Origin of the sequence: Halpernia frigidisoli (genome assembly GCF_900113805.1) — a bacterium.
Classification (GTDB): Bacteria; Bacteroidota; Bacteroidia; order Flavobacteriales; family Weeksellaceae; genus Halpernia; species Halpernia frigidisoli.
The window spans coordinates 115344-346029 of the sequence record NZ_FOQT01000005.1 but is presented as its reverse complement, the minus strand read 5'-3'; the positions used below and the strand labels follow the sequence as shown (position 1 = coordinate 346029).

The following is a 230686-nucleotide window of genomic DNA, read 5'->3' as shown; positions in this document are numbered from 1 at the left end:
AGGCGCATTATTTTTTATTAAATCCTTACTCTGCTCGATACACCACTCAATTCCGATCTCTTTGGCTTCTTTATTATCTTTGGATTTTGCGATGGCAATTACCAGATCGTTCGGCAGATCTACGCTAAAACGATGCGGAATCATGCTCAACTGGCTTTTTGTAACCAGCGGTTTTATCCCCGGAATAATTGGAACGGTGATTCCTGCAGCGCGGCAATTGTCCACAAATTCGTAATATTTTGAGTTGTCAAAAAACATTTGCGTAATAATATAATCTGCGCCGGCTTCTACTTTTTTCTTTAAATGATACAGATCCTGCTGAAAGCTCGCGGCTTCCATGTGCTTTTCAGGATAGCCGGAAACGCCGATGTTAAAATTGGTGCAGGAAGAATTTTGCAGCGTTTCGTCTAAATATTTTCCTTTATTCATCTGCGCGATCTGTTCTACAAGGTCTTTCGCGTAAATATGACCGTTTTTTTCAGGTTTAAAATAAGTCTCAGTTTTCACAGCGTCACCACGCAAAGCAACCACATTTTGAATGCCTAAAAAATCAACTTCTATCAAAAAATTCTCCGTGTCTTCCCTCGTAAAACCGCCACATAAAATATGAGGAACAGCATCTACATGGTATTTATTTTGAATGGCCGCGCAAATTCCGACCGTTCCCGGACGTTTTCTTACGACGCGTTTTTCTAAAAGTCCGTCTTCGCGCTCGATATAATCGTATTCTTCGCGGTGATAAGTGACGTCAATAAATTTCGGGTCGTATTCCATCAAAGGATCGATCGCATCAAAAATCGACTGTATATTCTGGCCTTTTAAAGGCGGCAATATCTCAAAAGAAAAGATGGTTTTTTCCGGTGAATTTTTTATGTGGTCTGTAATTTTCATAATTTATTCGTCTTTGCGAGGCACGAAGCAATCTCGTTTAATTTGTTCAATTTTATTTGGGCAGACATTTCCGCCTTCCGTTCCCAATCTTTTTTTCAAATGCAAAAAAAGGATTTCCACTCAAGTCGGGCTGCGATAATTTGTTTGTTTTTAAAGATTTCTCGTTTTTAATTGGGTGATCTCGTTTGTCATTTTTAAACAAAAACGAAATAATTTTCAACTTTTAATTTTTAAACTTAAATCCATATTTATTTTCAATGATCTCAAAAAAATGATAAACTGTTTTCATTTTTGAATCATTTTTATTCCTAGGATCTTTTGGTTCTTCAAAAGAATATTTTTTAAGTTCACCTAAAGTATTCCAATAAACATCAAAACCATCTGGATCCAAATACAAAGTTGCTGTTGAAGTGGTGTCAGTTTTAGGTTTATTTTCCTGCAATTTATTCCAAAATAATTCTGCATTCTTAATTTTAAAATTCTTCGAATAGATTTTATCTTTTCCTGATTCTGTATAAAGTTTCGCTTTCCATTTTCCCTTTTCTAGTTGTTTTAAAACAAAAACTTTAGCACTGGATAGAATAATTGAATTTGATACATAAATTCTCAATTCATTTTTCTCTAAAGTATTTTTTAATCCAAACACTCTATCGACATAATCTTGCTGAGCATTTGAAAAAATGCTAAAAAATATTAAAAAAAATAAAATATGTTTTTTCATTATATCTCAAAATTAATCCGCTAAATTGGGACTTAACCAACGTTTTGCATAATCATAATCAACTTTTTTACGTTTCACATAATCTTCCAGTTGGTCTTCTTTTATTTTCCCAACACCAAAATATTTCGCCTGCGGATTTGCAAAATAGTACCCGGAAACTGCCGCAGTTGGGAACATTGCCATACTTTCGGTTAATTCTACGCCAATATTTTCTTTTACTTTTAAAAGTTCCCAAATTGTGGGTTTTTCCAAATGATCCGGACATGCAGGATAACCTGGCGCAGGACGAATTCCAGAATATTTTTCGGAAATTAAATCTTCATTTGGTAGATTTTCATTTTCCGCATAACCCCAATATTCTGTCCGAACTTTATAATGTAAAAATTCTGCAAAGGCTTCTGCCAAACGATCTGCAATTGCTTTTACAATAATGGCGTTATAATCATCGCCATCAGCATAATATTTTTTTGCCAATTCTTCTGTTCCAAAACCTGTACTCACACAAAATGCACCGATATAATCCTGCTTTCCAGATTCTCGCGGTGCGATAAAATCACTTAATGCATTGTATTTTTTACCAGCCGATTTTTTTAATTGTTGTCTTAAAGTATGAAATTTTGCAAGTTCATTTCCATTATCGTCAAAAACTAAAATATCATCTTCATTATTAGAATTGGTAGGGAAAATCCCGAAAATTCCTTTTGCTGTAAATAATTTTTCGTCGATTATTTTCTTTAGTAAAACCTGTGCTTCTGCGAACAGAATGGTTGCTTGTTCGCCAACCACTTCATCAGTTAAAATCTGAGGATATTTTCCGTGTAATTCCCACGCCTGAAAAAATGGTGTCCAATCAATAAAAGGCAAAAGTTCTGCTAAATCCTGATTTTCAATAATTTTTATGCCTAAAAAATTGGGTTTTGGAATAGTTTCGTGACGCCAATCAATTTCAAATTTTTGTTCCCGCGCTTCTTCAATTTTTACATATTCTTTCTGAATTTGACGATTTAAAAACTTTTCACGAAAATCTTCATAATCTAACTTTAAATCAGAAATGTATTTTTCGTTATCACCACTCAAAAGTGCACTCACAACGCCAACTGCGCGGGAAGCATCATTCACATGAACGACAGTTTGGTCATATTTTGGAAAAATTTTAACGGAAGTATGCGCTTTTGAAGTTGTCGCACCTCCAATTAACAATGGGAATTTTAAATTTTGTCTTTGAAGTTCATCCGCAACGTGAACCATTTCATCTAAACTTGGTGTAATCAATCCGCTTAATCCAATGACATCAACCTGGTGTTCAATAGCGGCGGCAATAATTTTTTCCGCTGGAACCATAACTCCTAAATCGATGATTTCATAATTATTGCAACCCAAAACCACGCTCACAATATTTTTTCCAATATCGTGAACATCGCCTTTTACGGTTGCCATTAAAATTTTACCATTCGGTTTGGCTTTTTCGTCTTTAAGGGCTTCAATAAAAGGTTGCAAATAAGCAACGGCTTTTTTCATCACACGCGCCGATTTTACAACCTGTGGCAAAAACATTTTTCCGTCACCAAATAAATCACCCACAATTCCCATTCCTGTCATTAAATTGATTTCAATCACATCCAAAGGACGGGCAGATTGCAATCTTGCTTCTTCCACATCTTCGATAATAAAACGGTCGGTTCCTTTCACCAAAGCATGTGTAATTCTATCTTGCAAAGGATTATTTCGCCATTCTAATTCTTCTACAACATCTTTTTTTACCGATTTTACGCGTTCAGAATAATCTAAAAGTCGTTCTGTGGCGTCGTCGTTTCTGTCGAGCATCACATCTTCCACTAAATCCAGCAATTCTTTTGGAATATCATCGTAAACCGTGAGCAAACTTGGGTTTACAATTCCCATATTCATTCCCGCTTTTATCGCGTGATAAAGGAAAACGGAATGCATCGCTTCCCGAACATTATCATTCCCACGAAAAGAAAAAGACACGTTTGAAACGCCGCCGCTTACAGAAACGTAAGGTAAATTTTCACGAACCCATTTTGTAGCACGGATAAAATCTAAGGCGTTTTTTCGGTGTTCGTCCATGCCTGTTGCGACCGGAAAAATATTGAGGTCAAAAATGATGTCTTCAGGTGGAAAATGAACTTCATTAACCAAAATATCATAACTTCTTTTGGTGATTTCTAAACGTCTTTCGTAATTATCGGCTTGTCCGGTTTCGTCAAAAGCCATCACAATAACTGCGGCGCCGTATCTTTTTATTTTTTTGGCGTGGTCAATAAATTCTTCTTCGCCTCCTTTTAAACTAATCGAATTCACCACACATTTTCCTTGCACAACTTGCAATCCCGCTTCTAAAATTTCCCATTTTGAAGAATCGATCATAATCGGAATTCTGGAAATATCCGGCTCGGAAGCAATTAAGTTTAGAAATTTAACCATGCAGTATTTGCCTTCGAGCAGACCATCGTCAAAATTAACATCAAGAATTTGCGCGCCATTTTCAACCTGATCCAGAGCCACATTTAAGGCTTCCGAGAATTTTTCTTCTTTTATTAATCTTAAAAATTTCTTTGAACCTGCTACATTTGTTCTTTCTCCAACATTAATAAAGTTAGATTCTGGCGTAATAATTAAAGGTTCAAGACCTGAGAGTTTTAAGTATTTAGTTTTTAGTATTTGGTTTTTAGTGTTTTGTATATATCTATTTTCCATCTTCTAATTTTTTAAAGTAATTAATAAAACCGTTCAATAATTTTTTTGAAGCTTGAATTTCTTCCAAAGCTTCACTAAAAACAATTTCATCAATAAAATTTTGATCTAATGAAATATAAAGTTGAGTCTCCAATTCGAAAAGAGAACCACGAGAAATATAAAAAAATACCAGTTTTCCTTTCGTGGTATGTCTTCCGCAACCCTCAGCAATATTTGACGGAACCGAAACTGCGCACCTTCGCATTTGATTGGTTAATCCAAATTGTTCAGACGATGGAAATTTTTTCGTCAAAGTATAAATAGAATTTGTGACTTTTCTCGCAAAAATCCACACATCTAATTTTGTAAAATCCTGAAAACTCATAAAATATTTATATAATCTAAATACCAAAAACTAAACACTAAAAACTACTTTCCTTGGCTGATAATCTTTGACCAAATCCGCAATCGCTTTTATATGTTCGGGCGTTGTTCCGCAGCAACCGCCGATGATGTTTATTAAACCTTTGTCAACAAACTCACGGATCTGTTCTGCCATAAATTCCGGACTTTCATCATATTGCCCGAAAGCATTTGGCAAACCTGCATTTGGATAAGCGGAAATGAAAAATTCAGAATTATTGGACAAACTTTCCAAATAAGGCGTCAATTGTTTTGCACCTAAAGCACAGTTTAAACCAACACTCAATAAATTTAAATGGGAAATTGAAATTAAAAATGCTTCGGCAGTTTGTCCGCTTAAAGTTCTTCCAGAAGCGTCTGTAATTGTTCCGGAAACCATAATTGGAATCTCAATATGTCGCTCTTCCTGAATTTCATCGATTGCGAAAAGTGCGGCTTTTGCATTTAAAGTGTCAAAAATTGTTTCTACCAAAAGCAGATCAGAACCGCCGTCTAAAAGTGCTTCCGCTTGCTGTTTGTATGCGATTCTTAATTCTTCAAAAGTTATGGCGCGAAAACCGGGATCATTAACATCTGGCGAAAGACTTGCAGTTCTATTAGTTGGCCCAATTGATCCTGCTACAAATCGGGGTTTATCGGGGTTTTTTGTGGTAAATTCCTGACAAACTTTTTTAGCAATTTTAGCAGATTCAAAATTGAGTTCATAAACCAGATCTTCCATGTGGTAATCTGCCATCGCGATAGTTGTTCCGGAAAAAGTATTGGTTTCAATGATATCTGCGCCGGCGGCTAAATATTTTCGGTGTACTTCTGCAATCGCTTCAGCTTGCGTTAAAGACAATAAATCATTGTTTCCTTTTACGGAATATTTCCAGTCTTTAAAACGTTCACCGCGGTAATCTGCTTCGGTAAAATTATAACGCTGAAGCATAGTCCCCATCGCGCCGTCTAATATTAAGATGCGTTTTTCGAGTTGGTTGCGAAGTATATTTTGTGAATTCATTTTCAATTTTAATTATTAAATAAAATTTGAAAATGCTACCTAAAGTGGTAAAGAATTATATTTTGTTATCTGTACTGCGAAACTGCAGATAGAATGTAGCACCTTTTCCCGGAAGATAGGTTGCCAAGGTTTCATAGGGTCTAATCCCTCCGCCTTTCTGGATAACATTTTCAATATTTAAAAGAACAAATCTGTCACAAATATACTGTGTTTTTCCGGGATTAGAAAGTGGAATTTATTTTTCTTGATAAAATTAAATGAGAAATTCAAAGCATTATTAACTCAAAATGGTACATTAATAAGGGTCTGAGGCACTTTTTTAAATTTTTATTATTTTAAAAAGTATTAATTTTGCAGTTCATAAAAATGAATTAATCTAGAGGAAATATATATGGAAACTGAAAATGAAAGATTAAAAAATAATGCGTGGCGAGAATGGGGACCTTACGTAAGTAACCGGCAGTGGGGAAATGTGCGTGAAGATTACAGTCATGATGGAAATGCGTGGGAAAACACAAGCCACGACCAGGCAGAAAGTAAAGTTTTTCGCTGGGCTGAAGAGGGAATAGCAGGACTAAGTGATACAAAACAATTACTTTGCTTTGCATTTTCATTTTGGAATAAACAGGATAAAATAGTGAAAGAACGGTTTTTTGGCGTTTCAAATCACGAGGGAAATCACGGGGAAGACGTAAAGGAATTATTTTATTACCTTGATAATACGCCGTCTCACAGTTATATGAAGATGGTTTATAAATATCCAATGAACCGCTTTCCTTATGAAGAATTATTAACAGAAAATAAACGACGAAGCAAACTGGAACCGGAATTCGAATTAATCGATACTGGAATTTTTGATAATAGTGAATATTTTGACATTTTTATAGAATATTGTAAGGTTGATCCGGACGATATTTTTATTCGTGTCACAGCGCATAACAGAAGTGAAAAGTCCGCACCATTGGTCATTTTGCCAACAGTTTGGTTCAGAAATAACTGGATTTGGGGTTACAATAATTATAAGGCAGAATTAAAACATTCAAAAAACGGTGTCATAGATATTTCGCACGACAGTATTTCTATAAAAAAATTCTATGCGAGAGATTCTAAAACAAATGCACTTTTCTGTGAGAACGAAACAAATGTTTCTAAAATTTATAATAAACCACCAACCGACGGTTATTTTAAAGATGGCATCAATGATTTTATCACGGACGGAAAAGAAACCGTAAATCCTGAAAAATTTGGAACAAAAGCGTGTTTTCAGATAGATACAGAAATTGCTGCCGGAGAATCAAAAACATTTGATTTCAGACTTTCACCGCACGATATGCCAGATGCTTTTTATGATTTTGATAAAATATTTGAATTTAGAAAAAACGAAGCTGATCAGTTTTACGAAAATATTCAACAGAATATTCCGAATGAGGATGAACGAAATGTGCAAAGACAGGCTTTTGCAGGTTTACTCTGGAACAAACAATTTTACCATTATAACATCACGAAATGGCTGAAAGGCGATCCCAATTTAGAAGCGCCAAGGAATTTTAAAAATTTTGTCAGAAATACCGAATGGAAACATTTGCATAATAAGGACATCATCTCAATGCCTGATAAATGGGAATATCCATGGTATGCGACGTGGGATTTGGCTTTTCACTGTGTTTCGTTTAGTATGATAGATCCGGAATTCGCAAAAAATCAGCTCGCTCTTTTAACTAAAGAATGGTATATGCATCCAAACGGTCAAATGCCGGCTTACGAATGGAATTTGAGCGATGTTAATCCACCAGTTCACGCCTGGTCTGTTTTCCGCGTTTTTAAAATTGATGAAAATCTGAACGGAAAGGGCGATCTAAAATTTTTAGAAAGTGTTTTTCAGAAACTATTGTTAAATTTTACCTGGTGGGTCAACCGCAAAGACATAAAAGGAAATAATTTATTTGGCGGCGGCTTTTTAGGCTTGGATAATATTGGTGCGTTCGACAGAAATATGGAAATGAAAGATGGCGAACATCTTGATCAGGCCGACGGAACAAGCTGGATGGCGATGTATTCTTTAAATATGATGCGTATCGCGATGGAACTTGCCATGCACAACGATGTTTATGAGGATATGGCGATTAAATTTTTTGAACATTATCTTTATATTGCTGACGCGATGGAGCATTTTGGCGCCGGAAAAAAAGGACTTTGGAATGAAGAAGATGGTTTTTTCTACGATGTTTTACAACTTTCAAACGGCGACAGTATTTCCTTAAAACTTCGCAGCATTGTCGGTTTAATTCCAATGTTTGCAGTTGAAGTAATTGATCATGAAATGATTGAAAGTTTACCAAAATTTAAAGAAAGAATGGATTGGGTATTGCGCAATAAACCGGAACTCACCAAACTGGTATCGCATTGGGAAGTTGAAGGACAAGGTAAAAAGCACTTAATGAGCATTTTACGTAAAACCCGATTAACGAAAGTTTTAAACAGAATGCTTTCAGAAGATGAATTTTTGGGAGATTATGGTATTCGGGCGATGTCGAAAATTTACGAGAAAAATCCGTTCGTATTTTCTGCTCATGACAAACAGTACGTTGTCCATTATACGCCTGCAGAAAGCGATAGTTCGATGTTCGGCGGAAATAGTAACTGGCGTGGGCCGATTTGGTTTCCTATCAATTTCTTGATCGTAGAAAGTTTGCAACGTTTTCATTATTATTATGGAAATACGATCGAAGTAGAATTCCCGACAAATAGTGGCGATTACTTTAATTTAAATGAAATTTCCGAAAAATTAAGTAAGCGACTTTGTAATTTATTTTTAAAAGATGAAAGCGGAAATCGCCCTTTTAATGGCGGTGTAGAAAAATTTAATCAGGATCCTCATTTTAAAGATTATATTTTGTTTCACGAATATTTTAATGGCGATACCGGAAAAGGTTTAGGTGCGTCGCATCAGACTGGCTGGACTTCTACCGTTACCAAAATGTTACAACCTAGAAATCTGTTGAGTACTTTGAATAAGGAAGTAGTGGTGAGAAATTAGTTATTTTTTTGGGCAGCAATTTCCGCCTTCCACTCCCAATCTTTTTGCTTTGAAATTTTTTGTTAAATCGGAAAATTTTAAAGCAAAAAGGATTTCCGTTCAAGTCGGGCTGCATTAAATTTTGTTTTTGAATAAAAATTTATAGAATTTTTAAATAAATAGTTACAAAATCCCTCTAACTTTTATTTCCAGATATTTATTAATCACCTCAATATTCAGATTTTCTGGCGCAGTGTAAATGCTGTAAATGCCATATTTTCTCAATTCCTGAATAATTAATTTCTTTTCAAACTCAAATTTTTCGGCGATTATTTCATCATAAATTTCCTGCATATTTTCAGGATTGTTGTGCATTAATTGCTGCAATTCCGAATTTTTAAAAAAGATAACTACCAAAACATGGTTTTTTGATATGCCGCGCAAATATTTCATTTGGCGATTTACGGCGTCCAAAGTTTCAAAATTGGTGAAAAGCAATAGCAAACTTCTTTGTGTAATGCTAAATTTTAAATCTTGATATAATCTGCTAAAATCCGTTTCGTAGAAGTTAGTTTGAATGTTGTAAAGTGCTTCTGAAATTTTGCGCAATTGTCCGTTTTTGTTTTCTGCGGCAACTTTATTTTCCGTTTTTGTGGAGAAAGTCACCATTCCCGCGCGATCCGATTTTTTTAAAATAATATGACTCAAAGCCATTGCTGCATTAATGGAATAATCTAGCAAACTTAGGCCGTTGAAAGGCATTTGCATCGTTCTTCCTTTGTCAATTAACATAAAAATTCGTTGCGATTTTTCATCCTGAAATTGGTTGATCATCAGCTGATTTCGCTTTCCTGTTGCTTTCCAATTGATTGTTCTAATATCATCGCCCGGAACATATTCTTTAATTTGTTCAAATTCCATTGTGTGACCGAGTTTCCGTATTTTTTTCATTCCGCCCAAAAGAAATTCATTTTGCAATGCCATAATTTCATATTTCCGAAGATGGATAAATGAGGGATAACTTGGCAAAATTTCATCATTTTGAAATTTAAAACGTCGCGAAACAAAACCTAATTTCGTTTGCGCGTAAACATTTAAGTTTCCAAAATTATATTCGCCACGCTCTTTCGGCGTGAGAAAGTAGTTTAGCAAAACGTTTCCATTTGATGTAATTTCTTTACGGATAAGAAAATCCCTGATTTGAAACTGAAATGGGATTTCATCAATAATTTTTACCTTAATTTTAAAGGGATAATTATTTTTTACATCTAACTTAACCTCGTTTTCATCGCCATTTGATAATTTTTCCGGTAAAATTCTAACCGCAAAGATTGTTTTTTTGAAAGTAAATAAAAACAAATAATCAACAATAAAAGCAATGAAAATTATGAGTAAAAATAAATGTGCAAAACCTAATAAAAACGAAAAGAAAAAACTCAAAACATAGAGAAATCCGACGCCAAAAAGCGCGAAGAAAAAACGGTTGTTGATGTAAAGGTTTTTCATATTCAGTTTTTAAACCACAAAAGGAACAAAAGTTTTAAGTCTAATATATTTCTTTTAAAGTGAAAATAAGTTTTCGTTTTTATATCAATTTACTATAATATAAATTTACAAGAGTTTCTTGCCATTCATTATAAATGTTTTTGACATTAAAATTTATTAACATTCCTTTTGCAACTTTGAGTAAATTCATATAATTATATACCTGTGCGCGATGAATATCACTAATAGTAGAAACCGCCTTCAATTCCAAAACAATAGCATCTTCCACTAAAAAATCACAAATAAAATCACATTCTACACTTTTACCTTTGTAAATTACTGGAATTTTTAATTCAGATTTAAAATTAATATTTCGAATTAAAAATTCTTGTTCTAAGCATTTATGATAAACACTTTCTAAAAGTCCTGCACCTAAAATTTTATGAACTTCTATGCAAGCGCCATTAATTTTATAAGTTAAATCGGTTAAATAAGATTGAGTTATCATCATAATTATGTGGTTTAAATTTGGACTTATTTTACCTTTAAAGATTTAATTTAATCTTTTCACAATAAATTCTTTCGTTTGTTTTGTTTCTTTTGTGGTTAAAAAATTACCTCGGAATTTCTATACTTTCCAAGATTTGTCTAATAATTTCATCTGCAGTTAAACCTTCCATTTCACGTTCCGGTGAAACCATAACTCTGTGTCGAAGAACCGCAAAAGAGGAATCTTTAATGTCTTCCGGCGTTACAAAATCCCTTCCTCGAAGTGCAGCAAATGCTTTGGAAGCCTTTAATAAAGCCAAACTTGCTCGTGGCGAAGCACCTAAATATAAAAACTGATTTTCTCTGGTATTTACAATTATTTTTGCAATGTATTCCAAAAGTTGAGGTTCAACGACAATTTCTTTAACTAAATTTTGATAATCAGAAAGTTGTTGCGCAGAAATTACAGAATTTACAACCGAAGTTTTATCGTCTAATTTACTTTCATGCTGATTTTTTATGATCTGAATTTCCTGTCCCAAATCCGGATAACCAACCTCGATTTTAAATAAAAACCGATCGAGTTGTGCTTCCGGAAGTCGGTAAGTTCCTTCATGTTCAATTGGATTTTGCGTCGCGACAACTAAAAAAGGTTCGTCCATTTTATATTCCGTCCCATCCATCGTGATTTGGCGTTCTTCCATTACTTCAAAAAGTGCGGCCTGCGTTTTTGCCGGCGAACGGTTTATTTCATCTATTAAAACAAAATTTGAAAAGATCGAACCTTTTTTAAATTCAAATTCTGTGTTTTTTACATTAAAAATAGACGTTCCCAAAATATCAGATGGCATCAAATCTGGCGTAAACTGAATTCTGCTAAAATCTACCGCAATAGTTTTTGCCAAAAGTTTCGCTGTAATTGTTTTTGCAACGCCTGGAACGCCTTCAATTAAAACGTGTCCGTTCGATAGTAAAGCTGCCAAAAGATGTTCGACCATTTTTTCCTGGCCAACAATTACTTTTGCGATCTCATCTTTTACCAGTTGAAGATTTTCGCGTAATTGCGACATATCCAAACGCGATTCAAATTGTGGATTTACGTTTTCTTGTGTTAAATTCTCCTGTTCTGTATTTTCATTTTCCATATTTCGGAAGTTTTTTATTATTTATATTTTTACTGTGGTAAAATTTCGTCTAAAATTTTATTTAAGGAATACAAGTCTTCTTTCATGACAGAAGAATAAGGATCCTGACTTTTTTTAATTAAAACAATCGCCTCATTTATTTTATCTAAATTTTTTCCTGTTTTTAATTGTAATTTTTGAGCAAAATTTTCATCTAATTCTTTTGTATCGATCATTAATTCTATACGAACGCGATGCAAAAAATACTGACATTTCTTTGCCATCATATCATGAAAATCGCCTTCTTGTAAATATAGATTGCCAATACTTTTTATAAATTCAACAGATTTATTTTCTAAAGGTTCGATAAGTGGGACAATTCTCTGCTTGCGTTTCACATTAAAAATAACGAATAAAATCAACCCAATCCAAAGTAAATACCACGCATATCTTAATGGCGGATTTGCTAAAATAAAACTTAAAGGCGAACTTTTTGTGCTTTTATCTTCTGATTTTGTATCAACAAACCACACCGTTTTTCTGTCAGGCAAGTAAGAAAAAAGATCTTCCACATATTTTTTATTTTGTGGTTTTAATATATAATAATTGGTTAAAACTAATGGTTCTGTATGAAGATAAATGTGGCCTTTTCCGTACTTTATCTTAATAAAATTGGCATTTACCTCGTAAGTATCAAAATCTGATTTTCCTAATATTTCGTGTTGCTTACTCAGATAATAAAATCCGTTGACAGAGGGAAATTTATCAACATCCAAACTATCATTTTTAAATTTTAAATCGGTCAGTTTTAAAATATTGCGGTCGCCATCGTTTACATTTGTCGTTAAAAATTGTAATTCTTTTTCTAAATATTTAGGAAAACTTTCATTAAATAGTATTGCGTCAGAACCATTTCTAACTTGTTCTAAAAGTTTGTCTGCAGAAGTTTTTTCTAAATCTTGATTGACTAAAAGAATGTTTTCTGCACTATTTTTTGGCTTTTTTGCATAATAAGAATAAGGTGAGAAAGTAGATTTTATAACCTTATTTTTTAGAAGGGCATTCACTTCTTTATTGAAAACATACAGACCGAACGGACTTTTTGAATTGATGTCAAAATTTTTTCGCCAGTCGACGATCTCTTTTTTATTCATTTCTAAAATCCCCAGTAACAAAGCTATTACAAGAAATAAAATACCGTATATTTTAAAAGTTTTACTCATTAAAATTTAGAATTTTTAAATTTTTCTTTGTAAAAACTATAGTCACTTTCTGTGATAGAAAACTCGCCGTACCAGACATAATCAAAAATATAAGCGAGTTCTAAAAACTGTTTTTTAGAAGTCTCATCTTTTAATTCTGAAACATAATCCTGATTTGTTTTTTCCGGCATCCACAGAATTTTATTTTTGTCTGAAAGCATTTTTAAAACAGATAAAAACCGATATCTGATGGCTGAACGAAAATCTTTTTCTGCCTCAAATTTATTTATAAGTTCCGGGAAGTTGATCTCATGGATGTTTTCATGAATTTCACTTGATTTTGGCGCTAGTTTTTTATTTTTCCTTCCAAAAAAGAAGTGGCCATTTTTAGAATTTAAATATTTTAATAAAAAATAAATGAGAAAAGCCAAACCAATAATTCCTAACAAACGCAAGAAATTTAAAGTGTAGCGGTTGGCTGAAGAAGGATCTAAATTTCCAAAAATTTTGCGAAGAAGATTGCCAACGCTTCTTTTTATTTTGTCCCAAAGAGATTCATGTGGTTTTAAAATCTGATAATCAAACTCGTTAGAATTGTATTTTTTCTGAAAATTCTGCTCAAAATTTTTCTGCTCGACAGGATTTTCCGTTGCGTAATTTCCCTGTAAAAGAGAATCTGCGGGAAACATTTCTTCTTTTGCCTGTTGCAAAGTGTCTAATATCTTGCTTTGCGGCGGAGGTAATGTCCCTTCCTGCGCTGAGGTGCGGGAAATTATGATAAAAAAGATTAAAAATATAAGCTTAAATTTCATGAAGACCAATGCTTTCAATTTCTGTAAAATCTTCCTTTCTGTGAAGATCTAATCTGCTGTCATAATACATCAAACCGGCGTTTACATAATTTAGATTCATTAAAACGAAAGTACATAAAATAGAGATGGCATAAAAAATAAAAAATAAAATTCCCAGTCCGCTGCTAAAAAAATTGCCCATTGCTTCTGCACCATTTTTCTGTGGAACGGTCAAAACTGAAACGCCCATCAAAACCATTGGAATAATTAAAATGATGCTGGACGCGATCTGTACGATAAAAAACATGATCACATTTGAACCCCAGTATTTCCAGAATGGTGTTTTGAGCCGTTTGTTTGAATATTTAAACTGAGAGATAAAGCCATATTTTAAAGAGGCGAAAAATCCGCAGTTGGTGTTAAAATAATGAAAAAGTGTAAAATTCACCACATTAAATAAAGTAGGAAATAATAAAAGAAGAAGAAAAAATCCGATGATGATAAACATTAAAAAAAATGAGATCGTCATTAGAATTCCTGTGATCGGCAGCATTATAAAAAACATTCCCAGGACGAATTTAATAAACTTCCAGATGTGTTTTTTAAAATCTCCTAAAAGCTGATTTGTGGTGATGTTTTTGTCACCAGTTTCCGTTAATCTTTTAAGATACAGAACCGGAAATGTGTAAATTAAAAAAACGCAGGTTAAACCAAGTAGCAGAAATAAAAGTCCTAAAATGATCATAATTCCAGCATTTTCCTGAAAATACTGTTCAAAATAATACGACTGACCCTCGGTATTTCCAGAAAATATCTGTGCAAAAATGCTTTTGTAGACGACAACATATAAAACCACTAATAGCAAAAGTAATGTGCCGTTGAGCGCCAAATAATTTTTAAAATAATTTTTGCCGTGTTCTTTGAAAAACTGAAAAGTATCACTTATCAGTTGCCCGAAATCGCGCTTCTGGTAAAATTGGATCATTTATAAGTTGTTTGTATCTGATTCGGGAATATATAAAATAATAGAAAACGATGATGGAAAGTGTTCCAAAGATGATCATTAAATTTAAATAAAAAGGCATTTTTAAAGCATATCGCGTAACAAAACCTTCAATTAAACCTGCAACGATGGTAAATGGAACGGTGGAAAGAAAAATTTTAAAACTGTCTTTAAATCCAGTTTTAAAGGAATTAAATCGGCTTAAAGTTTTTGGGAATAATATTGACGCGCCCAAAATTAAGCCCGCCATTGTTTCTATCACCATACTGAAAATCTCAAAGACACCGTGCAGCCAAATTCCGCGTACGCTATCGAGCAAAGCGCCTTGCTGTTTGAAAAAATATTGAAAAGAACCAAGCATTATTGAGTTTTGAAGTAAGGCATATAAACTTCCAACGCCGCCAAAAACACCCCAAATGTAAAGTTTAGCGCCAACCATTAAATTATTAAAAATTATATAAAAAGCCGTTCCCCAGTTTGATCCACTGCCGTAAACCGCGACGGCATTACCTTTTTTAATATTTTCGATCGTCATATTCACGTAATCATCACCTAAAATTGAACGTGCAAAATTTTTGTCATAAAACGTGGAAATAAAACCAATAGCTGTAAAAAGCACAAAAAACAGAAAAGCATAAAGCATATATCTTCTGTATTTGTAAATTAAAAGCGGTATTTCAGTTTTAAAAAAATGAAAAAATCGGTTTTTTTCAATTCTTTTCGTTTTGTAAATCTGTTGGAAGATCTGCGAAGAAAGGTGATTGATGTAGATCGTAACTTTACTTTTCGGATAGTAGGTTTGGGCAAAAGAAAGATCATTTATCAAATTAATGTAGAGCGACGCAAGATCATCCGGATTTTTTTTAATTTTTCCGCTGATGATTTGCTCAATTCCCAACCATTTTTCTTTATTTTGTTTTATAAAAGCGACTTCCCTCATATCTGTTGCTAAAATATAAAATATGTCTCAAATTGCAATCAACACTTCACAAAATGTTAATATTAATTTCTTAACAGCAAGTGTAGGTGAGAGAATTGCTGCATTTTTTATTGATATGGCAATTAAAATTTTGTATATTTTAATTGTATTCTATGTTTTTTTTAAATTTTTAGATCTTTCTGCTTATTTTACCACAATGGACCGTTGGTCGCAAGGCACGATCTTGCTGATCATTTATTCGCCAGTCATATTTTACACTTTAGTTCTGGAAAGTTTGATGGAAGGACAGACTTTTGGTAAAAAATTAATGAATATAAAAGTAGTAAAGATCGACGGTTACCAAGCCACTTTCAGCGATTATCTGATGCGCTGGTTTTTTCGCCTTGTGGATATTTGGAGCAACAGTGGCGTAATTGGTTTGGTTAGCGCGGTAATCTCAAAAAATAATCAGCGTCTAGGCGATATGGTTTCGGGCTGCAGCGTGATTACTTTAAAAAATAAAGTCAATATTTCTCACACGATTTTAGAAAATTTAAAACAGGATTACATCCCAACATTCCCGACTGTGATCTCACTTTCAGATAACGACATGAGGATTATTAAAGAAAATTATCAAAAAGCTTTGAAAGTTGATGATCGCGAATTAATGACCAAACTCTCAAATAAAATAAAAGGTATTTTAAAAGTTCAAATTGACTCGGGAAATTTTGCAGAAAGGCAATTTATTCAGGTTGTCATTAAAGATTATAATTTTTATACTGGAAAAGATGTAATTTAAAAAATGCTTTTAAATGTTAAAAAATAAAAATCTACTTTAAAAGTTTTTGAATATCCTCAATTAAAATTTCTCTGTCAGGATGAAATTTCCCCGTAAGATCTTCAGTTTTTCCTGCAGAATCTGAGTAGTTTAACCCTGAATAATACAAAATTGGCATTCTGTTTTCGTTGTATCGGCAAACGATATTTCCCTCTTTATTTACCAGCGCGATCATGCCACTGTGGTTTAAACTTTCTGCATCATCTGATTTTTTCCCTACATAAATATTAAACTGATCTGCCAGTTTTCCTATATAAGTACGGTCGCCGGTAAGAAAATGCCAGTTAGCTGAATTTGCGCCGATCATTCTTGCGTGATTTTTTAAAACTTCCGGCGTATCGTGTGTTGGATCTATACTGATGGAAATAATTCCAAAATCCGGATTGTTTATTTTTTTGTCAATATATTTCATATTCGAATTCATCACAGGGCAAATAGTAGGGCAGGTGCTGTAAAAAAATTCTACCAGATACACTTTTCCCAGCATATCATTATTGGTAATTTTCTTATTATTTTGATCTGTTAATTCAAAATCAGGCACTTTCATTACAGTGAAAAAACTTTCCCTCAAAGCGCTCATTCCAAACCAGATTCCTGCGATGATCACGACAATAATTGCTACGGGAATGACGGTTTTAAATTTACTTTTTGGTTTACTATTTTCGTTTTTCATCTTAAATATTTTTCAGGGTTTTTCTCAAATTTTGTTTTGCACGCGAGACTGCAAAAACCATATTTTTTGCCTTTATAATCTGAGGTGAATTTTAAAAAATCTGCTGTTGGCATTTTGCACACCGGGTCTTCGACGTTGACAACTTTTATATTTTTTAAATTTTCAGTGGGAGTTTCAGTGGAAACATGTTTTACTTCTAGCTCTTTTTTTGCGCAGGATAATTGTGTTACAGCTAAAAAAGCCATTATAAAAAAGGTTTTCATGATGTGAGATTTTAATTTAAATAAGGTTCAAAAAAGAGATTTTAAAACAAATTATTTTTATAAAACTTTTTAATTTCTGATTTATGATCATCAAATTTACAGACTTCTTTGAAATGAGCTTTGCAAATAAACTTGATATTTTTCATATTTAAAGAAAAATAAGTTTTAGCTAAAATGAAAAACCCTTTCAAACTTTTAAAAAGTGAAAGGGCAATTTATTTAAAATAAGAAAATCATAAGATTATTTCTTTTTAAAAAGTTTACTCAAGTTAGGTTTGATACCAATCGAAATTGGAACGCTGTTAAATTTCTCATTTTGTACGTTACTGAAACCGTGCTGATAACTTATTTCCGAAAATATATTTATTGCGCCAAGATTGTATTCTATACCTGCGCCGCCTTCAGCGATTCCCATAGAATTGCTCTTGTTATTCATTGTAACTTCTAAAGTTGTTGGGTTTACAGCTGCTTGTGGTGTTAAAATAACGCCGCCTCCGCCGCCTGCAAAACCGTAGAACGCCCATTTATTAACTATTTTACGATAGCCCAATGCCACGTTTAATAAATAAGTTGTGGATCTTCCTTTTTGCACTTTATAGGTATAACCCTGATCTGCAAAAATTTGGTTAAACTGATAAGCATGCAAACTTAATTTTGGATACAAGAATAAACCTCCGTTGCCCAAACCGATGTTTAAACCTAGAGTTGTAGAAAATTTTGGGGAAAAATAATCTGATGTTTTACCGACAGGTATTGAAAGTCCGAATCCATTGGAGCTGTAAAGTTTGTCTGGTCGTGTGCTTTGTGCATTGATACTTATAGTTAATATGGTAACTAATAAAGCAAGAGGTTTTAATAATTTCATTGATTGTAAATATTGGTAAAAAAAATGATTTTTGGGGATTTTTCCAAAGCTCAAAAATAATACTTTTATCGCACGAATGTATCATTTAAAAAAAACAATTTAATGATCATTTTAAATGGTTTAAAATCAAAAATTTCATCAAAAATATTCTCAAATTATAACGAGAATACTGTTGATGAAACTATATTTAAAGTAAAAAATCTTGATTCTTACTCCAAAATCTGTCAATCTAAGAATTAGTTCTTTTTTGCAGAAGATTTAGAAAAAGAATTAAGAATTTTCTAAAATATAACTGAACATCAGCGGTGCACAAATTGTAGCATCGCTCTCTACGATATATTTCGGTGTGTGAATGTCCAGTTTTCCCCAAGTGATTTTTTCATTCGGAACTGCGCCAGAATAACTTCCGTAAGAAGTTGTAGAGTCAGAGATTTGACAGAAATAAGACCAGAAAGGAATACCTGTCATTTCCATATCCTGGTACAACATTGGAACAACGCAAATCGGGAAATCACCCGCAATTCCGCCACCAACCTGGAAGAAACCAACTCCTTTTCCACCGGAATTTTTCGGATACCAATCTGCCAGATACATCATATATTCAATCCCGGATTTTACAGTTGAAGCTTGTAATTTACCTTTAATACAATAACTGCTGAAAATATTTCCCATTGTAGAATCTTCCCAACCAGGAACCACAATTGGCAGATTTTTTTCCGCTGCCGCCAACATCCAGGAATTTTCTTTCGGGATTTCATAATATTGCTCTAAAACACCTGATAAAAGCATTTTATACATGTATTCATGTGGGAAATAACGCTCGCCTTTCGCTTCTGCATCTTTCCAGATTTCCACGATATGTTTCTGCAAACGTCGAAACGCTTCCTCTTCCGGGATACAAGTGTCTGTTACGCGATTCAAACCTCTTTCCAACAAAGCCCACTCGTCCTGCGCCGTCAAATCACGATAATGCGGCACTCTTTCATAGTGAGAATGCGCCACCAAATTCATTAGATCTTCCTCTAAATTGGCGCCTGTACAAGAAATAATATCCACTTTATCCTGACGGATCATTTCTGCTAAGATTTTTCCGATTTCTGCCGTTGACATCGCGCCCGCCAAAGTGATCATCATTTTTCCACCATCTTTTAAATGTGCGACATAACCTTTTGACGCGTCCACCAAAGCGGCAGAGTTGAAATGCAGATAATATTTTTCTATAAATTCCGTGATCGGTTTGCTCATTTTTTTAAATTTTAACAAAGATAATATTTTAAATTTTTGGGAGCAAGACGGTTTTGATTTCTCCGAAGATTGTGCGCGCTATCCGCTGTATCTTTTTCCTGCTGCCTTCGCTCAGGCCTCAGGAAAAAGGATGCCGCTTCTATCGCGGCTAGGAAAAAGTTTTTTTTCTCATTTGAAAAGATCAATTTTCCGAATCATTAAAACAAATAACCATCAATAAAATGATTTCAATAAATCACCAAAATTGGATCTACTTAAATATTTTATAAATTTGTCTATGAACGAACTTTTCAAAAAGCAAGTCTTTGAAATTATAAACATTATTCCAAAAGGGCGCGTGACTTCTTATGGTGCAATTGCAAAAGCTGTTGGTTTTCCCAATCATTCCCGTCATGTTGGAAATGCGCTGCGAAATTATAAGGAAGATTTCCCGGCGCACCGCGTTTGTAATTCTTCCGGTTTCATCACCGCAAGTTGTCTTGAAAAGTTCACTAAAAAATTAAATAAAGAAGGAATTCAGGTTGAAGGAAATAGGATCAAAAATTTCAAAAAAATATTCTGGAATCTTTTGGAAGAAATTTGAAAATCTCTAAAATAAAGTCTTTTTTTTAAATTAAAACTTTTGCACTATATTACTTCTTCAAATTTACATCTATGAAATACACACAAATTAAAAAAATAGCCTTAGGAATTGGCCTTATAACTGTTGGGTTTTTTTCTGCACAAGAAAAGCCAATCGTACTTTTAGATAATTTTTTTAACAACGAAAAACAAATCGACAAAGCAAGCGGTGAAATAACTTCCTGGCATTATACGTGGGAAGATACAAGTAATGGTGGATTTTCTCTGTTAGGCAGAATTTTCACCCGCGAAGGAGCACAAATAAAAACATTGAAAAGTGCGCCTGGTAAAAAAGATCTAGAATTGGCGAATGTCTATATTATTGTAGATCCAGACATTGATAAAGAAGCCTATTTGGGAAAAGCTAATCTCATTGATGCGACCAGTATAAAAAATATTGTAAAATGGGTGAAAAAAGGTGGTGTTTTGGTTTTGTTGAGCAATGATCACGGCAATTCTGAATTTGAGCATTTAAACAATCTTGCCGGTAATTTCGGAATTCATTTTAATGATGACAGTTATAACAGAGTTCAGGGAAAAGAATTTCAGCAAGGCGCGGTAAATGTTGCAACCGGAAATGAGCTTTTTTCACCTCAAAAATTATACATGAAAGAGGTAAGTACAGTTTCTGTCAGTAAATCTGTGAAACCACTTTTATCTACAGAAGGTAAAAATATAGCAGCCGTGGCAAAAATTGGTAAAGGAACGGTTTTCGCAATGGGAGATCCTTGGTGCTACAATGAATATATTGACGGAAAGAAACTTACAGCAGATTTTACCAATTATCAGGGAACAGAAGAATGGGTAAAATGGTTACTGAAGCAAACCAAATAATCCCCAAAAAAAAACAATCCGCAAAGATTTCTTTGCGGATTATTTATTTACTTTAATTTTAAATTTTCTTTTCGGCTTTTACAGCTTGTCTGGCAAGTAATTTCCAGTCGCCCTTTGTTTTTACCCAAACCAATAATATATCTAGCGACACTTCTCCCGGTTCTTTCCCAAGGTCTGCTGTTTTTGCAAAAAAATGATGACGCAAAATTGCCGTTTTTCCCACAATTTTAATGGTTTGGTTCGTAATATCTATTGTTAAAAAATTTGACTTTTTACTCACTAATTTTTCTACAAATTCTGTAGCATCATCAATATGACCGCCAGAATGCCCGTACGTAAGTTCAGGAAGAATTAAATCCTCTAAACTTTTTTTATCACCGCTGATCATCGCAGATCTCAATCTTTCTGCGGCATCACTTACCTTCGAGACATCATTTTTTTTCTGTCCGAAAACCATTGTGATCATTAAAAAACTTAATAAAAAAAGTATTTTCTTTTTTGTCATTGTATCAATTTATTTATCAAAGATAGCAAACATTCATAATCATTTGCTTAATTATCAATCTCCTTACATTTATTGTGATTTTAAATAAAGTAAGGAAAATCAAAAAAAATTAAAATCTAAAATTATTACAAAAAAAATCTCTGTAAACCGCGATTTACAGAGATTAAAGTGGAGCTGGAGGGATTCGAACCTATTGACTTTCAATATAGATTATTTTACATAAACATACTATATATCAATATTTTACATATATTTGTATAAGTGGATATATGTTATTTTTATGTCTAAATATGCAATAAGTAGCACCTAAATTAGCACCTATGAATTTTACCTACAAATTAAAGGAACCCAAATCAGACAAGGAATCATTGATTTATTTTCGTTCTTACTTTCTAAATGAAAATAAAAATTTTATCTATTCTACGGGAGAAAAAATTAATCCTTTAGAATGGGATTTTGATAACAGACAACCAAATGACCTTAATGGAAGGACTAAAAGATCGGAAAACCATAGAAGTATAAAAAAGCAATTAGATAGATACAGCAGTTTCTTTACAGAAATTGTGAATAGATATAAAAACATAAATGAAGATATTAATGTAGAAATTATTCGTCAAAGATTTAATGAAGAATTTAAAAAGATAAAATCTAAAGATGACTTTTTCAGAATTTATGATGAATTTATTGCAGAAAAAGAAGATGATTTTTCTGGTAATGCGATTTCGAATTCAACTCTTAAACGTTACAAATGCAATAAAACATTACTCGAAGATTTTCAAAGCAAAACAAAACATAAATTGTCCCTAGGTAAGTTTGATGAAAAAACTTATAACCTATTTCTAAAGTTTTGTGTTGAAGAAAGAGAGCATTCAGTAAATACAGTCCATAGAAATGTTGGACTTTTGAAAACATTCCTCCTATGGTCTTTAAATAAAAAGTACAGTTTTAATAACAGTTTTGTGAATTTCAAAAAGCCACCGAAGTTTAGAACTGATGAAATTGCGCTAAACATTGAACAAGTTGAAGAAATTTACGCGCACGATTTTTCTAAAAATAAGAAATATGAGAGGGTTAGAGATTTATTTGTATTTGGATGTGTCACAGGAATGAGATTCGGAAACTATAGTACAATTTCAAAAAACGATGTGCAGGGAGATTTTATTAGAGTAATTGATTTAAAAAGCAAATCAAAAAATCTTTCTATTCCGTTAAATAATATTTCAAAATCTATTCTGGAAAAATACGAATATCAACTACCCAGCATTTCCAATCAGAAAATGAATGAGTATATAAAAGAGGTTTTTGAAGAATTGAAGTTTACTGATGAAATTAAGAAGACAATGAAGTATGGCGATCAGTTAATTGAAAAGAATACCGAATTTTATAAAAGAATTTCATCGCACACTGCTCGGAGAAGTTTTATTACAATTATGAAAAATAAACGGGTGCCGGACAAAGTGATTATGAGTTACACTGGACACACCAGTTTAGAGGTTTTTAACGCTTACTATAGACCAAGTGAAGATGATAAGGTCAGTTATATGAATGAAGTTTTTAAATAATCGATATGAAAAAAAATAACATTTATCTTCCATTTAATCCTTTGTCGGAAGTTCTAGCCGTACCATTTCTTGTTAGCAGAATATTCAAAGGAAAAAAAATAAAAGATTTGATCGATGATAAAATCGAGTTGGCTAGAGAGAAATCGGCTGAAATTAATCTAACTGAAAAAGAGAGATTTGAAAGTCATTTAGAATTTAAAAATTTAGATAATTTTTTTGTGAACAATTTCCGGGCGTTGGATAATTCAGCGGCACATTCTTTTGAAGATAAAATTAATTATTGTTTAAATCAGTATTCAAAAGAGTCTAGAAAAATTTTGACTTCCACAAATTTGGTTGTGTTGGAGGAGAATTTTCTTAAAGGTGCTGAAAAAACACTTTTTCTTTATTTCCTATTGAATAAAGATTTTAAAGTTGAGTCAGAATTGAAAAATGATGCTATTCAAAACTTGATTAGCGATAATCAAAATTGTGATAAAGAAATCGAGAATGAAATTTTTTCTTTTATAAAATTAGAAAAAATTAGCAAGGATAAAGAACTTTTTAATCTTATAGATTTTTCAAAATTAAAAGATTTTGACGTTATTTATGATTCAAAAATAGACGGTTTTGAGTTTAAAAATCAAAAATATTCAGATATAATTTTTCTTTGTATAATTTTAGATAATAAAAAAATTATTGAACTTCCAAGCAACCAATATATAAATGAAATTCTTATGGAAATAAAGGGAAATACTGTTTCTGAAACAAATTTTTCTAACTGCAAAACTAAATATTTAAACCCTCAAATACTTGCACCGTCTGAAAATGATAAAAAAATAATAAAAGGAATTGAGAACTTTATAGATTATCATATAAACGAGATCAAAGCGAACATTTAGTCCACTAAAAATCCACTGGATTCACTAACTTTTATCGTTATTCAGTGGTAATCTTGCATAGAAATAATAAAATAAAATTCTATGCAAACAAATCCATTTCAAACAATTCTAGATGAATTAGGAGAAGTAAAACAACTCTTACATTCAATTCAAAAAGAACCAGAATTAGAACTTAAGAAAAAATTCTATTCATTTAAAGAGGCTTCAGAAATTCTTAAAGTAGATTATCAAACTGTACGTTCACACGTTCTAAAAGGCAACATCAAAGCAGAGCAGTTAGGTAGATTCTATAGAATTAATCATCTTGATTTGATGGCAGCGTTAAAAGATGTGAAATCACTAAAATATAAAAGATAAGCATCACAATTAAAACTTGTGATGCTTTTTGGTTTTTATTTCTAACCTAGAAATATGATGACAAAAAATAGTCATATTTCAGAATATCAACAATTTATGAATGATAGAGCAATTAAATTATCTGAAATTTCAGACAATGAATTTCAATTGGGATCTACCAATATTCTCAATGGATTAAAGGAAGATTTTAAACTTATTTCTGGTAAGAATATATTCCCTGAAAGTATTTTTCCACCAATTATGCAGAAACTAGTGAGAGAATTAGAAACAACATTAAACTTTTCTCCGGATTATACATCGGCTTCAATTTTATATGCAGTTTCAGTTTCGATAGGAAATAAAATTCAACTGAAAGTAAAAAACAGTTGGTTGGAAAAATCGAATTTATATATGGTTCTTGTTGGGAGAACAGGTGATGTAAAAAGCCATTCAGTTTCATTTTGTCTTAATCCTTTAATGAAATTGGATAAGCAGAATTTTGAGCAATATCTACTAAAGAAAAAAGAATATGAACAACTACCGATTGAAGAAAAATTTAAAACTACAAGTCCGGTTCTTCGTCAATTATTGCTGAATGATTTTACACCAGAAGCATTTGTAAAAGCACATTATTTTAATCCGAGAGGAATTGGTTTATATACCGATGAGATTGCAGGCTTTTTTAATTCCTTCAACCAATACAGAAAGGGAAGTGAGGAAGAATCCTATTTGTCTGCTTGGAGTGGAAAGCCAATTATAAAAAATAGAATTTCTGGTGACGAAATGAGAGTTGATAATACAAAAGTGGATATTATCGGAACCATGCAAGAAGGTATTTTGTCAAGTGTTTTTCAGTCGAATAAAATGAAAAATGGGTTTATCGATCGTCTTCTTTTTGTGTTGCCGCATAAATACGTGGACAATAAATGGAACGATCTCGATTTAGATGAGAAATATATTGAGTGGTATTCAGAATTTATCAACAAAATTTATAATCTGGCCGAGAATTTAGAAACTGTATTGGAGTTTCAGCCCGATGCAAAAGAATATTTGTATAGTTGGCAGAATAACCAAAAGCACGATTTTGATTTCGAATATCAAAGAGGCGTCTCTGTTAAATTGCAACAATATGTTTTGAGGTTTGCAATCCTGATTGAAGTGATGAACTCGATTTGTAATAATGACAAACTGCAATCAATTTCATTAAAGTCACTAAAGTCAGCAATAAAATTGAGAGATTATTTTTTTGAAAATGCAATCCGTGTATTTGAAATCATTGACAACAATTACTATGACTCGCTCACAGAAATACAAAAAAATGTATTCGATAAACTTCCCCAGCAATTTAAAACAGGAGAAGGAATTGAAATAATTTCTAAAGAAGATTTGATGAAAGAAAGAAGTTTTAAAAATTTTCTAAAAGATGAAAAACTCTTTAAAAAAATTGCCCACGGAATTTACGAAAAACAAGTTTTTTAGAATGTAATGTAAATATCCTACTGCACTATTTGCATTATTGCACTTTGAGTTATAATATATTGATTATGAATACTTTAATTGTTTAAAAAAGTGCAGCAAAGTGTAAAAAATGCAAAATGCAACTTTTTCAAAGTGCAACAAAGTGCAAAGAAAGTGCAAGTAAAATCACATCTCAAACTACTATGAATAAAGGAAAGTGCAAAAAATGTAGAAAGTGCAAGCATGAATAAATACAGATATATTTTAGACCCAAGTTCAAAGAAATACAAATGTCCCAATTGCAATAAGTTTTCATTGGTGGTTTTCATTGATACGGAAAGAAGTGAAATTATGGAAAATTACGGAAGATGCGACAGAGAATCAAAGTGTGGATTTTTTCATCATCCTTCTAAAGATGGATTTAAAAACCGCATAAACTCTGAAATTTCTAATGATGCTTTCGTTGAAATTTTTCCTTCATTTCATAAAAATCATTTGGTGGATTTATCAATAATTGGTGATAATAATTTCTTGAAATATTTAAGATTTTTATTTGGAACTACAATAGCAAATTCAGTTCAAAAAAAATACAAAATCGGTACACTTTGCGAGTTTAATTTTGGAACTGTTTTTTGGCAAATTGATGAGCGAAAAATAGTAAGAGCCGGAAAAGTAATCCAATATTTTGAAACTGGAAAGCGGACAAAAAATATAACATGGATGCATCAATTTTTGAAGATTAAAAAAGAAATTTCAGATTACAATTTATGTCAATGTTTGTTTGGGTTGCATTTAATTAAAGATGATAAAAAAAGTATAATTGCTTTAGTAGAATCTGAAAAAACTGCATGTATAATGAGTGTAATATTTCCAGATTTTTTGTGGTTGGCTTGTGGTGCAAAAGGGGAATTTAAATTGAAGAAATTAGAACCAATAAAGCACCGGAAAATCATCGCATATTCTGACAGTGAAACTCAAAAAAATGGCTCAACAACCTACGAAGAATGGAAACGAAAAGCGGAAGGATTTAATGCTGTTGGATTTCAAATTACGGTATCAGATTTACTTGAAAAAGAGACAACAGACGAACAAAAAGCCAAGGGAATTGATATTGCAGATTTCTTTATGAGAGAATTCTTAAAAAGTAAGTAAAAACGGTTTTTACATCGAGATGTGCCAATTGCGCTACAAATCGTTCCGATTTTGCATCTTATTGGCGACTCGCTTTTTCTCCCGATAGTCAAAAAAGGAAAAATTGTTTCACAATTTTAAATTAAAAAAACAAATTAAAAACAATATGAAAAATAAAGAATTTAGGTTCAGAGTTTCGCCACTCGAACATCAGATTATTAAAAACAAAATCTCAAAAACAGGTCTGTCAATTTCAGAATTTATGCGGAGGATTTCTTTGGATTTAGAACTCAAAAATAAACTCACAAAAGATGAAATTGAATGCTATAAAAACCTCTCAAAATTTGCAGATAATTTCCGAAGAATTTCCAATTTATTTAAACTTGGTGATGGTACTGGAATGAAAAATGAGGCGCTGGAAACGTCAAGAATAATAAGAAAACATTTAGAAAAATTGAGATAAAATGATAGGCAAAATAAAATCGTGCATAGGTGGTTTTTCACTTTTTAATTATGTAATTGATGATGAAAAAGGAATAGAATTATTGAGAAATAATCTTTGTGGGGAAACTCCAATAGAACTTATTAGAGAGATGCAAATTATTCAGAATTTGAATCAAAAAGCTACGAATAAATTGATTTCAATGGTGCTTTCTCCGCATGTTGATGATGGTGAAAAATTGAGTAAAAAACAATTGCAAAATCTGACCAAAGAGTTTCTGAAAGAATTAGAAATTGATGTGGAAAATTCTCAATTCATTGCCTTTTTACACACCGAAAAACGGCATCGGCATATTCATATACTTCTCAACAGAGTAGATGAAAATGGGAAATTATTGAAAGATAATCACATCGGAAAAAAAGCGCAATGGGCTGCACACCGAGTAGCAGAAAAAAACAGATTAATTTCTGCAAAACAAATAAGAATTGATAAAATTAAAGAAGCTGATAGTATTAAAATGGATTCTAAAATTTTAAGAAAAGAAATTTACCAAAAACATCTGAATGCAATGGCTGCAAAACCAAGAACAATGGAAAAGTATTTGTCAGAAATGATGAAACAAGGTGTGAAATTCATCCCGATAATTAATAAGCAAGGTAATCTGCAAGGTTTTAGAGTTCGAAATATGGAAACTCAAACGGAAATGAAAGCAAGTGAAGTCCACCGAAATATGGGACTGAAAAACCTGTTGGATTCCGGTCTGTTTTTTCAGGATAAAAATTTTGATTTAAGTAATGCAATGGAGGAATCAAATCAATTTAGCATTCAAAAGGTTCACGAAGAATCAATCATTGCAGAAAAAAGAAATAATAATTTTTCTGCAAATAATATTTTCGCATTTAGTCCAAACATCGTCGATCATACCGAAGATGAATTAAAAAGAAAACGTAAAAAAACATTTAAAAGAAGATAATATGGCACAAAAATTAAAATCACAAGATCTGATGGAACTCTTCAATGAGAAACTTGATATAGCAATTGAGAAATTCGATTTGAATGAAAAAATAATTACCACAGTTAATGCAAAGTTGAAAGAAATTAAAAATTCATCTCTTAAAGTGGAGTACGAACCGTTGGGTACAGTAATTCAAGAAAATGCAAGAATGTTTAAAGAGCATAGAAGTGAATTATTAAATATTTTTGAAAAACAGATTTCCACGATAAAAGATGTTGTTAAAGAGAAAGAGAAATATCAATTGCATTTTTATGGTGCTCTGACTGTTCTTTCATTTTTATGTACTGCTTTTCTTTATTATGGGATCGATCAACATTACCAGAAAGTAGATGCTGAAAGAAAATTAAAATTTTATTCATCAGAAGCGTATAGAATGAATAGTTATCTGAAAGAAAAAAAATTATCAGAGAAATATGAAAATTGGGTGGAGAGTAAAAAAAATTCCAAGTAAGGAATGGATTTACAATGAATTTATAAAGAATGGATAGTTTCATTATAAATCTTTCGGTAATTTTCCTAAATATTCAGGAGCAATTTTCTGAATTATAAGTTTGACTTATAGATTTGTCAATCCTTTTCGTATTTTTACGTCTTTTACATTATTTAAACATTAATAAACTTTTATGACCAAAGAACAGGAACGTTCCGCTTTGCACGAAACCATTTGGAAAATTGCCAACGAATTACGTGGAAGCGTCGACGGTTGGGATTTTAAATCTTATGTTTTAGGTATTTTATTCTACCGATTTATTTCAGAAAATCTCATTAATCATATTAATAGATCGGAATGGGAAACCGGGAGTAAAGATTTTGATTATGCCCAGATTACAGATGAAGAAGCAGAATTTGGTCGAGAAGATACCGTGCAGGAAAAAGGATTCTATATTTTGCCGTCAGAATTATTTCAAAATATTGTAAAACATTCCAAAAATAACGCTGATTTAAACGAAAGTCTGCGCGAAATCTTTAAAAATATTGAAGGTTCTGCCAAAGGCCATCCAAGTGAATATGATCTGAAAGGTTTGTTTGATGATGTAGATGTAAACAGCAATAAATTAGGCGCCAATGTCCAGAAAAGAAATGAAAGATTAGTTAAGATTTTAGAAGCCATCGCAGGTTTAAGATTAGGCAATTACCAGGATAATAATATTGATGCTTTCGGTGACGCCTATGAATATTTGATGGCGATGTATGCGGGAAATGCCGGAAAATCTGGTGGTGAATTTTTTACACCGCAAGAAGTTTCAGAACTTTTGGCGCGGATTACTTTGGTGGGAAAAACGGAAGTTAACCGAGTTTATGATCCAGCCTGTGGTTCTGGTTCTTTGCTTTTGCAGTTTGCCAAAGTTTTGGGCAAAGACAATGTGAGACAGGGATTTTACGGACAGGAAATTAATATTACCACTTACAATCTTTGCCGCATCAATATGTTTCTGCACGATATTAATTACGAAAAATTTGATATTACGCACGGCGATACTTTGATGGATCCAAAACATTGGGATGATGAACCTTTTGATGCCATTGTTTCTAATCCGCCATATTCTATAAATTGGGAAGGCGACGCCAATCCTTTATTAATTAATGATCCACGTTTTTCTGCGGCAGGCGTTTTAGCACCGAAAAGCAAAGCAGATCTGGCTTTTACACTTCACATGCTTTCTTGGCTTTCTACTTCCGGAACGGCAGCAATTGTAGAATTTCCCGGTGTTTTGTACCGTGGTGGCGCAGAGCAGAAAATACGTAAATATTTGGTAGATAATAATTTTGTAGATGCCGTCATACAATTGCCACCAGATCTGTTTTTTGGAACTTCTATTTCAACTTGTATTTTAGTTTTGAAAAAAAGTAAAACAGATAATTCTGTCTTATTTATTGATGCTTCTGCAGAATTTGTACGTGGTGGAAGTAAAAATAAAATGTCAGCAGAAAACCATAAAAAAGTTTTGGACGCTTACGCTGCAAGAGTTGATGTTGACCATTTTGCGACTTTAGTACCCAACATTGGTATTGAAGAAAATGACTATAATATTGCGGTCAGTAGTTTTGTGGAGCAGGAAAACACGAAGGAAATTATCGACATTAAAACTTTAAACCATCAGATTGAAGAAATTGTAAGCCGACAAATAGAATTGAGAACTTCGATTGATGCTATTGTTAATGATTTAGAAAATGCTTAATGAATACAGTAGAAAAATTAATCGAAGAATTTTGTCCTAATGGTGTTGATTTTAAAGAGTTTAGTTCTGTTTTAAATTATGAACAGCCTACAAAGTATATTGTGAAAACTACCAAATACGACAATGCTTTTAAAACTCCAGTTTTAACAGCAGGACAAAGTTTTATTTTAGGTTTTACTGATGAAAAAGAAGGAATTAAAAGCGCAAATAGGAATAATCCTGTAATTATTTTTGATGATTTTACCACTTCTTTTCATTGGGTTAATTTTGATTTTAAAGTAAAATCTTCTGCGATGAAATTACTTACTTTAAAGGATGATAGTGAGGTAAATTTTAAATTTGTTTATTATGCAATGAGGTGTAATAAATATAAACCCCAAGATCACGCACGACAATGGATTTCAGTTTATTCAAAATTTTTATTTCCCTTTCCACCACTTCCAATACAAGAAAAAATAGTGAAAATTTTGGATAAATTCACGGAGTTAGATACGGAATTGGAGGCGGAGTTGGAGAAGCGCACTAATCAATATGAATTTTATAGAAACCAATTGTTAAGTTTTGATGAAAATGTAGAATGGAAAACTTTAGGAAGTATTTGTAGTTTGATAACCAAAGGAACAACACCCAAATTTTATAAGGAATTTGGAATTTCATTTGTCAAAACTGAATCATTTGTTGGGTCAAGAATTGAGAAAAAAAAGTTGGCTTATATAGATGAAGAAACGCACGAAACTATTCTTAAAAGGTCTAAACTTGAAGTTAATGATATTCTTTTTACAATTGCAGGAGCAACAATTGGAAAATGTGTAATTGTTACGAAAGATATATTACCTGCAAATACTAATCAAGCATTAGCAATTATAAGATTAATGGAAAAGGTTAATCTAAACTATATTTTTTATTATTTAAAATCGGAATATATGAAAAAATATATTTTGTTTTCTGTAAAAGGTTCTGCTCAACCTAATTTGAATTTACAGCAATTAAATACTTTTAAAATCCCAGTTCCCACATTAAAAGAACAAGAAAGAATCGTTTCTATTTTAGATAAATTTGATGCTTTGGTTAATGATATTTCCAGCGGTATTCCGGCAGAAATAAGAGCCAGAAGACAGCAATATGAGTATTACCGCGAAAAACTATTGACTTTTAAAGAAATCCAGAACTATTAATTTTAAAATAAAATGGACAACCAGTTTCAAAACATCATCCAACTTATTCGGCAGGCAAGAAGTAATGCCCTAAAAACCGTCAATGCAGAACTCATTAATCTGTATTGGAATATTGGCACGCACATTAGCCAAAAAGTTGCAGCCAGCGAGTGGGGACAATCTGTGGTAAAAGAATTGGCCATCTACATTCAGCAAACCGACCCCCAATTAAAAGGATTTTCAGATAAAAATCTGTGGCGGATGAAGCAGTTTTATGAAACCTACAAAGACGAGCCAAAACTCTCGCCGCTGGTGAGAGAATTGAGTTGGTCTCATAATCTGGCGATATTTTCAAGATGTGATACTTTAGAGGAAAAAGAATTTTATCTCAAAATAAGTAAAGAAGAAAATTACAGCAAACGGGAATTAGACCGTCAGATTTCTGCCAGTTTATTTGAAAGAACAATGATCGGCAATGCAAAACTCTCAACAGCGTTGAGAGTTTTAGAAAATGATTTAACAAACACTTTTAAAGACAGTTATGTTTTTGATTTTTTAAATTTACCAGAGCCACATTCTGAAAGTGACCTGCAAAAAGGACTGATTCAGCAGATGAAAAATTTCATTTTGGAGTTGGGTAAAGATTTTCTTTTCGTCAGCGAAGAATATAAAGTACAGGTCGGTAATTCTGATTTCTTTATAGATCTTTTATTTTACCACAGAGGTTTGCAATGTTTGGTGGCTTTTGAACTGAAAGCAGATAAATTTAAACCGGAACATTTAGGGCAATTAAATTTCTATCTGGAAGCCCTGGATCGTGATGTGAAAAAACGCAATGAAAACCCAAGTATCGGTATTCTTCTTTGCAAAGACAAAGACAGCGAAGTAGTAGAATATGCCTTGAGCAGGACTTTATCGCCCACAATGGTCGCAGAATATAAAACACAATTGCCGAACAAAAAGGTGCTGCAACAAAAATTGCAGGAATTATTTATAGAAAACAATATCGAATGATGGAAGATTACAAAATAATTGCAGAAAACCCAGAAAGCACCGTAGTTGCAGAATATGTTTCGCCCTACAAACGGGAAGCAAAATACCAGTCTGAAGCAGAACTTGAGAAATCTTTCATCGAATTATTAGAGAAGCAAGCCTATACTTTTATTAAAATTAGTAGCGAAAAAGACCTTATTGATAATCTTAAACAACAATTAGAATTGCTAAATGATTATCAGTTTTCAGATAAAGAATGGAAGGAATTTTATAAAACTAAAATAGCCAATCAAAATAGTGGCATTGTAGAAAAAACAAAAATTATCCAGGAAGACCATATTCAATTGCTCAACCGCGATGATGGTTCGGTTAAAAATATTCGACTGCTGGACAAAGAAAATATTCATAATAACCGGTTGCAGGTCATCAATCAATATGAAACAGAAACTGGAAAACGAAGCACGCGTTATGATGTGACCATTCTTGTAAACGGTTTGCCATTGGTTCATGTAGAACTCAAAAAGCGCGGCGTGAGTTTGCAGGAAGCCTTTAACCAAATTAATCGTTATGCCCGGGAATCATTTTGGGCAGACAGCGGTTTATTTGAGTACGTGCAGTTATTTGTAATTTCAAATGGGACGTACACCAAATATTACAGCAATACCACAAGATTTAGTCACGTAAAAGAGCAGACAGAAAAAAGTGCTGGACGTGGCAAAAAATCCAGTAATAGTTATGAATTTACTTCTTGGTGGGCAGATGCGAATAACAGTCCGATTTTAGATCTAATGGATTTTGGCGGAACATTTTTTGCCAAACACAGTCTTTTGAATGTTATTGTAAAATATTGTGTTTTTACGTCCGATCAATTGCTTTTGGTGATGCGTCCTTATCAAATTGTGGCTACAGAAAGAATTTTAGGTAAAATAAATGTAGCGAACAATTATAAAAGTTATGGAACTGCAAATGCAGGCGGCTACATTTGGCACACAACGGGAAGTGGAAAAACATTAACTTCCTTTAAAACCGCGCAATTAGCGAGTAAGTTTGAGTTTATAGATAAAGTTCTTTTTGTGGTAGACAGAAAAGATCTGGATTACCAAACGATGAAGGAATATGATAAATTTGAAAAAGGCGCTGCCAATAGCAGTACCAGTACAAATGTTTTGAACAAGCAATTGGATGATCCCAATGCAAGAATTATCATCACAACCATTCAGAAACTGGCCATTTTAATTAAAAAACATAAAGCGCATCCGGCTTTTGCGAAACCTACGGTAATTATTTTTGATGAATGCCACCGTTCGCAGTTTGGCGATATGCACAAAGCAATCAAGAAAAGTTTCAAAAAATATTACTTATTTGGATTTACAGGAACACCAATTTTTGCAAAAAATGCTTCAAGTGGTAGAAATCCAGATTTAAGAACTACAGTTCAAGCCTTCGGATGCAAAACCCACGGCGATTATAAAAATTGTCCGCCAGAATCTCACACTTCCGCTTTGCATACTTACACTATTGTGAATGCGATTTCAGATAAAAATGTGTTGCCTTTCCGTATTGATTATTTCAGCACGATGAAAGAAAAGGATGGTATCGAAGATCGAAAAGTAAAGGACATTGATAGAGAAAAAGCCTTGATGGATCCAATCCGGATCGGGAATAATGTGAGGTATATTTCTACACATTTTACCCAAAAAACAATGCGTAATGCAAAACCTTTTATGGTTTCTACCATCACAAATGTGTATGATGTGGCAACTGCAAAAGACCGGACAAAAGTTGAGGAAGTGAAAGAGAGAATCCGAATGAGCGGTTTCAATTCCATTTTTGCGGTGGCATCAATAGATATGGCGAAAGCCTATTACAAAGAGTTTAAAGAACAGCAGGAAGAAATTCCCGAAATTTTGAGATTGAAGGTGGCGACCATTTTTAGTTATGGTGTGAATGATGAGGAAGAAGATGGAACAGGAGATGAAAATACAGAAAATACGGATGATTTAAGCGCTCCAAATCGTGATTTTCTGGATGGTGCGATCCGGGATTATAATGGAATGTTTGGGACGAGTTACGACACTTCCGCAGATAAGTTTCAAAATTATTACAAAGATATTTCTATGCGTGTGAAAAACCGCGAAATAGATTTGCTTATTGTGGTTAATATGTTCTTAACCGGATTTGATGCGACAACGCTTAATACTTTATGGGTTGATAAAAATTTGAGAATGCACGGTCTTTTGCAGGCATTTTCCAGAACAAATAGAATCCTAAATTCGGTAAAAACGTTCGGAAATATTGTTTGTTTTAGAAATTTAGAAGAAAAAACAAATGAAAGTTTGGCGCTTTTCGGCGACAAAGAAGCCGGTGGAATTGTCTTGCTTCGAACTTTTGATGATTATTATTACGGTTACAATGATGGTAAAAAAGATATTGTTGGCTTTGTAGATATTGTGGATGAACTAACTGAAAGATTTCCAGTTGGGCAGAATATCGTAGGCGAAGACAATAAAAAGCAGTTCATAAAATTATACAGTTCTGTACTTAAATTTCAAAACATTCTCAATTCATTTGATAGTTTCTTTGGCAAAGAAATACTCACAGATAGAGATGTTCAGGATTATCACAGTATGTACATTGAACTTTATAATGAATTTCGGACTGTAAACGATGGCGATAGTGAAAATGTAAATGATGACATCGTCTTTGAGATGGAATTAATAAAGCAAGTTGAGATCAATATCGATTATATTCTAGCATTAATTCGCGTTTATCATGAAACGCACTTGCAGGACAAAGAAATTACAATAAATATTTCAAAAGCCATAGATTCCAGTATTGAACTGCGGAATAAAAAAGATTTGATAGAATTATTTATCCAATCTTTAACACCACAATCTGCGGTGGATGAAGAATGGGAAACTTTTGTCAACAAAAAAATGAAGTCAGAATTGGACGTGATCATTTCTGAAGAAAATCTAAAGGAGGATGAAACTTATAAATTCATTCGAAATTGCTTTAAAAATGGCGAAATTCAAACTTCGGGAACATCGTTATCAAAAATACTTCCGCCAATTTCCAAATTCACACCAAATAATGAGCGTCAAAATAAAAAGGAAATGGTTTTAGAAAAACTGAATTTTTATTTTGAGAGGTATAAGGATATTAGTAGTGGGAGTTTGTAAATAATTTTTTTAAAATTTGAAAAATCAAGAATGAAAAATATAAATCGAATTATATCAACCTACGAAACAATTGAGAATGAAGAAATAACGACATTAAAGGTTGACAAAAATGATGGTACAATCATAATTAACATTTCAAAGTTATTTGAAGAGAGTGCGATTGAATGTTTTTGGTTAGATGATAATCGTCAATATTTAGGAGTTATGCACGGCAATTGGGAAGGAAGTGAATTGTTTGGGATAGTTAACACTAATGGAAAAATAATTAGAAAGTGTCTTCATAATATCGAAGAATATATTCCTCAAGGAAATCATTTTATAATCATGGTTTCAGATTTAAGTCTTCCTGATGATAATTGGGAATATCAACTTGTTCCCGGAGATCATAAAATGGCAGTAATAGATCGATATGGGGATTTTGTAATACCGCCAATATATAGTTCTATAAAATTTTTTGATGATGAAAATTGCTATTATGGGAATAATTATAATGGTGATTTACATCAATATTCCTTATATGGTAAAAGAATTTAAAATTATCAATATTTAAATTAAATATTTCTAACGATGAACAACGGAAGTGGTTTTAGAAGAATTATATTTCTATTTTGAGTGTTATACAGATATTGGTAGTGGGAAGTTGTGATTATTCCTTGAAATCCACTACAAAACTAAAAATTAAAAATAAACTAAAAATTATAATATGAAAATTTTACTAATTCAATTATCAGATATTCATCTAAAAATGAGTGACAATTCTATTTTAGATAAGGGAGATAAATTATTTGAAGCAATAAGAAATTCTTCTTTGGAATATGATAAAATTTTTCTTATCGTGACTGGTGACACCGCGTTTTCTGGAAAAAAAGAAGAATTTGAAATTGGTACAAATTTTATTAAAAATTTGCAAAGTAAACTTACAGACTACAGTAAAAAAGATGTACATATAATAGTAATTGCCGGAAACCATGACTGTGATTTTGCGCTTGACAACAAAGCACGGCAAAATCAGATAAATATGATTCAAAATCTTGGTGATTCTGCATTTGACAGTTCAGTTATTGAGCAATGCACAGGTGTGCAAGAAGAATATTTTAATTTTAAGAATCAAATTCAGACTGATAAGCCTATTTACGAAGATAGATTGGTAAGTATTTATAATTTTGAATTTGATGACAAGAAAGTGATTTTTCATTGTTACAATACAGCATACATTTCTGAAATTCATGAACAAAGTGGGAAAATGTTTTTTCCAACCTCAATTTTACCTGATGAAATATTGAATGAGAAAGGTGATATAGTATTTAGTTTGCTACATCATCCGTTTCATTGGTTAAATCCCATAAATCGTAGAGAATTTTCAACCCACATTCAAAAAACATCAGATTTTTATCTAACTGGACATGAGCATGAATCTTCTAGAGAAAAAATTGATAATTTAGAAAACAACATTGTCTATCATCTTGAAGGATCTGTTCTTCAAGAATCTGATAATATTTTTGAAAGTGAATTTAATTTGTTAGGTTTTGATTTGGATACCGAATCCTTTAAAACAGAAAAGTATTATTGGAATACGGAAAAATATAATTTAGCAGATAATAATTTAGATTGGATTAATTACAAGAGAAGTAAAAATAATTTCAAATACAAATATAGTTTAGAAGATGATTTTAAAGAGTTATTAAATGATGTTGGAGGAAAATTTAAACATCCAAACGTATCTGACATTAATTTAAGTGATATTTATGTTTATCCGATTTTAAGATATTTTAATACTAAAGATAGTACAGATAATGGTATTTCATTATTAGTTGAAAATTCAGATAGTGTAATACAGTCTATAAAGCAAAACTCGAAATACGTTTTTTTCGGAGGTGAAAATATCGGAAAATCTTCTTTATTAAGAATGATATTTTTTGAATTGCTTAAAAAAGGATTTATTCCAATTTTAGTAGATGGTAGATTAATAAAATCAGGAAATTTTAATGATTTTAAGGATATTGTAAAAAATGTTTTTGTTTCTCAATATGGAGAAGATTCGTTAGAGGATTTTATCCAAGAAGATATTTCAAATATATTTATAATGATTGATGACTTTGATAAAAATCCACTTAAGAATCAAAAATCTAAAGGAAAATTTATCAAAAATTTAAGTGATAATTATAAAAATTTAATTTTCATTGGAAATGAACTATATGCAATTGAAGAAATTTTCACAGATGAAGCAAATTCTGCTGATTTATTCTCTGAATTTATTCAGTATGAAATATTAGAATTTAATCATTCATTAAGATATAAATTAATTAATAAGTGGTATGCTTTAGGTAATGATGATTACAATTCAGATGAGGAAAATTGCAGAAAAATTGATGATGCAGTACGAGCGATTAATGTAGCAATGGGTCAACGAATAGTACCGAACTATCCTATATTTTTACTAATTCTATTGCAGGCTTTAGAAACTAGTAATCCTCATGATTTACAAATAAGTTCATATGGTAATTATTACCAACTATTAATTCTTAAAACTTTGACTGAAAACATCAAAGATCAAACTGAATTGAATATCTATAAAAGTTATTGCGGCGAGTTAGCAAATTTCTTTTTCAATAAAAAATCTACGATATTATCAACTGCGGAGTTTTCAGAATTTCACGATGATATTAAAAGTTATGAAAAATTGGATTTGCCAAGATCTATGGCATCCGCTCAAATTATAGAAACACTTTGTAAGGCAGGTATATTACATTCTTATGGTGACAATATTGAATTTAAATATCAATATACATACTATTTTTTTGAAGCCCAACATTTGTCAAAATATATAAATAGAAAAGATGTAAAAATTTTAATCTCAAAACTTTGTCAGAGACTTTATCGTACTGAATTTGCAAATATTTTACTTTTTCTCATTCATTTTAGCAGTGACGAATTTATTATTGACGAACTATTAAAAAACGCCAAGGACGTTTTCAATGAATTAAGCCCGTGCAAATTAGAGGAGGATATTACACTTATTAACAGTTTAGTTACTGAACTTCCGAAATTATATTTAAAATCAAAATCTCATGAAGAGATTAGAGAGGAAGAAAATAGTATTCAAGATTCTAAAACAAATAATCAAAGAGAACAAAAGCAGTAGTACAAGATTATGATATAGATGAAGATATAAGCGAAATTGATATTATATCTAAACTTAATTTAAGTTTTAAATTAATAGAAATTTTAGGTCAAATAATTAAAAATAATCCTAGTGGTTCTATGACTGGTCCGGTAAAACATCAAGTCTTAAAAGAAACATATGAATTGGGATTACGAACATTAAATGTATTCTTTACATCATTTATTCAGAATACAGACTTTATTGTAAATCAACTTACAGAAATTATTTCAAAAATTGAGGAAAAAAATAATGAAAGTAGAAGTGAGGAAAATAAGGTTGATATTCAGAACGATAAAATAAGTAAAGTTGCTAAACATTTATTATTTTCCCTTTGTACTCAAATTTCATACACTTTTATCAAAAAAATATCCGATTCTGTAGGAAGTCCTAAATTAATGGAAAAATATCTAAAAGTTCAAAATGAAATGGACTTTGCTTCTGTTAAATTGGTTAATCTCTTAATTAAATTGGATCAAGGTTCGGGTTTTCCAGATAGAGATTTACAATTAATAAAAGTTTATGTAGAAAAACATCCAATGGCTTACTTTCTTTTGAAAAGAATTGTTGTTAATCATTTGCATAGACACCCAGTAAATTATAAAGACAAGCAAAGAATCTGTGAGTTTTTAGGAATATCTGTTGAAAGTCAAATAAAATTGGAGATTGAGAGAAATAGTAAAAATAAGAAAGAATAACACGAAGGCATGATTTCAGATTGGTCGCAATAAAATATATAATTTAAAAAAAATCAACAGATATCGTTTCGAATTAATTATAAACAAGTAGCACCTAGACTAGCACCCAAAAATTAAAAACCCTGTAAATCAGACGATTACAGGGTTTTTTGTGGAGTTGGAGGGATTCGAACCCTCGTCCAAACGAGCAACACATAAGACTTCTACATGCTTATTCTGCAATTAATTTTCGATTAAAACCAGAGTACAGACACCCAAATCCTAACTTATCTTCTGAAGTTTTCATTCTTGAGCCAAAGACTCTCAAGACCTATTTCTGCATTGCTATGCCTCAAAATCAAACGCCGCAGAACGAAGCATTTGCGAGACATCTTGCTTCCGTACTATCTTCGGGAATGCGCAGAATCCTACTTTATTCAGATTATGCTGCAAGAGCGAACTCTTGGTTGCCAGTTAAAGTTTTGTAGCAAGGGATTAAAGAGATCGCGCTACGGTTCTCTGCATGCTTACTTACCCATCGATCTCGCTGTCGAAACCAGTCAACCCCAATGTTTAAGAAATGCAAAGTTACACATTTTTGTCATTGCGAGCAAAGCAAAATAATCTGTTGGAATTTTATTATTTATTTGGGCAGACATTTCCGCCATCCGTTCCCAATCTTTTTTTCAAATGAAAAAAAAGGATTTCCACTCAAGTCGGGCTGCAGATTTGTTTATAATTAGAAAATTATATTCAAAATTTTAGGGAACTTCGAATTCCATTTATAAAAAACTTTGTATCTAAAACTAAATCATATTTCACGCAAACATTGCAGCCCGACTTGAGTGGAAATCCTTTTTGCCTGAAATCAATTTCTTTTTAAAAATAAACGTCGAAGCAAAAAGATTGGGAACGGAAGGCGGAAAAGCTGCATAAATAATCATAAATATTTAATAAAAAACAACTTCAATTGCTTGTATTTGCGGATTTTAAATTAAAATTTCTTACTTTTGCAACCTAAAAATTTGAATTAAATGAACGTTACAGCAACAAACCATGACGATGTAAGTGCTTTACTTACAGTGACTTTAAATAAATCTGACTATAAAGAAAAAGTAGATAAACAATTGATGAACTACGCGAAAACAGCGCAGGTTCCAGGTTTTAGAAAAGGAAAAGTGCCTTTGAGCATGGTTAGAAAGCAATATGAAGCAGGCATCGCTTTTGAAGAAATCAACAAACAGGTTTCTGAAGGCTTAAACGGCTACGTTACCGAAAATAATTTAAAACTGATCGGCCAGCCAATTCCACAGCCTGTTGATGAGTTAGATCCAAACGCTGAACAATTAACAGTTGCTTTTGAAGTAGGTTATGAACCGGATTTCAAAATTGATCTTGCAAAATATGAGGCGCCTTATTATAATGTAGAAGCTGGTGAAAAAGAAGTAGGACAAAGCATTGAAAATATGCAGAAACGTTTTGCTGAAAAAGAAGATCAGGAAACTTTGGGCGAAGATTCTTACGTTGCGTTGGAAGTAAAGCAAGTAGTAGAAGGTGACGCAGAAGGTGAGCATAACCACGCCCCAAAAAATATTAACATCAACAAAGATCAAAAAGAAGTTTTTGCTTTAGTAAAATCTTTGAAAGTTGGTGAATCAATAAAAGTGTCGAAAGAAGATTTAATCGCCAAAGAAGAACTGGCAAAAGAATTAGGTTTTTCTAAAGAAGAAGCGGAACATCTTCACCACAAGGAAGTTGAAGTTACTGCAAAGGAATTTTACAACTTAAAGTTAGCACCACTTGATCAGGAAATGTTTGATAAAGTTTATGGTGAAGGAAATATTAAATCTGAGCAGGAATTAACAGATAAGGTGAAAGCTGAACTTGACGAATATTTCCAGCAAAATGCAGATGTTCACTTTGTAAATAAAATTTTAGAACAAATCACTGAAAAGGAGGAAGTTAAGCTTCCGGAAACTTTTCTGGTTAAATGGTTAATGTTTTCAAATGAGCAGATTCAATCTGAAGATCAGGCAAAACAGGCTTTGGAACAGGAAAGAAATCAGTTAAAATATCAGATAATTGAAGGAAAACTGATGAATGACAACGATGTAAAATTAGATTACAACGATGTTCTTTTGCAGGCTGAGCAATTGGTGAGAAATCAGTTGGCGATGTATGGTATGCACAGTTTGCCGGAAGAAGAAATTCAAAAATATGCGGTAGAAATGCTTAAAAATGAAGAGCAGGTTCGTCAGATCTCCGGTGAAGTTGCTATGGCAAAATTAAAAGACGTGATTTTAGAAAAATCTTCTAAAAAAGAAAGTAAAATTTCTCACGACGAATTTTTAGAAGAATTAAAGAAATAATACTCTTCAAAATATTAAGAAAAGTCGCTGAATTTCAGCGGCTTTTTTGTGTATTATAGTCAAAAAAAATCTGTGAAAATCCGTGAAATCTGTGAGAGAAAAATTAGCACACAGATTTCACAGATTTGCACAGATAAATTATTTCCTTAAAATATAAAGATTTTATTTTCTGAAAATAATAATTTTATTTATTTCCGTATTCTTTTTTCCATTCATCCGCAGCATCGCATAAAGTAGAGTAAAATTCTTCACCATATTTTCTTATCAAAGGCGTTTTCAAAAATTTATAAACCGGAACTTGTAATTCTTTTCCTAAAATACACGCGTCATTGCAGATTTCCCATTCATGATAATTGATGGCCACAAAAGTAGAATACTGGTTTGCGCGAATGGGATAAAGATGACAGGATATCGGCTTTTGCCAATCAACTGCGCCATCTTCGTAGGCTTTTTCAATACCGCATTTTGTAACACCTTTTTCGTCAAAAATGACGTACGCACATTCTTTTCCTTCAATCATTGGCGTCACAAAATCGTTATCATTTGGATCTAAAGTCCAGGTTCCCTGTTTTTCTAAAGCAGCAACGCCTTCCGGACGCAAATAGGGTTTTACTTTATCAAAAATTCTCTCTAAAATTACTGTTTCTTCTTTGTCTAAAGGAGCACCAACGTCGCCTTCAACGCAACAGGCGCCTTTGCATTTGCTGAGGTTACACACGAATTGTTCGGTGAAAACGTCTTCCGAAATAAGTTTATCATCTATCTGAATCATTGAAATGTAAGTTTAAAAAAATTTAAAATAAGTACCAACTTTGAAAATTATAATTGAAAAAATAATCACCCAAATACCGGTTTCACGCATCCAATATTTTGGTAGAAATTTAAGGTAACGCGCTAAAATTATGCTTAAAGGTAAAGCTAAGAGCAACAGATATTCATTACTTTTACCCATATATAAAATAACTGTAATTAACTGAGCTAAAGTAAAAATCAAGATAAAACCGTATTTAAAACGGCTGGATAGACTTTTTTTGTTAAAGTTATTAAAGTGATCCATCACGGATAGTACGATCATAAGAGCAATCGGAGATAGTAAATAAAGCGGGTAGAGATCTAAATTTATTTTAAATTTTCCAAAAGGGAAATAACTGTTGTCCCAGCTGGTATATCCTAAAAAATACATCAGACCCAAATAGCTGATTACAATTAAAAAACCGCCCATCAAGACTTTAAAAAAATCCAGCGCAATTCTTTTCGACGTTGCAATAACGTGCATAATTACAAAGAGAATCATTGGCCAGGTCGTTGGCAAAAATATAAAATTGAGCAGGATAAGTGCTCCGATCAAGACATAGGAATCTTTGCGGACGTCATCATCAGTACTTGTTAGAAATAAAAGAAGAAATGAATTTGTAAAGAGAGAAACCGCAATCCCAATGTCCAGATCTCCGGGGTAAAATGCGAAAATAAAAAAAGTATAAAGAAATAGGGGCAAATGCTCCTGATAATTTAATTTTATCTGATTAAAAACAAAATAGCCAAGAGCAATTCCTACAAAAGTGATAAGAAAAGAAATAATGTTTAAATTACTAATATTCAACGCATTAAACGCTGAAATTATCACTGTCAAAAATACGAGATAAACCGGAATTGAAAATATATTGCTTTCTTTAGAAAGTAATCTAAACATTTTTGTAAATTTGTGCAAAGTTAATTTAAAATAGAAAAAAAATGACATCTTTCTGGTTATTCTTAAGCAGCGTTTTTAAATGGAGTTTTGGGTTTTTTGATCTTTTCTCAAACGTTATCAATTGGGTTTTATTCCTAGTAGCATTTGGTTTCTTCTGCTATTGGTGTTATGTTTTAGTTTCACAATTAGGTGCAAATACTGACAAAGAGTATGTTAATTCTACAAATGGAAAACATCCTTACTACGATCCAAAAATTTACAATAAAGAAAAATAAATAATTGATTTATACAGAAAACCGTCCCGACAATTAAGTCAGGACGGTTTTTTATTTATTTTAGGGTTTTAATCGTGAATCGGTATAACTAAAACAGGAATTTGCGATTTACGCGTTAACTCTTTTGTAAGGCTTCCTACAAAAACATCGTACATATTGCTTCTTCCATGCGAGCCCATCACGATGTAATCAGCATTTTTTTCCGACGCATAATCCAGAATAATATCTCCGGAGACACCTTGTTTCATTAGATGTTCGCATTGAACGCCATGTTCTAAAACTTTCTTTTCTAAATTATTAAGTTCAGTAAGTTCGTGTTTCATCTCATTTTCTTCTACTTCGGGGAAATATTGAAATCCCATATCTCCGATAGCAAAACCAATGTCAGAAGCAGCCACATGAATTAAAAATATTTTTCCATTGGTCTCTTTTGCAAATTTCACTGCGCTTTCAAGCAGTTTTGTGGTGGCATCGCTAAAATCTACGGGCAAAACTATATTTATCATGGTCATTTATTTTTATTAAAGTTACGATTAAAAATTAAACTTAAAATTTATTGAATTCTCACATCAAACATTTTTTCATCTTCGATAAAACCTTCCAAAAAATCATCTTCAGCGACTTTTCCCACACCTTTTGGCGTTCCTGTGAAAATAAGATCTCCTTTTTTCAGCGTAAAATATTTTGATACAAACGCAATTATCTTTTCCGGACTAAAAATCATTAATGAAGTATTTCCGGTTTGTACTTTTTCCTTATTTTTTTCTAAAGAAAAATTTAAGTTTTTTAGATCAAAATTATCTTTTTGCTGAAATTCTGAAACAACGGCAGAACCATCAAAACCTTTTGACAATTCCCAAGGCAAACCTTTTTCTTTTAATTTACTTTGAAGATCTCTTGCTGTAAAATCAATTCCCAAACCAATTTCATCATAATATTGTGGGGCATTTTCTTCGGAAATATACTTTCCAACTTTGCAAATTTTTAAAACCACTTCCAGTTCATAATGGATATCCTGAGAAAATTCTGGAATATAAAAATCATTTCCTTTTAAAACCGCCGAGTCCGGTTTCATAAAAATTACAGGTTCGGTCGGAACTTCATTTCCGAGTTCTATTGCGTGTTCTGCGTAATTTCTGCCAATGCAAATTATTTTCATTTTCTAATAATATGTAATTGTTCTTTTAGTAATTGAATAAATTCTTCCTGCAAAATTATATGATTTCTTTTCAATCCAATTTCCAATTTTATCATATTTATATTCCAATTTTAAATCAGATTTTGAATTTTTGTTTATAAAAGTAATTTTAACCAAATTACATAACTGATCGTATTCTCGTAATTGCGTTGAGTTTATATTAAATTTATTTTCAGTTATATTTTCTTTTTCAAAATCTGTGCAGTTAGAATTTTGCTTATATTTTCTTTCAATAATTTCTTTGTCATCAAATCCGATAGTTTCTTTAAAAACGAATTTATTATTTCTATTATATTCTAAAGTTTTAGATTCAAGAACTTTTTCTGAGGGATATGATAATTCAGAAAATTCTTTGTTTCCGCTTATTGTAATTCTTTCAGTCAATCCCTTATAACTTTTACTAAAATTAGTTTTGGTTATTAAACTATCATTCAGATATTTATATTTGTAAATTATTGAGTCGCTGTCTGCAAATTCAGTTATTAAATATAGTTCTGTGAGGGGTTTGTTCTTCTCAAAGGTAAAATATTGTTTGGTGGAAATTTTTTCTTTACCATCAATTTTTTTAATGTCTTCTTTATAATTGACATAACCATTTTCATCAAAATTATAATTAAAACTTGCAGGCATTAAAATTCCATTGTCGAAGGTCAACTTTTTATTATTAACCTCAAATACTCTTTCCTCTATATTCTTAACTTTTCCTACTAAATTCATTAGCTCTAAATCATTGAAGGATAACCTTTCTTTCAATTGTGAAAAGAACGTGATTGGAGAAAAAATGAGAAAAAACAATACTAATTTCATTAAAAAATTTATTAGATATTATTTATTTAAATTTCCGCCTCAAATTGATTTCCGCAATAGTAGCAGTTAAAAGTTTCCGTATTCTTATTTTCGCCAAAACTTAGGATCGGCATTGCAAAACCAAATATTTTACCGGGATTATCATTTCGGTATAAATGATTCGAGCCGCATTTTGGACAAACCAGATCAAAATCCGGATCAGAAATAGTATGTTCAACTTCTAATTCAACATGTTCATTCTCTAAAAAATCTTTTAAAATTTCTTTTGATTTATCTAAATCTTTATCAAAAACCTGAAGTTGAATTCCACCCAAAGCATTTGACAACAACCAATCTGATTGAATAGTTTGCTCATTTGCAATGAAACTTATAATGCCGTTATCCGCTAAAATCTGTTTATCACGATTCGCTTCAATGCTGTTTTGGTAATATTTAAATTTAACTAAAGATGACATATTTTTTTATTTAAAGTATTACAAAACGGTACAAATTGAAAGCCAATTGTCAATTTTTAGTTTTTAAAATACAAATTTAAGTCTAGACTTTAAATTTAAAATTTACTTTTCAACTGAATCGCAGTCAACACTTTTTTAGTGTAAAGTGGAAAATCAGCATTTTGAATCCAGTTGTAATAACCCAGATCTTTCTTAAAAACTTCAATCACTTTTTGTCCTTTATATTTCCCGAAAGCAAAAATCTCAATATCATTTTCATCAAAGTGAAGCATTCCGGCCAGATCTGCAAATTTTTTGTGAAAAGACAATTCACTTAAACCATTTATATCATTGGGAATTTCATCGTAATGACCAACCTGCGCATCCAAAACTTCAAAAGTGGCGAGAACGTCGGCTTCCGCAGAATGTGCGTTTTCCAAAGGTTTTTTACAATAAAATTTATATGCTGCCGTTAAAGTTCGCGGTTCCATTTTGTGGAAAATGGTTTGCGCATCAACTAGTTTAAATTTACTTAAATCAAAATCAAGTTCTGCACGCAATAATTCTTCGGCTAAAAGTGGAACATCGAAACGGTTAGAATTAAATCCTCCCAAATCACTTCCGGAAATCATCGCCATAATTTTTGGCGCAATTTCTTTAAAAGTTGGTGCGTCTTTTACGTCTTCATTTGTAATCCCATGAATTTCTGATGTTTCTGCAGGAATAGGAATTTCCGGATTTACGAGCCAGGTTTTACTTTCTCTGGAAGAATCCGGATTGACTTTTAAAATACAGATCTCAACAATTCTGTCTTTTGAAATATTGACGCCCGTCGTTTCGAGATCGAAAATACAAAGCGGTTTATGTAGTTTTAAGTTCATTAATTTTTAGATTTTTAGATATGAGAAGTTAGATTTTAGAATTTTGCTTTTGTCATTCTGACGAAAGAAGAATCTCAATAATTTAAAATAAAGATTCTCATTTCGCTTTGCTCCATTCAGAATGACAAATTAATTTTTTATTTTAATTGATTTTGAAAAATTACTGAAACCAAAATATAATATAAGATTACAAGCGGAATACCGACAATTTTAAAAAAAATTAAAATTAAGATTGCGCCAATGACCAAAACTATTTTCGGGATATTATCCTGTAATTTCATTGATTTAAATTTCATCGCGATCATTTTAATTGGTGAGATCAGTAACCAAGACGAAACTGCGGTCACTAAAATTAAAACCAAAGGATTTGAAAAAACAAACAGAAAATTTCCGCCATTTAAAAATCCGTAGAAAAGTCCAAAAATTAAAATGGTATTTGAAGGTGTATTTAAACCTTTAAAATAATATTTCTGGTCTTCGTCGAGATTAAAAATCGCCAATCTTAAACAAGAAAAAAGTGTAATTAAAAGTCCGAAATATTTTATTTCAAAAGGTAAATTAATTCCAAATAACTGATTACCAAAAGCTTCTAAAGATTTATACATTACGATTCCCGGTAAAACGCCGAAAGTCACCATGTCTGCCAAGGAATCGAGTTGAGCTCCAAGATTTGAATTTGATTTCAAAGCACGCGCAATAAAACCATCAAAAAAATCTAAAATTAAGGAAATGATAATACAAATTGCGGTGATTTTATAATTTCCCTCGATTAGATTAATAACGCCAATTGTTCCGGAAAAAAGATTTCCGAGCGTAAACGCATTGGCTAAATTATTTTTAAAAAAATTCATTCTGATTTATTTTCTGCAAGGTTCAAATTTAACTTTCTTATTTGAAAATATACACCGATAAAGGAAAAAATTGCAGTTATTAAAGTAAATAAAAGCGATGCCGAAACCGAAATTGTCGCATTAAAATCAAAATATTTTGCGGCTTGAAAAAAGAGCATTTCCCGAACGCCAATTCCGGCAAATGAAATTAAACTCAATACAGAACTAGCAAGAAAAACCAGCGCGTAAATGAGATAATTTTCATTAACACCAAGACTTTTTAACAAAAATAAAAAGCATGAAACCTGTAATACTTGAATTAAAACTGAGATAAAAAAAGTTTTAAAAAAAATAGATTTATAAGCCGGAAAAATCTTTTTGCTTAATTGAAATGAACTCAGGATCACAATTAAAATTATAAGTAGAAATAGGATTAAATACTGATTATCAAATAAATAAGAAGCAAACCCGCAGATAAGAATTATTATGGCGAGAAGTCCACTCAATCTGTCATTAAATAACGCAGAAGTAAGTTTCTTTGCGCTCCAGTCGAAATTTTGATGAAGTAAATAAATTTTATAAGCATCGCCACCAACGCCGCCCGGAATAAAAAAATTGTAGAACATTCCTAAAAAATAAAGTTCAAAATTGCTTTTAAAACTTAAATTAAAATCCTGCGCTTTTAAGTAAAATTCCAGTCTTTTTGCCGATAAAACCTGGGAAGAAAAAAATAAAATTGAAGCAAAAAAAAGAGGAATAAAATGGACATGTTTTAGAACTTCGGCAACTTCCTGAAAATTTATTTTTCGGAAAACTAAAATCAATAAAACCAAACTTACTGCTATTTTTAGCAGCGTTATAAGTGTTTTTTTAAGACTTGCTTTCTCCAAAACTGGTGATTTTTCTGATATTGAAAGGTCTTTTATCCTGGCTTTCGTAATAAGTCTTCATTAGCATATCGACGATAATTCCGGTTGTAAAGAACTGGATGCCAATAAACATTAACAAAACGCCCAAAATTAAAAGTGGTCTGCCTCCAATTTCGTGTCCTAATAATTTGATTATCAATAAGTAAACGTTAATAAAACTTCCTAAAAGAAAAGCGATCAAACCAATATTTCCAAAAAGGTAAATTGGTTTTGCCATATATTTTTGATTAAATAAGACCAAAAGAAGATCGTTGATAACTTTAAATGTACGATTCATACCATATTTCGAAACGCCAAATTGTCGTGCATGGTGTTTTACGGGCATTTCTGCGATCCTTGCGCCGTTCAAATGTGCCATTAAACTTATAAAACGGTGATTTTCACCATAAAGATTAAGATCTTTTGCCGTTTCATTGGTGAAAACTTTCAAGGCGCAACCCTGATCGCTGATATTTAATTTTGTTGATTTTTTAATAATATAATTGGCAACTTTTGACGGAAAAGTGCGGATTAAGGAATCTTTTCTTTTTTTTCTTTTACCTACAACGAGATCAAAATCGCCGAATTCCAAGAGTTCAACCATCGCAGGAATATCGCTTGGATCGTTTTGTAGATCGCCATCTAACGTAATAATATAATCGCCGGTGGCGTAATCAAAACCCGCCATCATTGCGGAACTTTGACCATAATTTTTCTTTAATTGGATCAAAACAACGCGCGGATCATTTTTTTCTTTAATTTCTTTTACTGTTAAATCTGTGGAATGATCGTCGATCAAAATTAATTCATAATCCAGATTCACCAGATTTTCGCGCACTTTATCTATCAGAAGTCCGGCATTTCCCTGCTCATTATACATAGGGATAATTATAGAATAAAATTTTTCTGCGGTCATTCTTGTTTAGGATTTGTTAAATTTGTGCGAGAACTTTCGCAAAATTACTAAAATAAAATCTTGTTATGCCGTTTGACTTAAAACTCTCAAAATTGGAAATTGCTTTGCTTTGCGCAGGTTTTTTTCTCGTTTATTTTTTGGGAATGTTCGTGCCTTTAATGGAAAATGATTCTGCTCAACACGCTTCTATGGCAATGAAAATGGTTTTAAATAATGACTATTTACATATTTTTAAAGGTGAAAATCCTTATTTAGATAAACCTCAAATGCATTTTTGGCTTGCGGCTTTTTCAATGAAATTATTTGGAATTAATGCTTTTGCTTATCGAATTCCGGCAGTTTTGCTACTTTTTCTTGGTGCTTTTTCGACGAAAAAACTGGCAGAACTTCTTTATAATAACAAAGATTTAGCAATAATTTCCGCATTTGTTTTTCTTTCCGCGCAAACCATTATTTTATCCGCTCATGATGTTAGAACAGATGCAGTTTTAACGGGATTTATTGCTTTTGCTTTATGGCAATGGCTAAAATTTATTAAAACAAGAAAAACTTCTGCCGTGATCTTTGCAGGTTTTGCAACGGCGATGGCTTTTTCTTCAAAAGGTTTAATGGCAATTGTGATAATTGGTGCGTGTGTTTTTGCTTATTTAATTTATTCCCGAGATTGGAAAAAATTTTTCAATCCAAAATTATTTATTGGAATTTTCTTCTTTTTAGTATTTATTTCTCCGGTTTTATTTGCGTTTTATCATCAATTTGGCACGGAAGGCATTAAATTTATATTATTTAATCAAAGTGTTAACAGATTGACAGCAAGTGGTTTTGAGCAAAATAATTCCGATTACTTTTTCTTTTTTCATACACTTCTTTGGGCGTTTTTGCCTTTTTCACTTTTGCTTTATCTGGGCGTTTTTCAGCAAAGTAAATTTTTCATTTTAAATAAATTTAAAAACATAAAAAATGTAGAATTTCTCACTTTAGGCGGTTTTTGGCTTGTAATGTTCATCTTTAGTTTTTCTAAATTTAAATTGCCACATTATCTTAACGGCTTAATTCCGGTAATTTCGATTTTAACAAGTGCTACTTTATTTCAATTATTTAAAGACAAAAAATTTAAAACGATAAAAGTTCTTTGGATAATACAAATTGTAGTTTTTTTAGCGGTAATTCTGATTATGTCAATGTTGGCTTATTATTTCACGGGTATTTTTAATATTTATTTCTTCATCATTTCAACTTTTCTCTTTTGCTATTTGCTTTACTATTTATTTAAAAAAGAGAATTTATTCAAAAAATACGCGGTTGCGTCGTTCATCTTTGCGATCTCTGTAAATGTATTTTTAAACTCACAATTTTATCCGGTTTTAACGAAATATCAGGCAGGTTTAAAACTGGCGGAATTTGTAAATAAGAGTAACATTAATAAAGACAAAATAAAAATGCTGACGGGAAATGAAACCTGGAATGTTGACTTTTATACCCAAAGAAATACTGATCGAGTGGCCGAAAATGAACTAAAAAAAGGCGATATTTTATTGGTAAATAAGGAACAGTTTGATTCTTTAAAAATACTTTTTAGTGTAATAAGAATTGAAAAAGACTATAGAATCACAAGATTGTCTTTAAAGTTTCTAAATCCTGCGGAAAGAAATTCCCAACTCGAAAATATGTATTTAGTCAAGATTTTATAAAAATGGTAATATTCTTTACCAAAAATCGGCACGGCAATTGTAATTTGTGCAGTGAATAATAAATTTATTTGTAGGTTCAATAAATTTATCTATTTTTAACCCAATAAAATAAAAAAAATGAAGAGATTATTATTTGCAACAGTTGCCTTGTTTTTCAGTGTTATTTCTTACGCCCAAATCGAGGGTAAATGGAAAACAATTGATGATGAAACCGGCAAAGCAAAATCCATTGTTGAGATCTATAAAAAAGCAGATGGTAAATATTATGGAAAAGTTGTACAATTGCTAATTAAGCCAGAATATGCGACGTGCATCAGTTGCAAGGACGATCGTAAAAATAAACCAATTTTAGGTTTAGAAATCATTAGAGGTTTGTCTAAAGATGACAGTGAATTTGATGGAGGAACGATCACAGATCCAAAAAACGGTAAAACTTATAAATGTAGTATTACCAGAAGTGGCGACAAACTGAATGTGAGAGGTTACATCGGGTTTTCTTTAATAGGAAGAACGCAAACCTGGACAAAAGCAGATTAAAACTTATTTTAAAAAATATTAAAGCATTTCGAAAGAGATGCTTTTTTTATGTGCGACTATTTCTAAAATTTTAGTTATTTTTGTACCTATTAATTAAGATTTTTATGAAAGAATATACTTTTCGGGAAGTGATTTGCCAGGCGATGAGCGAGGAGATGCGCAAAGATGAATCCATTTATTTAATGGGTGAAGAAGTTGCGGATTACAATGGTGCATACAAAGCTTCCAAAGGAATGTTAACAGAATTTGGTGCAAAACGTGTGATTGATACACCAATTGCCGAACTTGGTTTTACAGGTATCGCGATTGGTTCAGCAATGAACGGTTGCCGCCCGATCGTTGAATACATGACTTTCAATTTCTGTCTAGTTGGTATCGATCAAATTATCAACAATGCCGCAAAAATCCGTCAAATGACAGGTGGTCAGTGGAATTGCCCTGTCGTTTTCCGTGGTCCTACAGCTTCTGCAGGTCAATTGGGTGCAACGCATTCACAGGCTTTGGAAAGTTGGTTTGCTAATATTCCTGGTTTAAAAGTAGTTGTTCCTTCGAACTGTTATGATGCAAAAGGTTTATTAAAATCTGCCATTCAGGATAATGATCCTGTGATTTTTATGGAATCTGAGCAGATGTATGGTGACAAAATGGAAATCCCTGAAGAAGAATATTATATCCCGATCGGTAAAGCAGATATTAAAAGAGGGGGAACAGATGTGACGTTGGTTTCTTTTGGTAAAATTATGAAGTTGGCTTTGCAGGCTGCAAGTGATTTGGAAAAAGAAGGGATTTCTGTGGAAGTGATTGATCTTCGAACAGTTCGTCCGCTTGATTATGATACCGTTTTAGAATCCGTGAAAAAAACAAACCGTCTGGTTATTTTGGAAGAAGCCTGGCCTTTTGGTTCTGTAGCTTCTGAAATTACTTACATGGTGCAGCAAAAAGCATTTGATTATTTAGATGCTCCAATTAAAAGGATCACGACACCTGATGCACCGGCACCATATTCTGCAGCTTTGTTTGAAGAATGGTTTCCGAAACTGGAAAAAGTAAAAGAAGAAATTAAAAATGCTTTATATCTGAAAGCGTAAATTTATAAACTCCCATTTGGGAGTTTTTTTTGACCTAAATCCTTATTTTTATTTTACATTTGCAGATATTTTTATAAGCATGTCGCAAGATTTAATTGGTCATTTAAATACCAAAAAACTTACCGCTGTTGGTATTTTAGTTTCTTTAGGAATCGTCTTCGGAGATATAGGAACATCACCACTTTATGTGATGAAAGCTATTGTAAATGCCAGAATAGATGGCGGAAATATGGCGTTTGATGAATATATTGAAGGTGCGCTTTCCTGCATAATCTGGACTTTGACGCTTCAGACTACGGTCAAATACGTGATGATCTCCCTTCGTGCAGACAATAAAGGGGAAGGTGGAATTTTAGCCTTATTTTCTTTAATTAAAAATATTAAAAAAGGTTGGCTCTACCTTATTGCCATCGTCGGAGCTTCTGCATTGATTGCGGATGGCGTGATAACACCTTCATTAACAGTTATTTCTGCGATTGAAGGTTTAAAAATTTATAATCCACACACTCCAGTTGTTTTAATAACCTGTATCATATTATTTGTCATTTTTACGGTGCAGCAATTTGGTACAAGTACAATTGGGAAATTATTTGGGCCTGTAATGGTAATTTGGTTTTTGGTTTTAGGTAGTTTGGGAATGTTTCACTTAATGGATGATTTCACTATTTTACGATCTTTTAATCCTTATTATGCCTATAAATTAATTGCCCATTCTCCCAGCGCTATAATAATTCTGGGTGCTGTTTTTCTTTGTACAACAGGAGCGGAAGCATTATATTCAGATTTGGGTCATTGTGGTGCAAAAAATATCCGCGTAAGCTGGATTTTTGTTAAAATAATGTTGATTTTAAATTATCTTGGTCAGGGTGCTTGGGTTTTAAAAAATTACGATGCAGTTCACAGTGGTGGCGTTAATCCTTTTTTCGGTGTTATGCCGGAGTGGATGTTAATTCCAGGTATCATTATCGCAACAGCGGCAGCAATTATCGCAAGTCAGGCATTGATCACAGGTTCTTTTACAATATTTTCTGAAGCTATGTCATTAAATTTATGGCCAAATCAGGAAATTGATTATCCGTCCGGTGTGAAGGGACAAATGTATATTCCAAAAGTAAACTGGGGACTTTTAGTGCTCTGTTTAATTGTTGTTCTGCATTTTCAGGAATCCGGCAAAATGGAAGCCGCTTACGGCCTTTCAATTACGGTTACGATGTTAATGACGACAATACTTTTAAGCTTTTGGTTATTAAAGAAAAGAGTCAGTAAACCATTAATTTTATTATTCGCTTCTGTTTATTTGTTTATTGAACTTGGTTTTTTTGGAGCCAATGTGATCAAATTTTTCGAAGGAGGGTGGATCACCGTAGTTTTAGCAGGTTTTATTGGTGTATGTATGTATGCTTGGTACAACGGCAGAATGATCAAAACAAAATTCATCAAATTCGTTAATTTAAAAAATTATGTTTCTACCATTCAGGATATGAAACTTGATGAATCAATACCAAAATTTGCGACAAATCTGGCGTTTTTTAGCCGTGCAAAAAGAGAGAATGAAGTAGAATCGAAAATTATTTATTCTATCATGCGCGCACAGCCAAAACGTGCCGATCATTACTTTATCTTAAATATTATTAATCAGGAAGAACCATATACTTTTAAATATAATGTAGATGAAATTCTTCCGGGAACTATTTATAAAGTTAATTTCCTGCTTGGTTTTAAAATTGACAGAAAGATAAACGATTATTTTCAGCAGGTTTTAAAAGATCTTATGGCAGATGAAACCTTGCCGTCACGCAGTCCGCATCCTTCTTTAAGAAATCACAGCATTCCGCCGGATCTAAAATATGTCATCATCGACAATGTTTACATCAATGAATATTTACTTACCATCAGAGAAAAAATTATTTTAAATATTTATAATTTTGTAAAATATATCGGAAGCACGGATTTTAAATCTTATGGAGTTTCCTCACACAATGTGGTGGTAGAATCTGCACCGCTTTTGGACCATAGCGACAACCGTAAAAAAATTCAGCAGGTTAATTTCAGACGTTTTGATTCTTAAATCTACCAAAACCCAATTGCAAATAATTCAGTAAATTTGGGTATTAATTATTATGATGAACGATACACAAAAAGAAAATAATCACAGGATTATAAAAGACGTATTGAAGCAATATTTGCAGGATAAGGGTTTTAGAAATACGCCGGAGCGCTATACAATTTTAGATGAAATTTACGCTTTAGAACATCATTTTAATGTTGATGATCTGTATCTTTTAATGATGCAGAAAAAATACCACGTTAGCAAAGCTACTATTTACAACACAATTGAGATATTTTTAGATGCAGGTTTGGTCCGGAAACACCAGTTTGGCGAAAAAACACTTACTTCATCTTCTTACGAAAAATCTTATTTTGATAAACAGCACGACCATCTTGTTGTTTATAAAACCGGTTCTGACAAAGAAATAGAAGAAATTATAGAATTTTGCGATCCCAGAATTCAGAGTATTAAAGATTCAATTGAAGATGTTTTTGGCGTTAAAATAGATTCCCATTCGCTCTACTTTTATGGTTACAAAAAACCTGTTTAATATATTTTTTAAAATTTCAAGGTAAAATTATATTGTTGATCGAATTTTCTACACAAACACAAAGAAGAATTTCCCGTTAATTGAAATTCATAATTTGGATAAATTTAAATTTCCAAAATTTTAAATGAAAAAATTTCTTTTCCTTTTCCTTTTCATTAATATAAATTTATTTGCTCAGGTCGATCTTATTAATCCTAAGACACCTGTTCAAAAAGATCCGTTTTTTAATAAAGCTGCCGATCCTAAAGCGCTACCGGCAGAGAAAGTTCACCATACGCATTCTGACAGATTTGGAAAAGATCCAGCGCGTTATGACGGAAATCCTTTTTTTGAAGGGAATGTGCAGTTTGATCACCAGGGTTCGGTGTTGACGGCTGATATTGTTATTCTTTATCAGGAGCAGAATTTTGTAAAAGCTATTGGTAATGTGAAGCTCACAAATCCAGACGGGTCAGTAATTACGTCAGGCGAAATGGAATATGATGGGGAAACACAGCGCGGTATTGCCCGAAAAAATGTAATTCTTACCGATCCCACACAGACTATAAAAACAGAAACCCTTTATTACGACCGCGTTTCAAACCTGGCTTATTTTAATACTGGCGGAACTATTTATGCAAACAATAGTGTTACTTATGTTAAAAATGCGACTTATAATACTTCTACAAAAATAATTAATCTTACCAATAATATTAAGATTGAAAATGACCAATATACTTTGATTGGAGATAATATTGTTCAGGATCAAAATACTAATATTGCAACGATCAACGGTCCGACGACGATCACTAATAAAAAGAATACGAGTAACATTATTTACACTGAAAAGGGAACTTACAATCAAAACTCAAAAGAAGTTTACCTCAATAAAAATTCTAAAATTTATTATAACGGAAAAGTGTTGACGGGAGATGCCATGTATTTTAATCAAATTACGGGTTTCGGAACTTCTAAAGGACACGTGACCTTAGATGATCCAAAAGAAAACCGCTACATAAAAGGGGGTTATGGTGAAATTTACCAGTTTAAAGATTCTGCGATGGTTACAGATAAACCTTATGCGGTGAAATTGCTGGATAAAGATTCAATTTATTTTTCAGCAGATCGGTTTTTAACTTATCAAAAACCAGATTCCACTTTAACTAAAAAAAGTTTCCTTCGGGCTTACAAAAAAGTGCGTGTTTTTAAATCGAATGCGCAGGCGAGGGCAGATTCTCTCAGCTTTAATGAAACCGACGGCATCATGCATCTCAACGGCGCGCCCATTGTGTGGAGCGGAACAAAACAAGTGACTGGTGATAAAATTGATATATTTTTCGATACTAAAAAAGAATATATTGATTCATTGAAAGTCATCGGTAATGCGTTTGCCATCAGTAAAGCAGATTCTTTAAATTTAAAGGATGAATTCAACCAGATCAAAGGGAAACTGATGACGGTTTACTACAAGCAAAATGAAGTTAAACTCGCAAAAGTTATCGGGAACGCGCAAGCGATTACTTACGCAGACGATGATAACCAAAAAACGGGAGTTGCCGAGCGTATTGGCGTGGCACTTTCCACTTGCGGCACCATCGAAGCAGATTTTACGGATCAAAAAATTCAGATTATTTCCTGTAATATTGGTGCCAATTCTGACATTTACCCGATGAGCAAAATTTCCAAAAAGCAACGATTTTTTCCAGATTTTAATTGGAACACGAAAGATCGACTTCTTAAATGGCAGGATATTTTTGTGGATTCGCCAGATAATCCGGAGACAGTTTACTCATCGGATGACTCTATTTTTCAGCAAGCCGAGGACGCTCGAAAAAAATTGGAGGAGAAGAATAAACCCAAGGAAATTAAGCGTGAACGGCGCTAACTATTTTATTTGGGCGCCTTTTTCCGCCTTCCGTTCCCGCTTCCGCCGCCGCGGAGAGCTCCACTCAAGTCGGGGCGCGATAAAATTCAATAAAAACTTTTTTAAATTCATAAAATGCAAAAAGATTTTTTCCAATATCAGGCAAAAACCACCCAATTCGCCGCTGGCTTTGAAGTAGAAAGCGCTTCGGGAAGTTATATTTACGGGAAAAACGGCAAAAAATATCTCGATTTTGTTGCAGGCGTTTCGGCCAATACTTTAGGACATTCTCATCCAAAAATTATTTCTGCCATAAAAAATCAGGCTGACAAATATTTGCACGTCATGGTTTACGGCGAATATGCTCAGGAAAATCCCGTGGCACTCTGCAAACTTTTGGCAGAAAATACTCCCGAACCTTTAGAAGTGACTTATCTTGTAAATTCCGGCGCAGAAGCCATTGACGGCGCTTTAAAATTGGCAAAAAGATTTACAGGTAGAGAAGAAATTATTTCTTTTCACAATGCTTACCACGGGAATACGCACGGAGCTCTTTCGGTTTCGGGAAATGAATATCACAAAAGAGAATTTCGTCCGCTACTGCCTTTGGTAGATTTTATCTCGTTTAATGAGGAAGAAGATTTAGAAAAAATCACTGAAAAAACGGCATGTGTTATTTTAGAAACCATCCAAGGTGCTGCGGGTTTTCTTTTACCAGCAGAAAATTATTTAATTAAATTAAAAAAGCGCTGCCAAGAGGTTGGTGCACTTTTAATTTTAGACGAAATTCAACCTGGATTTGGACGTACAGGAAAACTCTTCGCTTTTGAACATTACGGTATCGTTCCAGATATTTTAGTAATGGGAAAAGGAATGGGCGGTGGCGTTCCGGTTGGCGCGTTTTTGAGCAGCCGGGAAATTATGGAAAGTTTATCACACTCACCCAAACTCGGTCATATCACGACTTTCGGCGGAAATCCTTTAATTGCAGCCGCAAGTTTAGCCACATTAAAGGAAGTTTTAGAAAGTAATTTAATGGCAGAAATTGCCGAAAAAGAAGAACTTTTTAGAAGTCTTTTAGTTCATCCGAAAATTCAGAATATCAACGGAAAGGGTTTAATGTTGGCTGTGAATCTCGGTTCGCCAGAATTTACTTTAGAAGTTGCAAAACGCTGTATGGAAAATGGATTAGTGGTTTTCTGGCAATTGTACCGCAATGAATTTCTACGCATTTCGCCGCCTTTAAATATCAGTAAAGACGAAATAAAAGAAGGCTGTTCAATTATTTTAAAAGTCTTAGACGGAATGTAATTTCCTTTTAATTTCCGTAAATTTGTGTTTAATCTTAATGAGATGGTACGCGAAAAAATAATAGTCGTTGGCGGTGGATTTGCAGGTCTGCAATTTGCCAGAAAATTGAATAACAAAACCGGACAAAAAGTAATGATGATTGATAAAGTCAACCATCACATGTTTCAACCCCTTTTTTATCAGGTCGCTTGCGGACGCATTGAGCCGTCAAATATTTCCTTTCCTTTCAGAAAAATTTTCCAGAAATCACGAAATATTCAATTTCGGATGACGGAAGTTTTAAAAGTAATTCCTGAAGAAAATAAAATCATTTGCGAAGACGGTACTTTTACTTACGATAAATTAGTTATTGCCACAGGTTGTAAAACCAACTTTTTCGGAAACGAAAAAATGGCGGCTTTAACCTTCGGGATGAAAGATACGCAGCAGGCGATCAGCATTAGAAATCACGTTCTTTTGACTTTTGAAAAATTAATAATCGAAAGAAAAAGAACTGACGATGGCAACTGGAATATTGTGATTGTAGGAAGTGGGCCAACGGGTGTGGAACTGGCTGGCGCTTTTTCCGAAATGAAAAAAGAAATTTTGCCACGCGATTATCCGCACATGAATTTTAATGATTTAAAGATCATTTTAATAAGTTCTACAGAACAACCTTTGGATAATATGAGCGAAGAAGCTCAGGTAAAATCTGAGGAATATTTGAAAGAATTTGGTGTAGATTTTATGAAAGGAGAATTTGTGACCAATTACGACGGCGATAAAATTTATACAAAAAGTGGAAAAGAAATCCCTACGAATACGGTAATTTGGGCTGCCGGTGTCACTGGAAATGTATTAGAAGGTTTTAACGAAAATGAAGTTTTTCACAACCGGTATAGAGTTGATCGGTTTAATAAACTTCAACATTTTGAAAATATTTATGCCATCGGAGATATCGCTTATATGGAAACGCCAAAATATCCAAAAGGTCATCCGCAAGTCGCCAATGTCGCGATTCATCAGGCTAAAAATTTGGCAGATAATTTCCTAAAAAAGGACAGTGAAAAGTGGAAAGAATATGAATATAACGATTTAGGTTCAATGGCAACGGTTGGGAAACACCGCGCTGTCGTCGATTTACCAAAATTTAAATTTCAAGGTCTATTGGCTTGGTATTTTTGGATGTTTTTGCACCTGATGTTGATCTTAAGCGTTAGAAACAAATTGGCGATATTTTTCAACTGGATGTGGAGTTATATTAACAAAGATTCTTCTTTAAGACTCATCATTATTCCTAAAAAACATGATTATACAGAGCAATGAGAATTGATATAATTACGGTTTTACCGGAGTTAATGGAAAGTCCTTTTCAGGCTTCTATTTTAAAACGCGCGCAGGAAAAAGGTTTGGTTGAAGTTTATTTTCATCAATTAAGGGATTTTTCTACCAATAAATACAAACAGATTGATGACACACCTTACGGCGGTGGCGCTGGAATGGTGATGATGATCGAACCGATCGATAAGTGCATTTCAAAATTAAAATCTGAGAGAGAATATGATGAAATTATTTATCTCACGCCCGACGGTGAAACTTTAAACCAAAAAATTGCTAATAATCTCTCGATAAAAGAGAATTTAATTTTTCTCTGCGGCCATTATAAAGGTATTGATCAGCGGGTTCGGGAACTGCATATTACGAAAGAAATTTCTATTGGAGATTTTGTTTTAACGGGCGGAGAATTGGCTGCTTGTGTTTTGGCAGATTCAATTATCCGATTAATTCCAGGCGTTATTGGTGATGAGCAATCGGCGCTCACAGACAGTTTTCAGGATAATTTATTATCGCCACCAATTTTCACCAGACCGGAAGTTTATAAAGATTTAGAAGTTCCAAAAATTCTTTTAAGCGGTAATTTTGCTAAAATTGAAGAGTGGCGCCACGAACAGGCTGTTGAAATTACTACTAAAAAACGTCCGGATCTTTTAGAAAATTAAGTTTTAAAACATTAAATAAAAGAAATGAATAACGATGCAAGTGCAGAACTAATAATGTTTTATAACGTGGAAAATCTTTTTCCGCCAGATCCAAAACCTGTTCACAAATCAGATCCTTCAAATTCAGGTTTAAAAAATTGGGACGAAAACCGATATAAAAGCAAAATTACAAAAATTGCGCACGTTTTAGAATTGGTGACAGAAGATCATCAGATTTTACCAATTTTGATAGGACTTGCGGAGATTTCCACTGATTCAGTTTTAAAAGATATTATTGCTCAGCCTGTTTTTGAAAATAAGTATAAATATATTCAATTTGATTCTTTGGACGAGCGAGGCGTTGATGTCGCGCTTTTATATAATGCAGAAAAATGTGAAATATTACATTCCGAACCAATCAGTTTTATTTTTGAATTTGAAAATCCGGGTCCATCAAGTTTTGATACGACTCGCGACGTTTTATTTTGTAAAGTTAAAATTGATGAGCAAATCATTGATTTTTATGTTGTTCATTTACCTTCAAAAAGGGAAAATGATGTTAATAAACCAAAACGAGAACACATTTTAGATAAGATTAAGGAAAGAATTTTAGAGGAAAGAAAAGAAAATTCTGATCCTGTAATTGTCATGGGTGATTTTAATGACAACGCAAATGAGGTAATGATTGATAATTTTCTTAAAACGAATGATACAGAGATTTTAAAAAATCCATTTTCTCAACTTTTCTTAGATAAAAAATATTCTACTTTTCATCATTCTAACGGACTTTTATTTGAGCAGATCTTATTGAGTCTGGAATTTTTTAATAATATTTCTGGTTTAAAATTTGAAGAAGCTGCAGTTTTCAACAACGTAAAATTAGGAAGTTGGGATCGGAAATATCAGGGAAGACCTTTTAGAACTTACGTTGGAACACGATATTTAGGCGGTTACAGCGATCATTTTCCAGTTTTGGTTAAAATTAAAAACATATAAAAATAACAAGATGCAATTAGAAAAATATTTAGATTCCACTTATTTAAAAACGCCGGAACAGGCTGGAATTAGTAAGGAAGAAACGCTCTTAATACTAAAAAACTTAACTGATGAAGCCATCGAAAATCAAATTTTTGCGGTGATGATTCGTCCGGATTTTGTAAATGAAATTCGAACTTATTTAGATGAAAAAAATTCAAAAGTAAGATTAGGTACCGTCATTGGATTTCCGGAAGGCACTTTTACAGAAAAAGAAAAATTGGAAGAAGCAGAAAAAGCGATTTCTGACGGCGCAGATGAGCTGGATTTTGTAGTTAATTATGAAGCACTTAAAAAAGGAAATTTAGATTTAGTAGAAAGTGAATTTCTTAATTGTACTTCTTTAGCTTTAAAAAACAAAAAGATCGCAAAATGGATCATTGAAATCGCAACTTTAAACGAAAATCAGATTGCAGAAATTTGCCAAAAAATTTCAACCTGGGCAAAAGAAAATTTTAAAGAAGATCAATTGAAAAATATTTTCATTAAATCTTCTACAGGATTTTACAAAACAGAAAATGACAAACCAAACGGCGCCACTTTCGAAGGAATCAAAATAATGCTTGAGAATTCAAATGGGCTTCCAGTAAAAGCTGCGGGCGGTGTGAAGACTAATGAAGACGCTGTAAAAATGATAAATTTAGGTGTGACCAGAATTGGAACATCTTCTGCAAAAGCTTTGTTGCAAAATTCGAAAAGCGAAGGAATTTATTAAAAATTTAGAAAAAGATAGATAAAAAAAGGCTTCAAGTAAAAGCCTTTTTTTATTGTTTTATAATTTGAGTAACCTTTTGTGTTTCGTCACTCATCACATATTTCATTAAATATTTTCCCGGTCGTAATTTATCTAAATTAATTTGTCCTGAATTCATTTTGACATTATATTGTGCGACCTGAACACCTAAAATACTGTAAAAAGTCACGGTTTTAATTGTCAAACTTGCATCTTTAGATTTTAAAATAATAAAATCTCTTGCCGGATTAGGAAAAGCCTGAAGGACTCCATCATCGCTTTTTGACAATGAGGTAGAAACATCTCTCGCACTTTGCTGCGCTTTAGCATTGATGCTAAAAGTAAGAGTTCCGAAAAATATAAATAAAAGTAAAGTTTTTTTCATTAGCGATCTATAAATAGAATAGTATGACAAATATAGGATTTAAAAATTATTGAACAATAGTTTTTTAATTAAAGTATCATTAAATTTGTAAAACATTTTCAAAAAGTATTCCAAAAATGATAATTTATTCAAGAAACAGAAGATTACGCGTTTCCGCGACGCTCAGAAGCTTAGTTCAGGAAACAGTTTTAATGACAAATGATTTTGTAATGCCCATTTTCGTGATGGAAGGTTCCGGAAAAAAGGAAGCAATTTCTTCAATGCCCGGAATTTTCAGAAGAAGTTTAGATCTTACAATTTTAGAATGTAAAGAACTTTTTTCTTTAGGTGTAAAAGCGGTTAATCTTTATATGAAAGTGTCAGAAAACTTAAAAGATAACACTGGAAAAGAATCCTGGAACGCCAATGGACTGATGCAAAGTACCATTAAAGCGATAAAAGACGCAGTTCCTGAAATGATAATTATGCCCGACGTAGCGCTTGATCCATTTTCAATTTATGGACATGATGGAATTATAAAAGACGGAAAAATCGATAATGATTCTACAAATGATGCTTTGGTAAAAATGTCTCTTTCTTTGGCCGAAGCTGGTGCAGATATTTTGGCACCGAGTGATATGATGGACGGCCGGGTTTTAGCAATGCGTGAGGCTTTAGAAGAAAACAATTTCACAGATGTGGGGATTTTAAGTTATGCGGCAAAATATGCAAGTTCTTTTTATGGGCCTTTTAGAAGTGCTTTAGACAGCGCTCCGGTTGATAATGATGATATTCCAAAAGATAAAAAAACATATCAGATGGATTTTCATAATTCACGCGAAGCTTTAGATGAGGTTTATAAAGACGTTGCCGAAGGTGCAGATATTATTATGATCAAACCGGGAATGCCGTATCTGGATATTGTTGCTAAAGTTCGTTCTTCAATAGATTTGCCAATTGCAGTTTACAATGTGAGCGGCGAATATGCGATGCTAAAAGCGGCGGCACAAAACGGCTGGCTCGATAATGATAAAGCCATTATTGAAAGTTTAACCTGCATAAAAAGAGCTGGCGCAGACATGATTTTTACTTACGCTGCGAAAGAAGCAGCAATTCTTTTAAATAACCAATAATTATTTGAGACATTTTGGATTATTCATTTCAAAGAATTTTTCTGATCTGTTTTTGGAAGACTTTTATAAAATTTCATTTTTATTAAAAAACTGAGTTAACAGTAATTCAAAAAATTGACATTATATTTCTGATTTTAAAAATAAAAAAACCTGCTAATTATAGCAGGTTTAATCTTGCTGATTTAAAAATCAACTTCTTCTTCATCATTTGTGTTTTGCAAAGCTAAAAATTAGTTAGGTAATTTTCTTGTACATTTTTGTACAAATTGTGGTAAATTGCTTAATATTAATTGTTAATAAAATTATGCAGTCGGAAATCGATATTCTAATTTATTTGCGAAAATCTGTGATCAGAACTTTTGGAAAGAAAATTTCTACATCGACACATTGTGACCAACTCTCAGATCTGCTGTTCGAAAAATACCAGGCAAATATAAGTGGACAAACGCTTCGCCGTTTCTTTGGATTGATAAAAAGCACCTCAGGGAGCAGCAGATTTACATTAGATCTTTTATCTAAATTTTGTGGCTCCAAAGATTTTAGAGATTTTAGCCTATTGCATGGTAGTGAAGAATTAGAAAGTTTTTTTGGTAATGCTGAGGATTCTACAAAAGACTATTGGGGTAAAAGCAAGGAAATCTGCATACAGATTTCCAACTCAAAAGAATTGTTGGTAGATATTCACCATCGTTTACTGACAATGCCTTTAGCCAGAAAATATTTTATGGAAAATCATCCTTCCAGAGATCTTCTCGGAACGGTTTACACCCAATATTTTTTGTCTTATCTTAAATATAATAATTGTGATGAAGCTAAGATTTTCGCTTACGGTTTTCTCTTTAAGGCCGCTTTTTTGCAGGAAAACGAAGTTTTAATGGAATTGTATTATTCGCAGATTATTAATATTGATTTGGACGAGCATGTTCACGTTATTCCCGCAGGTTTAAAATTTGGTGTTCAGCTTTTGTTTGAAGATTATATTGGTGATCATCGCTTGTTTAAAGCAACTTTTAATAAAATGAAAAAGGTAAGATTACATTACACGCAGTATTCTCAAAAATCAGTTTGTAGTTTTGAATATACCGTTTTAGAATCTTTGATCTTTACGGACAGAATTTCAGAAATCAAATTTCTCCTCGATAATAATTGTGAGCAGACGGAACAGGATCAGGAGTTTATTCCGGAGGAAAGAAAAAAAACACATGATGAGGTTTGGATCATCCTTCGTGCTTTATCATACCAAAAAATGGGCGATTCAGAAAAATCACAATTTTATCTCGATCAGGTTGATCTTAAAAATTTGGGAATAGGCTGGGAAAAATTTTATTCGCTGGTATTTTATCTTACAGAATTAAAACAGAATAAAATCATAGAAGAAAGTGATCTCATTTCAAAAATCAAAAAATTAATTTTAGAAACTCATTTTAATTATTTTGATACTGAGCTGAGTGAGATTTTAAAAAAACGGAAAATTAACAGCAAATCATTAGGTAAGATCTTCGTAAATTAATAAAAAAGACGAAAATTAATTCGTCTTTTTTTATATGTGTAAATCTGTGAAATCTGTCCGCAAATAAAATTCTACCATTCACAAATTCACCAATTTCTATTTCTTAATCAATCCCAGTTCAACCAATCTCTCATACAAAAATTCTCCCGCAGTAATATCTTCATACAACTTCGGATGATCTTCGTCAATACATTCTGGCAGACAGTTCAGTGGCATGTCACTTACCGGATGCATAAAAAACGGTACCGAATATCTCGATTTTCCCCACATTTCTCTTGGCGGATTTACAACCTGGTGAATCGTAGATTTCAACTTATTATTAGTCAATCTTGAAAGCATATCGCCCACATTGATCATCAATTCGTCAGGTTGTGCGATCGCATCGATCCATTCGCCTTCATTATTTTTCACCTGCAAACCTTTTCCTTGTGCGCCCATCAAAAGCGTAATTAAATTAATATCACCGTGCGCCGCCGCTCTCACAGCATCTTTCGGTTCGTCCGTAATTGGCGGATAATGAATTGGTCTTAAAATAGAATTGCCGTCTTTCGCAAATTTATCAAAGAAAAATTCATCCAAACCAATATATAAAGCCAACGCTCTCAAAACATAAACACCTGTTTTTTCCAACATTTGATAGGCTTCTTTTCCGACCGAATTAAATTTTGGCAATTCTAAAACTTCCACATTATCAGGATATTCTGCAGCATATTTAGAATCTTTAGAAACGTATTGACCAAAATGCCAGAATTCTTTAAGATCGCCTGTTGATCTGCCTTTTGCGTGTTCTTTCCCAAAACTGATATAACCTCTTTGTCCACCAATTTCCGGAATTTCATATTTTTCTTTCTCTTCTTTCGGCATTTGAAAAAAATGTTTCACTTCTGTGTAAAGTTCTGAAACCAAATTTTCATCCAAAAAATGGCCTTTCAAAGCCACGAATCCAATATCTTCGTACGCTTTACCAATTTCATCTACAAATTTTTGCTTTTTTTCGGCGTCCTCAGACAAAAAGTCCTGAAGATTTACGCTCGGTATTTTATCCATAATTTTTTAATTTTAATAATTTTTTGGGCAGCTTTATCCGTCTTCCGTTCCCGCTTTTTTATGTTCCACTTCGTTACACATAAAAAGAGCTCCACTCAAGCCGGGCTGCAATTTTTCGCTGATTTCAAACTTATTTTCTAATAAGTCTAAACATATTTAATTTATCAAAAATTCACCCTTTAGGGTTGGGGAAATATTTTTGATTAAATTTAAAGTCAACCTTACAAATTTAACAATATTTTTCTTTAGCAACTCTTAATTTTAGTTAAATGAAAATTTACCCAAATCAAAACTTATAAAAAATATTATCTTTGTCTCTATGATTTTACGCGGCGAAAATTTAATAAAAGAATACGGTTCCAAAAAAGTAGTAAAAGGCGTTTCTGTCGAAGTGCGCCAAGGCGAAATTGTCGGACTTCTTGGTCCAAACGGTGCCGGAAAAACGACGTCCTTTTATATGATCGTAGGTTTGGTAAAACCAACTTCAGGAAATGTTTTCTTAGATAATAAAAATATTACCAAAGACGCGATGTACCGCCGCGCGCAAAACGGCATCGGTTATCTTGCCCAAGAAGCCTCGATTTTCCGGAAACTTTCCGTTGAGGATAATATCATGGGCGTTTTGGAATTAACTAAACTTTCCAAGAAAGAACAGCAAAGAAAAACCGACGAATTAATTGAAGAATTTTCGCTGGAACACGTTCGCAAAAACCGCGGCGATTTGCTTTCCGGTGGTGAAAGACGAAGAACTGAGATAGCAAGATGTTTGGCAACAAGTCCAAATTTTATTCTTTTAGATGAACCATTTGCCGGCGTTGATCCAATCGCTGTAGAAGATATTCAGAAAATTGTCCGCTCTTTGGTCGAAAAAAACATCGGAATTTTAATAACCGATCACAATGTTCAGCAAACTTTAGCGATCACGAACAAAACCTACATTATGTTTGAAGGTAAAATCCTGAAAGAAGGTTTACCGGAAGATCTGGCCAATGATCCGGATGTTCGCCAGGCTTATTTAGGTGAAAACTTCAGATTCGAAAAATATTAGTTTTTAAATTTATTCATTGTAAAAAGAAAATTCCTTTAAAATATTAAAGGAAAAATTTCATTATTTTTGTGAGAGAAGATAATTAATGCAAAAACCTTTTACAAAAACACTCACACTTTATAGTATTTTTCAGCAATTGCTGCCGTTCATCAAACCTTACAGGAAAATGATTTACGGCACTTTGTTTTTAACGTTCATCGGTGCTTTAGCGGCGCAGGTTAATCCCTTGGTTTTAAAATATACGGTAGATGAAGTGACAAAACTGACCAGACTGCCTAATCCTATGCAGGAAGGAATTCATGTTTTAGTCATTATTTCCGCTATTTTATTAGGTAAGGAAATCATCAACATTTTTATACAGTTTGGACAGAAATTTTACGGTGAAAAGATCAGAATTAATATCAGTTCGGTTTTAGCACAATCTGTTATCGATAAAATTTTGACTTACAAAATTTCCTATTTTAATGATGAAAATCACGAGAGTGGAAAACTTCAGATCCGTATTGATAGAGGAATCGAAAGTTTAACCAAATTAGTACAAAACTTTTTCATCGATATTTTGCCACTTTTTTCAAACGCATTTATCGCTTTGGTGATCATGTATTGGCAAAATGTTTATGTCGGTTTGGTTTCCACAGTTGTGGTTCCTATTTATTTTTATGTGAGTGCATTGCAGGCAAAAAAATTAAATGGCGTTCGCCGGGAATTAAGAAACCAACGCGAGAAAAAAACTTCCGGACTTTTAAATCTGATTAATTCCATTATGGTAATCAAAAGTTTTGTGCGGGAAAAATTTGAAGGTGAAAAACAGTACGATCTTCAGATGCAGTTGATGGACAGCCAACTTTTTACGCGTAGAACCAATTTTTTTTATGATGGTTTAAAAACATTTATCGAGCAGTTTGGGGTTGTTCTAATTATTTTATTGACCGTTTATTTAGTGCTCGATCAGCAAATGACGATCGGTGCAATTATGCTTCACATCATGCTTTTTAGTAATGTTTCTTCGCCAATTCGCCAGTTGCACAGAATTTATGATGATATGAATGACGCGTTCATTTACGCCGAAGGTTATTTTGATATTTTAAATGCAGATTCTGAAACCGAAGTTTCCGGTAAATTTACCGAGGAAGATATTAAAGGTGATTTTAGATTAGAGAATGTAGATTTCACTTATCCGAGTGGTGCAAATGCTTTGCGTAATGTTTCCATTCACATTGAAAACGGAAAAACCACGGCTTTGGTTGGTTTAAGCGGTGCCGGAAAATCGACGGTCATAAATCTTTTATGTAAATTTTATCTGCCAAACTCGGGTAAAATTTTATTGGATGGAAGAAATTTAGATGATTACGATAATGATCATTTACGAAAAGATATCGGTCTGGTTTTACAGAAAAATCACATTTTTCAGGGAAGTATTGAAGACAACATCCGCTATGGAAATATGGATGCTACTTTTTCTGAAATAGAAATTGCGGCAAAAAAAGCCTATCTTCATGAGCAAATTCTTGAACTTCCAAATAAATATAACCACGATGCAACGCAACTTTCCGGCGGACAACAACAGCGGATCGCGATTGCAAGATTATTTCTGAAAAATCCACCAATTATTTTATTAGACGAACCAACTGCAAGCTTAGATGCAATCGCAACGGAACAAATCAAAAACAGTTTAGACGCGATTAAAGAAAACAGAACTGTGGTGATCATTTCTCACTCTTTATCTCAAATTTTAGATTCCGATAAAATTTATGTGATGAAAAAAGGTGATGTCGTAGAAAGTGGTTCGCACGAGGATTTAATGAAAGTTCATGGCACTTACCGTGAAATATTTGATGCTTCTGCACGAAGTTTAAATCTTGAACGTCTCGTAAAAACTTACAGCGAAAATTAATTAATTCAAAGAAATAGAACTGCAAGCGTGATGATCAAAGCCGGTACCATCACAATAAAGCCAATTTTTAAAAATTGCCACGCGGTAATATCGTAACCTTCTTTTCTTAAAGCTACAAGCCAAAGAATTGTTGCCAAACTTCCTGTCACTGATAAATTTGGGCCAAGATCAATTCCAATTAAAGCCGCATTTTTTAACATTTCCGGAACTTGCGCAATTTGCAACGTGCTTCCCGTAATTAATCCTGCAGGTAGATTATTGGTTAAATTACTTCCAAAAGCAGTACTGAAACCACTTATCCAAACGGCTAAATCCGGCGATTTTGCTGAAAAATCAGTGAGAAAAGAAGCCAGTTGATTGATAATTCCGGTGGAATTTACTGCTTCTACAATAATGAATAATCCAGCAACTAAAGGCAAAACCGACCAGGAAACCCCTTTTATAACTTTTAATGGCGATTTTTTTGAAATAATTAAAACAATAATTGAGGTTAAAATTCCTGTAATTGCGGTTGGTAAACCTAAATCTAAATTGAAAGTAGAAGCCGTTAATAAAACGACCGCCGTAAAACCGATTCCCAAAGCCGCTGCTTTTCCGCCAATGCCTAATTTTGGCAATTCAATATTGGTTTCAATTTTTTGCTTTAAATTATTTCTTTGTGAAAGGTAAAGCATTAAATAAGTCATGAGAATGGCAGCGATAGAAGGCAAGGCAAAATGCTTTAACCAAACAAATAAAGGCGGCATTTCTTTTCCATAAATCACCAGATTTGCGGGATTTGAAATGGGCAAAACAAAAGACACCGCGTTGGCGATAAACGCACAAATAAATAAATAAGGCAAAGGATTTTTAACTTTCGAGGCTTTCATCGCCGCAATGACTGCTGGTGTTAAAACTACTGCTGTTGCGTCATTAGATAGAAAGACGGTAACAAAAATTCCTACTAAATAAATTAAAATAAATAATTTTAGAGAAGATCCTTTTGAAATACGTGTTGCAAATGCAGCGAGCCAATCGAAAAGTTTTTCCTCTTTTGCCGTTTCTGCCAAAAGCATCATTCCAACTAAAAAAAGATAAACATCCGTTCCGTTTTTAATTCCAAAAAATGCCTCATCAAATGAAATTAATCCGGTAATCATTAAAATAAACGCGCCAAAAACTGCCCAGATTGCTTCCGGTAATTTGAAAGGTCTCATAATGACAAGAGATGTAGTTATAATGGCGATCAACCATATAAATAAATTTTGATCCATTTATAAATAATTAAAAATTTAAATTTATCACAATTTTTCATCTTTGTAGAAAAAAAAACTATTTTAGTTGAATGAAAATTTATACTAAAACCGGCGACAACGGCGAAACTGCACTTTATGGTGGAACCCGTGTTTCAAAAGCCTCTGCGAGAGTTGATTCTTACGGAAATATCGATGAACTGAACAGTTTTATTGGTGTGGCAAAAGCGCAAATTTCTGATGAAAATATTTTAAATCAATTAAAAAAAATTCAGTTTAATCTTTTTACGGTGGGTTCTGAAGCCGCAACACCGACCGATAAATTAACTTTAGCCAACGGAAAATCTCGTTTGACCTTAATTATTTCTGATAAAGAAATTGAAGAACTTGAAGTTTGGATGGATGAAATGGAAGAAAAATTAGAACCACTTCAGTATTTTATTCTTCCCGGCGGCGGAAGTGGCGCAACAGCCTTTCACGTATCAAGAACAGTTTGCAGACGTGCGGAAAGAAGTTTGGTTTTTCTAAATGAATCTGAACCTATTCGCGCAGAATTAATAAAATATTTAAACAGATTATCCGATTATTTATTCGTTTTAGCAAGATTTGTTTCAAAGTTAAATAATGAAACTGAAGAATTCTGGAATCCTAACGAACGTTGAATTGTGAAGTCGTAAAGTTGTGAAGAAAAATAACCTCAAATATAGATTTGTGTAAAAAATTTTAATTTAATCTTTGTAATTTGGCAACTTTACAACCAACAACTTTACAACTCAATTGAAATCTCTTCTTTTCATCAACGGAATTCCGCCAAAACAATTACCTGAGATGTCCGGTTATCAAATTATTGCGTGTACTGACGGCGCTTTTCATTATTTAAAGGAAATGAATTTTCCGTTTGAGAAATTAGATTTTATCTCAGGTGATTTTGATTCTCATTCCGGAAAAGATGAAACAGTTTATGATCAAAAGTTTATTTACACACCTGATCAAAATAAAACCGATTTCCAGAAAGCCTTAGAGATTTTAGAAGAAAAGGGAATTCAGGAACTTCACGTTTTTGGCGGAAGTGGCGGCGAAATGGATCATTTTTTAGGAAATTTGAGTGTGGCGTATTTATTTAAAGAAAAACTCAAAATTACTTTTTACGATGAGTTTTCCACTTATTTTTTTTCACCCAAAAATTTAGCTTTAGATAATGTAAAAGATAAAATGATCTCGCTTTATCCTTTTCCAACGACAGAAAATTTAACAACAAAAGGTCTGGAATGGCAATTAAATAAGGAAAATTTAAACATTCAAACCAGAATTGGAACCAGAAATCAGGCAATAGAAAATCATGTTGAAATTACATTTGAAAAAGGCGAACTGATTATTTTTCTTCATCATTGATTTAAAACAGGAAGTTTAACAAACTTTTAAAATAAAAACCCAACTTTTTTCACGATTTTTGCAACGCAAATAATTATTAAAAAATCTGTCATTAAAGAATGAAAATTAAATATTCAGAACTCATCGATCAAACAATGTATTTTCCCACGGAAGAATTTAACGTGGAAGAAAATAATTTAAAATTTCACGATATTCCTTTGATGGAAGTGGTAGAAAAGTTTGGTACACCACTGAAGTTTAATTATTTACCGAAAATTTCAATCAACATTGAACGAGCAAAAGGTTGGTTCAAAGAAGCGATTGAAAAAAATAATTACAAAAAAAATTACAGATATTGTTATTGTACGAAATCTTCTCAGTTCGCTTTCGTTGTTGAAGAAGCCTTAAAAAACGACATTTCTTTAGAAACTTCTTCGGCTTACGATATGGATATTGTGAAGTCGCTTTACGATAAAGGCAAATACGGAAAAGATGTTGAAGTGATTTGTAATGGTTTTAAAACTGACGATTATTTAGAAAAAATTTCAGATTTAATCAATAATGGTTTTGAAAATATCATCCCAATTTTAGATAACTACCGCGAACTTGATAAACTGACAGAAAGCATCGACCGCACTTTTGACATTGGAATTAGAATTGCCGCGGAAGAAGAACCAAAATTTGAATTTTATACCTCAAGACTTGGGATCGGCTATAAAGATATCATTCCTTATTACAGTCAAAAAATTGCAGATCATCCAAATGCACGACTAAAAATGTTGCATTTTTTCATCAATACTGGAATTAAAGACACAGCGTATTACTGGAACGAATTATACAAATGTTTACGCGTTTACGCCCGTTTGAAAAAAATTGCGCCGGAAGTTGATTCTCTCAATATTGGTGGCGGTTTTCCAATAAAAACATCGCTGAATTTTGAGTACGATTACCAGTATATGGTGAACGAAATTGTCTCTCAAATTAAAAAATTCTGTGAAGAAGAAGGCGTTGAAGAACCAAATATTTACACCGAATTTGGAAGTTTTACCGTTGGTGAAAGTGGCGGACATTTATATAAAATAATCTCACAAAAACGCCAAAATGACCGTGAAAAATGGAATATGATCAACTCATCTTTCATGACGACTTTGCCCGACACCTGGGCGATTTCTCGTAAGTTTATCATGTTGCCTTTAAACCGTTGGGAAGACACTTATGAACGTGTTTTTCTTGGCGGATTAACCTGTGATTCAGACGATTACTACAACTCTGAGCAACATACCAATGCAATTTATTTACCCGTCTTTTCAGATACAAAACCACTTTACATAGGATTTTTCAATACGGGCGCTTATCAGGAAACCATTGGCGGTTACGGCGGCGTTCACCATTGCTTGATGCCTCAGCCAAAGCATATTTTGATTGACAAAGACGAAGAAGGAAACTTTACTTACAAAGTTTTTCGTGAAGAACAAAAAGCAGAAGATGTTTTGAAAATTCTGGGATATTAATTACTGATAAACTTTAAAAATACTTCGAAATTTTTGCAAACTCAATGTCAGAATAATCTGAAATCACAAGATCAGCTTTGTCATAATTTTGATTTTTAGAATGCTCGCTTTTATAAGCAACGCAAAATATTTCAGCTGAATGTGCGGCCAAAATCCCGTTTGTAGAATCTTCGATCACCAAACAGTCTTCCTTTTTCTCATTCGCAATTTCCGCTGCAAGAATGAAAATTTCCGGATGAGGTTTTGACTCATTTAAAGTATCGCCGCTTATTTTTCCGCAGAAATAATGGTTTAATTCAAATTTTTCAAAAACCCAGTTGATCGTATTCATACTTGCAGAAGACGCCAAAACGAGTTTCAAACCATTTTCAAAATAATTTTGGATCAAATTTCTTACGCCGGGAAGCAAATCAAAATCCAGATCATTGTCAAAATACTGTTTGAAATACTTTCGTTTCCAGGTATTTAGCTCGTCAATATTGTATTTTAAATCATATTTTTCGATAAGTGTTTTGCTTACTTTTTTCGTAGAATATCCCGTAAAACTTTCATAAAGTTCGTCAGAAACCTGAATTCCCAGATCGTCGAACATTTTGTTATATGCTTTTCTATGAAGTGGCTCTGTATCGACAATAACGCCGTCCATATCAAATAAAACTGCTTTTAATGGCATCCAATAATTTTCTGCAAATTTAAGAAATTAATACTGCAGATGCGAAGCAACAAAATTTCAGCTTCTTTCAAAAGCAGTCCCGCTTTCCATTGCAATCTTTTATCAATTTTTAAAAAATTCATAAAAGGATTTCCATTGCAATCGGGGCTAGGTTGAAGAGTATTTTATTTTTTGTGGCTTTCGATCAGATAGATAATAAATCCTATACAGGCGAACATGACCATAAAAGCCAGAATTGATTTAAAATTTGCGAAATTTATTGTCCATCCAATACCATATCTCTTTGGTGGAAAAATTCTATTATCCGTTGGATTAAAATAAAATAAGTTGCATTTCCAGTTTGAATTATCTAATTCAGGTTTTAATTGATCCATTTGAAAAATGTTTATGTAAATGTTATTTCAAGCTCAAAACCCAAGAACTAATTTTATCTAAAACTTTCGGCGAAATAGTTTCTTCGATTTGGGCATATTCAGATGGATTTCCGGTTTTTGCAGTTTGCATTAAATGATTTAAACCGTCAAATTCTATGGTTTCAAAATGCTTATTTCCTGCTTTTGTGAGTGAAGATTTTATTCCTGCTAAATTCTCTTTCGCCGAAACTTGAAGATCTAAACTTCCATCAATTGCCAAAACCGGAATTTTGATTTTAGATAAATTAATATCTGGATTATATTTAATAAAATATTGAAACCAAGGTGATGAAATTTGTTTTGCCTGGTTTTCTGCCGTTTCCTCAATCTTGTCTTTCGGAATTTGGCTTTCTGGTAATTTTTTTAAATCATTTAAAATCGTTGTTTTAGCATCAGATTTTAAATTATTTCCTTTATAGTTATTAACAAATAAATACAATTTCTTATTAATTTCTTCATTAGTTTTTAAAGCATTTTCATCTGCACCGGAAATCTTGCCAATATCATAATTTTGTTTAGTAATCAAATCTGTAATTGGAATTCCAGGACCTGCAATTAGAACTAAAAATTTTACATTTTTATTCATATTCGCAACCATTGGAGCAATCATTCCACCTTCGGAATGTCCGATTAAACCAATGTTTTTGTAGCCATTTTTAGTTAAATAATTAACAGCAGAATTAATATCAGTTGCAAAATCTGCCGAAGTCGCGCCCTCTTTTCCTTTTTCTGAACCGCCAATTCCACGGTCATCTAAACGTAAAGTGGCAATTCCTTTTTTGGCTAAATCGTCTGCAATTACTAAAAATGGTTTGTGTCCAAAAAGTTCTTCATCTCTGTTTTGCGCGCCACTTCCGGTGATCATTACTAAAATTGGTTTGCTTTTATTGAAATTCTTTGGTTCGGCAATTGTCCCTGCTAAAAGATTTCCCTGCAAATCATTTTTAAAACTAACATTATTTGCATTGTAAGAAAACGGAGGTTTTGGTGTTTGCGGACGTTTTAATTCTTCGGTTTCATTATTTCTCGTTAAAATTAATGGTAAATTCATTCCATTTTGCGAAAAATTTCCTTCAATTTTATCGGTGGTTAATTTTCCTTTATAAGTAATTCCGAGCTTAGAAGCATCAAAAGTTAATTCGTTATTTTCAAAAGTAGTTTTTTCAATAGGAATTCCTTTTGCACCTTGCATTGGACTATCAAAATTAGATTTGTAATTATTTTCCACTTTTTCAATGTTAAAAACCAGAAGTATTTTTTGTCCTTGAGCTTCCAGATTTCCGTACCAAGAACCTGAAATATCTTGTGAAAATAGACTTTGTACAATCAAAGTAAAAGCGATAAGGATAAATTTTGTTTTCATAATTTTAATTTTGGTAGATAAAGCTGAGAAATTACTATAAAAATAAAATATAATATGAACAGTAGCATTATTTTTTGCCAGGATTTTACATTTGTAGAAGTTTTGAATCCATTAAAAAGTAATATCAGACTGTAAATGGAGCAAGCAGAAATTATAAGTGATAGCGTAGATAAAAGAGCAACTGCCAAAACTTTATTTTCAAGGTCAGAACTCAGCATTAGCGAATTTTTTTGTCTTAAAGTAGGAATATTTAAAATTAAAAAAATAATAATGAACGGGAGCTGAGAAATTGTAATGGTATTTACAATATCAATTATACGGGTGTTTTTATTAAATATTTTGGCAATTATGATAAAAAATGCAATTGCGCTTAGGTAACTAAAACTTGCATTAATAAAAGCCTGACTTAGTTTTAAGTTGAAATTAATACCTAATTTTCCTAATGACATGAAGGGGATTTTAAAAATAAATGAAAATAGCACTAAAATAATAAAACCTACAAGGCCAACTATAAACAATTGCTTTTCCGAAAACTTTACAAACGGATTAAAGATATATTTCCAGTTCATTTTATATAGTTTTTAAATTTTTAATTTTCTCGATTAAATCATCCATTTGGTTACGCATCGTTGGGTAGGAGAGTTGTGCTTGTTTTGCCATTTCTTTTATGCTTCCGCTGGAAAGGAAAAATTCTAAAATAAAATCTTGTTCATCGCGATTTAATTTAAAATAAAGTGGAAGTTCATAATTACCGTTTACTTCTGTAGAGCAATTATTGCATTTCATCTGACTGACGTTGAGCGAACTTTCGCAACTTGGACAAATTATCGGCAGTTTCATTTATTTAATATTTATTTTACAAATGTATAATTTATTTTAATAATATTAAACATTGTTTCAATAAAGTTAAAAATATTTTTATTTAAATCGTAAAATAAAAAGTTAAAAGATATTAAAACTTCGTTTAAATCTTGTTTGAAAGATTTTTTTTGAATAGATTTTGGTTCAAAAATATCGTACTATTTGTTACTATAATTTCATCCCTTCGGAATTACTTACTTAGTATGACTTTTCAAAAAAAACAATAAACTTCAAACTTGCGAAACTCCCGGACAAGCGATAGAAGCGGCATCCTTTTTCTTATGACTGGCGAAAGCCAAGAAGAAGAAAAAGATATAGCGGATAGCGCGGTCCCGATAAAAGGGAAAATTTTGCGAAAGCAAATTTTTTCCTTTTATCGGGATGGCCCCAAATAAAAATCCCGGAAAAAATATTTCCGGGATTTGTTTTTATTGTGAAGTTGATTTTAAGCCTGCAAATATCTTGCGTAAGCGTAACCTTCTTCTCCGTCGGCAGTTTTTACTTTCCACCATTCGTCTGAAGTTTGCTCAACTAAAGTTACGGTTTCACCTTTTGCAGCTTTTCCTACAATTTCTGCTTCTGTGGAAGCTTCCTGGCGAAGATTTAGATTAGAACTTTCCGTATTTACAGTTAATGTTGCGCCGGCTGCAAGACCTGCAACCTGAACATTTACATTAATATCTGAGGCAGAATAACTTGGATCTATTGCGCCTAATGCATTCCAAACAGCATCTTTGGTCGCTGTGTTAGAGGCATTTCCGGCAACATATAAAATACCATCCTGCTCGGTAACTTTTAAATCAGAAACTCCTGCTGTTTGCGCCGCAGAAATAACATCTGCGTATTTATCTTGTAATGTGCTCATAATTAATTATTTAACAGTATAGTTGTAATTTACTTTTCCTACTTGTAAAGCATCCACAGATTCTTTTATTTTTCTTGCCTGTGCGGAAGAAACTGTTCCTGTAATAGTTAATTCACCATTTACTACCTCAGCTTTTGCACTTGGGAAATCTTTTAAAGCATCCGTTACTTTTTGCATATTTGCCGGATCGACTGCGTTTACAGTTACAGCTGGCGCTGCAGCAATTGTTGACATGTCCATTACTTCTTTGATTCCCGGAATTGCTTTTAATGAAGCGACCATTTGGTCTTTTGCTGCCTGATTGGCAAACGTTCCGCTCAAGTGTGCTACACCATCTTTTACTTCTACAGTTGCATTAGGATTTGCTGTTACAACGGTTGTAGCTGAAGTCTGCAAATCAGCATCACTTACTTTTTTCTTACAAGATGTGCTTGCGAAAGAAACCGTTAAGGCCAAAGCAGCCATTGCGATCATTTTTTTCATAATGTAGTTTATTTTGTTATAATTAATATAAATACTAATCAAATATATGTTAATATTAATAATCAAACACCTATTAAAATTATAAATTTTTCTTAAAAATATTCATTTTGTCAATTTATATCTGAAACCCAATATTTTTATAAAATAATCGCGGTGTAAATTCTTTTAAATATTAATATTGAAGGTCATTATTGCAGGAAGTTTAATATTTCAGGAATTTATATTAAATAAAAAAAATATCTTTGTGAAAACTGTACGTAAATAAATTACAATGAAAGGTCAAAACAAACTTTTTTTCGCCATAATAATTGCTTTAATAATTGGCGTCGTGATAGGCGGAATTGTTAATTTAAAATACCCTGAAAACGCGCCCGCATTTTCTAAAAATATCAAATTATTAGGAACAGTTTTCATTCGGCTCGTTCAAATGATCATTGCGCCGTTGGTTTTCACAACTTTGGTTGTAGGAATTGCTAAAATGAGCGATGTGAAAATGATTGGTAGAGTAGGGACAAAAGCGATGCTTTGGTTTATCACTGCTTCATTGGTGTCACTTTTTATAGGTTTAATATTAGTCAATTGGTTAGAACCAGGTCACGTGACGAAACTTCCAATTCAGGACGCATCTTCTGCGTCAGAACTTGTAAATTCAAGTAAAGGTTTTTCCATGGAAGATTTTGTGAATCACATTATCCCGAAAAGTTTATTTGAGGCATTTGCTCAAAATGAAGTTCTTCAGATCGTGGTATTCTCGGTGATGTTTGGTATTGCGCTGGCAAATATGGGAGAAGAATATGCAAAACCGATCGTAAAAGCTTTTGACATTTGCGCACACGCTATTTTAAAAATGGTTGGTTATATAATGTGGTTTGCGCCGCTTGGCGTTTTGGGCGCAATTGCCGCAGTTGTTGCAACAAACGGATTCGAGATTTTTAAAGTTTATGCCATTTATCTTCGGGATTTTTTCTTTGCCTTAGGGATTTTATGGTTGGTGTTATGTCTAGTTGGCTATTTAATTTTAGGAAACCGTCTTTTTGAATTATTAAGACGAATCAAAGCACCTTTACTTATCGCATTTTCTACAACCAGTTCTGAAGCAGTTTTCCCAAAATTAGTGGAAGAACTGGAAAGATTTGGCTGTAATAACAGAATTGTTTCTTTTATTTTGCCACTTGGTTATTCTTTTAATCTGGACGGAAGTATGATGTATATGACTTTCGCTTCAATTTTTATAGCACAGATCTATGGAATTGATATGACTATCGGTCAGCAAATCACCATGCTTTTAGTTTTAATGTTAACTTCAAAAGGAATCGCCGGTGTTCCGCGTGCAAGTTTGGTAATTATTGTTGCAACTTGTACGATGTTTGGAATTCCACCCGAAGGAATTGCTTTAATTTTACCGATCGATCACTTTTGTGATATGGGAAGAAGTATGACAAACGTTTTAGGAAACGCTCTCGCAACTTCCGCCGTTTCTAAATGGGAAGGACAGCTTGAAAGTCATGGTGGAGATATGTAATTTTTTAAATTTAAGACAAAAAAAATCCCGCGAATCGAGCGGGATTTTTATTTAAAAATCAAAAACTATTTCACAGCGTTCATTGCTGCTTCAGCTTTTGTTAAATGCATTTCTAATGTTGGGACTGTTGTAGAAGCAAATGCTTTTACGTCGCCCGTTCCTTCCGATGCTTCTTTTTTAAATTCTGCAATATCTTTTTTGTGATCAGAAACCATCATATCTGTGTACGCTTTGTCAAAATCTGCACCGGTTTTCATTTTTAAATCGTCAACCATTTTTTGCTGATCCGCATCTAAACTTGTCGGAAGCGTGTATTTTGCGTTCATTGCCCAGCTTTTTAAAGCTTCATTTGCTTTAGAATGATCTGTCACCATCATTTTACCAAAATCTTTTACCATTTGATTTGACGCATTAGTTTCTGCTATATTTCCAAGCATTACTTCCATCATTCCGCCTTTTGCTGCAGCGTCTACAAACATTTTGTCCTGATCTGTCATATCAGCGGTTTTCATTCCGCCCATTGTTGCGTCATTCGAAGTCATTGCTGTGGAATCCATCGGCGCCATCATGGCGGTGCTGTCTGTGTTGTTATCTACAACTGTGTTTTCTGTTTTTTTACAAGATACTAAAGCTGTAATTGCAAGAATTGTTAAGATTGAATTTTTCATAACTTTTTAATAATTTGTTTTAATAATGTTTAGTGGTGATTTTCACCACATTAAAAAGTGCAAATTTTTTGCCAAAAATTTTTTTTCTTAAAAGTTTGAATTTAAATTAACATTTTAGATAAATAATTATTAAACAGAAAAAGCTTAAAATTTATCACTAAAAAAATAGTTGTAATTAAAATTTTAATTTTACATTTGTATCACTAAAGAAATAGTGATATGCAGATTCAACAATTAACGAAAGCCGAAGAACAAGTGATGCAATACCTCTGGGATTTGAAAAAAGCTTTTCTAAAAGATATTCTCGAACTTTTCCCGGAACCAAAACCGCACACAAACACGGTTTCAACAATCTTAAAACTTTTGAAAGACAAAGATTTCGTTGATTATAAAGTTTTCGGCAGACAACACCAGTATTTCCCTATAATTTCTTTGGAAAAATACAGAGGAAAATCCATGAAAAGTCTAGTGACCAATTATTTTGACGGTTCTTATAAAAACGCCGTTTCCTTTTTGGTAGAAAAAAATGAAATGAGCGTGGAAGATTTGGAATTATTACTTAACGAACTAAAAAACAAAGACTAATGGAGACTTTACTAATTTATTTCGGGAAAATGATTTTGTGTTCCGGCGTGATGTTCGGGTATTATTTTGTGTTTTTGAAGGATAAAACTTTCCACCATTATAACCGTTTTTATCTGCTTTCTATTTTATTTTTAAGCATCTTTTTGCCTTTAATAAAAATTGATTATTTCACTATAGAAGTCAATCCGGATTTCTTTCTTTTGCTAAAAAATCTTCAAACCGTTTCACCACAAAACTTAAAACAAAATGATTTCAATATTTATCCATTTCTTTTTTCAGTTATTGGATTGGTTTCTGTCTTTTTTATTTTAAAATTTTTATTTGGTTTAATTAAAATTCAAAAGTTAAAAGTCAAATTTCCAAAAACAGAATTCGAAGGTATAAAATTCTACGAAACGCCTTTGGAAGATGCGCCATTCTCCTTTTTCAGAAATCTTTTCTGGAAAGATTCTATTGAATTACAGTCAGATTTGGGGCGACAAATCTTGAAACACGAAATGGTTCACATTGAACAAAAACACACCTGGGACAAAATTATTATGTCAGTTGTCAACTCTCTCTTTTGGTTTAACCCGATCTTCCATTTAATTAAAAAAGAAATATTTCTCATCCATGAATATTTAGCCGACAAAAAAACCGTAAAACAAAGCGACACGAAAGCATTTGCGCAGATGCTTTTGGCGAGCCATTTTACAGGAACTTCTTTGCCAGCAACAAGTCCTTTCCTAAGTTCTAACCTAAAAAAAAGAATTATTATGCTTAAAAAATCACATACAAAATTCAGTTATTTACGTAAAATTTCTGCACTTCCAATTGTTTTCTTTTTGGCTTTTGCTTATTTAGTTAATGCTAAAAACCGGGAAATAAATTTAACTAATCAAGAAATTTCAAAGGCAGTTTCTAAAATAAAAAATGATACGATAAAGCCTACAATAAATGTAAGTTTAGTAAAAGATGATAAAGGCAATTTTGAAGATAAAATAATAGCTGAAAACGATAAAGCATTATTTAAAATTGGTAGTAGAGAAGTTATTAAAGCAGAATATTTAAAATATTACAGGGAAAATAAAAACTCCAAAAAGGCTGGATTTTATTCTGATAAGATTAAAGACGGTATAACTGTATTTGGAGTCACAGATTTAAAAGATTCAGAAAATGTTAGTAATGGCAATATTACTAAAAACAAACAAGAAATATACGCAACAACATCTATCCTCTCTGACACGGATCCAAAATTAAAGAACACTTCGAGCAACTATACAGTAACTTCTAATTATTCAGAAAATCTATCTATTAATCCATTGGAAGATGCACTTAAAAACACGACAGGTTCAGATACTTTTAGAATTGACAGCAAAGAAGTTTCAAAATCTGAGTTTGAGTATTACTACCGAAAAAATTATGGACAAAAAACTATTTCATTTGGTTTTAGCAAATTAGCATTGGAAGAGAAAAATGGAACTAAGCATTTTTATGCAGTGCAAAACAATAATTTAGCATTGACAAATGCTGAACTGAAAGCAAAAGTTTTAGAGCAAAGAAAGCGTGCCATTGAAGAGGGAAAAGAAGCAAAATTTAAGGCAGAGGCTGCGAGGTTTAAAGCAGAAAGCGCTGACTTAGCAAAAACTGTTGCTACCGAAAACCTAAAGGACAAAGGAAATCCAAACCAAAATAATCCCTGGATTTTAAAAAGCGAAGCACCCAAAACATCATTTTTTGAAAATAAAAACGTTAAATATTATGTTGACGGTAAATTAGTTGAAGGTTCTACTTGGAAAGAAATTCTTCCAGAAAATATTAAACAAGTTAATGTGGTAAGAAATCCCGGACAGAAAAATGGCGGTATTGTTTATATTGTCACTAAAGATTCTCCGCTTGAAAATATTCCGACTCAATTCGATAGAATCTACATTAATGGAAAGGCAGCAACACAAAATGAATTATTTAAATTAAGCAAAGATTCTATAGAAACCCAGAATATCAAAAAAAATAATGAGAATGGGAAATCTTTTAATGAAATAAGAATAACAACAAAATAATTAGTTCTACTTTTAACCAAAAATATCCATGAAAAAACTGACCTTACTCTTAATTTTGATAGCAAATTTAGCCTTTGCACAAAACCAGCGTTTCGCTTATGAATACAAATTTGTCTCAGATTCTACCAAAAAAGAAAATGTGGACAAAGAAATGATGTATTTAGACATTACAAAAGACGGCTCTAAATTTTACAGCAGAGCAGTTTTTGTCTCAGATTCTACGATGAATGCAATGTTTGAAAAACAGATAAAAACGAGTGGAAGCATGAACGTCAGTATTAATATGGGACAAAGTTCTGGTAAAGTACGTTTTAAGGTTTTTAAATCATATCCAGATTATAAAACCTATTTCATTACGCAAATGGGAAGAGATTCTTACAAAGTTTTAGATGATCGGGAACTTGTCTGGAAAATTTTACCAGACAAGGAAACAGTAGGTGAGTTTATGGCACAAAAAGCAACTACAGAAATGTATGGCAGAAAATGGACAGCCTGGTTTACGACAGATATTCCTTTACAGGATGGTCCGTACAAATTTCGGGGTTTACCGGGATTAATTGTTAAAATTTCAGATGCCTCAAATTCTCACGTTTTTCAATTGAAAGCGGTAACAAAATTTAAAGAAGAAACCGTTGGCGTTGAAAATGTTTTCGGTGGCGATAAAGCAATTGCAATTAACGAAAAACAATACAAAAAAATCTACATTGAAAACCGGAATGATCCCGCTAAAGCATTGAAAACAATGATGGGAAGCGGAACTACCATGTCATTTAGAGATGCGTCGGGAAAAGAAATGTCTGCAGCAGAAATGATCAGAAACAGAGAGAAAAGTGCGAAAGAAAATAATTTAAAAAACAATAATCTATTAGAAATTGATTTATTAAAATAAGTTAATTCATCTCATTTTTACTTTGTCAAAGTTAGTAGCATTACGCAAATAATTTTGGCAAAGTTTTTTATTTTTAAAGCCAAATTTTTGATAGTGAAAGTTTCGGATGCTTCAAATTCTCATGTTTTTGAACTGAAAGCTCTTACTAAATTCAATAAAGCATCTGATGATATAGATGCTTACGGTGATAAAAAAGACATTAATATTAGTCAAAATCAATATCAAAAACTTTACTTAGATTTTAGAAATGATCCTGCAAAAAGTTTAAAGCAAATTGTCGCAAGTGGCGGAATTATTACTTTTGAAGATGCATCTGGGAATAATATTTCCGATGCAGATATGATACGCAAAAGAGAACAGAGCGCAAAAGCCAATAATCTGAAAAATAATAATTTATTAGAATTAGATTTGTTAAAATAAAAAAGTCACTATGTTTATAATTCCAAAAATATTGATCGCGATAGTCGCCTTAGAGCATATTTACATTTTATATATGGAAATGTTTGCGTGGGAAACTTTGGGTAAAAAAACCTTTAAAGGTTCATTAAAAGACGAATTATTTAAGCCCACAAAAAATTTAGCCGCAAACCAGGGTTTATATAACGGCTTTCTCGCGGCAGGTTTGGTTTGGTCGTTTTTTATTAAAGATGAAAACTGGTCGCAAAATGTAGCGTTATTTTTTCTGAGTTGCGTTGCAATCGCCGGAATTTATGGTGCAATTACGGCTTCTAAAAAAATATTTGTCGTTCAAGCGATGCCTGCAATTCTCGCGATTTTGGCCGTTATTTTCTTTGGTTTAAAATAAATTTTTTTGCCAAAAACACACAAATTTTTTACCAGGGTTTTTGTCATTCCGTAGGAATCTCAGCGCTGAGATTCCTACGGAATGACGAAGTGACTTTTTAGAATTACTAATTATAAAAAATTCAATAAATCTGCGTCATCTGCAAAATCTGCGAGAGAAATAATTAATTTACTTCACCTCAATTTCATCAATAAAAATAAAAGCATCACCGCCAAAACCCTGATGCCATTCTGGTAATTTTCCAAAATTGTAGGCTTTGATTTTTACGTATCTTGCTTCAGTTGGAAAAATTTCAGCCGTGTATTTTTTAGTTAAAACATCATTATGTTTTGGATCAATGTCTGTTGTAATGCTTTTAATTAAGAAAAATTCTTTGTTATTATTAGAGACATAATAATCAATTTTTGTTGGCATCATAATCCACGAGCGCGAATCCTGCAGGAAATCTGCGGAAATTTCTGTAATTTTTTTAGTTTGTTTTAAATCAATTATGGCTTCAAAATCTTGACTTTGATAACCTTGCCATTCACCTTTTTTCCAATTCTCATCGCCATAAATACCGTCTATTAAAGCATCTGCGCCGCCTGCCGAATATTGCGGATTAAATTCTGACTTAATTGAAATGCTGCAATTACTTGGTTTTTTATAGAATTTTGCACTGATAATATTGCTTTCGCCGGTTTTATTTTTAATGTAAGATTTGATAGTTGAGGTTTTATCAATATTAAATGGTTGGGAATAAATTTTAAAATTTTCATTAGAATTATCAGGGTCTAAAACCTCGTAATAAATTACATCATCAGAATTTTGCGACGAAATTTCAATCTTCATTTTATCCTGAAAAGATTTGCTTTCCGCTTCAATAATTGGAACGGTAATAATTTGCGGATAATCATTTTTAACCTCAGATTTTTTGGAAAAATTATTTAAAGAAGAAATAACTTCAGAAATATTTTCCGCTTTTTTACCATCAATTTTTATTTTAATATTGTTAAAATAAGGTTTTGTGGTTTGCCAGGCATCGCTTCCAGGCGTCACTTTATATAATCCAATCGAACTCAAAACGTACCACGCGCTCATTTGTCCACAATCTTCATTTCCAATTAATCCGTCTGGCGAATTTTTATAAAAATTATCTAATATAAATTTTACTTTTTCTTCGGTTTTTTCAGGTTTTCCGATATAATTATAAAGATAAGCCATGTGATGACTTGGCTCATTTCCGTGCGCATATTGCCCGATCAATCCCGTTACGTCGGCTTGTTCACGACCCGTCGTTTTACTTTCGCTGTTAAACATTTCGTCTAATTTGGCTTCAAATTTTTCTTTTCCACCAAAGGCTTCAATCATTCCCGGAATATCCTGCGGCACAAAAAAATTGTATTGCCAACCGTTGGCTTCTGTATAATTATTGGTAACTTCTTTCGGGTCAAAATTTTTCAGCCAACCGCCATTTTTCTTGGGCTGAATAAAACCGGTTTTATAATTAAAAAGATTTTTCCAGTTTTGAGAGCGTTTCATGAAATAAGCGTAATCTTCCTTTTTATTTAAAATCTGCGCCATTTGCGCAATACACCAATCATCATAAGCATATTCCAAAGTTTTAGAAACGCTTTCACTGTCGTCATCCACGGAAATAAATCCGTTTTCTTTGTAGGCTTTTAAACCTAAAACATCGCGCATCGCGGAAGATTTACTCGCTTCAAATGCCTTTTCGTAATCAAAACCTTTTATGCCATCTTTCATAGCATCTGCAATCACAGAAACTGAATGATAGCCAATCATACAATCGGTTTCATTGCTCGCCAATTCCCAAACCGGCAATCTTCCGCCTTGTTCAAATTGTTTAATGAAAGTATTGATATAATCGGAAGTCCGTTTTTTATCAATCAACGTGTAAAGTGGATGCGCCGCGCGAAAAGTGTCCCAAAGTGAAAAAACACTGTAATAATCAAAACCTTCTGCAGTGTGAATTTGATTATCGCGACCTCTATATTTTCCGTCCAGATCTTGCGCAATATTGGGCTGAATCATCGTGTGGTAAAGCGCTGTGTAAAATATTGCTAATTTATCTTTATCCTCAGAAGTAATTTGAATTTTAGATAATTCTGTGTTCCAAAGTTTTTCAGCGGCGAGTTTTGTTTTGTTAAAATCCCAGCCTTTTATTTCTGACATATTTAATTTTGCGCCGTCATAATCTGTTGGCGAAAGCGAAACTTTTACCAAAATTTTCTCACTTTTTTTGACTTGTTTAGAAAAACTTAAAGCCAGTTCAGTTCCTCTGTATAATTTGTCACTCTTGGTTTCGTTTGCTTTTGCTAAATTAATTTTCATCGGAACATTAAATTCCAAACGCGCATAAACATATTGATTTCTTGCCCACGCTTCACTTCTCCGCAAAATTTCTACTGTTTTATCATCAATAATTCGAACTTCACCTTCCAGCAATTTATCTCTGTGATTTAAATCTAAAATGATATTCGCTTGTCCGTTTTTGTTAAAAGTATATTCTTGAAAACCAACTCTTGCAGAAGAAGTTAATCTGACGTCAATATTATCTTTATCCAATTTCACCGAATAAAATCCAGCCGAGGCTTTTTCATTTTTATGAGAAAAAGTGGAAGAATAAATTTTATTATCAAAAGACGGATTTCCCATTGTCGGCATCAACATAATATCCCCAAAATCCGAAACGCCGGTTCCATTTAGATGCGTGTGAGAAAATCCGTAGATCACTTTATCATCATAATAATACCCGGAACAACCGTCCCAACTTCCATCAATTCTTGTGTCCGGCGATAGTTGAACCATTCCGTGGGGAACTGTTGCACCAGGAAAAGTGTGACCATGACCGCCAGTTCCGATAAATGGATTAACGTTTTTAGCATAATCCTGCCCGAAAAGATTTAGGATGAAAAAAGAGAATATGAGAAGTAAAAATTGGCGCATTATTTTTTCTTTAAATATAATAAATAAATGAGACTCATCAGTTTTATCTGTTTTTAATCAGTCTAAATTTAAATTAATATTCCGTAAATTTGTGACGCAAAATATTTACAATTTTATGTTATCAAAAGAACGGGTTCAGGCATTTTTAAAAGAGATCGAAGTAGAAGATCTGGTTCATAATTTTCAGGTTATGGGCGACCAGGTTTATATTGATATGACGGCGCATTCACCAGCAATGCATGAAAAAAAGAAACTTGAAGTCGCTATGAAACAGGCTTTTGCAAGTGAATTTGGCGGAAATGTTGAGGTTAAATTAAAAATTGCTTCACCCGAACCAACTGAAGTTCAGAAAAATCAAATTAAAGGTAAAGAAATTCCTGGTATTCAAAATATTATCGCTGTTGCTTCCGGAAAAGGCGGTGTTGGAAAATCTACTGTGACGGCAAATTTAGCCGTGACTTTAGCGCAAATGGGTTTTAAAGTTGGCGTTTTAGATGCTGATATTTATGGACCTTCTATCCCAACAATGCTTGATACAGAAGGCGGTAAACCAACTTCAGTAACTGTTAATGGTAAAGAATTGATGAAGCCCGTTGAAAATTACGGTGTTAAAATGTTATCGATCGGTTATTTTTCCGGTGCAAATCAGGCCGTTGTTTGGCGTGGACCAATGGCGAGTAAAGCATTAAACCAAATGATCCGCGATGCAGATTGGGGCGAACTCGATTTTTTATTAATTGATCTTCCACCGGGAACCGGCGATATTCATTTATCGATCATTCAAGAAGTTCCTGTAACTGGCGCAGTGATCGTAAGTACGCCACAACACGTTGCTTTGGCGGACGTTAGAAAAGGAATTGGCATGTTCACGATGGACAGTATTAACATTCCGGTTTTAGGTTTGATAGAAAATATGGCATATTTCACACCTGCAGAATTGCCGGAAAATAAATATTATATTTTTGGTCAACAAGGCGCGCAATACTTAGCAGAAGATATGGGAATTCCTGTTTTAGGTGAAATTCCTTTAGTTCAAAGCATCAGAGAATCCGGCGATATTGGAAGACCTGCCGCCTTGCAGGAAAATTCAGTTTTAGCGCATATTTTCAAAAAAGTTGCGCAAAATATGATCGAAAGTTTGGTAGAAAGAAACACAAATCTTCCAAAAACTGAGGCGGTAAAAATCACGACAATGGCCGGTTGTTCCCCAAAAAAATAAAAAATGACACAAGATAGAATTTCTACAAATTTAGAAACCAAGGTTTTAAATGGTCTTGAAAGCATCCGTCCTTTTTTAAATAAAGACGGCGGCGATATTGAACTTTTAACTATCGAAAATAATATCGTAACCGTAAGATTATTAGGAACTTGCGTTCAATGTCCGATGAGCGTTTCTACGATGAAATTTGGCGTGGAACAAAAAATAAAAGAATTTGCGCCGGAAATAACTGAGGTGATCAGTATTGGCTAAATGACTAGATAATTTTTTCTTTATTTAAAACAAATTCTGCCACAATTTCTGCCCAAAGTTGATAAGAAATTTTTGATGGATGAATGCCATCGCTGAATAATTCTTCTAATTCCAGATCCAGATTTAATTTGTCTCTCCAACTGCTGAAAGTGATAATTTCAGGATCAAAATAAACCAGTCTTTCTTTCGAAGCGACGTCTATCATTTGCTTCTGTAGATTTTTTACCCAAGAAATCATTAACTTCTTTAGTTTTGGCGTTAATGCTGGAAAATCTTCAACCGCTGGAAAATTGATGAAAATTAAAGGCGTCTCAGGAAATTTTTGTTTCAAATTTTTAATTAATTCTTCTAAATTTTCTCTAAAACTTTCCGGGTGCGTCAATTCAAAAGCATCGTTGCCGCCAATTCCGATAAAAATAAAATCTGCTGTTTGATCGGGAATATTAGGTATAATTTCCGTTGCGATTTTTTTTACATTAAAACCACTTTTGGCAAAAACTTTCCAACTGACATTTTTATTTAATTTTTCAGATAAAATTTTAGAAAGTGCGCCGCTAAAACCTTCAGAATTCGTTGCAACGCCAACGCCCGAAATCGTGCTCTCGCCAATGAATATAACATTTAAAAATTCATCATTACCAATTAAAATTTCACCTTCCAGATCTGGCGCATTTTTCATTTCGGGCAAATTTTTTCGTATGACTTTACTTTCTAAATATAATCCGGGAAGTTTGGGAATTAAAGGTAAATAGTGTTTTATTTTTTTAAGACTAAGCATTTGGTTTACGGGAAATTTAATTTTTTAAAATTAGAGAAAATTAGGAAAAACTTCTCAAAAAGAAATATGCGCCAAGTAATTAGTAATTTTTCTAAAATCTAAAATCTAAAATCTAAATTTTCTCTTTCAAATTAGCATAAATATTCTTGATCAAACCGTCGGCAACCGAAATTTTCGGCACAAAAATTTTACTGATTTTTGCCCATTGCATTACATTATTGAAGATTTTTAAAGCTGGAACAATTACATCTGCGCGGTCTTCCCGAAAATTAAATTTCCGCATTCTCGCCTGCACGCTAAGATCTGAAAGTTCTGCATAATATTTTTTAAGATAAGAAGTCGCCATTGGCTTCCCATCTTTTGTTTTACTCATCGAGAAAATTTTATTGATATTTCCGCCAGAACCGATCGCGGAAATAACTTTTTCACTGGTGATATTTTTAGAAATTTCATCCTTCATTTCGGTCCACATTTCTTTAGTTACCAGACCATTTAAAAGTCTTATCGTTCCAATATTAAAAGATTTTTCAAAGACCATTTTTCCGTTTTCAAAAAAAGTGATTTCTGTGGAACCACCGCCAACATCGATGTATAAATAGGATGTTTTTTGATCCATATTTTCTGCGATGTGATTTTCAAAAACCAAACCTGCTTCTTCATCACCGGAAATAATTTCAATGGAAATGCCGCTTTCCATTTTGATTTTTTTAATGATTTCTTCACCATTTTTTGCGTCGCGCATCGCACTGGTCGCACAAGCTCGATAATGATCGACTTCATACATTTTCATCAGATCGCTGAAAATTTTCATGGTTTTTATCGTCATTTCTTCGCGCTCCTTGCCAATTTCACCTTTAGAAAAAACATCCATTCCCAAGCGCAGCGGTACGCGAAGAAGATTCATTTTCACAAATTCCGGTTCTTTGTTTTTTTCCTCAATTACTTCATTTATAAGCAACCTTGCGGCGTTACTACCAATATCTATTGCGGCTATTTTCATAATTTGATCTTAGTTTTTGTTTCGTAAATAATGGTAAGTTTCTATCTGTGACCGAAATTTTTCACCTTCAGAATCGACATATTTATTTTTTAATTTATTATCTAAAATTCTGGCTTTTACATTATCTTTTAGTTGAATTTCTAAAATATTTTTTAGTTCTTCTTTTAAATTTTTTTGATTAATTTTTACTGCAGCTTCTATTCTGTAATCTAAATTTCTCGTCATAAAATCAGCGGATGAAATGTACATATCTTCTGCGCCTTTGTTGTAAAAATAAATAACTCTCGCGTGTTCTAAATACTCATCCACAATAGAAATACTGTCGATTTTTTCCTTAAAATCTTTTTGATTTATGGCGCAGTAAATGCCGCGAACAATAGTCTTGATCTTTACACCTGCTTCTGCAGCGCTGTATAATTTTAAAATCAATTCTCTGTCACTTAATGAATTTACTTTTATAATAATTTCTGCTTTTCTGCCAGCTTTGGCTTCATTAATTTCTGTATCAATTTTTTCTATAAATTTCTCCCGCATAAAATTTGGACAGACCAGTAAATACCGGCAGTTCTTTAAAATTAATTCGGGTTTTAATTTTGGTTTATTTAAAACACTGAAAACCTTATTAATATCGGCCATTATCTTTCTGTCAGAAGTAAGAAGCAAATGATCGCTGTAAATTTTTGCTGTTTTTTCATTAAAATTTCCTGTTGAAATAAAACCAAACTGAACGGTTTTATTGTGCACGCGTTTTTTAATAACGCATAATTTCGCATGTACTTTTTTATCAGGAATACCAACCAAAACCTTCACTCCTTCTAACTCCAATCTCTCTTTCCACATTAAATTTGCCTCTTCATCAAACCTTGCGCGCAACTCGATCATTACCGTTACGTCTTTGCCATTTCGAACGGCATTTATCAAAGTATTCACAATTTTCGAATTACTAGCCAATCTGTAAGCTGTGATCGCAATTGACTTCACATCAGGATCCATAGCAGATTCACGAAGAAGATCGATGACCGGCGCAAAGCTGTGGTAAGGAAAAGTCAGCAAAATGTCTTCCTTTAAGACAACATCCATTACACGTTGATTTTGAAATTTTTGGTGTAAAAATGAAGTTCTTTCAACCGGTTTTTTATCATTTTTAAAAACATCCGGGAAATCCATAAAATGTTTAAAATTATGGATCTTATCACCTGCGATAATACTGTCTTTTCGGCTTAAGTTTAGTTTATTGATCAGAAATTCTAAAAAATCTTTATCCATTTTTCTGTCAAAAACCAATCGTGTTGGTTTCCCTTTGCGACGACTTTTTATGCCGTGTTCTATTTTTGTGGCAAGTGTCGTTTTAATGTCATTATCAAGATCAAATTCAGCATCTTTTGTAACTTTAAATGCGTGGGACGAGAAATGGTCATAGCCGAAATAAGAAAAAATATGCGGTAAATTATAAGTGATAACATCCTCTAAAAGCATCACGTTTCTGTCCTCATTTTCCGAAGGTAAAATTACAAAACGACCTAAAACTCGTGAAGGAACTTCTATTAACGCAAAGTTTTCTGAAGTTGAATCTCCGGTTTTTTTCATTGCAACACCAAGAAACAGACTTTTATCCCGAAGATATGGCATTTTTGTATTCTCATAAAGCAAAATAGGAATAACGTTCGATTCAACTTCTTTGTCAAAATACCGAACTACGAATTCTTTTTCCTTTTCATTTAAATTTTCAGCAGTTTTAATGAAAACATTTTGATGCGCCATTTCCTCCTGAATAATTTCCCAGGTTTCGCTAAAATTATTTTGCTGTTGAATAACAATTTCGTGAATTTCACTTAAAATTTTGGAAGGTGCCTGGAAAAAAGATTCTGCTATAAATTTTTGCTTAAAATCCATCGCACGCTTTAAACCTGCGACACGAACCCGAAAAAATTCATCAAGATTATTAGAAAAAATTCCCAAAAACCGTATTCTAAGATGAAGTGGTACACTTTCGTCCATTGCTTCCTGCAAAACGCGCTCGTTAAAAGCAAGCCAGGTAATATCTCTCGGATTAAAATGCTGTGACATAAAAATAATTTAAACTCAAAAATACCACTAAAATGGTGAAATATTGGTTAAAAGTTGAATTTAAAGATTAACATTTATTCATTTGAAATCAATTTTTTATTGAATGATTTTAGAATATTTACTTTTTTAAATTTTAACTTTGTTAAAAATTTTTAGTTATGAAAAATGTTATTCTTTTTAGTGTCCTTTCCTTTGCCCTATTTTCTTGTAATAAAAAGGAAACAGGTGAGAAATCTGATGGTAATTTGATTGAAAATAATTCTGCGAAAGTTCAGCTTTCCGGTGAAGTTTTAATTCAAAATTCAGATTGTGTAGGTTGTCATAATAAAGATGAAAAAATGGTCGGTCCTTCTTACAAAGAAATCGCATCAAAATATCCTACAAATGACAAAAATATAGATATGCTTGCCTATAAAATTATCAATGGTGGAAGTGGAAACTGGGGACGGGTTCCGATGCAGGCTCACGTTGGTTTAAGCAAGGAAGATGCGAAAGAAATGGTGAAATATATTTTGGCTCAGAAGTAAAATTTTTAATAAATTAGAATATTAAAAACTGTTTTCAAGCAAATTGGAAGCGGTTTTCTTTTTTTACAATCTTAATTAATGTCAAAATGTCACAAAACTGTCTGTGGTATAAAAATTGAGAATTTGGCTTCGTACAAAGAAATAGAACATTAATATAAAAAATAAGAATATGAGTAAAATAATTGGAATTGATTTAGGAACAACAAACTCTTGTGTAGCCGTAATGGAAGGTAAAGATCCTGTTGTAATTCCTAATGCAGAAGGTAAAAGAACAACACCATCAATCGTTGGTTTTGTTGAAGATGGTGAAAGAAAAGTAGGTGATCCTGCAAAAAGACAAGCGGTTACAAACCCTACAAAAACGATTTATTCCATTAAAAGATTCGTCGGAACACATTTTTCTGATGATGCAACTGAAGTTTCCAGAGTGCCTTACAATGTTGTAAAAGGTGCAAATGATACTGTGAAAGTAAAAATAGACGATAGAGAATATTCGCCACAAGAAATTTCTGCAATGATCTTGCAAAAAATGAAAAAAACGGCGGAAGATTATTTGGGTCAGGAAGTAACAAGAGCCGTAATTACAGTTCCGGCTTACTTTAATGACGCACAAAGACAAGCGACAAAAGAAGCAGGTGAAATCGCAGGTTTAACTGTTGAAAGAATTATCAATGAGCCTACAGCAGCGGCTTTGGCTTATGGTTTAGACAAAGCGCATAAAGATCAAAAAATTGCGGTTTACGATTTAGGTGGTGGTACTTTTGATATTTCTATCCTTGATTTAGGTGATGGCGTTTTTGAAGTTTTATCAACAAATGGTGACACCCATTTAGGTGGTGACGATTTTGATGATGTAATTATCAACTGGATGGCGGATGAATTTAACAAAGAGGAAGGTTTAGACTTGAAAAAAGATCCAATCGCTCTTCAAAGATTAAAAGAAGCGGCTGAAAAAGCAAAAATTGAATTGTCTTCTTCTGCACAAACAGAAATTAATTTACCATATATCACAGCGACTGCAACAGGTCCGAAACACATGGTGAAAACTTTAACGAAAGCAAAATTTGAGCAATTGGCTGCAGATTTAGTTAAACGTTCCATGGATCCGGTTGGGAAAGCATTGAAAGATGCAGGACTTACAGTTTCTGACATTGATGAAGTAATTTTAGTGGGTGGTTCTACAAGAATCCCGGTTATTCAGGAAGAAGTAGAAAAATTCTTTGGTAAAAAACCTTCAAAAGGTGTAAATCCAGATGAGGTTGTGGCTTTAGGTGCAGCGATTCAAGGTGGTGTTTTAACAGGTGATGTGAAAGACGTTCTTTTATTAGACGTTACGCCATTATCTTTAGGAATTGAAACAATGGGTTCAGTTTTCACTAAATTAATTGACGCCAATACAACGATTCCTACTAAAAAATCTGAGACTTTCTCAACTGCAAGTGATAACCAACCAGCAGTTTCTATTAGAGTTGGACAAGGTGAAAGACCGATGTTTAATGATAATAAAGAAATCGGACGTTTTGATTTAACAGATATTCCACCGGCACAAAGAGGTGTTCCACAAATTGAAGTGACATTTGATATTGATGCCAATGGTATTTTAAATGTTTCTGCGAAAGACAAAGGAACAGGAAAAGAGCAAACCATTAAAATTCAAGCCTCTTCAGGATTATCCGAAGAAGAAATTGAAAGAATGAAAAAAGAAGCGCAGGAAAATGCAGCGGGTGATGCTAAAAAGAAAGAAGAAGTAGAGGTTTTAAACAAAGCAGACGGATTGATTTTCCAAACAGAAAAACAATTGAAAGAATTTGGTGAAAAATTGTCTGCAGATAAAAAAGCAACTATCGAAACTGCTCATACAGAATTGAAAGCGGCTTATGAAACGAAAGATGTAGAATCTATCAAAACCAAAACCGAAGCATTAGATGCAGCGTGGATGGCAGCGACAGAAGAAATGTACGCTCAAGGACAAGGACAACCCGGCGCTGAACAAGCACAAGGAAATCCTGAAGGTTCAACTGAAGATGTGCAGGATGCAGATTTCGAAGAAGTGAAGTAAGACTTTAGAATCTCATATATAAAAATTCCTCTAATGAAAATTAGAGGAATTTTTTTTGTGTCATCGTGAGAAACGAAGCAATCCGTTTAAAATTTTTTGTCTAAAAAATCTCTAAATCCTCAAAAAATCCTAATTTTACCTAAAATAAAAAATAAATGAAATTCACAAAAATCTTAGTTGTCGCTTTATTATTTGGTTTTATGCAGATTGCTTTTGCGCAGGAAAATGCAGAAGTTGTTATTGCAAATGCACAGAAAAAAGCAAAAGCAGAAAATAAAAACGTCATGGTTTTCTTCCACGCTTCCTGGTGCGGTTGGTGTAAATTAATGGACAAAAAAATGAACTTGCCTTCAACTAAAAATTTATTTGATGATAATTATGTTGTTGCGCCAATCGATGTTTTGGAACGCGGGGAAAAAGAAAAACTGGAAAATCCGAACGGTGAAGATTTCATGGCAAAATATGGCGGAAAAGATGCCGGACTTCCATTTTTTGTATTCATTGATAAGAACGGAAAAGTTTTAGACAATTCTTTAACTGAGAAAAAAGAGAACCTCGGTTGTCCTTCTACGCCGGAAGAAATTGATTCTTTTGTAAATAAAGTAAAGAAAACTTCGAAATTAAATGAGACCCAATTAGCAATAATTAAACAGGTTTTTACTGATAAATTGTAAATTCAATTAAGGTCAAAAATATCAATTCCTCTAATGAAAATTAGAGGAATTTTTTAACTAAAAAATGCCTCAAAAAGAGGCATTTTAATTATTGATTTAGAAATGTTTTCAGCTTCGTTGCATCGGCATTCATTGGATCATATTCCAAAGATTTTGCAATATGTTGTTTTGCAGATTCCTTATCCGTGTCTTTCAGATTGTAGGCTACGAAGAATTCCGCGTAAGCTAGATTCTTTTTATTCGCTTCCAATTCTTCAGGTTTTACTGAAGTTATGTACTTTTCATAGGCCGTTTTTGCATTCGCATCGTCTTTCATACTTTGGTAAACGTATCCTTGACTATAATATCCCGGTGCCCAGTCTGGCAATAAAGTTGAAATATTTTTCCAGGTTGCAAGTGCGTTCGGTAAATCTTTCGCGTCCTGATAAGCGGTTGCTAATTTTACCAGCGCTGCAGTATCGTTTGCATTAGTTGCTACTTGTTTTTTTAAAGTGTCGATTTCAGGGTTTGCAGAAGCTGTTTGTGTTTGTGCGGTTTCAACTTTTGCGCTGTCGCTCGGCATTGTCGTAGTTTGTGCATATCCGAAACTTACTGCGCCAAAAAATAAAGTTGCAATTACCGCTTTTTTCGTATTGATCATTTTTTGCTTTTTCATTTTCAATGTTGTTTTGATTAATATTTTTAATTGGCTTTCTTGAAACCAACAATAATTCCACTTTTTCTAATATTTTGAAACTTTAATATTATTTATAACAACTTAACTATTTATTGAGCAGGAAAAATTTAGCCTGGAAATTTTTATTTTTCTTTAAATATTTCCTGCTTCAATCTTTTAAAAATATCTTTGCAACCAACAAAAAATCAAAAATGCTCTCAAAAATTATAGTTCACAAAGTCGGGAATAAAATCAATCAGGAAAACCTTTTTCTTTCGGAAGAAGAACTTCAGATTGATGAAGATATGAAGGAATTGTTGACCGATTATTTCCTGAATGCTTTTAAATCTGAAGAACAATTTCAGTTTTACAGCGATTCTTATTTGTCTTTAAATCCGATCTATTCTTCGGTTGCAGAGATTTTTGAAGATAAAGACAAGTTCAGATTTGAATCTGAGAATATTGCGAAACATTTATACGAAATTTCGGAAAATCCGCGCGTTCAAGGCGGTGAAATGTTTGTGGTTTATTTTGAAGGCGGAATCACTGAGGAAGGCGATCAAATCGACTCGATCGGAATTTTTAAAACAGAAAATAAAAATCCTTTTCTTAAAATCTTGCCGAAAGATGAAAATTATGAGATTGAAAAAGATTACGGAATCTCATTAGCCAAATTGGATAAAGGTTGTTTAATTTACAACACTGATAAAGAATCCGGTTTTGCGATTTCTGTGGTTGATAATAATAAAAATGGCGATCAATATTATTGGTTTGAAGACTTCCTAAAAGTAAAACAGCGTGATGATGAATATTTTCACACGCAGGAAACTTTGTCGGTTTTCAAGGATTTTATCATCAAACAATTGCCGCAGGAATTTGAAGTCAACAAACCTGATCAAGCCGATTTTTTAACCAAATCAATCAACTTTTTTAAAGAAAAAGAAACCTTCGATTACGATGAATTTACCAAAGAAGTTCTAAAAGACGAAACTGTAATTGAAAGTTTTTCCAATTTTAAAAGTGATTATGAGCAGGAAATGCAGGTTTCTATTTCAGAAGAATTTCCAATTAATCAAACTGCGGTAAAGAAAAACCAGCGCTATTTTAAAAGCATCATTAAATTGGATAAAAACTTTAGCATTTATGTTCACGGTGATCGAAAAATGATTCAGCAAGGACAGGATGAAAATGGCAAATTTTATATGCTTTACTTCGAGGAAGAAAAATAAAGGTTTTAAAATAAAAGATTATCTTTGAACGTTTTAACTTACATTTTTCTATGGATTTTGTCGCCTGTCATGAAGAGCAGATTCACATTCCCGGATATATTCAAAGTTTTGGATATTTGATCGGGTTGGATTCAACTTCAAAAAAAATAAAGTTTTTCAGTGAAAATCTTCCTGAAATTTTCCCCGTGAAAACCTCTTTTTTTGGTAAAAATCTGGAAGATTTTGATGGTGTTTTTTCTGCCGTGACCAGTTCTGATAATTACCGTCATTTAAGTAAAAATTCTTTAAATGAAGCGGAAATTTCCTTTAATACTGTTTTAATTTCAAATATAGATTATCATTTTACAGGTTTTCGATCCGGTGAATTTATTTTTTTGCAGTTCGAGAAGAATATTGAAGAAGATAAAAAGAAAATTTTTCTGTCCTGCAAATATGACAATATTAACAAATCAAAATCCGAAGAAGCGATTTGGAACAATCTTTTAAGTGCTTTTACGGACACTGTCGGTTATGACAGAATGATGGTTTACCAATTTCTGGAAGACGGAAGTGGAAAAGTGATCGCCGAGAAAAAGAATGATAATATAGAAAGTTACCTTCATTTACATTACCCGGAAAGCGATATTCCGAAGCAAGCAAGAGAACTTTATCTTAAAAATAAAAAAAGAATTCTGAGCGATGCTGATTGTGATCAGGTCGCCATTTTAAGTGAAACTGATGAAAAAATAAATCTTACTCATTCCGATCTAAGGGCAATGTCGCCCATTCACAATCAGTATTTAAAAAATGGTGGTGCAGTTTCCAGCTTTAGCACGTCTATTATTATTGATGAAAAATTGTGGGGATTAGTAACCTGCCAGAATATCACGCAGAAACATATCAACCTTATTAATAGAATTCAGGCCGAAGTTTTAACAATTATTGCGGCAAATACTTATACGGCAGTGATTGCAAAACAAAGCTTAGAGGTAAGTCTTGAACTGGATAAGAAAAATGCGCTGTTGATGCAGAAATTTTTAAATTTTGAAAATTTAGATATTGCACTTTATGAGAATATAGAAGAAATTTGCAAATATCCAGATGCTGATGGTGTCGCAATTATCATCGCAGATAAAATTGAAACTTTTGGAAGTACACCTTCTGAAGAAGATATTTTGAAAGTGAGAGATTGGGTTCGCGACGATTTGACAGAAAATTTCTTTTTTAGTAATGAGTTTAAAAATTCATACTTTCCGGATATAAAAAATGCTGCCGGTATGGCAACTGCTTACATTGACAATACGAAGAAAGAACTGATTTTGTGGTTCCGGAAAGAATTGGATGAAGATATTCTATGGGCAGGAAATCCCGAGAAAACTTTTGAATCTGTTACTGAAGGCGGTGTTGAAAAAATGATGATTTCCCCGCGTAAATCTTTCGCGATCTACAGGGAAAGTATCAAAGGAAAATCTGAACCCTGGAAATTAAAGGATGAAATTGCCATGAGAAAAGTGGTTGAAATTGTTCTTAAAGCATCACATAGTCAGTTTGTTAAGGTAAAAGAACTCGTTGCAGAACTTAAGGAAGTTAATGAAGAACTTGACAGTTTTTCTTATACCGTTTCTCATGATCTTGGAACGCCGCTTACGGTCATGAAAATCAATGCGCAAATGCTTTTGATGAAAAATAAAGAAGATGAAAATCTTCAAAAAAGAGTAGGCGGAATTATTTCGGAAATTGATGGAATGGCTGATATGATGAGAAATGTTTTGCAGTTAAGTAAATCAAAATCGCAGGAAATTGTCTTAAAAGAAGAATCTACAAAAGTTTTAATTGAAAAAATAAGCAGCGACTCGAAATTATCTTACGGAAAATCTGAAACCGAAATTATAGTAAAGGATTGTCCGGCAGTTCTTGCTGATAAAACTATGCTTTATCAGATTTTTCTAAATGTCATTACCAATGCCGTGAAATATTCTGCGCAACAGGAAAATCCTTTGGTAGAAATTAACGGTGAAATTGTTGATAACGAAGTCGTTTATAAAATTTCAGACAATGGAATTGGTATTCAAAAAGAAGAAGAAAATAAAATGTTCAAGGTTTTTAGCAGAATGGATAACGCGAGATCCTATAAAGGAAACGGAATAGGTTTGTCCATCGTAAATCGTATTATGAACCGTATCGGCGGTGAAATTTCCTATGAAAGTTTCTCTGGTAAAGGCACGACATTTATATTAAAATTTCAAAAACCGTAATATATTTTAATGATTTCGATTCTTTTAAAAGAACAAACAAGAAGTTTACACGATCAGGTTGAAGAAAGATTATTGTCAAAAAAAATAATGGACAAAAGTTTTGATTTAAATGATTACCGTTTCGTTTTAAAGCACAATTATAATTTTATAAATCATTTTGAAGAAGCAGTTTTTTCTAAAATTTCAGTAGAATCAGCAGAAAAATTGCATCCTGAAAAACGAAGAAAATTGCCGGCTATTACAAAAGACATTTTGCTTTTCGATATTTCGCGTTTATTTGAAAAATCCAAGTTATCTTTAAAAAATGAAGCTGAAGCTTTTGGCATTTTATATGTGATGGAAGGCGCCACTTTGGGCGGAAATATGATCGCAAAAAATCTGTTAAAAAACATACATTTCGATGGCGTAAATTTTAATTATTTCGGTCTTTATGGTGATCAGACCGGTTTTTTATGGAAATTATTTATAGAAAATTTAGAAGAAAAATCGCAGTTTTTTGATGATCAGGATTTTTTAAACGGCGCAGAAATGGCATATCAGTTTTTGTTAAATCATTAATTAAATTTTTTAAATAATACCAAATGCCTGAAGGTCCATCTATACTTTTCCTGAGAAATAAATTACAAAGATTTAAAGGTAAAACCGTATCTGAAGCGTCTGGATATGGCGAAATGGACAAGTCTAAAATTGAAAATATTAAACTGGAAGATATTGATGCTTTTGGTAAAAATTTACTTTTTGTTTTTAAAGATTTTTTCATTGCGGTTCATTTAGGACTTTTCGGAAGTATGTTGGTTAATAAACGCAAAAAGGTAAACGCCAGTTTTGCCCTGCATTTTGCAGAATCCGAGATTAATTTTTACGTCGCAAAAACTAAATTTTATCAAGGAAAACCAGATGATTATTTCAACTTTAAAACTGATATTTTAAAACCTGAATTTGATGCGGATTTTGTCTTAAATGAATTACAGACAAAACATTCTGAGCAGATGATAGGGGATGTTTTAATGGATCAAAATTTATTTACAGGCGTTGGAAATATTATCAGAATTGAAGCATTATACCACGCGAAAATTCATCCTGATAGTATGATAAATGTAATTCCGGAAAAAAAGTTGATTTTTTTAATTAAAATGGTTGTGGAATATTCTCAGGAATTTTTAGAACTATTAAAAACCGATAAGGTGAAAGAATCTGCGACAATTTATGGTAAAAAAACCTGTCCAAAAGACAAAACCGAATTGGTGATTGAAGAAATGGGCAAAGTAAAACGCAAAACGTATGTTTGCGAAAAATGCCAGAAACTTTACAAATAAAAAAATCCCGTTTAGAAGCGGGATTTTAAATTTTAAATTGAAATTCTATTTATTTTCGTCGTAAAGATTTTCCTCAAAAAGCCCATCAACAGACCAGTATCTCTCGCCGGTATCGTAGTTGAAAGTCAATATTTTTGAACCTTCAGGTATTTCACTCAATTTTTTATTAATTGCTGCTAAAGAAGCACCTGTTGAAATTCCTGCTAAAATTCCTTCTTCAGCGGCTAATCTTTTAGTAAAAGCAAATGCGTCCGCTTTTTCGACCTGAATTATTCCGTCAAGAACTTCTGTGTGTAAATTTTTAGGAATAAAACCTGCGCCAATTCCCTGCAGAGGATGAGGTCCAGGCGCGCCGCCGGAAATAACGGGTGAATCTTCAGGTTCAACTGCAAAACTTTTCATATTTGGAAATTTTTGCTTTAAAACTTCTGTCACACCTGTGATATGACCGCCGGTTCCAACGCCAGTAATGTAATAATCAAAACCTTCCGGGAAATCTTTTAGAATTTCTTCTGCGGTAGTTTTAACGTGAATTTCAAAATTTGCAGGATTTTCAAATTGCTGCGGAATCCAGGAATTTTCAATTTCATTTCCCATTTCGATAGCTTTTTTAATAGCGCCGGAAGTTCCCGCTTCTTTTGGTGTCAAAACGAATTGCGCGCCATAGGAGCTCATTAGTTTTCTGCGTTCAACACTCATACTTTCCGGCATTACCAAAACTAATTTGTACCCTTTTACGGCGCAAACCATTGCCAAACCAACACCTGTATTTCCGGAAGTCGGTTCAATAATTAAAGTGTCTTTGTTAATTTTCCCTTCCTGTTCGGCTTTTTCAATCATCGCCAAAGCAATTCTGTCTTTAATACTTCCGCCCGGATTTTGCTTTTCCAATTTCATATAAACTTCAACATTTTTCGGGAAAAGTTTATATATTTTAATTATCGGCGTATTTCCGATTGCTTCTAAAATATTGTTCAGTTTCATATCTATATTTTTTTAAAATTATTCTATTTTTAAATGCTAAAAACGATTGGCTCGTGTGTGGGAAATTTATTTTTAACTGTCACTTGTCCTTTGTGAAAAACTACTGAATTTTCATCAACGCTTGCCGTGATCCAGACATTTCCGCCAATTAATGCATTTTTTCCAATTATCGTATCGCCGCCCAAAATTGTCGCGTTTGCGTAAATAACGACGCCGTCTTCAATAGTTGGATGACGCTTTACATTTTGTAAATTTTTAGCCACAGAATGCGCACCCAAAGTCACACCTTGATAAATTTTCACGTTACTTCCTATAATCGTCGTTTCACCGATCACAATTCCTGTGCCGTGATCAATAAAAAAATTTTCACCAATTTGAGCGCCGGGATTGATATCGATACCGGTTTTACTGTGTGCAAATTCTGTCCAGATTCTGGGAATTAACGGAATTCCTATTTTATAAAGTTCGTGCGAAAAGCGGTAAATCGCCACGGCAAAAAAACCAGGATAAGAAAACATCACTTCTTCTTTGCTTGTTGCGGCAGGATCGTTTTCTAAAATTATCTGCGCATCGTTTTCTAAAGTTTTGTAGATTTTCGGAAAATTTTCAAAAAATAATTCGGTCTGAAAATTATCTTTTATATCAGTTACAGAATATAAAATATCATTAAACTCGTTTTTAAAATCATTTAGCCTGGATTCGATATTGCTGAGTTCTGCGCATCTTTGATATTCTAAAAAAAATATAAACCTAAAGAAACGGTCGATAAAATCTTCAATTTTCTTTTTATCAATGTCAAATTTTCGGTTAGAATAGCCCTCGTGCAAATGCTTTGCGAAACTCATTTTTTGTTTAAATTTAAAACAAAGATAGTCTACAATTTTAGTATTCTTCTTGATTTAGGTTAGCAAATAATGATAAGAACCATAGATTTTATTTATTCTTTGGTAAATATTTAATAAAACTTTAATAAATACAAAATTGCGCAAAACTTCAATATTTTGTAAATTTGAGAAATCTATAATATGAAAACGCAAGTTTCTATATTTCCATTAAAAACATTAGAAAAAATAATATGAAAACAAAGGTTTCCATATTTCCATTAAAAAACAATAAATAAATTAATATGAAAACGTAAGTTTCCATATTTCCATTAAAAACAATAAATAAATTAATATGAAAACGCAAGTTTCCATATTTCCATTAAAAACAATAAATAAATTAATATGAAAGTTACCGTAGTTGGCGCAGGAGCAGTAGGTGCAAGTTGTGCAGAATACATCGCAATGAAAAATTTCAATTCTGAAGTTGTTCTTGTTGACATAAAAGAAGGCTTTGCAGAAGGAAAAGCAATGGATTTAATGCAAACCGCATCCCTAAATGGTTTCGATACCAAAATTACTGGCACAACTGGCGATTATTCTAAAACAGCCGGTTCAAAAGTAGCTGTTATAACTTCTGGAATTCCACGTAAACCGGGAATGACGCGCGAAGAATTGATCGGCATCAACGCCGGAATTGTAAAAGAAGTAACTCAAAATTTAGTAAAACATTCACCGGATGTGATCATTATCGTGGTTTCTAATCCGATGGATACGATGGCTTATTTGGTTCATAAAACTTCAGGTTTGCCAAAAGAACGCATTATCGGAATGGGTGGCGCATTAGATTCAGCCCGTTTTAAATACCGTTTGGCGGAAGCATTAGATTGCCCAATTTCTGACGTAGATGGAATGGTGATCGCGGCTCACAGTGATACAGGAATGTTGCCATTATTATCAAAAGCAACAAGAAATGGTGTTTCTATTTCAGAATTTTTAGATGAATCAACTCAAAATAACTTAGCCGAAGCAACGAAAGTTGGCGGTGCTACTTTAACAAAATTATTAGGAACTTCTGCTTGGTATGCGCCGGGCGCAGCGGTTTCGGTTTTGGTGCAGTCCATCGTTTGCGACCAGAAAAAAATGATTCCATGTTCCGTAATGCTTGATGGCGAATATGGCGAAAGCGACATTTGCATGGGCGTTCCGTGTATCATTGGGAAAAATGGAATTGAGAAAATTGTTGATATTTCCCTTACTGATTCTGAAAAAGAAAGTTTCGCAACCGCTGCAAAAGCCGTGCGTGAGGTCAATGGTGATTTAGGATTTTAAGAAATCAATCAAATAAATATAAATTGTCCTGTCGTTTTTCGGCGGGATAATTTTTTTTAGAAGCAAGAAGATTTTGGTTTTTGTTTCAAAAGAGTTCCCGCTTTCCACTATATCTTTTTCTTTTTTTTCAAAAGAAAAAGGATACCGTTTCAATCGGGGCTAAGAAGACCGGGGGTTTTTATTTTTGAAAAGTTTAAATTTTATTATAAAATTAATACAGCACAGATAACGCTTCCCAAACATTTCCTTAAATTTGAATTAATATTTTAAAAATGAAAAATGTTTAGAAAATTCACGCTCATTACACTTGCGATTTGTTCAACAGGTTTATTTGCCCAAAAAAATAAAAATACAACTTTACAAAGACCAAAACTTGTTGTTGGTTTAGTAGTCGATCAAATGCGCTGGGATTATCTTTACCGATATTATGATAAATACCAAAATGATGGTTTTAAACGATTATTAAATGAGGGTTTTTCTGCTAACAATGTGCACATTCCTTATATTCCAACTTACACCGCGGTTGGCCACAGTTCAATTTATACAGGATCAGTTCCTGCAATTAATGGAATTCCCGGCAATGACTGGTTTGACAAATCACTGGGGAGAAGCGTTTACTGCACAGAAGATGATTCCGTAAAACCCGTTGGTACTACAAATGCAAAAGTGGGAAGCCAATCCCCGAAAAATCTTTGGTCTACGACAATGACCGATGAATTAAGAATTGCTACTAATTTTCAAGGAAAAGTAGTTGGAATTTCTTTAAAAGACCGCGCTTCCATTTTACCTGCAGGACATAATCCAAATGGTGCGTATTGGTTCGACGATTCCTCCGGAAATTTTGTGACAAGTTCTTATTATATGAAAGAACTACCTAAATGGCTAAATGATTTTAATGCAGAAAAAGTTCCGGATAATCTAGTGAAAAATGGCTGGAATACTTTGTTGCCAATTTCAGAATACACGGAAAGTTCGCCAGACAATTCACCGTGGGAAGGACTTTTGGGAAGTGCAAAAACGCCGACTTTTCCGTACAGTAATTTTGCAGCGGATTATCAAAAAGATAAAGACAATATCAGAACTTCGCCTTTTGGAAATACTTTAACATTAAAAGCCGCTGAAGCCGCATTAAAAGGGGAAAGTTTAGGCGCTGACGCCATTACAGATTTTTTAGCGATAAATTTAGCTTCAACAGATTATGCCGGACATAAATTTGGACCAAATTCTGTGGAAGTAGAAGATGTTTACTTACGTTTAGACCGGGATTTAGCCGAATTTTTTAAATATTTAGACAAAAATGTGGGTGCAGGAAATTATACCGTTTTTTTAAGTGCAGATCATGGTGGCGCACATTCTGAAGGTTTCATGGAGGAGCATAAAATGGCGACTGGTTTTTATGGTGAAGATGCGAAAAAAGAGTATAATCAACTTTTAAAGGATAAATTTAAAGTTGAAAAACTTGTAAGTTCTTACACGAATAGCCAAATTTATTTAGATGATAAGTTGATGGATGACAATAAATTAGACGGTGATGAAGTGAAAAATTATTTGATTAATTCTTTGAATAAAGACAAAAGTGTTTTGTTTGCTGTTGATATGAAAAAAGTAGCGCAATTTTCTATTCCGGAGCCGATTAAAACAAGAATTATAAACGGTTTTAACTGGCAAAGAAGTGGCGATATTCAAATCATTTACCACGATTCACTTTTGCCAAGTTATTCAAAACTGGGAACGACGCACGGCGCCTGGAACTCGTATGATTCTCATATTCCGTTAATATTTATGGGTTGGGGAATTAAAAAAGGGGAAAGTAACAAAGATTATTACATGACGGATATTGCCTCAACGATTTGTGCGCTTTTGCACATTCAGTTTCCCAGCGGAAATGTTGGAAACCCGATTACTGAGGTTTTAGGAAAGTAGAATTAAGATTCAAGAGCGAAGAGCCAAGAATCAAAAAAAAAAAACCAAAAAAACTGTTCAAATCTTTAAACAGTTTTTTTGGTTTTATATATCAAATTTTGAAATTTATTTTTTCATTTCTGGAGGATAATTTGCCATAATTTCACTTACGATTTCCGGAATTTGTTTTTGTTTTGTTTTTGGCGAATCTACAGAAATTCCTTTTCCAATTCCCTGCCAAACCAATTTTTGGGTTTTTGCGTCAACAAGATCAACTATAAGTGAACCTTCATTATAGTTATTGCTAAAAGTTCTGCTCATCCCAAAACCAAATCCACCATATCCAAATCCTCCGTATAATCCATAAGGACTGCTTTGAACGTCATTTACTTGTTTATGATTGGCTTTTAAATTAACAACTAAATCAGGCATTTCAGAAACCTGTAATCCTTTCATTTGAAGCTGTTTTGAAACTTCATTAAGAACGCGGTCTTTATCGATATCATTGAGATTGAGATCACTAATTCTCAATTTATAAGTTTTATAATTACTAAAATTAGCAGTTTCAGCATAATCAGATCTTACCTGAAAAGGGCTGCAGGAAGTTAATCCCAGAACTACTGCAAATAACAGAGCGAAATATTTTTTTTGCATGATGGTTTTTTATTTAGAGTTAAATTATTTTATTTAAAATTTTTTGTCTGCACCAATTACTTTTTTGAAGGAATCAGTTTTTTTATCGTAACCAAAAGGACAATGTTTACAGCCGCTTTTGCAGCAATAACCACGTTTTAAATGGTATTTTTCCGTAAAAACCCGGTAGCCCTGTTCGTTGTAATAAAAGTCTTCATTCTCTTTGATTTCTTTTTCTATCATAAGTTAAATCCTAAAAATCATTTTTATATTTGCGCTATGATATTAGTTTGTAATCTGCTACTCAAAAATACGAAAATAAACGGCATTACGCTTTTTCCTTTTATTCTTTTAAAAAATTCTTCAGATAAAAAAAATAAGATCCTGCTTAATCATGAAAAAATTCACCTTCGTCAGCAGTTGGAAATGTTTATTGTCTTTTTCTATCTGTGGTATGTTTTAGAATATTATTATTTACTGATTAAATTTAAAAATCCCTATTTTGCTTACCAGAATATCAGTTTTGAACGTGAAGCTTACAGTAAAGAATATGATTTAAATTATTTAAAAACCAGGAAATTTTGGAATTTTACCAAATATTTAAAATAATTTAACTTCCTCTATAAGTGGAATAACCGTACGCTGAAAGGGTAATTGGCACATGAAAATGCGTTTTTCCTTTGATCTCAAAAACAAGTTCTATAAAGGGATAAAAACTTTCCTCTTTTTGTTTTTCAAAATATGGTTTCGTTAAAAAAGTATATCTGTAGATCCCAGAATTATCTTTGTCGTTTTTTAAAAAATCAGGGATTCTTCCATTTTCATCTGTCGTTTTCTGATCTACATAATCCCATATTTTTGTTTTAGAATTCATCTTTTCTAATTTAATGGAAACGCCACTTGCAGGCAAACCTTTAGAAACATCTAAAATATGTGTTGAAAGCTGAAAATCTTTGCTCTGCGCAAAAGAGAATGAGGCGAAAAGTGCCAAAATAAATGTGATAATATATTTCTTCATGATAATTTTTGGAGTAGATTAAATTCCAACAAGAATTAACAATCGATTTACCAATTTGTACACTTTGATTTTTATCATAAAAAAAGAGACTTTAAAAAAAGTCTCTTTTATATCGGTCTATTTTCTATTTGTCTAATTAAACAAATCTCTTACTTTATCGAAAAATGTTTTTTCTTTTCCAGAAGGTTCTGCCATCATTTCGCCATTTTCTATCTGTTTTTCAAAAAATTCTTTTTGAGAAGGTGTTAGGTTTTGTGGCGTCCAAACATTGATATGAACAAACATATCGCCTTTTCCATAACCTTCAAGACTCGGCAAACCTTTACCTGCTAATCTTAAAATTTTCCCGGATTGCGTTCCAGCGTCTATTTTAATCTTCACTTTGCTTCCAACAGTATTTACTTCTTTTGAAGTTCCCAAAGCTGATTCTGCAAATGATATGTAGAGTTCCTGGTGAAGATTATCGCCTTCGCGTTTAATTGTTTTGTCGATTTCTTCTTCCACAACAACTAAAAGATCGCCAGCCATTCCACCAAAAGGCGCATCATTTCCTTTACCGCGAACGCTTAGTTGAACACCGTCTCTTGCGCCTGCAGGAATATTAATTGTTACTTCTTCGTCTTCTTTTATCAAGCCTTGTGCATTTGCTCCAGCCGGAATTTTATCAGCTACTTTCCCGATTCCCTGACAAGTGCTACATGTCTGTTGCGTTTGCATTTGCCCAAACATAGTGTTCATCACTTTTATTTGCGCGCCAGCTCCGTTACATGTTGGGCAGGTTTTAGAAGTTGCGCCTTTGGCAAACTTCATTTTTTTAACCTTAATGGTTTTTTGAGTGCCGTTTAGAGTTTCCTCTAAATTTAATTTTATTCTAACTCTTAAATTAGAACCGCGAACTTGCTGCTGTTGCTGTCTTCCGCCGCCGCCGCCAAAATGACCGCCAAAAATATCTCCAAACTGGCTAAAAATGTCGTCCATATTCATACCGCCACCGAAGCCGCCTCCGCCGCCACCAAAACCTCCATTGCCACTCATTCCTGCGTGTCCGTATTGGTCGTAACGTGCTTTTTTATTCCCGTCGCTTAAAACTTCGTAGGCTTCCGCGGCTTCTTTGAATTTTTCTTCTGACGCTGCATCTCCGGGATTTTTATCCGGGTGAAATTTGATCGCCATTTTTCTATAGGCTTTCTTTATTTCCTCTGGTGAAGCAGATTTTGAAATTTCTAATATTTCGTAATAGTCTCTTTTTGCCATCTTATTTATAACTAATGAGTAATAAATAATGGGTAATAAATTTAATCGGACAATTGCCAATTACTTATTACCCATTAAAAATAAATTTATTGTCCGGTTATTACTTTTGCGAATCTAATTACTTTGTCGTGCAATTGATAACCAGTTTCGATCACATCTACAATTTTGCCTTTTAATTCCGGCGTTGGAGCAGGAATTCCAGTGATGGCTTCATGAAAATCTACATTAAAAACATCGCCAACATTCACTTCAATAGGTTTTAAACCTTTTTCAGTTAATTTACTTTTTAGCTTTTGGTATATTAATTCAATGCCTTTTAAATCAGCTTCGTTTCCGTTTTTAGAAATTTCTTTCATGGCTCTTTCGAAATCATCAAGAATTGATAACATAGAAACCATCATTTCCTGGCTGGCGTATTGAAAAAATTCGTTACGTTCTTTTACAGTTCTTTTCTTATAATTTTCAAATTCCGCAAAAAGACGAATATAGCGGTCTTTTTCTTCTGCCAATTCTTCTGATGATTTTTCAACTGTCAGGTTTTCTGTGTTTTCTTCAGGATTTGTTTGGTTTTCTTCTTGTGTTTCTTCAGTAGAATTAAACTCCTCTTCGTTAATATGTTTGTTGTCGTCCATTTTCATAATTTTATAAAGCGACATTCACAAACAATTTGCCAAAGAATGGAATTGGACATTTAGGCAGAATTTCTTTTTTTTAAGCTTCTATATTCAAACAGATTAAATACTTTAAAAATACTGAATACGATAATTGACTGAGTATTTTATTTTTTTAAATTTATTCTAAAAGAGTAACCGAAAGAAACAAAATAATCAGGTGAAAATTTCGACAGACCTTTTCCCGCTGAAAGGTCAATGGCAGAATTATTACTTAGAAAATAGGTAAAACCTCCATCTAAGCGATGGTCTGCTGAAATAATTGGACTTACAAATCCGTAAGCTTCCACAAAAATATTTAATTTTGGACTGACAGCTTTTGCAATTGTAAATGTGTAAGTATAATTTTCATTTAAATTATTATCCCATTCCATTCCGAGATTGTAGCCCAAACTTACAGTTTCAAATAAGTTGTAATCAAAAAGAAATTTAAACTCTGGAATTATTCGATTTCTTCCATTATCATCTTTCGCAAAAAATGATAAATGTCCCAAAAAAGAAATATTGGGAATTTTATTTTTCCCCTTAATTAAATTTGTTTTGAAACCTAAAGTGATTGGTTGAAATTTATTTTTCTTTAAATCATCAATTTTATCAAAATTAAATTGAGTTATCAACCTTAGTTCTGTACTTTCCCCAATACCATATTTAAATAAAATTCCGGGAAATTGCTGAGAATTTTCAACCTTGTTGATCTGTTCATAAACGTAGCCATTTTCCATTTGAAAATAATGTAAAGGAACAGTTGCAGAAGTCTCTGTTTGATCAGGTCGATCCAGTTCTATCTTTTCCTGCGCTTTAAAAAAAATAAAATTTGAACATAGAAATGTTAATAAAAATATATTTTTCATTTAAATGATTTTTAGATAAAAAGAAAATAATTAAATGATTTTTACTAAAAAATGGTCGTATATAGGAGGTAAAGATTTAGAACCAAAATGATAAAAGTTATCAGCCAGACAATTATTTTTAAGAAATTTTTATTGGCAAATTCTCCCATTTTTGCTTTAGAATTGGTGAACATAACCAAAGGAATTACCGCAAAACTTAGTTGCATTGAAAGTATAACTTGGCTTAACACTAATAATTGAGTGGTACCTTTCTCACCATAAAGAATAGCCACAATTAGTGCAGGAACAATGGCAATCAATCGTGTGATAAGGCGCCGAAGCCAGGGTTTTAATTTAATATTTAAAAAACCTTCCATCACAATTTGTCCAGCGAGAGTTCCCGTTAAAGTAGAATTTTGTCCCGAAGCCAAAAGTGCGATGGCGAAAAATACACTTGCTAAACCTGTTCCCAAAAGTGGATCTAAAAGTTTATGAGCGTCAAAAATGTCCGCAACATCCTGATTTCCTGTGTTGTGAAAAGTAGCAGCGGCAACTATCAAAATTGCCGCGTTGACGAAAAATGCAAGAAATAATGAAAATGTACTGTCAAGTGTGGCAAATTTGATCGCCATTTTTTTCCCTTTAATATCTCGTTTATAATTTCTGGTTTGAACGATCGAGCTGTGTAAATATAAGTTGTGAGGCATCACCGTTGCGCCTAAAATCCCAATAGCGATGTAGAGCATTTCCGGGTTGTAAACAATCTGTTTTGTTGGCACTAAACCTTTAAGTAAAGGAAAAATATCAGGATTGCTGGCAATAATCTCATAGCCGAAACAGGCAAATATTACAAAAATTAATCCTGCAACAAAAGCTTCGATCCAGCGAAATCCACGCGATTGTAAGAGTAAAATGATGAAAACGTCAATTCCCGTTATTGCAATTCCCCAGGTTAGCGGAATGCCAAAAAGTAAATTTAACGCAATTGCAGAGCCGATCACTTCTGCTAAATCACAGGCAGCGATGGCAATTTCACATAAAATCCATAAAATAAAATTAGTTGTGGGTTTGAAATGATCTCTGCAGGCCTGTGCCAAATCGCGTTCTGCAACTACACCCAATTTAACGGCTAAATGCTGCAAAATAATGGCGAAAATATTTGAAATTAAAATTACCGATAATAGAGTGTAGCCGAATTTCGCACCACCTGCTATATCTGTCGCCCAGTTTCCTGGATCCATATAACCGACAGCGACCATTAAACCAGGACCGGCAAATGCTAGAAATTTTCGCCAAAATCCAGCGCCCTCAGGAATATTTACACTTGAAAATACTTCTGATAGTGAGTTTTGATGTTTTTCTTTTCTCCAGCCGCGGTCCATTTCGATTGTTAGTTTAGTCTAACAAATGTAGTTTAATTATTCTTACTAATTAAAATGTTTAGTAAAATCTTTTGTTATTTCACTAATTTTTAAATTTTAAGCAAAAAAAATCCCGAAAAGATTCGGGATTCTAAATATTCTATGAATTGTATTTTATTTTGCGAAACGTACCGCCATCTTTCTATCAATAGCACGTTCATCATTAGTTGCAGTCGCAGCAACAGTTGCTTGAGAACTTCCGTAGCCTTTTGCTTCTAATACCTGAGAACCAACTCCAGATTTTGTTAATGCATTTTTAATAAAATCTGCTCTTTCCTGAGATAATGTAAGATTTTTTGCTTCATCGCCGGTTTTGTCAGTGTAGCCACCAACTTTAATTTTTGCTTCTGGATAAGCTTTTAAAATAGCAACAAGATTTTCAAGTTGTCCTTGGGAACCTGCTTCTAAATCAGTAGCGCTTCCTATTTTAAAGTTTACTTTGTCAAAATTATACCAGGTTCCTTTTAATGCTGCATCATCTGCTGCATTTTGATATCCGCCGGATTTTAAGAAAGAAATCATTGAAGCTTCCATTCCACCTGCATAACCTTTTATCATTTTTCCGTTAAGATCAATGTCAGTATCTGTTTTTGTTGAAGCATTCATTGCAGTGGAATCAACCATCATAGGTGCAGTATTCATCGTATCAGATTTCATCATTGTTGAATCTGTATTTGATGCTGTTGTGTTCGCATCTTTACTTTTATTATATCTGCTCCAGATAAACCATGCAGCTATTAACGCCAATAAAAGTGGTAAAAGCCACTTCCAGATGGAGCCGCCGCCGTTATTATTTTCCGGCTCTACGTTCATATGAGTTTCGCCAGCACGTGTAACATCAACTTTAGGTTCATCAAAAGATGTTACTTTAATATTTTCAGTTACTGGTGGAACAGCTGTAGTTTCTGAAGTTCCCCAATGACCAAGGCCCAAAGATGCTAAAGAAATACCAGCAGGAAGTAGTGTTGAAACTATACCTTTTTGCTCTGAAAGTAAACTTGACAATCCTGAAGTACCTAAATTATTTTCACTTGCATAAGTTCCTAAGGAGCCAACTGTGGCACCAGTAACCATATTTAATAAAGATGAAGCTGAATTTTCACTAACTCCTGAGTAAGAAGAAACGGAATTTGTAATGGCGCTCAACTTATCTCCAAACAATGCAGTTAAAATTGTGGTGATCATTGAATTGTTTGATCCCTCTGTTAAGTTCCCGGCAGAATTCCCTGCAGAAGCACCTAATATTGAATCTAAAACACCTGGCTTGTCGTGATTGTTTGCAAGTCCGCCAACGATAGTTGGTAAAAGTACGCTAATTGCTTTGCTGATGCTAGATTCACTTTCTCCCAAGTTTGTGGAAGCCTGCGAAATTTCACCAGAGCCTAATTGACCTTTAATAAGATCGATAATGTTTAATGACATAATAGTTTATTTAAAATGTTAGATTAGTTAATATCAATTTTAAGTCCAATTACCAATTTTTTACATTTAACTTTAATACAAACTTTTTAAATAAAGTCTTAGTAGGCTTTTGCGAAAATAACTCTTTGTTTTGACGGTTTTTTTGAAACCATTGAAATTCCATCTTCCAAATCGTTATTTAACGGAATACATCTGATCGTAGCTTTTGTTTCCTCCTGAATCTGAGCTTCTTCTTCCGCAGTTCCGTCCCAATGTGCCAGAATAAAACCACCTTTTTCCTCTAAAACTTTTTTAAATTCTTCATAAGAATCCACTTTTGTCATATTCTCATCGCGGTATTTTTCTGCTTTCGCATAAATATCTTTTTGGATGGTCGTCAACAAAGTTTCAATATAATTTTCCAAACCTTCTAATGGTTGCGTTTCTTTGGTTAAATTATCTCTTCGTGCCAATTCTACCGTTCCGTTTTCTAAATCTTTCGGCCCGATCGCAATTCTCACAGGAACACCTTTAAGTTCATATTCGGCAAATTTCCAGCCTGGTTTATTTTCTTTGCGGTCGTCATATTTAACGGAAATTCCTTTTAACTTTAATTCTTTTTGAAGTTTGTCAACCACAGTATTTATTTCTTCCAGTTGCTCATCACTTCTAAAAATAGGAACGATCACAACCTGAATTGGTGCTAAAGTTGGAGGTAAAACCAAACCAAGATCATCAGAATGTGTCATAATTAAAGCACCCATTAATCTGGTAGAAGTTCCCCAGGACGTTCCCCAGGCGTGCTCAATTTTACCTTCATTAGTGGTAAATTTTACATCGAAAGCTTTTCCAAAATTTTGTCCTAAAAAGTGAGAAGTTCCTGCTTGTAAGGCTTTTCCGTCTTGCATTAAGGCTTCGATGCAATAAGTTCTATCCGCACCGGCAAATCTTTCAGATTCAGTTTTTATCCCTCTAATTACTGGCATTGCCATAAAATTTTCAGCAAAATCTGCATAAACGTGAAGCATTTTTTCGGTTTCTTCAATGGCTTCGTTTTTTGTAGCGTGCGCGGTATGACCTTCCTGCCAAAGAAATTCTGCTGTTCTTAAAAATAACCTTGTTCTCATTTCCCAGCGAACAACATTTGCCCATTGGTTAATTAAAATCGGCAAATCTCTGTAAGACTGGATCCAACCACGATATGTATTCCAGATAATAGCTTCTGAAGTTGGACGAACGATGAGTTCTTCTTCTAATTTTGCTTCCGGATCTACAATTAATTTTTTGGGATTATTTGGATCAGTTTTTAAACGGTAATGCGTAACAACGGCGCATTCTTTTGCAAAGCCTTCCGCATTTTTTTCCTCTGCCTCAAAATAGCTTTTAGGAATAAATAGTGGAAAATAGGCGTTTTGATGACCGGTTTCTTTAAATTTTTTATCCATCTCATCCCTCATCTTTTCCCAGATTGCGTATCCGTAAGGTTTAATCACCATGCACCCGCGTACCCCGGAATTTTCTGCTAGATCTGATTTTACAACTAATTCATTATACCATTTGCTGTAATCTTCCGTTCTTGTTGTAAGTTTTGCCATTTTTTACTAAATTATTTTTAACTTTTGATATGTATTTGTATCTAACTTTAAATGCGTAATTTTAAACCTAAAATCAATGCCTCTATTGGTATAATTTTGGTATTATTTGCAAATATAATTTATAATTAAAATTTATACATCATCATGAGAAAAAATATACAAATAAATAAGACTTTCAGGCTGGCTTTGAAAAGTCTTTTATCATTGTCGGTAATTGCGATGATGACTTCCTGCGTAATGCAAACCGGCGGTTATAGTGAAACAGATGGCGTTTATTATAATCCAAACACAGATACACTTCCAGAAGGATATGTGTCTAATGACCAAAATCAAGTGGGCGATTATTATAATTATCAAGATCAGTCGATTATCCAAAAAAGTACTGAAAATCAAAATTTGCGTGATAACAGATACGACGCCTGGAGCAACAACACTGATTCTGATTGGGGCAGCTTCGCAGGTACTGAAACAAATGTAAATATTTACTCAAATTTTGGATATGGATTTGGTAATTATTTTGGATACGGATATGGTCCTTATTACGGTTTTAATCCATATTACTCCTTTGGTTACAGTCCTTTTGGCTATTTTGGAAATTATTATGGTGGTGGCTTCGGAGGCAATTATGGTGGTTTCGGCGGTTATTATGGTGGCTTTGGTAACTATTATGGAGGTTTTGGCAACTATTATGGAGGTTTTGGAAATTATTATAACGGCTATGGAAATTATTACAATGGTTATGGTAACGGTTACGGAAACTTTTATAATTACAGAAGAAGTGGTGAAAATGGTGGCGGACTTAATAATCGTCAATCCAATGCAAGATTTAATAACAATGGAAGAGGCAATGTAGAAAGCGCGTTTAGAAATCCAAGATATTCTACTCAGGATCCTTCCCGCACGAGAAATAATTCCCTTTCAAACCACAACCAAAATTCTGGCATAAGATACAGAAACGGTGAAACAACCCAAAACGGGACAAGACAACAACAGCAATACCAACCAAGAAGAACTCAGCAATATCAGCAGCCACAGAGATCAGAACCTTCTTATCAGCCAAGATATAATTCCAATAGTGGTGGTTTTCGTTCAGGTTCAAGCGGCGGTGGTTTTAACAGCGGTGGTGGCCAATCTGGTGGTGCGACAAGATCAAGCGGCGGTGGCGGTTTTAGAAGATAATATTAAAAAAAATATAAAAAATGATAAAAAATTCTTTAGCGATACTAACACTCGCTGCAAGTTTTTCTCTTCTCAGTGCTCAGGATATTTCGACGATTAGAAATACATCTGATATTTATTCGAATAACTCAAATTCAGGTACTGCAAAATTCCAGGGAATGGCAGGCTCAATGGGAGCTTTAGGCGGAGATATCTCAACTATAGACACAAACCCAGCAGGAATTGGAGTTTTTATCTCAAGCGGTATTAACGGTACATTGTCAATTAACAACAGTGAAAACACAACAAACTTTAATGGACAATCAACAAAGTATAAAATAAACAATACAGATCTTGGTCAAACGGGTGGAGTTGGGACGATACGTTTTGAAGGTGATTCACCATGGAAATTCGTAAACGTTGCAGTGAACTACACTGTTGAAAGTGTAGAAGATTATACGGAGTCGGGAGGTAATACAAATATTAGGTTTGCCATTCCATCTGCAACTACAACTTTAGATTTTAATGGACACGCATACAACCGCTACGGAAATATTTCTAAAAGCAGTTTTGCAGTTGGTGCCAATTACAATAATAATTTATATTTTGGTGCAGCTCTGCACTTCAAAAGCGCGGATATTGAGCAATATGACACTGCTGCTTTTACAGACACATTCGTCAATAAAACTGAAATTTTTAACAAACAATACACACCTTTTTCCGAGCAGTCAAATGGATTTGCTGCAAGTTTAGGCGTTATTGGTAAAGTAAATGATCAGATCAGATTGGGCGCTTCAGTTGAATCTCCAACTTTTTGGCAAATCAACAGGGTTTACACAGAGTATTCAAATCCGGACGATGGTACGTTTACTGAAGACAGAAGATTATCTTCTCCTTTAAAGGCAACCGTGAGTGCTGCTTTTGTAGCAAGTAAAGATTTTTCTTTAAATGTTGACTATACATTAGGGCTTACAAAACCGAAATATAAAGTTTACGGCATTGCAGAAACAGAATTAAATAATTATTTTGACAATAATTACTCAAATCTAAATGAGGTGAAAGTAGGTGCAGAGTATAGAATTATGGGATTTAGACTGCGCGGCGGTTATGGCTATTCAAGCAGTCCGTTTGATTCTCAAAACATTGCTGCCTACCAAAATGATGGTTCTGTGTCTAACAGATCTTTTGATAATTTTATCGTTGGCAAAAAAACCACTTTGGCAGGCGGAATTGGTTATGATTTTGGCTCAATTTATCTAGATGCAGCTTATCAAAACATTAAGTCAACGTACAATAGCCCTTTTTTACAAGGCGACAATAATGTAAATTCTAACTATTTCTCAGATAATTTTGTACTTCCAACAAGCAATTATGCCGTAAGTGAGGTTAAAAACAACAGAAATAATGTTTCAATTACTTTAGGTTATAAATTTTAACCCAATATTATTTAAAGAAAGACTTTCGCATTAGTGAAAGTCTTTTTTTTTGGCAAATCCCTCGCCGACGCTTTTCCAGCCGCTCGGGTCGGGCTGTCCGCTATATCTTTTTTTGCCGAAGCTTAGTTTTTAAATTAGAACATTTCCCGCAACAAAAAAAGGATGCCGCTTCTATCCCTTTTGCGAAAGATATTTTATAATAAGCAAGTTATTTAATAATAGAAATATAATTTGTATCTGTTTATTAGCAGACAACTATCAACTGAAAACTGAAAACCGACAACTGACAACTATCAACCACCAACCAATATTACCCATGCAACAAATGCCCGCTTAAAGCCAGTAAAACGCCAAGAATGACAAGTCCAATTTTTTTCCAGTCAATATTGTGATTATTGCTGCTTTCAAAAATGATGACCGAAGCAATGTGAAGGAAAATACCGCCAACAACCGCTAGAAAATATATTTTGAGATCTGGATTAAAATAATGGCCCAAAAATAGTCCAACCGGCGAAGCAAGCGCAAAAATTGAAATAATCAACCACGATTTTGCTGTAAAAGTTTTACGACCTTTTATTAAAAAAGCACCGAGAACAAATGAAATCGGAAGATTGTGAAATAAAATTCCCATTAAATAAGGCGAGAAAATTTCAGTTTCTGAAGCCAGTGGAATTCCTTCCAAAAATGCATGGAAAAATAAGCCGATCATCAAAGCAATTGGTAAAATTGCTTTCTCAGAATGACTGTGAAAGTGCCCGTGTTCAAAGCCTTTCGTCATACTTTCAAGAATCATTTGCACCAAAACACCGCCAATAATCCACAAACCAATCAAATGATTTTCTGAAGAATAAACTTCCGGAAAAACATCCGTCAAACAAATAGTGATCAGAAAACCAGCACTTAAAATCAAAAGATTTTTTGCAAATTTTTCTTGTTTGCCAAAATATTTACCTAAAATAATTCCCGCTACAACACTTAAAATCAATAAGATAAATATAAAAAACTGAACCATATTTATTTTATTTTTTTAAAAACATTAATACATCTCGGAGAAGATTTTACGTCAAATTCATTCAGCTGATAATCTCCCCAAATCTTAATACGTTTTAAATATGAGTTTTTTGCAAAATTATTAATATCCTCTAAATCAAGCAATTTTACATTTTCTTCAAATTTAAAATCCTGTCCGTCATCATGAAAAGTGATCTCTTTTATCACATGATTATTTTCAATGGTCTTCTTTATATGAAAGTCAATTTCACCTTTTCTTATCGTAGATTGATATTCTATGTGATTTTTTACGTATTCAGCATTCAAAAAATCAAGAACGAAAAGTCCGTTTTTTTCCAATATATTAGAAACTGATGTGAAAACTTTTTGATCTTCTTCATCTGTTTTAAAATAACCAAAACTGGTAAATAAATTAAAAACAGCATTTACTTTTTCGCTTTCAATCTCATTTCTGATATCATGAACGGCAAAATGAAGATCAGGATTTTCATACTTTTTATCAAATAAGATACTTTTCTCCGAAAGATCTAAACCTAAAACATGAAATCCAATTTTATTTAAAAAAACCGAATGTCGGCCTTTTCCGCAGGCTAAATCAATAATTTTTGCTTTTGGTTTTAGATTTAATGATTCAACAAGTTTTTCTAAAAAACGTTCACCTTCTTCGTAATCCCGGTCTTTGTAAAGTATGTGATAATACGGCGTGTTAAACCAAGTTTCAAACCATTCCATTCGGCAAAAATAAGTTTTTTGGTTGATAGTTGTTCTTTTTTAGTTGATAGTTGTCAGTTGTCGGTTGTAAGTTTTTCGATGATAATAATTTTTAAATTTTCATCTTTTTAAAAAACTAAAAAAAATCACGAATTAAAATTAACTAAATTTGCAGAAATACGATCAAAACGTAAGTTATTACTTGAAATCAAAGTTTTTATAAATAAAAACTAGTGATTGAAAGCAAACAACTGACAACTATCAACCAACAACTTAAAATGGATTCAGACAATTTAAAAATACAGATCAAAACCTTTTTCGGACTAGAAGAAATTTTAGCAGAAGAATTAAGAAAACTGGGCGGACAAAACGTAGAAGTGAAAAACCGCGCCGTTAATTGCGAAGGCGATCTGGGTTTTCTTTATAAAATTAATTACAGTTGTAGAACGGCTTTAAAGATTTTAGTGCCAATTATGACTTTTAAAACCTGGGATGAAAACCGGTTTTACGACAAAATATTTGATTTTCCGTGGGAAGATTATTTGCGCGTTGATCAAAGTTTTGCCATAGATTCAACCATTTATTCTGACCGTTTTACGCACTCGCAATTTATGGTTCAAAAAATGAAGGATGCGATTGTTGATTATTTTAAATTTAAATTCAACACACGTCCAAATGTTGATTCTAAAAATCCAGAAATAAAAATTCATCTGCATATCGACCGGGAATTGGTGACGATTTCTTTGGATTCTTCTGGCGATCCTTTATTTAAAAGAGGTTATAGAAAAACCCAAGGTGAAGCGCCGATCAATGAAGTTCTCGCTTCCGGAATGTTGCATCTTGCCAATTGGGACGGAAAAGGAAATTTTCTGGATCCAATGTGTGGTTCCGGAACTTTGCTAATTGAAGCCGCAATGATCGCGATGGATTTGCCGGCGCAGATTTTCCGTAAAGAATTTGGTTTCCAAAACTGGCCAAATTATGACGCAGAATTATTTTCAACAATCAAAGAAAACCGCATTAAAAGAATTAAAGAATTTACCGGGAAAATTATCGGTTATGATATTGATAATTTCATGCTTGATGCCGCCGAAGAAAATATTGCTGCCGCTGAATTGGAAGAAGTTATCGAGGTTAGAAAGCAAAACTTTTTCGATAGTAAAAAAGAATTATTTCCTTTGTTAATGGTTTTTAATCCGCCTTATGATGAAAGGATTGAAATTTCTGACGAAGATTTTTACACCAAAATAGGCGATACTTTTAAGAAAAATTACCCGAATACTTTGGCCTGGATGATTTCTTCAGATTATGAAGGCGTCAAAAAAGTACACTTAAGACCTTCCAGAAAAATAAAATTATTTAATGGAAAATTAGAATGCCGCTTTTTGCAATACGAAATGTATGAAGGGACGAAGAAAATTCATAAGTTGAATAATGAGAATGAAACAGAATCGGAAACAGAATAAATATTTGTGATCTTCTAATATTTTATCATTGTTAAACTGTTACATTTCTAAATTGTTATATTGAACTCAATCTCAATAATAATCGCCATCTACAACCGCAAAGACGAACTCTTTGAGTTGCTTTCGTCATTGCTTTTGCAAACGGATAAAGATTTTGAAATCATTTTGGTTGATGATGGTTCTAAAATAGATTTGCGTCACACTATCGAATTATTTTCTGAAAGTCTAAATATTCAGTTTTTCCGCAAACCGAATTCTGGTCCTGGTTTATCAAGAAATTATGGTGCAAAAAGAGCCAAAAATGATTGGTTGGTTTTTGTGGATTCTGATGTGATCGTTGAGAAGGAGTACATAAAAAATATTAAAAAAAATATTGCAGAAAATTCCTGCGATGCTTTTGGTGGGGCGGATAAAGCGCATAAAGGTTTTAATTTAATTCAAAAAGCGATTTCATATTCCATGACTTCGGTTTTCACAACTGGTGGAATTCGTGGAAGTGCAAAATCAGTGACGAAATTCCAGCCGAGAAGTTTTAATATGGGCGTTCGGAAAACTGCTTTTTTAGAAGTTGGCGGTTTTTCAGATTTGCGCGTAGGTGAGGATCCGGATTTATCAATGACTTTATGGGAAAATAATTTCACTACCAGATTTTTTGATAATATTGGCGTTTATCACAAACGGCGAACTGATTTTGGCAGGTTTTCAAAACAGGTTTATCAGTTTGGTGTAGCGCGACCAATTTTAAATCAGCGCCATCCAAAATACACCAAACTAACATTTGCATTTCCATCACTTTTTCTGCTTGGGTATTTAATGGGAATTTTAAATTATTTTATGTGGCAAAACGGTTTTTTATTAGCACTTTATGGCCTTTACACCTTAATTATTTTTCTTCACGCTTTATTAAAAACAAGAAATGTAAGTATTGCTTCGCTTGCCGTAATTTCCAGTTATATTCAACTGTTTTCTTATGGTTTTGGTTTTTTAAAATCTTGGTTTTTGCTTAATATTTTACGCCAAAAGCCGGAAAATGCTTTTCCAACGCATTATTATAAACAATAACTTCATTAAAATAGATTTAAAATAAAAAAGTTCCAAAATGATCAAAAAATAGGTTTTAATCATTTTTTGAACTTTTAAAATTTGAAAAAATCTATGGATATTTCTGAACTAATGCCTGTAAAATCGCATAAGTTTCAGGATCTAAAATACCGTCATAATTTGCTGGACGAAAATGATACTGAAAGGTTTCGATTGTTTTTTTTGTAGCATCATCCATCGTTCCGGAAGGTTGAACATCGTATCCAAATCCCTGCAGCATCGTTTGAACTTTAAATATAAAAGGGCTTGTAATAACTTGAGACTGAAAATCCGTACTCACTGCAAGATCGTAAAAAGCTTGTTTTACCGCATCATCGTACCACATTCCCAATTGGTATTCTTTGTAAAGTCTTTCCCACGGAAAATTCGGACCTGGATCTTGTTTTCTTCCCGGCGCAATATCAGAATGGCCTAAAATATTGGTTGGCGGAATCATATAGCGCGTAGCAATATTTTTTGCTAAAGCTGCCACTTTTTTAAATTGATACTCAGGAAAAGGGACGAAAACTTTTTTACCCGTCGCATCTGAGGTAAATCCCATGTTCACGATTTCTATACCGATGGAATTGTCATTTAAGTTTTTATCCTTGCGCCAGGCGCTGATTCCGGCGTGATAGGCACGTTTATTTTCATCTACCAACTGGTAGATTTCTTTATCATCCAGATCGTTTACCAAATAATGCGCACTGACAGTTTGCTCGGTTAAAACCCGAATAGATTTTTCATCATCTAAGGCGGTATAATGAAGTACTAAATATTTCTGTCTAAAATTCTGCGCTAAAGCTGGAAAGTATGTTTTAACAACGTTGTATTGGGCTGGTTTTGCAGATACAATAGACCCAAAGCTTATTGTATTGTCATTTTTTGCGGCATCTGCCAGATTAACAGTAAAATATTCTCCCCTTTCAGTTTCGACAGGTGGTTTTACTATTTTAGGTGGTTGTACCTGTTTTTGGGGCGTTGGTTTTGGCTTTACAGTCTGAACAACTTTATTTTGAGTTTCGCATGATAGCAGGGAAATTCCTAAACTAATGATATATAATGATTTACGCATTGAAGATTTTTGTTTTTGATTTTATTGTTCAAAAATACTAATTTATTTAGAATTTTTTTTGGTTACTACTTAAAACTATTTTATATTTGCACTCGCAATTACAGAACAGAAGCTCTTAAAAATATTGCAAAGGAGAGTTGCCTGAGTGGCCGAAAGGACTTGTTTGCTAAACAAGCGTGCGGGAAACTGTACCAAGGGTTCGAATCCCTTACTCTCCGCAACTTTCAAAAAAAACTTTTCGGGGCGTAGCGTAGTCCGGTCATCGCGCCTGGTTTGGGACCAGGAGGTCGCAGGTTCGAATCCTGCCGCCCCGACTTTTTAAAATTCCCAACTTAATTATCGGTACTTTTTAGAAATTTTTAATTTCCACTAAGTATTTTTAATTGGTAATGGGTGCGTAGCTCAGCTGGATAGAGCATCTGCCTTCTAAGCAGACGGTCACAGGTTCGAATCCTGTCGCGCTCACATAAACCTTGCAATTTGCAAGGTTTTTTTTTTGCTTAAAATTCCTTATTATTTACAAAAAATTGAATGTAATTTGATCTTAATATTTTAGGTAAAATTCTGCTTTAATTTTACATTTAATTTAAAATAATAAAAAAAGCAGCAAACCTTTCGATTTACTGCTTTTTATTTGAATTATTTTGAAGGTTTATTTAACTAAAACTTTTACAGATTTAATTCCGTCTTTAGATTTTAAAGTTATAATATAAAGTCCAGTTGTAAAATCAAAATTGGATTCTTGATTAACATTTATTGTTTTTAATAGGCTTCCATTCATCCCGTAAACTTTTACTTCAGTAGAAGATTTTACTTCCGTGATGTATATTTTTTTACCGGAAGCGAAAGCATTCACACCCATTTTAGCAGATGTTGTATCAGACACTGCCAAAGTTGTTAAACCTGCGAAAGGATCCCAATTGTCATTTCCTTTGGTAAAATTAAAAGTGGTGATTTCTGTTCCGTCTGTTAAAAATGGTGTTGTTAAAACTTTTGACCATGAAACACGGTTTGCAGAATTATTTACATTCGATTGCTCGATAGTTCCAAATTCATAAATCCGGTCTGAAGTTCCTGCTAATGTATTTAGCCATCCTGCAGGTGAAATTAGAGATTGACCGGCGAAACCTGCAGCATCAGAAGTTTCAACTGTTGTTTTATACATCACCGCTTCACCTGTATTTGGCGCCCATGGACGACCGAAATAACCTGGTTTTGCTCTCGTTGCTGAAGCTGTTTCTACAAGTGGAATTGCGGATGTTACTTTACATTCATACAGTAAATAACCTCTTCCGCTCGTTTGCTGTGGTGCAGTTAGGTACGATTGATCAGAACTTGCTTCACTAACGTTCATAGCAAAAGCAGACTGGTAAAAAACAACATCCATCCCACCAAAAATATAATCTACAGCTCCCATCATAACGCCTTTGTAAACCGCTACTCTTGCATTTGTTCCGCCAAAAAATACATCCTGACGACCAACCAATCTGCAGTTTTTTAAGAAAACCTTGTCAATATTGTTAGGAACTCCAAGTGCTGCAGCTCTTTCCGTGAAAGTTTTACTTTGAACACCTAAATCATTTGCAGTAGTTGGACGAACGCCTTTATTTCCATCGGCTAGTACCAAAACATCCTGCGATTCTTTTTGAGAAATGTATTGATTATATGAATTTTCGAAAATAATATCTTCAGCGATAAAATTATTTGCGTTGATTACGGCAGTTGCATTCCAAAAAGAATTGTTGGTAGTTCCACTTACGTTGGTGTAATTGGTAAAACCATTGGCTTTATTCACAGCAAGTACACTTGCATTATACTTATTATCTGTTCCCTGACTTAGATAATTGTATCCATAACCATAGTATGATGTAATTCTTACCGCATTTGCATCAATACCTAATCCTTTATTATTTAAAGCAATACTTGGTGTAGCAGAAGCATTTTTTAAAGTAACATTTGGACTGTTTACTACGATCATTTCTTCATAATTACCTGGATCGATTGCTATTGTGACTCTTTGTGTATTATCACGAACCATTCTTGAAACTGCAGTTAAAGCATCATTAATAGTAGAATAATTTTTACCTGAACCTACAGTGATCGTTGGTGAATAAGCCACAATTGGTGTAGTCGAGATCTCTGTGAAATATGTTTGTCCGGCAACATTAATTACCACATTTCCTGCAGATGTACCTGGATACGTATAATCTACACTTTCGACATTAGAAGTGCTTCCACTGGTTGATGTGACTGCAGCACCGCCATTTATGCTGAAATTTGCTGAGTAATAATAAGAAACTTTCATTTTATCGCCTGGCTTCATTGGGACTGTAATTGTAGATCCTGCCTGACCAATTAAATGTCCTTTTGCAATCTCGTTGGCAACATTTCCTGTGAAAGACATTCCTTTGTAATTTGGTGTTGCATTAGTGATTACTTTATCATCAAATGACCAATTAGTCACTGGAATAAATTTCAAAACTTTAGAAGAATCACCATTGTTTACTGTTAAGTATGAAGTTAAATCCTGTTGCAACGGATAAGCATCTAAACCGCCAGAAGTAACTGCATACGTGCTATTTCTTAGAGAAATACCATTAATACCGCTAAAATTATAAACATATCCGGTTTCGTTGACGTTGGTAAATGTTAGATTTAAAGCTGCTAACTGTGTTGCGTTTAACTCAGGCGCAGTTACAGTAATATTATATTTTTGTTTTGCAGTAAAAGTTAGATCTGCTGACGTATCTGAACTCGGAATTGTTATCGTTAGAGGTGCAACCTGATAATCATTGACTCCTAAAGCAGTAATTGTATATTGTTTACTTGGTTCTAATTGAACACTATACGTAGAATTGGTTTTGTTTACAGTTGGTTGAGGTACGTATATAGAATTGGTAGAAGCATCTGGTGTATAAGTCAAACTTAAATTCGAAATAGCAGTTCCTAAACCAGTTACGTTACCAGTCACATTAAATAAAATCACCTTTAAAACAGAAATTCCCTGATTGAAAGTTGCATCAGTTACTGCGGTTAAATCAAGGGTTTTCCCTGATGTGATTATGTAACCATTTGCATTTGTAAGACTTGCTGTATAACTAAATCCTTGCGGTACTTTTACCGAATAAGTTCCATCACTATTTATAGTTGATGACCATGTTTTACCTGCAGCATTTGTGAAGCTGATTCCGTAGTTAGCTGCAATTCCTGGCGCTTGGGATAAATTTACAGTTCCTGAAACAGTGGTATAAGTTGCTGCCTTTCTCAAAATTCTAAAAAAATCCCCTTTACCCGCGAGTGAACAATATATGCTATAGTCACCGGCTTGTTTTGCTTGAAATTTAGCTAAAGTAGCTGTGTTAACAGCAGCAATCGGAATACTTTCATTTTGCCCACTTACAGAATTAGTCACTATTAAAGTGTTTCCAGTAGATTCAGCACTTGCGACAAATGTAACCTGATCGTCCTCATTCAAAGTCATTGTAAAAATCCGCGTTCCATTACTAAGAGCCGCTGCGCCATTACAATAATACCCTCCAGTATAATTTGGATCAGTTGTTCTTACACTGGTTCCGTATCTTGTAATTGCAGTATTGGTAGTGTATAATCTATCATTACCGCCAGTTTTGAAAGTTAAAACACCTGGGGTTAATGTTAAAACTGTTGTTGATGGTACAGTTGGTCCCACCGTTCCGGCAGTTACGCCTGGATAAAAAGCGTTTATTGCATCTACAGTTAATTGATTATTATACAAACTTGTATCTAACACTGCTCCGCCAAAATCCCAGACATCAGTTTTTTGAGCCTTTAAAAGATTATTTGAAAGTAGAATTACACAACATAAAAAGAATAATTTTTTTATCATGATATAAGGTTTAAGTAATTAAATTTTTTATTTCTTAATAAATTTGAACGAGGTTGATTTTTCATTCCTCGTAACATTACATATATAAACTCCCGCAGGTAAATTTCCCAGATTTAAGTTTAATTTTTCACCTGAATTTATTTTTTTAGAAACAGAAAGCGCTTTTTGGCCTGTTACAGAATAAAATTTCAGATCCGTTTTACCAGAACTTTTATCTAAAAAATCAATGTTTAAAATATCTTTTACGATGGATGGATAATATTTTAAACCTAATTGCGATAAAACTTCATTTGTAGCCAAAGGTGCACAGCTTGAAGAAATTACCCCTGCAGAACTTACCTGAAGTGTTGCACCTGCGCCACAAGTTGCATTTGAAACAGAAGTTGCTACATCCGCTACAGGCATTGTGGTATAGGCGTAGGTTGGTTTTAATGCTGTACCTTGATCTAAACCTGTGACATCTGCACCAGATGTACCCTTTATAGAACCAGCGAATTTCACAGAAGTTGTGCCAGTACCTTCATTAACTGGAGTGGAAATATTTGTTATTTGCTCAAAATTTGTATTCTCTACATAGCAGGTTGTACCACTATTACCGGCACCCAATCCTATCGCAGAAGCACCAGAAACACTGGTTTTATAATAGCAGTTCAAGACATGAAGCTCTGCATTTCTAGCTCGTGGCATCCTTGCTTTACAGCCTTCAGCAAAATAATTATTTTGAAAGGTGATGCTGTATCGTCCATCAGCAGGAAAATCAGTAATTGCGGAGCCAACTAAATTTGTAAATCGATGGTCAGCAGAACCGCCGGAACCTCCTGCGATTGCCGGTTTTAGATAAGTGAATTTACACCAGGAAATTGAAACATTGTCTGCGGCGCCTTTATTGTCAAAGTTACCGTCCATTCCGTCCTGAAACTCACAATGATCTACCCAGACATTTGTTCCTTCATTAGTTAAATTATCGCGTCCATCGACATCATAAGCGCCCGGTCCTTCAAAAATTAAATTCCTGATGATCACATTATTTGAACCCGGCTTTATATATAAAATTCCGGAAGCATTTGCAGAAGCCGTAGAATTTCCCGGCGTGATTTGCAGATTTCTTAGCCTTGCACCTGGTAAACCAATAATTGTTTTATTATTTAAAGTGACACTCGTATAAACACAGTCAATAATACCGGAAACCAATATAACGGAATTGGCTGTTGTTGTTGAGTTTAATGCATTTTTTAAAGCAGTATAAGTTGTAACTGTAATAGGTGTAGCATTTCCACCGCCAGTTGCAGCGGCGCCAAAACCTTCGGGAGAAGTCATATTATAGTTTTGACTGAAACTGATTTGAAATGTGATTAAAAAGAGCAATAAAAAGCTAAATTTTTTCATTATAATATTTTATGTAATCGATTACGAAAATATATAAATAATTTATAACGAAAATATAAATTTCAAAATTTCTTATAAAAATATTTTTGTTTTATCAATCAGTTTTATGCCAAGTAAACTGTGCTGGCATATTGGAAGCTCTTTTTTATGAAATATTTTGCATTAACTGTGACATTTTTCGGATATCTTAATTAATATTTTCTTGTTATTTTAAAACAGAGTAAATAATTTTTGCACAATTATCTCAATGTCCAATAATATTTTGATTATTTAAATAACTGATTATCAGTTATTTGATTTAAAATATTAAATAGTTTACGTTAAACTATTTGGTATAACAGAAATATTTTTATCTTTGTGTAATCGATTACAGTCAAAAATAACATACATGAATTTTAGTTTTAGGTACGCAGCAAATCCTGCAGATGCAAAATCATACGATACACAAAGGCTTAGAGATGAGTTTTTAATAGAAAAACCATTTTCTGAAAATGAGATCAACCTCGTTTACTCAATGTACGACAGATTTATTGTTGGTGGAGCGATGCCATTAACTGAAGATTTAAAATTAGAAACTATCCCTTATTTAAAATCAGAAAATTTTCTGGATCGTAGAGAATTAGGAATAGTGAACGTTGGTGGCGATGGCGAAGTGGAAGTTGACGGTGAAATTTTTTCACTTTCAAAAAAAGAAGCACTTTATGTAGGAAAAGGAATTAAAAATGTAATTTTCAGAAGCAAAAGTTCAAACGTACCAGCGTTGTTTTATTTAAATTCAGCACCTGCACATACCAATTTTCCAACAAAAAAAGTAAGCAAAGAAAACGCAATTGTTATTCAGTTAGGCGATGAAAATACAGCAAACAAAAGAGTTTTAAATAAATTGATCGTCAACGAAATTGTTGAAACCTGTCAACTTCAGATGGGATTAACAGAATTGTTACCCGGAAATATTTGGAACACAATACCTTCTCACACGCACACAAGAAGAATGGAAGCCTACTTTTATTTTGATCTGGAAGAAGGTCAAACGATTTCTCATTTTATGGGCGAACCAAACGAAACGCGTCATATTTTCATGCAAAATAACCAGGCAGTTTTATCACCGGAATGGTCGATTCATTCAGGAGCGGGAACTTCCAATTATTCCTTTATTTGGGGAATGGCAGGTGAAAATTTAGATTACGGCGATATGGATATTGTGGCAACAAATGAATTAAAATAACGGATGGATTTATTTAATTTAAAAGGAAAAACAGCATTAATTACCGGCGGAACACACGGTTTGGGAATGGCGATGGCAGAGGCATTGGCAGAAGCCGGCGCGCAAATTATAGTTACCGGAAATACACCGGAAAAAATGGAAAAAGCCCTGGAACACTATCATTCCAAAGGTTATTTTGCAAAAGGCTACTTGTTTGATGTAACAGATGAAAACGCAGCCGCAGAAAATTTAGAAAAAATTTCAAAAGAAATAGGTGATATTCACATTTTGGTAAATAATGCCGGAATTATAAAACGTGAACTAGCGATCACAATGCCCGTTTCAGATTTCAGAAAAGTGATCGATGTCGATTTAGTTGGTCCTTTTATAATGTCTCAACTCGTTGCAAAACAAATGATTGAGCGTAAAGAAGGCAAAATAATCAACATTTGTTCTATGATGAGCGAATTGGGCAGAAGTACCGTTTCCGCTTACGCCGCGGCAAAAGGCGGACTAAAAATGTTGACCAAAAACCTAGCAACAGAATGGGCAAAACATAACATTCAGGTCAATGGAATTGGTCCCGGTTATTTTGCGACAACCCAAACAGAGCCGATTCGCGTTGATGGACATCCTTTCAACGAATTTATTATCAGCAGAACGCCCGCTGCAAGATGGGGAAATCCCGAAGATTTGGGTGGCGCGGCAATTTTTTTGGCCTCAAAAGCCAGTGATTTTGTAAACGGACAGATTATTTATGTGGACGGTGGAATTTTAGCAACCATCGGTAAACCTTCAAACGAAGATTAAAACAAGTTAAATATAAATTAATTTTTTTTGGGCAGCAATTTCCGCCTTCCGTTCCCACTCTTTTTTTCAAATGCAAAAAAAGGAGTTCCACTCAAGTCGGGCTGCAAGAGATTCGCTTAAAAGAGAAATTAGAATATAATAAGAAATATTCACCCAACAATTCCCTCTCCTTTGGAGAGGGTTAGGGTGAGGAAAAAAATAAAAAATGAGCAAGAATTTCATACACGATAATTTCCTCTTAGAAAACAAGTTTGCAGAAGAATTGTACCACAATTATTCCGCGAAACAACCTATAATTGATTATCATAATCACCTTTCGCCACAATTAATTGCAGAAGATCATATTTTTCAAAATATTACCGAAGTCTGGATCAAAGGTGATCATTACAAATGGCGCGCAATGCGTACTTTGGGCATCAACGAAAGTTTCGTCACCGGAAATGCATCCGATAAAGATAAATTTCTAAACTGGGGAAAAACCGTTCCTTACACCATGAGAAATCCTTTGTATCATTGGACACACTTAGAATTAGCAAGATATTTTGACATTCATGAATTATTAAATGAAAATTCTGCAGAAAAAATTTACAACGAAACTTCAGAAAAATTACAAACGTCAGAATTTAGCACCAGAAATTTACTCAAAAAAGTAAATGCTGAATTGGTTTGTACCACAGAAGACCCGATTGATAATTTGGAACACCATCAAAAATTAAGAAACAGTGATTACAACGTTAAAGTAAGTACCGCATTTCGTCCGGACAAAGCCATTTTAATAGAAAATGATGGTTATAATGATTACATCAATGTTTTAGCACAAGTTGCAGATTTTCCGATTAATACGTTTGATGATTTGTGTTTTGCTTTAAAGAAAAGAATCACATATTTTCATGAAAACAATTGCAGATTATGCGATCACGGTTTAAATCAAATTTATTTTGAAAATTTTACCGACAGTGAAATCAAAGATATTTTCAAAAAGAAGAGAGAAAATCAAACGATTTCACATCAGGAAGCCGTAAAATTTCAAAGTGCAATTCTATTATTTTTAGCAGAAACTTACCACGAATTTGGTTGGGTTCAGCAATTTCATTTGGGTGCACTTAGAAATAATAACGCAAGAATGTTGAAAGTTTTAGGTCCAGACACCGGTTGGGATTCTATCGGCGATTTTTCTCAAGCAGCAAAATTATCGCAATTTTTAAATGCTTTGGATTCAAAAGATAAATTAGCAAAAACCATTTTATATAATTTAAATCCTGCTGATAATGAAGTTTTAGCGACAATGATCGGGAACTTTAATGACGGAAGTGTAAAAGGAAAAGTACAGTTCGGTTCCGGATGGTGGTTTTTAGACCAAAAAGACGGGATGACAAAACAGATGAATGCGCTTTCAAATATGGGATTAATTTCCTGTTTTATCGGAATGTTGACTGATTCAAGAAGTTTCCTTTCTTTTCCAAGACACGAATATTTCAGAAGAGTTCTTTGTAATCTTTTAGGTCAGGAAATCGAAAAAGGCGAATTACCTGCAAGCGAAATGGAATGGATCGGAAAAATGGTTTCCGACATCAGTTATAACAACGCGAAAGAATATTTTAATTTTTAAATAGGAATAAAATGTTTTTAGAAAGTAAAAATTACAACTGGGAAAAAGTTGATGAAAATTTAGACAGAGCCGTTGTTGCTTTCGATGATTCTTTAATGCAAACCATCGTAAAATTTAAAAAAGGCGGAATAGGAAAACTTCACAATCACATTCATTCTCAAGTAGCATACATCGAGTCGGGATCTTTCGAGGTTCAGATTGAAGATTACAAAAAAGTCTTGACAAAAGGTGATACTTTCTTTTTAAAAAGTAATGTTACGCACGGTGTGGTTTGTCTGGAAGAAGGCATTTTAATTGAATCTTTCAGTCCGATGCGGAAAGATTTTGTAAAATAGAAAATTATAAAAAAACATAAAATAAAAAAAACTAAAGATAATGAGTAAAGTAGTAACGTTTGGTGAGATCATGTTGAGATTATCACCGCAGGGATTTTTAAGATTTTCACAGGCCGATAATTTCGACGTTGTTTATGGCGGTGGCGAATCTAATGTCGCAGTTTCATTGGCAAACTATGGTATTCCTGTTGATTTTGTAACACGTTTACCGAAAAATGACATCGGCGAATGTGCGATGATGGAAATGAGAAAACGCGGCGTTGGTGTTGATAAAATTGTTTGGGGCGGCGATCGTTTAGGGATTTATTTCCTTGAAACAGGCGCAGTTTCTCGTGGTAGTAAAGTGGTTTATGACAGAGCACATTCTGCAATGTCTGAAATTCAATCCGGAATGGTAAACTGGGAAGAGGTTTTCCAGGGCGCTGATTGGTTTCACTGGACAGGAATTACACCTGCAATTTCTCAAAATTCCGCAGATGTTTGTCTTGAGGCCGTAAAAGCAGCAAGCGCATTAGGAATTACTATTTCAACAGATCTTAATTACCGCGCAAAACTTTGGAAATATGGCGGCGATAGAGAAAAAATAATGACAGAATTAACATCTTATTGCGATGTGATTCTAGGAAATGAAGAAGACGCAGAAATGCATTTTGGCATCAAACCAGACGGCGCGGCAGTTCAAACGCACGGTCATGATGTAAAAGCAGAAGCATTTTTAAATGTCTGCGAGCAAATGATGAAAAAATTCCCTAGAGCGAAAAAAGTAATTACCACTTTAAGAGGATCAATTTCTGCTTCCCACAACACTTGGGCAGGCGTTTTATACGACGGAAAAGAAATGTTGCAAACGCGTCAATATCAAATTACAGACATCGTAGATCGCGTTGGCGGCGGCGATTCTTTCATGGGCGGCTTGATTTACGGACTTTTAACTTACCCGAATAACGACCAAAACGCCTTAGATTTCGCAGTTGCAGCCTCTTGTTTAAAACACACCATCAAAGGTGACGCGAATTTAGTAACTGTCGATGAGGTAAATAAATTAATGGGCGGCGACGCTTCCGGTAGAGTAGCGAGATAGGATTTGGTTGATGGTTGATAGTTGTCAGTTTTTAACTGATAAATTTTTAAATGAAACCTAAAACCTAAATTTAAAAACCATCAACTGACAACTAACAACCGACAACCAATTATGATAATAGATAGTTTAAAAAACGCTCAGAAATACGAAAGTTTAAATCCACTTTTTAAAACAGCATTTGATTTTCTTCAAGGCAAAGATTTACAAGATCTCGAAGACGGAAAACACGACATCGCCGAAGGTTTAAAATTGATTGTCAGCAACGGAAACGGAAAAACCAAGGAAACCAGTTTAGAAAAATTTGAATGTCATCAACAAAATATCGACATCCAAATCTGCGTTAACGGCAATGAAACAATTGGCTGGAAACCTAAAGAAAAGTGCAATAATCCAAAAGAAGATTATAATTCTGAGAAAGATGTGCAGTTTTTTAATGATTCGCCGGATATGTTTTTCCAGTTGACAAATGGTCAGTTTGCCATTTTTTATCCGGAAGACGTCCACGCACCAATGATAGGCGAAGGTGCAATTAAGAAATTAGTATTTAAAGTTAAAATTTAAGAAAAATAATATGAGCAATATTCAAAAAGTAACCGACGCAATTGTAAACCAGGGAACGCTTCCCTTATATTTTAACGCCGATGAACAAGTAACGCTTGAGGTTTTGAAAAGCATTTACAAAGCCGGAATTCGCGCGGTAGAATATACAAACCGTGGTGAAGCGGCTTTGGCAAATTTTAAAAAAATGGTAGAATTGAGAAATTCTGAAATGCCTGATTTATTATTAGGAATTGGAACCATTAAAAATTTAGAACAAGCCAAAGATTTTGAAAGCGCAGGTGCAGATTTTTACATAAGTCCGGGTTTTGTGCCGGAAGTTGCAGAATATTTAAAATCAAAAAACGCATTTTACAGTCCAGGTTGTATGACGCCAAGCGAAATTATCGCGGCTGAAAACGCAGGAATTGGTTTTATTAAATTATTCCCTGGAAACATGCTCGGTCCTGATTTCTTAAGTGGTATTAAAGATATTTTCCCAAAATTATTATTTATGCCAACTGGCGGCGTGGATACGACGAGGGAAAATATTTCTGGTTGGTTCAAAGCCGGCGTTTCTGCAGTTGGAATGGGAAGTAAATTGATCAGCAAACGATTAATGGCGGATAAAGATTACGCAACAATCGAATCTGAAACTAAAAAAGTTTTAGAATTGATAAAAGATATTAAATCAAATTAATTTCATAAAAAATTTTTGATATGAATCCACAAAATTCTACTAAACCAACCGCATTCAGGTGGACTATTTGTACCTTGTTGTTCTTGGCAACAACGATCAATTATATGGACAGACAGGTTTTATCCTTAACCTGGAAAGATTTTATAGAACCTGAATTTCATTGGAACAACAATGATTATGGTAATATAACTGCGTTATTTTCCATCTTTTATGCGATAAGTATGTTTTTTGCGGGTAAATTAGTGGATTGGTTGGATACCAAAAAAGGTTTCCTTTGGGCAATCGGGATTTGGTCTGTAGGTGCATGTTTACATGCTTTTTGCGGAATTGCTACTTCAGGATTAATAACCGGTGAATGGATCATGAGTTTTGAAGGTTCAAAAGAAGCTTTAGAAAAAGTTGATAATACAGCATTAATTATAAGCACAAGTGTAACGCTTTTTATCTTCGCAAGATTGATCTTAGCAGTGGGTGAAGCAGGGAATTTCCCAGCGGCGATTAAAACAACCGCAGAATTTTTCCCGAAAAAAGACCGTGCATTTTCCACCAGTATTTTTAATGCAGGTGCAACGGTTGGTGCTTTAGCAGCACCATTGACGATTCCTTTTATTGCCGCAGCTTATGGTTGGGAAATGGCTTTTATCATAATTGGCGCGCTTGGTTTTATTTGGATGGGTTTGTGGCAGTTTACCTACAAAAAACCACATCTGCATAAAAAAGTTAATGAGCACGAATTAAAATATATTCAACAGGATGATACGGAAGAAGAATCTGCAAAAACAAATTCCGGCGAAAAAACAAAAAGTTTCACCTTTGCACAAGCATTTACACACAAACAAACCTGGGCATTTATTTTTGGAAAATTCATGACAGACGGAGTTTGGTGGTTCTATCTTTTCTGGACACCGGCTTATTTAAGTTCCGTTTATGGAATGGATTCTACGCAAAGTGCAATTCCATTATTTGTTCTTTACGCCATCACTTTACTCTCAATTATTGGGGGTTGGTTGCCAAAATATTTTGTTGATAAGAAGGGAATGAATCCCTATTCCGGACGAATGAAAGCAATGTTAATTTTCGCGTTTTTCCCATTGTTAGCTTTGGTAGCGCAACCTGCAGGAAGTATTTCTTTCTGGTTTCCGGTTTTAATTATCGGTATTGCCGGAGCGGCACATCAAGCCTGGTCTGCAAACATTTTTTCCGTTGTTGGTGATATGTTTCCTCGAAGAGCAATTGCCACGATAACCGGAATTGGTGGTATGGCCGGTGGAATTGGTTCGTTTTTAATTAATAAAGGTTCCGGCGTTTTGTTTGATTATTCTCATAAAACCTGGACGACAATTGATGGCGTTCCTTTCCTTCAAAAATACCCGCAATATGCAACAGAACGTATTCCTGATGAATTATTTAAAACATTAAAAACTTCCGGAGTCATCATTTCAGATGGAATTGATAAAGGATATATGATTATTTTCTCAATTTGCGCCGTGGCTTATTTAATTGCCTGGTTCATCATGAAATCACTCGTTCCTACTTATAAAGTAATAAAAGATTAAAAAAAACATGGAAACTCAAACTAAATTAAAAATAAACAGACAAAACGCCGGGAAAACTGAGATATTACCCATCAAAGTTCTTCAATTTGGAGAAGGTAATTTTCTACGCGCATTTGTTGATTATGCTTTTTTTAAATTAAATAAAGAAGTTAATTTTAATGCCGGAATTGCTTTGGTGCAGCCACTTGCAGGCGGAATGGTAGATTTTATTGACAAACAGGACGGTCTTTACACTTTATTTTTAAATGGCATAAAAAACGGCGAAAAAATTCAGGAAATTGAGTTGATCGATAATGTGGTAAAATGTATTAATCCGTATAAAGATTTTCAGGATTTTTTAGATGTTGCGAAGTTGGATTCTTTAGAATTCGTGATTTCAAATACCACAGAAGCAGGGATAGAATTCGTAGACACAGACGTTATTTCTAATGAAAGTCCGGCCTCTTTTCCCGCGAAATTAGCTATTTTTCTTTATGAAAGATTTAATTATTTTAAAGGAGATTCTGAAAAAGGTTTAACAATTATACCTTGCGAACTCATCAATTATAATGGTGATAAATTAAAAGAAATTCTTTTGCAATACGCAGATCTTTGGAAATTAGAAGCTGAATTTAAGACCTGGATTTCCGAAGCCTGTTCATTTCATAATACTTTGGTAGACAGAATTGTTCCGGGATATCCACGAAATGAAATTGATCAATACAATAATAAATTGGATTATCAGGATGATATTTTGGTCACCGCAGAACCATTTTTCCTTTGGGTAATAGAAGGTGGCGAAGATCTGAAAGCAAAATTACCATTCGATAAAATAAATCTGGACGTGAAGATCGTTTCAGATATGCAACCTTACCGCACAAGAAAAGTGAGAATTTTGAATGGAATTCATACCGCAATGGTTCCTTTTTCCATTATGTTTGGAAATAAAACGGTTCAACAATCCATGGATAATGAATTCACCGGAGATTTTATTCAAAAATTGACCTACGATGAAATTGTTCCCACTTTGGATATGGACAAAGAAGATCTAAAGAATTTCGCAGATGAAGTGATGGATCGTTTTAGAAATCCATTCATCAAACATCAGCTTTCAGATATTGCTTTAAATTCAATTCCTAAATTTAAAGTTCGGGTTTTACCAACGATTTTAGATTTCATTAAAGCAGAAAATAAATTACCTTTAAATTTGGTTTTTGGTTTCGCAGCAACGATCAGATTTTATCAGGGATCCTGGCAAAATGAAGATCTTCCCGTAAAAGATTCGCAGGAAATTGTAGAAACAATGAGGGAATATTGGAGTGAAAATAGCATCGAAAAAGCAGTTTCGCAAACCTTATCAAATACCGAATTTTGGGATCAAGATCTAACGAAGGTTGAAGGTTTGGAAGAAGCGATCGTATTTGCCATTTCGGAAATGGATCAAAACGGAATCGAAAAAGGATATCAAAATTTTATTGCAAAATTTTCTTAAAAATTTTAGAAAATGAAAAAATTAATGAAGGTAAATGCTTTAGACAACGTCATAGTTGCTTTGCAAAACCTGGAAAAAGGTGAAATTTTGACCTTTGAATATAAAGAAATCGTCACTGAAACTGCGGTAAAAGCAAAACATAAAATTGCGGAAAATGATTTTGCAGTTGGTGATGAAATTATAATGTACGGCGTTTTAGTGGGGAAAGCTTCAAAACCTGTGAAAAAAGGGGAAGTAATTACCACTGAAAACGTAAAACACCAAAGTGAACAGGTTTTCGGTAAAAACGGAAATCTTGGTTGGACGCCACCAAATGTTGAACGTTGGAAAGACAAAACTTTCAACGGTTATCATCGTGCAGATGGACAAGTTGGAACCAAAAATGTCTGGTTATTTTTCCCTCTGGTTTTCTGTGAAAATAAAAATATCGAGAAATTAAAGGATATTTTTGAGAATGAACTTTTGCCTAAAAAAGAGGTTTCATATAAAAATTTCCTTCGTTCTTTAATTGAGGAAAAAAGTGTAGATGAAGTTGAAGATAAATCTTTAACTGAAAATCTTTTAGATAATATTGAAGTTAAATTCATCAATCATCAAGGTGGATGTGGCGGAATTCGTCAGGATTCTGAATTGTTGGCAAAATTACTTGCAGGTTACGTGAATAATCCAAATGTAGCCGGAGCAACTGTTTTAAGTTTAGGTTGCCAGAATTTACAGATCGATATTTTTCAAAACGCTTTAAAAGAAATGAGTCCGAATAGTGATAAAGAAATTTTGATCTATGAACAACAACAAATCGGAACGACCGATAAAATGTTTCAAATGGTCATTAAAGATTCGTTTGAAGCCATAAAAAGAGCCAATCAAATCGAAAGAAAACCAGCGCCTTTATCAAAACTTAGTATTGGTTTAGAATGTGGCGGATCTGACGGTTTTTCCGGAATTTCTGCAAATCCTTCTTTGGGAATTGTTTCTGATATTTTCTCAGCTTTAGGCGGAAAAACAATTTTAGCAGAATTCCCGGAATTATGCGGCGTTGAGCAAGAATTAATGAATCGTTGTGTGGAAGAAAAAGACGCCGATAAATTTTTAAGGTTAATGAAAGCGTTTGAAAAATCGGTTGTAGATGCAGGTTCGGGATTTGACATGAATCCATCTCCAGGAAATATTAAAGACGGATTAATTACCGATGCCATGAAATCTGCTGGAGCTTCCAAAAAAGGAGGAACAGCACCAATTGTTGATGTTTTAGATTACGGCGAATACATTTCAAAATCAGGTTTAAATCTTTTAAACACACCCGGAAATGATGCAGAATGTACCACAGGATTGGTTGGAGCAGGTGCAACAGTGGTTTTATTTACAACGGGTTTAGGAAATCCGATGGGAAATCCAATTGCGCCGGTGGTGAAAATTTCCTCAAACACGACAACGAAAGAAAGAATGTCAGACATCATTGATATTAACGCTGGAACCGTAATTACGGGTGAAAAATCCATCCAAGAAGTTGGAGAAGAAATTGTAGATTACATTATAGAACTGGCAAGCGGAAACGTGGAAACGAAAGCAGATCAGCTGAAACAGGATGTGTTTATTCCCTGGAAAAGAGGGGTTTCTTTATAAATAAATTTTAAGATCCATTAGAAATAATGCATCTTATTTTTTTGTTGATTTCCGTAAAATAAGTTCCGGCTCGAGAACTACTTTTTTGTGAATCACCATATTAGTTGGATTTTCTTCCTGCTCCAGAAAAACTTTCGCGGTCATTCTACCCATTTTTAAAGGAAACTGATCAACAGTTGAGATCGATAATTCCATAAACTGTGTAAATGGTTCATTCGCAAAACCAATTACAGAAAGGTCTTCCGGTATATTTAGGTTATTGGCTCTGAGTTCCTGTATCGCACCTAAAGCTGCAAAATCACTTGAAGAAAATATGGCGTCGGGTAATGGATTTAACTTTAAAAGTTTTTTAGCCGCTTTTTTTCCTTCGTCAATATTACTTTCTGTGCGGAAAATGTAATTTTCATTGTATTCAATTCCATTATCAGAAAGCGCATGTTTGTAACCTGCCAAACGTTCCTGAAAAATTTCCAGATCAAGATCACCTGAAAAGTAAGCGATTCTTTTGCTACCGGTGTTTATTAAATGTTGCGTAGCGCTATAACCACCTTGAAAATCATTGATAGTAACAGAACTTACGTTTTCCATGGTTTTTTTTCTGTCGAAAAAAATTAAAGAAACTCCTTTTTTCAAAACCCTTTCTAGCGCAGAAACGTCCTTCATGGATGTGGAAATAAAAACAGCATCAACTTGAGAATTTAATAAAGTGTCAATATTTGCTATTTCTTTTTTAGGATCTCCATGTGTCTGGCAAATGATCACACTGTAATTGTGCGCATTGAGTTCTTCTTCAATACCGGTAATTATTGATCCAAAAAAACTACTGTCGACACGCGGTACTATTACTCCTACCGTTTTACTTTTACCGCTTTTCAGAGCTAAAGCAAGTTTATTTTGCTCGTAACCCATTTTTTCGGCAGCTTTCAAAACCAATTCTTTTGTTGTGGGACTAATATTTGTTTTATTATTTAAAGCTCTGGAAACTGTTGCAACCGAGATATTTAATTGATCGGCAATGTCATAAATTGTGTTTTTTTTGTTGGTTACCATTAGTTTTTTATTGAAAATTGTGAAGTGAAAATAGCTACAAATATAAACGAAATTACGATGTCGTAGATTTCTGTGTGTCTTATTTACTTATCTATAACAGAAATTTCTTTCGTTGTTTTCCTTAAAATAAGTTCAGGATTTAAAACAACTTTTTTAATTATTTTTGCATCAGCGCTATCAAGTTGTTCTAAAAATATCTGCGCGGCCATTTTGCCCATTTCCAAAGGAAACTGATTAATTGTAGTAATTGACAATTCCATGAATTTGGTAAAAGGTTCATTGCTAAAACCGATCACGGAGATTTCTTCCGGAATTTTGTAACCACCTTCTTGCAATTCTTGTATGGCACCAAGTGCGGCGTAGTCTATCGCAGAAAAAATTGCATCTGGTAAAATGTTTTGTGAAATCAGGTTTTTTACAGCATTTTTCCCCTCTTCAAGACTGCTTCTCGTTTTAATAACCAGATTTTCGTTGTAATCGATTGCAAAATCGTCCAGAGCTTTTCTGTATCCCAAAAATCTTTCGCGAAAAATCGGAATATTCTGATCACCGCTAAAGTGTGCAATTTTTTTGCATCCACTGTTTATTAAGTGCTTGGTTGCTTGATAACCGCCCTCAAAATCATTGATTGTAACCGAACTTGCCGTTTCAATATCAGTAGTTCTGTCAAAAAATATAAGCGGAACATTTTTTTCTAAAACCCTTTCGTACGCAGCTTCGTTGTCATTTGAAGTCGATATAAAAATAGCGTCAACCTGAGAATTTAATAAGGCTTCGATCTTTGTGAGCTCAGTGTTTTTATCTCGGTATGTCTGGCAAATAATTACGTTATAATGATACGGATTAAGTGCTTCTTCAATACCTTTTATCACGGTACTGAAAAAATAACTGTCAATTCTTGGAACTATTACACCTACGTTTTGGCTTCTGCCGCTTTTGAGAGCAACTGCAAGTAAATTTTGCTCGTAGTGCATCTCAGCAGCGGTTTTTAAAACTAATTTTTTAGTCTTCGCGCTGATATTTGGTTTGTCATTTAAAGCCCTGGATACCGTAGCTACCGAAACATTCAGTTTTGCTGCAATATCGTAAATGGTGGATTTTCTTTGCATAAAGGTAATTATGGGGCTTGTTTCAAAGGTGCAAAGATAGATAATAGAAAAATACAAATGTGAAATATTTGTTAATTATATGAGAATATTTAAGATTAATTGTAGTTAATATTAACACTCTTGTTGAAAATTATTAAAATTTTACTAAAAAAGTCTTGTCTGTTCAAAAAAAGAAATATATTTTTGTAATCGATTACATTTTAAGAAATCAAATCATTTAATTTAGTTTTAAAAAGAATATTTGTGAAAAATCTTTTGTTTTATTTTTCTGCTTTAAGTTTAATAATTTCATGTCATAAAGGCGTGACGCAACAAACCGACATGACTTCTCAGGCATGGGATAATTTAAAAAACATTGAAAAAAATATTGTACCGCCAACTTTCAAAAATGTGGATTATAATGTAAAAAACTATGGTGCAATTGCGGATGGTGTATCAAGTTGTACTGCTGCTTTTAAAAAAGCCATTATTGAATGTTCATCTAAAGGCGGAGGTAGGGTAGTGGTGCCGGCCGGGATATATTTTACCGGACCAATTCATCTTGAAAATAATGTAAATTTTCATCTGGAAGAAGGCGCGGAAATTAGATTCAGCACAAATCCGGACGATTTTTATCCTTTGGTTCAGACTTCATTTGAAGGAAATGAACTGATGAATTATTCGCCTTTAATTTACGCAAAAAACAAAAAAAACATTGCAGTTACAGGCAAAGGAATTTTAAATGGACAGGCCAACGAAACCAACTGGTGGCCGTGGAAAGGTTCAACTTCAGAGGGAGGAACTTACGGTTATGTAAAAGGTCAGCCTATGCAAAACGATCCAGGAAACCTTCCGGTTTTAGTTAAAATGGCAGATAATGATGTACCGGTTTCGCAAAGAATTTTTGGTAAAGGAAAATATCTGCGACCAAATTTCATTGAAACTTTTGACTGTCAAAATGTTTTAATACAAGGTGTAAAAATTATCAATGCACCATTCTGGATCCTTCACCCAATTAAAAGTACCAATGTAACGATCGATGGTGTGGATATTAACAGCCATGGTCCGAATAACGATGGTTGTGACCCGGAATATTCTAAGAATGTTTTAATTAAAAACTGCACATTTAATACAGGTGATGATTGCATCGCAATAAAATCCGGTAGAGATAATGAAGGAAGAAAAGTGGGCATTCCAAGTGAAAATATCATCGTAAGAAACTGCAAAATGATTGACGGACACGGTGGTGTGGTCATCGGAAGTGAAATGTCTGCAGGTGTTAAAAATGTTTTCGTGGAAGATTGTTTAATGGACAGTCCAGAACTTGAACGTGCGATAAGATTAAAAACCAATACCAGAAGAGGCGGCGTAGTGGACGGCGTTTATGTTAGAAATATTACTGTTGGAAAAGTAAAAGAGGCTGTTTTACATATCACCATGAATTATGCGATCTACGGAGATCAAAAAGGAAATTTTTTACCGGAGATCAGAAATATTGTTCTGGAAAATGTGACGGTAAAAGATGGTGGTAAATATGCAATTTTCGCTGATGGTTTAGAAAATTCTAAAATCTCTAATATCACTTTCAGGAATGTAAAAATTGAGAAAGTAAAAGAGAATTTTAACGTAAAAAATGTCGAAAATTTAAGATTGATAAAAACCTTTATAAATGGTGCAGAAACCGTTTATAATAAAAATTAAAAAATTAATTATATGAAAAACAGTTTAATAAAACTAACCTGTACAGTTGCAGTCTTTTATTTTGGTTTTGATATCTCTGCCCAAAAAGTAAAAGATACATTAGGGAAAGAAAAGAAAATAGATGAAGTTGTATTGATCGGCTATGGAACTACAAGAAAAAGTGATCTTACCGGCTCTGTGGCAGTTGTTGGTGGCGCTGAACTTGAAAAAGCACCTATTGCAAATGTAGCGCAGGCTTTAACTGGTAAAATTGCGGGTTTAACTGTTACTACCACGGAAGGTTCGCCAGATGCGGAAATAAATTTGAAAGTTAGAGGCGGAACTTCTATTTCTCAGGATAATAATCCTTTGATTATCGTGGATGGTTTCCCTGTGGGAAGTTTAAATGATATTCCTTCTTCCATTATTCAGAATATCACAGTTTTAAAAGATGCTTCATCAACCGCAATATACGGTTCAAGAGGTGCAAATGGTGTTATTTTGGTAACGACAAAAGCAGGTAAAGCCGGACAGGTGCGCGTCACTTTGAACGGTTATTCAGGTTATAAATTTTTAGCAAACGAAATTGATGTTTTATCGCCTTTGGATTATGCAAAATGGCAGTATGAATTTGCTACCTTAATAAAAGATGTTCCATCTTATGAGAAATTTTTTGGGCCTTACAGCACAATTAATAAATACCGGGATTTTAAGGGGGCAGATTGGCAAAAACAGATCTACGGAAATACAGGAACTTATCAAAATACAGAACTTGGCGTAACTGGTGGTTCAAGTAAATTAAATTTCAACATTAATTTAGGACACTACAACGCAGAAGAAATTCAGATCGGTTCTAAATTTAAAAGAGATAATATTTTATTAAATCTTAAATCTAAAGTAAACGACAAAATTGATCTTGGTTTTACATTTAGATATTCCAACCAAAGATTAAATGGAAGTGGTGCAAATGAGCAAAATGAAGTTTCATCTGCAGATTCCAGATTGCGCAACAGTGTGGCATATTCGCCAATTATTATTCCAGGATTGGTTACCGAAAATCCAGATGATGCTGAAGATGGCTACTTGGTTAACCCTTTAACGGCCATTAGAGAAAATGACCAAAAGCAGGAAAAGAAAAATTCTGTCTTACAGGGAAGTTTGGGTTACAAAATAATTAAAAACCTTTCTTTTAACAGTAATTTTGGTGTAGAATTTAACAGAACTTCAACTTACCGTTTTTACGGCCGTACCACTTATTACGCAGGAAATGTACCACCGGTTGCTTTGCAGGGATTGCCCTCACTAGTTTATACCCAGCGTTCGGATGATAAATACAGGATCTCGAATGTTTTAAATTACGATTTTAAAAGTATTTTGGGTGATGATCATAGTTTGAAATTATTGATTGGTCAGGAATACCAGCGTTTTCAGAGAAATGACAAAACGACTGTAATAAATGGTTTCACTAAAGCATTTAATTTTCAGAATGCGTTAGACAGCAGTTCAGATGTAGCACCACAGAATTATTTAAATTTTTATTCGCAGGATGACCGTTTGCTTTCATTTTTTGGACGTGTTAACTACGATTTTAAAAACAGATATATTTTAACAGCCACTCTTCGTGCAGATAGTTCAAGTAAATTTACTCCGGGTAATAGACTGGGATATTTTCCTTCGGCTGCATTAGCGTGGAAGATTAATCAGGAAAATTTCTTACAGGATGTAAGCTGGATCAGCCTTTTAAAAATGAGGTTAAGTTACGGACAGTCAGGTAATAATAATATTCCAAACGGTCTTACAACGCAACAATTTGTATCGCCGCTTTCCGGACTAAATTACATAAATGGTGTGCTTAGTTATTTAGCACCGACAAATATTCTGGCAAATCCAAATCTTAAGTGGGAAACTACGACGACGCAGAATATTGGTTTAGATTATGAGTTTTTTAAAGGAAGAATATCAGGAACCTTGGATGTGTATAAAAATAATACCAGAGATCTGTTAGTATCATTCCCGATCAATTCCGGAGGATATGAATTTCAGTTCAGAAATATTGGTGAAGTTGAAAATAAGGGTTTAGAAGGTTCCATTAATTTTGATGCTATAAAAAAGAAAGATTACGGCTTAAACTTCGGCTTTAATATGGCTTTCAATAAAAACAATGTTGTTTCACTTGGCACTTTAAATAATTTTGATGCAGCGTCAAACTGGGCATCAACTATTGGGACAGATTATCAGGTAAAAGTAGGACAGCCTTTTGGTTTAATGTATGGTTATAAAAATGACGGCCGCTATGAAGTTTCAGATTTTAACTTTGCAAACGGTGTTTATACCTTAAAAACAGGTGTTGTGAATTCTTCCACGATCGTTGGTGCAGTTCAGCCAGGAACGATGAAATTAAAAGACATTAATGGTGATGGAAAAGTTGATATTAGTGATAAGTCTATAATTGGTGACGTTAATCCAAAATTTACCGGAGGTTTTGTTTTAAATGCAAATGTTAAAAACTTTGATCTTTCAGCTTCTTTAAATTTTAGTGTTGGTAATGATGTTTATAACGCAAATAGAGTTGAATTTACAACGGCTACATCATCCTCACCGGATGGTCAATACAGAAATCTAAGCACAGAAATGGCTGATGGAATAAGATGGACTAATATTGACCCAAATACTGGCGCGACGGTTACTGATCCTACCGCTCTTACTGCTTTAAATGCTAATACGAAACTCTGGTCTCCATTTATGTCAAGATATGTTTTGACGGATTGGGCCATAGAAGATGCGTCTTTTCTTCGTTTAAATACTTTGACTTTGGGTTATAAATTTCCTGAGTCTTTAAGTTCAAAGGTTGGTCTTTCAAAAATCAGAATTTATGCGACAGGTTTTAATATCTTCGTTTTAACTAATTATTCAGGTTTGGATCCTGAAGTTTCAACCCGTAGAAAAACACCTTTCACACCTGGTGTTGACTCTTCACCTTATCCAAAATCAAGACAGGTTGTATTTGGATTTAATCTTAATTTTTAAAAAAATTTAAAATGATAAAATATATAAAATTAACCGGGTTACTGCTGTTGATTACGACAGTTTCCTGTAGTAAACTTCAGGATGATCTGCTTAATGTAGCCTCGCCCTCAAGTTTAGAAACCCAAACTATATTCTCAAATATCGACCTTACAAAAAATGCTATCGATGGTATTTTGGTTCCAATCGGGGAGACAAATTCTTATCGTGGCAGATATATTCCGTGGTATGGTATGAATACCGATGCAGAATGGTATAATTCCTCAGAATCTACTTCCAATGATAATGCTGATTTGTGTATTTATGATACAAAAGCAAACAATAGTTTGATGAATACAACAAATAATGTTTGGGCACAAATGTATTTGGGGATTGACAGAGCAAACCAATGTATCGTAGGAATTCGCCAATACGGTAGTCCAACAGTAGGTTCTGCTTTTGGATACTATCTGGGTACTGCTTTAACTTACCGAGCAATTTACTATGCAGATTTGCTTAAAACCTGGGGTGACGTACCAGCACGTTTTCAGCCAACTGATATAAACTCAGTTTATGTTCCTAAATCAAGTCGTGATGTTATTTATAAGCAGATCATAGCAGATCTTGCTGAGGCAGAAGAATTAGTTCCCTGGCCAAACGGAGGTTTCGCTACAAACGATACAGAGCATATCAATAAAGCTTTTGTTAAAGGTTTACGAGCAAGACTGGCAATGGCTGCTTCCGGATTTCAGCAATATCCAGATGGTGTAAGACGTTCTACAGACGCGGATTTGTCTGTTGCCAAAATGTATAAAATTGCGCTTGACGAGTGTAGATCAGTTATTACCAGCGGATCAGCAAGTCTGGTTCCTTCTTTTGAAACTTTATGGAGAAATCTTAATAAAGAAGTTTTAACTGCAGGTAGTGAATCCCTTTGGGAAATTCCATTCGCAGCAGGAAGAGGTCGTGTGTTATTCACATTCGCAGTGAGACATACTACTAATGATCAGTTTCAGCAAAATGGTGCAAACAGAGGTGGACAAGGTGGACCTTTACCAAATGTTTTTTACGATTATAATGTAAAAGATTTGCGAAGAGACGTTACTTGTGTACCATATTTATGGGGAGCAGCTGTAAACGGTATTGCTAAACAACAACTTGGCGCGATTAATAAATGGTATTTTGGTAAATACAGATATGAATGGATGACAAGGTTGGTAACCTCTACAAATGACGACGGTGTTAATAAAATTTATATGCGTTATGCTGAGATCTTATTGATAGCGGCAGAAGCTGCTAACGAACTTGAAGGTCCTTCATCCGCGGCACCTTATCTCAAACAAATTAGAGCAAGAGCTTTCAGCGCTGCGGATCAGCCTACTCAGGTTGATGCTTATGTAAACAGTCTTAGTTCAAAACCGGCAATGTTTACAGCAATTGTTAATGAAAATAAATATGAATTTACTGGTGAAATGGAACGTAAACAATCCCTTATCCGTTGGAATTTATTAGGTGCAAATCTTGCAAATGCAAAAGCACAGTTAACAGATCTTAAAAACCGTGCGGGCGCTTATACAGATGTTCCTAAAACTCTATATTTTAAATACGCAGCAGATGGATTTACATTGCAGATTTATGGTTTAAACAGAGGAGAAACTACAAACCCTGGCGCAGGCTGGACTTCAATTGACTGGACTGTACTTACAGATTCAAAAATTGCGGCACTCTACAAAAACAATCCGGATACAAAACAATTCTGGCCAATTTGGCAAGTTTTTATAGACACAAGTAACGGCACGTTGAAGAACGATTACGGTTACTAGACACCAATTAATTTTTCATTAAAAAACTTGCCATCAAAAACAGCTCAAAATGTTTCTTGATGGCAAGTTTTTTTTGGCTAAAATTTCTACTTATTTTAAAATTTATGAAAGCATTACTTATTTTAAATTTCATCATTTTTCCAAATTTATTATTTTTTGCACAAAAAGAGAAGATTACAGCTTCTGTTTGGAATGCCGATAATGGAAACGGAACTTACACAAATCCCATTCTACATAGTGATTATTCTGATCCCGATGTTGTTAAAGCCGGTGATGCCTATTATATGACGGCTTCCTCATTCAACTGTATTCCGGGATTGCCGATTTTAAAATCTTACGATTTGGTAAACTGGGAATTAACAAATTATGCTTTAAAGAAAAATATTCCGGAAGAATTATATAATAAAGTTCAACCGGGAAAAGGCGTTTGGGCAGCTTGCATCAGATTTCATGATGATTATTTTTACATTTTTTATCCTGATCCTGATTTTGGTATTTACATGATTAAAACTAAAAATCCTGAAGGAGATTGGAGTCAACCAGTTTTAATGAAACCTGGAAAAGGTTTGATAGATCCCTCGCCACTTTGGGATGATAATGGAAAAGCTTATTTGGCTTACGCATTTGCAGGAAGTCGCGCCGGGATAAAAAGTATATTGATGATCTGTACAATGAATCAAGAGGGAACTCTCGCAAATCAGGATGACGTTCTTTTAATAGACGGTCATCAGGAAGAATCAACCATCGAAGGACCAAAAATTTATAAAAAGAATGGCTTTTACTATGTTTTTGCTCCAGCTGGTGGCGTTTCAACCGGTTGGCAAACTGTTCTTAGATCAAAAAATATATTTGGACCTTATGAAAAAAGAAAAGTGATGGATCAGGGGAAAACCAATATTAACGGTCCGCATCAGGGCGCATGGGTTTTTACAGATTCCGGCGAGGATTGGTTTATTCATTTTCAGGACAAAGGTGCTTTTGGCAGGATTGTACTTTTAGAACCGATGAAATGGAAAGACAACTGGCCAATTATTGGAAATGATTTTGATAACGATGGTATTGGCGAACCGGTTTCAATCTTTAAAAAACCAAATGTTGGTAAAACTTATGCTAAAATCTCGCCTCCGGATTCTGAAGAATTTAATTTACCAAAGTTAGGATTACAGTGGCAGTGGAATGCAAATTCTCAAATCGTCTGGGGATTTCCGAGTAGTTTAGGATATTTTACTTTAAACTGTATTCCAAAACCTACCGACTTTAAAAACCTTTTTGATGCACCAAATGCTTTCCTTCAAAAAATTCCTGCACCAAATTTTACAGCGACAGCAAAAATTGATACTTATTTTAAAGATGAAACTGAGGAAGCAGGACTTGTAATTTTAGGTCTGGATTATTCTTATTTAAAAATTAAAAAAAAGGGTGATCAACTAATAATTTCCCAGGTTATTTGTGAAAATGCAGATAAACATATGACTGAAAAACAGATTGAATCTGTCTCTCTAAATTCTAAAACAGTATATCTTCGGGTAAAACTGACAGCAGATGGACAAAGTAATTTTTATGTCAGCGAAAACAATTTAAACTTCAAAAAAATTGGTTCAGGTTTTCATATGAAAGAAGGAAAATGGATAGGTGCGAAGATCGGATTTGTTGCCTTGCGGGACAGTTTTACAAATGATGCCGGGTATGTCAAACTGGATTGGTTAAGATTTGATAATTAGAGTATTGTAAAATTTTTATTTAAATAAATGTTAAAAAATACTATGAATGACAAATATTTTTTATATTTGCGTAATCGATTACATTAATAATAAATAAAAAATATCGTTATGAAAAAACAATTATTATTTTTAGCTTTTACAGTAGCTACATCTCTGTTCAGTTTAAAAGCACAAACTAAAGTTTATGACTTTAGTAACGATACAGCAACTTGGCCAATAAGTGCAGGTATCGGTACTTCAGATATTGTAAAAAATGGTTTGGGGCTTCATCCAATCGCAACAAATACAAATTTTGCCGCAATAACCAATTCATCGCAGGCAACTTTTTCTGACGGTTACGTTGCAACTGGAAACCGTTTACAGACAAACGGTGGTGGTTCTCCAACAGCTGGTACTTTTACACCAACGCAACGCTATTTTTTCGTTCAGGTAGATGCTGGTTGTACAGTTAAGGCGTGGTATAAAAGTGGTTCTGGAGGCGCTGTCAGAACAGTTAATGTTTCAAACGGTGGTTCTGTTTTATATGGATCTGTTGCTACGGTTCCAACTGCTTCACCGGTTGATTCTGCAATTCTAACTGTTAATGTTCCTGTTGCGGGTACATTTTACATCTACACAGATGCAGCAATTAATTTTTATAAAATTGAAGTTTCAGGTGCAAATGTTACAACTACTTTAGCATCCAACACACTTGCTACAAATGATGTTAAAGCTAAAAACCCTTCAAAAATTTATACAACTGCAGGTGTTGTTCATGTTAGCAACATAACAGCGGATTCAAAAGTAAGTGTTTTCACGTCTGACGGCCGTTTGGTAAAATCTGTAGATACAAAAACAAGTACGGATCTTCCTTTAAAAGCAGGGTTCTACATCGTTAATATTGTATCAGAAAAAGGGACATTGTCTCAAAAAGTTTTGGTAAAATAGAATTAAATTTTTTTGTTAAAAAGACAGCATTTTCAAAAAATGCTGTCTTTTTTATTTTAAAAAACGTGAAAGCAAAGATTAATACTAAATAAAAAATGTAAATTTGTGTAATCGATTGCAGATTTTAAAGTGTTCTATGTTAAAATTAATCACATTCTTCCAGATTTTTTCGCTAATTACTTGGGGAAATGCACAAGTTGTAAAAGACACCACTTTTACAGACCACTCGGAATATGTGAAAACTATTAAAAAATATTCATTCATTATACCTGTAGAATATAAAAAAAGTGAAAACATTGTTTTTGAAAAAGATCTGATTTATAAATCCGAAAACGGAAGAGATTTGCACTTTGATGCACTTTTAAATAAAGAAAAGGAAAATTATCCTGCCGTAATATTAATTCATGGCGGCGGCTGGAAATCCGGCGATAAAAAAATGATGTATCCTTTAGCAGAAAATCTCGCGGAAAACGGATACAATTGTTTCGAAATCGAATACAGATTATCCGATGAAGTAAAATATCCAGGCGGCGTGGATGACGTGATAAACGCTATTAAATTTATAAAAAAAAATAAAAAGAAATTCAATATTAATAGCAACAAAATTGCGATTTTAGGCGTTTCAAGTGGTGGACAAATGGCGGCTCTAATCGGTAATAAATACCCGGATTTGGTAAACGCAATTGTTGATATCGACGGCATTTTAGCTTTTCACCACCCGGAATCTGCGGAGGGAAAAGTAGCTGCTTTATGGTTAGGCGGAACTTATGAGGAAAAGCCGAAAATATGGGAAGAAGCCTCGGCATCAAATCATGTCTCAGTAAATTCACCACCAATTTTGTTTTTAAATAGTCAAAATGTACGTTTTCATGCCGGTCGAGATGATATGATTGAAAAACTAAAAGAATTTTCAGTAGATTGTCACGTGGTTACAATACCGGAAACGCCGCATACTTTTTGGATTTTTCACCCTTGGTTTGAAGAAACTACCTACTTTATAAATTCATTTTTAGATCAAAAACTTAAAACTAAATCAAAAAATTTCTAAACATTTTAAACCTGAAATTTGCAATTTGATCTGGCAACACAATAAAAATTTAATATGAAAAATAAATTAAAAATTCTAAGTTTTACATTCTTATTTTTAATAGTATCAGCTTGCAGTTCGGTTAAATTTAAAGATACAAAAACAGTTTCTTCCAAATTAAAATGGTCGGAAAGAATGGCTTTAACTTTAATGGAAAACCATCCACAATCTTACATGACCGATAATGTCAAAGAACCAAAATGGGATTATGTACACGGTTTGGTTTTAACGGGTTTTGAAAAACTATATCAAAAAACGGACAACATTAATTATTTTAATTACGTAAAATCTTATGCAGATTCAACCATAAATCCCGACGGAATAATCCCTTCCTACGACGCTTCAAAATACAATATCGATATGATCGAAGCAGGAAATATCCTTTTTCTTTTATACGATAAAACCAAAGAAGCAAAATATTTGACGGCAATGCAAACTTTGCGAAAGCAATTGGATACGCAGCCAAGAACTTCGGAAGGCGGATTTTGGCACAAAAAAACCTATCCAAACCAAATGTGGCTGGACGGACTTTACATGGGTGAAGCATTTTATTCTCATTATACCTCAAAATTTGAAAATGGAAAAAAACTGGATGATGTTGCCAAACAATTTGAAATTATCCAGAAACATTTGGTCGATCCGAAAACCGGTTTGCTTTACCATGGATGGGACGAAAGTAAAAAAATGGCCTGGGCAAATAAAACCACCGGAACTTCCCCCAATTTCTGGTCCAGATCGCTCGGTTGGTACGCCATGGCTTTGGTCGATGTTTTGGATAATTTCCCGGAAAAGCATCCAAAAAGAACAGAATTAATTTCTTATTTAAATCAATTAGCGCCGGCTTTGGCAAAAGTTCAGGATAAATCCGGCATGTGGTTTCAGGTCACAGATCAGGGAAATCGCGAAGGAAATTATTTGGAAGCCTCGGGAACTGCAATGTTCGCGTATGCTTTTGCAAAAGGCGCGAATAAAAATTATTTACCAAAATCTTACAAAATTTTAGCAGAAAAAGCATTTGACGGAATGACGCGTGATTTGGTAAAAGTGGATGAAAATGGTTTAGTGACGATAACGCAAGCGTGCGCAGTTGCAGGTTTGGGCGGAACGCCTTACAGAGACGGCTCATACGAGTATTACGTTAACGAAAGAAAACAGGATAATGATCCAAAAGCAACCGGACCGTTTATTTTAGCGGCTTTAGAATTGAATAAATAGAATTATTTGGGCAGCTTGATCCGCCTTCCGTTCCCAATCTTTTTGCTACGAGATTAATTTTTAAATAGAAAATTTTCGCAAGCAAAAAGGATTTCCACTCAAGTCGGGCTGCAATTGGGAAATAAGAATAAAGTTTATTTTTAAAAATAAAATGACAGTTATGAAATACCTTTTTGCATTTATATTTCTGATTTTCACACAATGTTTTATTGCGCAAAATACTTCAACAAAAATTGATGAATACATTATCACAGTTTCAAAAGACGGAAGTGCAGATTTTAAAACCATTCAGGAAGCCATAAATGCGTCTCCTGCTTTTCCTTATAAAAGAGTCACGATTTTAATAAAAAATGGTTTTTACAAAGAAAAAGTGAAAATCCCAAATTGTAATCCAATGCTTTCTTTGGTTGGCGAAAGTTCAGATAAAACAATTATTTCTTTTGATGATAATTTTAAAAAAATAAATTTAGGCAGAAATTCTACGTTTTACACACCAACTTTATCGGTAGAAGCAGATGAGATTTTAATTAAAAACTTAACCATAGAAAATACTTCTGGCGAAGTTGGACAAGCGATTGCACTTTCAATAACTGCCACAAAAGTAAAAGTTGAAAATTGCAAAATTTTAGGATTTCAAGATACTTTGTATGCGGCAGGAAACGGGAAGCAATATTTTAAAAATTGTTTTATCTCAGGAGGAACTGATTTCATTTTTGGCAATGCAACTGCTTTTTTTGAAAACTGTGAGATTTTAAATAAAACAAACTCCTTTACAACTGCCGCTTCCACGTCGGAAAATGCAGAGTTTGGTTTCGTTTTTTCTAATTGTAAAATTTTAGCAGAAAACGGAATTGATAAAGTTTTTTTAGGAAGACCCTGGCGAATTTTTGCTAAAACGGTTTATTTGAATTGCGATCTAGGCAAACAAATTTTATCAGAAGGTTGGAATAATTGGAATAAGCCTGATGCAGAAAAAGCAAGTTTTTATGCGGAATACAATAACAAAGGCGCGGGAAGTAAAATTGATAAAAGAGCAAATTGGTCGCATCAATTAACAAAAATTGAAGCGGAAAAATATACTTTAAAAAATGTTTTAGGAGATATTAAACTAACAAATAGCAAGCAGTGGTATGAAAATTTTTAAAATAATTTTAATTTCATCAATCGTTTTATTGGCTTGTAAAAGTGTGGAGAAAACTGCACAAAATAATCTAACTATTTATTGCGTCGGAGATTCTACAATGGCAACTAAAGTCAACCCGGATAAAAACCCGGAATATGGATGGGCACAGGTTTTACCGGAATTTTTAAAAAGTGATATTAAGATTGAAAATGCTGCAAAAAATGGCAGAAGCACGAAAAGTTTTATCGACGAAAAACGCTGGGATTCTGTTTACGTGAAATTAAAAAAAGGCGATTATGTCTTCATAGAATTTGGGCATAATGACGAGAAAAAAGAAGACCCAAAATGTTTTACAGAACCTTACACAACATACAAAACCAATTTAGAAAAATTTGTAAAAGAGAGTAGAAGCAAAGGTGCAATTCCGGTTTTATTTACTTCAATTGTGAGAAGAGATTTCGACGAAAGTGGAAAAATAAAATATACACACGGCAATTATACGGTTGTGACACTCTTGGTTGCGAAAGAATTAAATGTTCCAATGGTTGATATGGAAAATTTAACTAAAAAACTGGAAGAGTCTTATGGCGTTGAAGGTTCCAAAAAGTTGCATTTGCATTATGCGATTGGAGAAGATCCATATTATCCAAAAGGTCATAATGATGACACGCATTTATCAAAATTGGGCGCGATGAAAGTGGCTGGTTTGGCTGTAAATGCGCTGAAAAAGGAAGTTCCGGTTTTGAATAAATTTATTAAATAAGATAAATGAAATTTTTAAAACTATTTTTAATATTTTTTTCTATAATTTTCAGTCAAATTATTTTTGCTCAAATGGAAACTGTAAATCTTTGGCCCAATGAAATCCCAAATTCTATTGTAAATCCTAAATATAAGGAAGTCGATATTTTTGAGAATTCCGTTTTGGTTAAAGCAAGTAAAGTTTCAGTTCCGACGATTACAATTTATAAACCTGCAAAACCAAATGGAACGGCAGTTTTAATTTTTCCTGGTGGCGGTTATGAACATTTGAGCATGAAAAAAGAAGGTTTTCAGGTTGCAGAATGGTTGAATTCTTTGGGAATTACGGCTTTTTTGATAAAATACAGATTGCCTTCTGACAGCATTATGACGGATAAAAGTATTGGTCCTTTACGGGATGCGCAGGAAGCGATGCGTTTTGTAAGAAGAAATGCAGAAAAATATAATTTAAATAAAAAGAAAATTGGAGTGATTGGATTTTCTGCTGGTGGACATTTAGCAGCAACTTTGAGCACGCATTTCAAAGATGAGATTTATAAAAAAACGGACACTGTCAGTGCAAAACCAAATTTCAGTATTCTGATTTATCCTGTGATTTCTATGGATGAAAAAATAGCACATTTAGGTTCTCGAAAAGCACTTCTGGGTGAAAATCCTTCGGAACATTTAGTGCTAAAATTTTCTGCAGATAAAAATGTGAATTTTTCTACGCCAATCACTTTTTTAGCGCACGCAACTGATGATAAAAGTGTTCCAGTTGAAAATAGTGTTTCGTATTATCTGGCTTTAAAAGAGAAAAATATTCCAGCGGAAATGCATTTATACGAGAAAGGCGGACATGGTTTTGGCTTGGGAAATACTTCAAGTAATAAAACCTGGACAAAACAATGCGAACTCTGGTTGGAATCAAACAATTTTAAATATAATTATTGATTGACCTTTTTAAAAGACGATTTTCATTAATTACTAATCAAAAAAAAATCCCTTCTTAAATTAATAAGAAGGGATTTCAATTTAAAAATGATATTTACAAAAAACTATTTTTTAATGATCATCTTTTGAAAGCTGCCTTGTTTTGTTACCGCTCTCACAATATAATTGCCTGTCGTCAAAGAACTTAAATCTATTGATTTTAAAGTTTTTGCTTCAAATTTTTTAACTAGAGCGCCGCTCATGCTGTAGATCTCTACTCTTAAAATATCATCCGAAGTGGTGAAATTTAGAACAGAGGAAACAGGATTTGGATAAATAGCCAGTTTGTTTTTGAAAGCATCGCTTACACTCAAATTACCGTTATATTCAGTTTTAATGTAATATAAATTGGTTGTATCGCCTTTAGTAATAGAATTTGCGCCTGCCGGTACATTAGGTATTACAACAACCCCATTGTTTGCGTTATAAGAAACACCGTTTAGTTTGATTTTTAACGCAAAACCAGGATCAAAAACCAAAGTTAAGGTTGAAATTGCACTTGTTGTGTAAGTGATATTCGTTGCTGTCTCAATTTTTAATCTTGTAGTAAGAGTTAAACCATCATAAGTAGTACTTCCGTTTGTGCTGTTGATATTTCCAGAAATATTATAAAATGTACTTACTTTTCCATCTGTCGTGAAATTTTGGATCAGATTTCCTGAAGAAGTTCCTGCCAACGTAATTGTCCCGTTTAAAGATACCGGAGTTCCTGTTGCTCCTGAAGTTGTAACTGTGAAAGAAACATTAGCTGTCGGCGTACCGGAAACTGTGATCGTTTTAGCTGTTGTATCTTTCACAAAAGTAATACCTGAAGCTGGTAATGCGCTTACTGAAGCGTCTGTAGCATCACCTCCATACGTAAAAATCATTGGATCAATTGCTGTATTTGCAGCAACGGTCTGGCTGTTATTTGTAGAAGAAGTTAAAGTCTGAGTAGTTGCCGCGGAATTTTCACCCTGTACGAAAACTAAATTTGTTTTATAATTGCTAACCGCCGTTTTCAAGGCTTGGTTAACTAAATATGCGGTGTCATCCACCGAATTATTAAATGTGAATTTTAAATCACCTCCAAAATCACGACCTGCGTATTGAATCGTTTTATCTCTTGCCGCCAACGGTAGATCCGGTACAAGATTTTTCACATAATAAGCCGGATCTGTATCGAAGTTATTATAAGTATTTGCGCCAGCTTTAGATTTTACACTTGCAGAAACCTGCTCAGCGCGGGTTGCCGGAACATAAGCATCAAAATCTGTGGTAGAATTAATGACACCAGTAATATTAAATGCAGGATTTGGATCTGCATATGGTACAAAACGCATATCATTAGTCGCGATATCTGTATCTAAAGTATTGTTAAAAGCTTTTATACTTCCACCATCTTCACTCGAAAATGTGCCTTGATTTCCTGGGTCATTCATCATTTTACCCGGGCTCCAGACATCAGTTCCCTGTAAAGAAACCATCATTGGATGTTTAGAATTACGGTAATAATTGTTTTCTACAAAAAGGGAAGAACCCTCTGTCGAACCTGCGCCGTATTTAGAAATTCCGTCAAAATAATTATTATATATGTGTGCAGAATAAAAACGAACACGTGGATGTCTTGAATCTGAATGATCAAACCAGTTATGGTGGTAAGTGATATACAGACCAACTGTCGTATTTTCACTTAAACCCAATAAACTTGATTTTCCATTGTCATGAAAGTGATTGTAGGAAATAGTAATAAAAGTAGAACCTTTCACATCCATCGCGCCGTCACCTTTTACCTGATCAGCATCACTCCCTGCATTACCATAAAACATATCATTGTTGTGTATCCAGATATGATCATTATCCTGCTGTAATCCAAAATCATCGCCTGCAATACTGTCGCAGTTCATTGCTGCAAGATTTCTGACTTCTAAATTGGTCATACCTTTCACGCGAACGCTCCATCCATTAGTAACAGCATCATCGCCAACACCTTCCATTGTGATAGATCCGGCCACATTATTATTATTTTCAAAAACAATATCACCACCTTGCATGTAACTTAGGTCAGTGATATTTCCAATTAATCTTATAATTAAAGGTCTGTTGTCTTTTCCTTTTTTAAAACCTTCTAAAATTGTTTGTAAACCAACACAAGGGTTTGCTGTTGCGCCAGTTACTGTTAGCGAGACTGTATTTTTTGTATTTTGAGTAACGTAAATAATAACAGCATTCGATTTCTCTGTTCCGTCCAGATTATAAGCACTTGGATTATAACCGCCTGAGAATGCGAAACCTGTCCTGTCGTGTGCTGCAACGGCAATATTTCCACTTACAGTTAAAGTACCTTCCGCACCGCCGATTACCGGGGCAACACTAACTGTATAATTTCCTGCAGCCAATCCTAAAACATCAGCACGAAAATACGAGCCATAACTTCTTATTAGTTGTGTGTCAATTTTTTTCTTGGTGATGCCGTTTCCGGTGTAGTAAACGTTATAGCTTGTAGCGCCACTCACCGGCGTCCATTTTATGTAGGCAGATTCCAGCCAGCCTGCAGATTCTGTGATCGTCACAGCCTGCGCTTTTACAACTATCGCAAGCAGTAAAAAACTTAATGAAAGAAATAATTTTTTTAACATCTTTTTCTGATTATTTAATTTAAAATTTGAAAAATTTATAACCGATTTCATATATGTAATCGATTGCACAAATATATTATATTTTTTGGGATATTGTATTTATTTTTATTTAAATATTAAAATTTCGTAATATTTTATTGAAATTTTTTTTTATTATTTTACGTTATTGAGCAATCGTAATAAAATTCACTGATTCATTGCTATTGATTTCTTTTATTTAGGTCTAAAACTTGTTACAAAATCAAAAAAATTATTATGAAAAAAATATTGATGATTCTTACGTCACATAGCTCTTTGATAAATACGGACAGTAAAACCGGAGTTTGGCTGGAAGAATTTACAGATCCATTTTATGATTTTAAAGATGCAGGTTTTGAAACTACTTTGGCGAGCGTAAAAGGTGGTGAACCTCCTATAGATCCAACAAGTGCATTAACAGAAAATATCACCGCATCAAACAGAAGATATCAGGATGACGAAATTCTTCAGAATCAATTTAAAACTACAAAAAAAATCAGTGAAGTACAGGCTGCAGATTACGACGCACTTTTTATTTCTGGTGGACACGGTCCATTGTTCGATCTTTCAGAAGATGCAGAAACAGGGAAACTGATCATTGATTTTTATAATGCCGGCAAATATGTAACCGCAGTTTGTCATGGTTCTGCTGCCTTTATTGCCGCAGAAAATCATCAAAATGGCTTCTTAAAAAATAAAAACATGACCTGTTTTAGCAATATAGAAGAAAAATTGGTAGGTAAAACTGATCAGGTTCCTTATTTACTAGAAGATAAACTGAATAGTTTAGGTGCCAAAATTGAAAATGCAATAATACCTTTTAATTCTAATGTAAAATTAGATGGCTTTTTAATTACTGGTCAAAATCCGTTATCAGCGGGAGCTGCAGCAAAAGAACTTATAAAAAAAATCGGCTAAAAAATTAGAATAAAAGATTTTTGACCGCTTGATTTATTTCAGGCGGTTTTTTTATTTTAGTTAAATTCTTTTATTATTGCAAAAGGAAATCGCAAAAATGAAGAAACTTTTAATAATCGGCGCCGTTTGGCCGGAACCAAATTCTACCGCAGCTGGTAAAAGAATGTTGCAGATAATTTCAATTTTTAAAGATTTAAATTATGAAATCACTTTTTGTTCAACGGCTTCAAAATCAGAACATTCATTCGATTTAAATTTTCTCAATATTTCTTCAGAAAATATTTTATTAAATGATTCGAGTTTTGACGATTTTGTCAAAAAATTTCAGCCAGATGTCGTTTTGTTTGACCGTTTTATGACAGAAGAACAATTTGGTTGGCGAGTTGCAGAAAACGTTCCAAATGCGACGAAAATTTTAGATACAGAAGATCTTCATTTTTTAAGAAAACAGCGTGAAATTGATTTTAAAAGTGAAGAAGAAAATACAAGCCAAAAAGAAATTTCAGATACATTCATCCGTGAAATTTCTTCCATTTTAAGATGCGATCTGTCTTTAATTATTTCTGATTTTGAGCAGAATTTATTAATAGAAAAATATAAAATTAATCCTGAAATTTTATACTATTTACCAATGTTTTCAGAGAAATTTAAAGGTGAAATTCCAGGTTTTCAAGAGCGCAAAAACTTTATGCACATTGGTAATTTTTTACATGAACCAAATTGGCAAACAGTTTTAATTTTAAAAAAACTTTGGAAAAGTATTAAACAAAAATTACCTGACAGCGAACTTCATATTTACGGAAGTTATGTAACGGAAAAAGCCAAGCAACTTCACAACGAAAAAGAAGGATTTATTATAAAAGGAAGAGCAAATTCTGTGGAAGAAGTTTTTTTAAATTATAAGGTTTTGCTTGCAAGAATTCCTTTCGGTGCGGGAATTAAAGGGAAATTATTAGAAAGCATGGAATTCGGTTTGCCAAATATCACTACAGAAATCGGCGCGGAAGGAATCCAGTTTGACGAAAACTGGAATGGATTCATCACAAAATCAGACGAAGAATTTATTGAAAAATCAATTAATTTATATTCTGTTTCTTCAATATGGGAAAATTCACAGAAAATCGGTTTTGAAATTTTAGATAAAAAATTCAAAAGAAATTTGTTTGAACAAGGATTTATTGAAAGAATTCAAAGTTTAAGCGAGAATTTGGAATCTCACAGAAATGAAAATTATTTAGGAAAAATTTTACAACAAAATGCACTACAATCCACAAAATTTATGAGCAAATGGATCGAAGAAAAGAATAAGAAATTGAAATAATTATTTGTCTCGCAGATTTTACAGATTCCGCAGATTAAAGGCAAAATAATAAATCTGCTTAATCTGGAAGATCTGCGAGGCAAAAACCAAAGAATTTTGTAAGAATCGAGTTAGCCGTGAATCGTTTCACCAGTTCCAAAACTTTTTATAATTCTTGCTTCTTCTTCCAACCAGGCATTCCAGCGCGATTCTACGTCAATCGTTTCGGCATATTTTCGGGCAAAATTAATAAAAGTCGCATAATGTCCCGCCTCACTTTCCATTAATTCCCAGTAAAATTTTGCAAGTTTTTCGTCTTTAATAGTTTCCGCTAAAACTTTAAATCGTTCGCAACTTCTGGCTTCGATCATGGCAGCAAAAAGTAATCTTTCAATTAAACCGGATTCACGTTCGCCTGTTGAAGATTTTTTCATGTATTTTGCCAGTTCGCCAACGTAATCGTCTTTTCTCTCTCGCAAAAATTCGTAACCGCGTTCCAAAATGATATCGTGAACCATCTTAAAATGTTCCATTTCTTCGATGGAAATTTTCAGCATTTCCGTCACCAATTCGGGTTTTTCAGAATTCTGGATAATTAAATGAATGGCGTTTGTCGCCGCTTTTTGTTCGCACCACGCGTGATCTGAAAGAATTTCCTGTAAATTATTTTCTGCAATATTCGCCCATCTTGGGTCGGTTGGTAATTTTAATCGAAACATTTAATTCGTTTTCTATTTATTTTTTAAAATTTCTGCTCTCGCAGATTTAACAGATGACGCAGATTTTTAGTTAGTTTAGGTATTGATCTGCTTTATCTGCAAAATCCGCGAGAAAAATATCTAACTATAGTAATTAAAAAACTTAAAGAAATTTTATTTTTCAGCGTATTTAAAAAAACTGAAACTCACATTTCCATATTTTCTCGTATCTTGAAGATGTTCACTTTCAAATTTCACTTTGCTTTGGTGTTCTAAAATGAAAAGTCCAGTTGGTTTTAAAAACTCATTGTCAAAAATCCCCTTAATTATTTTGTCGTATTCTTTTTGTTCAGTTTCAAACGGCGGATCTGCAAAAATAATATCGTAAGATTTTTGTGCTTTATTTTTTCGGATGTATTCAAAAACATCGGCGCGGTTGGTTCTAATTTGTATCGCCATATCCAATTCTGCTGAGGTAGAATTAATAAAACCAATGTGTTTTGCGTTGTTATCAACCGACGTAATGTCTTTACATTCTCTTGAAGCGAATTCTAAAGTCACACTTCCAATACCACAAAAAAGATCTAAAACTGAACAAAATTCAAACTCAAATTTATTCTGCAAAATGCTAAAAAGCGCTTCTTTAGCAAAATCTGTGGTCGGACGAACATCGAAATTTTTTGGTGCAGAAATTTTTTTGGCTTTCCATTTTCCGGCTATTATTCTGTACATATTTTAGTTTTTGGTTGTTTTAAAAGATTTTAAATTTAGAATTTAAAACTTTGTGTCTTAAAATTTCCTTCTTTGTGAAAATCTTTGTGCGCTTTGTGGTAAAATTAAAGGTCTAATATAAAATAAAATTCTGCTTGTGAAGATTATCAAATTTAATAGATAAATGTTTTACGAACTTTCGTAATTCTGATATAAACGTTTCATTTTCAGTTGTTTCACCGTAAACATAAAAGTGGGTTTCGGAAATCGAAAAGTTAATTTTATTTAAAGTAAACATAATAAAATAAAGAAAATCTACTTCAGAATTTAGATCCAAATTATTGTATAAAACCAATTTTTTACCATTAATGGCGATAAATTCGCATTGATTTTGGTAAAGATTAATATGAATTTCCGGACTCTTTTTTGGCAAAATAGAATTCAAAAACTTCTCACCTGAAAAATTAAAATTTGCAGGCTTTTCAAGCAATTTTATTTTTTGATAAAGCTTTTTTGGAAACGTATAATAAAACTGAACACCAAATTTTTTATTAACGGAAAGCATCAATTCTTCTTTATTTTCGTCAACCGCAGAATTGTAAGAAATCAATTTGTAACCCGATTCGTGCTGCGTAAATTCTTCCGGCATCAAAGCAAAATGATTCAAAGCTGAAATAACCTCAATTTCCTGAAAATTATTTTTTTCAAGTATTATATCTAAATTTTCTGAGATGAAATTTTCGGAAGATCCATCTTCTTTAAAATAAAAATGGTCTTCGAGAACCGTTTTATTTTTAAAAAGTTGATATTGTAATCCGTCTTTCGTAAAAAGTAATTTTAATTTCTGCATGAAGTGCAAATTTATCAAAATTTTACCAAATACTCATTTTATTATAAGAATGGAAAATGAAGATATTTTTAAAGAAAAGTCACCAAAACATTTCCCGAACTGTGAAAGAAAAAATCATCTTCTTCATATTGAATTCCGACATAACCTTTCAAATAATCGTAAACTAAATTCTGTAAAATGCCGTCACCAATGCCGTGAATCACATTTAATTTTTTAATATAATTTTTTTTGCAATAATCTAAATTGTCAATCAAAGTTTCTTTCTGGATTTGCAACCTTTCAAAAGCAGAGTATTCTGCCGTGTTTTTGACTAATTTTTCAAAATGTAAATCGATATTTCGGACGTTATCTGAATTTTTTTTACTTGATTTTTTCTCTAAGTTATCTTTAATTAAAACTTTAGATTTTTCATATAAATTGCTTTCTCTGGGAATTATTTTAGAAATTTCAATAGAATGTTCAAAACCAAATTCATCTTCAATAATGGCAAAATCTTTACCAATAGAAATAATTGTTCCTTTGGTTGTTTCATCTAACACCGAAATTAAATCGCCTTTTTTCATCGATTTCCAAGTTCTATTATATTCAAATTCTCAATTTTATCGCCATTAATTTCAAACTGCATCATCGTTCGCACTTTATGCCAGCCTTGTTTTCCGCAAGCACCTGGATTTAAATGTAGGAGTTCATATTTTTTGTCATACATCGCTTTCAAAATATGCGAATGTCCGGAAATGAAAACTTGGGGTTTGTGTTTTTCAATTTCAATCTTTGCCAATTGAGAATACCGATTTGGATATCCGCCGATGTGAATCATCAAAACAGAAACTTCTTCGCACTTAAAACTTAAAACTTCCGGAACAATTCTTCTGATTTTTTCATTGTCGATATTTCCGTAAACGCCATGAAATTTTTTCATTTTCTCTAAACTTTCCACCACTTCAAGACTTCCAAAATCTCCTGCGTGCCAAACTTCATCGGCATTTTGCGCATAATCTAAAATACGCTCGTCCATATAAGAATGTGTGTCGGAAAGTAGTAAGATTTTCATTCGCTCAAAGTTGAGATAATTTTTTTTATAATTAAAATAAGTTTGTTAATTTTTTGGGCAGCAATTTCCGCCTTCCGTTCCCAATCTTTTTTTCAAATGCAAAAAAAGGATTTTCACTCAAGTCGGGCTGCAATTTTTCAAACATTCACCATTATCGCAAATAATTTAAAGTGTGTCGTTTAAAGAAATTAAGTTCTTTTAAATCTGTTCTTTTGCCTTGAAGCAAAAGAACCAAAAATTCAAGACTGGAAACTCACCTAAAAATTAAACTTTTGTCCTAAAATTTCCAAACTCGGGCGGAGAGTTTAATTGTTTTTTTGAGTTGTTAACTATTGCCGCCACTCAAACACTGGAAATTTCTTAACGGTCAAAAGTTTAATTTTCTTTACGGCTCCGTTTCCTAATTCGGAAGAGAAAATAAATGAAATTCTAGCCCCGATAGCAGTGGAAATCCCTTTATTTTTTTTAGAAAAAATAAAAGATTACAACGAAAAGCGGGACGAGGTTTCGGAAAAAATACAAATCTTGTTGCTTCTAATTTTATAAATTTGCAGAATGCAGCGCTATTTTATTGAATTCAGTTATTTCGGAAAAAATTATTTTGGTTACCAAAGGCAACCACGCGAAATTTCCGTTCAGGAAGTTCTGGAAAATGCGCTTTCCACAAAACTTCGCACCGGAATAAAAATTGTAGGCGCGGGAAGAACGGACACCGGCGTTCACGCAAAAAAAATGTTTGCGCATTTTGAAACTGCCGAAAATTTAGAAGAAAATTTTGTTTATCAACTCAATAGTTTGCTGCCGGAAGATATTTCGGTTTTTAAAGTTTTTAAAGTTAAAAATGAATTCCACGCGCGTTTTGATGCGACCTTCAGAACTTATGAATACCAGATTTCTTTAGAAAAAAATCCATTTACCACCGATTTTTCCTGGCAAATCAGACGTGGGAAAATTGATGTTGAAATAATGAATGCAGCCTGCAAAATACTTTTTGAAACGACAGATTTCACCAGTTTTGCAAAATTACACGCTGATAATAAAACCAATAATTGCAAAATTTACAAAGCGGTTTGGGAACAAAATGGAAATGAATTAAAATTCACGATTTCTGCAGACAGATTTTTGCGGAATATGGTTCGTGCAATTGTCGGAACGATGATCGATCTGGGCGCGGGAAAGATTTCTTTAGAAGATTTTAAGGAAATTATTTTAGCAAAAAATCGAAATTTAGCGGGAACTTCTGCGCCACCGCAAGGTCTTTTTTTGGTGGATGTTGGATATGATTTTTCCATTTAATTTTACTTTTTTTGACTGAAAATATAGATTCCGTCGATTGTGAAAGTTTTATTGTTTGCGTAACTTTGCGACAATGAAAGAACAGAGCACGGGCACAATTCTAAAAAGACTTTTTAAGATCGGGATGAAATTTCGGTCGTGGTTTATTTTCACGCTGTTCATTTCCATATTGTTGGCGGTAGTGTCGGTTTACCGTCCTTTTTTGACGATGAATGTGGTAGATGATGACATCATAAAATCAAGGGACTTTTCGAAATTGATGCCGCATATTTATATTTTAATTGCGCTGGTTTTTGCGGAATCTATTCTTAATTTTTTTCTTGTTTATTTTTCAAACTTTATTTCGCAAAATGTAATTCGGGATATTCGAGAACGACTTTATCATAAACTCATTTATTTTAAAACCTCTTTTTTTGATAAAACCCCGATCGGTCAATTGGTTACGCGTGCTGTGAGTGATGTTGAGACGATTTCCACAGTTTATACAGACGGTTTTTTGATGGTTTTCGGCGATGTTTTAAGAATAGTTTTTGTTTTGGTCGCGATGTTTTTGGTCAATGTTCACTTGAGTTATATCTCTTTGGCCATTTTGCCTTTGATGGTTGTCATTACAAGATTTTTCCAGAAAAGATTGAAGAAAGCCTTTGGTGATGAGCGAACTTGGACGGCGACGCAAAATAGTTTTGTGCAGGAACGATTGTCTGGAATGTCGATTATTCAGGTTTTCAATAGACAAGACGCAGAATTTAAAAAGTTTGACGATATTAATATCAGTCTAAAAAGTGCGCTTTTAAGAACGGTCTATATTTTCTCTTTGTTTTTTCCTGTTGTAGAATTAATTTCTTCCGTTTTTATTGGTTTAATTTTATTTTACGGTGGTTATATTAAAATTTTTCCGGGTGAGATCATTGCTTTTATTCAATATATTTCTATGTTAATTCGTCCTTTAAGACAAATTGCGGATCGTTTTAATAATATCCAACGAGGCTTGGTTGGCGCTGAACGTGTTTTGGGAGTGATGGATGAAAATTTTGAAATGCCCAATTTAGGAAAAGTTAGTAAAGATACTTTTGACGGAAAAATTGAGTTTAAGGATGTCTATTTTTCTTATGATGAGAAGCAGGAGGTTTTAAAAGGTATTAGTTTTAAGGTAAATCCGGGTGAAACTGTCGCAATTGTTGGTGCAACTGGCGCAGGAAAATCCACAATCATCAGTTTAATTACCAGACTTTATGATATTAATTCCGGTAAAATTTTACTGGATGATGTTAATCTGAAAGATTACGAACTTTATAATCTTCGGGAACATATTGGTGTGGTTTTGCAGGATGTTTTCTTATTTCACGGAACGGTTTTTGAAAATCTTTCTTTTGGTGATGAAAGTGTCACTTTAGAAAAAATAAAAGCCGTTGCAAAAGATATTGAAGTAGATGATTTTATTGAAAGTTTACCCGGCGGTTATGATTTTGTCGTGAGTGAAAGAGGTTCTTCTATTTCCCTTGGGCAAAGACAATTATTGTCATTTTTACGTGCTTACCTTTCTGATCCAAAAATCTTAATTTTAGATGAAGCGACTTCGTCAGTAGATATTGAAAGTGAAAAACTGATCCAAAAAGCGACGGAAAAAATCACCAAAAACAGAACTTCAATTATTATTGCGCACCGACTTTCAACAATTGTGAATGCGGATAAAATTATCGTGATGGATGATGGTAAAATTGTGGAAGCAGGAACACACATTGAACTTTTGGCTGAGAATGGGTATTATTCGAAACTTTACCAAGGACAACTTAAAGTTGAAGAAGAAGTTTAGAAAATTTATGGTAAAAAATGAAAGGCATAAAAGAGTGAGAATTTTCATGGAATGTTTTTGTAACTCTTTGACGTTAATTTTTGGAGAATGTTAAATCTTATGCGAGTTAATGATGTTGCGGTTTATAACTAAAAATTGGTATTTGTTGTATAGAAGTGTTTTTATTTCCAATTATAGTTCTTCGACCAGTTGTAAAATTCTTTTATTTTATCTGAATTTTTTTCGGCGTATTCAGTTGCTTCTTTATTTTGGGATGATAAGTAAATGACATTTGCAAAAGGTTCAATTAGATTTTTCTTATTCATTTCAATAAAATATGGCGCTAAAAATTCCCAGTAATATCCTTTTTTGTTTTTCTTCACTTCATCCATAACTAAAGTAATTGTTTTAAATTTTTCAGCAAATTTTTGGATTTCAGATTGATCTTTATTTTTTTCATCAAAATCCAATGCAGCTGCCATGGAAAGAGCTAAATCTACAGAAGAAAAATCATTTTCAGTTTTCTGTTTTTTATCAATGTTTTTTAATGTTTCTTCATCAATCGATAGTGAGATTGATTTATCTTCCTTCTGCGATACGCCTTTTTTCATCAGTGAAATGACAGCGTCTAAATTTCCTTTTGCTCTGGATGTTTTATTATCTAAAACGAGATATCTGCCTGAAGCTAATATTGACGCAATTCTATTGGAAGAATCTAAAATAGCCAATGCATTAAATGAGCTTGCATGATCTGGATTTAGTTCCGTAGCTTTCTGAAATGCTTTTATTGCTTTGTCATTTTGTTTTAAATTAAATAATGCTATTGCTTTATTATAATATAGCTGGTAATAGTTCGGAAATTTTATCAGGCCGCTATCGTATATTTTTATTGCTAAATCTGATTTACCAAATTTATCGAGAGAATTTCCATATGTTAAATAAACTGTTTTATTATCTTCATTTGGATACATCTGAAAAATATGTTTACAAATTTCTATCGCATCATCATATTTTGTAGATGATTCTAAAGACATTGCCTTTTCAGTCAAAGCAAATAAATTATCCTTATCCAGATTTAATGCTTCATCATATTTTGCTATCGCTTCGTTGAATTTTCCCGCATCGTGAAAGGAGATTCCTTCTTCAACTTTTTTGCCGGCCTCAATTTTATCTTGAGAGTAAAGCAAAGTTGAAAATAGTACTATTAAATAATAAAATTTCCTCATTTTCTTTTTTTTAATTTAAAGATATTTTCTTCGATATTCAAATATACATAAGTTTCAATACTTTTATTCATCTCTTTGAAGAAGAAATCATTGACTTTGTAGCCCGGATAGAAATGGAAATCCTTTTTTTTTTTCGTGCATTTGACGAAAAAAAAAGATTGGAATGGATAGCCGGACGGGTCTTCGATATATAAAGTAAACTTCTTGCTTCTAAAGAAAAAAACCATTCAAATTATGAACGGTTTTAATATTTTAAAATCTAAATCCTAAAGATATTCCACTTCTGAAGCCAGCCCAAGGTCCGCTAACATCGATATGCGCGCCGTGAGGATTGGTGGTGGTGGTATATTGCACGAAAGGGACATTTAAATCATCAATTTCCTGTTTCAATTTTGCCTGCATTTCCGGGGTTAAAGTTTGGTCTGTTGTAAGGTCAAAATCTCCTTTTCCAACGCCGTAATGCGCGCCGGCGATCCAAAAATCTAAGACTAAGTTTTGACTTTTAGTTAAGAATAATTGTGTCCCAACCATTAATCCGCCGCTGTTTCCAGTGGTGTCGCCAAAACCTTTTAGCGGAATAGGGAAGGTAACGCCGTTAATTGGTTGATAGTCGTAGACAAAATCAAAAGTGTTGGAAGTGACTTTTGAATAGCGGTAATAAGGTGCGAAATAAAAGCCTTTGCCGTAACCCTGCCCAATATAAAAGCGTGGTTCAACGGTAAAATTTGAGGCTTTTACTTGTAAATTATTTATTTTTTGTCTGTCGCTATCATCTAAAAAACTATTTAAAAATGGCACTTTTCCTTCTGGCACAGTTCCAAATCCCAAATTCATGGAAAACCATCTGTTGAAAGATCTTTCGTAAGATAAGTTGATATTTTTAAAAATGTAGGCTGTGACATTGGTTTTTACAATATTCATTTTTTCTGAACTTTCTTGCTGCGCGCTAAGATTTAAAGCTAAAAGGGCAGATGCTATTAAAAGAGTTTTTTTCATGGATTTTACTGATATATTAATACTTTAGAAACGGGATTTATAATTTTTTAGTTTGATAATAAGTTAAATTTAACAAAAAAAAATCTGCCTCATTCGAAAATGAAGCAGATTCTTAAAACTGTTGGTTATAGTCACCTAACTATGATAAGATTGTTTGTTCGTTTCTGGCTTTTATAAAAAGCAACTGCAATTTCCTTGATGGCATTTATTCTGTTCTTTTCCAGAGATACGGCATCATTATACATTTTTAGTTGAAGATCCCACTGTTTTTTGTCTTCTGCTGAAATTTTGGCTTCAATGTTTTTAATTAGAGAAATACTTTCTGACGAACATGGAGAAGTATTTTCAATATCAGAAAGAATTGTAAATGCGCTATTGAAATCTTTTTCTGCAATTGAGATTTTGGCTTGCATTATCAAGGCCGTGCAATTCATTTTTTGAAAATTTTTGTAGGTTGACAATGATTTATTTTGCGCAGTTTTGTAACAGGATGCTGATTCTGGTATTGACAAAAGCAGTGCAAGAGATTCTTCATAATTTCCTGATTTTTCTAAGGTTGAGGATTTATTAATAATTTGGGTGCAATTTTCTTCGTAATATTTTAATATTTTTTCTGTGCCAGAATTAATGAAATTAATGAGTAAAGGATCACTGGGCGACAAAGAATTTATTGCATTGTTTAAAGCGAGTTCTTGCGTCCTTCCGGTTCCTTTAAGTGTTTTTGAAAAAGAAGTAAACAAGACATTGCTTTGGTCTTGCTTTATTTTTAGTTGAAGCGTGATATTTGTAACGTTAATGTTTTGCATGCCACCTTCTACTATGTCATTTCCATTGATGATGATATTGGGTTCAAGCAACAAACCGTTGTTATAACTTGTAGAAGCAATGGCGTAGTTTGATAATAATTGTGATAGTTTTCCTTCTATTTTTTCTAGAATTTCTGGCTCAAATTTATTTTGCTGGTCTATATTAAAAAAGATAGCGAGTTGTATTTTTCCTATATCATTCTGGTTTTGAGCAAATCCTAATATATTAAAGAGTAAAAAAGACAAGAAGAGAATTTTAGTTATTTTCATTATTTTATGGTAATATAAATGGTATTTCCCTTGATGTCTTTCTCAGTTTGCATATTCAGACTTTTAAAAAATTTAAAAATTTCTAAAGCAAATTTGTTGGGATTATAGTTTTTTCCATTAGCATCTTTTAATGGAATTTTCACATCATCTAAAATCATTCTCATATCTGTAGTTCCTTGGATATGATAGTTGTTTTTGTAGGCATTTTTTTCCATCCATTCTTCAATTTGATCGGAAAGTGGTAGATTTTCTGGGGCTACTTCTGTGGACATTTTATAAGCAGAACCTTGTGCAAAACTAATATCGATGTTTAATGATTTACCATTATTTACTATATCGGTGAATTTATTTTGCATCACATTTAAGAATTCCTGCGACACACTTTCAACTGATTTTGATGCTAATTTACCAAAATCATCTGTGTAAAATTTACCACTTTCCCCAACTTTATTAGAGAGGGAATTTCCTGTGGAAGCTTCGTAAGCAGTCATTACAACGGTGACAGAATTTCCGCTACTGCTGTGAAGATCACTAATTTCTGCTTGCACATAAATATCGGCACCCGACATTTGGACAATTTGATCTTTAATGTCAGTTTGATTTTCTGAAGTAAAAATATTATTGTCTTTTGCAGATTTTAGTTTTGCAACAAAATCTACAGTTGTAAAGCCTCTTGAGTCAAATGCTTCTTTAATTTTTGTAATCGCAATTCTTTTATTGACGTCGCTTTCCAAAATAGTACGTAAATCTTCACCTTCTTTCACACAAGGAATCACCATTATTTTTGGCTGAACAGATTGTACATTGCTTGTAGTTCCTTGCGCTTCAATTCTTAACATTGAAAAAAAGCATAACAGTATTAATGATATTTTTTTGTAATATTTTTTCATTTTTAATAGCCAAATTTTCTAATGATTGAGTTTTGTTCCAGATCTAATTTCAAGGCTTTTGTATTTACCAAAATTCTATAACTCCCATCTTGATTTTTTGTGGAAGAAGTAATAAAAGTTTTGTAGCGATTTTCTTTAAAAAATAGATTGAAATACTGTGGAAATTGCTGCTCAATTTCTCTTTCTGAAGTTGAAATTAAAGGCATTGTTTGGTTACTGTTTGGGAAACCTCGAAAGAGGAGTTGATTAAAAACTTCGTAATCAGGAGTTTCTTTGCTTATATTAATAGTAACCGAATCATTATCAAAACTAATAAATTGAAAATCTGATTTTGTTCTATTGGTGCAACTGCTAAAAAGTAAAAATAAGGTTACAAAAAAACATATTTTAAATTTCATGTTTTATTTTTTGATAATTAAAGTACAATCTAAAGTCTTTTCTTTAGAAAAATTTGAAATAATATTTTCTCCCGATTTTTTATCTACAGAAAATGCTTCTGAAAGATTTTCACCTGCAAGATTTTTTACTTCAACTTCGCCTATCTTTTGAGGATATTTCTGTCCTTCTATCAATTCTACTTTGTCAATTGTAAAACGATCACCGATATTCACACCGTTAGTTTTCCCGATATTCAACAAAACTTTCACTTTTGTTTTATCATCATTTTCTAAAATCCGAATCAATTTTCCTTGTACAGGAAAATTAAATTTAAAATATTGAATAATTTCTAATTGAACAGATTTCATCGCTTGTTGCACGGCACTTTCCGGTGAAAGCATTAAATCACTTGCTTTGCCTTCAAAACTAGTTGCATCCGTACTAAGACCAGAAGCAACATCAACAATTTTCATTTGAAATGCTACGCTCGCTTTATATCCATTTACATTTCCATTCGAACTTCGCATCGCATAAACAGGAATTTTTGTAATTGTGCCAGTTATGATTTTTTGAGCGGCAAGTTTTACACCTTGTTCTACTAAATTTTTACTGTCAATAAATGCTTCAGATTTTTGCAATTCTAATTCATCCTTTACTTTGTCCGCACTTGTTCGGTCAACTACCCGAAATCTTTTAGAATTGGTTAATATTTCTACAATTTTTTCTGTCACCAAACTTGTAAATTTACTATTGTCTTCACTTGTAAATTCACTTACACCAACTATAATTCTATTATCTTCCTGTGCTAAAATTTTGCTAAATGACAAAATAATCATTAAAAATAATAATATCCTTTTCATTAGAGATTTCCTGCTGATTGAAGAGTTGTAATAATGCTTTTGATTGCTTTAGATTGAAATAAAGTTTCCTCACCTAAAACTGATATAGCAGTTTTAGCATAATTCATTGATGAAGCAACTTTGCCTAATTTCATAGGATTTCTAAACGATTTTGCCTCTTCTACAACTGAGGAAAAAGAAGAACTAAATGTTTGCATATTTTGTACTTGAGAAAAAATTCTTGTTGCTAATTCTTGGCATTCTGCCAAAGTTGGTTTTTTTACAGTAACATCTGTTATTCCATCAATGTTTTCTCCTATTGAACGGGTATATAGATTTTGTAATAAAGGAGTGATATTAGCAGATTCTAGTGCTGAAGTTCCAATTTTGTTGTTTAACTCATCAAGTGAAGTGAGACTTGATACTTTAGGAGATTCTAATTTTTGAATTTTTTCAAGTCTTATTTTAGACTCTTGAATCTCTTCTTTCGTTTGAGAAAATAAAATAGAAGAAGTAGCAAACATAAAGATTGCAAAAAAGATATTTTTCATGTTGTTTAATTTTTTATCAAAACTAATTGTAAAAAATAAAACTACATTACGGAAAACCGTAATGTCTTGAAATAAAATTTGAGTAAAGATTTATTAATTATTAACAAAAAAAATCTGCTTCATTCGAAAATGAAACAGATTTTATATAATTAGGGGAATTTTATTACATCATTCCACCCATTCCGCCCATATTTGGTGCAGCTGGATCTTCTTTAGGGATTTCTGTAATCACACATTCTGTTGTCAACAACATACCCGCAACAGATGCTGCATTTTCTAAAGCGACACGAACTACTTTCGTAGGATCGATAATTCCCGCTTCAAACATATTGCAATATTCGTCAGTTTTTGCGTTAAAACCAAAATCGCCTGTTCCTTCCGCAACTTTCGCTACAACAACTGAACCTTCACCACCGGCGTTAGTTACAATTTGTCTTAAAGGCTCTTCAATAGCACGTTTGATGATTTTAATACCTGTATTTTCATCCTGGTTAGCACCTTCTACATTAATTGCAGATATAGCTCTTACTAAAGCAACACCACCACCAGCAACAATACCTTCTTCAACAGCCGCTCTCGTAGCGTGAAGTGCATCGTCAACACGGTCTTTTTTCTCTTTCATTTCAATTTCCGAAGCTGCACCAATGTAAAGAACTGCAACACCACCAGCTAATTTAGCTAATCTTTCCTGCAATTTTTCACGATCATAATCAGAAGTTGTAGTTTCCATTTGCGCTTTGATCTGGTTTACTCTTCCTTTGATCAAACTTTCTTCACCAGCACCATTTACCAAAGTTGTATTTTCTTTGTCAATGGTTACTTTTTCAGCAGTTCCAAGCATTTCAATAGTTGCATTTTCCATTGTGAAACCTCTGTCCTCAGAAATTACTGTTCCACCTGTTAAAATTGCAATATCTTCTAAAAGTGCTTTTCTTCTGTCACCAAAACCAGGTGCTTTCACAGCAGCGATTTTAAGTGAACCTCTTAATTTATTTACCACTAAAGTTGCTAAAGCTTCACCTTCAACTTCTTCACAGATAATTAAAAGTGCTTTTCCTGATTGAGCAACCGGTTCTAAAATCGGCAACAAATCTTTCATTGAAGAGATTTTTTTCTCAACTAATAAAATATAGGGATTTTCAAGTTCAGTGATCATTTTCTCAGGATTTGTCACAAAATAAGGCGACTGATATCCTCTATCAAACTGCATTCCTTCCACAACATCAACTGTCGTGTCAATTCCTTTTGCTTCTTCAACAGTAATTACACCTTCTTTACCAACTTTTCCGAAAGCCTCAGCGATCAAAGCACCGATAGTTTCATCGTTGTTTGCAGAAACAGAAGCAACTTGCTTGATTTTTTCTGACTCGTTCCCAACTTCCTGAGACTGAGATTTTAAGTTTTCAACAACCGCTTTTACAGCTTTGTCGATTCCTCTTTTTAAGTCCATTGGATTTGCACCCGCTGCAACGTTTTTCAAACCTTCGCGAACGATAGCCTGAGCTAAAACTGTTGCTGTAGTTGTTCCGTCACCAGCAATATCATTGGTTTTAGAAGCTACTTCTTTCACCATTTGAGCGCCCATGTTTTCTACACGGTCTTCAAGTTCAATTTCTTTTGCTACAGAAACACCATCTTTTGTTACGTGTGGTGCGCCGTAAGATTTTTCAATTACAACATTTCTACCTTTTGGTCCCAATGTTACTTTTACTGCGTTTGCTAAAGCATCAACACCTCTTTTTAAAGCATCTCTACTGTCAATATCGAATTTTATTTCTTTTGCCATAATATTTTTTATTTAAACGTTAAATTTTAACGTCATATTCTATTTTAAAATTAATTTGGATTTTATTTTGGAAAGATTTAAATCTTAACCAAGAATTCCTAAAATATCAGATTCTTTAACAATTAAGTACTCTTTTCCGTCAATTTTTAATTCAGAACCTGAATATTTACCGTAAAGCACTTTATCACCAACTTTTACAGTCATTGGTTCATCAACGTTTCCATTACCTACAGCAACAGCAATTCCTTCCTGTGGTTTTTCTTTTGCATTGTCCGGAATAATAATTCCTGAAGCGGTTTTTGTTTCAGCAGCGGTTGGTTCTATTAAAACGCGGTCTGCAATTGGTCTAAAATTTACTGACATATTATATTATTTTTTTAAAGTTTCTGTTTTGGTTTTGACTATAATTATGCCATTAAAAATTTAGACAGTTTTTTCATTTAAATAAAATTATTGTCAAAAGGAGCTTAATTTTATCGGAAATATTGTCACATTCTATTTAAAATAGATATGTGAATTTTACTAATTTAAAATTTTAACTAACAAAATCAAATCTAAATTTCCTTATTTTTGTTAAATGAAATCGCTGTGTAAAAACTTTTGAAAAGCTGATACACGCCAAAAGGCGATACCATTTGCCCTTAAAAAAACCTGAAATCTACAAATGAAAGACGCGCTTGCACTACAACTTCAGACTTTACCTTCCGATCCCGGCGTTTACAGATATTACGACAAAAATGAGAAATTACTTTATGTAGGAAAAGCCAAAAATTTAAAGAAAAGAGTAATGTCTTACTTTAATAAAAATCAGGTTGGTTTCAGAACAAGAACAATGATCTCGAGAATTGTCCGTCTGGAAACGACTGTTGTAAATAGCGAATACGACGCACTTTTACTCGAAAATAATTTAATTAAAGAAAATCAACCATTTTTTAATATCAATCTAAAAGACGATAAATCTTTCCCATACATCGTCATAAAAAATGAAAATTTCCCGAGAATTTATCTTACAAGAAATAAAATTAAAGACGGCTCAGAATATTATGGACCTTACGCAAAAGTTCGTCCCGCACGTGTTTTACTGGATACAATTAAAAATATTTACAAAATTAGAACCTGCAATCTAAATCTTGCACCTGATAAAATTTCGGAAGGAAAGTATAAAGTCTGTTTGGAATACCACATAAAAAATTGTGAAGGACCTTGCGAAATGCTTGAATCTAAAGCAGATTATGATGAAAAAATTGAAGCGATCCGCGGTATTATAAAAGGCGATTTCAAGTTAGCCACGAATTATCTGGAAATTCAGATGCAGAAATTTGCAGAGAATTTGCAGTTTGAAAGCGCGCAGAATATTAAAGAAAGACTTCAAAATTTAGAAAATTACCGCGCACGTCACACCGTTGTTAATCCAAATATTGATGATGTGGATGTTTTTGGAATGACAAGTGATGACTCTGCGGCGTATGTCAATTATTTTAAAATCAGAAACGGAAATATAATTCAATCTTTCACAACAGAAATTAAAAAAATGCTGGAAGAAACGGATGAGGAAATTATGGAAGAAGCTTTGATTGAAATTCGTCAGAAATTTGAATCGACCTCAAAAGAAATTTTACTGCCATTTCATCTCACTGTAGAAATTCCGAACGTGAAAATTTATGTTCCGAAAATGGGCGACAAAAAGAGAATTTTGGAATTATCTGAAAAAAATGCTAAAGAATATCGAATCGAAAAATTAAAGCAAGTTCAAATTATTGATCCGGAAAGACATACGAACCGGATAATGGCAGAAATGCAGAAATTACTGAGAATGCCTGCAGAACCGCGACATATTGAAGGTTTTGATAATTCAAATATTCAGGGGACAAATCCTGTCGGCGCTTGTGTCGTTTTTCGGGACGGAAAAGCTTTCAAAAAAGACTATCGGATTTTTCATATAAAAACCGTCACCGGTCCGGATGATTTTGCAAGTATGGAAGAAGTTATTTACCGAAGATACCGCAGAATGCTGGAAGAAGGCGAAGATTTGCCGCAATTAATTTTAATAGATGGTGGAAAAGGCCAACTAAGTTCGGCTGTGAAAAGTTTAAAATTATTAGGACTTTATGGCAAAATCACCATAATCGGGATTGCAAAACGTCTGGAAGAAATATTTTTCCCGGAAGATCCGATTCCATTATATTTAGATAAATCTTCGGAAACTTTAAAAATATTGCAACGTGTGCGAGATGAATCTCACCGTTTTGGCGTAAAACATCACAGAGCGCGCCGGACAAATTCTACTATTAAATCTGAATTGGAAGAAATTCCGGGCGTTGGTGAAAAAACAATTGAATTACTTTTAAATAAATTAAAATCTGTGAAACGCGTCAAAGAAGCGAATGTTGAGATTTTAGAAGAAATTTTAGGTAAATCGAAAGGAAAAATAGTTTGGGATTTTTTTAATGCAAATTGATGAAGAAAATTATTTTTATTAGTTTGTTTTTTTTCTGTCAAATAATTTTCGCACAGTTTATAAAAGGCAGCGTTAAAGATGAAAATGATGTGCCCATTTCAAATGTTTCCATTTATATTGATGGAAGTACGATTAACGCACTTACAGACGAGAAGGGAAATTTTGATTTGCAGACATCAATTAAAACTGGAAATTTAATTATTAATAAAGAGGATTTTTCTAAAGTAATTTTCCCTGTGAAAGATGCGATCGGAAAAAATTTGAAAGTCACTCTGCAAAAAGAAAAATTAATAGAAGAAGTAAGTTTAATTCCTTACACAGACAGAGATTTTGAGAGAAATTTTTCTATTTTTCAATATGCTTTTTTGGGTGACACTAATTCTACAAAAATTTTAAACAAGAAAGATCTGCTTTTTGCCGTTGACAGAAAGAATAATATTTTTCGCGCAAAGGCGAAACATCCGTTAATAATAGAAAACGAAAATTTAGGCTACACGATTCAGTTTGATTTAATAAATTTTGAAAAAGCCGAGCAGACTTTGACCTACAACGGAAATACTTTATTTACGGAAATGCGCGGCAGTAAAAAACGTGAAAGCAAATTTAAAGAGCAACGTGAAGAAGCATTCATTGGAAGTGCAACGCACTTTTTTCAAAGTTTGTTTGCGGAAAAAACAAAGGAAAATGGGTTTAATATAAATTCTGTGAAGATTATTCCAAATCCAAATTATCCGACTCAACTTGAAATGGATCAGCTCAATAATTATGTGAAAAGCCAAATTGATTTAAATAAAATAATAAATCTGGATGCAATGCCGAAAGACATTAGAATTATTAGTCAAAAAACTAAAAATTCAAAAACTGCTTTGGTAATCTTAAAAAAAAGTATTTCTGAGAATGACTATTCTTACAGAAAAAATGGTGAACTCTTTTTAAAGTTTGATAATTTGCTGCAGGTTGTTTATGTCACAAAAGACCAAAGAATAATTGATACGTTACTGGATAGCGATGGAGAAACTTTTCAGATTTTGGCAGATGGATATTATTTAGATCAAGATAAATTAATTTTTAACGGCACTTGGGGAAATTATAAAATTTCAAAAATGTTACCAACTGATTACTCTTTAAAGTAAATTATTTCACCAGATCCAATCCTCCAAAATTACCTGAACTCATCATCAGAAAAACGGCTTTTGTTTTATCTAAAGTTTCCCAGTAATTGTGCAGATCTTCCGCATTTGTAAAGACTTTTAGATCTTTATTTTTAAATTTTTCTTTAATGAAATCCGCAGAAATAGCGTCCATTCTTTTAATTTTTAAGGCTTCTTCAGAATAGAAAACGATGGCCTCTTCTAAACCATCCAAAGCAGAATCATATTGTTCTAAAAAGACTGGATTCAAACTAGAGTAGGTGTGAAGTTCTAAAAAACCGTATTTTTTCTCGGTTGGAAATTGTTCGCAGAATGCTTTTACCACGGCTTTTACTTTACTTGGCGCGTGTGCAAAATCTTTATATAAAGTTCCTTTGTCATTTCTCTCAATTTTTTCCAAACGTTTTGAAGCGCCTTTAAAACTCATGATGGCTTCATAAAATTCTTCTTCCATAATGCCCAATTGTTGGCAAATAAATCTTGCGCCTTCAAGATTAAGGAGATTATGTTTTCCAAAAACAGACAATTCAATTTCGCCCATATTTGTTTTTAAATAAACTTTGCCGTCAGAAATTTTATATTCTGGCGTTTTATAAGGGATTTTTCGAAAATAATTATTTGAATTTTCTACCACTTTTACGACTTCTTCATCTTCCTCGTTATAAACCAAAACGCCGCCCGGAGTTATACTTGCGACGAATTTTCTAAACTGTTCGATGTAATCATCAAAAGTTTTAAAAACATTAATGTGATCCCAAGCAATTCCGGAAAGCAAAGCAATATTCGGTAAATAAAGTAAAAATTTTGAACGTAGATCGATCGGTGAAGACAAATATTCATCGCCTTCCAAAATCATAAAATCATTATCATCGGTGATTTTCACCATGCAGTCAAAACCTTCCAATTGCGCGCCCACCATATAATCGATGTCTTTTTGGTGAAAATTTAAAACATGCAAAATCATAGAAGTAATTGTCGTTTTTCCGTGAGAACCGCCAATTACAACGCGTGTTTTATTTTTAGATTGTTCGTAAAGAAATTCAGGATAAGAATATATTTTTAAACCTAATTCTTTCGCTTTTATAAGTTCGGGATTATCAATTCGGGCGTGCATTCCCAAAATCACAGCATCTAAGTCTGCAGTGATCTTTTCTGGAAACCAGCCTAAAATTTCAGGTAAAATATGTTTATTTGAAAGTCTTGATTTTGAAGGTTCAAAAATAGCATCATCAGATCCTGTCACTTCAAATCCTTTGTCTTTTAAAGCGATGGCTAAATTGTGCATTGCGCTTCCGCCGATTGCGATGAAATGGGTTTTCAAAATTTGTCTTTATTTAGATTCAGGAAGTTTGATTTTAAAAATACTGTATTTAATACAGAAATTTCTTTGGTTCTTCTGCCGTACCTTCCTCAAGTTTATTCGCTTTCAATTCTTCTTCATAATCGTGCAACAGGTTAAAATCATTTGTCTGTTCTATTCCGTGCATGATTTTTTCTAAAATAGTTTGTGCGTCATCGTTTTCATAATCAATGTCGAGCGCTTTTTTAAATTCCATGGTTGGTTTTACACCGGTAACTTTTATTTTTAAACCTTTCTTGTCAAAAGCACGTCTAAAACCATTAATTTTTATTGGAATTACGATCGGTTTTTGATTTTTAACCAATTTTGCCGTGCCTTTTCTACCTTGCGCAAAAGCCGAAGTTGTACCTTGTGGAAAGGTAATCACCCAACCATTATCAAGCGCTTTCATTATGTTTTCAATTTCTGAAAGATCAACCATTCGGTTGACATTATGACCTTCCGCCCGCCAGGTTCTTTTAACGGTAATTGCACCAGCTAATTTAAAAATTCTTGAAAGAATTCCTTTATTCATAGTTTCTTCCGCGGCAACATAATAGAAATCAACTTTTGGATTTAAAAGATAAATCGGGTTTTTTATGGAATTTAAATAACCATTATTTACCGAGCAAAAAGCGTGGTACATCGCGGCAACGTCTGCAAAATAAGTTTGGTGATTGGACACAAATAAAACGTTTGAATCCGGTAGATCTACCAGGTTTTCTGTACCGGTAATTTTAAGTTTATTGAAGCCGTTAAATCTTCTGTAGGAAATCATTCCCAAAACAAAAATTATGAGCCTTTTGAGGAAATAAAGATTTCCAAAAGCATCCGTAAATATGTTTTTCTTTGCCATTTATCAATTTGAACTAAGTCGCAAATTTACATATTTTTTAACAATAAACTGAACTCGCTTAATATCATAGAAGTCGCGCCCCAAATTTCATAACCATTAAAATTAATGACCGGAACTTCCACGCCACGAGATGAATTTAAGATTTTCATTTCTGGTTTTTCGGAAAGATTTAATAAGGATTCTACCGGAAATTCTATCAAATCAACCGCTTCGGTTTCCTGTAAAATAAATGCCGGATTTTTTGTGGTGTAAGACGCAAAAGCATGAACGTAAAAATTACTTGGCGGAATATAAATAGGCGATAATTCCCGGATAATTCTAATATAATCTTCGGAAATTCCTACTTCTTCGGAAGTTTCGCGCTTTGCTGTTTTTCTAAAATCTAGATCAGAATCTTCTTTTTTGCCGCCAGGAAAGGAAATTTGTCCGCTGTGTTTGTCACGCTCGTTTTTACTTCTGAGAATTAGCGGAAAATACCAGGCATTATCTTTTAAATAAAGTAAAATATTAACCGCGGCTAATTTTGGATTTTTTGCTAAAATTTCTTCTTCAGAAAGTACATCTCTGTAAGGCGGCGAATAAATCGAATGCGCATTTTCACCTTCCAAAGGCGCTTTTTTTATTTTATCTAATAAGTCTCTTCCGAAAATTTGCATAATGTAAAATTAAGGAATTTGATTTACAGAAAAGAATAAATGTTTAATTTTTAAAAATCCTGTAATATTCAGTTGATAATATAATTGTTCCAACTATAACCGAAGCCACTATAAATTGTATAAAATAAAAATTGCCTTCTTCATTTCCATTAAATTGAATATTTGTAAAAACTACAAGTGAGTTTACAAAAAATGAAATCAAAGTTGCACTAATAATTTTGGAAATTAACTTTTCACTTTTGTAATATAGAAATATGAAAATGGCGGCAAAAAGTAAATTTAAAATTATAGAAATAAATCTTGAATCTGATCCCATAACTTCTTGACACAGCGAAATTAAACCACCGTTTGTATATAAAAAAGTAATTTGAATTATAGGAAAAAATGAACTTATAATTAATATTAACGTAAAAATTTTAGCAAATTTCATTGACGTGCATTTTATTGACAAATATCTTCCAGATTCTTCTCATAGAGACCATTAAAAACTCCAGAAATTATAACTTTTTTACGCAGAAATCTTTAACTTTAATTTAAAATTTTTAGATCTACTTTTCAATCTTTTTGTAACTAGTCACAATTCCTCTTATTAAAGCAGAACTAAAACCATTATGTTCCATTTCATTTAGACCGGCTATTGTGCAACCTTTTGGCGTGGTTACTTTGTCAATTTCAAATTCTGGATGTTGCTCGCGCTGAATTAATAATTCTGAGGCGCCTTTTACAGTTTGAGTTACAATTTTTGACGCGGTGTTGGCATCAAAACCGATCTCAATTCCACCTTGAATCATCGCGCGGATAAAACGCAGAACGTAAGCAATTCCACACGCGCCAATAACGGTTGCGGCTTCCATTAAATCTTCATTGATCTGGATCGTAGAACCTATAGAATTAAAAAAAGATTTTACCGTTTCATTTCTTTCTTTGTCTAAATCAGTGCTGCAAATACAGGTTACAGATTCCTGCACATCTGCGGCTGTATTTGGCATGGCACGGTAAATCGGAAGATCTTTGCCAATACTTTTCTGAATTTGTGCAATCGAAATTCCCGTTGCCAAAGAAACGATAATGTGTTTGTCGGGATTTATTTTTGAAGAAATTTCTTCTAAAACGGAAAGTATATTGTGTGGTTTCAAGGCCACAATTATTAATTCTGATCCTTCAACTGCTGATGAATTATCTGAAGTTATTGTAATGCCTTTTTCTTCAAAATCTTTTAGATCTGCTAAATTTCTTTTGGTTGCCGTAATGTTTTTTAAAGGAAAAGATTTTGTATCAATTAATCCCTGAATAATTGATTTTCCTAAATTTCCTGCGCCGATTATGGCTACTTTTTCGTTTTTCATGTTTGGTTTTGATCTGGTAAAAATAAGGTTTTTGAACTCTTAATAACTTTTGCTTTGAAATGTATTAAAAATCGGCAAAAAACAAAAGATTTTCTTCTTTAGCCCCGATTGGAACGGCATCCTTTTTTGGCGCGAGCGAAGCGAGCGCCAAAAAAGATAAAGTGGAAAGCGGGTCATATTTCGGAAAAAGCGAAAACCGTCTTGCTCCTAAATAAAAGAAACTCTCAGATTTTGAAAGTTTCAGTAATTTTAGTTTGAATAACCTGAGAGTTCTTTTTTGTCGCTGTTCAAAAGTTTGTATTCCAGATATTTAAAGGAATCGCGGGGAATTATTGTGACCCATTTTTTATATTTCAAATACCATTTTGTCTGAACGCTCATAATTCCTTTGGTTAAATAAGCTTCTACGAAAGGGTGGACGTGAAGGTAAAGTTTGCCTTTGTGCGTCTGAATGATATTGCGAATGGTCTCTTCCATTTTTTCCACGATCACGACTGGTGCAAGGATTTCGCCGTTTTCATTCGGGTTGTCTTCCTTCGTTTTGATCACTTTTTCTGGACGTGTTCTTTGTCTTGTAATTTGAATTAAACCAAATTTGCTTGGTGGCAAGATTTTATGGCGCGCTTTGTCGCGTTCCATTTCTGCGCGAAGATGATCAAAAAGATCTCGGCGGTGATTGGCGTCGATCATATCAATAAAATCTACCACAATTATTCCGCCCATATCGCGTAAACGCAACTGACGGGCAATTTCTGTGGCTGCCATTTTATTGACGTAAAGTGCATGTTCTTTGTTGCCGGATTTCCCGGAATTGATGTTATTTCCCGAGTTGACATCGATGACGTGAAGTGCTTCTGTATGCTCGATAACAAGATAAGCGCCTTTTGAACTGGGAATATTAACGTGTTTGCCAAAACTTTGTTTCAGTTGTTTTTCTACGTTATAATATTCCATCAAAGGAATGTGAGAATCGTAAAACTGAACAATATTTTTGCGTTCCGGTGCGATGACTTCAAGATAATTTTTCATATCCGAAACCATCTGTTCATCATCACAAAAAATATTGACGAAATCTGCATTAAAGTTATCGCGTAAAATCATGGAAGCTTTATCTTCTTCACTCAAGATTTTAGACGGGACTTTCGCTTTTTGGATATTTTTAAACGTGGCTTCCCATTTTTGAACCAGTTGATTCATGTCATTGTGAAGTTCAGCAACTTTTTTTCCTTCGGCTACAGTTCTAATTATCACGCCAAAACCTTCAGGTTTTATGCTTTCTATTAAAGTCCGCAATCTTATTTTTTCAGCAGAATCTTCAATTTTTTTTGAAATTGAAACTTTGTTGTCAAAGGGAATTAAAACTAAAAATCTTCCTGTAAGTGAGATTTGTGTCGAAATTCTTGGTCCTTTCGTTGAAATCGGTTCTTTTGTAATTTGTAGTAAAACCGTGTCGTCTTTCGCTAAAACTTTATCGATTAGTCCGTTTTTCGAAATTTCCTTTTCAATGGGAAAATTCTTTAATCCAGGCGTATCGAGTTTTTTGGTAATTACGCTTTTCAGAAAACTGGAGTAAGTAAGATATTCCGGTCCAAGATCCTGATAATGCAGAAATGCGTCTTTATCATAACCAATATTCACGAAAGCAGCATTAAGATTTGGTGCCAGTTTTTTCACTTTTCCCAGAAAAAGATCGCCAACTACAAAATCACTTTTCATTTCTTCTTCATGAAGCTCAAACAATCGTCCTTCCTCTAAAAGCGCGATTTTAGTGTAGTCATCTTCATGCGATATGATCAGTTCTTTCTTCATTAATAAAAATGAGGTGTTTCTTAATATTTAAAAATAGGGTAAAACAAAAATATAGTCAATGGAAATTGTAGGAAATTCACATTAACTATATTTATATATTTGCTAAAAAGAGCCTATTTTTTCTTATGTCTGTTCGCTCTTCTACGTTTTTTTCTTTTGTGGGTCGCTACCTTATGTCTCTTTCTTTTTTTTCCGCTTGGCATAATGTCTGTTATTTATAAGTTTAAATTTAATTTATTTTACTGGTACTTTCGTTTTGATCTTCTCAACAAAAGTTTTGGAAGGTTTAAAAGCCGGGATGTTGTGCGCCGGGATTTCGATGGCAGTATTTTTAGAAATATTTCTTCCTGTTTTTGCTGCTCTGGTCTTAATAATGAATGATCCGAAACCTCTAAGATAAACATTATCACCATTATACATAGAAGTTCTCACCTCTTGCATGAAAGCTTCGATCACTTTCTGCGTGTCGTTCTTTTCTACGCCTAATTTATTTGAGATGGTGTTTACCAATTCTGCCTTTGTCATTTCCTTTTTTGTTTATATTTTTGGTGTGCAAATATAAAACTTATTTTTGAAAGCAAAAAAACAAAAGCCTGATTTTCTACATCTTGGTGAGAAATTATTAAATTGGTACGGCACAAATTCCCGCGATCTGCCCTGGCGAAAAACAAAAGATCCATATAAAATCTGGATATGCGAAATACTTCTGCAGCAAACCCAGGTAAAACAAGGTCTCAATCATTATCTGAGATTTGTTGAAAGGTTTCCAGATGTTAAATCTCTGGCGGAAGCTCATGAAGATGAGGTTTTACTCTATTGGAAAGGACTTGGTTATTATTCACGAGCTTTAAATTTACACAAAGCTTCCAAACAGATTATGCAGGATTTTGACGGAAATTTCCCAGATGATTATGAATCGATCTTAAGTTTAAAAGGTGTCGGAAAATACACAGCTGCGGCAATTGCAAGTATTGCTTTTGACCTGAAATATCCTGCAGTTGATGGCAATTTTTATCGTGTTTTATCACGTCTTTTTGCCGATAATTTTGATATTTCGAATGCAAAAGCCTTCCAGTATTTCTCTGAACTTGCACTTTTGATGATGCCCGAACATCAATTTGGGGATTTTAATGAAGCGATGATGGATCTGGGATCAGAGATTTGCAAACCAAAAAATCCTATTTGTGTTGCTTGTCCTTTAAATGAGGATTGTCTGGCTTTTCAATCCGGAACTGTCAATGAGTTTCCTTTAAAGACGAAAAAAACAAAGGTTACATATCTTGAATTGACCTATTATTTCATTAATTTTAAAGATCAGTTTTTAATAAAGCGACGCGGCGATGATTTTATCTGGAAGAAACTTTACGAATTTTCAACTTCAATTCCGGAAGATTTTGAGCAATATATAAGAAGGTCAAATTCGATTTCTCATAAACTAACGCACAAAAATTTAAACATAATAATTAATGATGTTCAACTTCCAGATTTAGAATTGTTAAAAAAGTTTGCTTCCGAAAATGATTTTGAAATTATAAATTTGGAAGAAGCAAAACAAAAATCTTTTCCGAAACCATTGCAGAATTATCTTGAAAATTACAGTAAAAAATCATCTTTTCAAGGTGAATTGTTCTAAGGGAAAATCTAAAATTTAGAATTAAAAAAATCACTATTTTTGCCGAATGTTTAAAAACATCTTTTTAGCTATAATAATTTTTTCTCTGGCTTCCTGTGCTAAAGAGCCTTTGCCAAAACCAAGTGGCGAGCTGCGTTTAGAATATCCGGCGCATAAATATCAAACTCTTGTTCAAAACAGCCCCTTTTCTTTTGAATATTCTACATCAGCGAAAATTTTTAACGGAAAAAAAACGTTTTGGTATTATGTTAATTATCCGAATATGAAGGCCAAAATTTTCATCACTTATTTCCCGATAAAAAATGATTTTAATGAGCATTTAAAAGAAGCTGAAAAATTAGTTTATGAACATACAATAAAGGCAAGCTCGATCGATACGAAAACTTTCAGCTATCCGGAAAAGAAAGTTTATGGTAATTTTTACGAATTAAATGGCGAATCAGCCTCGAATATTCAGTTTTACGTTACGGACAGCACCAGAAATTTCGTGACTGCAAATCTTTATTTTAATTCGCGTCCAAGACCAGATTCACTTGCGCCGGCGGTAGATTATATTAAAAAAGATATGCTTCATATGATCGAAACTTTTAAATGGAAATAGGTTAGAAGTGAAAAGTAAAAAGTAAAAATTAAAAAGACTTTAATAAATAAAAATTTAAGTAAAAACCACGAAGTGGTGCAATTTTTCTAATAATTATAATATGAAATTACTAGCAGTAGGAACCGTCGCTTTTGACGCAATAGAAACGCCTTTTGGCAAAACAGATAAAATTTTAGGCGGCGCCGCAACTTATATTGGTCTTTCGGCCGCAGTTTTAAAAACTGATGTGAGTTTAGTTTCAGTTGTTGGTGGCGACTTTCCACAGGAATATCTGGATTTATTAACTTCAAAAAATATCGGAATTGACGGTGTAGAAATCGTGAAAGACGGAAAAACATTTTTCTGGTCCGGAAAATACCATAATGATTTAAACACTAGAGATACTTTGGTGACTGAGCTAAATGTATTGGAAAATTTTGATCCAAAAGTGCCCGCAGATTCTGCTGATGCTGAAGTTTTATTGTTGGGAAATCTTCATCCTGCCGTGCAGCTTTCGGTTTTAGAAAAAATGAATTCTCGTCCGAAAATGGTAATTTTAGATACTATGAATTTCTGGATGGATCTTACATGGGATCTTTTGATGGAAATGATTACCAAAACGGATGTAATTTGTATCAATGACGAAGAAGCGAGACAACTTTCCGGCGAATATTCTTTGGTAAAAGCAGCACAAAAAATCCACACTTTAGGCCCAAAATTCGTAATCATCAAAAAAGGGGAACATGGCGCTTTGCTTTTCCATGAAGGAAAAATATTTGCTATTCCAGCTTTGCCTTTAGAGGAAGTATTTGATCCAACAGGCGCAGGAGACACTTTTGCAGGTGGATTTGCGGCTCATTTAGCAAAAACAGGCGATTTTAGTTTTGATAATATGAAATCTGCGATTATCGTAGGTTCAGCAATGGCATCATTCACGGTAGAAAAATTTGGTACAGAACGTTTGGTAGAAGTAACTGGCGAAGATTTAAAAGAAAGAATCAACGAATTTAAAAAACTAACTTCATTCGAAGTTTCGCTTTAAATATTTAAAATAAATGAAAAAAATTATTGCTTTTTTACTTTTTGTTTCAGTAAATACTTTTTGCTTTTCTCAGTATATGATCGTGGGAAAAGACAGTATCTCTCTGGCAAATTTTAAAAAAGATTATTTATACGGTCTGCAAAATTCGGGCGTGGCGGAAACTGTTAAAACGACACAAGATTTCTATCTTTTGCAGCAGTTTGCTGAAGAAAAAAAGGCAGATACCACAGCGACTTTTCGAAATGGAATGGCCCGGAAAGAATCAGAACTTCGCAATAAATTATTTCTTCCGTCCAATATTACAGAACCACTTTTAAATCAGTTTATTAATGATAATAAATCGGAGAGAAAAGTTCTTGTTTTTATTAAGGAAAAAGCCGCCGATGATAAAACAGATTATACGTCAGTTTATAATGAAGTAAAATCCGGTAAAATGTCAATGGAAGAGGCCATGAAAAAATACATGGAAAAACCAGGCGGTTCATTTTACGTAAAACCTGGCAGTTTGGATGATGAGTTGTATTCTGAAATTAAAACTTTACCAAAAAACGGCTACACAAAACTTTTTCAAACTTCTAAAATTGTCGCCTTTGCACAAAATTTAGACAGCAGACCAAGTTTGGGCTATATAGTGTTTGGAACGATTTCTTACGCAAATGATGCAGCTGCTGCTAAAATGAAAACAGACATTTACTCGGCGTTAAAGAGTGGTAAAAAATTTCCGGAAATTGCAAAATTGTACGGTTCATCTGACGCAGAAAAAAATAATGGTGGACTTGTAACTGGCTCTCCAACTTTGCCGGATGCCGTTTATGCAGCGTTAAAAGGTAAAAAAGAAGGAGAGTATTCTGAGCCTGTTTTAGTTGGTGATAAATATTTTGTTTTCTATATTTATTCACTGATGCCTTATGATTCTGATCCGAAAAATAAAGAATTTTACAAGTCGCAAATGATGAGATCGCAATACGGCGAGTTAGCGCAAAAAAACCTGATCGAATATCTGAAAAAACAACCAACTTACAAGGAATCTGCAACTTATACAGCAATTCAAAAATCGTATGCTTCTTTGATCTCAGAAAAAAAATCTGATGCGGTGCTTTATTCTTTTAGCAACCATAAACTAACCGTTGAAGACTTACAAAAGTTACTGACTGAAAAAGTAAAGGACGCAGATAAATTGAAGCCTGAAGAATGGAAAGGTCTTTTAAGCCTTATCAATTCCCAGTTTGTATATAATTCTTACGAACAGGATTTTGCTTTACGAAGCGATATTAAACCTGAACTGGATGCCGCAAAACGTAATTTTTACTCAGAATTTATATTTTCAGGCTGGCTGAAGCAACAGCTGGCAACTCATCCGGAATGGTTTACGGAATATTACAATAAAAATAAAAGTAAATATACCTGGGAAAGCCGTGCGGACGGACGTGTCGCGATTCTTACGGATGAAACTTTAGAGCCTTCAATTAAAAAAGAAATTGCTGATCCGAAAAACTGGGATTCTTTAAAAAAGAAATACGAAGGAAAAGCAAACGAAAAAACAAAGACTGCCGTAAATTTTGAAAACGGCGAAATGTCTGAAACTGCTGACGTGTTTAAAAAATACAATGTACCTTTTAAAAAGGGAGTTTTTACCACAAAAATGGGGACAAAAACTTTGGTGATCGCGATCGATTCTATTTTGCCACCTTCGCAAATGACAGAAAAAGAATCTGAAGAATATTTGAAAGACGGGGTTTCTGAAGAACAGCTCAATTCAATAATCGAAAGACAGCGCGCAAAAACGAAAATAATCGTGCAACCGGAATTTCTGAAAGATCTTGAGAAAAATTTTAAGAAATAATTATAATAAAATATAAAGCATAATTCATTTAGAATCATAAATTTGCAACTTATTTAAAATCAAATAATGACAAAGGACATAAAGTACTTTTTTTTCACAGTTTTTCTTATTTTAGGAACGATCACCACGCAGGCTCAGGTTAAAGCCGGTCAATTGGTTGACGGTATTTCTGCGGTTGTGGGAAATGAGATCGTTTTAGAATCAGATATTCAGGAGCAACTTACTTACGCCCAGCAACAGGGTGAAACGGTGACTGATAAATGCAGTTTTCTGGAGAAAATAGTGGGGAACAAACTTTTAATTTATCAGGCAAAAAAAGATACTTTAATTGAAGACCGTTCTGCAGCTATCAGAGAGAATACGGACAATAAGTACACGCAGATTTTGTCTCAGTTTCCGGATGAAAAATCTATGCTTGCGGCATACAAATTCAGAACGCCGTTTGAGATGAAAAATACCATCGAAAAAATTGACAGCGATCAGTATTATGGTCAGGCAAAATATGGGAGAATTACGGAAAAAGCTGATGTGACGCCGAATGAGGTTACAGATTTTTACACGCTTTACCAATCTCAGTTACCTGAAGTGAAAGATGAGGTGACTTTAGCAGAGATCAGTCTTTATCCAAAATTAACTGCCGCGCACAAGCAGGAACTGATCGATAAATTAAAGAAAATAAAAGCAGACATTCTTGGTGGCGAAACTTTTGAGAATGAAGCCAGAATCTACTCCGAAGATCCTGGATCCGCCAAAAACGGCGGTTTGTATAAAGATATTTCCCGTGGAAAAATGGTGAAAATATTTGAAGCAACTGCTTTAAATCTTCAAGAAGGTGATATTTCCGATCCTGTAGAATCAGATTTTGGTTTCCATATCATTCAGTTGGTAAAAAAATCAGGTAAGCAATATGATGCACGCCATATTTTATTAAAAGCTGTGCCGGATACTGGTGAGATCGCCGCTGCCAAGAAAGAACTCGACAGCATAAAAGTGTTGATCACAAAAGGTGAAATTACTTTTAAAAATGCAGCATTCAAATTTTCTGACAATAAAGCGACAAAATTTAGTGGCGGATTAATTTCCGGACAAGATGGATCCGACAGATTAGAAAAGTCAACATTAGCAGCAAATATCGCTTACCAGATCGCTGGTGTCAATAAAGGAGATATGACGGATGTTTTTGAAGATGATCTTAACGAAAAGAAAGTAGTTACACTTTTAAAAGTTGAAGATGTGATCGGAGCGCACCGGTTGGATATCGCCACGGATTACAACCGCATCAAAGATCTTGCATTAAACAGAAAGAAAAATGATATTATCGAAAAATGGATAAATCAGGAAATTCCGAAAACCTTTATTTCCATTGATAACCGATACGACGGTTGCACATACAAAAGCAACTACAAGAAAACGGCAATGAAAAACTAAAATATGATCTCTGATTTTTTCAGAGATTTTTTTTTGGGCATATCCGCCGAGGCGTCGGTCGCGCTATCCGCTATATCTTTTTTTTGCCAGTGCTTTTAATTACAAAAACGTCTTATTTGCCAGCGCAAAAAAAAGGATGCCGCTTCTATCGCTTATGCAGAGAGTAGTTATTAATAAAAATTTTATATAAAAAGCCAATTTTTTTGAAATTCTCAATTTCAATTTCACAAATAAAATTATTATTTTTACCCAATGAGCAATGTTACAGATTTTGGTACTGCAAAAAAAATCGTGCAAAACAGTGCAAATAAAATCACGTCTTTATTTGAGATAAAATATCCTCTAATTCAGGGCGGTATGATCTGGCATTCCGGCTGGAAGTTGGCTTCTGCTGTTTCAAATTGCGGTGGTTTGGGCTTAATTGGCGCCGGAAGTATGTATCCGGATATTCTTCGGGGAAATATTCAGAAGTGTAAAAAAGCCACTTCAAAACCTTTCGGCGTTAATGTTCCAATGCTTTATCCAAACTTAGATGAAGTTTTTAAAATTATTTTAGAAGAAAACATTAAGATCGTTTTCACTTCCGCAGGAAACCCTAAAATTTACACAGAAATCTTACAAAAGGAAGGCATAAAAGTAGCGCACGTTGTTTCTTCTACAAAGTTTGCCATAAAATGCGAAGAAGCAAATGTTGACGCCATTGTTGCAGAAGGTTTTGAAGCTGGCGGACATAATGGAAGAGACGAAACGACGACGTTTTGCTTGATCCCAAATGTTCGGAAAAATATTTCAAAACCATTAATTGCAGCTGGCGGAATTGCACTCGGTTCACAAATGAAAGCCGCAATGATCTTAGGCGCAGACGGTGTGCAGATAGGTTCACGTTTTGCCGCTACTGAAGAAGCAAGTGCCCACGAAATCTGGAAAAATAAGATCACAGAATTAAATGAAGGCGAGACACATTTGACTTTAAAAGAATTAGCGCCGGTGAGAATGGTGAAAAATAAATTTTTCAATGATCTGGAAAAACTTTACGAAAACGGTACTAATAAAGAAGTTCTGACAGAAACACTTGGAAGAGCGCGCGCAAAACTTGGAATGTTTGAAGGAAATTTGGAAGAAGGCGAATTAGAAATCGGGCAGGTTTCCGCTTTAATAAACGAAATTCTGCCCGTTTCAAAGGTGTTTGAAAATCTTTTAGCAGAATTTAATGCCGCAGATTTTTCTAAATTTTAAAGTACAAAATAGCCCAACGCAGATTTTTAAAAAATTAGTCAAAAGAAAACTAAAAATTTTAGATATTTTTTTTGTTGTCTTTTCAGCCTTTTGAATAAATCACTAAAAACTTTTGTTGCTTTTGCGGTAAAAAATATTATTCTTCGCCAAGCGCATTTTTCATTTCCTGAAGACCACCGCCGTTGTAAACATCTGTCAAACCTTCGTTTTTAAAATATTGCATAGCTTTTCCGCTACGGTTTCCACTTCTGCAAAAGAAAATTTTTGGTCCATTCAGATTAGTAATTTCCTGCTTTCTGTCTTCCATTTCACCTAAAGGAATATTTCTGGCTTTTTCTATTTTACCGTCCATTTCAAGTTCCATTTCTTCGCGAACGTCGATCAAATGGTAGTTTCCTGCTTCAATAACTTCTTCTATTGTCATTTTATTTATTTTAAATGTATTTTTGTAATGTTTCAAAACAAATTTACCAAAATTTCACTGATCCACAAAAGAATTGAATGCTTCAAAACCAACAAAAATATTCTGATTTAATAAAGCAAAAAGCCCTGAAATTTGGCTTTCAATCTTGCGGTATTTCAAAAGCAGAATTTCTGGAAGATGATGCAAAACCTTTAGAAAACTGGCTTAAAAATAATTACCATGGCGAAATGCAATACATGGAAAATTATTTTGACAAAAGATTAGATCCAACTTTGCTCGTCGAAGGTTCAAAATCGGTGATTTCACTTTCCTATAATTACTTTCCTGAAGAAAAAATTGATAGTTTAGATAATTTTAAAATTTCAAAATATGCGTATGCCGAAGATTATCACGAAATTATTAAAGATATTTTAAAAGATTTAGTTACTGTATTACAAGAAGAAATTGGTGCTTTTCACTGCCGGATTTTTGTCGATTCTGCGCCGGTTTTAGAAAGAAGTTGGGCAAGAAAATCCGGAATTGGCTGGGTTGGGAAAAACGCTAATTTAATCACGAAACAAAACGGATCTTTCTATTTTTTGGCAGAAATTATTTGCGATTTAGATTTAATCGCAGATCACGAAACTATCGATCATTGCGGAACTTGCCGAAAATGTATTGACGCGTGTCCGACTGACGCAATCATTTCTGATAAAATAATTGACGGCAATAAATGTATTTCTTATGCGACGATCGAATTAAAAAATGAAATCCCGGAATCGTTTAAAGGAAAAATGGAAGACTGGATGTTTGGGTGCGATATTTGTCAGGACGTTTGTCCGTGGAATCGATTTTCTAAACCCAATTTGCAGGAAAAATTTCAGCCCAATTCTTACCTGAAAGATTTTAAAAAAGAAAACTGGCAGGAATTAAGTCAGGATCTTTTTTTTGAAATATTCCGAAAATCGCCTGTCAAAAGAACGAAGTTTGCGGGTCTGGAAAGGAATATAAAATTTTTAATGGAGAAATAATTATAGATTTAAACCACAAAGTCACAAAGAACTTTAATATTTAAGAAATAAAAGGACACAAAGTTTAATATTAAAACTAATGATTAATTTTAGACTTAAAATTTTACAGAAATTGACGATTTTTTCTCATTCCGTAGGAATCTAGGCGAGGCTTCTAACGGCTTGGATTCCTACGGAATGACAAAATTGGACTAAATCTAATTTATATAAAATAACAAAAATATGCTCAAAAAAATACTCAGAATCATTTTAAAAATCATCGGCGGAATTTTCGCTTTTATTTTGCTTTACTTGATTTTAGCCCTTACAATTCCATTAATTGAAGTTGCAAAAAAACCGACAACTGAACCTGCAACTGTTCCCATTTATATATTGACAAATGGCGATCACACCGATTTAGTAGTTCCCGTAAAAACGGCGCAAATTGACTGGAGCCAAAAAATTCTTTATAAGGACACAAAATCAAAAGAGGAAAATTTCAATTATTTGGGAATTGGTTGGGGCGATAAAGGTTTTTATCTCGACACGCCAACCTGGTCACAATTAAAATTTTCTACAGCATTTGAAGCCGCTTTTTGGCTCGGAGATTCTGCGATGCATTGCACTTATTTGAATGATGTAAAAGAAGGAAAAGATTGCAAAAAAATAATGCTCACGAAAAATCAATATGCAGATCTGATAAAATTCATCGACACAAGATTTGATAAAGATAAAGACGGAAAGAATATTTTAATTCCCACAAATGCGGTTTATGGCGAAAATGATTCATTTTACGAAGCCAAAGGAAGTTACAGTTTTCTCTACACCTGCAACACCTGGACGAACGACGGTTTAAAGGCAGCCGGGCAAAAAGCCGCGCTTTGGACGCCGAGTGACTTTGGAATTTTTGGGCATTACAAGTAATTAAATTTATCAAAAATAAACTGGTAATTATTTTATATTCATCTTACTTCGCTACCGCGTTAATAGTGACAGCCAGTTCATTTCCAGTTTTTAAAGTATTAAAAAATGCGGATGGTGGCGTAATTCCATAGTCCGTCATTTTGATATTTAATTTTCCTGATATGGTGTAGGTTTCGCCACTTTTTGTCACATTTACCGGAAAACTTATTGTTTTTGTTACGTTTGTAACGGTCAGTTTTCCTGTCATTGTTCCTTTTCCAAGATTTACGGTATTTGCCACAAAAGTAATTGTAGGAAATCGATTGGCAAGAATTGCTTCTTAAGCGTTTTTATCCATTCCATTTTTTCCGCTTTTTAGGGATTTTCCGTTAATTGAGTAATGGATATCCTGAATTGTATTTCCGGAAACGTTTCCTGAAAAAGTGCCGTTATCAGAAGTCATCGTCCAATCGTGAAGAGTGGAAGTTCCCGAAACTGTAGTTTTAACGTTATTACTGTTTATTTTTTGTGCCGAAAGTGAGACTGAGAATATTCCAAACGAGAGAAGAATTATTTTAAAAAGACCAAAATTTTTCATCGTGTTTCTATTTTAAATTTACTTTTATATTTTTAATTTTCAAATGGAAAGATAATTTTTATAACAACTTGAGAAAATTTCCTTTAATTTTAAATAATAATGTATTGTCCGCCGTTGGTAGAAATAATAACCAAAGCGGCTATTAAAAAAATCAGATCGTAATGCCAACCGTAACCTTTGTCTTCGTAAAAACCAGTTTTCCAGACGAAGATCTTTTTCTGAATGGCGCCAAGCATCGTAAAAATTATAATTAAAGCGCCAATTTGTGGGAAAATCCCGAAAGCCAATGAAATGGCAGCGAGGATTTCGGCAAGTCCTAAAATCCGGGTGACAGAAGGTGGAAGCCCGACACTTTTACCGCGTTCCACAGGATCTGTAAAATGACTTTTGCCACTGGAAAAAAAGACGATCGCCACAATAAGACGAAGTAAAAGTAAGGCAGCGGGAATTAATGAAGTTAAATCGAGTATCATGATTAATAGTTTAAATATTGTTGTGCATTTGGGCAAATATATAAAACACCAAAAATAAATTTAAACGCAAAGACGCAAAAATTAATTTCATTGAAAATAGATTTAAGGCGCAAGAAAAGTCTTAGATTTTTCAATTTTAACGAAGTTAAAAAAACTTTGCGTCTTAATTCCATAACAATTTGCAAATTAGTTTTTTGCGTCTTTGCGTTGAAATCCTTTTTGAAAGTACAACTTGTAGTTTAAGTTTTAAAGTTAATATTATTTTTAAATAATTTCCGTTTTATCATTTCTAAGTTGCATTTCATCTTAAATAAGAAGCGTAACAAAAATGTAAATTTTTACACTTATATTAGAGCAGATTATTAATTAAATTCGCTTATCACAAAACATAATATTAAAATAAATGAAAAAAAAATCTAATGCAATCGGGCCAAGCGAGATCTTTCTGGCAATCCTCGCCATTTTATTAATCAGTGTCAGCTTTTACCAGACCTGGCTGGGTTTAGAACAGATTTTTGGTAATGCGTCCATCGTTATCGCCTTTGTTTTATCGCTTTTATTGTTGTTTTTAATTTACATGATTCGTCAGGCAAAACTTGAGGGAAGACCGACGGGAAGTCTGGTCGGCATTTATATTTTCGTGGCGTCATTTTGTTTTATTGCCAATTTTAATGCGCTTTACACGCGTTTTATGCGGACAGATATTTATTCAACCGAACTGCGAACGATCAACGAAGATTTCAATAATTTACAGGCAAACGTCGGGTCAAAATTTAATTATAAATACAGCAAAGAAACCACGCAGAACGTAGAAATCATTAAAAAACAATTGATCGAGCAGATAAAAGATCCCGGAAATAAAGGCATCGGAACGCGCGCGCAATCTTTAATAAAAGACATCGAAAAATTAACCAACCAAAAAGTAGATCTGTTGACGCCGGTTGGCAATGATTATCAGGATCTTGCGGAAAGAATGGGCAAACAGATCGATAATATGATCTCTGATCTTTCGCCGGAAGAAAGTAACTTAAAAAGTGATATTGATCTTGCCGTTATTAAATACAATAAGAAAATTCAGGATGTTTTGTTGCTGCCAAAAAAAGAACAGGATGAAGCCTCACAAGGTTTAATTGATGAATCTTTGACCGCTTACAACAAACTTGGAAACCGCGCGCAAACAATTTTAACGGCTGATAAATTTAAATTTACGCCGGAATTTTCCAAGACTCAGGAAGTCGGGAAAATTGGTTTTGCCTTCGAACACGCGATCAAAAATTTCGGCGTTTACCAGTTTGTGGTTTTAATGGGCTGTATTTTATTAGATTTTGTAATTGTAATAATCGTTCTTTTGGTGACGCCGGAAAATGGCGACAGCAATAATAATGGTGGAAGTGTTTTTAACAACAAACGCAGCGGGCGGACTTTAATCCCAAAAAATTAAGAAAAAATGGACGAAAACGATAATAATGACTACTCGCGTTTTGAAAATCAGGAAACTATAAAACCGCTTTCATTCGATACAAATAACAGTTCGGCGGACAATTTTGTGCCTTTGGCAAACGCGACAACCAATGATATTAAAAATAAAGACAGCAATTTCGTCTTCTTTTTTGGTGTAGGTGAATCCGGGAAATCCGTGATTTTGTCGGCGATCTTGTATTATTTAAGTTCTCAGGCGGGTGTTTTAAGGCCAAAATTAGGAACGCCAAATTCTAAAGAAGCACAGGGTTTATTGTCAGATTTTTTTGAGAATATTCGCCAGGGCGTTTTGCCAAACAGAACGACGCGCGATCAGGTGACGCGTTTAGATTTGATCTTTGAACCGAATAACAGATCGAAAAAAGTACCTTCCATCAATCTTACTTTTCTGGAAACTTCCGGGGAAAACCACAAAGATATTGGTCGCGGCGGCACTTATCACAGCAGTATTGATGCGTATTTAAATGCAAATATTCCGCTTACTTTTATTATTGTGACGAGTTATGACAAAGCGCATCAGGAAGATACTTTGATTAATGAATTTCTGGATGAACTTGAAAGAAAAGGAAAGAATTTAAAATCAATTAATGTGATTTTAGTAGTTTCTAAATGGGATAAAAGTGGCCGTTCTGATGTGGAAAGTGAAGAGCAACTGGAAAATTTTATCACCGAAAGATTGCCGCGAACCAATAACAGAATTAATTCTTACGAACTCAATAAAACCTATTTTACCATCGGAAGTTTAGAAAATGCAGGCGAAGGTGAAAGGATTAGATTATTGAATTTAGCGCCGTCAGAAGTGCTTTCTAACTGGCTTTACGAAAGTATCACGGGCGTTCCGCTGGATTATGAAGGCACTTTTTGGGAAAAAATAAAATTTGGTTTTTAATATTTTATGAACGACAATATTTATTTAATCGCTTTTGGCACGTTTGGAAATCCGAATGGTTTCAGGCAAAGTCCGTTTATTGCGAAAGATCAAACTGTTTTTAAATCAATTAAAACCTTTGATCTCAATACAAATGCGATCAAACTTTTCCCCGGAAATAAATTATATTCCATAAGAAAGGAAACTTTAAACGGTTCAAAAACAGTTGCTTATTCCGTTTATACTTTTGCTAAAGAACAGAATTCTGATCGTGGCGGCACTTTTATTGGCTCAAGTTTGTTGTTTGCCAATGAAATCCCCGCGGAAAATCTGACGCTTTCAAAATTAAATGAATTTCACCAAATTTTAACTTCAAAAAACACGGAAAACGATGTTATTCTAGTTGATCATTCTGATAATTTTTCAGCGGTAATTCCTCAGGATTTTGATAAATTAATTTTTGATCTAAAGGATTTTGATGATCTGACGAATTTTAATTTTAACAATAAATTTTTAGTTGTTTTTTGCGAAACTTCGCCAAATAAATTAAATACTTACCTTAAAGAATCTCTGAAACTTCTCAATAATTATGACACCATTTATTTCACGGACAGCGAAGAAATTGCAAAATTCGTGAATGAAAAAGGGATTTATAAGTTGATTCAAAATGTCGGAAATCAGCGGGATTTTGAAGATGAATTACAGCAATTTAAATTAGAAAAAAAAAAATTAGTTGAAAATCAGATCTTAGAATTTGAGAAAGAACGACAAAATTTAGAAAGTGATAAAAAAAAGCAACTCGCTGAATTACAGGAACAACTTTTAAATAATCAAAGATCGCAGGAAGAAAATTTAAATAAAATAAATGCATCAAAAACTGCAGTTTCTGAAATCGGTGAAAATTACGCAAAGTTTTCTGCTGTAATTAATGAATCAATTTCTCTGTTAAAAGCGAATCATAAAATTGAAAATGTCCGACAATTTTATGAAGAAAATAAAAAGCAATTTATTGAAAATCTAAAAAATGGAAAAGAAGTTTCCAGTTTTAAAATGATCGCTTTTTCTGATCTAAAGGTAAAAACTGATTTAAAAAATACGATAGAATCGCTGCCAAAATGGACTGAAGGTAATAATTATCCTAAATCCAGCGGTGAAAAAAAGACTAAAAGTAAATATAATATTTACAAAATAATTGCATTTTCGTCATTGCTTTTATGGATCGGCGGATTAATTTATTTTTTAGGAATTAACAATAAGAAAGCAGATTTAGCAAGTAAAAAAGTAAATATTTATGATTCAATTTACTCGGAAATTAATGCTAAAAATGATCTTTCTTCAAAATTAAATCCGATTCCAGACGATAGTCTGTCAAAAGTTGAATACAAAGATCTGGCGAAAAAATTTAAAGAAAGTTTAAAAATTGATGAAATTGCAGACATTATTTTTAGTCAAAACCCGGATGTTGTGAAAAAATATTATCAGTTTCAAAAGAAAGATTACAAAGATCTGCTTTTTAAGAAAAATATGAAATCTTTTTATGTGAAGGGAAATGACACGTTATTTTCACCAACCGATTCTCTGAAGATTATTCCGGCGAGAATGGCGGAAAGTGAAACGGCAAAATAAACGATTTAACTTATAAATCAGGCATAAAAAAACCCGTGTTAATCTTAGCCTGGCTTTAAATTTTTAAGCGTAATAACGAACGATGTTCCTTTATTTAATTCAGAATCAATTGTGATTGTACCATGTAAAATTTCGATAGTGTCTTTGACAATGTATAATCCAATACCAGAACCTATTTTTTTACTGTTGAGTCGGTAGAACATGTCAAAGATTTTAGTATGGTATTTTGGATCAATCCCAACGCCGTTATCTGTGACAGTCAGTTTAAGTAATTCGGAATCAGAAGAGCTACTGATTTTAACAAAATTGTTAGTTCCTTTTTCTTTGTGGTATTTTATGGAATTGGATATTAAATTTTCAATAATGGTGTTTAATCTTATTTGATCTGTATAAAATTCTTGCCGCTGATCTATATCAATTATAAATTCTATATTCTTTGCATCTGGATTACCTCGGTAAGATCTGACAATTTCATTAATGTTTTTTTGTAAATCTATTTTTTGCACTTCTAGTGGAAGACGATTGTTTCTGGAGTAATTTAGTATGTTTTTGATGAAATTATCCAAACGGTCAACACTTTCTCTAATCATTGCAATATGTTTGAGTGTTTCAGGTTCACTACTTTCATCTTCTATAAAATTAATTATTCCCAGTATTGAGGTTAGCGGAGACCGCAAATCATGGGATACACTGTAAACAAAGCGATCTAATTCGGTATTGGTTTTCACCAATTTCTTGTTCTGTAAATCGAGATCAATTTCTGCTTTTTTTCGTTCCGTAATATCGAATTGAGTGGTAACATGTTGATAGGGCTTTCCTTTTATATCTAAAAATGGAGTAATAGTCGTGTCTACCCAATATTCAGTACCGTCTTTGGCTTTATTTTTCAGCTCTCCTTTCCAGGTATTGCCACTGGCGACGGCTTTCCAGATACTTTGCAAAAATTCTTCTGAGTGATAACCAGAGTTAAACTTTTGATGATCTTGGCCAATTAATTCCTCCTTTGTGTATTTTGAAATAATACAAAAGTTATCATTGGTATGGGTGATTATTCCCTTTTGGTCCGTGATGGCTACAAGACAGGATTCATCAATTGCAAATTTATAATCTGATAATTCTTTATTTACAATCAGTAATTCCTCTTGTCTATTTTGAGTTATCTTAATTTGGCTACTAAGCTCACTGTTATAGCGTTCTATTTTTTTTCGTGACGCAACCTGCTCTGTAACATCGTGTCCAAAGAAGAAGATACCATCTATGTTTCCCTCAGGATCCCTATGTGCTTGATATATGAAATCCAGATAAACATCATCTAATATTCCATTTCCCTTAAAATCAAATTGAAAAAGCATTTCGCTTGCTGAAAAGGTTTCACCGGTTTGATAAACATGGTCTAAGAGCTCGTATATTCCCTGAGCTTCCAGTTCCGGCAACACTTCTTTTACTGTTTTTCCAATAACTTCACTTTTATCAGTTTTAGAGATTATTTTTAGATAAGGAGGATTGGCCAATTCATAGATATGATCTGGCCCTTTTAAAATGCCCATTCCAAAAGGCGCTTTCTCGTAGAGATCATGAAAACGTTTCTTTTCCTGTTGAATGGTTTTCTCTAATTTTTTTCTGTCAGTTATATTTTTCGCAATGCATAAAGCTAATTGAAGTTCCTTATCCCATCTGGCTGACCAAAGGTTATTGACAATAGAACCGTTTTTATGGACGTATCTATTTTCAAAGAAATTGGTTTCTGAACCATGTTTTATATTGGAGTACTCTCTTATTGTTTTTTCTTGGTCTTCTTTAAAAACTAGATCTAAAAATGGAGTGCCCTTTAATTCCTTTGGTGTATATCCCCAAATTTTCAGCGAAGCGGCATTTACATCAATAAATTTCCCTTCGCCATCAATGGTACAGATGACATCCATTGAAGCATCTAAAGTTTTGTTAAGCCGATTGACCGTTTTTTTTAATAAATGGTCTGTGGTATCTATTTTTTCTTGATATTTTAAACGCTCAGAAAGGTCATGAATTGATACCGATACTCTTTCTCTTCCTACGGAGTCAACAAATTTGGAAGATGAAGCAAAAGCTGAAAATGAACTACCATCTTTCCGAATAAAATTAACCACTCCTTTTGCACTTCCTGTTTCCCTCCGCTCCTTTAATAAAGTTTCAATTCCTTGATCTGTTTTGTCAATAATTCCATCTCTGCCTTTACCAATAATTTCTTCTTCGGTCATTTTAAACATCTTACACGCAGCAGGGTTAACTCTAATAATATTGCCATCTACGTGAGAAAGTATTATTCCGTCAAGACTGTTTTCGAAAATCGCGCGGTATTTGGCTTCTTTTTCTGCCAACTCAGTTTCTATTTTCTTGCGGTCGCTGACATCACTAAATTTTAAAATAATGCCTTTCAACTTGGGATTGCTCAACTGGTTATTACCAGTTCCTTCAAACCAGCAATACTTCCCATTTTTTAATTTCAATCTAAAAGAAGTTGGAATAATTTGTCCATGCTTGCTTTTTAGTTCATCTAAATATTCGTAAACTAAGTCCCTGTCTTGAGGATGAATTATTTCAAAAATGTCATACCCATGTATTTCTGTAGGCGTATATCCTGTAATTTTTTCTATTACTGGATTTCTATATATGGGATTTAAATTTTCATCAAGAACAGTGTAAATTGCTTCGGTATTTTCTACCAATGTTCTATATAAATACTCTTTTTTTTCTAATGCTGCAATGCGATTTTTGAGATTATCCTCAGTATTTTGAGAACAATTTTTAGATTCAAATTTTTCTAAAGCTATTTTTATACTAGAAGGAAGTTCTTCTATTTGGTCTTTTAGAATAAAATCAGCCAAACCATTCCTGAAGAAATAGATTAATGATTCTTCTTTCGCGGCATTAGATATAAAAATAAAAGGTGTTTGAGGAGCCAATTCTTTGGCCAAATTAAATATTGATTTTCCTTCAAAGTCCGGAAAATTGTTGTTGGATAATATGATATCTGGATCTTGTTTCTGAATATATTGCTTTAAACCCTCTTTAGTGTCCGTAACCTCAAGACTATAATTACTGTATTCTTTTTCCAGGATCTGACGAATCATTTCAATATGATCTGAAAAAGCTTCAACCAGTAGTATTTTAATTAATTTTGAGGCCATTATTTTATTTGTGAAGTTATTGAAGTCAAAAAAATGATCTTCAGATCTTAATTTTTAGAAGGCATCCCCCAAAATAGAGAAAGAACATTTATAAAGATAAAATGTTATCAAAAACACTTCTGGTAATAGGTTTAACCGCAAATAAACTTATAGAATGATCGTTTTTTGCCATAAAAATATCGCGATCATCAATCGTAGATGAGACCATAATGATTTTACAATGATCAGTTAAGCTTGGCGATAACAATTTATAATTTTCTAAAAATTCAAAACCATCCATAAGCGGCATGTAAATATCAACAAAGATAATCTGTGGCAATAGATCGCGTTTTTCTTGGTTTTCTGCCAAAAATTCTAGTGCGGCTGAAGCACTGTTATATTCTAAAACACATTTTGAAAAGTTGTTATTGGTAATTAATTTAGCAGCAATATAAAGATCTAACGCATTGTCATCAATGATCATTACTTTATTAAATGCAGGCTGCATTAGATTTTCCATAATATTTGTATTTTAAAGTAGATTTTATTAGTTTTTACTGCAATGATAATTATAGTTTGATAAATTTAATGAATTCTTCTTGCCTTCGTTTAGCAATTGGAAGCGATATTCCATTTATAAGTTCACAACTATAACCATCCTTCTTCGATATTTTTGTAATATGTTTGATATTAACGACATAGGAATGATGAATTCTGAAAAAATAATTTGGATCCATCATAGATACATATTCGCCAAGATTTCTGCTGGATAAGATTTTTTTATCATTGACCAGAAAAAAATCAGTGTATTTGCCGTCCGCCTTACAAAAAATAATATCATCCATCTTGATAAGTTCGATTTTATCCATTGAAGAAATAGCGATGTATTCATTGTTTTGATGCATGGTGCTCAAACCATTGACCTCATTTACTCTCTGTTCCTGAAAACATAATTCCATTTCAATCCGTTTGATCACTTTATAAAGTGAAAGGATGATGTCATTAATATTAAGAGGTTTAATTAAAAAATCAATCGCATTTAACTTGAAGGCTTTTAAAGCATAACGTTCGTCTGATGATATAAAGATAAATTTTGGAAGATTGAAATCTAAATCGTTGATGTAATCTGAAAAATTTTCATTTTTGGAGGAAATATCAATGAATATGACATCTGGTTTATGTAATTTGATTAAATCCAAACTTTTCTCAACCGACGACTCATAACCGACAATTTTCAACATAATATGATTTTCCTCCACAAAAGAATTTAATATTTCTGTAGTTTCATAATCATTATCGACAATTACCGCAGTGAGTTGTTTCATTAGAGATATATCAGTCAGACACAAATTTAAAAAAAAATTAATAACATTTTAATTAATAATGATATTTTGAATCAATGATTTTTTTGGGTGTGTTTAAGATTTATAAATTTTAGTTCCCCTTTAAGCGTGTAGATAGTCTGTTTAATTTTATTTAGTTACTGGTAAAATTGCTTTCGATTATTTTTAAAATTTAGATCTTAAGTTTCAAAAATCACTAATTATTATAAATTGATGTGCATCTGTATTCATTTTACGGTAATCATTTTTTGATAAATCTATTTTGTAGTTTAAAATTTAACTGATAAATTAAAATAAAAAATCTCCTTTACAACAATCTAGTAAAGGAGATCAACACAAATGATGAAAAAAAATTTATTGTTTAAGGGGTTAATTTCTATTTAAATAATCTCAAAATTTGTTGAAAAATTACTTCCGTCCGGTCGAACGGAAGCAATCAACACAAATGATGAAAAAAAATCTTGTTATTAAAGGATTAAATACTTCCTTTATGTTTACAAATGTAAGTCTTTGTGACCCTCAAAAATCAAATTATGGCACACAGTTATTAAATGTCTTTCTTTTTAAAATAAGTGTTGGTCTCAGCATAATAAGTGTTAAAAAGCGAATAAGGGTAGCCGGTAATTTAGTTTATAAATCCAGACAGCATTTCATGAAATTCGCTAAAATATAATTAAACTTCACTAATTTTTTTAAAGAACTAAAAAAGCAATTATTTTTGTTAGAAGTCACAACAAGGTTTTATCCAATTGAATGAAGAAATGCCAAATTTGTAGTCCTATAATATAAATTTTTATACTTTTTATGACTTAAACATTTGAACAGGAATTGCGGGAAGTAAAAAAGCCATCCTTTTAGCCACTTTTAAAAATAAAAAAACCTCTGTAAATCTAGGATTACAGAGGTTTTTGGTACCCGGTGCCGGTTCTATGGTGCCAAAACTAATACAATCATACTAATTCGTTTTTAATAGGTAATTGACTATTTATTAGGGTTTTATAGTCAATTTCAATCGTTTTCAATTGGAATTGTTTTTAATCTTTTTTGATAGTTTTTAGAATTTGCGGACAAATTGCGGACACAGAATAATGGTTTTTTCAAATTTGTTTTATATGTTTGTGATATTAAATTTTGTAATATGGCACAGACAAATTTCTATTTGGGAAAATCTACAAATCGTGCAGGTGATTCAGAAATAAGTATGAGATTATATGTTTCACGAGATATTCGTGTGCGTGTAAATTCTGGAATCTGGATAGACAGAAAACGTTGGGGTAAGAAAAACGAAATTAACGTTCCCTTAATTAATGGAAACGAACGTGAAATGTTACTTGAAAAACGTTCAACATTAAAATCTTTGACCGACCATCTTGAAAAAATAATAAATACTTCTGTAGATAAAACTTCAATTAATAAAACTTCTCTTGAAAGTCAAATAAAAAAATTTCACAGACCTTCCGCTAAAACCATTGAACCAAAAGAGGAATCATTTTTTGATTTTATGGAAAAATATCTGACTGTTCACAAACTTTCGAATTCGAGAAAGAAAAATTTTAGAGTTATTATTAGAAGTTTAAAAAGATTTGAACTTTTTAGAAGTAAGGAAATCAATAAGAAATATAGACTTTCATTTTCAAATTTAACGTTGGAAGTATTGCACGAAATTGAAGACTTCTTAGGTAATGAGAAACAGGTATTTTTGAAATACCCGGAGATTTATGATGCCGTTCCCTATTCTTGCAAAGTAGCAGTTAAGACTGTTCCTCGAAAACGCCCACCAAATTTAGATAAAAATGGTATCGAAATTCCCAAAGGAACTCCCAGAGAGAGAGGGAAAAATTCTGTTGCTGATATTTTACAACGATTTCGCAGTTTTATAAAATGGGCTAATAATAATGACTACACGACGCAAGATGCATTCAAAAAATTCTCTATTGGTGAGATAGTTTACGGAACACCAATTTATATTAATAACGAAGAAAGAAATTGTCTACTAAATGCAGATTTTTCAGACGATATTGAGTTGGAAACTCAACGTGACATTTTTGTTTTTCAATGTTTGGTGGGTTGTAGGGTAAGCGACCTTTTAAAATTTACTTATAATAGTATCAAAGAAGAATGCATTGAATATATACCGCGAAAAACTAGAGAAGATAGGGCTATTACAGTTCGAGTTCCATTAAACAAAACTGCTAAAAATTTACTTGAAAAGTATAGAAATGAAGATAGAAAAACATTATTTCCATATAATACAGAACAGGATTATAATTTAAAAATCAAGAAGGCATTTGAACGTGTTGGACTAACCCGAATGGTTACCGTTCTGGATCAACAAACCAGAGAAGAAGTCCAAAGACCTTTGAATGAATTGGCATCTTCTCACATGGCAAGACGTAGTTTTATCGGGAATATCTACAAAAAGGTAAAAGACCCAAATCTAGTTGCTTCATTGAGCGGTCACAAGGAAGGTAGTAAAGCGTTCGCACGTTACCGGACTATTGATGATGAAATGAAAAAGGAACTGATTGATTTCCTAGATTAATAATTTACGTTCCTTTTTAATCTATTATCGCAAATTTTTTCTAAATGAAATCCAATTCTAAACATTCTGACTTAATACTTCCGAAAATATCTGTCTTTCTGATAGGTCTTACAATCGCTATAATAATCCGTTTTGCATTATTGACAAATAATTCCGATACCGGAACCGCAAATCTATTTTTTATCTTAGCACTTGCGGCCTATTTTATATTCTATCTTTTATACGATGAATTTTTCAAGCAGGTCTTTATCTTTTTTGAAAACATGTTTAAATCGAAGAAAAATGTTCATAGTTCTGAAATTGATGAAAATGAAGCAGAATTGTATATGAATCACAGAGATACTTTAAATCCAATTTTAGATATTGCAAATAGTCAAGAAATTTTAAATTCAAATGATATTGAAGCCAGGAGAAAGAATTGGGAGAAAGAGAGAATAAATTTATTTAATGAGAATTTAGAAAAATTTCAAAATTACACACGCATAATTTTTTCTCCTCACGTCGATGATCACGATTTGAAGAAACTGGCAGAATCTATATTAATTTATTCCAATGGAGATAATATTAGTATTCCAATTTTAGTTAAAACGCATGACTTGACAAAAATGGATCTTTTTCATTTTGGATGGAACATGGTAAATCATTTTAAAAAATCAAAACAAGAGGTCGCTCCGTGGCTAAAATTGGTATTTTCAGATTTGAAAGATTTAGAATTCAGTTCGATCACAAAAAAATTAAAGGTTGATAATGAAAAAGGAACAATAAAAATTATTGAAGATATCCCGAAATATATGGAAAATATGTAAAAAGAACCATTACATCAGAGACTTTAGAGAGATTTCACGGAGAGACAAATAACTTTTGTTCTCTATGAAATCTCTCTTTTCATTTGCACCAGATTCAATCGAATCAAAATTTAATGTATTGTACAACACAAACAAAAACAATTATGAACTATCAAGAATTATTGAGTTCAGGTGCAAACGTGAGTATCACTGTTAATCTTAAAGATTTGCAGGACTTATTTAAAGAAGTTGCAGGAAGTAGAGTCACTGAAATTAAGACAAATGAACAGGAAGAATTTGTAAGCCGGAAAAACGCACTTTCTCTTCTGCAGATTGACTCATCAACTTTGTGGAACTGGGAAAGAACAGGTTACATAGAATCATATCCATTTGGAGGTCGGAAAAGATATAAAACCAGCGATATTGAATTAATAAAATCAGGAAAAAAGTAGCATCATGGACGAAAGAAAGTCTTTTTCTCCAAGACCAAGAAAAAAAGTTCTCGTTTCAAATGATTTTAGAGAGGTTTTGATTTCGCAGGATACCTCCATCATAGAACAGCGCACTATTACGATAATTCTTTCTTCTATCAAAGAAGAACAGTCGCTTTTTATATCTGTTAAATCTCCAGTAAATTCTGCTGACCACATTCAACTTACTTTCGATGATTATTTTGAAGGATGGGCAAACCAGGGAACAGTAGATTTTGAGATTCCGCTAAAAGTTTTAAATCCAAATAGGATAATGAAAAACCTGACCATTAAATCAGCGTTGATAAATATGACTAATATTAATTGGCTTCAGTTGAAGGACAGTTCCATAAATGGTTATCAGGCAGTTCCTTTCATTATTAAACCCAGATGGAACAAGCGTAATTTATATTTTAAGATGGATAACGCCGTGCTTAAACATTTGCTTAATATGAGCCATTATTTTCCACTTAAAAAAGACTTGCCTTATCAGGTTTCGTCGTCCAATACTTTACGATTTTTGATGTGGATATTAAAATTTAAAAAATTTGGTGGTTTATCAATGGAATACACGCAGATTTTAAAACAATTCGCAATTTCAAAAGATAAATACGAAGGACGGTCAAGGTTTGAAAGAGATTTTTTACAGAGTATAAAGGCAGATCTGGATTCGTTTAATGATTTGAGTTTTAATTATGCTTATCATGAGGGAAAATATACATTTTCAATTTACGATACTGCGAAGTCAGTTGGTATAAGCGAGAAGTTCATTTCACTAAATGACCTGCAGATGGATCGTTCAATTAAATATTTGAAAAGAAAAAGAAACTTAAGCGAAACAGATATTAGAGTATTGAGAAAACTTTTTGAAGTAAAAGGTTACAAAGAACTTTCTTCCAGATTAAAAAACAGGATTGATCCCAGTTTAGATGGCGATAATTACATAAAAGCAGTTTTTATTTTACTTGAAAAATTACCGTGACTTTATCTCCGAAAACCGCGACTTTAATTCCGAATTAGAGGATTCTATTTCCGAAATATATTACTTTATCTCCATAATAATGGACTTTATCTCCGTGAAAATGGACTTTATCTCCGTCTTTTTACTAATTGATATCATTAAAATTGAGTGCTGATAATGGTTTGAGAAGATTCAAAAAGTTCCTCTTAATTATACTAATGTTATTAATCATTATAATCTTACTAATAAAAATAATAAATGCGGATAACTTATTTAAAAAAGACATTGTGTAAATGCCAGATTAATAAACTTTTAAGTTTTAACCATTTTTAATTATTTTTGGGTTTTATCTCCGAAAAAAGTTTTTGCTTTTAAAAAAAAAATATGAATTGCGCTCAAGCCAACAAAATACCGATTAGAATAGTTTTAGATAGTTTTTTTGTTTCTCCGAGCAAAGAAAATCCGAAGGCTGCTTTTTACTTTGCTTTAGACCGACATGAAAAAACACCAAGTCTTTTAGTGGACTTTGTAAATAATAAAGCATTTGATTTTGGGACAGGAAAAAATTATGATGCTGTTTCGATAGTTCAAACGATTGAAAAATGTTCGGTAAGTGAAGCGTTGAAATACCTGGAGCAATTTAGTTTTACTTTTAAAAATCAAGAAATTCTTACTAAACAGAAATTAGAAAATTTTTCTAAATCTTATGAAATAACGGTAATAAAAGAAATTCAGCATCCTGCACTTTTAGAATATTTAAAAAGCCGAAAAGTAGAAAATAAAACCGAATTTTTGAAAGAGATCCACTATCAAATTAATGATAAAAACAATTTCGGAATTGGTTTTAAAAACAATTCCGGTGGTTATGAAATCCGGAACGCTTATTCTAAAATTTGTTTAGATAAAAAAGATGTGACTACAATGAAAATCGATTCAAATTCAGTAAGAATTTTTGAAGGATTCTTTGACTTTCTTTCCTTTAAAAATGTGGAAAATTATCTGGAGAAACAACCTTCAGATTACATCATTTTGAATTCAGTTTTGATGATAGAAAGAATTAAAAATGATTTGGACAATTATCAAAATATTGAACTTTATTTTGATAATGACGAGGCAGGAAATCACGCGATTGAAATGTTAAAAAATGTAAACGAAAATGCAGAAGATTGTCGGCACTTGTATTCAGATTTTAAGGATTTGAATGATTGGCTGATTTATGAAAGTCCTTCCAAAGAAGTTAAAATTCACCATAAATCTGCATTTAAAAGATGAAAGATTCCAATATTTATAAAGCAGATTTATTTAAAAAGATTTTTGAATTAAATTCAAAAAACAAAATTGGTGCAAATACAATCACCGTCTTTACATTCATTCTGTACAAATGCGATGATGTTCAAAAAGAAATTGTATTGTCGGATTATGAAATGGCCAGAGAACTTGGACTTTCCAGACAAACGATAATTACGGCGAAAAACAAATTAAAACTTTCAGGAATATTAAATTGTGAAAGAAATCGCGGTTTTCCGAATCGTTTTACTTTGAATGAAAATTATCGGTTAAAAGAATTACCAAAAATAAATGGAATCAAACAAATTTGGATTGAAGATTTAAAGCCGATTACAGAACCAAAAATTGTATCAAATAATTCCGTTTCCAAATATCCAACTCTAAATCATTTTTTGGATTTTGCCAAAACCTTAAAGGATTATTCTGTAAAATTAGACGAACTATTGATTCAGAAATTTCATCAATGGGATAATTCTGACTGGAAAAACCCTTTAGGAAAACCTATCTTGAATTGGCGGTCTGTTCTTGAAAAAAATCTGATGATGTTGGAGATTTCGCTACCTAAAGAAAACCAAACTCATTACAAAATCCCAAATATTAAAAGACCTAAACTAGACTAAAATCTTTTATACTAACCAGACTAAAATATGGTAGTCTAAATTAAATTTCAGACTTGTGAAATATGTATTAGCAAGATGTGTCTTTGTGCATACAAAATTTACATTTTATACTACCAAAGGACTGTCTTGCCTTTTCTGCGAAAAGGGTTAAAAAACTTCGGAAGTCGTTTTTTATTTTGAAAGCGCATTGTTTTAAAGTAAAACTGAACACCATTTTCGCTTTTTTTTGAAAACAAATTATTGCTGAAAAAACAAAAAAATATGCGTTGAAAGTCAAAAGAATTGAGCAACTTTCAAAAATAAAATTTATTTTAGCGAAGATTAATTTTAGTTATGCAATACAGGATTAATCATAATTTAGTTTTCATTCAGAATTAAAGTCTACTTTTCACAAAAATTTAAATGAAAATTTTATTAATTGAAGATGAAATTTAGTTGAGCAAAAGTATTTTGTCTCATTTAAAGATCAACGATACAGTTGTGATTTGGCGGAAGATTTTATCTACGCGCAGGAAAAAATGGAATCTTTTAATTAAGACTATATTTTACTGTATATCACTTTGCCGAATGGAAACGGTCTAAATTTACTTAAATTTTTAAAGGAACAAAATAAATCAGACGGCGTCATTATTATATCAGCCAAAAACTCGTTAGATGATAAAATCAATGGTGTGCAACTTGGAGCAGATTATAAGTTCTCTTTTAGTTGTTAATTGACTTTTTTGTAAGGTCTCATATTCAATTTCAATTGTTTTCAGTTGGAATTGTTTTCAACGTTTTTAGATAATTAATTTAAACGTCGCGACTATTAAATTTTGAAAGTTAACAACATGTTATTTTTTGCATTACTAAGTTATATTTTAAAATAAAATTCTGTTCAAATCAAAAAAAATATTTTATCTTTAAACTTTAAGTAGTAACATTAAAAATTATACAATATGGCAATGTTTGATTATGGTGTTGGTGGCAACGAAGTAAAAGTTGATGCTAACGAAGCGATAACGCATATTCAGGAAAATAGGTCGTTAATTGTAAGTAAGCTTACAGAGGAAGAACCATTTGCACCGGAAATTGTGAAAGGTTTAAAAACTGTTGAAGATGTTTTTAGACATTTCAAGCCCTCTGTGGCTGTTCAACACGAGACTGAAGAAGGTACTTATGTTGATGAAGAATTTAGATTTAATACTGTGGGCGATTTTACCCCAAAAAGTTTAACTCAAAATTCAGAATATCTTAAACAATTAAGTTTAGAACAAGAGCAGTATAACAAGATCTTGCGACAATTAAAAAACAACAAAATTTTACGTAAAATTTTGCAGGATGAATCTACAAGAAATGCACTTGTTGATGTTTTAAAGGACGTAGCCACAGAACTGAAAAACGATAATTAAGAATCATGGAAAAAAATAACCAACAGGAAGTTCAGAAAAATCAAAGCCAGCAACAGGGTGATTCTCGAAGTAAGGAAAGTTCTTTAGAAGAACTAAATAAAGTTGGCGGTTTTAACTTTATAGAAACCGTTGTAGATGGTGTCGCAAACATGAACCCATCCAGGAAAGCAAGAAAAGAAATTTTCTTGAATGATAATAATAAGGAAAACGAACGTAAAGATTTGCTTCAAAAACTAAATCTCTGGATTTCGCTTTTAGACAGTGGCAAATCTGCGGAGGATATGGCAGAATCCTGTAAAGATAAAGCGCTTTCTGCAGAAAATAATTTAAAAACAAATCTTAAAAATACTTTAGACAGCGTTCGTGAGATGGAAACAAACTATAGAACAGTTGCGCAGTTCTATAAAAATACTGAGCTCGACAAGGTTGATAACGTAAGTATTGTTAATGCGTCTATGGATCAACTTACAGATCTTGACAATCCGCTTTTTATTGAAGCGATTGGCGACGAATTTAAGCAAAATTATGACCGTCTTGATCTTCGCGACAGTTACTCTATTTTGGCTTTGCCCGGCTATTTAGGATCAAATAAAGTCGTTGAAAAATGGGCGAAGATCTGTAATGAAAATAAGGTGATGATGGTGACAGATTTTGCAAATCTTGATAAACCGGATGACGTTGTAGATCTTTTTCATTCTGCAAATCTTACCGGTGGTGAACTTCACCGTAGTAATGTAATCATGACAACTAATTGGCTTGTCGGTAGAGGCAGAGCGGAAGAAGTGGGCGAAGAAGAAAATGTCGATCTTCCACCTTCAACTTCATTAGCAGGAAAAATCCACAGAACATTAATGTCTCAGGTTGCGGCAGGTAAAAAACACGGTAACATAAATGAAGTTGATGCCGTAAAGTTTGACCTCAAAAAAAGTGAAATTTCGCAATTAGAGAAAATGGGCTTGGTTCCAATGGTCAATGAATACGGTAAAATTATGGCGTTTTCTGCTAAAACTTTATTCACTGGCGACAATATTGGTTTGCAGACGTACTCTGTTGTTCGTGTGTTTGATTATGTCACTAAAGTTTTACTGGATTTCTTAAACAGAAGAGCTTTTGAAAACTGGACTCCTAAAAATGAAGATGATCTGAGAAAACAGATCGTTACTTTCCTCGATGGAATAAAAGGCGCAGATAAACTAATTGAAAAATTTAAAATTGTTCGTTTTGAGCAGGATAAAGTAAATAAAGACCGCGTTTGGTTAGATATCCGAATGACGCCGTATTTTCCTACAAAAAGTTTTGTTATAAAACTGGATGGTCACAAAGGTGATGACGGTAATGAGTGGGAATCAGAATACCAACAGGAATAATGTAATCATGTAATTTTAGATACTGGGACAATCTCAACAGACATTGTCCCATTTTTTTTAATTTTTTTTGTTTGTTAATTTATTTTACAAAAATTATAATATGAGTGTACTAATAACCGACGAATCTTCAAAACAACTCATCCATATCGCGCAATCTATTGCGAGAGAAAATTACAACGCCACTTATGGCGGTTCTCATTTATTGCAAGCCTTGATGCATAAAGATATTGGACTGCGGGAATTTTTAACATCAATCGGCAAAGATCAAGCCTACATTTATGATTGGGCAGATGTAAGAATTGAAGAATATTCAAAAACAGGAAGTTTACCATCTGAACCTACGCCAGATGAAAAAATAGATAAAATTCTTGAAGAGGCTGACGATATGCGCTTGAGATTGGGTTTAGACGAAATAAATCCTCTATGCATTCTTGCAGCAATTACCAAGGCAAATATTGCATACACCGCACAAGAATTAAAATCTTTGCCGCTTCGTGAGCATGAAATTTTAAATCATTTTCAGGGTGAAAGTAAAAAAGTAGATTCTACGGAAAATAATTTGATAGCCGGTTTTCAGGAAAAAAAATCTTCTTTTCCCGCAATTTCGGCATATTGTGTTGACATGACGCAAATGGCAAGAGACGGAAAAGTTGAAACCATAGTCGGGCGCGATAAAGAACTACGTCAATTGGTAGAAATTCTTTGCCGAAAAACTAAACCAAACGTTATCATCGTCGGTGAACCAGGTGTCGGAAAAACCGCATTATTGGAAGGTTTCGCCTCAGAAATAATTGCAGGAAATGTTCCTAAATTATTAAAAGAAGCCACTTTACTTGAATTGGATACTGGTTCTCTTTTAGCCGGAACTTCATATAAAGGTGAAATTGAAGACCGTTTAAAAAAAGTGATCAATGAATGTAAAAAAATAAATAAAGCAGTGCTTTTCATTGACGAGATTCATGCGCTTTTAGACAGTAAGGGAAGCGCGGGAAATGTTGCAAATCTTTTAAAACCGGAATTGGCTCGTGGCGAAATTACCGTTATTGGCGCTACGACGCAGGAAGAATATAGAAAAATAATCGAGCCGGAACGTGCTTTTGACCGCAGATTTGAAGTTTTATTGGTTGAAGAACCTGATGAAGCCGCCTGTGTAAAGATGATCAAAAAAGTGCTGGAAAGTTATAAAGAGCATCACAAAGTTGATGTTGATGAAAACAGTTTAGGAGATTGTGTTAAATTATCAAAACGATATTCTAAAGGTAAAAAATTACCGGACTCCGCGATCGATCTTTTAGACCGCACAATGGCTTCCATTAAAATGCTGGATGAACTTTCTGTAGGTGAACTTGAAAAATGGAAAGCGAATTATGAAGAAATAATTAAAGAAACACCGGAAGATGATCCATTATTAGTAGATGAATTACTCTGGAATTTTCAGTTACTTCAAAATAAACTGAGTCCAATTCTTTGGGGATCGCTTTCAGAACAACATGTTTTAGATAATTCTATGGATGTTTCCCAGATCAAAAAGGTAATTGATGAAACTTTTGAAGAATTAATTAAACATGCATCCGTAAAGCGCGTAAAAGTCGGAACGCACGAACTTGCTGCTGTAATGGCTTCAAAAACTGGAATTCCAATCGGTAAAATTCAGTCAGGTGAAAAAGATAAACTGATGAACATGGAAGATCTGCTCAAGAAGAGAGTTGTCGGACAGGATCACGCACTAAAAACTTTAGCGGATGCTATTATTGAGAATAGAAGTGGTTTAAACAAACCCGGACAACCAATTGGGTCATTTTTCTTATTGGGACCAACCGGAACAGGGAAAACTGAACTTGCAAAATCAATGGCGGAACTTTTATTTAATGATGAAAGCGCAATGATCAGATTTGATATGTCTGAATTTAAAGAAGAACATTCTGCAGCATTGCTTTATGGAGCTCCTCCGGGATATGTTGGTTACGAAGAAGGTGGAATGTTGGTAAATAAAATCCGTCAGCAGCCTTACGCCGTTGTTTTATTTGATGAAATTGAAAAAGCGCACAGTTCAGTTTTTGATGTGTTTCTTCAAATTATGGATGAAGGTAAAGTTCATGATAAACTGGGGAAAGAAGGTGATTTTAGTAATTCTTTGATTTTATTTACTTCAAATATTGGCAGCGAACAGATAGTGGAACATTTTGAAAGAAATGAAATCCCGGGAGCAAAATCTTTAATGAAAATAATGACAGATTCAGGTCGTTTTCGCCCGGAATTTTTGGCTAGAATCACGGAAATCATTCCTTTTTCTCCAATTAACGAAGCAATGGCGGAAAATATTTTTAAAATTCAACTTAAACCTTTACGAAATGCTTTGCAAAGATTAGGAATGACGTTCGAGATCTCCGACGCGGCGGTGAAAGAATTGGCATTAAATGGTTTTAGCAGCAAATATGGAGCAAGGCAAATTACCGGTGTAATTCGATCGCAGATTGCGAGACCAATTTCTAAAAGAATAGTGCGCGAAGAAGTAAAAGCTGGAGAAAATATCGCGGTGGATTGGGATGATGATAAAAGTGAACTTACCTGGAGCGTTAAATAATTATAAAACTTTTAATTAAGTACTTTGAAGTCTATTTTTTTTAAATTTTTTAGTTTTTTTGTTGTAATATTTATTAATTTTAATTGTTTGGCGCAAGATCTTTCGGCAACTGATACTTCCGAAAGGAGTGTTAAACGTTATCAAAATATTATTAATACTAATAAACAGTTGGTTCGTTTCATAGAATATAGTTTTATATCGAGGGGGATTCCCAAACATATGCGTAATCTTGCGATCATAGAATCTAGTTTAGATCAAAGTCAGGTTTCGGCGGCAGGTGCGGCGGGTGTTTGGCAATTTATGACCGGTCATGCCAATGATTATGGATTAACAGAAACAGATCGTTCAGATATGTTTAAAAGTACAAAAGCTGTGACAAATTCATTGATCAATTTGTACAATAAATATCATAATTGGGTCACTGTTGTGGCGGCCTACAATTGTGGGGAAGGAAATATTAATAGGGCAATACAAAAAGCAGGTTCTAAAAATTATACAGATTTTAGAAGTTTTTTGCCAACAGAAACACAAAATCATGTTCAAAAATATCTGAATGCGTGTTATGCAACTGGTGAACTTGATGCGGTTCTTTCTGATTATTACAAAACTTCTCCAACAAAAGAATCAGTTTCCAAAAAACCAACAGTTGATTATGAAAAATTTAAGGCAAATACGCTGAAAAACCAAGATAAAATAGATCTTGTAGAAACTTCTATAAACGGTGCTTTTCAGATCGATGCAATTTTGAGGTACATTAGTGTAGATAAAACACAATTTTTAAAATGGAATCCCGATATCGAAAAAAATCTTGGTGAAAAGGGTGAAAGCGTTTTGATCTTACCACGTGAAATGATGGATAAGTTCACTATTAATAAATACAGAATTCTTACAGAATCACTTAAAAAATAAAGTATAAAATGGATAATGAGAATTACAGAATACCGCTAAATCCATTGTCAATGATGATGAGCAACGGCCATATTGATACCTGTGGCATCGCAGAAAGTATTGCACAGAATATTATGCTGCTAATCATTACCAAAAAGGGAGAAAATAGATATGATGAGCAGTACGGCAATGATGTTTGGGATCTGGAATTTGATAACGGCGTCACTTCTTCAAGCTGGGAAAATATTTTTGTAAAGAGTCTGCAACGCCAGATCGAGGATTACGAACCACGCTTAACCAGCGCAAAAGTGCAGGCGAGCATTAAGTTTGTTGAGCATAACTATGAAACAAAAGGCTTTCTGGAAGTTAAAAAAAAGGTAAAAATAATTATAAATGCTAAGCTAGATTCTACGGGTGAAGCATATAATTTTTCAACGGAAATTTTTTTAAGTCCAATGTCTATTGATTAAAAAGAAAATTATTTTCTGATTTTTCGTTAAATTAATTTTTTTGCTTTGTAGTAGATTTACTACAAATTTCATAAAACCATTCAATATCTAGAATCGTTTTTATTTTTTACTTAAATTTACTACAAATGAAAACTAGTTTCATTCGCCTTTAAAGTTTAAGTATGGACGAATTATTCACCATTTACGACGTCAAGCCAAACGACACCTTATCAAAAATTGGTAGTGAAATCGGTATGACAGGAGATGAAGTTCGGGATTTTCACAATGAAAATTGCGAGAGAAATGGTTTGATGTATTTTAATAGTTTGGTCGGTATCGAAAAGATTATTCTTCCAAAAAATTATAAAAGTGCGACTCAGATCAAAAAAGAAAATTTGGATGCTGTTCCACCTAAGATTTTGTCCGCAGATTTATACGTTAAAACGTATCAGGTTTTAGAAACTTATGAAAGTGATTTTGAAAATAACATGGAAATTAGTTATACGCTGGATATTCAACTTAAAAAATTAGAGGAAAATCCTGTACAAAGTTTCGTTGCCTCCGTTCATTGTTATGATTTTAAAAAAAACGGAGAAAAGCCGGATGATAAAATGAGTGAACTTTCTATTGCCTGTGCGGAAAGTATTGCACCCATAAATTTTATAATATCTTCTGAAGGAAAGATTTCAGGGATTTTTGAATTTGAAAAACTGCTTAAGACTTTTGTAGAAAAAAGGAAAGAATTAGAAGATTTTTTTATTGGCGAAGTTTATGCAAAACGCATGGATCAGTTTGCGAAAAGTTTAGCTGATGAAAAATATTTTGAAAAACAGATCAATTCTACTTTCCTTTACCAGGTTTTATTTCCAAAAATGGACTGGTTTTATAAAGAATCAGCTTGGAAAGAGGAATTTTATTTAGTTAAAAATTCTTTTGCTTTAAATTGTATCTTTAATGTTAATTTTAATCACTTAAATGAGAATGAAATTGAAATAAATTTAAAGGGAGAAATTGAGGAAAACAGTAGTCTGCAGGAATTGCTAAAAGGTAAAAAATTTAATGACGGAGCGGAAGATGCTGCGGTAGGTTTGGTCGAATTAAAATATAAGACTGAAAAAAAAACCAAGCAGTTATTAAAAGTTGAAGCAGGTATTGCCCTTTTGCAGGACGGTGATATTTATAGAAAGCAGAAAATAACACTTTCAAAAATTTAAAGTTATGGAAGAATTAGACGAGAACAAAGAGAGAAAATTAGACGATTTTAAAACGTCGCCGGCTAATTCGGACGGTGTAAAATTCTCACCGGATTTTGCGGATAACAGCGCCAATATTTCTGAAATTGGAGCAGATGAAGAAGATGAGGTAGTAGATCCGATGAATGGTTTTGATGATGAAGCCGCCAAAGAAAGTTCTGCTGAAAAGCACGAGCCGAATGAAGAAAAGAAGGAAGACAAAAAAGACGAAAAAGAGGAAGACCAAAGTGAGAGTAAAAGCAGCGAGCACGACGGTTATAATTTTGTGATTCCGAGGGGAAAAGCCATGTGTGATAAGGGAAGCACGTTTCCTAATTTTAAAGTCACAAGCCATCAGAAACACTATTGGAATGATGCGGAAGGAAGCGCAGATCATCTTGCTGTGACTGAAGATGACCTGCAGTTTAACCCGCCCGCAACTCCTTTTGGAAGTTGTGCTGTAAAAAACGGAAATCCCTGTACTTACGCACCTGCGGGAAAATGGACAAAAACATACGATAAAGTAAAAGTAATGGGCAAAAGTTGCCTCACAGAAAAATCTTCACTGATGTGTACGGTCGGCGGAAAAATTACTGTTATGAAACACGGGCAACAAAGTGAGGCGGGAAAAAGTAATGTGGCAAACGCAGATTCACGGGAACAGCATATTTACAATCCATTTATGGATTTTGACGAGTTTAAGGAGGAGATTGAAGAAAGTGACAAACGTCATGCCTGGTAAAACATAAAATTTTGAATTATGTCAAAAGGAGGAGTTTATAGAATTAAAGGAGATAAAAATCCAAAAGTTGGAGTGAAAACTTACTATAATGTGGTGGACTGGTATCCTGAAACACCACATAATGAAAGAAATCAATCTTTGGTAACCTGGGAATTGTATGTAAAAAGTGATAATGGCTTTATAAGTACAGGAATAAAAAAGAAAGGGGTAAACTATTTTACTTTTGGACCAGATGCTCATAAATTCTCATATAAAATAGAAGGATATTTACATGAAGCAGAAGGTAAAGAACCGATGGCTATCTTTGTAGAGCCGCAGAAAAACGAGAATCCTCAGCAAGCTGAAAAAGAAATATTAGGTATAAATCTCACCTATCAAGATGGCTCTAAAATTACAAAGACATTGAGCTACATGGATCGGTTGAGAGCAACAGCTAAGTGCCAGAATTTAGCTTTGCACAGCATTGTTTTTAAATTATGGGAAGATGATGAAGCTGAAAGTGGGCACAATTCTAAAAACCAGTTTATCGCAAAATCTCCGCCCAGATTAGTAGACAGCAAAGGCAATGCCCGCTGGGATTTTACACTTTTCAACACCTATATAACTTTAGCAAACAAAAGGGAAGGTGAAAAGAAAAAACATGAATATTATGTAACAGCGGAATACAACGCTAAGATAGAAGCGTCGGAAAATGTAAACATAAATAATCCGGTAAATAAAATTTCAGCCGTGGGTGAAATAAAATCTTTAAGTATTCCTTCTAAAAAACCGAAACCAAAACCCAAAGCGAACACTGCGAAATTTCCTACCAGCGTAAATTCTACAAAACGGCAAAATGATCTGGAAGGCAAAGTTCTAAAGGCAGAATTTGTTGATAGCAAAGGGAACAAAATAACTTCGGCAAAAATTGGAACAAGTACAATTATTAAAATCACCTCCCAAAACCTAACAAAGAAAATTGTTAAAATAAGGATTTGGGAAGATGATACAATTAAGGACGATTTGCTGTTTGAAAAAAAATTAATAATCGCTGGAGATGTTTCATTTTACACTGTGCCACTTACAAAAGCGATGTATGAGAAAGGTGAAAGTTATGAAGTAGAAGGAAATAGTGAAGAATTTTATATTGAAATTGAGCATTTAAGTATCTCCACAGAATCTTCCAGGATAAATGTTGGATTGAATGAAGTGCCAAAGAAACAAGACAATAAAACTTCGCCTGCAATTGTTGCGAAAAAACCGAAAGAAAAATTTGACAAGGTTGTGGGTAATGGTAAGGAAGCTGTTCTGTATATAACCAGCGAAATAGGGACAGAAATTAAAATTGATAAAAACGATAAAATTACTTCTTATCCTGATTATGGTGGTTATAATGGGATGCTTGAATATAAAGAAGGTGGTAAATTATATTGTAAGAAATTACCAAACGGGAAAAGTGCTTTTCCGTTATATAACATGTATATTTATAGAGGTACTAAAGTTGGTGAAGCAATAAAAAAACTAAAACAAGATATTGAATATAATACGCATGAAAACGCAGAATCAACAATCCTGACAGTTGCAAGACACGCCCAAACTAATAATAAAAACTATGGACAAAGCGGACCACTTCCGCCAAACACAATAACAACTTTATATAGAATAAGATATATGCAAGCGTGGAACCACTCTAAAAAAGAAAGTTTTAGATATAGAATTGTTAGTAATAACCTTAGTAATATGAAGCCTGTTGAAAAAATTTCGAGTGAAGTTTCTAATGGAGCAATGTCATTAGGAAGCAGGAGTTCTATTTCACTTGATCCGTGGAAATCTAAAGATTTAATTGGCTGTGTTGGAATTAGAAAGGCAGACGGTACAAATCACCCAAGTTGTGCAAGCGAAATGTCGGATTTATCTGCTTCAAATTATAAGTTTGTTTATCATTCTTTAAATAATTATTTGGAAAGTGTTATTCCTGAACTTAAGGGCGTATATGGTAGAAGAGGATACTCAAGTAATGGAAAAATTGCGGTTGCAACTTCCGATTACAAGGAAGAAATTAAAGTTTTCGTTTTAACTGATCCATTACCAGAAATAAATGGATGTGATTGTAATTTAGAAGAAAGAAGAAAAAAATATTATGGTTCATTTGGAGAAAAAACTGTTAAATATATAAGCGAGCATACCGCCGCAAATAAATTTAAAGGTTTATATATGGTGGCTCAAAGGAGACAAGAGAATGGTTTCAGTCTTAAAACACCATTAAATAATCCAATGAATATTAAAGGAATTGGCGACGATGGTAAAAAATCTTTAGGCACGCATGAAACCATCGACGGAATATATCAATCTGATGTTGGTTCTTTCGCAAAATTTACGTCAGACGATGCCGGATTTGAAGGATATTTAAAACTTTTAGAAAAAAGATACGCGCATGCATATTTATCACTCACTACAAACTCAATGACTATAGAAGATTTTGTAGTAGGTTTAGAAGATGAAGGCACTCTTGGACCCTATGCAACTGGTAAAGCAGGAGATGGGATTTCTGGAACTGAACAATATAAAACTGCTGTAAAAAATAATTTTAAAAGTGTTGTCAAGGATTATAATAAATGGTTAGAATGTAAACTTTGTGCTACAAAAGACGCAGAAGAAAAAAAGAAAATAAAAGAAGATATAAAACTATTAAGTCAATTAAAATGAAATTAGCGATAATATTTTTTAGTTTTTGTATACTAAATACTTCTTGTAAGAGACAGGATAAAGAAAAATGTTCCGATAAAGTTATATTAAATAAAATAAAAAAGCTACCAGCGGTTATAAAAGATAATATAGAACTTAAAAAACAAAATAAATTAATTGTTTATCAGATTTATAATGATACAATAAACAATAAAGTGTATAGAGTTGTAAAAGAAGCAGTAGATGATAAATTTCATATATCTACACTCAATCTCTATTATATAAATGAAGATTGTAATATTTTTTTATATGACACCATTAAAGATTCATTATCACCCATTATAAAAAATCAAAAATCAATGGAAACAAATAGTAAAACAGTAGTGGAATTTACAGATTTATTTAATGATGGAACGAATGTAAAATTCACACCAAACGATTTAAATCAAGACAAACCTGAAATAGAATCTTTCAAAAAGAAGTTAAATCTTTATGAAACAGAAAATCCATTATTAGAAGATTTTGATTCAAAAAATTTATCTACATTAATAAATAATGAAACTTTTTTTGATTTGCAACATTATACTGATAGCAGTTGGTTACAGTATTTTATCACAAAATATAAGATTGATGGTTCCAAATTACATGATTTAATGGATGAAGCCATAAGACAAGAAGATTATAATGCGGTCAAAATTTTAATATCTAATCACTACATTATTTCGAAAAAGGATATTCAAACCTTTTCAGAAACTGAAAAAGATTCAAAAGATAAAATAGCGGAAAATAAAACAGATGGGTATGAAAGTTATTTGGTGGCGAACTCGAAAATTAATCAAATATCAAAAATCTTATATATTAAATTATCAACAAATCACATTCAAGATCCCGACGGCTATACAAATCTCAGAAAAGAAAAAAACTCAACATCAGAAATTTTACAGAAAATAAATACTGGTGAAAAAATTGAAGTTTTGGATAATTTTGGTGACTGGTTTTTAGTAAAAACAAAAGAAGGAAAAGAAGGTTACGTTTACAAAAGCAGAATAAAATCAAATTAAAAGACAAAAAGTATTCGCGAGAATGCTTTTTTTGGTATAGAAGATCATTGACATTTCGAATTGTTCCTGCAAAAGTTGCCTCACAGAAAAATCTTCACTGATGTGTACGGTCGGCGGAAAAATTACTGTTATGAAACACGGGCAGCAAAGTGAAGCGGGGAAAAGTAATGTAGCAAACGCTAACTCCCAAGAGCAACAGGTTTACAATCCATTTATGGATTTTGATGAGTTCCAGGAGGAGATAAGCGAAGATTATTCTAATGATTATGACTAACATAAACTAAGAAAAGATGATTACAGGAACACAAAACCCCGTTGTTGGAAAAGAAGAAATTTATCAGTACAGCGACGGCATAGATCTATTTAATTCCTCTAACGCTACTTACGTCTGGAATATCTGGAAAAAGAAAAGAGATGGTGTCTGGATAAACATCACTAAAAAACCTCCAAAAATGGGACAGAAAGTATCCTTCAAATTTGGAGAAAAAGTGCTGGGTGAGGAATTTAAACTGGAAGTTTTTAAAGCCAGTCCAAAAATGTTCAGCCAAGAGTTTGAAGCGAAATCGGTGGGTGAAATTTTAGTAATTCCAGCGTCAAGTAAAATACCAAAGATCACGAAAGTAGAATTATTATATGTAGATGATACAAAAGGGAAGACTTTTAGTTTTATGGAAAAACTGCGAGCCAAAGCAAATTGTGTCGGCATGTTTCATCAAGATGTTATCTTCACACTATGGGAAGACGATGCGAAAGGTTCTGGACATGATAGTAAAAACCTATTTATTGATTCTAAACCGGGTAAAGTAAATTCACAGGGTTTTGCGATTGCAGAATTTACGCTTACAAAAGCATTGATGCAAAAAGCAATGCTAGGTGAGGCTGATGCAAAACAGTTGGAATTTTACGTTACAGTGGAGTATTTTAAAAATAATAAACATGCCACAAATAATGTAGATGTAAAAAATCCATTTCCTCAAACCCAAAAGCCTGCCGCAGCAAAACCATCAAATCCTGTAAAAGCAAAAGGTTCTCCTGCAGAAAGCAAACCTGCAAGTAAGAAAGAGGAAAAAGGAATAATGGACACCATTTCTGACAAATGGAATGAACTTTGGGACTGGGGAGAAAGCAAGGGAACTGCAACTAAGGAGAAACCTCCGACTGTGCAGAAACCGATTGGGAAAAGTACGGCGATGGTGAAAGCGGTGAAGAAAGATGATAAGAAGGAAGACGGAACTTGTCCAAGATGCAAAATACCAGTTACCGCAGAGCAATTAAAAACAATATTTCCAGATGCAGATATTAGTATATTAAAAGAAACTGCTGAAGCATACAGTAAATATATGAAAGATCTTAATATGAATACTTGTTGGAATAAAGCACATTTTTTTGCTCAAGCTAAAATAGAAGCAGGTACAAATCTCAAATTAAAAACTGGAGAAGGATTTAATTATGCTGTAGAAGCATTGCCTGCTGTTCCATTCAAAGCCTTTCAAGCAAAAGACAAAAACGGACATATCATTCCCAACGATTTAGCATTTAATTATGGTCGAATTGATAAAAATAACCTTCAATTACTACAGTCAAAGTATAATAAAAGCAATTTAATTTTTCAAGCAGCCAATTCCAAATTGATTGCAAATACTGCCTACAGTAATAGAAAGGATTTAGGTAATAACGGTGGAGATGATGGCTGGAATTATAGAGGACGTGGTATGGTTCAGTTAACCGGTAGGGTAAATTATACAAATATAAATACTTATTCTATTAAATATCTAAATATTGATATTTTAAAAGAATTTGAAAAAGTAGGAACAAATATGGAGTTAGCGGTTTTAACTTCTATGGGTTATTTGCATAGAGGAGGAATGCCAGCAAAAGCAAATGGACAATCAGACGAAAATGTAATTAGTGCAATTGTAGGAAATGATGTTTTTAATAAAAAAGGTGAATCTTTAAATCATGTTCCGAAACAAAAGGCTTTCAATGAAATAACATCTAAAGTGTTTAGAGTAAATGATTGTATATATGGAAAAAAAGATGAAACAAAGAAAGGAGATAAAAATCAATATGATATATATGTAGATACTTTTGAAGTTAAAAAAATAACATCAAAACCAGATAGTGATGATTATGAATACAATGTTTATATGAAAGGAACAAAAATTAAAACCTATACACTTACAAAAAACCGCCATAATCTATTACCATTTCCAGAAACTGGTACAAATTGGGGAAGATTTGGAACAAGAGACAAAGGCGGGGATAATTGGATTAATGAAAAAATATGTGCTGCACTATTAGGATTCTTTTACTCATTACCAAATTACAATGGATATAGTAAAACTCTTTACTTTAATGATATATCTGCAAGCGATGGAAGAAATATTGGGCATGCTGGACATGACTTGGCTGGTAAAGATGTAGATATAAGATATCCCGGAAGTACAAGTGGCGGACAAACTTTCTGGAGAGACGCCATGAAAGCGTATAAAAGTGAAGCCGACATCGTAATTGAATTAGAAAATATAATTTCTATTGGAGTGAAATGGAAATTTACTAAAAACTATGCCTATAAAAAAGGCATAAAAAATACAACTGGAAAAGCAACAAGTGTTCATCAGGATCATTTCCATTTGGGATATAGATAATTAATAATTTTATAAAAATGAAAAATATTATTATATTAATTTTTGCAACCACAAGTTTAATAAGTTGTCAAAATAAAAAACCAGAAACTAAAATTAAACCTGAAAATATGGATATAAGCCTAATAAAAACACACTTGAAACTTCAAGAAAAAATTGAACTTTCTGAAAAAGATACAGATACCACTCATTTATATCGCTTAACCGATACAGATATTGAATTGGGAGGGCAGATTGTAGAGCAAGGAATGAAAAACAGTGGGTATAAAAGTCCAAATAAAGAGAATTTTGAAAAAAGGGTAAGAGAAATTTTTGAAACTAATTGTGATTGTAAATATGCAGGAGCAAAAAAACACTCCAATTTTGCAACGTATATCGTGAACTCTAATCAAGAAAATAACATTTTAAAAACGGAATACGATTACACGTATAACCATATTTTTGCGTTTCCAAATTATAAAGTAATTTCTAATTTACCTTTATTACACGACATTGTTGAAGTAAATAATAACACCTTTAAAATTAATTTAGATCAAAATACGATTGCGAGAAATAAGTATTTTTTCAATGACAGCAGAGCAGACTTAACTTGGTTATTAATTAATGACAAAGAATTTTTAAAAACCTTGCTTATTACTTTTGGTTATGATAAAGAAGAAAAAATAAATGCGTTGGTAATAAATGAATTATATGGGCAATATTCAACAGAAATTCCTTTCAGCAATGTTGATAAATTAGGAGAAATGTTCTTTGTGAAAGATTGTGATGGGAAACTAATAATTAGAGAACTACTTTTAAAATACGTTTCAACAAGTACTACAAAAGATGATGACAGATTTATCTACGCTTTGAGTTCATATGCAGCAGATTTATTTTCAGATGATGTGAATAATATTTTTGAAGAGAAACCCTCAAAAAAATTCACAATGGAAGAAAAAGCAAAAATAGTAGCCTACGTTGCAAATATAGAAAGTCCGGCTTTTTATAAATTCAAACCAATGAATAGCGATAAAGCATGGCATAATGCAGGAACTACCTTATATAATATTACAGCGGCACAGCCGGAAATACTTAGAATTATTGAAAAAAATAATTATTATGGTTTGCAACCTTTAAAAGATGTAATTGAAAGTGATCAATTTGCTGAAGAAGCGCCAATAAGTAATTAACTTTTGAGAATAAGTTTCGATTTATTCTATTTTGAAAAAATACTTTTTGTTATGAAAACCTTATTTTCTTTATTAATATTTATTTCTGTGCTTACAAGTTGCAAGCAAGAAACAAAAAACTTTAGTAAGATTGAATTGACCAAAGATTCAATAGGTGTTATTAAATCAAAAGATGCAGTAAATACGCTTAAAGAATTTTATTTTGCATTCTACGGTTCAGACAAACCTATAAACGATAGGAGATTAATGCATAAATATGTTTCCGAAAGAGTATTAAAAAGAATAGATAGTTTAACCGCGAATCCCGAAAATATTATTTTAGATTATGATCCATTTATTAACGCTCAGGATTTTGATGGAAAAGTCATTAAAAAAACATTGGAAATAAGGCCATTAGAAAATCCTAATGAATATAGGGCAAGTTTTCTATTATTTGGAGAAAAAAATGAAAAGCAAACAAACATAGATTTTTTACTAAAGAAAAATAAGGACGGTAAATTATTAATTTATAGTATCTTAAGTGATAATTATCTAAATTTTAATTCAATCAAGACAAAGGAAAAAATTGTCAATGATGATAAATATACATCAAATACAATAACAAACAAAGAAGAAATTATTAATTCATTGGAATCTAGCTACAAACTGATTCAAAGCAAACAATATGATTTGAACGGAGATGGTTTCAATGATATTTTCCTTGTCTTCGAGCCAATAAAAACGTTTACGCAGGAAGACGAAATTACTTTAGATTCTCCAGTTTACATATTAATGTCCGATGGAAAAAATAAATTCCATGTCTTTAAAAATAAAAATATAATTTATACATTCATCCCGAATTCTCCCGCTGAAGGGTTTAGAAATTTAACCATTAAAAATAATTTTTTTACCATAGAACAACAGGAAGGTTCTGGTTGGTTCTTTATAGATAGCTATACAACTTTTAAATATGATAAAATTACGAAAGAAATAGTTTTAACTAAATATGGCGAATCTTTTACAGACAGAAGAGATCCAGATAAGGTGATTCCAGACAAAGTACTAAGGAATGGAGACTTAAAAAAAGTATCTTTTATAGAATTTAATTCTGAGACGATAAATAAAATTAAGTAAAAGCATTCAGAAAGATGCTTTTAAAAAGAGAAGTTCTGGAGAATTTACGACAACCAATATAAAAAAAATAGGAAGAAGCGATTTTACTTTTGGAGAATCTTCTGTGGGAGAAACTTATAAATTGCAGGCTTATCTTTACAATGCGGAAGGAGGCGGATTAATTATTACCCCAAAACCTGCCAAAATTCCAAAAATAAATAAAGTAGAATTATTTTATGTAGATGATACTAAAGGAGTTATTTTCAGTTATATGGAAAGACTTAGAGCCAAAGCCAACTGTGTGAATATGTTTGGGAAAGAGTTAATTTTCACACTTTGGGAAGACGACGCAAAAGGTGCAGAACATGATGAAAAAAATCTACCAATTGCCTCACAAAAAGCGCGGGTAAATAAAAATGGTTTGGCAACAGTGGATTTTTCATTGACAATGGCTTTAATGCTAAAAGCTTCACGAGGCGAACAAGATGGTCAGTTAGAATTTTATGTAACAGTAGAGTTTTACAAAAACAACAAACACGCCACCAACAATGTAAATGTAAAAGGAATACCAATCTCTTCCCCAAAAGAACAATCAAAACCAAAAGTACCGCCCAAAGCAAAAGGTTCTCCTTCGGAAAGCAAACTAGCAAGTAAGAAAGAAGAAAGTGGTATAATGGCAACGATTTCTAAAAAATGGGACGAACTTTGGGATTGGGCAGAAGGAAAAGGAACTGCAACTAAGGAAAAACCGCCGACTGTGGAGAAATCGAGTGGGAAAAGTACGACGGAGGTGAAGGAAGTGAAAAAAGAGGATAAAAAAGATGATAAATGCCCAAATTGTAAAAAAGAAATAACAATTGATGAAGTTAATAAAGTATTAGGAGATAAAGAAGACCAAGAATACAGAAAAAATATTATTTTGTTGTTAAACCAATTTATCAATAAAAGAAAAGGAACAAAAGGAGAATTACATATAAACACTTGTTTGCGTAAAGCACATTTTTTATCTGAAATTGCTACAGAAACATCTCTTTTAGAAAAAAAACTTACAGAAGGAAATACACCACCTTATTATTCGGAAAATAATATTAAAAATTTATGGCCTGGAAAATATAAAGATTTAGTAAATAGTGGTAAATTATCTACAGTTGCATCTGAAAGACCACAAAAGCAATTGCTGAATTTTGTTTATGGGAAGAAAAATGGGAATAAAGGTGGAGACGACGGATGGAATTACAGAGGAAAGGGTTTAATTCAATTAACTGGAAGAACTAACTATAATGATGCAAGTGTTTTTCTCAAAAAAGTATTCCCAGAAGAATATGTTGATTTAGAAGCAAATTATGATAAAGTTGCAGAATTAAAATATGCTGTTTTAAGTTCTATTGCATTTTGGGAAGGAAAGTCAATTTATAATATTGCGGATATATCTAAAACAAAAGAAACTGTTCCTAATGTAAGATTCTTTATAAATAGTTATGATAAGAATAACTCACATACCAAAAAATATTTTGAGAATGCTATTGAAGCATTCAAAGTTACAGAATGTAAAAAAGATAAGGTTGAAAGTAAAAAATCAAATAGTAAAGTACAATTAGATTTTGTGGGTAAAACAGCAAAGGAAAGTGCTTTATCAGAAAAAACAAAAAATATTTTGAGAGAAGTAGGTGAAGCTTCAGGAACTTATTATATAGCAATAACAAGTACTGCAAGAACACCTTATGATCAGGCAAGGATTATGTATGATAATTGTAAAGCGAATCTAAAGGAACAAAGGACCACTTATAAAGCACCAGGTCAAAGAGTTATTGATGTTTATGTAAATAATTCTTCTAAATCGAGAGATGCAGTAATAAAATTAATGGAGCAAAAAATCAATGAATTAGGACCATCTACTGTTTCTAAACATTTAGCAAACCCTGAAATCGTAAATACTTTTGATATTTCTTACGGTAATTTGAAAGATAAAACT

The 230686-nt window shown here is 33.2% G+C and carries 208 protein-coding genes, 3 tRNA genes, 1 other RNA gene and 1 riboswitch (2 of these 213 only partly in view); of the genes, 122 read left to right on the top strand and 90 right to left on the bottom strand.

From position 1 onward, the window contains the following. From metF to BM238_RS13900, 5 genes are all read right to left on the bottom strand, one after another. Nucleotides 1-891 carry the 5' portion of a methylenetetrahydrofolate reductase [NAD(P)H] gene (gene metF / locus BM238_RS13920; RefSeq protein ID WP_090082631.1) on the bottom strand. Its footprint begins 66 nt before the window's first position, so only the first 891 of its 957 coding nucleotides appear in the window; its start codon is at nucleotides 889-891; its stop codon lies off the left edge, out of view. A gap of 223 nt (nucleotides 892-1114) precedes the next feature. Continuing rightward, nucleotides 1115-1612: a hypothetical protein gene (locus BM238_RS13915; protein ID WP_090082628.1), complete on the bottom strand. Its 498-nt coding sequence runs from the start codon at nucleotides 1610-1612 to the stop codon at nucleotides 1115-1117. Nucleotides 1613-1624: 12 nt separating this feature from the next. Further along, nucleotides 1625-4330 carry a methionine synthase gene (metH, locus tag BM238_RS13910; protein WP_090082625.1) on the bottom strand — a complete coding sequence of 902 codons (2706 nt, stop codon included), beginning with the start codon at nucleotides 4328-4330 and terminating at the stop codon, nucleotides 1625-1627. Next, the gene (locus tag BM238_RS13905; protein WP_090082622.1) at nucleotides 4320-4694 is read right to left on the bottom strand and encodes a four helix bundle protein; all 375 of its coding nucleotides are present in this window, start codon (nucleotides 4692-4694) and stop codon (nucleotides 4320-4322) included. The genes metH and BM238_RS13905 overlap by 11 nt, the downstream gene beginning before the upstream one ends. 30 nt (nucleotides 4695-4724) lie before the next feature. Continuing rightward, nucleotides 4725-5735, bottom strand: coding sequence for a homocysteine S-methyltransferase family protein (locus BM238_RS13900; protein WP_090082620.1), 1011 nt, complete (start codon nucleotides 5733-5735; stop codon nucleotides 4725-4727). A 62-nt stretch (nucleotides 5736-5797) separates the two neighbouring features. Next, nucleotides 5798-5903, bottom strand: a riboswitch (SAM riboswitch). 223 nt (nucleotides 5904-6126) lie between these two features. Between BM238_RS13900 and BM238_RS13895 the strand changes: the two genes are divergently transcribed. Continuing rightward, nucleotides 6127-8772, top strand: a complete 2646-nt coding sequence (locus BM238_RS13895; RefSeq protein ID WP_090082617.1) for an MGH1-like glycoside hydrolase domain-containing protein — start codon at nucleotides 6127-6129, stop codon at nucleotides 8770-8772. Between the two features lie 162 nt (nucleotides 8773-8934). Here BM238_RS13895 and BM238_RS13890 read toward each other — a convergent pair whose 3' ends face one another. From BM238_RS13890 to BM238_RS13860, 7 genes are all read right to left on the bottom strand, one after another. Then, a complete protein-coding gene (locus BM238_RS13890; RefSeq protein ID WP_090082615.1) occupies nucleotides 8935-10257 on the bottom strand; it encodes a DUF58 domain-containing protein in 1323 nt (440 codons plus the stop codon). A 79-nt stretch (nucleotides 10258-10336) separates the two neighbouring features. Next, nucleotides 10337-10747 carry a GxxExxY protein gene (locus BM238_RS13885; RefSeq protein WP_233741991.1) on the bottom strand — a complete coding sequence of 137 codons (411 nt, stop codon included), beginning with the start codon at nucleotides 10745-10747 and terminating at the stop codon, nucleotides 10337-10339. 103 nt (nucleotides 10748-10850) lie between these two features. Next, nucleotides 10851-11870, bottom strand: coding sequence for an AAA family ATPase (locus BM238_RS13880; protein ID WP_090082613.1), 1020 nt, complete (start codon nucleotides 11868-11870; stop codon nucleotides 10851-10853). Between the two features lie 29 nt (nucleotides 11871-11899). Then, nucleotides 11900-13072, bottom strand: a complete 1173-nt coding sequence (locus BM238_RS13875) for a DUF4350 domain-containing protein (protein ID WP_090082610.1) — start codon at nucleotides 13070-13072, stop codon at nucleotides 11900-11902. Beyond that, nucleotides 13072-13863, bottom strand: coding sequence for a hypothetical protein (locus BM238_RS13870; RefSeq protein WP_090082607.1), 792 nt, complete (start codon nucleotides 13861-13863; stop codon nucleotides 13072-13074). Before BM238_RS13870 ends, BM238_RS13875 begins: the two co-directional genes overlap by 1 nt. Next, nucleotides 13853-14827 carry a DUF4013 domain-containing protein gene (locus tag BM238_RS13865; protein ID WP_090082605.1) on the bottom strand — a complete coding sequence of 325 codons (975 nt, stop codon included), beginning with the start codon at nucleotides 14825-14827 and terminating at the stop codon, nucleotides 13853-13855. The genes BM238_RS13870 and BM238_RS13865 overlap by 11 nt, the downstream gene beginning before the upstream one ends. After that, nucleotides 14781-15785 carry a stage II sporulation protein M gene (locus BM238_RS13860; protein WP_090082602.1) on the bottom strand — a complete coding sequence of 335 codons (1005 nt, stop codon included), beginning with the start codon at nucleotides 15783-15785 and terminating at the stop codon, nucleotides 14781-14783. The genes BM238_RS13865 and BM238_RS13860 overlap by 47 nt, the downstream gene beginning before the upstream one ends. A 22-nt stretch (nucleotides 15786-15807) precedes the next feature. Between BM238_RS13860 and BM238_RS13855 the strand changes: the two genes are divergently transcribed. Continuing rightward, complete coding sequence (locus BM238_RS13855; protein ID WP_090082598.1) at nucleotides 15808-16563, top strand: RDD family protein; 756 nt, start codon at nucleotides 15808-15810, stop codon at nucleotides 16561-16563. Between the two features lie 31 nt (nucleotides 16564-16594). Here the strand turns inward: BM238_RS13855 and BM238_RS13850 are convergent, their stop codons facing one another. The 4 genes from BM238_RS13850 to BM238_RS13835 form a co-directional block, all read right to left on the bottom strand. Further along, nucleotides 16595-17275 (bottom strand): SCO family protein, encoded by a 681-nt coding sequence (locus BM238_RS13850; RefSeq protein WP_090082595.1) that lies wholly within the window; start codon nucleotides 17273-17275, stop codon nucleotides 16595-16597. Beyond that, nucleotides 17272-17538, bottom strand: a complete 267-nt coding sequence (locus BM238_RS13845; protein ID WP_090082592.1) for a YHS domain-containing protein — start codon at nucleotides 17536-17538, stop codon at nucleotides 17272-17274. Before BM238_RS13845 ends, BM238_RS13850 begins: the two co-directional genes overlap by 4 nt. 241 nt (nucleotides 17539-17779) lie before the next feature. Further along, a complete protein-coding gene (locus tag BM238_RS13840) occupies nucleotides 17780-18403 on the bottom strand; it encodes a hypothetical protein (RefSeq protein ID WP_090082589.1) in 624 nt (207 codons plus the stop codon). Between the two features lie 270 nt (nucleotides 18404-18673). Further along, complete coding sequence (locus BM238_RS13835) at nucleotides 18674-19648, bottom strand: deoxyhypusine synthase family protein (protein WP_090082586.1); 975 nt, start codon at nucleotides 19646-19648, stop codon at nucleotides 18674-18676. Between the two features lie 277 nt (nucleotides 19649-19925). Here BM238_RS13835 and BM238_RS13825 point away from each other — a divergent pair, with 277 nt between their 5' ends. Both BM238_RS13825 and BM238_RS13820 read left to right on the top strand, forming a co-directional pair. Further along, complete coding sequence (locus BM238_RS13825) at nucleotides 19926-20231, top strand: MGMT family protein (protein ID WP_090082580.1); 306 nt, start codon at nucleotides 19926-19928, stop codon at nucleotides 20229-20231. A 71-nt stretch (nucleotides 20232-20302) separates the two neighbouring features. Then, the gene (locus BM238_RS13820; protein ID WP_090082577.1) at nucleotides 20303-21103 is read left to right on the top strand and encodes a hypothetical protein; all 801 of its coding nucleotides are present in this window, start codon (nucleotides 20303-20305) and stop codon (nucleotides 21101-21103) included. Nucleotides 21104-21161: 58 nt separating this feature from the next. Here the strand turns inward: BM238_RS13820 and BM238_RS13815 are convergent, their stop codons facing one another. Then, nucleotides 21162-21608: a nuclear transport factor 2 family protein gene (locus BM238_RS13815; RefSeq protein ID WP_221404940.1), complete on the bottom strand. Its 447-nt coding sequence runs from the start codon at nucleotides 21606-21608 to the stop codon at nucleotides 21162-21164. A 320-nt stretch (nucleotides 21609-21928) separates the two neighbouring features. Between BM238_RS13815 and BM238_RS13810 the strand changes: the two genes are divergently transcribed. From BM238_RS13810 to BM238_RS13740, 15 genes are all read left to right on the top strand, one after another. Then, nucleotides 21929-23170, top strand: a complete 1242-nt coding sequence (locus BM238_RS13810; RefSeq protein WP_090082574.1) for a tyrosine-type recombinase/integrase — start codon at nucleotides 21929-21931, stop codon at nucleotides 23168-23170. Between the two features lie 5 nt (nucleotides 23171-23175). Further along, nucleotides 23176-24051, top strand: a complete 876-nt coding sequence (locus BM238_RS13805) for a hypothetical protein (RefSeq protein ID WP_090082572.1) — start codon at nucleotides 23176-23178, stop codon at nucleotides 24049-24051. An 81-nt stretch (nucleotides 24052-24132) separates the two neighbouring features. After that, complete coding sequence (locus BM238_RS13800) at nucleotides 24133-24408, top strand: helix-turn-helix domain-containing protein (protein WP_090082569.1); 276 nt, start codon at nucleotides 24133-24135, stop codon at nucleotides 24406-24408. A 54-nt stretch (nucleotides 24409-24462) separates the two neighbouring features. Beyond that, a complete protein-coding gene (locus BM238_RS13795; RefSeq protein ID WP_090082565.1) occupies nucleotides 24463-25866 on the top strand; it encodes a DUF3987 domain-containing protein in 1404 nt (467 codons plus the stop codon). Between the two features lie 222 nt (nucleotides 25867-26088). After that, complete coding sequence (locus tag BM238_RS13790) at nucleotides 26089-26997, top strand: DUF6371 domain-containing protein (RefSeq protein WP_143093403.1); 909 nt, start codon at nucleotides 26089-26091, stop codon at nucleotides 26995-26997. A 145-nt stretch (nucleotides 26998-27142) separates the two neighbouring features. Continuing rightward, nucleotides 27143-27439, top strand: coding sequence for a plasmid mobilization protein (locus tag BM238_RS13785; RefSeq protein ID WP_090082799.1), 297 nt, complete (start codon nucleotides 27143-27145; stop codon nucleotides 27437-27439). Nucleotide 27440: 1 nt separating this feature from the next. Further along, the gene (locus BM238_RS13780) at nucleotides 27441-28391 is read left to right on the top strand and encodes a relaxase/mobilization nuclease domain-containing protein (protein WP_090082557.1); all 951 of its coding nucleotides are present in this window, start codon (nucleotides 27441-27443) and stop codon (nucleotides 28389-28391) included. Nucleotide 28392: 1 nt separating this feature from the next. Further along, complete coding sequence (locus BM238_RS13775) at nucleotides 28393-28884, top strand: hypothetical protein (RefSeq protein WP_090082554.1); 492 nt, start codon at nucleotides 28393-28395, stop codon at nucleotides 28882-28884. A gap of 172 nt (nucleotides 28885-29056) precedes the next feature. Next, the gene (locus BM238_RS13770; RefSeq protein ID WP_090082551.1) at nucleotides 29057-30613 is read left to right on the top strand and encodes a type I restriction-modification system subunit M; all 1557 of its coding nucleotides are present in this window, start codon (nucleotides 29057-29059) and stop codon (nucleotides 30611-30613) included. Continuing rightward, nucleotides 30613-31788 (top strand): restriction endonuclease subunit S, encoded by a 1176-nt coding sequence (locus BM238_RS13765; RefSeq protein WP_090082548.1) that lies wholly within the window; start codon nucleotides 30613-30615, stop codon nucleotides 31786-31788. Before BM238_RS13770 ends, BM238_RS13765 begins: the two co-directional genes overlap by 1 nt. A gap of 12 nt (nucleotides 31789-31800) precedes the next feature. After that, entirely contained in the window at nucleotides 31801-32781 is a 981-nt protein-coding gene (locus BM238_RS13760; RefSeq protein WP_090082545.1) for a PDDEXK nuclease domain-containing protein, read from the top strand. After that, complete coding sequence (locus BM238_RS13755; RefSeq protein WP_221404939.1) at nucleotides 32778-35942, top strand: type I restriction endonuclease subunit R; 3165 nt, start codon at nucleotides 32778-32780, stop codon at nucleotides 35940-35942. Before BM238_RS13760 ends, BM238_RS13755 begins: the two co-directional genes overlap by 4 nt. A 30-nt stretch (nucleotides 35943-35972) precedes the next feature. After that, nucleotides 35973-36476: a hypothetical protein gene (locus tag BM238_RS13750; RefSeq protein ID WP_090082540.1), complete on the top strand. Its 504-nt coding sequence runs from the start codon at nucleotides 35973-35975 to the stop codon at nucleotides 36474-36476. Between the two features lie 169 nt (nucleotides 36477-36645). Then, nucleotides 36646-39084: a metallophosphoesterase family protein gene (locus BM238_RS13745; RefSeq protein WP_090082536.1), complete on the top strand. Its 2439-nt coding sequence runs from the start codon at nucleotides 36646-36648 to the stop codon at nucleotides 39082-39084. Between the two features lie 119 nt (nucleotides 39085-39203). After that, nucleotides 39204-39800: a hypothetical protein gene (locus BM238_RS13740; RefSeq protein ID WP_090082533.1), complete on the top strand. Its 597-nt coding sequence runs from the start codon at nucleotides 39204-39206 to the stop codon at nucleotides 39798-39800. 149 nt (nucleotides 39801-39949) lie between these two features. Here the strand turns inward: BM238_RS13740 and ssrA are convergent. Further along, nucleotides 39950-40347, bottom strand: a transfer-messenger RNA (tmRNA) gene (ssrA, locus tag BM238_RS13735). Between the two features lie 466 nt (nucleotides 40348-40813). Between ssrA and BM238_RS13730 the strand changes: the two genes are divergently transcribed. Then, nucleotides 40814-42148, top strand: a complete 1335-nt coding sequence (locus BM238_RS13730) for a trigger factor (RefSeq protein WP_090082529.1) — start codon at nucleotides 40814-40816, stop codon at nucleotides 42146-42148. Between the two features lie 184 nt (nucleotides 42149-42332). Here BM238_RS13730 and BM238_RS13725 read toward each other — a convergent pair whose 3' ends face one another. Further along, complete coding sequence (locus tag BM238_RS13725) at nucleotides 42333-42920, bottom strand: DUF3109 family protein (protein WP_090082525.1); 588 nt, start codon at nucleotides 42918-42920, stop codon at nucleotides 42333-42335. Nucleotides 42921-42932: 12 nt separating this feature from the next. After that, nucleotides 42933-43838, bottom strand: a complete 906-nt coding sequence (locus tag BM238_RS13720) for a DUF6427 family protein (protein WP_090082522.1) — start codon at nucleotides 43836-43838, stop codon at nucleotides 42933-42935. 41 nt (nucleotides 43839-43879) lie between these two features. Here BM238_RS13720 and BM238_RS13715 point away from each other — a divergent pair, with 41 nt between their 5' ends. Then, nucleotides 43880-44113, top strand: coding sequence for a hypothetical protein (locus BM238_RS13715; protein WP_090082520.1), 234 nt, complete (start codon nucleotides 43880-43882; stop codon nucleotides 44111-44113). A gap of 68 nt (nucleotides 44114-44181) precedes the next feature. Here the strand turns inward: BM238_RS13715 and BM238_RS13710 are convergent, their stop codons facing one another. The 8 genes from BM238_RS13710 to BM238_RS13675 form a co-directional block, all read right to left on the bottom strand. Continuing rightward, the gene (locus tag BM238_RS13710) at nucleotides 44182-44619 is read right to left on the bottom strand and encodes a universal stress protein (RefSeq protein WP_090082794.1); all 438 of its coding nucleotides are present in this window, start codon (nucleotides 44617-44619) and stop codon (nucleotides 44182-44184) included. Nucleotides 44620-44666: 47 nt separating this feature from the next. Further along, nucleotides 44667-45272, bottom strand: coding sequence for a fumarylacetoacetate hydrolase family protein (locus tag BM238_RS13705; RefSeq protein WP_090082517.1), 606 nt, complete (start codon nucleotides 45270-45272; stop codon nucleotides 44667-44669). 3 nt (nucleotides 45273-45275) lie between these two features. Continuing rightward, nucleotides 45276-46028: a hypothetical protein gene (locus tag BM238_RS13700; protein ID WP_143093402.1), complete on the bottom strand. Its 753-nt coding sequence runs from the start codon at nucleotides 46026-46028 to the stop codon at nucleotides 45276-45278. Nucleotides 46029-46144: 116 nt separating this feature from the next. Beyond that, complete coding sequence (locus tag BM238_RS13695; protein ID WP_090082511.1) at nucleotides 46145-46573, bottom strand: putative signal transducing protein; 429 nt, start codon at nucleotides 46571-46573, stop codon at nucleotides 46145-46147. 95 nt (nucleotides 46574-46668) lie between these two features. Beyond that, nucleotides 46669-47433: a 3'-5' exonuclease gene (locus BM238_RS13690; RefSeq protein ID WP_090082509.1), complete on the bottom strand. Its 765-nt coding sequence runs from the start codon at nucleotides 47431-47433 to the stop codon at nucleotides 46669-46671. Between the two features lie 137 nt (nucleotides 47434-47570). Then, nucleotides 47571-48284 (bottom strand): CDP-alcohol phosphatidyltransferase family protein, encoded by a 714-nt coding sequence (locus tag BM238_RS13685; RefSeq protein WP_090082506.1) that lies wholly within the window; start codon nucleotides 48282-48284, stop codon nucleotides 47571-47573. Then, nucleotides 48281-49153, bottom strand: coding sequence for a lysylphosphatidylglycerol synthase transmembrane domain-containing protein (locus BM238_RS13680; RefSeq protein WP_090082502.1), 873 nt, complete (start codon nucleotides 49151-49153; stop codon nucleotides 48281-48283). The genes BM238_RS13685 and BM238_RS13680 overlap by 4 nt, the downstream gene beginning before the upstream one ends. Beyond that, a complete protein-coding gene (locus tag BM238_RS13675; protein ID WP_090082499.1) occupies nucleotides 49134-50087 on the bottom strand; it encodes a glycosyltransferase family 2 protein in 954 nt (317 codons plus the stop codon). The genes BM238_RS13680 and BM238_RS13675 overlap by 20 nt, the downstream gene beginning before the upstream one ends. Nucleotides 50088-50152: 65 nt before the next feature. Between BM238_RS13675 and BM238_RS13670 the strand changes: the two genes are divergently transcribed. The 11 genes from BM238_RS13670 (at nucleotide 50153) to deoC (ending at nucleotide 62865) form a co-directional block, all read left to right on the top strand. Further along, the gene (locus tag BM238_RS13670; RefSeq protein WP_090082496.1) at nucleotides 50153-51778 is read left to right on the top strand and encodes an ArnT family glycosyltransferase; all 1626 of its coding nucleotides are present in this window, start codon (nucleotides 50153-50155) and stop codon (nucleotides 51776-51778) included. A 117-nt stretch (nucleotides 51779-51895) separates the two neighbouring features. Beyond that, nucleotides 51896-52315 carry a DUF2147 domain-containing protein gene (locus tag BM238_RS13665; RefSeq protein WP_090082493.1) on the top strand — a complete coding sequence of 140 codons (420 nt, stop codon included), beginning with the start codon at nucleotides 51896-51898 and terminating at the stop codon, nucleotides 52313-52315. Nucleotides 52316-52419: 104 nt separating this feature from the next. Then, the gene (locus BM238_RS13660) at nucleotides 52420-53403 is read left to right on the top strand and encodes a pyruvate dehydrogenase complex E1 component subunit beta (RefSeq protein WP_090082490.1); all 984 of its coding nucleotides are present in this window, start codon (nucleotides 52420-52422) and stop codon (nucleotides 53401-53403) included. A 79-nt stretch (nucleotides 53404-53482) separates the two neighbouring features. After that, complete coding sequence (locus BM238_RS13655) at nucleotides 53483-55471, top strand: KUP/HAK/KT family potassium transporter (protein ID WP_090082488.1); 1989 nt, start codon at nucleotides 53483-53485, stop codon at nucleotides 55469-55471. 52 nt (nucleotides 55472-55523) lie between these two features. After that, a complete protein-coding gene (locus tag BM238_RS13650) occupies nucleotides 55524-56003 on the top strand; it encodes a Fur family transcriptional regulator (protein WP_090082485.1) in 480 nt (159 codons plus the stop codon). A gap of 124 nt (nucleotides 56004-56127) precedes the next feature. Next, a complete protein-coding gene (locus BM238_RS13645) occupies nucleotides 56128-57867 on the top strand; it encodes an OstA-like protein (protein ID WP_090082481.1) in 1740 nt (579 codons plus the stop codon). Nucleotides 57868-57981: 114 nt separating this feature from the next. After that, the gene (locus BM238_RS13640; RefSeq protein WP_090082479.1) at nucleotides 57982-59157 is read left to right on the top strand and encodes an aspartate aminotransferase family protein; all 1176 of its coding nucleotides are present in this window, start codon (nucleotides 57982-57984) and stop codon (nucleotides 59155-59157) included. Nucleotides 59158-59199: 42 nt separating this feature from the next. Continuing rightward, nucleotides 59200-60462 carry an NAD(P)/FAD-dependent oxidoreductase gene (locus BM238_RS13635; protein WP_090082476.1) on the top strand — a complete coding sequence of 421 codons (1263 nt, stop codon included), beginning with the start codon at nucleotides 59200-59202 and terminating at the stop codon, nucleotides 60460-60462. Further along, entirely contained in the window at nucleotides 60459-61136 is a 678-nt protein-coding gene (gene trmD / locus BM238_RS13630; RefSeq protein ID WP_090082473.1) for a tRNA (guanosine(37)-N1)-methyltransferase TrmD, read from the top strand. Before BM238_RS13635 ends, trmD begins: the two co-directional genes overlap by 4 nt. A gap of 24 nt (nucleotides 61137-61160) precedes the next feature. After that, nucleotides 61161-62111, top strand: coding sequence for an endonuclease/exonuclease/phosphatase family protein (locus tag BM238_RS13625; protein WP_090082470.1), 951 nt, complete (start codon nucleotides 61161-61163; stop codon nucleotides 62109-62111). Between the two features lie 10 nt (nucleotides 62112-62121). Next, nucleotides 62122-62865, top strand: a complete 744-nt coding sequence (gene deoC, locus BM238_RS13620; protein WP_090082467.1) for a deoxyribose-phosphate aldolase — start codon at nucleotides 62122-62124, stop codon at nucleotides 62863-62865. A 49-nt stretch (nucleotides 62866-62914) separates the two neighbouring features. On the opposite strand, the gene BM238_RS13615 is transcribed toward deoC, so the two are convergent. Next, nucleotides 62915-63268: a T9SS type A sorting domain-containing protein gene (locus BM238_RS13615; protein ID WP_090082463.1), complete on the bottom strand. Its 354-nt coding sequence runs from the start codon at nucleotides 63266-63268 to the stop codon at nucleotides 62915-62917. Nucleotides 63269-63384: 116 nt separating this feature from the next. On the opposite strand from BM238_RS13615, the gene hemB reads away from it, so the two are divergent. Together hemB and BM238_RS13605 are read left to right on the top strand one after the other, a co-directional pair. Continuing rightward, nucleotides 63385-64380 carry a porphobilinogen synthase gene (hemB, locus tag BM238_RS13610; protein ID WP_090082461.1) on the top strand — a complete coding sequence of 332 codons (996 nt, stop codon included), beginning with the start codon at nucleotides 63385-63387 and terminating at the stop codon, nucleotides 64378-64380. 304 nt (nucleotides 64381-64684) lie between these two features. After that, on the top strand, nucleotides 64685-65890 hold the full coding sequence (locus tag BM238_RS13605) for a hypothetical protein (protein ID WP_143093401.1): 1206 nt from the start codon (nucleotides 64685-64687) through the stop codon (nucleotides 65888-65890). A gap of 96 nt (nucleotides 65891-65986) precedes the next feature. Here the strand turns inward: BM238_RS13605 and BM238_RS13600 are convergent, their stop codons facing one another. Beyond that, on the bottom strand, nucleotides 65987-66937 hold the full coding sequence (locus tag BM238_RS13600; protein ID WP_090082455.1) for an isopenicillin N synthase family dioxygenase: 951 nt from the start codon (nucleotides 66935-66937) through the stop codon (nucleotides 65987-65989). Nucleotides 66938-67256: 319 nt separating this feature from the next. Between BM238_RS13600 and lptB the strand changes: the two genes are divergently transcribed. Both lptB and BM238_RS13590 read left to right on the top strand, forming a co-directional pair. Next, nucleotides 67257-67985 (top strand): LPS export ABC transporter ATP-binding protein, encoded by a 729-nt coding sequence (gene lptB, locus BM238_RS13595; RefSeq protein ID WP_090082451.1) that lies wholly within the window; start codon nucleotides 67257-67259, stop codon nucleotides 67983-67985. A gap of 166 nt (nucleotides 67986-68151) precedes the next feature. After that, nucleotides 68152-69879, top strand: a complete 1728-nt coding sequence (locus BM238_RS13590; protein ID WP_090082789.1) for an ABC transporter ATP-binding protein — start codon at nucleotides 68152-68154, stop codon at nucleotides 69877-69879. 5 nt (nucleotides 69880-69884) lie between these two features. Here BM238_RS13590 and BM238_RS13585 read toward each other — a convergent pair whose 3' ends face one another. Beyond that, on the bottom strand, nucleotides 69885-71132 hold the full coding sequence (locus BM238_RS13585; protein WP_090082448.1) for an arsenic transporter: 1248 nt from the start codon (nucleotides 71130-71132) through the stop codon (nucleotides 69885-69887). A 71-nt stretch (nucleotides 71133-71203) separates the two neighbouring features. Here BM238_RS13585 and BM238_RS13580 point away from each other — a divergent pair, with 71 nt between their 5' ends. The 3 genes from BM238_RS13580 to BM238_RS13570 all read left to right on the top strand — a co-directional run bounded on the left by BM238_RS13580 (nucleotide 71204) and on the right by BM238_RS13570 (nucleotide 73993). After that, entirely contained in the window at nucleotides 71204-71773 is a 570-nt protein-coding gene (locus BM238_RS13580) for a cob(I)yrinic acid a,c-diamide adenosyltransferase (RefSeq protein WP_090082445.1), read from the top strand. 115 nt (nucleotides 71774-71888) lie between these two features. Continuing rightward, nucleotides 71889-72503, top strand: coding sequence for a thiamine diphosphokinase (locus BM238_RS13575; RefSeq protein ID WP_090082442.1), 615 nt, complete (start codon nucleotides 71889-71891; stop codon nucleotides 72501-72503). A 98-nt stretch (nucleotides 72504-72601) separates the two neighbouring features. Further along, nucleotides 72602-73993 (top strand): type III PLP-dependent enzyme domain-containing protein, encoded by a 1392-nt coding sequence (locus BM238_RS13570; RefSeq protein WP_090082437.1) that lies wholly within the window; start codon nucleotides 72602-72604, stop codon nucleotides 73991-73993. A 13-nt stretch (nucleotides 73994-74006) separates the two neighbouring features. Here the strand turns inward: BM238_RS13570 and BM238_RS13565 are convergent, their stop codons facing one another. The 7 genes from BM238_RS13565 to BM238_RS13535 form a co-directional block, all read right to left on the bottom strand. After that, nucleotides 74007-74666, bottom strand: a complete 660-nt coding sequence (locus tag BM238_RS13565) for an HAD family hydrolase (RefSeq protein WP_090082435.1) — start codon at nucleotides 74664-74666, stop codon at nucleotides 74007-74009. A gap of 164 nt (nucleotides 74667-74830) precedes the next feature. Then, nucleotides 74831-75040 carry a DUF5808 domain-containing protein gene (locus tag BM238_RS13560; RefSeq protein ID WP_090082433.1) on the bottom strand — a complete coding sequence of 70 codons (210 nt, stop codon included), beginning with the start codon at nucleotides 75038-75040 and terminating at the stop codon, nucleotides 74831-74833. Between the two features lie 22 nt (nucleotides 75041-75062). Next, the gene (locus tag BM238_RS13555) at nucleotides 75063-76442 is read right to left on the bottom strand and encodes an alpha/beta hydrolase family protein (protein ID WP_233741990.1); all 1380 of its coding nucleotides are present in this window, start codon (nucleotides 76440-76442) and stop codon (nucleotides 75063-75065) included. Further along, on the bottom strand, nucleotides 76439-77011 hold the full coding sequence (locus tag BM238_RS13550; protein WP_090082430.1) for a YIP1 family protein: 573 nt from the start codon (nucleotides 77009-77011) through the stop codon (nucleotides 76439-76441). Before BM238_RS13550 ends, BM238_RS13555 begins: the two co-directional genes overlap by 4 nt. A gap of 1 nt (nucleotide 77012) precedes the next feature. Continuing rightward, complete coding sequence (locus tag BM238_RS13545) at nucleotides 77013-77282, bottom strand: DUF2089 family protein (protein ID WP_090082426.1); 270 nt, start codon at nucleotides 77280-77282, stop codon at nucleotides 77013-77015. A gap of 466 nt (nucleotides 77283-77748) precedes the next feature. Next, nucleotides 77749-78168: an SH3 domain-containing protein gene (locus BM238_RS13540; RefSeq protein ID WP_090082423.1), complete on the bottom strand. Its 420-nt coding sequence runs from the start codon at nucleotides 78166-78168 to the stop codon at nucleotides 77749-77751. A 6-nt stretch (nucleotides 78169-78174) separates the two neighbouring features. Further along, nucleotides 78175-78651, bottom strand: coding sequence for a BON domain-containing protein (locus BM238_RS13535; RefSeq protein WP_090082419.1), 477 nt, complete (start codon nucleotides 78649-78651; stop codon nucleotides 78175-78177). Between the two features lie 271 nt (nucleotides 78652-78922). On the opposite strand from BM238_RS13535, the gene BM238_RS13530 reads away from it, so the two are divergent. Next, nucleotides 78923-80173, top strand: coding sequence for a dicarboxylate/amino acid:cation symporter (locus BM238_RS13530; protein ID WP_090082416.1), 1251 nt, complete (start codon nucleotides 78923-78925; stop codon nucleotides 80171-80173). Between the two features lie 65 nt (nucleotides 80174-80238). On the opposite strand, the gene BM238_RS13525 is transcribed toward BM238_RS13530, so the two are convergent. Further along, nucleotides 80239-80841, bottom strand: coding sequence for a DUF4142 domain-containing protein (locus BM238_RS13525; RefSeq protein ID WP_090082413.1), 603 nt, complete (start codon nucleotides 80839-80841; stop codon nucleotides 80239-80241). 219 nt (nucleotides 80842-81060) lie between these two features. Between BM238_RS13525 and BM238_RS13520 the strand changes: the two genes are divergently transcribed. From BM238_RS13520 to BM238_RS13500, 5 genes are all read left to right on the top strand, one after another. Continuing rightward, nucleotides 81061-81426 carry a BlaI/MecI/CopY family transcriptional regulator gene (locus BM238_RS13520; RefSeq protein ID WP_090082410.1) on the top strand — a complete coding sequence of 122 codons (366 nt, stop codon included), beginning with the start codon at nucleotides 81061-81063 and terminating at the stop codon, nucleotides 81424-81426. Then, nucleotides 81426-83465, top strand: coding sequence for a M56 family metallopeptidase (locus BM238_RS13515; protein ID WP_090082409.1), 2040 nt, complete (start codon nucleotides 81426-81428; stop codon nucleotides 83463-83465). Before BM238_RS13520 ends, BM238_RS13515 begins: the two co-directional genes overlap by 1 nt. 28 nt (nucleotides 83466-83493) lie before the next feature. Next, nucleotides 83494-84354, top strand: coding sequence for a GLPGLI family protein (locus tag BM238_RS13510; protein WP_090082406.1), 861 nt, complete (start codon nucleotides 83494-83496; stop codon nucleotides 84352-84354). Between the two features lie 87 nt (nucleotides 84355-84441). Beyond that, nucleotides 84442-84774, top strand: coding sequence for a hypothetical protein (locus BM238_RS13505; protein ID WP_143093399.1), 333 nt, complete (start codon nucleotides 84442-84444; stop codon nucleotides 84772-84774). A 10-nt stretch (nucleotides 84775-84784) separates the two neighbouring features. Continuing rightward, nucleotides 84785-85159, top strand: coding sequence for a DUF1304 domain-containing protein (locus tag BM238_RS13500; protein WP_090082399.1), 375 nt, complete (start codon nucleotides 84785-84787; stop codon nucleotides 85157-85159). A gap of 168 nt (nucleotides 85160-85327) precedes the next feature. Here BM238_RS13500 and BM238_RS13495 read toward each other — a convergent pair whose 3' ends face one another. Continuing rightward, nucleotides 85328-88108, bottom strand: a complete 2781-nt coding sequence (locus BM238_RS13495) for a GH92 family glycosyl hydrolase (RefSeq protein ID WP_090082396.1) — start codon at nucleotides 88106-88108, stop codon at nucleotides 85328-85330. A gap of 115 nt (nucleotides 88109-88223) precedes the next feature. Here BM238_RS13495 and BM238_RS13490 point away from each other — a divergent pair, with 115 nt between their 5' ends. Both BM238_RS13490 and BM238_RS13485 read left to right on the top strand, forming a co-directional pair. Further along, the gene (locus BM238_RS13490) at nucleotides 88224-89327 is read left to right on the top strand and encodes an Mrp/NBP35 family ATP-binding protein (protein ID WP_090082393.1); all 1104 of its coding nucleotides are present in this window, start codon (nucleotides 88224-88226) and stop codon (nucleotides 89325-89327) included. A 3-nt stretch (nucleotides 89328-89330) separates the two neighbouring features. Next, nucleotides 89331-89579, top strand: coding sequence for a NifU family protein (locus BM238_RS13485; protein ID WP_090082390.1), 249 nt, complete (start codon nucleotides 89331-89333; stop codon nucleotides 89577-89579). Nucleotides 89580-89583: 4 nt separating this feature from the next. On the opposite strand, the gene BM238_RS13480 is transcribed toward BM238_RS13485, so the two are convergent. From BM238_RS13480 to ppk1, 3 genes are all read right to left on the bottom strand, one after another. Then, on the bottom strand, nucleotides 89584-90357 hold the full coding sequence (locus BM238_RS13480) for an SGNH/GDSL hydrolase family protein (protein WP_090082387.1): 774 nt from the start codon (nucleotides 90355-90357) through the stop codon (nucleotides 89584-89586). Between the two features lie 112 nt (nucleotides 90358-90469). Then, nucleotides 90470-91357 carry a Ppx/GppA phosphatase family protein gene (locus BM238_RS13475; protein ID WP_090082385.1) on the bottom strand — a complete coding sequence of 296 codons (888 nt, stop codon included), beginning with the start codon at nucleotides 91355-91357 and terminating at the stop codon, nucleotides 90470-90472. Between the two features lie 9 nt (nucleotides 91358-91366). Further along, the gene (gene ppk1, locus BM238_RS13470; RefSeq protein WP_090082382.1) at nucleotides 91367-93424 is read right to left on the bottom strand and encodes a polyphosphate kinase 1; all 2058 of its coding nucleotides are present in this window, start codon (nucleotides 93422-93424) and stop codon (nucleotides 91367-91369) included. 158 nt (nucleotides 93425-93582) lie between these two features. Here ppk1 and BM238_RS13465 point away from each other — a divergent pair, with 158 nt between their 5' ends. From BM238_RS13465 to BM238_RS13455, 3 genes are all read left to right on the top strand, one after another. Next, nucleotides 93583-93951: a c-type cytochrome gene (locus BM238_RS13465; RefSeq protein WP_090082379.1), complete on the top strand. Its 369-nt coding sequence runs from the start codon at nucleotides 93583-93585 to the stop codon at nucleotides 93949-93951. Nucleotides 93952-94120: 169 nt separating this feature from the next. Beyond that, nucleotides 94121-96010 (top strand): molecular chaperone DnaK, encoded by a 1890-nt coding sequence (dnaK, locus tag BM238_RS13460; protein ID WP_090082377.1) that lies wholly within the window; start codon nucleotides 94121-94123, stop codon nucleotides 96008-96010. A gap of 155 nt (nucleotides 96011-96165) precedes the next feature. Then, entirely contained in the window at nucleotides 96166-96684 is a 519-nt protein-coding gene (locus BM238_RS13455; protein ID WP_090082374.1) for a thioredoxin family protein, read from the top strand. Nucleotides 96685-96772: 88 nt separating this feature from the next. Here BM238_RS13455 and BM238_RS13450 read toward each other — a convergent pair whose 3' ends face one another. After that, nucleotides 96773-97339, bottom strand: coding sequence for a tetratricopeptide repeat protein (locus tag BM238_RS13450; protein WP_090082371.1), 567 nt, complete (start codon nucleotides 97337-97339; stop codon nucleotides 96773-96775). Between the two features lie 212 nt (nucleotides 97340-97551). Between BM238_RS13450 and BM238_RS13445 the strand changes: the two genes are divergently transcribed. From BM238_RS13445 to BM238_RS13430, 4 genes are read left to right on the top strand one after another with little or no spacing between them, the layout of a single operon-like run. Continuing rightward, complete coding sequence (locus tag BM238_RS13445) at nucleotides 97552-98568, top strand: nucleoid-associated protein (RefSeq protein ID WP_090082783.1); 1017 nt, start codon at nucleotides 97552-97554, stop codon at nucleotides 98566-98568. 50 nt (nucleotides 98569-98618) lie between these two features. After that, the gene (locus BM238_RS13440; protein WP_090082369.1) at nucleotides 98619-100802 is read left to right on the top strand and encodes an ATP-binding protein; all 2184 of its coding nucleotides are present in this window, start codon (nucleotides 98619-98621) and stop codon (nucleotides 100800-100802) included. A 9-nt stretch (nucleotides 100803-100811) separates the two neighbouring features. After that, the gene (locus tag BM238_RS13435) at nucleotides 100812-101360 is read left to right on the top strand and encodes a biliverdin-producing heme oxygenase (RefSeq protein ID WP_090082366.1); all 549 of its coding nucleotides are present in this window, start codon (nucleotides 100812-100814) and stop codon (nucleotides 101358-101360) included. A 23-nt stretch (nucleotides 101361-101383) separates the two neighbouring features. After that, nucleotides 101384-102118 (top strand): DNA-formamidopyrimidine glycosylase family protein, encoded by a 735-nt coding sequence (locus BM238_RS13430; RefSeq protein WP_090082363.1) that lies wholly within the window; start codon nucleotides 101384-101386, stop codon nucleotides 102116-102118. Nucleotides 102119-102163: 45 nt separating this feature from the next. Here BM238_RS13430 and cysK read toward each other — a convergent pair whose 3' ends face one another. Beyond that, on the bottom strand, nucleotides 102164-103102 hold the full coding sequence (gene cysK / locus BM238_RS13425) for a cysteine synthase A (protein ID WP_090082360.1): 939 nt from the start codon (nucleotides 103100-103102) through the stop codon (nucleotides 102164-102166). Between the two features lie 29 nt (nucleotides 103103-103131). Beyond that, nucleotides 103132-103947 (bottom strand): serine O-acetyltransferase EpsC, encoded by an 816-nt coding sequence (gene epsC, locus BM238_RS13420; protein ID WP_090082357.1) that lies wholly within the window; start codon nucleotides 103945-103947, stop codon nucleotides 103132-103134. Nucleotides 103948-104328: 381 nt separating this feature from the next. Here epsC and BM238_RS13415 point away from each other — a divergent pair, with 381 nt between their 5' ends. Both BM238_RS13415 and pafA read left to right on the top strand, forming a co-directional pair. Continuing rightward, nucleotides 104329-105255: a malate dehydrogenase gene (locus BM238_RS13415; protein ID WP_090082355.1), complete on the top strand. Its 927-nt coding sequence runs from the start codon at nucleotides 104329-104331 to the stop codon at nucleotides 105253-105255. Nucleotides 105256-105534: 279 nt separating this feature from the next. Next, nucleotides 105535-107178, top strand: a complete 1644-nt coding sequence (pafA, locus tag BM238_RS13410) for an alkaline phosphatase PafA (protein WP_090082352.1) — start codon at nucleotides 105535-105537, stop codon at nucleotides 107176-107178. A gap of 105 nt (nucleotides 107179-107283) precedes the next feature. Here the strand turns inward: pafA and BM238_RS13405 are convergent, their stop codons facing one another. Next, the gene (locus tag BM238_RS13405) at nucleotides 107284-107811 is read right to left on the bottom strand and encodes a DUF4136 domain-containing protein (protein ID WP_090082350.1); all 528 of its coding nucleotides are present in this window, start codon (nucleotides 107809-107811) and stop codon (nucleotides 107284-107286) included. Nucleotides 107812-107844: 33 nt separating this feature from the next. Further along, nucleotides 107845-108033 carry a C1orf53 family protein gene (locus tag BM238_RS13400; protein WP_090082347.1) on the bottom strand — a complete coding sequence of 63 codons (189 nt, stop codon included), beginning with the start codon at nucleotides 108031-108033 and terminating at the stop codon, nucleotides 107845-107847. A gap of 36 nt (nucleotides 108034-108069) precedes the next feature. On the opposite strand from BM238_RS13400, the gene BM238_RS13395 reads away from it, so the two are divergent. Next, nucleotides 108070-108399 carry a hypothetical protein gene (locus BM238_RS13395; protein ID WP_090082345.1) on the top strand — a complete coding sequence of 110 codons (330 nt, stop codon included), beginning with the start codon at nucleotides 108070-108072 and terminating at the stop codon, nucleotides 108397-108399. 1 nt (nucleotide 108400) lies between these two features. On the opposite strand, the gene uraH is transcribed toward BM238_RS13395, so the two are convergent. The 7 genes from uraH to proS all read right to left on the bottom strand — a co-directional run bounded on the left by uraH (nucleotide 108401) and on the right by proS (nucleotide 115980). Next, nucleotides 108401-108808 (bottom strand): hydroxyisourate hydrolase, encoded by a 408-nt coding sequence (uraH, locus tag BM238_RS13390; RefSeq protein ID WP_090082342.1) that lies wholly within the window; start codon nucleotides 108806-108808, stop codon nucleotides 108401-108403. Between the two features lie 132 nt (nucleotides 108809-108940). Continuing rightward, nucleotides 108941-110062 carry a molecular chaperone DnaJ gene (dnaJ, locus tag BM238_RS13385; RefSeq protein WP_090082339.1) on the bottom strand — a complete coding sequence of 374 codons (1122 nt, stop codon included), beginning with the start codon at nucleotides 110060-110062 and terminating at the stop codon, nucleotides 108941-108943. Between the two features lie 86 nt (nucleotides 110063-110148). Beyond that, nucleotides 110149-110694, bottom strand: coding sequence for a nucleotide exchange factor GrpE (locus tag BM238_RS13380; RefSeq protein ID WP_090082780.1), 546 nt, complete (start codon nucleotides 110692-110694; stop codon nucleotides 110149-110151). 146 nt (nucleotides 110695-110840) lie between these two features. Then, nucleotides 110841-111584, bottom strand: coding sequence for a transporter (locus BM238_RS13375; RefSeq protein ID WP_090082337.1), 744 nt, complete (start codon nucleotides 111582-111584; stop codon nucleotides 110841-110843). 44 nt (nucleotides 111585-111628) lie between these two features. Next, nucleotides 111629-112945, bottom strand: a complete 1317-nt coding sequence (locus BM238_RS13370; RefSeq protein ID WP_090082334.1) for an Nramp family divalent metal transporter — start codon at nucleotides 112943-112945, stop codon at nucleotides 111629-111631. 153 nt (nucleotides 112946-113098) lie between these two features. Then, nucleotides 113099-114406 (bottom strand): OmpA family protein, encoded by a 1308-nt coding sequence (locus BM238_RS13365; protein WP_090082331.1) that lies wholly within the window; start codon nucleotides 114404-114406, stop codon nucleotides 113099-113101. A gap of 98 nt (nucleotides 114407-114504) precedes the next feature. Next, nucleotides 114505-115980 (bottom strand): proline--tRNA ligase, encoded by a 1476-nt coding sequence (gene proS, locus BM238_RS13360; protein ID WP_090082328.1) that lies wholly within the window; start codon nucleotides 115978-115980, stop codon nucleotides 114505-114507. Between the two features lie 144 nt (nucleotides 115981-116124). Here proS and BM238_RS13355 point away from each other — a divergent pair, with 144 nt between their 5' ends. Both BM238_RS13355 and BM238_RS13350 read left to right on the top strand, forming a co-directional pair. After that, nucleotides 116125-117159 carry a hypothetical protein gene (locus BM238_RS13355; protein ID WP_090082325.1) on the top strand — a complete coding sequence of 345 codons (1035 nt, stop codon included), beginning with the start codon at nucleotides 116125-116127 and terminating at the stop codon, nucleotides 117157-117159. 20 nt (nucleotides 117160-117179) lie between these two features. Beyond that, entirely contained in the window at nucleotides 117180-118574 is a 1395-nt protein-coding gene (locus tag BM238_RS13350; protein ID WP_090082320.1) for an OmpP1/FadL family transporter, read from the top strand. Between the two features lie 310 nt (nucleotides 118575-118884). Here the strand turns inward: BM238_RS13350 and BM238_RS13345 are convergent, their stop codons facing one another. Further along, nucleotides 118885-119586 (bottom strand): ZIP family metal transporter, encoded by a 702-nt coding sequence (locus tag BM238_RS13345; RefSeq protein WP_090082316.1) that lies wholly within the window; start codon nucleotides 119584-119586, stop codon nucleotides 118885-118887. Nucleotides 119587-119588: 2 nt separating this feature from the next. Beyond that, the gene (locus tag BM238_RS13340; RefSeq protein ID WP_090082314.1) at nucleotides 119589-120317 is read right to left on the bottom strand and encodes a class I SAM-dependent DNA methyltransferase; all 729 of its coding nucleotides are present in this window, start codon (nucleotides 120315-120317) and stop codon (nucleotides 119589-119591) included. Between the two features lie 257 nt (nucleotides 120318-120574). Here BM238_RS13340 and BM238_RS13335 point away from each other — a divergent pair, with 257 nt between their 5' ends. After that, nucleotides 120575-121762, top strand: a complete 1188-nt coding sequence (locus BM238_RS13335; RefSeq protein WP_090082777.1) for a THUMP domain-containing class I SAM-dependent RNA methyltransferase — start codon at nucleotides 120575-120577, stop codon at nucleotides 121760-121762. A 57-nt stretch (nucleotides 121763-121819) separates the two neighbouring features. Further along, nucleotides 121820-122824, top strand: coding sequence for a glycosyltransferase family 2 protein (locus tag BM238_RS13330; protein ID WP_394333981.1), 1005 nt, complete (start codon nucleotides 121820-121822; stop codon nucleotides 122822-122824). A gap of 91 nt (nucleotides 122825-122915) precedes the next feature. On the opposite strand, the gene BM238_RS13325 is transcribed toward BM238_RS13330, so the two are convergent. Beyond that, nucleotides 122916-123917 carry an N-acetylmuramoyl-L-alanine amidase gene (locus BM238_RS13325; RefSeq protein ID WP_090082306.1) on the bottom strand — a complete coding sequence of 334 codons (1002 nt, stop codon included), beginning with the start codon at nucleotides 123915-123917 and terminating at the stop codon, nucleotides 122916-122918. Nucleotides 123918-124048: 131 nt separating this feature from the next. Between BM238_RS13325 and BM238_RS13320 the strand changes: the two genes are divergently transcribed. The 3 genes from BM238_RS13320 to BM238_RS13310 all read left to right on the top strand — a co-directional run bounded on the left by BM238_RS13320 (nucleotide 124049) and on the right by BM238_RS13310 (nucleotide 124382). Beyond that, nucleotides 124049-124135, top strand: a tRNA-Ser gene (locus tag BM238_RS13320). 21 nt (nucleotides 124136-124156) lie between these two features. After that, nucleotides 124157-124231: transfer RNA gene (locus BM238_RS13315), tRNA-Pro, on the top strand. A 77-nt stretch (nucleotides 124232-124308) separates the two neighbouring features. Continuing rightward, nucleotides 124309-124382: transfer RNA gene (locus BM238_RS13310), tRNA-Arg, on the top strand. 187 nt (nucleotides 124383-124569) lie between these two features. Here the strand turns inward: BM238_RS13310 and BM238_RS13305 are convergent. Then, on the bottom strand, nucleotides 124570-127782 hold the full coding sequence (locus BM238_RS13305) for a T9SS type A sorting domain-containing protein (RefSeq protein ID WP_090082303.1): 3213 nt from the start codon (nucleotides 127780-127782) through the stop codon (nucleotides 124570-124572). A gap of 27 nt (nucleotides 127783-127809) precedes the next feature. Continuing rightward, nucleotides 127810-129099: a T9SS type A sorting domain-containing protein gene (locus BM238_RS13300; RefSeq protein ID WP_233741987.1), complete on the bottom strand. Its 1290-nt coding sequence runs from the start codon at nucleotides 129097-129099 to the stop codon at nucleotides 127810-127812. Nucleotides 129100-129556: 457 nt separating this feature from the next. Here BM238_RS13300 and kduI point away from each other — a divergent pair, with 457 nt between their 5' ends. From kduI to BM238_RS13250, 10 genes are all read left to right on the top strand, one after another. Further along, on the top strand, nucleotides 129557-130393 hold the full coding sequence (gene kduI / locus BM238_RS13295) for a 5-dehydro-4-deoxy-D-glucuronate isomerase (protein WP_090082294.1): 837 nt from the start codon (nucleotides 129557-129559) through the stop codon (nucleotides 130391-130393). Nucleotides 130394-130396: 3 nt separating this feature from the next. Next, nucleotides 130397-131182 (top strand): gluconate 5-dehydrogenase, encoded by a 786-nt coding sequence (locus tag BM238_RS13290; RefSeq protein WP_090082290.1) that lies wholly within the window; start codon nucleotides 130397-130399, stop codon nucleotides 131180-131182. A 205-nt stretch (nucleotides 131183-131387) separates the two neighbouring features. Beyond that, the gene (gene uxaC, locus BM238_RS13285) at nucleotides 131388-132791 is read left to right on the top strand and encodes a glucuronate isomerase (protein WP_090082286.1); all 1404 of its coding nucleotides are present in this window, start codon (nucleotides 131388-131390) and stop codon (nucleotides 132789-132791) included. Nucleotides 132792-132802: 11 nt separating this feature from the next. Further along, a complete protein-coding gene (locus BM238_RS13280; RefSeq protein WP_090082283.1) occupies nucleotides 132803-133126 on the top strand; it encodes a cupin domain-containing protein in 324 nt (107 codons plus the stop codon). A 40-nt stretch (nucleotides 133127-133166) separates the two neighbouring features. Beyond that, entirely contained in the window at nucleotides 133167-134207 is a 1041-nt protein-coding gene (locus BM238_RS13275; protein WP_090082279.1) for a sugar kinase, read from the top strand. 111 nt (nucleotides 134208-134318) lie between these two features. After that, nucleotides 134319-134768: a NanQ anomerase/TabA/YiaL family protein gene (locus BM238_RS13270; protein WP_090082275.1), complete on the top strand. Its 450-nt coding sequence runs from the start codon at nucleotides 134319-134321 to the stop codon at nucleotides 134766-134768. Nucleotides 134769-134778: 10 nt separating this feature from the next. After that, on the top strand, nucleotides 134779-135444 hold the full coding sequence (locus BM238_RS13265) for a beta/alpha barrel domain-containing protein (RefSeq protein WP_090082271.1): 666 nt from the start codon (nucleotides 134779-134781) through the stop codon (nucleotides 135442-135444). A gap of 20 nt (nucleotides 135445-135464) precedes the next feature. Beyond that, the gene (locus BM238_RS13260; protein ID WP_090082268.1) at nucleotides 135465-137000 is read left to right on the top strand and encodes an MFS transporter; all 1536 of its coding nucleotides are present in this window, start codon (nucleotides 135465-135467) and stop codon (nucleotides 136998-137000) included. Between the two features lie 7 nt (nucleotides 137001-137007). Next, nucleotides 137008-138471 carry a tagaturonate reductase gene (locus BM238_RS13255; RefSeq protein WP_090082264.1) on the top strand — a complete coding sequence of 488 codons (1464 nt, stop codon included), beginning with the start codon at nucleotides 137008-137010 and terminating at the stop codon, nucleotides 138469-138471. 12 nt (nucleotides 138472-138483) lie between these two features. Further along, nucleotides 138484-140094: a UxaA family hydrolase gene (locus BM238_RS13250; RefSeq protein ID WP_090082260.1), complete on the top strand. Its 1611-nt coding sequence runs from the start codon at nucleotides 138484-138486 to the stop codon at nucleotides 140092-140094. A gap of 33 nt (nucleotides 140095-140127) precedes the next feature. Here BM238_RS13250 and BM238_RS13245 read toward each other — a convergent pair whose 3' ends face one another. Both BM238_RS13245 and BM238_RS13240 read right to left on the bottom strand, forming a co-directional pair. Beyond that, entirely contained in the window at nucleotides 140128-141144 is a 1017-nt protein-coding gene (locus BM238_RS13245; protein WP_090082256.1) for a LacI family DNA-binding transcriptional regulator, read from the bottom strand. 83 nt (nucleotides 141145-141227) lie between these two features. Further along, the gene (locus BM238_RS13240; protein WP_090082251.1) at nucleotides 141228-142253 is read right to left on the bottom strand and encodes a LacI family DNA-binding transcriptional regulator; all 1026 of its coding nucleotides are present in this window, start codon (nucleotides 142251-142253) and stop codon (nucleotides 141228-141230) included. Between the two features lie 243 nt (nucleotides 142254-142496). On the opposite strand from BM238_RS13240, the gene BM238_RS13235 reads away from it, so the two are divergent. The 10 genes from BM238_RS13235 (at nucleotide 142497) to BM238_RS13185 (ending at nucleotide 156506) form a co-directional block, all read left to right on the top strand. Further along, entirely contained in the window at nucleotides 142497-143933 is a 1437-nt protein-coding gene (locus BM238_RS13235; protein WP_233741974.1) for a glycoside hydrolase family 28 protein, read from the top strand. Between the two features lie 12 nt (nucleotides 143934-143945). After that, complete coding sequence (locus BM238_RS13230; RefSeq protein WP_090082247.1) at nucleotides 143946-146939, top strand: SusC/RagA family TonB-linked outer membrane protein; 2994 nt, start codon at nucleotides 143946-143948, stop codon at nucleotides 146937-146939. Nucleotides 146940-146950: 11 nt separating this feature from the next. After that, complete coding sequence (locus tag BM238_RS13225; protein WP_090082243.1) at nucleotides 146951-148738, top strand: RagB/SusD family nutrient uptake outer membrane protein; 1788 nt, start codon at nucleotides 146951-146953, stop codon at nucleotides 148736-148738. Between the two features lie 104 nt (nucleotides 148739-148842). Further along, nucleotides 148843-150459 carry a glycoside hydrolase family 43 protein gene (locus BM238_RS13220; protein WP_090082773.1) on the top strand — a complete coding sequence of 539 codons (1617 nt, stop codon included), beginning with the start codon at nucleotides 148843-148845 and terminating at the stop codon, nucleotides 150457-150459. A 108-nt stretch (nucleotides 150460-150567) separates the two neighbouring features. Next, nucleotides 150568-151386, top strand: a complete 819-nt coding sequence (locus tag BM238_RS13215; protein ID WP_090082240.1) for a T9SS type A sorting domain-containing protein — start codon at nucleotides 150568-150570, stop codon at nucleotides 151384-151386. A gap of 136 nt (nucleotides 151387-151522) precedes the next feature. Continuing rightward, entirely contained in the window at nucleotides 151523-152434 is a 912-nt protein-coding gene (locus BM238_RS13210) for an alpha/beta hydrolase (RefSeq protein ID WP_090082237.1), read from the top strand. A gap of 54 nt (nucleotides 152435-152488) precedes the next feature. Beyond that, nucleotides 152489-153688: a glycoside hydrolase family 88/105 protein gene (locus tag BM238_RS13205; RefSeq protein WP_090082233.1), complete on the top strand. Its 1200-nt coding sequence runs from the start codon at nucleotides 152489-152491 to the stop codon at nucleotides 153686-153688. Nucleotides 153689-153848: 160 nt separating this feature from the next. Then, nucleotides 153849-154832 (top strand): pectinesterase family protein, encoded by a 984-nt coding sequence (locus BM238_RS13195; protein ID WP_090082224.1) that lies wholly within the window; start codon nucleotides 153849-153851, stop codon nucleotides 154830-154832. Further along, nucleotides 154819-155574, top strand: coding sequence for a rhamnogalacturonan acetylesterase (locus tag BM238_RS13190; protein WP_090082220.1), 756 nt, complete (start codon nucleotides 154819-154821; stop codon nucleotides 155572-155574). Before BM238_RS13195 ends, BM238_RS13190 begins: the two co-directional genes overlap by 14 nt. A gap of 71 nt (nucleotides 155575-155645) precedes the next feature. Further along, nucleotides 155646-156506: an alpha/beta hydrolase gene (locus BM238_RS13185; protein WP_233741973.1), complete on the top strand. Its 861-nt coding sequence runs from the start codon at nucleotides 155646-155648 to the stop codon at nucleotides 156504-156506. A gap of 104 nt (nucleotides 156507-156610) precedes the next feature. On the opposite strand, the gene BM238_RS13180 is transcribed toward BM238_RS13185, so the two are convergent. After that, complete coding sequence (locus BM238_RS13180) at nucleotides 156611-159163, bottom strand: pectate lyase family protein (RefSeq protein ID WP_090082769.1); 2553 nt, start codon at nucleotides 159161-159163, stop codon at nucleotides 156611-156613. A 255-nt stretch (nucleotides 159164-159418) separates the two neighbouring features. Between BM238_RS13180 and BM238_RS13175 the strand changes: the two genes are divergently transcribed. Both BM238_RS13175 and BM238_RS13170 read left to right on the top strand, forming a co-directional pair. Next, nucleotides 159419-160099 (top strand): type 1 glutamine amidotransferase domain-containing protein, encoded by a 681-nt coding sequence (locus tag BM238_RS13175; RefSeq protein ID WP_233741971.1) that lies wholly within the window; start codon nucleotides 159419-159421, stop codon nucleotides 160097-160099. A gap of 97 nt (nucleotides 160100-160196) precedes the next feature. After that, nucleotides 160197-161420, top strand: a complete 1224-nt coding sequence (locus BM238_RS13170) for a glycosyltransferase (protein ID WP_090082762.1) — start codon at nucleotides 160197-160199, stop codon at nucleotides 161418-161420. Nucleotides 161421-161530: 110 nt separating this feature from the next. On the opposite strand, the gene miaE is transcribed toward BM238_RS13170, so the two are convergent. From miaE to BM238_RS13145, 5 genes are all read right to left on the bottom strand, one after another. Then, nucleotides 161531-162118: a MiaE family protein gene (gene miaE, locus BM238_RS13165; RefSeq protein ID WP_090082211.1), complete on the bottom strand. Its 588-nt coding sequence runs from the start codon at nucleotides 162116-162118 to the stop codon at nucleotides 161531-161533. Nucleotides 162119-162271: 153 nt separating this feature from the next. Then, nucleotides 162272-162829 carry an RsmD family RNA methyltransferase gene (locus BM238_RS13160; protein WP_090082207.1) on the bottom strand — a complete coding sequence of 186 codons (558 nt, stop codon included), beginning with the start codon at nucleotides 162827-162829 and terminating at the stop codon, nucleotides 162272-162274. Nucleotides 162830-162941: 112 nt separating this feature from the next. Further along, nucleotides 162942-163658 carry a DUF3822 family protein gene (locus BM238_RS13155; RefSeq protein ID WP_090082204.1) on the bottom strand — a complete coding sequence of 239 codons (717 nt, stop codon included), beginning with the start codon at nucleotides 163656-163658 and terminating at the stop codon, nucleotides 162942-162944. 68 nt (nucleotides 163659-163726) lie between these two features. Then, the gene (locus tag BM238_RS13150) at nucleotides 163727-164221 is read right to left on the bottom strand and encodes a Smr/MutS family protein (RefSeq protein ID WP_090082201.1); all 495 of its coding nucleotides are present in this window, start codon (nucleotides 164219-164221) and stop codon (nucleotides 163727-163729) included. Then, nucleotides 164218-164709: a metallophosphoesterase family protein gene (locus BM238_RS13145; protein WP_090082199.1), complete on the bottom strand. Its 492-nt coding sequence runs from the start codon at nucleotides 164707-164709 to the stop codon at nucleotides 164218-164220. The genes BM238_RS13150 and BM238_RS13145 overlap by 4 nt, the downstream gene beginning before the upstream one ends. Nucleotides 164710-165264: 555 nt before the next feature. Here BM238_RS13145 and truA point away from each other — a divergent pair. Then, the gene (truA, locus tag BM238_RS13140; RefSeq protein ID WP_090082197.1) at nucleotides 165265-166005 is read left to right on the top strand and encodes a tRNA pseudouridine(38-40) synthase TruA; all 741 of its coding nucleotides are present in this window, start codon (nucleotides 165265-165267) and stop codon (nucleotides 166003-166005) included. Between the two features lie 73 nt (nucleotides 166006-166078). After that, complete coding sequence (locus BM238_RS13135) at nucleotides 166079-167818, top strand: ABC transporter ATP-binding protein (protein WP_090082195.1); 1740 nt, start codon at nucleotides 166079-166081, stop codon at nucleotides 167816-167818. Between the two features lie 161 nt (nucleotides 167819-167979). Here the strand turns inward: BM238_RS13135 and BM238_RS13130 are convergent, their stop codons facing one another. The 9 genes from BM238_RS13130 to BM238_RS13085 all read right to left on the bottom strand — a co-directional run bounded on the left by BM238_RS13130 (nucleotide 167980) and on the right by BM238_RS13085 (nucleotide 175902). After that, entirely contained in the window at nucleotides 167980-169023 is a 1044-nt protein-coding gene (locus BM238_RS13130) for a tetratricopeptide repeat protein (RefSeq protein WP_090082193.1), read from the bottom strand. Nucleotides 169024-169275: 252 nt separating this feature from the next. Further along, a complete protein-coding gene (locus tag BM238_RS13120; protein WP_090082189.1) occupies nucleotides 169276-170019 on the bottom strand; it encodes a DUF3575 domain-containing protein in 744 nt (247 codons plus the stop codon). A gap of 131 nt (nucleotides 170020-170150) precedes the next feature. Further along, nucleotides 170151-171071 carry a hypothetical protein gene (locus BM238_RS13115; RefSeq protein ID WP_221404938.1) on the bottom strand — a complete coding sequence of 307 codons (921 nt, stop codon included), beginning with the start codon at nucleotides 171069-171071 and terminating at the stop codon, nucleotides 170151-170153. A 23-nt stretch (nucleotides 171072-171094) separates the two neighbouring features. After that, nucleotides 171095-171985 carry a DUF6175 family protein gene (locus BM238_RS13110; RefSeq protein WP_233741969.1) on the bottom strand — a complete coding sequence of 297 codons (891 nt, stop codon included), beginning with the start codon at nucleotides 171983-171985 and terminating at the stop codon, nucleotides 171095-171097. A 2-nt stretch (nucleotides 171986-171987) separates the two neighbouring features. Further along, on the bottom strand, nucleotides 171988-172383 hold the full coding sequence (locus tag BM238_RS13105; RefSeq protein WP_090082184.1) for a hypothetical protein: 396 nt from the start codon (nucleotides 172381-172383) through the stop codon (nucleotides 171988-171990). A 3-nt stretch (nucleotides 172384-172386) separates the two neighbouring features. Further along, nucleotides 172387-173223 (bottom strand): CsgG/HfaB family protein, encoded by an 837-nt coding sequence (locus BM238_RS13100; protein ID WP_090082182.1) that lies wholly within the window; start codon nucleotides 173221-173223, stop codon nucleotides 172387-172389. After that, nucleotides 173223-173753, bottom strand: coding sequence for a hypothetical protein (locus tag BM238_RS13095; protein ID WP_090082180.1), 531 nt, complete (start codon nucleotides 173751-173753; stop codon nucleotides 173223-173225). Before BM238_RS13095 ends, BM238_RS13100 begins: the two co-directional genes overlap by 1 nt. A 163-nt stretch (nucleotides 173754-173916) precedes the next feature. Beyond that, nucleotides 173917-175539, bottom strand: a complete 1623-nt coding sequence (gene groL, locus BM238_RS13090; protein WP_090082178.1) for a chaperonin GroEL — start codon at nucleotides 175537-175539, stop codon at nucleotides 173917-173919. An 84-nt stretch (nucleotides 175540-175623) separates the two neighbouring features. Next, nucleotides 175624-175902 carry a co-chaperone GroES gene (locus BM238_RS13085; protein WP_090082175.1) on the bottom strand — a complete coding sequence of 93 codons (279 nt, stop codon included), beginning with the start codon at nucleotides 175900-175902 and terminating at the stop codon, nucleotides 175624-175626. Between the two features lie 301 nt (nucleotides 175903-176203). On the opposite strand from BM238_RS13085, the gene uvrC reads away from it, so the two are divergent. Next, nucleotides 176204-177997 (top strand): excinuclease ABC subunit UvrC, encoded by a 1794-nt coding sequence (uvrC, locus tag BM238_RS13080; protein ID WP_090082171.1) that lies wholly within the window; start codon nucleotides 176204-176206, stop codon nucleotides 177995-177997. Further along, nucleotides 177997-179130 carry a carboxypeptidase-like regulatory domain-containing protein gene (locus tag BM238_RS13075; RefSeq protein WP_090082167.1) on the top strand — a complete coding sequence of 378 codons (1134 nt, stop codon included), beginning with the start codon at nucleotides 177997-177999 and terminating at the stop codon, nucleotides 179128-179130. Before uvrC ends, BM238_RS13075 begins: the two co-directional genes overlap by 1 nt. 1 nt (nucleotide 179131) lies before the next feature. On the opposite strand, the gene BM238_RS13070 is transcribed toward BM238_RS13075, so the two are convergent. The 6 genes from BM238_RS13070 to BM238_RS13040 form a co-directional block, all read right to left on the bottom strand. Then, complete coding sequence (locus BM238_RS13070; protein ID WP_090082163.1) at nucleotides 179132-180469, bottom strand: UDP-N-acetylmuramate--L-alanine ligase; 1338 nt, start codon at nucleotides 180467-180469, stop codon at nucleotides 179132-179134. 49 nt (nucleotides 180470-180518) lie between these two features. Continuing rightward, complete coding sequence (locus tag BM238_RS13065) at nucleotides 180519-181343, bottom strand: lysophospholipid acyltransferase family protein (RefSeq protein ID WP_090082160.1); 825 nt, start codon at nucleotides 181341-181343, stop codon at nucleotides 180519-180521. Nucleotides 181344-181369: 26 nt separating this feature from the next. Then, on the bottom strand, nucleotides 181370-181999 hold the full coding sequence (locus BM238_RS13060; RefSeq protein ID WP_090082158.1) for an NUDIX hydrolase: 630 nt from the start codon (nucleotides 181997-181999) through the stop codon (nucleotides 181370-181372). 548 nt (nucleotides 182000-182547) lie between these two features. Further along, complete coding sequence (gene proC, locus BM238_RS13050) at nucleotides 182548-183345, bottom strand: pyrroline-5-carboxylate reductase (protein ID WP_090082150.1); 798 nt, start codon at nucleotides 183343-183345, stop codon at nucleotides 182548-182550. A 249-nt stretch (nucleotides 183346-183594) separates the two neighbouring features. After that, nucleotides 183595-185154: an Rne/Rng family ribonuclease gene (locus BM238_RS13045; RefSeq protein ID WP_090082147.1), complete on the bottom strand. Its 1560-nt coding sequence runs from the start codon at nucleotides 185152-185154 to the stop codon at nucleotides 183595-183597. A gap of 234 nt (nucleotides 185155-185388) precedes the next feature. Further along, complete coding sequence (locus BM238_RS13040) at nucleotides 185389-185679, bottom strand: HU family DNA-binding protein (RefSeq protein WP_090082143.1); 291 nt, start codon at nucleotides 185677-185679, stop codon at nucleotides 185389-185391. A gap of 46 nt (nucleotides 185680-185725) precedes the next feature. Here BM238_RS13040 and mutY point away from each other — a divergent pair, with 46 nt between their 5' ends. The 6 genes from mutY to BM238_RS13010 all read left to right on the top strand — a co-directional run bounded on the left by mutY (nucleotide 185726) and on the right by BM238_RS13010 (nucleotide 192916). Next, the gene (gene mutY, locus BM238_RS13035) at nucleotides 185726-186787 is read left to right on the top strand and encodes an A/G-specific adenine glycosylase (RefSeq protein ID WP_090082139.1); all 1062 of its coding nucleotides are present in this window, start codon (nucleotides 185726-185728) and stop codon (nucleotides 186785-186787) included. A gap of 46 nt (nucleotides 186788-186833) precedes the next feature. Then, entirely contained in the window at nucleotides 186834-187388 is a 555-nt protein-coding gene (gene gldD / locus BM238_RS13030; RefSeq protein WP_090082135.1) for a gliding motility lipoprotein GldD, read from the top strand. A 100-nt stretch (nucleotides 187389-187488) separates the two neighbouring features. Continuing rightward, nucleotides 187489-188409, top strand: coding sequence for a PfkB family carbohydrate kinase (locus BM238_RS13025; protein WP_090082131.1), 921 nt, complete (start codon nucleotides 187489-187491; stop codon nucleotides 188407-188409). 13 nt (nucleotides 188410-188422) lie between these two features. Continuing rightward, complete coding sequence (locus BM238_RS13020) at nucleotides 188423-190252, top strand: peptidylprolyl isomerase (RefSeq protein ID WP_090082127.1); 1830 nt, start codon at nucleotides 188423-188425, stop codon at nucleotides 190250-190252. 66 nt (nucleotides 190253-190318) lie between these two features. Then, on the top strand, nucleotides 190319-191680 hold the full coding sequence (locus tag BM238_RS13015) for a peptidylprolyl isomerase (protein WP_090082119.1): 1362 nt from the start codon (nucleotides 190319-190321) through the stop codon (nucleotides 191678-191680). Nucleotides 191681-191932: 252 nt separating this feature from the next. Then, nucleotides 191933-192916, top strand: a complete 984-nt coding sequence (locus BM238_RS13010; protein ID WP_090082116.1) for an NAD(P)H-dependent flavin oxidoreductase — start codon at nucleotides 191933-191935, stop codon at nucleotides 192914-192916. A 136-nt stretch (nucleotides 192917-193052) separates the two neighbouring features. Here the strand turns inward: BM238_RS13010 and BM238_RS13005 are convergent, their stop codons facing one another. After that, nucleotides 193053-193340: a rhodanese-like domain-containing protein gene (locus tag BM238_RS13005; protein WP_090082112.1), complete on the bottom strand. Its 288-nt coding sequence runs from the start codon at nucleotides 193338-193340 to the stop codon at nucleotides 193053-193055. A gap of 77 nt (nucleotides 193341-193417) precedes the next feature. Between BM238_RS13005 and queG the strand changes: the two genes are divergently transcribed. Together queG and BM238_RS12995 are read left to right on the top strand one after the other, a co-directional pair. Next, nucleotides 193418-194350, top strand: coding sequence for a tRNA epoxyqueuosine(34) reductase QueG (gene queG / locus BM238_RS13000; protein ID WP_090082110.1), 933 nt, complete (start codon nucleotides 193418-193420; stop codon nucleotides 194348-194350). Nucleotides 194351-194572: 222 nt separating this feature from the next. Further along, on the top strand, nucleotides 194573-195253 hold the full coding sequence (locus tag BM238_RS12995) for a TIGR02117 family protein (protein ID WP_090082107.1): 681 nt from the start codon (nucleotides 194573-194575) through the stop codon (nucleotides 195251-195253). Nucleotides 195254-195296: 43 nt separating this feature from the next. Here the strand turns inward: BM238_RS12995 and BM238_RS12990 are convergent, their stop codons facing one another. The 3 genes from BM238_RS12990 to BM238_RS12980 all read right to left on the bottom strand — a co-directional run bounded on the left by BM238_RS12990 (nucleotide 195297) and on the right by BM238_RS12980 (nucleotide 196303). Further along, nucleotides 195297-195566, bottom strand: coding sequence for a YceI family protein (locus tag BM238_RS12990; protein ID WP_090082104.1), 270 nt, complete (start codon nucleotides 195564-195566; stop codon nucleotides 195297-195299). A gap of 6 nt (nucleotides 195567-195572) precedes the next feature. After that, the gene (locus BM238_RS12985; RefSeq protein ID WP_090082102.1) at nucleotides 195573-195830 is read right to left on the bottom strand and encodes a hypothetical protein; all 258 of its coding nucleotides are present in this window, start codon (nucleotides 195828-195830) and stop codon (nucleotides 195573-195575) included. An 89-nt stretch (nucleotides 195831-195919) separates the two neighbouring features. After that, on the bottom strand, nucleotides 195920-196303 hold the full coding sequence (locus tag BM238_RS12980) for a DoxX family protein (RefSeq protein ID WP_090082099.1): 384 nt from the start codon (nucleotides 196301-196303) through the stop codon (nucleotides 195920-195922). 403 nt (nucleotides 196304-196706) lie between these two features. Here BM238_RS12980 and BM238_RS12975 point away from each other — a divergent pair, with 403 nt between their 5' ends. The 3 genes from BM238_RS12975 to BM238_RS12965 are packed head-to-tail and all read left to right on the top strand — an operon-like array spanning nucleotide 196707 to nucleotide 200276. Beyond that, complete coding sequence (locus tag BM238_RS12975; protein WP_090082096.1) at nucleotides 196707-197744, top strand: hypothetical protein; 1038 nt, start codon at nucleotides 196707-196709, stop codon at nucleotides 197742-197744. 6 nt (nucleotides 197745-197750) lie between these two features. Continuing rightward, on the top strand, nucleotides 197751-198671 hold the full coding sequence (locus BM238_RS12970; protein ID WP_090082093.1) for a hypothetical protein: 921 nt from the start codon (nucleotides 197751-197753) through the stop codon (nucleotides 198669-198671). Between the two features lie 6 nt (nucleotides 198672-198677). Then, complete coding sequence (locus BM238_RS12965; protein ID WP_090082089.1) at nucleotides 198678-200276, top strand: hypothetical protein; 1599 nt, start codon at nucleotides 198678-198680, stop codon at nucleotides 200274-200276. A gap of 44 nt (nucleotides 200277-200320) precedes the next feature. Here the strand turns inward: BM238_RS12965 and BM238_RS12960 are convergent, their stop codons facing one another. The 3 genes from BM238_RS12960 to BM238_RS12950 form a co-directional block, all read right to left on the bottom strand. Next, nucleotides 200321-203443 carry a PAS domain S-box protein gene (locus BM238_RS12960; protein WP_090082085.1) on the bottom strand — a complete coding sequence of 1041 codons (3123 nt, stop codon included), beginning with the start codon at nucleotides 203441-203443 and terminating at the stop codon, nucleotides 200321-200323. A gap of 88 nt (nucleotides 203444-203531) precedes the next feature. After that, nucleotides 203532-203942, bottom strand: coding sequence for a response regulator (locus BM238_RS12955; protein WP_090082084.1), 411 nt, complete (start codon nucleotides 203940-203942; stop codon nucleotides 203532-203534). A 49-nt stretch (nucleotides 203943-203991) separates the two neighbouring features. Then, nucleotides 203992-204747: a LytR/AlgR family response regulator transcription factor gene (locus BM238_RS12950; RefSeq protein WP_090082081.1), complete on the bottom strand. Its 756-nt coding sequence runs from the start codon at nucleotides 204745-204747 to the stop codon at nucleotides 203992-203994. A gap of 1156 nt (nucleotides 204748-205903) precedes the next feature. Here BM238_RS12950 and BM238_RS12940 point away from each other — a divergent pair. The 21 genes from BM238_RS12940 to BM238_RS12835 all read left to right on the top strand — a co-directional run. Further along, nucleotides 205904-207307, top strand: a complete 1404-nt coding sequence (locus tag BM238_RS12940) for a tyrosine-type recombinase/integrase (RefSeq protein ID WP_090082073.1) — start codon at nucleotides 205904-205906, stop codon at nucleotides 207305-207307. 44 nt (nucleotides 207308-207351) lie between these two features. Beyond that, nucleotides 207352-208113 (top strand): hypothetical protein, encoded by a 762-nt coding sequence (locus BM238_RS12935; protein WP_143093398.1) that lies wholly within the window; start codon nucleotides 207352-207354, stop codon nucleotides 208111-208113. Nucleotides 208114-208256: 143 nt separating this feature from the next. Next, a complete protein-coding gene (locus BM238_RS12930; protein WP_090082754.1) occupies nucleotides 208257-208544 on the top strand; it encodes a MerR family transcriptional regulator in 288 nt (95 codons plus the stop codon). A gap of 4 nt (nucleotides 208545-208548) precedes the next feature. Beyond that, a complete protein-coding gene (locus BM238_RS12925; RefSeq protein ID WP_090082066.1) occupies nucleotides 208549-209544 on the top strand; it encodes a RepB family plasmid replication initiator protein in 996 nt (331 codons plus the stop codon). A gap of 363 nt (nucleotides 209545-209907) precedes the next feature. Continuing rightward, nucleotides 209908-210795 (top strand): toprim domain-containing protein, encoded by an 888-nt coding sequence (locus tag BM238_RS12920; protein WP_090082063.1) that lies wholly within the window; start codon nucleotides 209908-209910, stop codon nucleotides 210793-210795. Continuing rightward, nucleotides 210792-211430 carry a hypothetical protein gene (locus tag BM238_RS12915; protein ID WP_090082060.1) on the top strand — a complete coding sequence of 213 codons (639 nt, stop codon included), beginning with the start codon at nucleotides 210792-210794 and terminating at the stop codon, nucleotides 211428-211430. The genes BM238_RS12920 and BM238_RS12915 overlap by 4 nt, the downstream gene beginning before the upstream one ends. Before the next feature lie 542 nt (nucleotides 211431-211972). Continuing rightward, nucleotides 211973-212143: a response regulator gene (locus BM238_RS14695; protein WP_394333980.1), complete on the top strand. Its 171-nt coding sequence runs from the start codon at nucleotides 211973-211975 to the stop codon at nucleotides 212141-212143. Between the two features lie 225 nt (nucleotides 212144-212368). Then, complete coding sequence (locus BM238_RS12900) at nucleotides 212369-212821, top strand: type VI secretion system contractile sheath small subunit (protein WP_090082052.1); 453 nt, start codon at nucleotides 212369-212371, stop codon at nucleotides 212819-212821. Between the two features lie 5 nt (nucleotides 212822-212826). Next, entirely contained in the window at nucleotides 212827-214188 is a 1362-nt protein-coding gene (locus tag BM238_RS12895) for a DUF5458 family protein (protein ID WP_090082048.1), read from the top strand. Nucleotides 214189-214288: 100 nt separating this feature from the next. Continuing rightward, a complete protein-coding gene (locus BM238_RS12890) occupies nucleotides 214289-216772 on the top strand; it encodes an ATP-dependent Clp protease ATP-binding subunit (protein ID WP_090082044.1) in 2484 nt (827 codons plus the stop codon). Between the two features lie 87 nt (nucleotides 216773-216859). Beyond that, the gene (locus BM238_RS12885) at nucleotides 216860-217681 is read left to right on the top strand and encodes a lytic transglycosylase domain-containing protein (RefSeq protein ID WP_233741966.1); all 822 of its coding nucleotides are present in this window, start codon (nucleotides 216860-216862) and stop codon (nucleotides 217679-217681) included. 8 nt (nucleotides 217682-217689) lie between these two features. After that, nucleotides 217690-218130: a GPW/gp25 family protein gene (locus BM238_RS12880; protein WP_090082040.1), complete on the top strand. Its 441-nt coding sequence runs from the start codon at nucleotides 217690-217692 to the stop codon at nucleotides 218128-218130. A gap of 161 nt (nucleotides 218131-218291) precedes the next feature. Beyond that, a complete protein-coding gene (locus tag BM238_RS12875) occupies nucleotides 218292-219323 on the top strand; it encodes a hypothetical protein (protein WP_090082036.1) in 1032 nt (343 codons plus the stop codon). Nucleotides 219324-219327: 4 nt separating this feature from the next. Further along, complete coding sequence (locus BM238_RS12870) at nucleotides 219328-220083, top strand: DUF4280 domain-containing protein (protein WP_090082032.1); 756 nt, start codon at nucleotides 219328-219330, stop codon at nucleotides 220081-220083. Nucleotides 220084-220101: 18 nt separating this feature from the next. Next, nucleotides 220102-222768, top strand: coding sequence for a hypothetical protein (locus BM238_RS12865; protein WP_090082028.1), 2667 nt, complete (start codon nucleotides 220102-220104; stop codon nucleotides 222766-222768). Further along, complete coding sequence (locus BM238_RS12860) at nucleotides 222765-223808, top strand: SH3 domain-containing protein (protein WP_143093397.1); 1044 nt, start codon at nucleotides 222765-222767, stop codon at nucleotides 223806-223808. Before BM238_RS12865 ends, BM238_RS12860 begins: the two co-directional genes overlap by 4 nt. A 130-nt stretch (nucleotides 223809-223938) precedes the next feature. Then, a complete protein-coding gene (locus BM238_RS12855) occupies nucleotides 223939-224082 on the top strand; it encodes a hypothetical protein (protein ID WP_177205476.1) in 144 nt (47 codons plus the stop codon). A 16-nt stretch (nucleotides 224083-224098) separates the two neighbouring features. Continuing rightward, complete coding sequence (locus BM238_RS12850; RefSeq protein WP_090082023.1) at nucleotides 224099-226456, top strand: hypothetical protein; 2358 nt, start codon at nucleotides 224099-224101, stop codon at nucleotides 226454-226456. A gap of 17 nt (nucleotides 226457-226473) precedes the next feature. Further along, a complete protein-coding gene (locus tag BM238_RS12845) occupies nucleotides 226474-227622 on the top strand; it encodes a hypothetical protein (protein WP_090082019.1) in 1149 nt (382 codons plus the stop codon). 51 nt (nucleotides 227623-227673) lie between these two features. Next, complete coding sequence (locus BM238_RS12840; RefSeq protein ID WP_090082016.1) at nucleotides 227674-228735, top strand: DUF3828 domain-containing protein; 1062 nt, start codon at nucleotides 227674-227676, stop codon at nucleotides 228733-228735. Nucleotides 228736-228838: 103 nt separating this feature from the next. Next, nucleotides 228839-230686 carry the 5' portion of a hypothetical protein gene (locus BM238_RS12835; protein ID WP_090082012.1) on the top strand. The gene runs 90 nt beyond the window's last position, so 1848 of the gene's 1938 nt are visible here — the first part of the coding sequence; the start codon lies at nucleotides 228839-228841; its stop codon lies beyond the right edge, outside the window.

Bases quoted from the DNA above. Each gene is read 5' to 3' on its own strand.
- BM238_RS12865 (WP_090082028.1), top strand. From the start codon at position 220,102: ATGTCAAAAGGAGGAGTTTATAGAATTAAAGGAGATAAAAATCCAAAA.
- groL (WP_090082178.1), bottom strand. From the start codon at position 175,539: ATGGCAAAAGAAATAAAATTCGATATTGACAGTAGAGATGCTTTAAAA.
- BM238_RS13800 (WP_090082569.1), top strand. From the start codon at position 24,133: ATGCAAACAAATCCATTTCAAACAATTCTAGATGAATTAGGAGAAGTA.
- BM238_RS13495 (WP_090082396.1), bottom strand. From the start codon at position 88,108: ATGCGCCAATTTTTACTTCTCATATTCTCTTTTTTCATCCTAAATCTT.
- BM238_RS13110 (WP_233741969.1), bottom strand. From the start codon at position 171,985: ATGAAAAAATATTACAAAAAAATATCATTAATACTGTTATGCTTTTTT.
- BM238_RS13860 (WP_090082602.1), bottom strand. From the start codon at position 15,785: ATGAGGGAAGTCGCTTTTATAAAACAAAATAAAGAAAAATGGTTGGGA.
- BM238_RS13015 (WP_090082119.1), top strand. From the start codon at position 190,319: ATGACAAAGGACATAAAGTACTTTTTTTTCACAGTTTTTCTTATTTTA.
- BM238_RS13605 (WP_143093401.1), top strand. From the start codon at position 64,685: ATGCAGTCGGAAATCGATATTCTAATTTATTTGCGAAAATCTGTGATC.
- BM238_RS12850 (WP_090082023.1), top strand. From the start codon at position 224,099: ATGATTACAGGAACACAAAACCCCGTTGTTGGAAAAGAAGAAATTTAT.
- metH (WP_090082625.1), bottom strand. From the start codon at position 4,330: ATGGAAAATAGATATATACAAAACACTAAAAACCAAATACTAAAAACT.
- BM238_RS12950 (WP_090082081.1), bottom strand. From the start codon at position 204,747: ATGAAACAACTCACTGCGGTAATTGTCGATAATGATTATGAAACTACA.
- BM238_RS12915 (WP_090082060.1), top strand. From the start codon at position 210,792: ATGAAAGATTCCAATATTTATAAAGCAGATTTATTTAAAAAGATTTTT.
- BM238_RS13625 (WP_090082470.1), top strand. From the start codon at position 61,161: ATGAATAACGATGCAAGTGCAGAACTAATAATGTTTTATAACGTGGAA.
- BM238_RS13400 (WP_090082347.1), bottom strand. From the start codon at position 108,033: ATGATAGAAAAAGAAATCAAAGAGAATGAAGACTTTTATTACAACGAA.
- BM238_RS12855 (WP_177205476.1), top strand. From the start codon at position 223,939: ATGAAACACGGGCAGCAAAGTGAAGCGGGGAAAAGTAATGTAGCAAAC.
- BM238_RS12940 (WP_090082073.1), top strand. From the start codon at position 205,904: ATGGCACAGACAAATTTCTATTTGGGAAAATCTACAAATCGTGCAGGT.
- BM238_RS13685 (WP_090082506.1), bottom strand. From the start codon at position 48,284: ATGAATTTTTTTAAAAATAATTTAGCCAATGCGTTTACGCTCGGAAAT.
- BM238_RS13220 (WP_090082773.1), top strand. From the start codon at position 148,843: ATGAAAGCATTACTTATTTTAAATTTCATCATTTTTCCAAATTTATTA.
- ppk1 (WP_090082382.1), bottom strand. From the start codon at position 93,424: ATGTCACAGCATTTTAATCCGAGAGATATTACCTGGCTTGCTTTTAAC.
- BM238_RS13835 (WP_090082586.1), bottom strand. From the start codon at position 19,648: ATGAGCAAACCGATCACGGAATTTATAGAAAAATATTATCTGCATTTC.
- BM238_RS13530 (WP_090082416.1), top strand. From the start codon at position 78,923: ATGAAAGGTCAAAACAAACTTTTTTTCGCCATAATAATTGCTTTAATA.
- BM238_RS13175 (WP_233741971.1), top strand. From the start codon at position 159,419: ATGAAAAAAATATTGATGATTCTTACGTCACATAGCTCTTTGATAAAT.
- BM238_RS13650 (WP_090082485.1), top strand. From the start codon at position 55,524: ATGATGAACGATACACAAAAAGAAAATAATCACAGGATTATAAAAGAC.
- BM238_RS13060 (WP_090082158.1), bottom strand. From the start codon at position 181,999: ATGCAAATTTTCGGAAGAGACTTATTAGATAAAATAAAAAAAGCGCCT.
- BM238_RS13740 (WP_090082533.1), top strand. From the start codon at position 39,204: ATGACTGGTCCGGTAAAACATCAAGTCTTAAAAGAAACATATGAATTG.
- BM238_RS13040 (WP_090082143.1), bottom strand. From the start codon at position 185,679: ATGACAAAGGCAGAATTGGTAAACACCATCTCAAATAAATTAGGCGTA.
- BM238_RS13870 (WP_090082607.1), bottom strand. From the start codon at position 13,863: ATGAAATTTAAGCTTATATTTTTAATCTTTTTTATCATAATTTCCCGC.
- BM238_RS13760 (WP_090082545.1), top strand. From the start codon at position 31,801: ATGGACAACCAGTTTCAAAACATCATCCAACTTATTCGGCAGGCAAGA.
- BM238_RS12925 (WP_090082066.1), top strand. From the start codon at position 208,549: ATGGACGAAAGAAAGTCTTTTTCTCCAAGACCAAGAAAAAAAGTTCTC.
- BM238_RS13790 (WP_143093403.1), top strand. From the start codon at position 26,089: ATGAATAAATACAGATATATTTTAGACCCAAGTTCAAAGAAATACAAA.
- BM238_RS13490 (WP_090082393.1), top strand. From the start codon at position 88,224: ATGTTATCAAAAGAACGGGTTCAGGCATTTTTAAAAGAGATCGAAGTA.
- BM238_RS13825 (WP_090082580.1), top strand. From the start codon at position 19,926: ATGAACGAACTTTTCAAAAAGCAAGTCTTTGAAATTATAAACATTATT.
- BM238_RS12995 (WP_090082107.1), top strand. From the start codon at position 194,573: ATGCTCAAAAAAATACTCAGAATCATTTTAAAAATCATCGGCGGAATT.
- BM238_RS13270 (WP_090082275.1), top strand. From the start codon at position 134,319: ATGATAATAGATAGTTTAAAAAACGCTCAGAAATACGAAAGTTTAAAT.
- BM238_RS13450 (WP_090082371.1), bottom strand. From the start codon at position 97,339: ATGAAAAAGCAAAAAATGATCAATACGAAAAAAGCGGTAATTGCAACT.
- BM238_RS13185 (WP_233741973.1), top strand. From the start codon at position 155,646: ATGGAAACTGTAAATCTTTGGCCCAATGAAATCCCAAATTCTATTGTA.
- proS (WP_090082328.1), bottom strand. From the start codon at position 115,980: ATGGCAAAACTTACAACAAGAACGGAAGATTACAGCAAATGGTATAAT.
- BM238_RS13355 (WP_090082325.1), top strand. From the start codon at position 116,125: ATGAGAAAAAATATACAAATAAATAAGACTTTCAGGCTGGCTTTGAAA.
- BM238_RS13025 (WP_090082131.1), top strand. From the start codon at position 187,489: ATGAAATTACTAGCAGTAGGAACCGTCGCTTTTGACGCAATAGAAACG.
- BM238_RS13350 (WP_090082320.1), top strand. From the start codon at position 117,180: ATGATAAAAAATTCTTTAGCGATACTAACACTCGCTGCAAGTTTTTCT.
- BM238_RS13370 (WP_090082334.1), bottom strand. From the start codon at position 112,945: ATGGACCGCGGCTGGAGAAAAGAAAAACATCAAAACTCACTATCAGAA.
- BM238_RS13380 (WP_090082780.1), bottom strand. From the start codon at position 110,694: ATGGACGACAACAAACATATTAACGAAGAGGAGTTTAATTCTACTGAA.
- BM238_RS13230 (WP_090082247.1), top strand. From the start codon at position 143,946: ATGAAAAACAGTTTAATAAAACTAACCTGTACAGTTGCAGTCTTTTAT.
- trmD (WP_090082473.1), top strand. From the start codon at position 60,459: ATGAGAATTGATATAATTACGGTTTTACCGGAGTTAATGGAAAGTCCT.
- BM238_RS13215 (WP_090082240.1), top strand. From the start codon at position 150,568: ATGAAAAAACAATTATTATTTTTAGCTTTTACAGTAGCTACATCTCTG.
- kduI (WP_090082294.1), top strand. From the start codon at position 129,557: ATGAATTTTAGTTTTAGGTACGCAGCAAATCCTGCAGATGCAAAATCA.
- pafA (WP_090082352.1), top strand. From the start codon at position 105,535: ATGTTTAGAAAATTCACGCTCATTACACTTGCGATTTGTTCAACAGGT.
- BM238_RS13100 (WP_090082182.1), bottom strand. From the start codon at position 173,223: ATGAAAAGGATATTATTATTTTTAATGATTATTTTGTCATTTAGCAAA.
- BM238_RS13430 (WP_090082363.1), top strand. From the start codon at position 101,384: ATGCCTGAAGGTCCATCTATACTTTTCCTGAGAAATAAATTACAAAGA.
- BM238_RS13130 (WP_090082193.1), bottom strand. From the start codon at position 169,023: ATGAGGAAATTTTATTATTTAATAGTACTATTTTCAACTTTGCTTTAC.
- BM238_RS13645 (WP_090082481.1), top strand. From the start codon at position 56,128: ATGAAAAAATTTCTTTTCCTTTTCCTTTTCATTAATATAAATTTATTT.
- BM238_RS12890 (WP_090082044.1), top strand. From the start codon at position 214,289: ATGAGTGTACTAATAACCGACGAATCTTCAAAACAACTCATCCATATC.
- BM238_RS13875 (WP_090082610.1), bottom strand. From the start codon at position 13,072: ATGAGTAAAACTTTTAAAATATACGGTATTTTATTTCTTGTAATAGCT.
- BM238_RS12970 (WP_090082093.1), top strand. From the start codon at position 197,751: ATGGACGAAAACGATAATAATGACTACTCGCGTTTTGAAAATCAGGAA.
- BM238_RS13325 (WP_090082306.1), bottom strand. From the start codon at position 123,917: ATGCGTAAATCATTATATATCATTAGTTTAGGAATTTCCCTGCTATCA.
- BM238_RS13475 (WP_090082385.1), bottom strand. From the start codon at position 91,357: ATGAAAATAGCCGCAATAGATATTGGTAGTAACGCCGCAAGGTTGCTT.
- BM238_RS13345 (WP_090082316.1), bottom strand. From the start codon at position 119,586: ATGGTTCAGTTTTTTATATTTATCTTATTGATTTTAAGTGTTGTAGCG.
- BM238_RS13720 (WP_090082522.1), bottom strand. From the start codon at position 43,838: ATGTTTAGATTACTTTCTAAAGAAAGCAATATATTTTCAATTCCGGTT.
- BM238_RS13465 (WP_090082379.1), top strand. From the start codon at position 93,583: ATGAAAAATGTTATTCTTTTTAGTGTCCTTTCCTTTGCCCTATTTTCT.
- BM238_RS13785 (WP_090082799.1), top strand. From the start codon at position 27,143: ATGAAAAATAAAGAATTTAGGTTCAGAGTTTCGCCACTCGAACATCAG.
- BM238_RS13865 (WP_090082605.1), bottom strand. From the start codon at position 14,827: ATGATCCAATTTTACCAGAAGCGCGATTTCGGGCAACTGATAAGTGAT.
- BM238_RS13590 (WP_090082789.1), top strand. From the start codon at position 68,152: ATGATTTACGGCACTTTGTTTTTAACGTTCATCGGTGCTTTAGCGGCG.
- BM238_RS13260 (WP_090082268.1), top strand. From the start codon at position 135,465: ATGAATCCACAAAATTCTACTAAACCAACCGCATTCAGGTGGACTATT.
- BM238_RS13725 (WP_090082525.1), bottom strand. From the start codon at position 42,920: ATGATTCAGATAGATGATAAACTTATTTCGGAAGACGTTTTCACCGAA.
- BM238_RS13170 (WP_090082762.1), top strand. From the start codon at position 160,197: ATGAAGAAACTTTTAATAATCGGCGCCGTTTGGCCGGAACCAAATTCT.
- BM238_RS13820 (WP_090082577.1), top strand. From the start codon at position 20,303: ATGAAATACACACAAATTAAAAAAATAGCCTTAGGAATTGGCCTTATA.
- epsC (WP_090082357.1), bottom strand. From the start codon at position 103,947: ATGAGTTTCGCAAAGCATTTGCACGAGGGCTATTCTAACCGAAAATTT.
- BM238_RS13585 (WP_090082448.1), bottom strand. From the start codon at position 71,132: ATGGATCAAAATTTATTTATATGGTTGATCGCCATTATAACTACATCT.
- BM238_RS13255 (WP_090082264.1), top strand. From the start codon at position 137,008: ATGGAAACTCAAACTAAATTAAAAATAAACAGACAAAACGCCGGGAAA.
- dnaJ (WP_090082339.1), bottom strand. From the start codon at position 110,062: ATGGCAAAAAGAGACTATTACGAAATATTAGAAATTTCAAAATCTGCT.
- BM238_RS13095 (WP_090082180.1), bottom strand. From the start codon at position 173,753: ATGAAAAATATCTTTTTTGCAATCTTTATGTTTGCTACTTCTTCTATT.
- BM238_RS13700 (WP_143093402.1), bottom strand. From the start codon at position 46,028: ATGAATTTAGTAGGAAAAGTTAAGAATATAGAGGAAAGAGTATTTGAG.
- deoC (WP_090082467.1), top strand. From the start codon at position 62,122: ATGCAATTAGAAAAATATTTAGATTCCACTTATTTAAAAACGCCGGAA.
- BM238_RS13815 (WP_221404940.1), bottom strand. From the start codon at position 21,608: ATGACAAAAAAGAAAATACTTTTTTTATTAAGTTTTTTAATGATCACA.
- BM238_RS12870 (WP_090082032.1), top strand. From the start codon at position 219,328: ATGGAAGAATTAGACGAGAACAAAGAGAGAAAATTAGACGATTTTAAA.
- BM238_RS13280 (WP_090082283.1), top strand. From the start codon at position 132,803: ATGTTTTTAGAAAGTAAAAATTACAACTGGGAAAAAGTTGATGAAAAT.
- BM238_RS13440 (WP_090082369.1), top strand. From the start codon at position 98,619: ATGGATTTTGTCGCCTGTCATGAAGAGCAGATTCACATTCCCGGATAT.
- BM238_RS13775 (WP_090082554.1), top strand. From the start codon at position 28,393: ATGGCACAAAAATTAAAATCACAAGATCTGATGGAACTCTTCAATGAG.
- BM238_RS13120 (WP_090082189.1), bottom strand. From the start codon at position 170,019: ATGAAAAAAACTCTTTTAATAGCATCTGCCCTTTTAGCTTTAAATCTT.
- BM238_RS13895 (WP_090082617.1), top strand. From the start codon at position 6,127: ATGGAAACTGAAAATGAAAGATTAAAAAATAATGCGTGGCGAGAATGG.
- BM238_RS13500 (WP_090082399.1), top strand. From the start codon at position 84,785: ATGTTTATAATTCCAAAAATATTGATCGCGATAGTCGCCTTAGAGCAT.
- BM238_RS13290 (WP_090082290.1), top strand. From the start codon at position 130,397: ATGGATTTATTTAATTTAAAAGGAAAAACAGCATTAATTACCGGCGGA.
- BM238_RS13075 (WP_090082167.1), top strand. From the start codon at position 177,997: ATGAAGAAAATTATTTTTATTAGTTTGTTTTTTTTCTGTCAAATAATT.
- BM238_RS13535 (WP_090082419.1), bottom strand. From the start codon at position 78,651: ATGAAAAAAATGATCGCAATGGCTGCTTTGGCCTTAACGGTTTCTTTC.
- BM238_RS12930 (WP_090082754.1), top strand. From the start codon at position 208,257: ATGAACTATCAAGAATTATTGAGTTCAGGTGCAAACGTGAGTATCACT.
- BM238_RS12845 (WP_090082019.1), top strand. From the start codon at position 226,474: ATGAAAAATATTATTATATTAATTTTTGCAACCACAAGTTTAATAAGT.
- uvrC (WP_090082171.1), top strand. From the start codon at position 176,204: ATGAAAGACGCGCTTGCACTACAACTTCAGACTTTACCTTCCGATCCC.
- BM238_RS12975 (WP_090082096.1), top strand. From the start codon at position 196,707: ATGAAAAAAAAATCTAATGCAATCGGGCCAAGCGAGATCTTTCTGGCA.
- BM238_RS13845 (WP_090082592.1), bottom strand. From the start codon at position 17,538: ATGAAAACCTTTTTTATAATGGCTTTTTTAGCTGTAACACAATTATCC.
- BM238_RS12880 (WP_090082040.1), top strand. From the start codon at position 217,690: ATGGATAATGAGAATTACAGAATACCGCTAAATCCATTGTCAATGATG.
- BM238_RS12895 (WP_090082048.1), top strand. From the start codon at position 212,827: ATGGAAAAAAATAACCAACAGGAAGTTCAGAAAAATCAAAGCCAGCAA.
- BM238_RS13915 (WP_090082628.1), bottom strand. From the start codon at position 1,612: ATGAAAAAACATATTTTATTTTTTTTAATATTTTTTAGCATTTTTTCA.
- BM238_RS13415 (WP_090082355.1), top strand. From the start codon at position 104,329: ATGAAAGTTACCGTAGTTGGCGCAGGAGCAGTAGGTGCAAGTTGTGCA.
- uraH (WP_090082342.1), bottom strand. From the start codon at position 108,808: ATGAAGAAATATATTATCACATTTATTTTGGCACTTTTCGCCTCATTC.
- uxaC (WP_090082286.1), top strand. From the start codon at position 131,388: ATGAGCAAGAATTTCATACACGATAATTTCCTCTTAGAAAACAAGTTT.
- BM238_RS13665 (WP_090082493.1), top strand. From the start codon at position 51,896: ATGAAGAGATTATTATTTGCAACAGTTGCCTTGTTTTTCAGTGTTATT.
- BM238_RS13045 (WP_090082147.1), bottom strand. From the start codon at position 185,154: ATGAAGAAAGAACTGATCATATCGCATGAAGATGACTACACTAAAATC.
- BM238_RS12955 (WP_090082084.1), bottom strand. From the start codon at position 203,942: ATGGAAAATCTAATGCAGCCTGCATTTAATAAAGTAATGATCATTGAT.
- BM238_RS13675 (WP_090082499.1), bottom strand. From the start codon at position 50,087: ATGACCGCAGAAAAATTTTATTCTATAATTATCCCTATGTATAATGAG.
- BM238_RS13435 (WP_090082366.1), top strand. From the start codon at position 100,812: ATGATTTCGATTCTTTTAAAAGAACAAACAAGAAGTTTACACGATCAG.
- BM238_RS13010 (WP_090082116.1), top strand. From the start codon at position 191,933: ATGAGCAATGTTACAGATTTTGGTACTGCAAAAAAAATCGTGCAAAAC.
- BM238_RS13020 (WP_090082127.1), top strand. From the start codon at position 188,423: ATGAAAAAAATTATTGCTTTTTTACTTTTTGTTTCAGTAAATACTTTT.
- BM238_RS13150 (WP_090082201.1), bottom strand. From the start codon at position 164,221: ATGAAAAAAGGCGATTTAATTTCGGTGTTAGATGAAACAACCAAAGGA.
- BM238_RS13770 (WP_090082551.1), top strand. From the start codon at position 29,057: ATGACCAAAGAACAGGAACGTTCCGCTTTGCACGAAACCATTTGGAAA.
- BM238_RS13655 (WP_090082488.1), top strand. From the start codon at position 53,483: ATGTCGCAAGATTTAATTGGTCATTTAAATACCAAAAAACTTACCGCT.
- BM238_RS12960 (WP_090082085.1), bottom strand. From the start codon at position 203,443: ATGGCCTCAAAATTAATTAAAATACTACTGGTTGAAGCTTTTTCAGAT.
- BM238_RS13445 (WP_090082783.1), top strand. From the start codon at position 97,552: ATGCTCTCAAAAATTATAGTTCACAAAGTCGGGAATAAAATCAATCAG.
- BM238_RS13085 (WP_090082175.1), bottom strand. From the start codon at position 175,902: ATGTCAGTAAATTTTAGACCAATTGCAGACCGCGTTTTAATAGAACCA.
- BM238_RS13885 (WP_233741991.1), bottom strand. From the start codon at position 10,747: ATGATGATAACTCAATCTTATTTAACCGATTTAACTTATAAAATTAAT.
- BM238_RS13840 (WP_090082589.1), bottom strand. From the start codon at position 18,403: ATGAAATTATTAAAACCTCTTGCTTTATTAGTTACCATATTAACTATA.
- BM238_RS13105 (WP_090082184.1), bottom strand. From the start codon at position 172,383: ATGAAATTTAAAATATGTTTTTTTGTAACCTTATTTTTACTTTTTAGC.
- BM238_RS13565 (WP_090082435.1), bottom strand. From the start codon at position 74,666: ATGCCATTAAAAGCAGTTTTATTTGATATGGACGGCGTTATTGTCGAT.
- BM238_RS13810 (WP_090082574.1), top strand. From the start codon at position 21,929: ATGAATTTTACCTACAAATTAAAGGAACCCAAATCAGACAAGGAATCA.
- BM238_RS13305 (WP_090082303.1), bottom strand. From the start codon at position 127,782: ATGATAAAAAAATTATTCTTTTTATGTTGTGTAATTCTACTTTCAAAT.
- BM238_RS13195 (WP_090082224.1), top strand. From the start codon at position 153,849: ATGAAATACCTTTTTGCATTTATATTTCTGATTTTCACACAATGTTTT.
- cysK (WP_090082360.1), bottom strand. From the start codon at position 103,102: ATGAAACTGAACAATATTTTAGAAGCAATCGGAAATACGCCGATAATT.
- BM238_RS13515 (WP_090082409.1), top strand. From the start codon at position 81,426: ATGGAGACTTTACTAATTTATTTCGGGAAAATGATTTTGTGTTCCGGC.
- miaE (WP_090082211.1), bottom strand. From the start codon at position 162,118: ATGTTTCGATTAAAATTACCAACCGACCCAAGATGGGCGAATATTGCA.
- queG (WP_090082110.1), top strand. From the start codon at position 193,418: ATGCTTCAAAACCAACAAAAATATTCTGATTTAATAAAGCAAAAAGCC.
- BM238_RS12860 (WP_143093397.1), top strand. From the start codon at position 222,765: ATGAAATTAGCGATAATATTTTTTAGTTTTTGTATACTAAATACTTCT.
- BM238_RS12920 (WP_090082063.1), top strand. From the start codon at position 209,908: ATGAATTGCGCTCAAGCCAACAAAATACCGATTAGAATAGTTTTAGAT.
- BM238_RS13210 (WP_090082237.1), top strand. From the start codon at position 151,523: ATGTTAAAATTAATCACATTCTTCCAGATTTTTTCGCTAATTACTTGG.
- BM238_RS13485 (WP_090082390.1), top strand. From the start codon at position 89,331: ATGACACAAGATAGAATTTCTACAAATTTAGAAACCAAGGTTTTAAAT.
- BM238_RS13765 (WP_090082548.1), top strand. From the start codon at position 30,613: ATGAATACAGTAGAAAAATTAATCGAAGAATTTTGTCCTAATGGTGTT.
- BM238_RS13570 (WP_090082437.1), top strand. From the start codon at position 72,602: ATGAAAATTAAATATTCAGAACTCATCGATCAAACAATGTATTTTCCC.
- BM238_RS13710 (WP_090082794.1), bottom strand. From the start codon at position 44,619: ATGATAAATATAGTTTTGCCCGTAGATTTTAGCGATGCCACCACAAAA.
- BM238_RS13365 (WP_090082331.1), bottom strand. From the start codon at position 114,406: ATGTCATTAAACATTATCGATCTTATTAAAGGTCAATTAGGCTCTGGT.
- BM238_RS13805 (WP_090082572.1), top strand. From the start codon at position 23,176: ATGAAAAAAAATAACATTTATCTTCCATTTAATCCTTTGTCGGAAGTT.
- BM238_RS13890 (WP_090082615.1), bottom strand. From the start codon at position 10,257: ATGAAAAACCTTTACATCAACAACCGTTTTTTCTTCGCGCTTTTTGGC.
- BM238_RS13205 (WP_090082233.1), top strand. From the start codon at position 152,489: ATGAAAAATAAATTAAAAATTCTAAGTTTTACATTCTTATTTTTAATA.
- BM238_RS13145 (WP_090082199.1), bottom strand. From the start codon at position 164,709: ATGAAAATCTTACTACTTTCCGACACACATTCTTATATGGACGAGCGT.
- BM238_RS13245 (WP_090082256.1), bottom strand. From the start codon at position 141,144: ATGGTAACCAACAAAAAAAACACAATTTATGACATTGCCGATCAATTA.
- BM238_RS13600 (WP_090082455.1), bottom strand. From the start codon at position 66,937: ATGGATAAAATACCGAGCGTAAATCTTCAGGACTTTTTGTCTGAGGAC.
- BM238_RS12965 (WP_090082089.1), top strand. From the start codon at position 198,678: ATGAACGACAATATTTATTTAATCGCTTTTGGCACGTTTGGAAATCCG.
- BM238_RS13640 (WP_090082479.1), top strand. From the start codon at position 57,982: ATGCAAAAAGATTTTTTCCAATATCAGGCAAAAACCACCCAATTCGCC.
- BM238_RS13135 (WP_090082195.1), top strand. From the start codon at position 166,079: ATGAAAGAACAGAGCACGGGCACAATTCTAAAAAGACTTTTTAAGATC.
- BM238_RS13690 (WP_090082509.1), bottom strand. From the start codon at position 47,433: ATGAACTTAAAACTACATAAACCGCTTTGTATTTTCGATCTCGAAACG.
- BM238_RS13745 (WP_090082536.1), top strand. From the start codon at position 36,646: ATGAAAATTTTACTAATTCAATTATCAGATATTCATCTAAAAATGAGT.
- BM238_RS13695 (WP_090082511.1), bottom strand. From the start codon at position 46,573: ATGTCATCTTTAGTTAAATTTAAATATTACCAAAACAGCATTGAAGCG.
- BM238_RS13750 (WP_090082540.1), top strand. From the start codon at position 35,973: ATGAAAAATATAAATCGAATTATATCAACCTACGAAACAATTGAGAAT.
- BM238_RS13615 (WP_090082463.1), bottom strand. From the start codon at position 63,268: ATGAAAAAAACTTTACTTTTATTTATATTTTTCGGAACTCTTACTTTT.
- BM238_RS13755 (WP_221404939.1), top strand. From the start codon at position 32,778: ATGATGGAAGATTACAAAATAATTGCAGAAAACCCAGAAAGCACCGTA.
- BM238_RS12980 (WP_090082099.1), bottom strand. From the start codon at position 196,303: ATGATACTCGATTTAACTTCATTAATTCCCGCTGCCTTACTTTTACTT.
- BM238_RS13900 (WP_090082620.1), bottom strand. From the start codon at position 5,735: ATGAATTCACAAAATATACTTCGCAACCAACTCGAAAAACGCATCTTA.
- BM238_RS13780 (WP_090082557.1), top strand. From the start codon at position 27,441: ATGATAGGCAAAATAAAATCGTGCATAGGTGGTTTTTCACTTTTTAAT.
- BM238_RS13880 (WP_090082613.1), bottom strand. From the start codon at position 11,870: ATGGAAAATGAAAATACAGAACAGGAGAATTTAACACAAGAAAACGTA.
- BM238_RS13375 (WP_090082337.1), bottom strand. From the start codon at position 111,584: ATGAAAAATATATTTTTATTAACATTTCTATGTTCAAATTTTATTTTT.
- BM238_RS12840 (WP_090082016.1), top strand. From the start codon at position 227,674: ATGAAAACCTTATTTTCTTTATTAATATTTATTTCTGTGCTTACAAGT.
- BM238_RS13160 (WP_090082207.1), bottom strand. From the start codon at position 162,829: ATGTACAGAATAATAGCCGGAAAATGGAAAGCCAAAAAAATTTCTGCA.
- hemB (WP_090082461.1), top strand. From the start codon at position 63,385: ATGATAATTTATTCAAGAAACAGAAGATTACGCGTTTCCGCGACGCTC.
- BM238_RS12900 (WP_090082052.1), top strand. From the start codon at position 212,369: ATGGCAATGTTTGATTATGGTGTTGGTGGCAACGAAGTAAAAGTTGAT.
- gldD (WP_090082135.1), top strand. From the start codon at position 186,834: ATGTTTAAAAACATCTTTTTAGCTATAATAATTTTTTCTCTGGCTTCC.
- BM238_RS13395 (WP_090082345.1), top strand. From the start codon at position 108,070: ATGATATTAGTTTGTAATCTGCTACTCAAAAATACGAAAATAAACGGC.
- BM238_RS13510 (WP_090082406.1), top strand. From the start codon at position 83,494: ATGAAAAAACTGACCTTACTCTTAATTTTGATAGCAAATTTAGCCTTT.
- BM238_RS13005 (WP_090082112.1), bottom strand. From the start codon at position 193,340: ATGACAATAGAAGAAGTTATTGAAGCAGGAAACTACCATTTGATCGAC.
- BM238_RS13545 (WP_090082426.1), bottom strand. From the start codon at position 77,282: ATGAAACTGCCGATAATTTGTCCAAGTTGCGAAAGTTCGCTCAACGTC.
- BM238_RS13065 (WP_090082160.1), bottom strand. From the start codon at position 181,343: ATGGCAAAGAAAAACATATTTACGGATGCTTTTGGAAATCTTTATTTC.
- BM238_RS13580 (WP_090082445.1), top strand. From the start codon at position 71,204: ATGAAAATTTATACTAAAACCGGCGACAACGGCGAAACTGCACTTTAT.
- BM238_RS13550 (WP_090082430.1), bottom strand. From the start codon at position 77,011: ATGAACTGGAAATATATCTTTAATCCGTTTGTAAAGTTTTCGGAAAAG.
- BM238_RS13560 (WP_090082433.1), bottom strand. From the start codon at position 75,040: ATGGATCAATTAAAACCTGAATTAGATAATTCAAACTGGAAATGCAAC.
- BM238_RS13265 (WP_090082271.1), top strand. From the start codon at position 134,779: ATGAGCAATATTCAAAAAGTAACCGACGCAATTGTAAACCAGGGAACG.
- BM238_RS13240 (WP_090082251.1), bottom strand. From the start codon at position 142,253: ATGCAAAGAAAATCCACCATTTACGATATTGCAGCAAAACTGAATGTT.
- BM238_RS13855 (WP_090082598.1), top strand. From the start codon at position 15,808: ATGTCTCAAATTGCAATCAACACTTCACAAAATGTTAATATTAATTTC.
- BM238_RS12985 (WP_090082102.1), bottom strand. From the start codon at position 195,830: ATGAAAAATTTTGGTCTTTTTAAAATAATTCTTCTCTCGTTTGGAATA.
- BM238_RS13715 (WP_090082520.1), top strand. From the start codon at position 43,880: ATGACATCTTTCTGGTTATTCTTAAGCAGCGTTTTTAAATGGAGTTTT.
- BM238_RS13705 (WP_090082517.1), bottom strand. From the start codon at position 45,272: ATGAAAATAATTTGCATTGGCAGAAATTACGCAGAACACGCAATAGAA.
- BM238_RS13190 (WP_090082220.1), top strand. From the start codon at position 154,819: ATGAAAATTTTTAAAATAATTTTAATTTCATCAATCGTTTTATTGGCT.
- BM238_RS13905 (WP_090082622.1), bottom strand. From the start codon at position 4,694: ATGAGTTTTCAGGATTTTACAAAATTAGATGTGTGGATTTTTGCGAGA.
- BM238_RS13635 (WP_090082476.1), top strand. From the start codon at position 59,200: ATGGTACGCGAAAAAATAATAGTCGTTGGCGGTGGATTTGCAGGTCTG.
- BM238_RS13340 (WP_090082314.1), bottom strand. From the start codon at position 120,317: ATGGAATGGTTTGAAACTTGGTTTAACACGCCGTATTATCACATACTT.
- BM238_RS13540 (WP_090082423.1), bottom strand. From the start codon at position 78,168: ATGAGCACATTACAAGATAAATACGCAGATGTTATTTCTGCGGCGCAA.
- truA (WP_090082197.1), top strand. From the start codon at position 165,265: ATGCAGCGCTATTTTATTGAATTCAGTTATTTCGGAAAAAATTATTTT.
- BM238_RS13180 (WP_090082769.1), bottom strand. From the start codon at position 159,163: ATGTTAAAAAAATTATTTCTTTCATTAAGTTTTTTACTGCTTGCGATA.
- BM238_RS12875 (WP_090082036.1), top strand. From the start codon at position 218,292: ATGGACGAATTATTCACCATTTACGACGTCAAGCCAAACGACACCTTA.
- BM238_RS13850 (WP_090082595.1), bottom strand. From the start codon at position 17,275: ATGAAAAACGAAAATAGTAAACCAAAAAGTAAATTTAAAACCGTCATT.
- BM238_RS13155 (WP_090082204.1), bottom strand. From the start codon at position 163,658: ATGCAGAAATTAAAATTACTTTTTACGAAAGACGGATTACAATATCAA.
- BM238_RS12935 (WP_143093398.1), top strand. From the start codon at position 207,352: ATGAAATCCAATTCTAAACATTCTGACTTAATACTTCCGAAAATATCT.
- BM238_RS13225 (WP_090082243.1), top strand. From the start codon at position 146,951: ATGATAAAATATATAAAATTAACCGGGTTACTGCTGTTGATTACGACA.
- BM238_RS13300 (WP_233741987.1), bottom strand. From the start codon at position 129,099: ATGACTTCTCCCGAAGGTTTTGGCGCCGCTGCAACTGGCGGTGGAAAT.
- proC (WP_090082150.1), bottom strand. From the start codon at position 183,345: ATGAAAAACGAAAAAGTAGCCATAATCGGCGCAGGAAATTTAGGAAAA.
- BM238_RS13250 (WP_090082260.1), top strand. From the start codon at position 138,484: ATGAAAAAATTAATGAAGGTAAATGCTTTAGACAACGTCATAGTTGCT.
- BM238_RS13660 (WP_090082490.1), top strand. From the start codon at position 52,420: ATGAAAGAATATACTTTTCGGGAAGTGATTTGCCAGGCGATGAGCGAG.
- BM238_RS13520 (WP_090082410.1), top strand. From the start codon at position 81,061: ATGCAGATTCAACAATTAACGAAAGCCGAAGAACAAGTGATGCAATAC.
- lptB (WP_090082451.1), top strand. From the start codon at position 67,257: ATGATTTTACGCGGCGAAAATTTAATAAAAGAATACGGTTCCAAAAAA.
- BM238_RS13480 (WP_090082387.1), bottom strand. From the start codon at position 90,357: ATGCTTAGTCTTAAAAAAATAAAACACTATTTACCTTTAATTCCCAAA.
- dnaK (WP_090082377.1), top strand. From the start codon at position 94,121: ATGAGTAAAATAATTGGAATTGATTTAGGAACAACAAACTCTTGTGTA.
- BM238_RS13335 (WP_090082777.1), top strand. From the start codon at position 120,575: ATGGATTCAGACAATTTAAAAATACAGATCAAAACCTTTTTCGGACTA.
- BM238_RS13275 (WP_090082279.1), top strand. From the start codon at position 133,167: ATGAGTAAAGTAGTAACGTTTGGTGAGATCATGTTGAGATTATCACCG.
- BM238_RS13795 (WP_090082565.1), top strand. From the start codon at position 24,463: ATGATGACAAAAAATAGTCATATTTCAGAATATCAACAATTTATGAAT.
- BM238_RS13455 (WP_090082374.1), top strand. From the start codon at position 96,166: ATGAAATTCACAAAAATCTTAGTTGTCGCTTTATTATTTGGTTTTATG.
- BM238_RS13405 (WP_090082350.1), bottom strand. From the start codon at position 107,811: ATGCAAAAAAAATATTTCGCTCTGTTATTTGCAGTAGTTCTGGGATTA.
- BM238_RS13525 (WP_090082413.1), bottom strand. From the start codon at position 80,841: ATGAAAAATTCAATCTTAACAATTCTTGCAATTACAGCTTTAGTATCT.
- BM238_RS13555 (WP_233741990.1), bottom strand. From the start codon at position 76,442: ATGAAAACAAAATTTATCCTTATCGCTTTTACTTTGATTGTACAAAGT.
- BM238_RS13670 (WP_090082496.1), top strand. From the start codon at position 50,153: ATGCCGTTTGACTTAAAACTCTCAAAATTGGAAATTGCTTTGCTTTGC.
- BM238_RS13730 (WP_090082529.1), top strand. From the start codon at position 40,814: ATGAACGTTACAGCAACAAACCATGACGATGTAAGTGCTTTACTTACA.